The organism is Corynebacterium sp. HMSC064E08 (assembly GCF_001811805.1).
Taxonomy (GTDB): domain Bacteria; phylum Actinomycetota; class Actinomycetes; order Mycobacteriales; family Mycobacteriaceae; genus Corynebacterium; species Corynebacterium jeikeium_D.
Genome location: NZ_KV806693.1, coordinates 115,343 through 346,028, shown reverse-complemented (window position 1 = coordinate 346,028; position 230,686 = coordinate 115,343). Strand labels below are relative to the sequence as shown.

The 230,686-nt window shown below is 58.9% G+C and carries 196 protein-coding genes, 2 tRNA genes and 1 pseudogene (1 of these 199 only partly in view); 60 read left to right on the top strand and 139 right to left on the bottom strand.

Translation table 11 applies throughout. The features are described from left to right. Positions 1-98: 98 nt before the first annotated feature. Genes HMPREF2820_RS03075 through HMPREF2820_RS03050 form a run of 6 tightly spaced genes read right to left on the bottom strand, consistent with a single transcriptional unit; the run spans position 99 to position 9,679 of the window. The gene (locus HMPREF2820_RS03075) at positions 99-1,649 is read right to left on the bottom strand and encodes an ImmA/IrrE family metallo-endopeptidase (RefSeq protein WP_141751978.1); all 1,551 of its coding nucleotides are present in this window, start codon (positions 1,647-1,649) and stop codon (positions 99-101) included. A gap of 10 nt (positions 1,650-1,659) precedes the next feature. Beyond that, positions 1,660-2,406 carry a M48 family metallopeptidase gene (locus tag HMPREF2820_RS03070; protein ID WP_070602699.1) on the bottom strand — a complete coding sequence of 249 codons (747 nt, stop codon included), beginning with the start codon at positions 2,404-2,406 and terminating at the stop codon, positions 1,660-1,662. Beyond that, on the bottom strand, positions 2,399-5,551 hold the full coding sequence (locus tag HMPREF2820_RS03065; protein ID WP_070602697.1) for a type I restriction endonuclease subunit R: 3,153 nt from the start codon (positions 5,549-5,551) through the stop codon (positions 2,399-2,401). Before HMPREF2820_RS03065 ends, HMPREF2820_RS03070 begins: the two co-directional genes overlap by 8 nt. Next, the gene (locus HMPREF2820_RS03060) at positions 5,548-6,780 is read right to left on the bottom strand and encodes a restriction endonuclease subunit S (RefSeq protein WP_256375235.1); all 1,233 of its coding nucleotides are present in this window, start codon (positions 6,778-6,780) and stop codon (positions 5,548-5,550) included. The genes HMPREF2820_RS03065 and HMPREF2820_RS03060 overlap by 4 nt, the downstream gene beginning before the upstream one ends. Further along, positions 6,780-9,449, bottom strand: a complete 2,670-nt coding sequence (locus HMPREF2820_RS03055) for a type I restriction-modification system subunit M (protein ID WP_070602695.1) — start codon at positions 9,447-9,449, stop codon at positions 6,780-6,782. Before HMPREF2820_RS03055 ends, HMPREF2820_RS03060 begins: the two co-directional genes overlap by 1 nt. A 23-nt stretch (positions 9,450-9,472) precedes the next feature. Beyond that, positions 9,473-9,679, bottom strand: coding sequence for a type II toxin-antitoxin system Phd/YefM family antitoxin (locus HMPREF2820_RS03050; RefSeq protein WP_210398697.1), 207 nt, complete (start codon positions 9,677-9,679; stop codon positions 9,473-9,475). A 223-nt stretch (positions 9,680-9,902) separates the two neighbouring features. Here HMPREF2820_RS03050 and HMPREF2820_RS10625 point away from each other — a divergent pair, with 223 nt between their 5' ends. Further along, on the top strand, positions 9,903-10,058 hold the full coding sequence (locus HMPREF2820_RS10625; protein ID WP_210398696.1) for a hypothetical protein: 156 nt from the start codon (positions 9,903-9,905) through the stop codon (positions 10,056-10,058). A gap of 826 nt (positions 10,059-10,884) precedes the next feature. Beyond that, the gene (locus tag HMPREF2820_RS03045; RefSeq protein ID WP_070602691.1) at positions 10,885-12,000 is read left to right on the top strand and encodes an esterase/lipase family protein; all 1,116 of its coding nucleotides are present in this window, start codon (positions 10,885-10,887) and stop codon (positions 11,998-12,000) included. 73 nt (positions 12,001-12,073) lie between these two features. On the opposite strand, the gene HMPREF2820_RS03040 is transcribed toward HMPREF2820_RS03045, so the two are convergent. Both HMPREF2820_RS03040 and HMPREF2820_RS03035 read right to left on the bottom strand, forming a co-directional pair. Further along, positions 12,074-12,817 (bottom strand): LURP-one-related/scramblase family protein, encoded by a 744-nt coding sequence (locus tag HMPREF2820_RS03040; RefSeq protein ID WP_070602689.1) that lies wholly within the window; start codon positions 12,815-12,817, stop codon positions 12,074-12,076. A gap of 43 nt (positions 12,818-12,860) precedes the next feature. Then, complete coding sequence (locus tag HMPREF2820_RS03035; RefSeq protein ID WP_070602749.1) at positions 12,861-13,379, bottom strand: type 1 glutamine amidotransferase domain-containing protein; 519 nt, start codon at positions 13,377-13,379, stop codon at positions 12,861-12,863. A gap of 94 nt (positions 13,380-13,473) precedes the next feature. On the opposite strand from HMPREF2820_RS03035, the gene HMPREF2820_RS03030 reads away from it, so the two are divergent. The 14 genes from HMPREF2820_RS03030 (at position 13,474) to HMPREF2820_RS02965 (ending at position 28,354) form a co-directional block, all read left to right on the top strand. Continuing rightward, the gene (locus tag HMPREF2820_RS03030) at positions 13,474-13,683 is read left to right on the top strand and encodes a DUF4177 domain-containing protein (RefSeq protein ID WP_070602687.1); all 210 of its coding nucleotides are present in this window, start codon (positions 13,474-13,476) and stop codon (positions 13,681-13,683) included. A gap of 134 nt (positions 13,684-13,817) precedes the next feature. Next, positions 13,818-15,449 carry a CTP synthase gene (locus tag HMPREF2820_RS03025; protein ID WP_070602685.1) on the top strand — a complete coding sequence of 544 codons (1,632 nt, stop codon included), beginning with the start codon at positions 13,818-13,820 and terminating at the stop codon, positions 15,447-15,449. A gap of 48 nt (positions 15,450-15,497) precedes the next feature. Beyond that, on the top strand, positions 15,498-16,151 hold the full coding sequence (locus HMPREF2820_RS03020; RefSeq protein WP_070602683.1) for an NUDIX domain-containing protein: 654 nt from the start codon (positions 15,498-15,500) through the stop codon (positions 16,149-16,151). Beyond that, the gene (locus HMPREF2820_RS03015; protein ID WP_070602681.1) at positions 16,148-17,086 is read left to right on the top strand and encodes a site-specific tyrosine recombinase XerD; all 939 of its coding nucleotides are present in this window, start codon (positions 16,148-16,150) and stop codon (positions 17,084-17,086) included. Before HMPREF2820_RS03020 ends, HMPREF2820_RS03015 begins: the two co-directional genes overlap by 4 nt. Before the next feature lie 64 nt (positions 17,087-17,150). Further along, positions 17,151-18,026, top strand: coding sequence for a ParA family protein (locus HMPREF2820_RS03010; protein WP_049189940.1), 876 nt, complete (start codon positions 17,151-17,153; stop codon positions 18,024-18,026). Positions 18,027-18,029: 3 nt separating this feature from the next. Continuing rightward, positions 18,030-18,872, top strand: coding sequence for a segregation and condensation protein A (locus tag HMPREF2820_RS03005; protein ID WP_172954612.1), 843 nt, complete (start codon positions 18,030-18,032; stop codon positions 18,870-18,872). 178 nt (positions 18,873-19,050) lie between these two features. Beyond that, the gene (scpB, locus tag HMPREF2820_RS03000; RefSeq protein WP_049189939.1) at positions 19,051-19,665 is read left to right on the top strand and encodes an SMC-Scp complex subunit ScpB; all 615 of its coding nucleotides are present in this window, start codon (positions 19,051-19,053) and stop codon (positions 19,663-19,665) included. Between the two features lie 391 nt (positions 19,666-20,056). Then, positions 20,057-21,190 carry a PDDEXK family nuclease gene (locus HMPREF2820_RS02995; RefSeq protein WP_070602679.1) on the top strand — a complete coding sequence of 378 codons (1,134 nt, stop codon included), beginning with the start codon at positions 20,057-20,059 and terminating at the stop codon, positions 21,188-21,190. Between the two features lie 209 nt (positions 21,191-21,399). Continuing rightward, positions 21,400-22,782: an adenosylmethionine--8-amino-7-oxononanoate transaminase gene (locus tag HMPREF2820_RS02990; protein WP_246822194.1), complete on the top strand. Its 1,383-nt coding sequence runs from the start codon at positions 21,400-21,402 to the stop codon at positions 22,780-22,782. Positions 22,783-22,809: 27 nt separating this feature from the next. Further along, entirely contained in the window at positions 22,810-23,499 is a 690-nt protein-coding gene (gene bioD / locus HMPREF2820_RS02985) for a dethiobiotin synthase (RefSeq protein ID WP_048734005.1), read from the top strand. Positions 23,500-23,841: 342 nt separating this feature from the next. Next, positions 23,842-24,693 (top strand): pseudouridine synthase, encoded by an 852-nt coding sequence (locus HMPREF2820_RS02980; protein ID WP_083308409.1) that lies wholly within the window; start codon positions 23,842-23,844, stop codon positions 24,691-24,693. Positions 24,694-24,744: 51 nt separating this feature from the next. Beyond that, complete coding sequence (gene der / locus HMPREF2820_RS02975; protein ID WP_049193559.1) at positions 24,745-27,045, top strand: bifunctional cytidylate kinase/GTPase Der; 2,301 nt, start codon at positions 24,745-24,747, stop codon at positions 27,043-27,045. 156 nt (positions 27,046-27,201) lie between these two features. Then, entirely contained in the window at positions 27,202-28,194 is a 993-nt protein-coding gene (locus tag HMPREF2820_RS02970; RefSeq protein ID WP_070602675.1) for a PASTA domain-containing protein, read from the top strand. Between the two features lie 86 nt (positions 28,195-28,280). Next, positions 28,281-28,354 (top strand) — tRNA-Pro (locus tag HMPREF2820_RS02965). Positions 28,355-28,451: 97 nt separating this feature from the next. Here HMPREF2820_RS02965 and rraA read toward each other — a convergent pair. Further along, complete coding sequence (gene rraA / locus HMPREF2820_RS02960) at positions 28,452-28,925, bottom strand: ribonuclease E activity regulator RraA (protein ID WP_016422839.1); 474 nt, start codon at positions 28,923-28,925, stop codon at positions 28,452-28,454. 190 nt (positions 28,926-29,115) lie between these two features. Here rraA and secA2 point away from each other — a divergent pair, with 190 nt between their 5' ends. The 5 genes from secA2 (at position 29,116) to HMPREF2820_RS02935 (ending at position 34,425) form a co-directional block, all read left to right on the top strand. Beyond that, a complete protein-coding gene (secA2, locus tag HMPREF2820_RS02955) occupies positions 29,116-31,395 on the top strand; it encodes an accessory Sec system translocase SecA2 (RefSeq protein ID WP_070602673.1) in 2,280 nt (759 codons plus the stop codon). Positions 31,396-31,633: 238 nt separating this feature from the next. Beyond that, a complete protein-coding gene (gene odhI, locus HMPREF2820_RS02950; protein WP_005511304.1) occupies positions 31,634-32,059 on the top strand; it encodes an oxoglutarate dehydrogenase inhibitor Odhl in 426 nt (141 codons plus the stop codon). A gap of 70 nt (positions 32,060-32,129) precedes the next feature. Beyond that, entirely contained in the window at positions 32,130-32,888 is a 759-nt protein-coding gene (locus HMPREF2820_RS02945; RefSeq protein WP_016422836.1) for a transcriptional regulator FtsR, read from the top strand. Positions 32,889-32,933: 45 nt separating this feature from the next. Continuing rightward, complete coding sequence (locus HMPREF2820_RS02940) at positions 32,934-33,533, top strand: bifunctional nuclease family protein (RefSeq protein WP_048734014.1); 600 nt, start codon at positions 32,934-32,936, stop codon at positions 33,531-33,533. 388 nt (positions 33,534-33,921) lie between these two features. Further along, positions 33,922-34,425 carry a MerR family transcriptional regulator gene (locus HMPREF2820_RS02935; RefSeq protein ID WP_172620271.1) on the top strand — a complete coding sequence of 168 codons (504 nt, stop codon included), beginning with the start codon at positions 33,922-33,924 and terminating at the stop codon, positions 34,423-34,425. Between the two features lie 163 nt (positions 34,426-34,588). Here the strand turns inward: HMPREF2820_RS02935 and HMPREF2820_RS02930 are convergent, their stop codons facing one another. The 7 genes from HMPREF2820_RS02930 to gndA form a co-directional block, all read right to left on the bottom strand. After that, complete coding sequence (locus HMPREF2820_RS02930; RefSeq protein WP_070437418.1) at positions 34,589-36,187, bottom strand: vWA domain-containing protein; 1,599 nt, start codon at positions 36,185-36,187, stop codon at positions 34,589-34,591. A 97-nt stretch (positions 36,188-36,284) separates the two neighbouring features. Continuing rightward, a complete protein-coding gene (locus HMPREF2820_RS02925) occupies positions 36,285-37,202 on the bottom strand; it encodes a 3-methyladenine DNA glycosylase (protein WP_070602671.1) in 918 nt (305 codons plus the stop codon). Next, positions 37,199-38,413, bottom strand: a complete 1,215-nt coding sequence (locus tag HMPREF2820_RS02920; RefSeq protein WP_070602669.1) for a hemolysin family protein — start codon at positions 38,411-38,413, stop codon at positions 37,199-37,201. The genes HMPREF2820_RS02925 and HMPREF2820_RS02920 overlap by 4 nt, the downstream gene beginning before the upstream one ends. Next, a complete protein-coding gene (locus tag HMPREF2820_RS02915) occupies positions 38,410-39,795 on the bottom strand; it encodes a hemolysin family protein (RefSeq protein ID WP_016422831.1) in 1,386 nt (461 codons plus the stop codon). The genes HMPREF2820_RS02920 and HMPREF2820_RS02915 overlap by 4 nt, the downstream gene beginning before the upstream one ends. Positions 39,796-39,798: 3 nt before the next feature. Further along, positions 39,799-41,133, bottom strand: a complete 1,335-nt coding sequence (locus HMPREF2820_RS02910; protein ID WP_246822192.1) for a DEAD/DEAH box helicase — start codon at positions 41,131-41,133, stop codon at positions 39,799-39,801. 80 nt (positions 41,134-41,213) lie between these two features. Further along, positions 41,214-42,827 carry a bifunctional hydroxymethylpyrimidine kinase/phosphomethylpyrimidine kinase gene (locus tag HMPREF2820_RS02905; RefSeq protein WP_070602665.1) on the bottom strand — a complete coding sequence of 538 codons (1,614 nt, stop codon included), beginning with the start codon at positions 42,825-42,827 and terminating at the stop codon, positions 41,214-41,216. A gap of 47 nt (positions 42,828-42,874) precedes the next feature. Further along, positions 42,875-44,326 carry an NADP-dependent phosphogluconate dehydrogenase gene (gene gndA / locus HMPREF2820_RS02900; protein ID WP_070602662.1) on the bottom strand — a complete coding sequence of 484 codons (1,452 nt, stop codon included), beginning with the start codon at positions 44,324-44,326 and terminating at the stop codon, positions 42,875-42,877. Positions 44,327-44,431: 105 nt separating this feature from the next. On the opposite strand from gndA, the gene HMPREF2820_RS02895 reads away from it, so the two are divergent. Beyond that, on the top strand, positions 44,432-44,995 hold the full coding sequence (locus tag HMPREF2820_RS02895; protein WP_236659468.1) for a PaaI family thioesterase: 564 nt from the start codon (positions 44,432-44,434) through the stop codon (positions 44,993-44,995). 92 nt (positions 44,996-45,087) lie between these two features. Here the strand turns inward: HMPREF2820_RS02895 and HMPREF2820_RS02890 are convergent, their stop codons facing one another. Beyond that, positions 45,088-46,509, bottom strand: a complete 1,422-nt coding sequence (locus tag HMPREF2820_RS02890) for an NAD(P)/FAD-dependent oxidoreductase (RefSeq protein ID WP_048734034.1) — start codon at positions 46,507-46,509, stop codon at positions 45,088-45,090. 187 nt (positions 46,510-46,696) lie between these two features. On the opposite strand from HMPREF2820_RS02890, the gene HMPREF2820_RS02885 reads away from it, so the two are divergent. Together HMPREF2820_RS02885 and HMPREF2820_RS02880 are read left to right on the top strand one after the other, a co-directional pair. Beyond that, complete coding sequence (locus HMPREF2820_RS02885) at positions 46,697-48,151, top strand: class I SAM-dependent methyltransferase (RefSeq protein WP_070602660.1); 1,455 nt, start codon at positions 46,697-46,699, stop codon at positions 48,149-48,151. A 117-nt stretch (positions 48,152-48,268) separates the two neighbouring features. Further along, a complete protein-coding gene (locus HMPREF2820_RS02880; protein ID WP_049170503.1) occupies positions 48,269-49,978 on the top strand; it encodes an FAD-binding dehydrogenase in 1,710 nt (569 codons plus the stop codon). A gap of 38 nt (positions 49,979-50,016) precedes the next feature. Here the strand turns inward: HMPREF2820_RS02880 and HMPREF2820_RS02875 are convergent, their stop codons facing one another. Then, positions 50,017-50,301 (bottom strand): Lrp/AsnC family transcriptional regulator, encoded by a 285-nt coding sequence (locus HMPREF2820_RS02875; protein WP_005511316.1) that lies wholly within the window; start codon positions 50,299-50,301, stop codon positions 50,017-50,019. Between the two features lie 174 nt (positions 50,302-50,475). On the opposite strand from HMPREF2820_RS02875, the gene tpx reads away from it, so the two are divergent. Then, complete coding sequence (gene tpx / locus HMPREF2820_RS02870) at positions 50,476-50,973, top strand: thiol peroxidase (protein WP_049170506.1); 498 nt, start codon at positions 50,476-50,478, stop codon at positions 50,971-50,973. Positions 50,974-51,037: 64 nt separating this feature from the next. Here the strand turns inward: tpx and HMPREF2820_RS02865 are convergent, their stop codons facing one another. Beyond that, positions 51,038-52,075, bottom strand: coding sequence for a hemolysin family protein (locus HMPREF2820_RS02865; protein ID WP_069359517.1), 1,038 nt, complete (start codon positions 52,073-52,075; stop codon positions 51,038-51,040). 3 nt (positions 52,076-52,078) lie between these two features. Continuing rightward, on the bottom strand, positions 52,079-53,515 hold the full coding sequence (locus HMPREF2820_RS02860; RefSeq protein WP_069359518.1) for a hemolysin family protein: 1,437 nt from the start codon (positions 53,513-53,515) through the stop codon (positions 52,079-52,081). A 15-nt stretch (positions 53,516-53,530) separates the two neighbouring features. Between HMPREF2820_RS02860 and HMPREF2820_RS02855 the strand changes: the two genes are divergently transcribed. After that, positions 53,531-53,743, top strand: coding sequence for a hypothetical protein (locus HMPREF2820_RS02855; protein ID WP_069359519.1), 213 nt, complete (start codon positions 53,531-53,533; stop codon positions 53,741-53,743). A 281-nt stretch (positions 53,744-54,024) separates the two neighbouring features. Here HMPREF2820_RS02855 and HMPREF2820_RS02850 read toward each other — a convergent pair whose 3' ends face one another. From HMPREF2820_RS02850 to HMPREF2820_RS02840, 3 genes are all read right to left on the bottom strand, one after another. Next, entirely contained in the window at positions 54,025-54,243 is a 219-nt protein-coding gene (locus HMPREF2820_RS02850) for a hypothetical protein (RefSeq protein WP_070602658.1), read from the bottom strand. A gap of 191 nt (positions 54,244-54,434) precedes the next feature. Beyond that, positions 54,435-55,145 (bottom strand): YceI family protein, encoded by a 711-nt coding sequence (locus tag HMPREF2820_RS02845; protein ID WP_070602656.1) that lies wholly within the window; start codon positions 55,143-55,145, stop codon positions 54,435-54,437. Between the two features lie 17 nt (positions 55,146-55,162). Then, positions 55,163-55,555 (bottom strand): hypothetical protein, encoded by a 393-nt coding sequence (locus HMPREF2820_RS02840; RefSeq protein ID WP_246822191.1) that lies wholly within the window; start codon positions 55,553-55,555, stop codon positions 55,163-55,165. Between the two features lie 81 nt (positions 55,556-55,636). Between HMPREF2820_RS02840 and HMPREF2820_RS02835 the strand changes: the two genes are divergently transcribed. Then, on the top strand, positions 55,637-56,026 hold the full coding sequence (locus tag HMPREF2820_RS02835; protein WP_005511311.1) for an RNA polymerase-binding protein RbpA: 390 nt from the start codon (positions 55,637-55,639) through the stop codon (positions 56,024-56,026). A gap of 303 nt (positions 56,027-56,329) precedes the next feature. On the opposite strand, the gene HMPREF2820_RS02830 is transcribed toward HMPREF2820_RS02835, so the two are convergent. From HMPREF2820_RS02830 to HMPREF2820_RS02810, 5 genes are all read right to left on the bottom strand, one after another. Then, entirely contained in the window at positions 56,330-57,142 is an 813-nt protein-coding gene (locus HMPREF2820_RS02830) for a polyprenol monophosphomannose synthase (protein ID WP_049170520.1), read from the bottom strand. Positions 57,143-57,154: 12 nt separating this feature from the next. Next, positions 57,155-58,843, bottom strand: a complete 1,689-nt coding sequence (gene lnt, locus HMPREF2820_RS02825) for an apolipoprotein N-acyltransferase (RefSeq protein WP_070546148.1) — start codon at positions 58,841-58,843, stop codon at positions 57,155-57,157. Positions 58,844-58,881: 38 nt separating this feature from the next. Next, positions 58,882-59,502, bottom strand: coding sequence for an FxsA family protein (locus tag HMPREF2820_RS02820; RefSeq protein WP_048734054.1), 621 nt, complete (start codon positions 59,500-59,502; stop codon positions 58,882-58,884). 76 nt (positions 59,503-59,578) lie between these two features. Continuing rightward, entirely contained in the window at positions 59,579-63,229 is a 3,651-nt protein-coding gene (gene cobN, locus HMPREF2820_RS02815; protein WP_070567063.1) for a cobaltochelatase subunit CobN, read from the bottom strand. Between the two features lie 173 nt (positions 63,230-63,402). Continuing rightward, on the bottom strand, positions 63,403-64,965 hold the full coding sequence (locus tag HMPREF2820_RS02810) for a lipase family protein (protein WP_070602652.1): 1,563 nt from the start codon (positions 64,963-64,965) through the stop codon (positions 63,403-63,405). Positions 64,966-65,216: 251 nt separating this feature from the next. Between HMPREF2820_RS02810 and cobG the strand changes: the two genes are divergently transcribed. Genes cobG through cobJ form a run of 3 tightly spaced genes read left to right on the top strand, consistent with a single transcriptional unit; the run spans position 65,217 to position 68,668 of the window. Further along, positions 65,217-66,392: a precorrin-3B synthase gene (gene cobG, locus HMPREF2820_RS02805; protein ID WP_070602650.1), complete on the top strand. Its 1,176-nt coding sequence runs from the start codon at positions 65,217-65,219 to the stop codon at positions 66,390-66,392. An 11-nt stretch (positions 66,393-66,403) separates the two neighbouring features. After that, positions 66,404-67,054, top strand: coding sequence for a precorrin-8X methylmutase (locus tag HMPREF2820_RS02800; protein WP_070602648.1), 651 nt, complete (start codon positions 66,404-66,406; stop codon positions 67,052-67,054). A 3-nt stretch (positions 67,055-67,057) separates the two neighbouring features. Beyond that, positions 67,058-68,668, top strand: coding sequence for a precorrin-3B C(17)-methyltransferase (gene cobJ / locus HMPREF2820_RS02795; protein WP_070602646.1), 1,611 nt, complete (start codon positions 67,058-67,060; stop codon positions 68,666-68,668). A gap of 3 nt (positions 68,669-68,671) precedes the next feature. Here cobJ and HMPREF2820_RS02790 read toward each other — a convergent pair whose 3' ends face one another. From HMPREF2820_RS02790 to HMPREF2820_RS02720, 15 genes are all read right to left on the bottom strand, one after another. Continuing rightward, complete coding sequence (locus HMPREF2820_RS02790) at positions 68,672-69,412, bottom strand: cobalt-precorrin-6A reductase (protein ID WP_070602645.1); 741 nt, start codon at positions 69,410-69,412, stop codon at positions 68,672-68,674. Beyond that, on the bottom strand, positions 69,400-70,173 hold the full coding sequence (cobM, locus tag HMPREF2820_RS02785) for a precorrin-4 C(11)-methyltransferase (RefSeq protein ID WP_070602643.1): 774 nt from the start codon (positions 70,171-70,173) through the stop codon (positions 69,400-69,402). Before cobM ends, HMPREF2820_RS02790 begins: the two co-directional genes overlap by 13 nt. 46 nt (positions 70,174-70,219) lie before the next feature. After that, positions 70,220-71,446 (bottom strand): precorrin-6Y C5,15-methyltransferase (decarboxylating) subunit CbiT, encoded by a 1,227-nt coding sequence (gene cbiT / locus HMPREF2820_RS02780; protein WP_070602641.1) that lies wholly within the window; start codon positions 71,444-71,446, stop codon positions 70,220-70,222. Next, the gene (locus tag HMPREF2820_RS02775; RefSeq protein WP_070602640.1) at positions 71,443-72,207 is read right to left on the bottom strand and encodes an SDR family NAD(P)-dependent oxidoreductase; all 765 of its coding nucleotides are present in this window, start codon (positions 72,205-72,207) and stop codon (positions 71,443-71,445) included. The genes cbiT and HMPREF2820_RS02775 overlap by 4 nt, the downstream gene beginning before the upstream one ends. Positions 72,208-72,239: 32 nt before the next feature. After that, positions 72,240-73,355 (bottom strand): M24 family metallopeptidase, encoded by a 1,116-nt coding sequence (locus HMPREF2820_RS02770; protein WP_070602638.1) that lies wholly within the window; start codon positions 73,353-73,355, stop codon positions 72,240-72,242. Between the two features lie 89 nt (positions 73,356-73,444). Beyond that, positions 73,445-76,231, bottom strand: a complete 2,787-nt coding sequence (locus HMPREF2820_RS02765; RefSeq protein ID WP_070602636.1) for a DEAD/DEAH box helicase — start codon at positions 76,229-76,231, stop codon at positions 73,445-73,447. A 24-nt stretch (positions 76,232-76,255) separates the two neighbouring features. Continuing rightward, positions 76,256-77,482, bottom strand: a complete 1,227-nt coding sequence (gene tatC / locus HMPREF2820_RS02760; protein ID WP_069359534.1) for a twin-arginine translocase subunit TatC — start codon at positions 77,480-77,482, stop codon at positions 76,256-76,258. 18 nt (positions 77,483-77,500) lie between these two features. Beyond that, positions 77,501-77,812: a Sec-independent protein translocase subunit TatA gene (tatA, locus tag HMPREF2820_RS02755; RefSeq protein WP_049170543.1), complete on the bottom strand. Its 312-nt coding sequence runs from the start codon at positions 77,810-77,812 to the stop codon at positions 77,501-77,503. A gap of 74 nt (positions 77,813-77,886) precedes the next feature. After that, entirely contained in the window at positions 77,887-78,918 is a 1,032-nt protein-coding gene (locus tag HMPREF2820_RS02750) for a helix-turn-helix transcriptional regulator (protein ID WP_070602634.1), read from the bottom strand. Next, positions 78,918-79,946 (bottom strand): helix-turn-helix transcriptional regulator, encoded by a 1,029-nt coding sequence (locus tag HMPREF2820_RS02745; protein WP_049189894.1) that lies wholly within the window; start codon positions 79,944-79,946, stop codon positions 78,918-78,920. Before HMPREF2820_RS02745 ends, HMPREF2820_RS02750 begins: the two co-directional genes overlap by 1 nt. A 43-nt stretch (positions 79,947-79,989) precedes the next feature. Further along, complete coding sequence (gene pafA, locus HMPREF2820_RS02740) at positions 79,990-81,450, bottom strand: Pup--protein ligase (RefSeq protein WP_070602745.1); 1,461 nt, start codon at positions 81,448-81,450, stop codon at positions 79,990-79,992. A 69-nt stretch (positions 81,451-81,519) separates the two neighbouring features. Beyond that, a complete protein-coding gene (locus HMPREF2820_RS02735) occupies positions 81,520-81,714 on the bottom strand; it encodes a ubiquitin-like protein Pup (RefSeq protein ID WP_005510795.1) in 195 nt (64 codons plus the stop codon). Between the two features lie 61 nt (positions 81,715-81,775). Next, complete coding sequence (gene dop / locus HMPREF2820_RS02730) at positions 81,776-83,353, bottom strand: depupylase/deamidase Dop (RefSeq protein ID WP_070602632.1); 1,578 nt, start codon at positions 83,351-83,353, stop codon at positions 81,776-81,778. Further along, positions 83,346-84,923, bottom strand: coding sequence for a proteasome ATPase (gene arc, locus HMPREF2820_RS02725; RefSeq protein WP_246819667.1), 1,578 nt, complete (start codon positions 84,921-84,923; stop codon positions 83,346-83,348). The genes dop and arc overlap by 8 nt, the downstream gene beginning before the upstream one ends. Before the next feature lie 109 nt (positions 84,924-85,032). After that, positions 85,033-85,875, bottom strand: a complete 843-nt coding sequence (locus HMPREF2820_RS02720; protein ID WP_049170556.1) for a tRNA (adenine-N1)-methyltransferase — start codon at positions 85,873-85,875, stop codon at positions 85,033-85,035. Positions 85,876-85,990: 115 nt separating this feature from the next. On the opposite strand from HMPREF2820_RS02720, the gene HMPREF2820_RS02715 reads away from it, so the two are divergent. Further along, positions 85,991-86,878, top strand: coding sequence for a RecB family exonuclease (locus tag HMPREF2820_RS02715; protein WP_070602629.1), 888 nt, complete (start codon positions 85,991-85,993; stop codon positions 86,876-86,878). Between the two features lie 179 nt (positions 86,879-87,057). Here HMPREF2820_RS02715 and HMPREF2820_RS02710 read toward each other — a convergent pair whose 3' ends face one another. The 5 genes from HMPREF2820_RS02710 to HMPREF2820_RS02690 all read right to left on the bottom strand — a co-directional run bounded on the left by HMPREF2820_RS02710 (position 87,058) and on the right by HMPREF2820_RS02690 (position 91,982). Continuing rightward, a complete protein-coding gene (locus HMPREF2820_RS02710) occupies positions 87,058-88,371 on the bottom strand; it encodes an anaerobic C4-dicarboxylate transporter (protein WP_070429706.1) in 1,314 nt (437 codons plus the stop codon). A gap of 39 nt (positions 88,372-88,410) precedes the next feature. Beyond that, positions 88,411-89,859, bottom strand: coding sequence for an aspartate ammonia-lyase (aspA, locus tag HMPREF2820_RS02705; RefSeq protein ID WP_069359542.1), 1,449 nt, complete (start codon positions 89,857-89,859; stop codon positions 88,411-88,413). Positions 89,860-90,152: 293 nt separating this feature from the next. After that, positions 90,153-90,998, bottom strand: coding sequence for an ATP phosphoribosyltransferase (gene hisG, locus HMPREF2820_RS02700; RefSeq protein ID WP_016422792.1), 846 nt, complete (start codon positions 90,996-90,998; stop codon positions 90,153-90,155). Positions 90,999-91,012: 14 nt separating this feature from the next. Continuing rightward, the gene (locus tag HMPREF2820_RS02695) at positions 91,013-91,276 is read right to left on the bottom strand and encodes a phosphoribosyl-ATP diphosphatase (RefSeq protein WP_005510825.1); all 264 of its coding nucleotides are present in this window, start codon (positions 91,274-91,276) and stop codon (positions 91,013-91,015) included. Between the two features lie 22 nt (positions 91,277-91,298). After that, positions 91,299-91,982: an HAD family hydrolase gene (locus HMPREF2820_RS02690; RefSeq protein ID WP_080985620.1), complete on the bottom strand. Its 684-nt coding sequence runs from the start codon at positions 91,980-91,982 to the stop codon at positions 91,299-91,301. Positions 91,983-92,137: 155 nt separating this feature from the next. Here HMPREF2820_RS02690 and HMPREF2820_RS02685 point away from each other — a divergent pair, with 155 nt between their 5' ends. Further along, positions 92,138-93,043 (top strand): thioesterase family protein, encoded by a 906-nt coding sequence (locus HMPREF2820_RS02685; RefSeq protein WP_070602627.1) that lies wholly within the window; start codon positions 92,138-92,140, stop codon positions 93,041-93,043. Between the two features lie 7 nt (positions 93,044-93,050). Here HMPREF2820_RS02685 and metH read toward each other — a convergent pair whose 3' ends face one another. The 4 genes from metH to HMPREF2820_RS02665 are packed head-to-tail and all read right to left on the bottom strand — an operon-like array spanning position 93,051 to position 99,425. Beyond that, entirely contained in the window at positions 93,051-96,710 is a 3,660-nt protein-coding gene (metH, locus tag HMPREF2820_RS02680) for a methionine synthase (protein ID WP_049170562.1), read from the bottom strand. Positions 96,711-96,759: 49 nt separating this feature from the next. Next, positions 96,760-97,167, bottom strand: a complete 408-nt coding sequence (locus HMPREF2820_RS02675) for a hypothetical protein (RefSeq protein ID WP_016422788.1) — start codon at positions 97,165-97,167, stop codon at positions 96,760-96,762. 2 nt (positions 97,168-97,169) lie between these two features. Next, positions 97,170-98,525, bottom strand: coding sequence for a cysteine--1-D-myo-inosityl 2-amino-2-deoxy-alpha-D-glucopyranoside ligase (gene mshC / locus HMPREF2820_RS02670; protein ID WP_070602624.1), 1,356 nt, complete (start codon positions 98,523-98,525; stop codon positions 97,170-97,172). Between the two features lie 18 nt (positions 98,526-98,543). After that, positions 98,544-99,425 (bottom strand): undecaprenyl-diphosphate phosphatase, encoded by an 882-nt coding sequence (locus HMPREF2820_RS02665; RefSeq protein ID WP_040361409.1) that lies wholly within the window; start codon positions 99,423-99,425, stop codon positions 98,544-98,546. Positions 99,426-99,557: 132 nt separating this feature from the next. On the opposite strand from HMPREF2820_RS02665, the gene HMPREF2820_RS02660 reads away from it, so the two are divergent. From HMPREF2820_RS02660 to HMPREF2820_RS02650, 3 genes are all read left to right on the top strand, one after another. Further along, entirely contained in the window at positions 99,558-100,493 is a 936-nt protein-coding gene (locus HMPREF2820_RS02660) for an aldo/keto reductase (protein WP_070602622.1), read from the top strand. Positions 100,494-100,601: 108 nt separating this feature from the next. Continuing rightward, positions 100,602-101,765, top strand: coding sequence for a hypothetical protein (locus tag HMPREF2820_RS02655; RefSeq protein ID WP_187401166.1), 1,164 nt, complete (start codon positions 100,602-100,604; stop codon positions 101,763-101,765). Then, on the top strand, positions 101,766-102,866 hold the full coding sequence (locus tag HMPREF2820_RS02650) for a quinone-dependent dihydroorotate dehydrogenase (protein WP_049189276.1): 1,101 nt from the start codon (positions 101,766-101,768) through the stop codon (positions 102,864-102,866). It abuts the gene before it with no gap. Between the two features lie 138 nt (positions 102,867-103,004). Here the strand turns inward: HMPREF2820_RS02650 and HMPREF2820_RS02645 are convergent, their stop codons facing one another. After that, positions 103,005-103,601: a YbhB/YbcL family Raf kinase inhibitor-like protein gene (locus HMPREF2820_RS02645; protein WP_070602620.1), complete on the bottom strand. Its 597-nt coding sequence runs from the start codon at positions 103,599-103,601 to the stop codon at positions 103,005-103,007. 226 nt (positions 103,602-103,827) lie between these two features. Between HMPREF2820_RS02645 and HMPREF2820_RS02640 the strand changes: the two genes are divergently transcribed. After that, positions 103,828-103,913 (top strand) — tRNA-Leu (locus HMPREF2820_RS02640). Between the two features lie 73 nt (positions 103,914-103,986). Here HMPREF2820_RS02640 and cls read toward each other — a convergent pair. After that, entirely contained in the window at positions 103,987-105,480 is a 1,494-nt protein-coding gene (cls, locus tag HMPREF2820_RS02635) for a cardiolipin synthase (protein ID WP_070547124.1), read from the bottom strand. 186 nt (positions 105,481-105,666) lie between these two features. Between cls and HMPREF2820_RS02630 the strand changes: the two genes are divergently transcribed. Continuing rightward, the gene (locus tag HMPREF2820_RS02630) at positions 105,667-105,999 is read left to right on the top strand and encodes an ArsR/SmtB family transcription factor (RefSeq protein ID WP_048734120.1); all 333 of its coding nucleotides are present in this window, start codon (positions 105,667-105,669) and stop codon (positions 105,997-105,999) included. Positions 106,000-106,059: 60 nt separating this feature from the next. Here the strand turns inward: HMPREF2820_RS02630 and meaB are convergent, their stop codons facing one another. From meaB to HMPREF2820_RS02615, 3 genes are all read right to left on the bottom strand, one after another. Continuing rightward, complete coding sequence (gene meaB, locus HMPREF2820_RS02625) at positions 106,060-107,172, bottom strand: methylmalonyl Co-A mutase-associated GTPase MeaB (protein WP_048734122.1); 1,113 nt, start codon at positions 107,170-107,172, stop codon at positions 106,060-106,062. 66 nt (positions 107,173-107,238) lie between these two features. Then, positions 107,239-109,458 carry a methylmalonyl-CoA mutase gene (gene scpA, locus HMPREF2820_RS02620; protein ID WP_005510731.1) on the bottom strand — a complete coding sequence of 740 codons (2,220 nt, stop codon included), beginning with the start codon at positions 109,456-109,458 and terminating at the stop codon, positions 107,239-107,241. Positions 109,459-109,466: 8 nt separating this feature from the next. Then, positions 109,467-111,359 carry a methylmalonyl-CoA mutase family protein gene (locus tag HMPREF2820_RS02615; RefSeq protein ID WP_048734125.1) on the bottom strand — a complete coding sequence of 631 codons (1,893 nt, stop codon included), beginning with the start codon at positions 111,357-111,359 and terminating at the stop codon, positions 109,467-109,469. 386 nt (positions 111,360-111,745) lie between these two features. Between HMPREF2820_RS02615 and HMPREF2820_RS02610 the strand changes: the two genes are divergently transcribed. Together HMPREF2820_RS02610 and HMPREF2820_RS02605 are read left to right on the top strand one after the other, a co-directional pair. Beyond that, a complete protein-coding gene (locus tag HMPREF2820_RS02610; protein WP_052317814.1) occupies positions 111,746-112,417 on the top strand; it encodes a TVP38/TMEM64 family protein in 672 nt (223 codons plus the stop codon). A 128-nt stretch (positions 112,418-112,545) separates the two neighbouring features. Further along, complete coding sequence (locus HMPREF2820_RS02605) at positions 112,546-113,118, top strand: hypothetical protein (RefSeq protein WP_048734127.1); 573 nt, start codon at positions 112,546-112,548, stop codon at positions 113,116-113,118. A gap of 4 nt (positions 113,119-113,122) precedes the next feature. Here the strand turns inward: HMPREF2820_RS02605 and HMPREF2820_RS02600 are convergent, their stop codons facing one another. The 3 genes from HMPREF2820_RS02600 to HMPREF2820_RS02590 all read right to left on the bottom strand — a co-directional run bounded on the left by HMPREF2820_RS02600 (position 113,123) and on the right by HMPREF2820_RS02590 (position 115,967). Continuing rightward, the gene (locus tag HMPREF2820_RS02600) at positions 113,123-114,523 is read right to left on the bottom strand and encodes an SPFH domain-containing protein (protein ID WP_048734130.1); all 1,401 of its coding nucleotides are present in this window, start codon (positions 114,521-114,523) and stop codon (positions 113,123-113,125) included. Between the two features lie 91 nt (positions 114,524-114,614). After that, complete coding sequence (locus tag HMPREF2820_RS02595; RefSeq protein WP_070602619.1) at positions 114,615-115,052, bottom strand: NfeD family protein; 438 nt, start codon at positions 115,050-115,052, stop codon at positions 114,615-114,617. Positions 115,053-115,112: 60 nt separating this feature from the next. Beyond that, complete coding sequence (locus HMPREF2820_RS02590) at positions 115,113-115,967, bottom strand: DUF3097 domain-containing protein (RefSeq protein WP_049170585.1); 855 nt, start codon at positions 115,965-115,967, stop codon at positions 115,113-115,115. Positions 115,968-116,032: 65 nt separating this feature from the next. On the opposite strand from HMPREF2820_RS02590, the gene HMPREF2820_RS02585 reads away from it, so the two are divergent. Continuing rightward, positions 116,033-116,890, top strand: coding sequence for a hypothetical protein (locus HMPREF2820_RS02585; RefSeq protein ID WP_016422771.1), 858 nt, complete (start codon positions 116,033-116,035; stop codon positions 116,888-116,890). 40 nt (positions 116,891-116,930) lie between these two features. Here HMPREF2820_RS02585 and HMPREF2820_RS02580 read toward each other — a convergent pair whose 3' ends face one another. The 6 genes from HMPREF2820_RS02580 to HMPREF2820_RS02555 all read right to left on the bottom strand — a co-directional run bounded on the left by HMPREF2820_RS02580 (position 116,931) and on the right by HMPREF2820_RS02555 (position 123,866). Next, entirely contained in the window at positions 116,931-117,989 is a 1,059-nt protein-coding gene (locus HMPREF2820_RS02580) for a ferrochelatase (protein WP_049170588.1), read from the bottom strand. A 119-nt stretch (positions 117,990-118,108) separates the two neighbouring features. Continuing rightward, on the bottom strand, positions 118,109-119,101 hold the full coding sequence (locus HMPREF2820_RS02575) for a VWA domain-containing protein (protein ID WP_070438445.1): 993 nt from the start codon (positions 119,099-119,101) through the stop codon (positions 118,109-118,111). Positions 119,102-119,216: 115 nt separating this feature from the next. Then, positions 119,217-120,065 carry a DUF58 domain-containing protein gene (locus HMPREF2820_RS02570; protein ID WP_070602615.1) on the bottom strand — a complete coding sequence of 283 codons (849 nt, stop codon included), beginning with the start codon at positions 120,063-120,065 and terminating at the stop codon, positions 119,217-119,219. Then, the gene (locus HMPREF2820_RS02565) at positions 120,065-121,069 is read right to left on the bottom strand and encodes an AAA family ATPase (protein WP_016422767.1); all 1,005 of its coding nucleotides are present in this window, start codon (positions 121,067-121,069) and stop codon (positions 120,065-120,067) included. The genes HMPREF2820_RS02570 and HMPREF2820_RS02565 overlap by 1 nt, the downstream gene beginning before the upstream one ends. A gap of 54 nt (positions 121,070-121,123) precedes the next feature. Continuing rightward, on the bottom strand, positions 121,124-122,725 hold the full coding sequence (locus HMPREF2820_RS02560) for a DIP1281 family NlpC/P60 protein (RefSeq protein WP_070602613.1): 1,602 nt from the start codon (positions 122,723-122,725) through the stop codon (positions 121,124-121,126). Positions 122,726-123,356: 631 nt separating this feature from the next. Then, positions 123,357-123,866 (bottom strand): Rv1476 family membrane protein, encoded by a 510-nt coding sequence (locus HMPREF2820_RS02555; RefSeq protein WP_048734147.1) that lies wholly within the window; start codon positions 123,864-123,866, stop codon positions 123,357-123,359. A gap of 367 nt (positions 123,867-124,233) precedes the next feature. Here HMPREF2820_RS02555 and acnA point away from each other — a divergent pair, with 367 nt between their 5' ends. The 6 genes from acnA (at position 124,234) to HMPREF2820_RS02525 (ending at position 132,568) form a co-directional block, all read left to right on the top strand. Then, the gene (acnA, locus tag HMPREF2820_RS02550) at positions 124,234-127,020 is read left to right on the top strand and encodes an aconitate hydratase AcnA (protein ID WP_083308408.1); all 2,787 of its coding nucleotides are present in this window, start codon (positions 124,234-124,236) and stop codon (positions 127,018-127,020) included. A 222-nt stretch (positions 127,021-127,242) separates the two neighbouring features. Continuing rightward, positions 127,243-127,809 carry a TetR/AcrR family transcriptional regulator gene (locus tag HMPREF2820_RS02545; RefSeq protein ID WP_016422763.1) on the top strand — a complete coding sequence of 189 codons (567 nt, stop codon included), beginning with the start codon at positions 127,243-127,245 and terminating at the stop codon, positions 127,807-127,809. 142 nt (positions 127,810-127,951) lie between these two features. Next, a complete protein-coding gene (locus tag HMPREF2820_RS02540) occupies positions 127,952-128,701 on the top strand; it encodes a glutamine amidotransferase-related protein (RefSeq protein WP_070438429.1) in 750 nt (249 codons plus the stop codon). A 47-nt stretch (positions 128,702-128,748) separates the two neighbouring features. Beyond that, complete coding sequence (locus tag HMPREF2820_RS02535) at positions 128,749-129,495, top strand: glutamine amidotransferase (protein WP_083229260.1); 747 nt, start codon at positions 128,749-128,751, stop codon at positions 129,493-129,495. A gap of 45 nt (positions 129,496-129,540) precedes the next feature. After that, positions 129,541-131,817, top strand: coding sequence for a sensor histidine kinase (locus HMPREF2820_RS02530; RefSeq protein WP_016422760.1), 2,277 nt, complete (start codon positions 129,541-129,543; stop codon positions 131,815-131,817). Next, the gene (locus HMPREF2820_RS02525; RefSeq protein WP_224433497.1) at positions 131,810-132,568 is read left to right on the top strand and encodes a response regulator transcription factor; all 759 of its coding nucleotides are present in this window, start codon (positions 131,810-131,812) and stop codon (positions 132,566-132,568) included. The genes HMPREF2820_RS02530 and HMPREF2820_RS02525 overlap by 8 nt, the downstream gene beginning before the upstream one ends. Here HMPREF2820_RS02525 and HMPREF2820_RS02520 read toward each other — a convergent pair. Beyond that, positions 132,565-134,196 (bottom strand): ABC-F family ATP-binding cassette domain-containing protein, encoded by a 1,632-nt coding sequence (locus HMPREF2820_RS02520; RefSeq protein WP_038625400.1) that lies wholly within the window; start codon positions 134,194-134,196, stop codon positions 132,565-132,567. The two genes, HMPREF2820_RS02525 and HMPREF2820_RS02520, sit on opposite strands and share 4 nt — an antisense overlap. 20 nt (positions 134,197-134,216) lie before the next feature. Between HMPREF2820_RS02520 and HMPREF2820_RS02515 the strand changes: the two genes are divergently transcribed. Together HMPREF2820_RS02515 and HMPREF2820_RS02510 are read left to right on the top strand one after the other, a co-directional pair. Beyond that, a complete protein-coding gene (locus HMPREF2820_RS02515; RefSeq protein ID WP_070602609.1) occupies positions 134,217-135,425 on the top strand; it encodes a lycopene cyclase family protein in 1,209 nt (402 codons plus the stop codon). Between the two features lie 98 nt (positions 135,426-135,523). Beyond that, positions 135,524-136,987: an amino acid permease gene (locus tag HMPREF2820_RS02510; protein WP_070602607.1), complete on the top strand. Its 1,464-nt coding sequence runs from the start codon at positions 135,524-135,526 to the stop codon at positions 136,985-136,987. Between the two features lie 404 nt (positions 136,988-137,391). Here the strand turns inward: HMPREF2820_RS02510 and HMPREF2820_RS02505 are convergent, their stop codons facing one another. The 7 genes from HMPREF2820_RS02505 to HMPREF2820_RS02475 all read right to left on the bottom strand — a co-directional run bounded on the left by HMPREF2820_RS02505 (position 137,392) and on the right by HMPREF2820_RS02475 (position 143,842). Beyond that, complete coding sequence (locus HMPREF2820_RS02505) at positions 137,392-137,856, bottom strand: metal-sulfur cluster assembly factor (RefSeq protein ID WP_016422755.1); 465 nt, start codon at positions 137,854-137,856, stop codon at positions 137,392-137,394. After that, entirely contained in the window at positions 137,849-138,364 is a 516-nt protein-coding gene (gene sufU, locus HMPREF2820_RS02500) for a Fe-S cluster assembly sulfur transfer protein SufU (RefSeq protein WP_069359562.1), read from the bottom strand. The genes HMPREF2820_RS02505 and sufU overlap by 8 nt, the downstream gene beginning before the upstream one ends. A gap of 20 nt (positions 138,365-138,384) precedes the next feature. Next, on the bottom strand, positions 138,385-139,638 hold the full coding sequence (locus tag HMPREF2820_RS02495) for a cysteine desulfurase (RefSeq protein ID WP_049190724.1): 1,254 nt from the start codon (positions 139,636-139,638) through the stop codon (positions 138,385-138,387). Next, a complete protein-coding gene (gene sufC, locus HMPREF2820_RS02490) occupies positions 139,631-140,392 on the bottom strand; it encodes a Fe-S cluster assembly ATPase SufC (protein WP_049190726.1) in 762 nt (253 codons plus the stop codon). Before sufC ends, HMPREF2820_RS02495 begins: the two co-directional genes overlap by 8 nt. A 92-nt stretch (positions 140,393-140,484) precedes the next feature. Beyond that, positions 140,485-141,675, bottom strand: a complete 1,191-nt coding sequence (sufD, locus tag HMPREF2820_RS02485; RefSeq protein ID WP_048734172.1) for a Fe-S cluster assembly protein SufD — start codon at positions 141,673-141,675, stop codon at positions 140,485-140,487. Between the two features lie 5 nt (positions 141,676-141,680). After that, entirely contained in the window at positions 141,681-143,147 is a 1,467-nt protein-coding gene (gene sufB / locus HMPREF2820_RS02480; protein ID WP_016422750.1) for a Fe-S cluster assembly protein SufB, read from the bottom strand. Then, positions 143,144-143,842 carry a helix-turn-helix transcriptional regulator gene (locus HMPREF2820_RS02475; protein ID WP_048734176.1) on the bottom strand — a complete coding sequence of 233 codons (699 nt, stop codon included), beginning with the start codon at positions 143,840-143,842 and terminating at the stop codon, positions 143,144-143,146. Before HMPREF2820_RS02475 ends, sufB begins: the two co-directional genes overlap by 4 nt. Positions 143,843-144,027: 185 nt before the next feature. On the opposite strand from HMPREF2820_RS02475, the gene mptB reads away from it, so the two are divergent. The 4 genes from mptB (at position 144,028) to HMPREF2820_RS02455 (ending at position 148,671) form a co-directional block, all read left to right on the top strand. Continuing rightward, complete coding sequence (gene mptB / locus HMPREF2820_RS02470; protein WP_048734179.1) at positions 144,028-145,767, top strand: polyprenol phosphomannose-dependent alpha 1,6 mannosyltransferase MptB; 1,740 nt, start codon at positions 144,028-144,030, stop codon at positions 145,765-145,767. A 25-nt stretch (positions 145,768-145,792) separates the two neighbouring features. Then, on the top strand, positions 145,793-146,761 hold the full coding sequence (locus HMPREF2820_RS02465) for an ABC transporter ATP-binding protein (RefSeq protein ID WP_048734184.1): 969 nt from the start codon (positions 145,793-145,795) through the stop codon (positions 146,759-146,761). Next, positions 146,761-147,564, top strand: a complete 804-nt coding sequence (locus tag HMPREF2820_RS02460) for an ABC transporter permease (protein WP_048734187.1) — start codon at positions 146,761-146,763, stop codon at positions 147,562-147,564. Before HMPREF2820_RS02465 ends, HMPREF2820_RS02460 begins: the two co-directional genes overlap by 1 nt. Before the next feature lie 93 nt (positions 147,565-147,657). Beyond that, positions 147,658-148,671, top strand: coding sequence for a COX15/CtaA family protein (locus HMPREF2820_RS02455; protein WP_016422745.1), 1,014 nt, complete (start codon positions 147,658-147,660; stop codon positions 148,669-148,671). A gap of 373 nt (positions 148,672-149,044) precedes the next feature. On the opposite strand, the gene HMPREF2820_RS02450 is transcribed toward HMPREF2820_RS02455, so the two are convergent. Then, positions 149,045-149,959, bottom strand: a complete 915-nt coding sequence (locus HMPREF2820_RS02450; RefSeq protein WP_172954651.1) for a heme o synthase — start codon at positions 149,957-149,959, stop codon at positions 149,045-149,047. Positions 149,960-150,248: 289 nt separating this feature from the next. Between HMPREF2820_RS02450 and tkt the strand changes: the two genes are divergently transcribed. Together tkt and tal are read left to right on the top strand one after the other, a co-directional pair. Continuing rightward, positions 150,249-152,348 (top strand): transketolase, encoded by a 2,100-nt coding sequence (gene tkt, locus HMPREF2820_RS02445; RefSeq protein WP_070602605.1) that lies wholly within the window; start codon positions 150,249-150,251, stop codon positions 152,346-152,348. A 170-nt stretch (positions 152,349-152,518) separates the two neighbouring features. Beyond that, positions 152,519-153,634, top strand: coding sequence for a transaldolase (tal, locus tag HMPREF2820_RS02440; RefSeq protein WP_070602604.1), 1,116 nt, complete (start codon positions 152,519-152,521; stop codon positions 153,632-153,634). Positions 153,635-153,902: 268 nt separating this feature from the next. On the opposite strand, the gene HMPREF2820_RS02435 is transcribed toward tal, so the two are convergent. From HMPREF2820_RS02435 to HMPREF2820_RS02425, 3 genes are read right to left on the bottom strand one after another with little or no spacing between them, the layout of a single operon-like run. After that, entirely contained in the window at positions 153,903-154,622 is a 720-nt protein-coding gene (locus HMPREF2820_RS02435) for a hypothetical protein (RefSeq protein WP_070602602.1), read from the bottom strand. Then, positions 154,619-155,338: an AAA family ATPase gene (locus HMPREF2820_RS02430; protein ID WP_070602600.1), complete on the bottom strand. Its 720-nt coding sequence runs from the start codon at positions 155,336-155,338 to the stop codon at positions 154,619-154,621. The genes HMPREF2820_RS02435 and HMPREF2820_RS02430 overlap by 4 nt, the downstream gene beginning before the upstream one ends. Next, entirely contained in the window at positions 155,335-155,697 is a 363-nt protein-coding gene (locus HMPREF2820_RS02425; protein WP_049190738.1) for a GntR family transcriptional regulator, read from the bottom strand. The genes HMPREF2820_RS02430 and HMPREF2820_RS02425 overlap by 4 nt, the downstream gene beginning before the upstream one ends. Before the next feature lie 134 nt (positions 155,698-155,831). Here HMPREF2820_RS02425 and zwf point away from each other — a divergent pair, with 134 nt between their 5' ends. The 3 genes from zwf to pgl are packed head-to-tail and all read left to right on the top strand — an operon-like array spanning position 155,832 to position 159,267. After that, positions 155,832-157,436, top strand: coding sequence for a glucose-6-phosphate dehydrogenase (gene zwf / locus HMPREF2820_RS02420; protein WP_016422737.1), 1,605 nt, complete (start codon positions 155,832-155,834; stop codon positions 157,434-157,436). A gap of 50 nt (positions 157,437-157,486) precedes the next feature. Further along, positions 157,487-158,503 carry a glucose-6-phosphate dehydrogenase assembly protein OpcA gene (locus HMPREF2820_RS02415; protein WP_016422736.1) on the top strand — a complete coding sequence of 339 codons (1,017 nt, stop codon included), beginning with the start codon at positions 157,487-157,489 and terminating at the stop codon, positions 158,501-158,503. Further along, positions 158,500-159,267, top strand: a complete 768-nt coding sequence (gene pgl, locus HMPREF2820_RS02410) for a 6-phosphogluconolactonase (RefSeq protein WP_049172945.1) — start codon at positions 158,500-158,502, stop codon at positions 159,265-159,267. The genes HMPREF2820_RS02415 and pgl overlap by 4 nt, the downstream gene beginning before the upstream one ends. A gap of 117 nt (positions 159,268-159,384) precedes the next feature. Here pgl and secG read toward each other — a convergent pair whose 3' ends face one another. From secG to aspS, 45 genes and pseudogenes are all read right to left on the bottom strand, one after another. Further along, positions 159,385-159,621, bottom strand: coding sequence for a preprotein translocase subunit SecG (gene secG / locus HMPREF2820_RS02405; protein ID WP_005510775.1), 237 nt, complete (start codon positions 159,619-159,621; stop codon positions 159,385-159,387). Between the two features lie 101 nt (positions 159,622-159,722). Beyond that, on the bottom strand, positions 159,723-162,551 hold the full coding sequence (gene ppc, locus HMPREF2820_RS02400) for a phosphoenolpyruvate carboxylase (RefSeq protein WP_070602598.1): 2,829 nt from the start codon (positions 162,549-162,551) through the stop codon (positions 159,723-159,725). 202 nt (positions 162,552-162,753) lie between these two features. Continuing rightward, a complete protein-coding gene (gene tpiA, locus HMPREF2820_RS02395; protein WP_070602743.1) occupies positions 162,754-163,542 on the bottom strand; it encodes a triose-phosphate isomerase in 789 nt (262 codons plus the stop codon). Positions 163,543-163,610: 68 nt separating this feature from the next. Then, positions 163,611-164,822, bottom strand: a complete 1,212-nt coding sequence (gene pgk, locus HMPREF2820_RS02390; RefSeq protein ID WP_070602596.1) for a phosphoglycerate kinase — start codon at positions 164,820-164,822, stop codon at positions 163,611-163,613. A 110-nt stretch (positions 164,823-164,932) separates the two neighbouring features. Continuing rightward, positions 164,933-165,937, bottom strand: a complete 1,005-nt coding sequence (gene gap / locus HMPREF2820_RS02385) for a type I glyceraldehyde-3-phosphate dehydrogenase (protein ID WP_048731894.1) — start codon at positions 165,935-165,937, stop codon at positions 164,933-164,935. Positions 165,938-166,120: 183 nt separating this feature from the next. Then, positions 166,121-167,119, bottom strand: coding sequence for a DNA-binding protein WhiA (gene whiA, locus HMPREF2820_RS02380; RefSeq protein WP_049190810.1), 999 nt, complete (start codon positions 167,117-167,119; stop codon positions 166,121-166,123). A 191-nt stretch (positions 167,120-167,310) separates the two neighbouring features. Then, positions 167,311-168,258 (bottom strand): gluconeogenesis factor YvcK family protein, encoded by a 948-nt coding sequence (yvcK, locus tag HMPREF2820_RS02375; protein WP_070602594.1) that lies wholly within the window; start codon positions 168,256-168,258, stop codon positions 167,311-167,313. A gap of 23 nt (positions 168,259-168,281) precedes the next feature. Next, positions 168,282-169,172, bottom strand: coding sequence for an RNase adapter RapZ (gene rapZ / locus HMPREF2820_RS02370; RefSeq protein WP_005510809.1), 891 nt, complete (start codon positions 169,170-169,172; stop codon positions 168,282-168,284). 112 nt (positions 169,173-169,284) lie between these two features. After that, complete coding sequence (gene uvrC, locus HMPREF2820_RS02365) at positions 169,285-171,333, bottom strand: excinuclease ABC subunit UvrC (protein WP_048731878.1); 2,049 nt, start codon at positions 171,331-171,333, stop codon at positions 169,285-169,287. 29 nt (positions 171,334-171,362) lie between these two features. Then, the gene (locus HMPREF2820_RS02360) at positions 171,363-171,857 is read right to left on the bottom strand and encodes a PH domain-containing protein (protein ID WP_069358696.1); all 495 of its coding nucleotides are present in this window, start codon (positions 171,855-171,857) and stop codon (positions 171,363-171,365) included. Between the two features lie 2 nt (positions 171,858-171,859). Further along, complete coding sequence (ribH, locus tag HMPREF2820_RS02355; RefSeq protein ID WP_070602592.1) at positions 171,860-172,342, bottom strand: 6,7-dimethyl-8-ribityllumazine synthase; 483 nt, start codon at positions 172,340-172,342, stop codon at positions 171,860-171,862. Next, positions 172,343-173,605, bottom strand: a complete 1,263-nt coding sequence (locus HMPREF2820_RS02350) for a bifunctional 3,4-dihydroxy-2-butanone-4-phosphate synthase/GTP cyclohydrolase II (protein WP_016422725.1) — start codon at positions 173,603-173,605, stop codon at positions 172,343-172,345. It lies immediately after the preceding gene. An 11-nt stretch (positions 173,606-173,616) separates the two neighbouring features. Next, positions 173,617-174,204, bottom strand: coding sequence for a riboflavin synthase (locus HMPREF2820_RS02345; RefSeq protein ID WP_016422724.1), 588 nt, complete (start codon positions 174,202-174,204; stop codon positions 173,617-173,619). A gap of 69 nt (positions 174,205-174,273) precedes the next feature. Beyond that, positions 174,274-175,326, bottom strand: coding sequence for a bifunctional diaminohydroxyphosphoribosylaminopyrimidine deaminase/5-amino-6-(5-phosphoribosylamino)uracil reductase RibD (ribD, locus tag HMPREF2820_RS02340; protein WP_070595264.1), 1,053 nt, complete (start codon positions 175,324-175,326; stop codon positions 174,274-174,276). A gap of 16 nt (positions 175,327-175,342) precedes the next feature. Beyond that, positions 175,343-176,011 (bottom strand): ribulose-phosphate 3-epimerase, encoded by a 669-nt coding sequence (gene rpe, locus HMPREF2820_RS02335; RefSeq protein ID WP_070595266.1) that lies wholly within the window; start codon positions 176,009-176,011, stop codon positions 175,343-175,345. Between the two features lie 11 nt (positions 176,012-176,022). After that, entirely contained in the window at positions 176,023-177,480 is a 1,458-nt protein-coding gene (locus HMPREF2820_RS02330; protein ID WP_070602590.1) for an RsmB/NOP family class I SAM-dependent RNA methyltransferase, read from the bottom strand. Then, entirely contained in the window at positions 177,481-178,455 is a 975-nt protein-coding gene (fmt, locus tag HMPREF2820_RS02325) for a methionyl-tRNA formyltransferase (protein WP_070602588.1), read from the bottom strand. It abuts the gene before it with no gap. 94 nt (positions 178,456-178,549) lie between these two features. Next, on the bottom strand, positions 178,550-179,053 hold the full coding sequence (gene def / locus HMPREF2820_RS02320) for a peptide deformylase (protein ID WP_016422719.1): 504 nt from the start codon (positions 179,051-179,053) through the stop codon (positions 178,550-178,552). Between the two features lie 60 nt (positions 179,054-179,113). Further along, positions 179,114-181,150 carry a primosomal protein N' gene (locus HMPREF2820_RS02315; protein ID WP_070602586.1) on the bottom strand — a complete coding sequence of 679 codons (2,037 nt, stop codon included), beginning with the start codon at positions 181,148-181,150 and terminating at the stop codon, positions 179,114-179,116. Between the two features lie 49 nt (positions 181,151-181,199). Continuing rightward, positions 181,200-182,417 carry a methionine adenosyltransferase gene (metK, locus tag HMPREF2820_RS02310; protein WP_016422717.1) on the bottom strand — a complete coding sequence of 406 codons (1,218 nt, stop codon included), beginning with the start codon at positions 182,415-182,417 and terminating at the stop codon, positions 181,200-181,202. Positions 182,418-182,535: 118 nt separating this feature from the next. Continuing rightward, positions 182,536-183,816, bottom strand: a complete 1,281-nt coding sequence (gene coaBC / locus HMPREF2820_RS02305) for a bifunctional phosphopantothenoylcysteine decarboxylase/phosphopantothenate--cysteine ligase CoaBC (protein WP_070602584.1) — start codon at positions 183,814-183,816, stop codon at positions 182,536-182,538. A 27-nt stretch (positions 183,817-183,843) separates the two neighbouring features. Then, entirely contained in the window at positions 183,844-184,122 is a 279-nt protein-coding gene (gene rpoZ, locus HMPREF2820_RS02300) for a DNA-directed RNA polymerase subunit omega (protein WP_005510796.1), read from the bottom strand. 117 nt (positions 184,123-184,239) lie between these two features. Continuing rightward, positions 184,240-184,812: a guanylate kinase gene (gmk, locus tag HMPREF2820_RS02295; protein WP_016422715.1), complete on the bottom strand. Its 573-nt coding sequence runs from the start codon at positions 184,810-184,812 to the stop codon at positions 184,240-184,242. 5 nt (positions 184,813-184,817) lie between these two features. Beyond that, a complete protein-coding gene (gene mihF, locus HMPREF2820_RS02290; RefSeq protein WP_016422714.1) occupies positions 184,818-185,144 on the bottom strand; it encodes an integration host factor, actinobacterial type in 327 nt (108 codons plus the stop codon). 421 nt (positions 185,145-185,565) lie between these two features. Further along, positions 185,566-186,435, bottom strand: a complete 870-nt coding sequence (gene pyrF, locus HMPREF2820_RS02285; RefSeq protein ID WP_048731858.1) for an orotidine-5'-phosphate decarboxylase — start codon at positions 186,433-186,435, stop codon at positions 185,566-185,568. A gap of 1 nt (position 186,436) precedes the next feature. Then, entirely contained in the window at positions 186,437-189,796 is a 3,360-nt protein-coding gene (gene carB / locus HMPREF2820_RS02280) for a carbamoyl-phosphate synthase large subunit (protein ID WP_069358701.1), read from the bottom strand. 24 nt (positions 189,797-189,820) lie between these two features. Further along, entirely contained in the window at positions 189,821-191,053 is a 1,233-nt protein-coding gene (carA, locus tag HMPREF2820_RS02275) for a glutamine-hydrolyzing carbamoyl-phosphate synthase small subunit (RefSeq protein WP_371455680.1), read from the bottom strand. Positions 191,054-191,091: 38 nt separating this feature from the next. Next, a complete protein-coding gene (locus HMPREF2820_RS02270; protein WP_016422710.1) occupies positions 191,092-192,453 on the bottom strand; it encodes a dihydroorotase in 1,362 nt (453 codons plus the stop codon). After that, positions 192,454-193,407 carry an aspartate carbamoyltransferase catalytic subunit gene (locus HMPREF2820_RS02265; RefSeq protein ID WP_070602580.1) on the bottom strand — a complete coding sequence of 318 codons (954 nt, stop codon included), beginning with the start codon at positions 193,405-193,407 and terminating at the stop codon, positions 192,454-192,456. Next, positions 193,404-193,973: a bifunctional pyr operon transcriptional regulator/uracil phosphoribosyltransferase PyrR gene (gene pyrR / locus HMPREF2820_RS02260; protein WP_016422708.1), complete on the bottom strand. Its 570-nt coding sequence runs from the start codon at positions 193,971-193,973 to the stop codon at positions 193,404-193,406. The genes HMPREF2820_RS02265 and pyrR overlap by 4 nt, the downstream gene beginning before the upstream one ends. A 434-nt stretch (positions 193,974-194,407) precedes the next feature. Next, positions 194,408-194,929: pseudogene (gene nusB, locus HMPREF2820_RS02255) on the bottom strand (transcription antitermination factor NusB); the annotation flags it as partial. Between the two features lie 48 nt (positions 194,930-194,977). Continuing rightward, on the bottom strand, positions 194,978-195,541 hold the full coding sequence (gene efp / locus HMPREF2820_RS02250; RefSeq protein ID WP_016422706.1) for an elongation factor P: 564 nt from the start codon (positions 195,539-195,541) through the stop codon (positions 194,978-194,980). 87 nt (positions 195,542-195,628) lie between these two features. Then, complete coding sequence (locus HMPREF2820_RS02245; RefSeq protein WP_070602578.1) at positions 195,629-196,801, bottom strand: M24 family metallopeptidase; 1,173 nt, start codon at positions 196,799-196,801, stop codon at positions 195,629-195,631. Then, positions 196,798-197,274, bottom strand: coding sequence for a type II 3-dehydroquinate dehydratase (aroQ, locus tag HMPREF2820_RS02240; protein ID WP_070602576.1), 477 nt, complete (start codon positions 197,272-197,274; stop codon positions 196,798-196,800). Before aroQ ends, HMPREF2820_RS02245 begins: the two co-directional genes overlap by 4 nt. Beyond that, positions 197,271-198,380 carry a 3-dehydroquinate synthase gene (gene aroB / locus HMPREF2820_RS02235; protein WP_070602574.1) on the bottom strand — a complete coding sequence of 370 codons (1,110 nt, stop codon included), beginning with the start codon at positions 198,378-198,380 and terminating at the stop codon, positions 197,271-197,273. The genes aroQ and aroB overlap by 4 nt, the downstream gene beginning before the upstream one ends. A gap of 87 nt (positions 198,381-198,467) precedes the next feature. After that, on the bottom strand, positions 198,468-198,989 hold the full coding sequence (locus HMPREF2820_RS02230; protein ID WP_048731844.1) for a shikimate kinase: 522 nt from the start codon (positions 198,987-198,989) through the stop codon (positions 198,468-198,470). A 40-nt stretch (positions 198,990-199,029) separates the two neighbouring features. Further along, positions 199,030-200,217 carry a chorismate synthase gene (aroC, locus tag HMPREF2820_RS02225; protein ID WP_210398694.1) on the bottom strand — a complete coding sequence of 396 codons (1,188 nt, stop codon included), beginning with the start codon at positions 200,215-200,217 and terminating at the stop codon, positions 199,030-199,032. Positions 200,218-200,311: 94 nt separating this feature from the next. Continuing rightward, entirely contained in the window at positions 200,312-200,827 is a 516-nt protein-coding gene (locus HMPREF2820_RS02220; protein WP_246822197.1) for a prepilin peptidase, read from the bottom strand. A gap of 122 nt (positions 200,828-200,949) precedes the next feature. After that, on the bottom strand, positions 200,950-201,765 hold the full coding sequence (locus HMPREF2820_RS02215) for a shikimate dehydrogenase (protein ID WP_070602570.1): 816 nt from the start codon (positions 201,763-201,765) through the stop codon (positions 200,950-200,952). 14 nt (positions 201,766-201,779) lie between these two features. Next, on the bottom strand, positions 201,780-203,006 hold the full coding sequence (mltG, locus tag HMPREF2820_RS02210) for an endolytic transglycosylase MltG (protein ID WP_070602568.1): 1,227 nt from the start codon (positions 203,004-203,006) through the stop codon (positions 201,780-201,782). A gap of 259 nt (positions 203,007-203,265) precedes the next feature. Beyond that, the gene (ruvX, locus tag HMPREF2820_RS02205; protein ID WP_049193736.1) at positions 203,266-203,769 is read right to left on the bottom strand and encodes a Holliday junction resolvase RuvX; all 504 of its coding nucleotides are present in this window, start codon (positions 203,767-203,769) and stop codon (positions 203,266-203,268) included. A gap of 37 nt (positions 203,770-203,806) precedes the next feature. Next, entirely contained in the window at positions 203,807-206,467 is a 2,661-nt protein-coding gene (gene alaS / locus HMPREF2820_RS02200; RefSeq protein WP_070602566.1) for an alanine--tRNA ligase, read from the bottom strand. Positions 206,468-206,595: 128 nt separating this feature from the next. Beyond that, complete coding sequence (locus tag HMPREF2820_RS02195) at positions 206,596-207,921, bottom strand: replication-associated recombination protein A (RefSeq protein WP_232250888.1); 1,326 nt, start codon at positions 207,919-207,921, stop codon at positions 206,596-206,598. 148 nt (positions 207,922-208,069) lie between these two features. Continuing rightward, complete coding sequence (locus HMPREF2820_RS02190; protein ID WP_070602564.1) at positions 208,070-209,251, bottom strand: phosphotransferase family protein; 1,182 nt, start codon at positions 209,249-209,251, stop codon at positions 208,070-208,072. 147 nt (positions 209,252-209,398) lie between these two features. After that, positions 209,399-211,228: an aspartate--tRNA ligase gene (gene aspS / locus HMPREF2820_RS02185; RefSeq protein WP_070602563.1), complete on the bottom strand. Its 1,830-nt coding sequence runs from the start codon at positions 211,226-211,228 to the stop codon at positions 209,399-209,401. A 271-nt stretch (positions 211,229-211,499) separates the two neighbouring features. Between aspS and HMPREF2820_RS02180 the strand changes: the two genes are divergently transcribed. Beyond that, complete coding sequence (locus tag HMPREF2820_RS02180; RefSeq protein ID WP_070602561.1) at positions 211,500-212,387, top strand: KPN_02809 family neutral zinc metallopeptidase; 888 nt, start codon at positions 211,500-211,502, stop codon at positions 212,385-212,387. Between the two features lie 27 nt (positions 212,388-212,414). Here the strand turns inward: HMPREF2820_RS02180 and hisS are convergent, their stop codons facing one another. Together hisS and HMPREF2820_RS02170 are read right to left on the bottom strand one after the other, a co-directional pair. Then, positions 212,415-213,698, bottom strand: coding sequence for a histidine--tRNA ligase (gene hisS, locus HMPREF2820_RS02175; RefSeq protein WP_070602559.1), 1,284 nt, complete (start codon positions 213,696-213,698; stop codon positions 212,415-212,417). A gap of 43 nt (positions 213,699-213,741) precedes the next feature. Next, positions 213,742-214,413 (bottom strand): MBL fold metallo-hydrolase, encoded by a 672-nt coding sequence (locus tag HMPREF2820_RS02170; RefSeq protein WP_070602557.1) that lies wholly within the window; start codon positions 214,411-214,413, stop codon positions 213,742-213,744. A gap of 291 nt (positions 214,414-214,704) precedes the next feature. On the opposite strand from HMPREF2820_RS02170, the gene HMPREF2820_RS02165 reads away from it, so the two are divergent. Continuing rightward, positions 214,705-215,544 (top strand): peptidylprolyl isomerase, encoded by an 840-nt coding sequence (locus HMPREF2820_RS02165; RefSeq protein WP_016422689.1) that lies wholly within the window; start codon positions 214,705-214,707, stop codon positions 215,542-215,544. A 122-nt stretch (positions 215,545-215,666) separates the two neighbouring features. Here the strand turns inward: HMPREF2820_RS02165 and HMPREF2820_RS02160 are convergent, their stop codons facing one another. From HMPREF2820_RS02160 to ruvC, 8 genes are all read right to left on the bottom strand, one after another. Continuing rightward, on the bottom strand, positions 215,667-217,928 hold the full coding sequence (locus tag HMPREF2820_RS02160; protein WP_016422688.1) for a RelA/SpoT family protein: 2,262 nt from the start codon (positions 217,926-217,928) through the stop codon (positions 215,667-215,669). 7 nt (positions 217,929-217,935) lie between these two features. Then, a complete protein-coding gene (locus tag HMPREF2820_RS02155) occupies positions 217,936-218,472 on the bottom strand; it encodes an adenine phosphoribosyltransferase (RefSeq protein ID WP_016422687.1) in 537 nt (178 codons plus the stop codon). 110 nt (positions 218,473-218,582) lie between these two features. Further along, positions 218,583-219,800, bottom strand: coding sequence for a protein translocase subunit SecF (gene secF / locus HMPREF2820_RS02150; protein ID WP_070602555.1), 1,218 nt, complete (start codon positions 219,798-219,800; stop codon positions 218,583-218,585). Between the two features lie 6 nt (positions 219,801-219,806). After that, positions 219,807-221,732: a protein translocase subunit SecD gene (secD, locus tag HMPREF2820_RS02145; RefSeq protein WP_070602553.1), complete on the bottom strand. Its 1,926-nt coding sequence runs from the start codon at positions 221,730-221,732 to the stop codon at positions 219,807-219,809. Positions 221,733-222,043: 311 nt separating this feature from the next. Beyond that, entirely contained in the window at positions 222,044-222,508 is a 465-nt protein-coding gene (gene yajC, locus HMPREF2820_RS02140) for a preprotein translocase subunit YajC (protein WP_070602552.1), read from the bottom strand. 66 nt (positions 222,509-222,574) lie between these two features. After that, positions 222,575-223,687, bottom strand: coding sequence for a Holliday junction branch migration DNA helicase RuvB (gene ruvB / locus HMPREF2820_RS02135; RefSeq protein ID WP_070602550.1), 1,113 nt, complete (start codon positions 223,685-223,687; stop codon positions 222,575-222,577). 66 nt (positions 223,688-223,753) lie between these two features. Then, positions 223,754-224,374 carry a Holliday junction branch migration protein RuvA gene (ruvA, locus tag HMPREF2820_RS02130; protein ID WP_048731308.1) on the bottom strand — a complete coding sequence of 207 codons (621 nt, stop codon included), beginning with the start codon at positions 224,372-224,374 and terminating at the stop codon, positions 223,754-223,756. Positions 224,375-224,456: 82 nt separating this feature from the next. Continuing rightward, entirely contained in the window at positions 224,457-225,014 is a 558-nt protein-coding gene (ruvC, locus tag HMPREF2820_RS02125; RefSeq protein WP_048731311.1) for a crossover junction endodeoxyribonuclease RuvC, read from the bottom strand. Between the two features lie 115 nt (positions 225,015-225,129). Between ruvC and HMPREF2820_RS02120 the strand changes: the two genes are divergently transcribed. Beyond that, a complete protein-coding gene (locus tag HMPREF2820_RS02120; protein WP_049193684.1) occupies positions 225,130-225,594 on the top strand; it encodes a DUF3817 domain-containing protein in 465 nt (154 codons plus the stop codon). Between the two features lie 379 nt (positions 225,595-225,973). Here HMPREF2820_RS02120 and HMPREF2820_RS02115 read toward each other — a convergent pair whose 3' ends face one another. From HMPREF2820_RS02115 to HMPREF2820_RS02090, 6 genes are all read right to left on the bottom strand, one after another. After that, entirely contained in the window at positions 225,974-226,726 is a 753-nt protein-coding gene (locus HMPREF2820_RS02115) for a YebC/PmpR family DNA-binding transcriptional regulator (protein ID WP_049172992.1), read from the bottom strand. Between the two features lie 79 nt (positions 226,727-226,805). Beyond that, on the bottom strand, positions 226,806-227,426 hold the full coding sequence (pdxT, locus tag HMPREF2820_RS02110) for a pyridoxal 5'-phosphate synthase glutaminase subunit PdxT (protein ID WP_070602548.1): 621 nt from the start codon (positions 227,424-227,426) through the stop codon (positions 226,806-226,808). Continuing rightward, positions 227,426-228,304 carry an acyl-CoA thioesterase gene (locus HMPREF2820_RS02105; protein ID WP_049193681.1) on the bottom strand — a complete coding sequence of 293 codons (879 nt, stop codon included), beginning with the start codon at positions 228,302-228,304 and terminating at the stop codon, positions 227,426-227,428. Before HMPREF2820_RS02105 ends, pdxT begins: the two co-directional genes overlap by 1 nt. 2 nt (positions 228,305-228,306) lie before the next feature. After that, positions 228,307-229,209: a pyridoxal 5'-phosphate synthase lyase subunit PdxS gene (pdxS, locus tag HMPREF2820_RS02100; protein WP_049172998.1), complete on the bottom strand. Its 903-nt coding sequence runs from the start codon at positions 229,207-229,209 to the stop codon at positions 228,307-228,309. A gap of 139 nt (positions 229,210-229,348) precedes the next feature. Then, positions 229,349-229,852, bottom strand: coding sequence for a hypothetical protein (locus HMPREF2820_RS02095; protein WP_016422677.1), 504 nt, complete (start codon positions 229,850-229,852; stop codon positions 229,349-229,351). A 53-nt stretch (positions 229,853-229,905) separates the two neighbouring features. After that, a protein-coding gene (locus HMPREF2820_RS02090; protein WP_070602546.1) for a glycosyltransferase family 4 protein crosses the window boundary here: on the bottom strand, positions 229,906-230,686 show its 3' portion. 362 nt of this gene lie beyond the right edge of the window; 781 of the gene's 1,143 nt are visible here — the last part of the coding sequence; its start codon lies beyond the right edge, outside the window; its stop codon occupies positions 229,906-229,908.

Below are 230,686 nucleotides of genomic sequence, written 5' to 3'. Positions count from 1 at the left end.
GTCGGGATTAAAACCCCTGGCCAGGATTCTTTTTGTGCCATTTGGGCATAAAAAAGCCCCTTGCGGGGCTTGATCCTGACTTGCGAAGTTTTCGATTTTTAGCTGGAGCGCGATTTGCTTCCGAGGAGTTCAAGACCGTGGGCGTCTAGGATGCCGTTGGCATCGTGAATTGATATGCCCGGGCACCGTTCAAGCATGAGCAGATAGACGTTGTCGGGAGAAGTGTCTCGGCTCAGGTGGATTCCAGATTTTTCCATGAGTTTGGTTGTTGCGTACGCATTGAGGCCCAAGCCGACAGCAATCGCCATCAGTGTCTCTCGCTTCATTGTGGTCAATCTATCGTGCTGAATCTTGTTGAACAGTGCATCGTAGAGGCCGGTACGTTCGGTGAAGATCTGCGGGTAGCGGATACCGCGATAATTGAGAAGATTTCCAATGACCTGGCAGAGAGATGCTTGGCGATTGCTGATGATATCGTCAAGCTCACCAGCTTCTTCAATAGCGGCGCTCATCGTCTTGGCAGCAGCCGCGTAGACTTTCTCATTCTCGTGATCGTCTGGGGTGGCTTGGTGGGCGGGGTCGATGTAAATGATGCGCTTGTCAACGCCGTACCGGTGTTCTAAGTGGAACAGGGTGTCGAGATCTCTATTGAGGCCGACATAGTCTTTGGTGATCACCGATCGGATGCGCAAGAATGCTCTCTTAGGGCTCTTCTTCGCAGCTGGCTTGAGCCTGTAAGCGCCGTGGGTGTCGACGCGCACATATTTGTTGGAGTTTCTGACAAAGTAGCCTTCAACAAATATGTAGTCGCCTGCTTGTACCCATTGGCGTAAGCGGGCATTTTGACTGAGCAGGACGGCAGCGTCAACGTGAGTGATGGCTATGAAGTCCTCCGCACCTTCGCCCATGAATCCATAAACAGAGTCATACTCGGGAAGCTTCGAGATACGGTTCTTTAGCCCCACTTCGAGGAGTCGGTACTTCACAGCAGACCGGGAGACCTGGTAGAGGTCAGCGAGTTGATCCAACAAGGCTCCACAACTCAGTTCAGGTGAGGAGTCCATGGCCTCGGTGGCTGCCTTGGTGAACGTGGACTTGGGCATGAGTACCCGTGGCGCAAGACGGTGGGCCTGCCACTCGAGCCACTGCAGCTCAGTTTCCCTCCGCCTTGAGTTTTCCGAAGGTTCGAAGAACGTAGTGGATATCCGGGATTTTATCGGCTCAATGGCTTCACCTGCGTTTGCGAGACGCGCGTGGTGGATTTGGAAGAATGTGCGATCCTTCTCCCAGTGCAGGATCTCGTGCATGAGTGCATTACGTCGCGCTCCTTCACCCATTGACCACTCTGACCGGGGATCAACCACTATGGTGCCTGCAGGGTAAAACGTCTGAGTGTACTGACCAGTAGTGGGTTCAAAGGTGGTCACCTCACCATCAACGAGTACACAGCAGGCAAACACATCCGAGCTGGCAGATAGGCAGGCCTTCTTTATCCGAAGGCCACTTTCTTTAATAAGTTCATCCACCGGAATAGCCGTGGGCGCTTCAAGGGCTTGTGGATAATGCTCAGAGAGATACTTTTCGGCATAGTCATCTAACCGGTTCTTACCTAAGATCAGAGCTCCGGTTCGTGGGTTGATGTCAAACACATCAGAGTGACTACGCTTCACTGTCGGCAACCGGTGTTTCTCCTTCGTTGATGTAATCCAACGGCATCTCTTTCAAGGCCTTGTCAGCTTCTCGCCAAGTAGGGCAGTACTTTTCCACCAGCTCATGAAATCGGTGGGTGTGGTTTGCTTCAACCAGATGGACTAGTTCGTGGATAAGTACGTAATCGAGACATTCAGGTGGCTTCTTCACCAATTGCAGGTTCACCCAAATGCGGCGTCGGGCAACATTGCAGGTTCCCCAACGTGTTTTCATGTTCTTGATCCGAAAATCGTCAGCTTCTATACCGGTAACTTCCGTGCAACGCCGAGTAGCAGATTGAAGCACTCGACGAAGCTCACCTCTGTACCATTCCGTCAGGACGCGCTCACGTTGTTCGACCGTGTAGCCCTCCGGAACTGTCATAACTAGCTTGCTAGCCCGTTTCGAGACCGATGCACGTGTTCCTTCGTAGACCACTTGCAGACGGTACGGCTTGCCCCAGAGGTAGTGGGCTTCGCCAGAGACATAGGTTCGTTCGGTTTGTCGCGGTTGCGATCGCATCCGTTCTTGCTGCATATAGATGTCAGGGAGCTTTGATAAGAGGAAGTTGGAAAGCTCTGCGTTCGTTACGTATGACGGCGCACTCACGGTAACCTGGCCATCTGGGGGGAGAATTCGCAGGTACACATTCTTCAGGTTTTGTTTGCGAAGCACCGTCACGGGAACATTCCCGACTTGAAGCTTCCCTTTAGTCATCGAAGTATTCTTCCTGCCTAGTTGCCATTTCGTAGACCAGGTCGACAAGAATGTCAATCTGATCTGCTGGGCACCTATATTCCCTCAAAGTTACGGCAATGGCTTGTTTAATGCGCTGTTGCTTCTGCCTGTTTGCCAACCAGCCATCCTCGAGAGATTCGATGATTCCGTAATGAAGGTCAAATGCAAGGTCACCTAGGTTAACTCCGTCAAGTGAGTCTTGTTCACAGGCGAAGTCATACAATGCTCGACCTGCTTGTGTATCCTTGATTTGTTCTGGGTAGTTCTCGGTTTCCTCCGGGTTATGAACGCGTCGAGCGAGTTCAGTGACTTGACGCAAGTATTCGGCATACGACAGTGCGCCGAGACGGCGCTCGTCAATGATCCTCTTCAATAGCTCAGACATTTTGCCGAAATACGCCTTGTTGATTGGCATTTTTCGGATGATTTCGCTGGTCAGGTTCGCATCAATGATCTCTGCCTTGGCGTTGTCGTCGCCCGTGACAGTATTCACGATCGAATTGACTGGAGTGGTTGAGGTGTTGTTGAGCAGCAGCTCTACTAACGGGGTGTCATCCAGCTTGGAGATGAGAGTGGTGTCTTGGGCGGTGACGTATGTGTCCAAGATGAATCGCATGTCCTCTTGGTAACTACGCAGATCGATCCAGTCTTGGGCGGCCAGCATGACAGCATCTTTCAATTGGTTGTAGTTATGAACATCCGCCCGAATCTGCGCGACATCTCGTGCCGTGTAATCGAAGTCTTCAACAAGGCGGTCAGCACAATCTGCAAACGAACGTGTCAGCGCCGAGACCAAGCCGTAGAAGGTAGTGCGCTTGCGGGAGTCAGCGTCGGCTTCATCCTCGGCAGCAGGAGGCTCGCAGAAGAACTGAATATGCGCAGCATCATCACGCGGAGCAGGAACTTCAGATAGAAGCTGGTTTAGCGAATCCCGCGCACCTTCCATTTTGGCCTTCGCCTCAAGAGCACGCTGCTTGATCAGCCCTTCCACATCTTCAGGAGCAAAACCATCGAAAGCTTCGCTCGTGTAGTCTACGAACGCAGACTGCACGGAGCGGAACAAGTCCTTGTAGTCCACGATGTAGCCATAGTCCTTGGACGGGTCATCAGGACGGTTCACGCGACAAATTGCTTGGAACAGGTCGTGATCGCGCATGGACTTGTCGACGTACAAGTAGGTAGCACTAGGTGCATCAAAACCAGTAAGAAGCTTATCGACAACGATCAACAGCTTCATACGTGCAGGTTCGTTCTTGAACAGGCGCTTTGCCTCGTCCTCGAAGTCCTTAACTGATTTGCCATCGAGCATGCGCTCGTAGATGCGCTTTTTGTACTCGTCCTCGCTTTCCTGATCGGGATCAGTCGAAGCGGTTCGAACAGATGCGTCGGTCGGCTCGTATGAGGTAACGACAGCACAGCGCTTGAAGCCGCTCATCTGGAACAATTCCCAGTAACGGCACGCTTGGTAGATGCTACCTGCGACGAGCATGGCAGTGCCACGGTCTTGTTTGAGGCGCGGCTTGGTCTGCATGTCGAAGATGACGTCGGAAACTATCTTCTGCAGGCGATCCTTTGACGAATAGAGTTTGTTCAGTGTTGACCACGACGCTTTCAGCTTGTCTTTTGCCGTCTCGGTCAGTCCAGCAGTGCGGCTGTCGAACCACTGGTCAACCTTTGTTTCATTGGACAGCTCTTGATCAACGTCACGTGCCTCATAGCGCAGATCGAGAACAACGCCGTCAGCAACACCTTCGTTGAACTTGTAGGTATGAATGTAAGGACCGAAGATCTCTAAAGTGGTCTTTTTGTCTCGCTTCAACAATGGCGTGCCCGTAAAACCGATGAGTGTCGCGCCGGGCATGAGTTGCCGAACTGCCTCGTGTAGCTTCCCTGAATTGGTGCGGTGCGCCTCATCGATGAACGCGACGATATGGCCCTTCGCCTGGTAGCCTAACGGCAGACTGTCCAGCAGCTCTCGCCGATATGCTTCAATGTCCGAGTCCTTGCCTGCGCTGTGGCCATACTTGTGGATCAGAGAACACACGACCCTTTCCTCTGACTTGTTCAGGATCTCTCGCAGATCAGCGCCGCTGGTAGCGCGGCGAATCTTCTCTCCGATGTCAAAGAACAGGTCCCGGATCTGCTTGTCCAGTTCATCGCGGTCAGTGATGATTACCACCCGAGAATCGTCGATGTGCTCGATGATCCACTTGGCCAGCCAGGCCATGATCAGCGATTTTCCCGAGCCCTGCGTGTTCCAGATGATGCCGCCTTCACCGCGCTCGATGAAGGGGCGGGCTGCCAGGTTGGCAAAGAATTGATTGGGCCGGGGAACCTTCTTGATTCCGGCATCGAAAATGATGAAGTCGTGGATGATCTGAAGCAGGCGGCGCTTCTCGCACAACGAGATAACGCCATGTTGCAAGGGATTCTTGGTCTGGTCGTGTAGACGGCGTACCCCAATGGATGCTTCGTCAGAGGCCTTGGGATCCTCGCGCCACTGGAGATAGAATTTCTCCGGTGTTTCGATAGTTCCGTAGAAGAGACCTTGAGCCTCATTACCGGCAAACAAAAGCTGCTGAGTGGTGAAGAACCCAGAAATATATTCAGGTTTTTGGTTCGTGATCAGCTGGCGAATGCCTTGGGAAGCCTCTACGCAAGACTTCTTCAACTCGAACATGCCAAGAGCAATCCCGTTCACATATAACACGATGTCAGGTCGTTTAGACTTCTTACCGGTCGTGTAACGAACCGTGACCTCTTCAGCGATCGCGAAGTGATTGAGCTCGGGCTGTTCCCAGTCGATGTAGTGAAGCCGCTTATCCTTTTGCCCAGGCTCACGATAGGTGATGCCGTAGCGCAGAAGCGAATAAATCCTCTTATTCAGGTCATAGAGGGAAGAGACCCGATCCTCTGACAGATCCTTGAGCTCCTTGACTGCCTTCACGACGCCGACCTTGGGGTAGCCCCGGCTGTACAAGTAGGCACTTAGGCGAGCTTCATCGACCGGCTTGTTGTATAGATCATGCAGGTTTCCGATGTATTCGTAGCCCAGATCATGAATTAGGCAATCCTTGATCAGCCGCTTCTGTGCGTGAAACTCACTACTCACTACAACGCTCATGCCGTTCTCTCCTCAATCGGTAGGCGCAGGCGCCCCGTCAACAAATCATCCATCGCGCCCAACTTCAAGCGTTCAACCTTCGCCCGCTCCTCCTCAAGCAGGCGAATCTCTTCGCTAACACCAAAAAGAATCTCCGCTAGTGCCGTTTGTTCTGATAAAGAGGGCGGAGCCATGAAAGTGAAATCCTTGAGATCTTTTTGGTACAGGTGTTTGATGGTGGATCCAGCAGCCAGAGTGTCAATAAAACGTTCAAACACGGGAGACATTAGAACCCAGTAAAGAAACTCTCTACTAAGCCCTACATTCGGTCTAAACACGAAGACCCCGCTATTAAGAGTTGCTGGCTTGTTGAGCTGCGGAACCCGAGCAATTTTCCCTATCGTTCCATCTTTGGTCACCAAGACGTCGCCGGGCCTAACCTGAATATAGGGATCCAACTCGTAGCGTTCACTGCTAACGAAGCTGATGCTGTCAAAGGCGATAGTGCCAGAATCAAAATCCGTACCACCTATGAGATAGCTGTATCCCATAGGCAAATACTCTTCAGCTTTTAGTCCCTGCCAGCCGATACGGGCTTTAGGCTGAATCGCTTCTTCAAATCTGATTTTGACCCACGGATCTCGATAGTCGGCTATCCGTGTGCGCCCTGTTACAAGTTCCTCAAGCGCGCCGTCACGGATCGCCTTCTTCTTCGCAATCAGCTCATCCAGGTTCGCCAGGTGCTCATCAAACCCAGACAACACGTCAGCAATCGCCCGCTGTTCAGCCAGCTGCGGTAGCAATAAGACTACTTTGCTGACGACTTCTTTGTTCAGGTTTTTCACTCCACTGCCAGCTGCAAGCGATTCATATTGGCTAATTATGGCTCTTGAGCTGAGCAGATATACGAGAAACTCCCTGTCAGCGCAACGGGAAAAACTAGAGAGCTTAAGCCACCCGTCATGGATGCAACCATCAATTTCCGCGACGTAGGGGCGTCCAAAGCTCATAGAATTCGATAGGATTAAGTCCCCTGTCCGAACAAAAACTGACTTCAGTGCTCCTTCAGGAGTAATACGCTCAGCTGTGTGGCGGATTCGATTCCCATTGATAGGCGCGTCGCCAATTTTTATCCAGTTAATGCCCCTTGCATTAGGAGTCAGGTAATTCTCAATTGGCCGAGGAGAAGCACCCCTTGCTACTTCCGCCACATCGGCGACCATGCATTTATGCCACCTTTTTGGAACCATCACCATGTGTAGCCCATACTTTCCAGGCTGCTCGTCACGCTGGCACGGGAGCGCTCCACGGCGGCCTCAATCTCGGGCAGGGTACGTTCGTAGCGTCGCGCGATGTCAGTGATTCGTGCGGCGTGGGAAGCAACCTGTTGGTCGAAGATGCTGGAGATCTCCGATTGCAGGTGAGGCATCCATTTACGATCAAACAACAGATGCTTGATCTCGTCCTCAGTGAGCGTGCCGTACCGGGCGATGACCTTCTTGTCGAGCTCGTCACGGGCAGCCTTGGCCTGTTTCCTCAAAGCCTTGACTTGATCCAACCTGTCTCGATAACCGGCGAGAGCCTCATATTCGTCTTGGTAGGCTTCTGGCACCGGTGCGGATCTCGACAGTTCCTGTCGTGCTTTCTTGAGCTTCGTCTTGATTGGTTTGCCGGTCTTGCCGTACAGATTCAGTGCGGCGATATCCGGGTGTTGCTCGAGCAGTCGGTCGACGCGGTTCATGTTCTTCTGCGTGAACGTGTCAATCAGCTCGTTCAGGACGTCAAGCTGGGACGATCGCTTCATGTCGTCGAGAGCCTTGAGCCTGGCGTTGAGTTCCTTCTCCAAGACCTTCCCGGTGGAGCTGAGGACTTCAGCGAACGGGTTATCTTCTTCGGGCTGCTCCTCTAAGAGGCTCTCCAAGTCAGCTTCGATGCCAAGCAAGGTGTGGTCGAGCTCGGCGAGCTGTTCCTGTTCCATCGGGAAGTATTCAGCCTCGATGATGGCAGCGGGAATCAGCAGCCCCTCGAACCCTTTAATCTTCCCGGTATCAGTTTTCTGCCCGTCTTCGGCCTTCTTCTGCTTGTAGTCGTACTCCACCTCACGGCCAGCTAAGAAACCGGAGGCCTTGATGATGTACACGTCATCTTGGAGGCGTGCATTCCAGTAGTTCATGACAACGTCGAACACGTCGTATGGATCAAGAACCTTCGCATCGGCATAATGGTCTAGGAGTTCTTCACCAGCCTCGCGGATCATCAGGCGAGGGTGGGTATCACGGTTCACCCCGAGCAGGGCAGGCTTGGCACACGCTTCAGCCCAGGAAGCCAGCATGTCGCTGACTTCGACGATCTCTTGCGCGATGAGCATTTCGTCCGCCGTGATTCGTGTTGCCAGTTCGTCCGGAGTGAACAGCAGCGTGAACCGGCCTGAATCTTGTTGAGCGAACACGCGCTGTTTCAGGTTTGGTGCCACCTTCCAGAGAGCGGCCAGTGAGTCGAGGTCTCCAGCTGGGATGCCTCCTTGCAGATGCGCGGCAATGTCCTGTGGTAGCTCGGTGCTCGGGCGTTGAATATAGCGCGGAACGTTGAGATTGCCACCGTTGTCTTCGAGAATCTCCTCGTAGCTGACCATGCGAGAGTAACCGTCAACCTCACGGCGCAGATTATAGGTCTGGACGATTCGTTCGATATCTTGCTCCCGCAGGCGGTTCTTGTTGCCGTCCTTCTTGAAGCCTTGGCTGGCATCGATCATGAAGATGCCCTCATGATTGTCAGCGTTCTCCTTGTCGACTACGACGATGCACGCGGGAATACCGGTACCGTAAAACAGGTTCGCTGGCAGGCTAACAATTCCGGTGATGTACTTACGTGCCAGGACTTGCTTGCGAATCGTCTCTTCGGCGTTGCCTCGGAACAGGATGCCGTGCGGCATGATGATGGCGGCCTTGCCATCTTCGGTCAACGACTTCAGCACGTGAAGGAACCAGGCCCAGTCGCCGTTCTTTTCGGGCGGTATCCCATACCCATCGAACCGGTGGAAAACATCGTTCTCAGGCGTAATCCCGTCAGACCAAGACTTATCAGAGAACGGTGGGTTCATCACAATAAAGTCGAACTTGCGCAACTGACCGTATTCGTCAAGGTATTGGGGAGACGTCAGCGTCGAGTGCGTTTTAATCTCACCGGTGCCCTTCTGGTGAAGCACCAAGTTCATCTTCGCTAAACCCGCCGTTGCATTGTCTTTCTCCTGGCCGTAAATCGACACCATTGCATTGCCTTGGCGGTTCACTGGGGCCTCGTCCGCTGCCCGGATCAACAGGGAGCCGCTGCCAGCTGCTGGGTCGTACAGCGTCCACGGGCGACCCTGCCGTGGCCCGATGTGGGCAATGCCCACAAGCCTTGCCATGATCTGTGACACCTCGGAAGGCGTGTAGAACTGGCCTTTACTCTTGCCTGATTCCTGAGCGAACTTCATCATGAAGTACTCGTAGGCGTCGCCGATGATGTCATCGCCACTCGCGCGGTTGGTCTTGAAATCAATTGCCGGGTTTTCAAAGACCGCGATCAGGCCAGTGACCTTATCTACGAGCTCCTTGCCTCGCCCAAGTTCGTCCTCGTTGTTGAACGAAACCTCTGGCAGAGAGCCTTGGAGCTGATTCTCTTCCATGAAAGCGGACAGAATCTTGTCGACGCGCTCACCGATATCCTTCTTGCCCTTTGCGGCAATCAGGTCATCAAACGATGCACCTTCTTCCACGATGAAATCGCCGTAGCGCTGACCCTTGTACCGGTCGGACACGTACTTGAAGAACAGCAGGGTAAGCACATAGTCCTTGTAGCGGGCGGGCTCAACACCTCCACGAAGCTTGTTAGCCGCTTCCCACAATAGGGAGTAGAGTTCTGTCTTTTTCACTGCCATTAAATATCCCTCGTAGAAGCCTTCTAGTACTCGGTGATGTCGATCCCGGCCTTCATCAGCCGCTCGTACCTATCGATTGAGATGAGCACCGCCATCGGTCTGCCGTTCTTAAGCACGAAAGCCGCCTCATCTTCTTCGGATAGCTTCGTGATGATCTTCGACGACTGACCACGCAGGAAGTCCGACATGTTATAGAAGTCCATCGTTGTCTTCTCCGCTTTGTCGTCCACATCAACCCCTCTCAGCGCAGTTCCACAGTCAGACATTAATGCTCAATGCGACCCATAAAGTCATTATTAAAGATGGTACCACCAAGGACACCCCCACGAGGTACACGCCAACGCAAGAGGTAAGCCACACCCCTCCTCGCCTGGCAGCGCGGATTTTCCGAGCTGGAGAGCCCCGTGGTGGTACCTGGATGCTGCACTGCTGAAGATCCAGGTAGACGCGCCTTTGCTGCGTGTCCGGCGCCGTGCATTCACGCTGGACGGAGTGTCGATTGAGGCCTCCGATGACCGCTACCTAGCAAGTAAGGCGAACTTCTCGGTGGCGACGGCGCGGGGCAATGCGTCACCGATCTCGCTGCAGGCTGGGGAGGGCGTGCGGTAGGAGCTTGTGGGGATTTTCTTGGGGGCGGTGGTGGCTATGAATTGAATTGGCGAAGCTGCCGCTGCGAGTGCTTTTCGGCGAAGGCGGCAGCGGCTTCTTAATTCAACATCGCGCGACACTCTTCCTCGGAATGGCCAGAGTTCAGGCAATCAGCCCAGTCGATTTGGCCTTGAACCCACGGGGATGGCTCGTTGTTCTGAGGCGCCGGGGCGGTGCTCGTGGAAGGGCCGTCATAGAAATTGTTGGCGCAATACTGTGTCCAGCCGGAGGTACCGCCGGTAAACCAGGTGGTGCCTTGTTCGTAGAGTTCCTGCGAGGATTTCGCACAATGCGAAATTGTTTTGTTTATAGCTGTCGGCTCACCAGTGGGGGCGCCGGTGTAACCAGTGGGCCCGGGGCTTTCCGTTGTCCGGGTCGGGGGTATTGACGGGTTAGGAGTCTTGGTAGTGGATTGTGTCGTCGATTCTGTGCTGCTTTCTGGGCTGGTGGCATCGAGCGAACGTAGCGCTGGCTGTTCGAAATAATCGTGGAGTAGACGTTTAGCCTCACCGGCGATTTAGGTATCGGCAGTGATTCTGTGGCATTGCAACGAAAGTGCGGCCTGTTTTGGCCTATGAGCGATATCACTTGAAAAGCCTGCAGAGCTGGAGGTGGATAGTATTATAGTTATATTTAGTTCACATTTTATTAACCCTATTTAGGGGCTTTAATCGGCCGTCTTTCAGAGTACGATAGCGATTCATAACCTGTAATTTTTTGCTCTTGCCCATGCCGTAGTTCTTATTGGAACCGTTTTACTATTCACTGCTCTACGCAAGGAGTAATCATGGGCACTCATCGAGCATTTTCGAAGCTGGCACGGTCAGCTACGGCACTGGTAGCTGCAGCTGGTGTCGCTATGGCAGCGGCTCCTATCGCGGCTGCCGCACCGGCTTCGGCAACTGGTAATGATCAGGTCCTGTCCTGGACCGAAATGGGCGAGTGGGGCCCAAAGGCAAATGATTTCCCCACCGTCATGGTCAATCAGGGGATGACGGAAAACATCAGTCCAGAGGGCACAAATGTGCACTGTGTTCCTGCTCCTGGAGAGAATCCGGTGGTCATGATTCACGGGATGAACTCGAACTCGTACCAGACCTATGCGCGCATGGCACCGGAGCTAAAGGCAATGGGTAAGTGTCTGTACGCATTTAACGTCGGCAAGCTAGGTCCTGACGAGTTTTCGGTGCTGGGCTCTATTCCAACCATGCGCAACATGACCCCGCTCGACACCGCTTTGGCTGAGCTGACTGCAAAGATTGACACCCTCAAGGCTGAAACTGGTGCTACCGCCGTCGATATTGTTGGTCACTCTGCTGGTGGCACCTTGGCTGCCGCTTACGCCAAGCAGGAGCAGGGCCGGGGTATAGGCACGGTAGTGTCCCTGGCGGGCGTCCTGCACGGCACATCGCTGCTCGGTATCTCCTATGGTTTGGAGCAGCTCGACCAGTTCGACAATGCTGGCAATAAGGCTGCTGGGTACATTGTCAGCCCGAGCCTGGTGGATCTGCTGCAGCATAGCGAGTTCATGGCCAAGATGAATGAGGGCGGCTTGGAGCAGCCGGGTGTCAACTATGTTGCAATTTCTACCCAGGTTGATGAAGCCGTCACTCCAATGGCTGCAAGCCAGTGGCAGGCACCAACGTCCAACAACATTCTGCTGCAGGATGGGTGCTCTGCGGACCTGTCGGGCCACATCGGACTAACTTTCTCGCCACGGGCAATTGCGCTGGTAGCTAATGCGCTGGGGCGCAACGTTGAGGTTCCATGTGTACCGGTAACCGCCGTTGTGGAAGGCGGCATCAATGACAATGCCAATGTTCGCCCAGAACATGTCAATGCCGTTTCTGACGGCATCACGGAAATCGACGGACGCATCGCTGGGGCTGCGGGATCCCGGTAGCGATAGTCTCGAGTGCGACAGTAGCCGGTAGTCAGAGCCGGAAAGAGTCAGGGCGCGTTGTCGGCAGCAGTCACTAGCTGTCGGAACGCGCCTTTTTCGCCATCAAATCGAGGGCAATGGCGGCACCAATAATGGCCGCGCGTAGCTGTGGCGGCAAATCATCCTTGAGCTGCAGTACATAGCGCTCATTGCCGGTTAGCATATTTGTAAAACCCGACCACTTGCGTGACATCTGTGCAACTTCGATGTCATTGATGTTGAAGGTCGCGTCGTAATGCCAAACGTCGCCGTCGACCTCGCAATTGGCAAAACCGGGGATAGAAATCTCCAGTCGCCGCTTAAAGAACGCAAACTTCTGCTGAATAGTTGCCAATAGGCGCGATGAGTCTGCTCCGACCTGCTGCTTGCCCTCAGGGCTTGTTGCCTGCGGGTCGGGGTAGTAGACCTCGTAGCTGTCAAGGGCGAAATCGGTCGGATCGGTAATAACGAATACCGGAGTGCCGTCTGGTTCGGACACTGTCAGACGACGAGAGCCCATAAACATGCGGCTCAGCGTGCCGCCAGTAGTTTCAATCTTGCCGATGCAATTGCCCTCGGTATCCAGGATGTCGAAATCATCCGCCATGAAGTTTCGGATCTGCTGGATAACGATGTTGGTGTGCGAGAGCAATCCCTGGTAGCGCCCCTGCTGTGGCGGAAGCTGTTTAGGTGCGGGAGGTTGCTCAGGAGCGGAGGGCTGCTGCGCGGAAACATCTTCCTGATCATTTTGTGGAATCTGATCCCACAGTGACTTTGGATTATCCCAATACGAAGTCATGGCAACAGCCCTCCTTTGATGAGTCTTGAGGCAGGCGAGTGGGTTAGAAGTTCTCTACTAGCGCCTTGTTGAAAGCCTCAAGGTCAGCCGGGGTGCGGGAGGAAATCAGGTTGCCATCAACGACAACTTCCTCATCGACCCAGTTGGCGCCAGCGTTCACCAGGTCGGTCTTGACGCTGATGTAGGAAGTAATCGTGCGGCCCTTCAGTGCATCCGCGTCGGTGAGAATCCAACCGCCGTGGCAAATCACGCCAATCGGCTTATTGGCTGCGGCGAATCCCTTCACCAGGGCCACAGCATCCTTATCGATGCGGATCTGGTCAGCATTCACGGTGCCGCCCGGCAGAATCAGAGCATCGTAATCATCAGCAGAAACGCTGCTGGTGAGCTTATCGACGTCCACCTTCGTGCCATTCTTGCCCTCAATGGAGCCTTCCTCCGTGGAGATAACGTGCACGGTCGCACCGGCATCCTTCACGGCCTCAGCCGGGCTAGTCAGCTCGGAGTCCTCGAATCCGTCAGTGGCCAAAACTGCAATGGTCTTATTTGTTAGATCAGTCATAGCCCCGAGGGTAACGACGTGATCGCGTTTATGCATCCGCCCGAGTATTGTTTTGCATGCAATATTGAAAAATTATCTTGATGGAGGGCGGAAGATGCCACACTATGAAGTTCTTCAGGTGGTTCTGAAGGAGAAGTTCATCGGTACCGGCTCGGCTAACTTGACGGAGCTTGAGCGGGTAATCAACGACAAGGCTTCGCAGGGGTTTCGGCTGCACACGATTACTACTGCTTCTTCTGGCAGTAAAGGGCTGATGGGTGGTGACCGCATCCAGGCGACCATGATTTTCGAGAGTATCGCGTAGTTCGCATTTGCCGCTGCGTTCTTACTGGCGGATGGGGCGCGGCTCCGCAAAAGTTACCCAAATATGAAATAGGTATCCGCCATTATGAAAAGTCGCTTGCGTTCACACCCGCGCAAGCGATATTCTGAAGTCCCGTGGTTACGAAATACATCATCGTTACAGGAGGCGTGGCCTCCTCCCTCGGCAAAGGCTTAACTGCGGCATCGCTCGGCCGCCTGCTCACCTCGCGTGGTCTCAAAGTGACTATGCAAAAGCTCGATCCCTACCTCAACGTGGATCCTGGCACCATGAACCCCTTCCAGCACGGCGAGGTTTTCGTCACCGAAGACGGTGCAGAAACCGACCTTGACCTCGGTCACTACGAGCGCTTCCTCGACCGCAACCTCTCCGCCGGCGGCAATGTCACCACCGGCAAGGTCTATTCCTCGGTCATCGCCAAGGAGCGCCGCGGCGAATTCCTCGGCCAGACAGTCCAGGTCATCCCGCACATCACCGACGAGATCAAATCCCGCATCGTCGCGATGGGCAATGCCGACGCAAACGGCGAAAAGCCCGACGTGGTCATCACCGAAATCGGCGGCACCGTCGGCGATATCGAATCGCAGCCCTTCCTGGAAGCCGCGCGGCAAGTGCGTCACGACGTCGGCCGCGAAAACGTCTTCTACCTGCACGTGTCGCTGGTCCCGTACCTCGGCCCGTCCAAGGAACTGAAGACCAAGCCCACCCAGCACTCGGTGGCTGAGCTTCGCTCGATTGGTCTGGTTCCCGATGCCGTCGTTTTGCGATGCGACCGCGACGTCCCTGACTCCCTCAAAAACAAGATTGCGCTGATGTGCGACATCGACCGCGAGGGCGTGGTGTCCTGCCCGGATGCGCCGAGCATCTACGACATCCCGAAGGTCCTCTACGACGAGCACCTGGACACCTTCATCATCCGCCGCCTGAACCTGCCGTTCCGCGACATGGATTGGGCCGTGTGGGGAGACCTGCTCGAGCGCGTCCACAACCCGAAGGGCGAGGTCACGGTGGCGCTCGTCGGCAAGTACATTGACCTGCCGGACGCCTACCTGTCCGTCGCGGAAGCTGTGCGTGCCGCCGGTTTTGCTCACCGCGTGAAGGCGAACATCCGTTGGGTCGCGTCCGATGACTGCGAAACCCCCGAGGGGCTGAAGCAAAACATGGCCGGCGTGGACGCGATCGTCATTCCCGGCGGCTTCGGCGGGCGCGGCATCGAAGGCAAGATCGCGACCATCCGTTACGCCAAGCAGACCGGCACGCCACTGCTGGGAATCTGCCTGGGCATGCAGTGTGTCGTCATTGAGGCGGCGCGCACCGCAGGCGTTGAGGGCGCATCTTCCACCGAATTCGACGAGAACGCGACCGAGCCGGTCATCGCCACGATGGAGGAGCAGCTGCAGGCCGTCTCCGGTGAGGCTGACCTGGGCGGATCCATGCGCCTGGGCTCCTACCCGGCGAAGCTCGCCGAAGACTCCGTTGTCGCCGGCCTCTACGGCACCACCGATGTCACCGAGCGCCACCGCCACCGGTACGAGGTCAACAACGCCTACCGAGCCCAGCTCGAAGAGGCAGGCCTGGTCATCTCGGGCACCTCGCCGGACGGCAAGCTCGTCGAATTCGTCGAATACCCCACGGACGTGCACCCATACCTCGTGGCCACGCAGGCGCACCCGGAGCTGAAGTCACGCCCCACCAACGCCCATCCGCTTTTCGACGGCCTCATCGCCGCAGCCCTCAAGCGCAACTAGCCCTGACTCCGCGAGGGCGAATCCGGCCTACCTATTAGAGTGAAGCTCATGGCGCACCAATTTGACGTTGTTGATTCCGAGATTGTTCTCGAAGCACCTATTATCGCGGTCCGCCGCGACCAGGTGCGAATGCCGGGTGGAAATGTGTCCGCCCGCGAGATTGTGGAGCACTTCGGAGCTGTCGCAGTCGTTGTCGCGGATGAGGATAACCGCCTCTACCTGCTCAATCAGTGGCGGCAGGCAGCGGGACAGCGCCTGGTGGAGTTGCCGGCCGGGCTTCTCGATGTCGCGGACGAGGACCCGCTGGAGGCCGCCAAACGCGAGCTGGTCGAGGAAGCCGGACTGGAGGCTGAGTCCTGGTCCCTGCTTACCGATATGTTCAGCTCGCCCGGGTTCGCAGAGGAAGCGGTCCGGATCTATCTGGCCAGGGGGCTCCGTGCCGTCGATAAGCCGGAAGCCCACGATGAGGAAGCGGACATGACTGCGTCGTGGGTTCCGGTGGATGAGGCGGTGGCGATGGCGCTGCGCGGAGAGGTCCTCAACGGCATCGCGCTGTCCGGCATTCTGCTGGTGGCGGAGGTGCTGCTGAGGGGTGCGACGCCGCGCTCGGTCGCGGAGCCGTTCGACATTCGACCGACGGCCCTGGCGAAGCGTCGAACAGAGCAGCTCGGCGCCGGCGCGGACCTGAAACGTATCCGATGAGTTCGATCGATCCGCTTGTCGACGCCTTCGTCACCTACCTCGCGGTGGAAAAGGGCCTGTCGGCGAATACGCTCGCCAGTTATAAGCGCGACTTGGAGAAGTACCGCACCTATCTGCGGGAGATTGGGCGTACGCGATTGGCACAGGTCACCGAGCAGGATGTGTCAGAGTTCCTGGCGTATCTCGCGCGGGGAGATAAGTCGGCGGGAAGGCCAGCGCTGGCCCCGACCTCGGTGACGCGGTCGCTGTCGGCCGTGCGGAGTTTCCACAAGTTCGCGGTGGGTGAGGGCGCGTTGGATGTGGATGTCGCCAAGCGGGTGGCGCCGCCGAAGCAGCCCTCTCGGTATCCGAAGGCACTCAGCATTGATGAGGTCACCCGGCTTATCGAGTCCATCCCCGACGATGAGACCGCCGACGTGACGGATTTGCGCAACCGTGCACTGGTGGAGTTTTTGTACTCGACCGGTGCGCGCGTTTCCGAGGTCACCGGCCTGGATATCGATGACGTGGATCGCGAAACCAACCTCGTGTTGCTGCGCGGTAAGGGCGGCAAGGAGCGCATCGTGCCCGTGGGATCGCCGGCTATGGCGGCGCTGGATGCGTGGCTGACGCGCGGGCGGCCGAGCTGGGTGCGGGCGAACTCCGGGCCGGCACTGTTTATTAACTCGCTGGGGCGCAGGCTGTCTCGGCAGTCGGCGGGAAATACGCTGGCGGAGCTGGGTGAGCGCGCCGGGTTGAAGGTGAAAATTTCCCCGCACACCCTGCGGCACAGTTTCGGCACACATCTCATCGAGGGCGGTGCCGATGTGCGTGTTGTCCAGGAGCTGCTTGGGCACGCCTCGGTGACGACGACTCAGATTTACACCATGATTACCGCGGAGAATATGCGACGAGTCTGGGCGGGGGCTCACCCACGGGCTGAATACTCGCGGTAATATGTGGCGGTAATATATCGCGCAGTAGAATTGATGAGAAATCTTCAAGGAAGAGGGATTGACTGTGGCAGAAGAAGGGTTGTTTGAGGCCGATCGAGTTGAACTCGGTCTCACCGGTCGTCCGGCACGTGAGCTGCCGGAACCCGCACCCCTGAACAGTCACGGCCCCGCAGTCATCCTGGCAATGTGTAACCAGAAGGGCGGCGTGGGTAAGACCACCTCGACCATTAACCTGGGTGCGGCGCTGGCAGAGTTCGGTCGTAAAGTCCTGCTCGTTGACTTGGATCCGCAAGGCGCACTATCCGCCGGTCTTGGTGTTCCCCATGAGGAACTCGACCTGACGGTCTACAACCTCATCGTCGACGACACCACCGATGTCCGCGATGCCATCCACCACACCAAGGTCTCCGGCCTGGACCTCGTTCCGGCCAACATTGACCTGTCGGCTGCGGAGATTCAGCTTGTTAACGAAGTCGGCCGCGAACAGGCCCTCGGACGCGCGCTGCGCCCAGTGATGAATGACTACGACTTCATCATCATTGACTGCCAGCCGTCGCTAGGCCTGTTGACCGTCAATGCGCTGACCATCTCCGAGGGCGTCATCATCCCGATGGTGGCGGAGTACTTCTCCCTGCGCGGTCTGGCACTGCTCACCGACACGGTGGCCAAGGTCCGCGACCGCCTGAACTTCAACCTGGAAGTCTCCGGCATCCTGGTCACCATGTTCGACCGCCGCACGCGCCACGCCAAGGAAGTCATGGAGCGCCTCATCGAGGTCTTCGGCGACAAGGTCTTCGACACGGTCATCACCCGTACCGTCCGCTTCCCGGAAACCTCAGTCGCCGGCGAGCCCATCACCACCTGGGCGCCAAACACCCCAGCTGCGGCACAGTACCGCAACCTGGCCCGCGAGGTCATCGAGCGCAAAGGCCGCAAATAATAGGTGACTTCCCCGGATAGTTACACTCCCGAACCGTCGTCAAGCGAGGGCGTGCAGGAAGAGATCACCGGCTTCCGCGTCGCGCTCGCAAACTTCAACGGGCCTTTCGACCTGCTGCTGCAGCTCATCAGCAGCAAAAAGATGGACGTCACCGAGGTCGCGCTGGCGGCGGTGACCGACGAGTTCATCTCGTACACGCGCAGCCTCGACGCAGTCAGCGACCTCGACGAAATCACCGAATTCCTCGTCGTGGCAGCGACGCTGCTCGACCTCAAGACCGCACGACTTCTGCCGCGTGGCGACGTCGACAGCGAAGAAGACCTCGAACTGCTAGAAGCGCGCGACCTGCTGTTCGCCCGACTGCTGCAATACCAGGCGTATGGCAAGGTAGCCGACCAATTCGAGGAGTGGCAGAAGACCGCGCCGCGGCGCTATCCGCGAGCTGTGGGGCCGGACAAGCAGTTCGAGGAGCTGCTGCCGCCCGTGCGCCTGGGCATGACGCTTGGGGAGTTCGCCGAGTTTGCGGCCGTCGTGATGCGGCCGAAGCCGCCGGAGGAAGTCGGTGTCGGGCACATTCACGGTGTGCCCGTGTCAGTGCCGGAGCAGGCGGGCAAGATTCTGGACTCGCTGCGGCTGGCCGGCGAGGGGACCTGGTTGACGTTTACGCAGCTGACCTCGGAGTGCCGTGTGTCCATGGAGGTTGTTGGGCGGTTCCTGGCGCTACTGGAGCTCTACCGAGCCAAAGCGATCGGTGTGGAGCAGGAGGAAGCGCTGGAGGAAATCCACGTGGCCTGGACCGGACTGGACGTGGACCCGGCCGTCGTGGCGGCGGCGAACTGGGAGTAGGTGGCTGGGCTGCGTTGGGGCTGGCTGTTGGGGCTGGGCTGTTGGGACTTGGCTGTTGGGCGTGGGCTTGGTCGGGCGTGGGCTTGGTCGGGCGTGGGCTTGGTTGGGCTGGCGCTAACAGCTGATTAGCGCCCGGCCAATTAGCGCCCGGCGCGGGAGGTTGCGTAATCTGACGCGCATGAGCGAAACCAGTTCCGCACCATCCGAGCAGGCCGTGGAGCCCGTGTCTGCTTCTTCGGCGCAATTGCCGCCCATTGACCCGTTGCGAGCAGGCGTGGAGTCGATTCTGCTGGTAGTCGATACGCCGGTGGCGGCGGAGGATATGGCGCGGGCGCTGGATGTTTCCGCAAGTGATGTCCGTGACGTGCTTCGCGAGATCGAGTACGAATACCGTGCACGTCGCAGCGGCATTGAGCTGCGTGAAACGGATGAGGGCTGGCGCTTCTACACGGCTCCCGCGCACGCCAGCGCGGTGGAGCGATTCTTGCTGGATGGCTCGCAGTCGAAGCTCTCACGTGCAGCTATGGAGACGCTGGCAGTGGTGGCTTACCGACAGCCGGCCACGCGTGCGCAGGTCTCCGGTGTACGCGGTGTCAATGTCGATGGGGTGATGCGCACGCTGGTCGCGCGCGGTCTGATTGCGGAGTCCGGAGAGGACCCGGCAACCGGCGCGCATTTGTACGTTACGACGACGCTGTTCCTGGAGCTTTTGGGGATTGATTCGCTGGACCAGCTGCCTGATTTGGCTCCGCTGCTGCCTGAAGTCGACTTGATCGACGAGCCGTTGGACTAGGTGGGGTTCTGGGGCGGTTGGACAGGGGGCCTAGCTGGGCCGCGGGGCTGCGGGGCTCGCTCCATCGGCTAACCCACTTCACGACACGCGTGTCACCTCATGCCACCTCCACAGCTGCCACGAGGTGACATGGGTGTCGTGAAGTCGCATTTTGGGGCTGGGTTTGCTGCTCGCCTCAGCTCACCGCGAGCCTTTGCATCCCCTCCGCACACACCACACCCACCACACGCCCTGTGGATAACTCCCGAAAACTGCACACTATCCACAGTCGACGCCAAATCGACGCCTTCTGAGCCTCCGTGTGAGCCCAAAAATGAGAACGTAGCACTCACCAACACTCACATCACCACCCACCAGCCAGCAGTTGCCTGGACCTCAGGAGCGCAATCCGATGCCGCAGTGGATCTTCGACGCCGACGACATCATCCGTACCGGCCAGCAGCGCGAATGCGCCCGCCCCAGCACATTCGCAATTTCCCGAATCGGCCAGCACTCCGACCGAGATCTCCTCCGGCGGGCCAAAAGCGGCAGCCTCCTGTGGCTCGCATACGGCGCGTACGTGCCTGTCGACAGGTGGCTCACCCTAAACAGCACCGAACGCTACGTCCTGGAAATCAAAGCGCTCGTCCATCGCGACACCGCCACCGTAGTCACCCGCGATGCCGCCGCTGCTCTCCACGGTTTACCTCTACTTACGCACAACACTCCCATCGCGGTAGCCAACTCCGGCCGCAAGCGCGGGCAATCGCGAAGCACACCGAATGGCCCGTACCAGCCGCACAAACGCCTCATCCGCGTCTCCGGCCGGATTCTCCCCGAGGACATCGTAGAAATCGATGGCCGCCTCGTCACCGATGTCCCAAAGTCCGTCATCGACGTCTGCCGTTCGCGCACCCCGCACAATGCATTAGTGCTTGCCGACGCCGCCCTCCAGCGCCACACCGACACCGAGGAGCTGTTGGCCACGTTGGCTGCATATCCGCGTGCTCCGGGAAATGCACAGGCCAGGAGATTGTTGGGGCAAGCGACAGCGTCGTCGGAAAGCATTGGGGAATCGCTCACTAAAGAAGCAATCGTCCAGGCGGGGCTAGCTTCTGTCAACGATTCTCGGACTCCGTTGCTCCAGCAGGTTTCCTTTCGGGATAATCGTGGCTTCATCGCACGCGTGGACTTCTACCTGCCCGAACTTGGGCTGGTCGTCGAGTTCGACGGCCGTATGAAATACACCGACGGTGGAGTCGCGGACACGCAGGTGGCAATCGCAAAGGAGCTGGAGCGCGAAAAGCGTCTGAAGAACCTCGGACTGAATGTCATCCGAATCGTCTGGTCACAGCTTTTCGACGGCACCGCCGTAGCCACCTTGCGGCAAGCGGCCGCAGAAATCCGACGTCACCTGGCAAATGGTGGCAGTTGCTATCGCGGAAACTACGCCTTCGCGCGGCAGCCCATCACAATCACAGGTAAGGCGGCCGAGTTGGCCATGCGTCGCCGACGAGTGTGGAGCCAGGCGGGGCGGCTGTACTAGGCGGCGTCGGCACCGCTCTCGGCCCGCTTCCACAGGCCCTAAGTCCACTTCACGACACGAGTGTCACCTCATGCCACCTCCACAGCTGCCACGAGGTGACATGGGTGTCGTAAAGTCACTGAGACTGTCTGTAATCCTTGCGAGAAGCTCCACCACCAACCCCGAACGGCGTTCAAGTCTGGCGCTGTACAGGTATTATGCTGAGTATCATGACAGCCTCGGAAACCGCCCAGCCGCACACCCCGCAGCACTCCCAGTCGCACACCCCGCAGCACTCCCAACCACCCGCCCAACCACACACCCAGCCAGCCATCGCCGACCTCGCCCAATTCGACGCCGACCACATCTGGCACCCATACGGCCCCATCCCGTCGCCGGTTGCGCCCAAGCTGGTCGAGTCCGCCGAGGGCGTCAACCTCCACCTCGCCGACGGCCGCACCCTCATCGACGGCATGAGCAGCTGGTGGGCCGCTTGCCACGGCCACTCGCACCCGAAGCTGATCGCAGCCGCGAAGAAGCAGGCCACCACGATGTCGCATGTCATGTTCGGCGGACTCACACACCGTCCGGCCATCGAACTGGCGGAGAAGCTCCTAAAGCTCGCAGGCCCCGGCTTCGATGCCATTTTTTACTCCGACTCGGGTTCGGTCTCTGTCGAGGTGGCGATCAAAATGGCGCTGCAGTACCAGCAGGCCAAAGGCCATCCCGAGCGCACCCGCCTGGCCACTTGGCGTGGCGGCTATCACGGCGACACTCGCGCGCCCATGACCGTCTGCGACCCCGAGGGCGGCATGCATTCGCTGTGGACGGGGCAGTGGGCTCCGCAGGTCTTCGCCGACAAACCACCCGCCCGCGGCGCAACCGAGGAGGAACGCGCACGCTATCTCGCGCACTTCGATTCGCTTATCGACGACTCCGTCGCCGGCATCATTATTGAACCGGTAGTCCAAGGCGCTGGTGGCATGCGGTTCCATGACCACGAGCTGCTTGTGGGGCTCCGGAAGCTGTGTGACAAGCACGGCATTCTCCTTATTGCGGATGAGATCGCCACCGGCTTCGGCCGGGCCGGTGACCTGTTCACGACGCAGGCGGCCGGGATTGTGCCGGATATTATGTGTGTCGGCAAGGCGCTGACCGGCGGCTTTATGAGCTTCGCAGCCACCCTCACCACCGCCGACGTGGCTCGCACCATTTCCAGTGGCGCAGGCGGAGGCATCATGCACGGCCCGACCTTCATGGGCAACCCGTTGGCCTGTGCCGTGGCCTGCGCGCAGCTCGACCTGATTGCAGAAGGGCAGTGGCGTGAGGATGTCCCGCGCATCGAATCCCGACTTCGCAACCAGCTCCAGCCCCTAGCCAGCAGCGATGCCGTGGCCGATGTGCGGGTTCTTGGCGCAATCGGGGTCGTGGAGATGCAGCGCCCCGTGGACATGGGTCTGGCCACCGCAGCGGCCGTCGATGCCGGGGTGTGGCTGCGGCCATTCGGCAAATTGGTGTACACCATGCCGCCGTACATCAGCACCAATGACGAGGTCGACCGTATCTGCGAGGCCATCGCCGCCATCGTCGCCGCGGAGGAAAAACGCAAGTAGCGCAACCAAAAAGGAGTACCAACCACCATGAGCATCGTCCTTGTTACAGGCACCGGTACCGATATTGGAAAGACCATCGGTACGGCAGCCCTGGCGGCGGCACTTCGCGAGGAGGGTAAGGAGGTGCACGTCGTCAAGCCAATTCAGACCGGTTTCCCGGGCCCTGACGGCGGTGATTTGGACACTGTCGCGGAGCTGACGGGGATCGACAACCTGCATGGTTTCGAGCGTTACCCCGAGCCGATGGCGCCGGTGGCGGCGGCGCAGCGCGCGGGAATGCGCCTGCCGGAGGCCACGGAAATCGCGGAGAAGATCAAGCTTATCGACGGGCCGAACCGCGTTGTCCTCGTGGAGGGTGCGGGCGGCTTGCTGGTGCGACTCGGCGAGGACTGGGCGCTGCCGGAGCTGGCGGGGTTGTTGCCGGGTAGTCAGATGGTGGTCGTGACGCGGTTGGACCTGGGTTGCCTGAACGAGGCGGAGCTCACCGTCGAGGTGGCGCGGGGCCGTGGAGTCAATGTCACGGCGCTGGTGGGCGGTTCGTTGCCGGCGGAGGTCGACCCGATCATTGAGACGAACCTGGAGGAACTGCCGCGCATCACCGGGGTGCCGCTGCTGGGGTCGGTGCAGGCGGGAGCTGGCGCGCTGGACCGGCAGGAGTTTGTGGCGAAAGCTACGCAGTGGCTGCCGGGCGTGCGAGAGTGGGCCGCAGCGCTGTAAAAGACGTTGTAGGTGGAGGCCGCGCGGGACGTCGTTAAGCTGGCGTTTTGCGAAAAACGTGCTAAGGTGGCTAGACGACAAGGCGCGAGGCTTTCTCTGTAATTCTCTTTATTAACCTGCTTCCACCGGCCAATTTTGGGCCCACGGGGGAGAGAACAGCGTCGCCTGGCGCTGACGTTCTAACAAACAGAACATTCTCCAACGCTTGAAAAGGATGTAGGTCAAGTGGCTAAACCCGCTCGCCGAGAAGGCACACCGGCACACAAGAACCGTAAGAATCAATCCAACCGCGGCTCCACTAACGCCCAGCGCAACCGCAGCCGTCGCGACAGCGGCGCGAAGATGGAGACCTCCAACGTCCACGCGAAGGACATCTACGTATCCAACGCTCGCCCGGCGCGCCACCAGCATGTGGACGACAACCGCCGCGGCTCGGGCAAGCGCGTGCACAGCGAAGCAGGTGAAGGCGTACGTCTGCAGAAGGTCCTGGCACAGGCAGGCGTGGCGTCGCGTCGTATGGCGGAAAAGCTTATCGACGAAGGCCGCGTCGAGGTCGACGGCAAGATTGTGACGCGGCAGGGCGTGCGGGTGGACCCGAACACGTCTGTGATTCGCGTTGATGGTTCCCGCGTCATCGTCAATGAGGACATGCAGTACTTCGTCCTGAACAAGCCGCGTGGCGTGCAGTCGACCATGCACGATGACATGGGCCGCCCGTGTGTGGGCGACATCATCGGTGAGAAGATCAGCGCTGGTCAGCGACTCTTCCACGTGGGACGACTGGATGCGCCCACCGAGGGTCTGCTGCTGCTCACCAACGATGGTGAGCTGGCCAACCGCCTGATGCACCCGAGTTACGAGGTCACCAAGACCTACATGGCCACCGTTGTCGGTGAGGTCGATGCCAAGGTCATGCGTGAGCTGGAAAAGGGCATTGAGCTCGATGATGGCATCGCTAAGGCGGACATGGCGCAGATTATTGACATCTGGCAGGGCCGCTCTATCGTCCGCATCGAGCTGCACGAGGGCCGCAAGCACATCGTCCGCCGGATGCTCAAGACTGCGGGCTTCCCGGTCGAGCGCCTGGTGCGCACTAAGATTCACACTGTCCAGCTGGGCGAGCAGACCCCGGGCGCTCTCCGCGCACTCAACCGCGCTGAGCTGACCTCCCTCTACAACGCGGTGGGGCTGTAAATGGCACTAGTGAAAAAGAACGAAGAGAACCAAGGAGCTGAAGGAGCCCACATGAGCGAGCAGAACACTGACGACATGCTGTTGGTTGCCATTGACGGCCCTTCCGGCACTGGCAAGTCGACTGTCTCTCGGATGGTCGCAACCGAGCTGGGTGCAAAGTACCTGGACACCGGCGCTATGTACCGCGTTGCCACCCTGTGGGTGCTGCGCCAGGGCATCGACCCGACCGACGAGGAAGCCGTGGCCAAGGCGACGGCCGCCCTGCCACTGGAAGTCTCCGATGACCCGAACTCCACCGCCGTCCTCCTCGACGGCGAGGATGTCTCCGGCGAGATTCGCGGCCCGGAGGTCACCCGCAACGTGTCGGCGGTCTCCGCGATTCCGGCCGTGCGCACCAACCTGGTCGCACTCCAGCGTTCGCTGGCCGCATCGGCTGTGCGCTGTGTGGTGGAAGGCCGCGATATCGGCACGGTCGTGCTCCCGGACGTTCCGGCGAAGATCTTCATGACCGCCTCCGCAGAGGTCCGCGCTCGCCGCCGCTACGACCAGGACATCGCTGCTGGTCGTGAGGCTGACTTCGACACCGTGCTTGCCGACGTCATCCGCCGCGACGAACTCGACAGCAACCGTGCGACCTCTCCGCTGAAGCCAGCCGAGGACGCGTTCATTCTGGACACCTCTGAGATGGACATTGAAGAGGTCGTGGAAAACGTCCTCGATGTCGTTGAGGCCGGCTACCCGGGGTCCACTATGGACTGGGACGATGTCGACAACGAGGAGTTCGAGGGCTCTTACGACGACTCCGAGGACGACACCGCCGGACACCTGGTCGCAAACGTGGAGAGCGAAAACGCGCCGGGCACCGCAGGCAGCCACACCAGCGCAGACGAGTTCATCGACCGCACGATTGCCGACCACGAGACGATCATCTCCGAAGCCATCGAGCGCGCCGAAACCGGCCAGATCGATGACGATGCCGACTGGGAAGAGCTGGAGAACGCTTTCGCAGCGCTTGGCGTGAGCGACGAGGAGGAAGAAGCTCTTCCGACCGTGGCCATTGTGGGACGACCGAATGTTGGTAAGTCCACCATGGTTAACAGGTTCATTGGCCGTCGTGAAGCAGTTGTCGAAGACTTCCCGGGCGTGACCCGCGACCGCATCTCCTACCTGGGTGAATGGGGCGGACGTCGCTTCTGGGTGCAGGACACCGGCGGCTGGGACCCGGACGCCAAGGGTATGCATGCGGCGATTGCTCGTCAGGCGGAGACCGCCATGGAGACCGCCGATGTGATTGTCATGGTCGTCGACACCACCGTCGGCATCACCGCCACGGAAGAGGTCATGGCCCGCCGCCTGCAGCGCGCGGAGCAGCCGGTTATTCTCGCCGCCAACAAGTTTGAGTCGGATTCGCAGCTTGGCGACGTCGCGGAGTTCTGGGCCCTCGGGCTCGGCGAGCCGCACCCAACCTCGGCCCTTCACGGTCGTGGCAATGCCGACGTAATGGACGAAGTGGTGTCCTCCTTCCCGGAGGTGCCGCGTGCGAAGTCGCTGCCGACCGGGCCGCGCCGCGTGGCGCTGGTGGGCAAGCCGAATGTGGGCAAGTCTTCGCTGCTGAACAAGCTCTCCGGTGAAGATCGCGCAGTGGTCAGCGACGTGGCCGGTACCACGGTTGACCCGGTGGACTCGCTGGTGCAGATGGACGAGGCGCTGTGGCGCTTCGTCGATACCGCTGGTATTCGCAAGAAGACCAAGACCGCCAAGGGCCACGAGTTCTACGCCTCGCTGCGTACTCGTTCGACGATTGACAACGCCGAGGTCGTGATTTTCCTGGTCGATGCCTCCGAGCAGATTACCGAGCAGGACCAGCGCGTGCTGCGCATGATTCTCGACTCTGGTCGCGCACTTGTGGTCGCCTACAACAAGTGGGACCTCATGGATGAGGACCGCCGCGATCTGCTCGAGCGCGAAATTGAAGAGCAGCTAGCACACGTGCCGTGGGCTCGTCGGGTGAACATCTCCGCCAAGACTGGTCGCGCTGTGCAGAAGCTGGAGCCGGCCATGCTGGAGGCCGTGGAGTCGTGGGATAAGCGCATCTCCACTGGTCGCCTGAACACTTGGTTGCGTGCGATTATGCAGCAGAACCCGCCACCGCTGCGTGGTGGCCGCCAGCCGCGCGTGCTGTTTGCCACCCAGGCATCCTCGCGCCCGCCGGTGATTGTACTGTTCACAACTGGGTTCCTGGAGCATGGCTACCGTCGCTTCCTGGAGCGCAAGCTACGTGAAGAATTCGGTTTCGAGGGCTCGCCGGTGCGCATCGCGGTGCGTGTCCGCGAGAAGAAGAAGCGCCGCTAGGACCTGCTAGGAAGCACCGTCAGGTAGTTCCGTTCAGGCCTGCTAGTCGCTCGAATTGAGCTGAGAAAAGCCCAAAATGTGATTTAGGCAATTGCATTTTGGGCTTTTCGTTGGCATTTTGGAGTTTTAGGAAATTAGCGATAAGGAGAACTGACAATGGTCAGGCGCGGCAATAACCGTGACGGCTCTCAGCACGATGGCCGAGACAACAGCTACGGACGCGATTCCTCAAGCTCGTACGGCGATGACTCCGCGACTCGCTACATTCCGCGGGACGAGGGATACCGCGGATACAACCCAGATGCCGACTTCGCGGGCGAGCAGCCGACCGAATACTTCGGCGGCGACTCCTCTGAGACACAATTCCTGCAGCGCGGCGATGAAACACGTTTTGAGAACTCGCGAGGTGCCGAGGCCGGCGCCGGGGCGCAAGGAGCAGGTGCACAGGGTAGCGGCCAGTACTGGGCTCCGCTTTCTGAAGAAGAACGCGGCTATGGTCAGGCGGGCCAGCAGGCAGGTGCAACCCAGCAGTACTCCGCAGGCGGCGCAGGCGGTTACGGCGACATGAATAACGGCAACAACCGCGGTAATAACCGTGGCAACAGTGGCAATGATGACTCCAAGAAGGGCTGGGGCAAGCCTGTCGCCATCGTGGCCATCGCCGCCATGGTGGCCGTAGTCGCGCTGGTAGCCCTGGTTTTGTCCTTTACTTCCGGAACCGAGGACAAAAACGACAATACGGCGGTGCCGACGCAGGAGACGTCGTCAAGCCCGACGCCGACGACAACCTCGCCGGAAGAAACCACGACAAGTCCCACCGATCGCTTGGACCCGTCGGGCACGATTAACGACACCCGTGAGCGCCTCGAGCAGGAGCTCGACCAACTTCGCGAGTCGCCGCCAGCTATCCCCGGCCCCGGTGAGCGCAGCAGCGGTTGGGGCACCATCCCGCAGGGCGTGGTGGGCAAGAGTCCGGCATCGGTTGAGGTGGAATTGCGTACCAACGGCTACCAGAATGTGACTGTCGTCGACGCCGAGGGCAATCCGACCAACTCTGTGGCCGCGATCATGGGTAAGGTTGCCTCGATCGATCCGCCGGAGGGACAGATGGCGGAGACATCCACGCCTGTGACCATCTACCTGCAGTAATGCGGTAGCCAGGGAAGGTGCCAGGGGCGATTTTCGCCTTCAAACTCCAATGATGTAACCTATAGCTCGTTGCACTTTCGTGCACACGGGCTGTAGCGCAGTTTGGTAGCGCACCTCACTGGGGGTGAGGGGGTCGTCGGTTCAAATCCGGTCAGCCCGACAAAATAACCGCCGTCTTCTGGAAGATTCCGGGAGGCGGCGGTTTTGTTTGCGGCTTTTACTTTACGGTTTCGTTTGCCGTCTAGCGCGCGATGCTATTAGCGCACGACAATACCGTCGGAGTCAGCGTAGAGCGTCTCGCCCGGAACGAAGTCAATGCCGCCGAAGGAGACAACGACGTCGCGCTCGCCCTCGCCAGTCTTGGTGGACTTGCGCGGGTTGGTGCCAAGCGCCTTGCAGCCGAAGTCCATCTCGCCAATCAGCTTGGAGTCACGGATCGCGCCATTGACGACCACACCAGCCCAGCCATTGTCCTTGCCGAGACCCGCAATAACGTCACCGACCAGAGCCGTGTGCACAGAAGCGTCACCGTCGATGACGAGGACACCGCCTTCAGACGGCTCGGAGAGAACCTTCTTCAGCAGCGCATTGTCCTGGAAGCACTTGACCGTGGAGATCTTGCCGCAGAACTCCACGCGACCGCCGAGGTTGCGCATCTGGGTATCGCAGGAACGTACGTCCGGGCCGATCTCGTCAACCAGGTCAGCGGTGGGGATGAATTCGATTGCCATAGGGGATTCAAGTCCTTCCGAAAATTGCTCGCATCAAGTGTTAAACCCATTGTTTCAAACTCAAGATGTGACTAAAGACATATGGTGCAAATTCGCTGGCAGCGATTGACACTCCGAAGGCCGGCCCAGATTGATTACTCTGGTGAGTCAGAACGCGCCGACAACCACACGCGCGCAGGAAGGGTAGAAGATGGCTGGGTTTAATTGGTTTTGGAAGGCTCTTAGCGGCAAGCAGGGGCGCAACCAAAAACGCAGCGTAGGGCTGGTGGCACGCGCCGCTGAGCTTGAGCCGCAGGTACAGGCGCTTTCCGACGCCGACCTCGCCGACTTCACCCGCCAACACGCAACCGACGCACCGGAGCTTTTAGCTGCGCTCCGCGAAGTTTCCCAGCGCACCCTGTCTATGCGTCCCTTCGATGTGCAGCTGCAAGGCGCACTGGCGCTCATGGAGGGAGACGTCGTCCAGATGGCCACCGGTGAGGGCAAGACTCTCTCCGGCGCCCTGGCTGCAGCCGGGTTCGCGCTGCGTGGCCACCGCGTGCATTCTGTGACCGTCAACGACTACCTCGCAGGCCGCGACGCGCAGTGGATGCAACCGTTGTTCGGGTTCCTAGGGCTCTCGGTGGCGGCTATTTCGCCGCAGGAGGGACCGGGGGAGCGTCGTAAAGCATATGCGGCAGACATCGTCTACGCCGCCGTCAACGAACTCGGCTTCGACGTTCTGCGCGACCGCTGCGCGGCGTCCGTTGAAGACCGCGTGCAGTCGCCCGCTGATGTCGCGATCATCGACGAGGCCGACTCCGTGCTGGTGGATGAAGCGCTAGTCCCGCTCGTGCTTGCCGGCAATGAGCCGGGCACCGCACCGACCGGACAGATTACCGACGTGGTGCGCCGCCTGCAGCTCGGCGACGACTACACCGTCGACGAAGGTCGTCGCAACGTCTTCCTCACCGACACCGGCGCCGCACGCGTCGAACGCCTGCTTGGCATCGGCTCGCTGTACGACGCCGAACATGTCGGCACCACCCTAGTTCAGGTCAACGTTGCACTGCACGCTCACGAGTTGCTGCAGCGCGATGTCGACTACATCGTGCGCGACGGCAAGGTACAGCTCATCGACGCCTCGAAGGGACGCGTGGCGGAACTGCAGCGGTGGCCGGACGGTCTGCAAGCGGCGGTAGAGGCCAAGGAGGGCCTGCAGGTCTCTGAGGGCGGCCGAATCCTCGACTCCATGACCATCCAGCAACTCGTCGGCCGCTATGACATCACCTGCGGCATGACCGGCACCGCCACCTCCGCAGGAGACCAGTTCCGCGAGTTCTACGGACTTCACGTCTCCGTCATCGAACCCAACGTCCCATGCATTCGTGACGACGAGCCCGACCGCATCTACGCCACCACCGACGACGCGTTCGCCGCGCTTGTCGACGAGGTCGTGGAACTCAACGGCACTGGTCGACCAATACTCGTAGGCACCCGTGACGTGGCGGAATCGGAACGACTAGCCGATGCGCTGGTCCTGCGCGGCATCGAATCCTCGGTGCTGAACGCGAAAAATGACGAGCTGGAGGCCCAGGTCATCGCCAATGCTGGCGATATTGGCCGTGTCACGGTGTCCACTCAGATGGCCGGGCGAGGAACCGACATCCGTCTCGGCGGGGCAGATGAATCCAACCGCGATGCGGTCGTTGAGCGCGGTGGACTATGCGTCATTGGCCTGGGGAAGCACCGCACTGACCGACTGGACAATCAGCTGCGTGGCCGCGCCGGGCGCCAGGGCGATCCGGGCTCGTCGGTGTTCTTTGTCTCCCTGGATGATCCGGTGATTTCCGAGGGCGCTGCTGGCGAGACGCTGAGCGTGCTTCCCGAGGACGATGGCCGCGTCCGGGATAAGAGGGCCTATCAGTTCATCGACCGCGCACAGCGAGTGACAGAGGCGACCATGCTGTCGATTCATGCGACGACATGGAAGTACAACAAGCTCATCGGTGACCAGCGCGAGATTCTGGATGAGCGCAGGGAGAAACTGCTGACTACTAATGCTGCCTGGGAAGAACTGTCCAAGTTGGCATCGGCGCGGGCGAGGGAAGTCGAAGCCGCAGCCGGGCGCGATGTCGCCGAGGATGCTGCCCGGGAAATCATGCTGAGCCACCTGGATCGCGGATGGTCAGACCACCTGGCGGATCTGGATGACCTTCGGGAGTCGATTCACCTGCGCGCGCTGGCTAAGGAAAGCCCCATTGATGAGTTCCACCGCGCCGCCATCGGCGCCTTTAAGAGCCTGGTGAACAATGCCGTTACCGAGTCGGTGCAGACCTTCCAAGAGGTCGAAATCGACAGCGAAGGCGCACATCTAGAGGACACGGGTCTTGCTCGCCCGAGCTCGACGTGGACGTACATGGTCAACGACAACCCATTGAGCAATGGTGGCGGCTCGGTCGTCGGCTCAATTGCAGCGATGTTTAGGTAAGCCGTAACCACAGGTTTGGTAACAATTTGAAAATATTTCTCAGGTGACCGGCCTAGGTACACCCACAGAGAAAGCTCTCAGATGTCGGTATTTACGCATATCAATCATGTTGTACATACCCTGCTGGTGAGCTGCGTCACAACATGGTTGGGATTAGATAACAACACGAAAGCGGTTGGGGCGCTATTATCTAAAAAGTAACGAGTAAATCGCCCAAGGTTATCCCGGAGGGAAAGATATGACTAGCAATAGCGGCCAGCCAGAGGCATCGGTCGAGACCACCTCGGTCTTCCGTGCAGATTTGCTGAAGGAAATGGAGTCCAGCTCTAACACGGACTCCACGGTCTCCGGTGTTGAAGGACTTCCGGCGGGCTCGGCACTCTTGGTTGTCAAGCGGGGGCCAAACGCAGGTTCGCGTTTCCTGCTCGATCAGGCAGTCACCACCGCTGGTCGTCACCCGGACAGCGACATCTTCCTCGATGATGTGACTGTTTCCCGTCGTCACGCAGAGTTCCGCAAGAACGGTGACTCCTACGAGGTCGTCGACGTGGGATCGCTGAACGGTACCTACGTTAACCGCGAGCCGAAGAACTCCGCGGTTCTGGCTAATGGTGACGAGGTTCAGGTCGGTAAGTTCCGCCTCGTCTTCCTGATCGGTAACTAATTCGACATCGGTTAATGTCGACGCCTGTCGGCATTAACCCCTTATTTTTGTAAAGGCTCGGAAAAGACCAGTGGCAGCAGTACGCAAATCAGCAGTTTCGCAGCCGACTTCGTCGGAAAGCACTGCGAAGCAAGCACGCTCGGTGGGCAAGAAGAAGACCATCGGTGCTGTGCTGAAGGAAGTCAAGGTTGAGTTCCCTGATGTAACGCTGTCCAAAATTCGTTTTCTCGAGTCGGAGGGGCTGCTGTGCCCGTCGCGTAGCTCCTCGGGTTATCGTCGCTACAGCCAGGCGGACATTGACCGCCTGCGCTACATTCTCACCGTTCAGCGCGATAACTACTTGCCGCTGAAGGTTATTAAAGAGCAGCTCGACGAAATTGATGCGGGCAACGCTGGCGGCGACGGGCTGGCATCGGTCACTCCACTGGTGACGGCGGATCAGTTCCGCGAAGCCGCAGTGGTCTCGCTGACGCAGGCGGAGCTGGCAGAGCGCACCGGCGCTAGCGAGAAGTTCATCACTGAACTGGTTCGAGTCGGCCTGATTACTCCGGACACGCTGAACATGTTCGATGGCGATGACCTGCTCATCACTGAGACGGCGGTCAAGCTGGCTGAGTTTGGCCTGGATGCCCGCCACCTCAAAACTGTGCGTACCGCTGCGGCCCGTGAGGCAGATTTGGTGTCGCTCGCTGCTAGTCCGCTGAGTAAGTCGCGTGCGGCTAGCGGCAAGCAGAAGGCTGTGGAGATGGGCCGTGAGATGACTGCGCTGATGGTCACGCTGCACGGCACTTTGGTCAAGCGCCAGGTCAACAAGGACCTGGGGAAGTAGTCGGTAGTCCCGCGTAAATAGCGGCTCGCTACAATTATCGCTGTTATGGACGAAAAACTCGTAGAAGTCAAGTTTCTAGACTGGATGGCGCATCCTCCTGAGGACGATCCAGTGCTGCTCCTGCATGCCGAAGAGACCAATCGGATTATCCCGATTTGGATTGATTTGGCGACGGCGACGGAGTACTCCGCCCGTGAGACCGGCGCTACGCAGCGTCGCCCGGGCATGCATGAGGTCTTCGTCGATACGCTGGACATGGTGGGGCAGAGCGCCCTGCGCGGCCAGATTACGGGCGTGCATGAGGGCGTTTTCATCGCCAGCCTGGTGCTCGAAGGTGGCGCAGAGATTGATATGCGGCCCTCCGACCTCATCCTTATCGCTAGCGAGCTTGAGGTTCCGCTGTATGTCGCGCGTGATGTGCTCGACGCCACGTCGGTAGCGGCGCGTCTCGTCGCAACCAATGGCGGTTCGCTTGCCGACGAGTCGGAGACCGACTCCGTCGAGGCATCGGTGTCGGAGTTTGCGGAATTCCTCGACAGCATTGATGCTGACTACTTCGCCGAGCCGCATGGTGATGCGGAGGACAAGAAGTCTGATGGTGAAGCCGACGGTGGCGCCGATTCAGCTTCCGATGGCGACCGTTAAACGTGTGACTGGAGTGAATAACTGGCTACTTTTGGGGTAGTTGTGACGCTTATTTCCTCCGGCGTGTCGCTGAATGACCCCATAAAAGGGGTAACTTTTCGGAAGTTATAGTTTCATCCCGTCCTGCGGTTTTGCTCCCGGGTTGTGCTTGAGCTGGGGAAACTGCGGCTCCAAACTCTAAACCTTAACTTTAGGTTTAGAGATTCGGCGTGTCGTCCTGTGATGTATTGACAGCCGATTAACCTTGGCGAAAGATAAATAACGGCAGTGAAACTACCTCGGGAGAATTTATATGGTCGACGACAACAGCGGTTCGCTCTTTGGCGACAATGAGCTCCGTGCGTCGGACTCGCAAGAGCCGCGCGCGGTCCAGGAATCCCTGTTCGACATGGGGCCGGACGAGCAGGTTGGCTACCGCGTTCCCATCGCGTGTCAGGTAGCGGGCATTTCTTACCGCCAGCTGGACTACTGGGCACGCACCAAGCTGGTGGAGCCTTCTATCCGTACCGCCAAGGGCTCGGGTACCCAGCGTCTGTACTCCTTCCGCGACATCCTCGTTTTGAAGATTGTTCGCGGTCTGCTGGACACCGGTATTTCCCTGCAGAACATCCGTCTGGCTGTCGACCGCCTGCGCGATCTCGGAGTCGATGACCTGGCTACCATCACGCTGGTTTCCGACGGTCGCACCGTCTACCAGTGTCGCTCCAATGAAGAGGTCATCGACCTGCTCAACGGTGGCCAGGGAGTGTTCGGCATTGCTGTCCCGGGCATTATGAAGGAACTGACTGGCACCATCGCCTCCTTCCCGTCCGAGCGTATTGACGGTACTCAGGAGAACCCAGGTACTGGCATCGACGAGCTGGCTGAGCGTCGTCGCCGCCGCATCTCCTAACCGCCAACAGATACGGTAACCGCCAACGATACGGCTGGACAGCGGCGTCGCTGCTATGGCCTCCGTTCAAATAGCCGAAACAAACTAAACGAAAACCGCCTTCCACAACTGGTTCCGTCTTACCTCTCCCGAGGTTGGACCAGATGGAGGCGGTTTTTTCTACTTACTCCGTACCGATAGCCGCAGCCAACTGAGAGGCCAGGCCATCGCCGTAGTCAGCCGCAATGCGCAGAGAGCCAGTGGTCATATTTGCCACTTCCTGCAGCTCGGGGCTGGAGCTGTCGCCGTCGGGAAGCACGATGACCTCAATCGTTACCGGGCGGTCCGGGCTAATGAGTTCCTTAATCCTCTCGACAGACTCGGCGGCATCGGCGCCCGAGGCATCGCGACCAGAGGTGAGCACGACGAGACGGTTCGGCTTGTCAGGGGAGTAGGTGTCGCGGGCGGCCTGGTAGGCATCGATAAGCGCTGGCCAGAACTGTGCCTCACCACCAGCCGGAAGTTCGGCCAGCGAACCCTTTACGGCGTCCGCGCCGTTGTTGGCCTCGTCATCGGGCGCGGGAAGTTCCGCGAGGCGGTTCACCTCAGGTGCGAATGTCCACAGGCCGTAGCGGCCACCAGGTGCCGCATCGATAGCGCCGGTCAGTGCCGCAGACAGCGCCCCAACATCGACGCCCTCGGAGGTATCAGCGAGCAGGAGCGCCGAACCCATCGCAGTTGCGGGCTGTTGCGCGTCCGGCTGCTCCAGTGCTGGCGGCAGCGCAAAAGAATCCGTCTGAATCTGCGAGAGCACTCCAAAGTTCTCTGCTACTTCAGGGCTGAAAGTGCTCTCAGCAGCTTCGCCGTCGGCGCCATGATCTGCTGCGAAGTTCCGGAAGTCCTCGGCCGCGCGAGCCGTGTTCTCGTCGATCTTGCCGCCGGAGCCAAAGGTGACAACTGGCGCGTGCAATTGGGGTGCATCCGCTGGGGAGACCAGCTTCAGCCCTTCGCCGGCCATCTGCAGCATGGGCTGGGTCGCGGCCACGCCGTCGAAGTCAGCGACATTCTGGCTGAGCATGGTCAGCAGGGTATTGGAGGTGTAGACCTCACCCAAGTCTGCGCGTTCGCGAGCGACATCCGGGCCACCGCCAAGTCGAGCACTGATCACGGCCGACAGCGCCGCATCGGAGCCACCGGGGGCGGCCACGCGCAATCCTGCAAGCTCTTCCCAGGTGGCGTTGTTCAGCTGGTCAGCACGATTGGTTGTGAAGGCCACGCCGCTGGCAATCGGCGGCAACCACGTCTTGGGGTTGTTGACCTTGACCTTGTCTGAGTTCTTCGCCCGGTCAACGAAAGAGATATCGGCGGGAATCCATACGCCCGGAGTCATAATTCCGGTACCGGCTTCATCCGCAGCGGGGTCCTCCGGAGCTCCCTCATCAGCTTCAGCACCGCCAGCCTCAGTCAGGGCGTTCACAACCTCCTGCGAGCCCGCCACCGTAATCTGTGGCCGCACACAGAAGTCCCTCACCACGGGATTCGACTCGCCATAGTCCTGCACGAGTTTCTGTGCCGAGCCCACCGCAGCAGGATCAGCGGTCACCACCAGCGTCAGGTCACCCTTCGTGCACCGTGCACGGTCAGCATCAATTGACGAATCGTTGCTCTTGCGCAGATTAACCCAGGCAAAAACCGCAGCCACCAGAACAATGACGACCAAGACGGCAATAAAAGGCCCCTTAGCCACTCGATAGTTGTTCTCACCCGAGGCGTGTCGTCCCATGTCGTTCTAGCCCTTTCTATGCTGAGTGTGCTCGGCACTGTCGACTCGCAGCAGACCTCGTCGTAAAGCACAAACGCGCACGTCACTCCTGCCAACTTTACTGCGTGGACAAGGCGACATCTACCACTTCGAGAAGACGGCCGCGCAGAACATCGGCACGCGCACTGAGCTCACGCTGGCGACGGACGTACTCGGCCTTGCCCTCGGGCGTTTCGATGCGAATGGGCGCAAAACCCCAATCCTGCAGATCGTAGGGAGCGGCGCGCATATCCAACTCACGGGCACTGCACGCGAGCTCGAAAGTACCCAGCCATAGGTCGCCGGGGACCGCCTCGCCGAGCTTGGTCGCCCATTTATACAAGTCCATGTTGGCGTGCAGACAACCCATCTGCTCACAGTGCGGCTGTGTCTCGCGCGTCGGTGCAAACTCGTTGAGCGGCACGGCGTCGGGCGTGAAGAAACGGAAGGCATCGAAGTGCGTACACCGAACCGTGTGGGCCTCGACGACCTCGTCCGTGCCTGCCTGACCAAGCCGCAGGGGCTCCGGATGACGATGCTCGGGCTGGCGATATACCATCGCCCATTCATGCAAACCAAAGCAGTCAAAGTGCGCCGGATTCGCGCGCGTCGAACGCAACAGATTGCCGATGTACGCCACCGTCGTACCTCGCTTATCGACGTACGCCGAAACATCCATGCGTGCTGTCCCCGAGGCGGTATCGGTGGGGTCCTTGCTGGCAGGACTGTCTGTAGCGTCGTCTGTGTCGAGGGTAAAGAACTTCAGGTGACTGATGTCCTTGGCTGTCGCACCGGGAAGATCTACGCCGATGCCCGGTGACCAGCGGCGGAGCTGGCCGGGCTTAACGGGGTAGTACTCGAAGATGAAGTCCCAGACCGGGTGACGCTGGCCGCGACTGCGACGGGACAGGTGATCGCGGGTCAGGACATCGACGCGGGCGATATGCCTTGCTTTGGCTTCACGCCAATCGAAAGACGAATCGGGCGTAGGCGTCACTGCTGTCGTCCCTGCGTGCTGCCCGATCGGGTCCGGGGCTGGTTCACTGTCGAGTGCTGCTTTGGCGCACCGCTGCGACGCGGGGAAACCTCGTGGGTCCAGTCGCGCACGACACCGACCTGCTCCTCGATGAGGTCCTCCAGAGCCACGATGCCGATCTGCTCCGCGCCGGAGAAAGCACCGGTCTTCGGAGCGATGCTTGCCGGGGCGTTTGCGCGCAGGTGCGGCTTTGGCATGCGAGCGCGTACAGCCACTGCCATGTGGGCGCTGTAGCGGCGCATGATGCGCAATCCCTCATCCAGCGTGGCATCGATCGGAATCTCAATCATCGGGCGAATCTCGTCATCGGGGATGGCTGTCTCTGGGCCGGAGGCAGGATCCATGACGCGGTCGAGGACATCTTTCACGTGAACATAGCCGCGGTACTCGTTGGGCTCATTGTTGGCCGCAGCGACGGGGAACCGGGAGAAACCAGTTTCGGTGACCGCCGTCTCTAGGTCGCCCACAGTCGGTGCGGTGGGGAGGCGCCGAATTTGCTCGTGCGGAATCAGTACCTCCTCAATGGTGCGCGTGGCCGAAGCCAGTGTGCGACGAAGGCGGACGTGCTCCTCGCTGTCAAGGAGCCCCTCTTGACGAGACTCCGCAATCATCGATGCCAACTCAGTGGAATCGACAGTGGTGTCGAGCTCATCGCGCTGCTCAATGCCGAACAGCTTCAGCGTATGGCGAGCCATCCAGTTAAACAGCAGCAACAGCGGCTTGGTCAGGCGGTAGAAGACCATATGAACCGGAATAAGCAGCATGGCCATCGTTTCCGGGCCTGCCAGCGCGATATTCTTCGGCACCATCTCACCGAGCATGATGTGCAGCACTGACACCAACATCAATGCGATGGCAAAGCTCAGCGGGTGCAGCAGCGACTCCGGAATACCCATCGCCTGGAAGGGAGCTTCCAGCAGATGTGCCAGCGCCGGCTCAGAGACCTTACCCAGCAGCAGCGAGGCAATGGTGATGCCCAGCTGTGCGGCGGCGAGCATCATCGACAGGTGCTCAGAAGCATTGATAACTGTGCGTGCGCGCTTCTTTCCCTGAGCCAGCAGCGCTTCCAAACGGTCACGGCGCGCAGCAATAAGTGAGAACTCCGCGCCCACGAAAAACGCGTTGACCAACAACAAGAAGAAAGTCAGGAGGATTCCAAACCAGTCACTCATAGGTTGAACATCTCCTTAGCGCGCTCGTTGGTAACAGGAATCAAAATGGCACGGTCCACGCGGCGGTCATCCATCGCCAGAATGCGGGCGTACCAGCGTCCGGCGATACCCGATTCGAACTCGTCCATGAAGTCGCGTTCGGTCTCTGGCAGCAGGACGACGTCACCGACCTCCGGGATGCGACCGAGCGCAAACATAATCAATCCACCGAGCGTTTCGAAGCTACCTTCTGGGGCGAAGTATCCGACCTTGGTCGGCAGCTCGTCGGTACGCACAAGGCCAGAGCAGTTCCAGCCTTCGATCGCGCGTTTGACTTCCTGCTCGGATTCCTTGTCGTCGTACTCATCCCAGACCTCGCCAAGAATTTCCTCGACGACATCCTCGATGGTGACAATGCCGGCGATGCCACCGTACTCGTCCGCGACCAGCGCAATCTGCGAACCTGCCGAACGCACGGCCTCCAGTACGGCATCGCCGTCCAGCGACTGCGGCAGCGTCGGCACAGGCCGTGCAATCTCCCGCATGGTGGTGGTTGAGCGCTTCGCCGCAGGCACCGCAAATGCGTCCTTGACGTGGACAACACCGACAGTGGCATCGAGGTCCCCGTCAGTAATGGGGAAGCGGGAATGCCCCGATTCGATAGCGACAGCCAGCAGATCCAGCGCCGTGTCATCGACATCGAGGGAGGTAATCGTCGACCGCGGCGTCATTAGGTCCTCCGCCGTCGTTTCACCAAAGCGTAACGACGACTCGAGTACAGCGGCCTTCGACTCATCCAATGCCCCCTGCTCCGCAGAATTACGTACCAGTGCTTCCAGCTCCTGCGGGGAACGCGCCGAAGCCAACTCATCCGCCGGTTCAATACCGAGCTTGCGCACCAGCCAGTTCGCCGTGGCATTCAGCGAATGGATGAAGTAGTGGAACACCCAGTTAAACGCCATCACCGGACGAGCCGTAACTCGCGCTACTGCCAACGGCTCTGTAATCGCGACATTCTTTGGCACCAATTCGCCGTAGACCATCGACAACATCGTGGCCACAATGAGCGCAAGAATCAGTGCGGTCGGTCCCGCGGCGGACTCGCTGAGCCCCATCCAATGCAACATCGGTGTGAAGTACTGCGCCAGCACCGGTTCCGCGAGGAAACCAGTTGCCAGTGTCGTCAACGTAATGCCCAGCTGTGCACCGGAGAGGTGGAAGGACAGTCGATTATGTGCCTTGTGAACGGCCTCAGCAGGCGCATCCGCTGAACGGGCGCGGTCGGCGTCAATCGTAGACCGCTCCAGTCCCGTCAGCGCGAATTCAAACGCCACAAAGAGGCCGGTGCCAGCGGTTAGCGCGATAAAGCCGACAACCGCGACAATATTGAGAACAATATCCACTGATTATCTCTTCTTCTTTTTCCCTCGCTTGGGGCGGTGTACGCGACCGCCAGCACGATTCTTTCCGCTTGCCGACGGACCGCCGCGCCCGCGGTAACCGGCACCACTAGCACCGCCTGTCGATTGGCTCTGATTTTGACGAGCCCGGCGCGGACGTCGTGCGCCCAGTTCCTTGACAAATCGCGGCAGTCCCGGAGCGGCACGCAGCTCTTCAGCTTCAACGCCGGCCCCTGACAGCAGTTCGCGGGCCTGATCAACCTGGCGGTCACGCACAATCATCGCTACCGTGCCGGAAGCACCTGCACGAGCCGTCCGACCCGAGCGGTGAATATACGTCGCGGAATCCCTTGGCGGATCCGCGTGCACAACCAAGTCAAGAGCATCGATATCAATGCCACGAGCGGCCACATCCGTGGTGACGAGGACATTGATTTCACCCTCGGCAAAGGCCTTGAGGACCGCGCGACGAGTTGCCTGGCCACGATCGCCGTGGAGGAAACCTAACTTGATGTCGTAGAACTGTAGAAACTTAGCCAGCTGCACGACACGCGCCTTAGAGTTGGCGAAGATGACGCACTGATCCTTGCGGGAGGCAATCCAGGCGACCACTTCGTCGGCTTCGTTGTTGTCCTCCACCCGAAGTAACAGATGCCGCATATTGCGCATGGTCAACCGGGAGGCAGTGACCTTGTGCTTCGCAACTTCAGTGCTACTTGCGCGACGATCGCGAATAAGCCCCGCGGCGTCGTCGTTAATCGTGGCGGAAAAGACCATGCGCTGTGCCGACTTCGGGCACGCACGGACCAGGCCCAGAACATCGGGCAGAAAGCCCATGTCAGCGAGCATGTCCGCTTCGTCGACGACGACAGCGAGGACGTGCTCAAGGCTGAGTAGACCGCGGCGGCGCAAATCGTGTGCGCGACCCGGTGTGACCACAGCGATATCGACTGGTGCCGCGAGCAGAGTCTGCTGCTTGGCCACGGAATCACCGCCGACCAAGCTCAAGACACGCAGACCTGCAGCGGCACCGATGTCAGCGAGGACATCAGCAATCTGATCTGCGAGTTCGCGCGTTGGCGAAATAATGAGCGCGCGCGGGTAGCCGGGAAGCGCTGGAGAGGCGTTATTGAGTAACGCGACCAGCGGAATGCCGAATGCGAGCGTTTTGCCCGAGCCTGTAGGGGCCTGCGCAAGAACGTCCTTGCCAGCGAAAGTATCTGGCAAAGTCGCCACCTGCACGGCAGTAGGCGAAGTTATGTGCTGGGCACGCAGAATACTCACAATCGCTTCCGGCGTGCCCAACTGTCTGAAATCACTGGACTCAGCAGGAGGGGGCATGCTTGTTAGAATACCGCTATCCCCGGACTGCCATGCAATAGGCACGTCCGGTGAGCTTGAAAACTACCGTCCCATGAGATTTACCAACCGCGACCCGGTTGCGCATAGGCCTCGCGCTCAAGAATGGCGGCTCGACGGAAGATGTTGCGGATGGATTTGAGCTCCGCATCGCTGGCCGTGGACATATTCTTTTCAAGGACCTCGAGAGCCTGCTGAACACTGTCAACATACTCGGGGTCGGAATACACCTCCACCCAGTTCGCGATCGCGGAATCCTCATCAACCAGCGATTTTCCTTGCAGAGTCAGCTCGGTTGCAATCCACATTTCGACGACGATACTGGTTACGGCGACCCGATATGGGTTGAAAGCGCTACAGGAAGAATGCACGTCCAGCAAAAGCTGCGTGATGGTTGTCGGCTCGATGTCCTCGAGCGCCGAAGAAGTCTCTTCCAGCGCGTTATTGCTCAATTCCAACGCACGCACCAGGGCTTCCTGTGCGAGTGACGACCACAGAACCTGTTCCTTAGCGCAGGGTGCTTTGGTTGCCAGATGCGACAGGACTGGGAAAACTTGGTGCAAGTACCAGGCCTCTTGCGCTACGAAGAAGTTGGTTTCGTCCGAGGAAAGGTCGCCGCGGAGCATCGTGGGGACGCTGAACATTCCGCCAATCTCGGCAACGATGTCCTCGATGTCCCGCCACAGCTGGGAAGTAAAGGGGCCCGCCGGAGCAATCTGGAGTGAGTGGCCGAAGAAAGATTCCAGCTCCTTCGGCGGCTGCTCAGTGTCAGTGCCTTCGATGGCCTCCGGGTAAAAACTGGAGTTCAGATGCACTGGTTGCATTCGGCGAAGCGCGACCTTTTCCAGGCGACGAGCCCTGTGGCCGTGGTCAATGGGGCCGTGCCCCTGGCCGACGTTGAGGTTATCCGCGAAACGAATGGACTCGCTGAGCCAGCGCGTAGTCCAGCGCAGGGCATCATTGATCGCAGAGCCCCCACCAATCCGTGTGGCTAGAGCTGCGGACAGCGAACAACCCGTGCCATGGGTGTTCTCAGTGTGAATGCGGGGAGAAGAGCTGAAGAAAACCTGGCCATCGGGGAAGGCCACGGCATTGCCGGCTTCCTCATCACTTAAGTGACCAGTCTTTGCAATCACGATGACATCGTTTTTGCTCGCGAACTCCAGCGCCTGCTCAATCAGCTCAGTGAAGTCGCTGGCCTCCGGGGCGTCGGCAAGCAATGCCAGTTCGGGAACATTCGGCGTGATGACGGTGGCTTCCGCGACCAAGTCACGCATTGCGTCCATGGCATCTTCGTCAAGCAGACGGTCGCCAGAGGTGGCGACCATAACCGGATCGAGAACAACCACGGCTGGCTTGGTCTCCCGAACCCAGTTGGTGACGGCCTGCGTGAGTTCGCGTGAACCCAACATGCCAATCTTCACCGCGTCGATGGTGACATCCTCGGTCACAGCAGCCAGCTGCTCGACGAGGAAGTCAACAGGTGGGGTGTGGACGGCACGAACGCCTACGGTGTTCTGAGATACCAAAGCGGTGACCACGCCCATGCCATAACCACCGGCGGCGGCAATTGATTTTAAATCGGCATGGAGTCCAGCCCCACCTGTGGGGTCTGTGCCGGCGATGGAAAGAACTCGTGGCACAAAATCAGGCTTTGTCTTCTTGGGAAATGGCATCTCAGACCCCTTTTAACTTCAAGAGTGTGAAGCGATGAACTTCAACACTACGCTTCAACCTCGGAGCGGTCGCCAGACCAGAGGGTGTGGAAAGCGCCCTCGCGGTCAACACGCCGGTACGTGTGCGCACCGAAGTAGTCACGCTGCCCCTGAACCAGCGCTGCCGGCAGACGCTCCGCACGCAGGCCGTCGTAGTAAGCCAGCGAGGAGGAGAACACCGGAGCCGGGATACCCATCTGTGCGGCAGTGACGACAACGTCGCGCCACGCGTCGAGGCACTCGGTGACCTGGTCACGGAAGTACTCGTCGAGTACCAGCGCCGGCAGCTCCGGATTGCGGTCGTATGCTTCCTTGATGCGGTTCAGGAACTGTGCGCGGATGATGCAGCCACCACGCCAGATGGTCGCCAGCGCACCGCGGTCGATTTCCCAGCCGTACTCCTTGGCGCCAGCGTTAATCTCATCAAAGCCCTGCGAGTAGGCAATGATTTTGGAAGCGTAGAGCGCCTTACGGACGCGCTCCACAAAAGCATCGCGATCTTCCGGTGCCTTAGCCAGGCTTCCCGACGGCAGGTTGCGGGCAGCCTCACGCTGAGCAAGGGAAGACGACAGGGCGCGAGCGAACACGGCCTCGCCAATACCAGTTACTGGAATGCCCAAGTCCAAAGCGGCCTTGACCGTCCAACGGCCGGTGCCCTTCTGGCCAGCAGCATCAACGATGACATCCACCAGTGGCTTGCCTGTCTTCTCATCGACCTGAGAGAGGACCTCAGCGGTAATCTCGACCAGGTAGGAGTCCAGGTCGCCCTTATTCCACTCGCGGAAGATATCTGCAATCTCGGCAGGAGTGAGGCCAGCGGCCTCACGCAGCAGGTGGTAGGCCTCGCCGATGACCTGCATATCCGCGTACTCGATGCCGTTGTGGACCATCTTTACAAAGTGGCCAGCGCCATCGGAGGAAATGTGAGTACAGCACGGAACGCCATCAACGTGAGCGGAGATGGACTCCAGCAGCGGGCCGAGGGACTCGTAGGACTCCTTCGTTCCACCCGGCATAATGGATGGGCCAGTCAGAGCACCTTCTTCACCACCGGAAATACCAGTGCCAACGTAGTGCAGGCCACGGGCGCGAATAGCCTTCTCGCGACGGATGGTGTCCGTGTAAAGAGAGTTACCGCCATCAATGATGATGTCGCCGGGCTCCATCACGTCGGCAAGCTGATCGATGACCGCATCGGTAGCGGCACCTGCCTGAACCATGATCAAAGCGCGACGCGGGCGCTCCAGCGAAGCGACGAACTCTTCAATGGTCTCGGACGGGATGAATGAGCCTTCATCACCGTGTTCAGCGATGAGGGTGCGAGTTTTCTCCGGGCTGCGGTTGTACACGGCAACGGTGTGTCCCTTGTGGGCGAAGTTGCGTGCGATATTCGAGCCCATGACGGCGAGCCCGACGACACCAATTTGTGCGAGTTCATTGTTATCGGTCATGCCCACCATCTTAAAGCCTGGCCGGGGTTCGTTGTATCTGGGACTCAGAAATTGTTACTGCTTTTAACATTGAAACTGCCACGAGTGATGGCGTGCGCTGGCACAATGTTTGGCATGACTGACGAGACTATTGCGAATAATGGCAGTTCACAGGACTCTAACTCTGCAGCTTCCGCCGCCGAGCAGGCGAAGAGGAAGGCGCTGCGCGATTATATGACACTGGCGACGAAGGCTAGCCAGGAAGCGCTGAGCGATGAGGAGCTGGCTGTTTTTAACAGCACCTTGGGCGATAACGGAATCGGCGGTCTAGATACCTTGCTGGGCACGAAGTTTGTCCATGTCGGGCCGGAGCGAATTCAGATGGAGCTCGAGGTCGGGCCCGACCACCTGCAACCGTGGGGCCTAGCTAATGGCGGTGTTTATTGCTCGCTAGGTGAGACTGCTGGCTCTATTGCTGGTTTCGTTGCCTGCGGTGCGAAGAAGCCGGTCGTCGGTGTGAACAACAACACCGATTTCTACCGCTCCGCCCGGGCTGGCGAGGTAATCGTTACCACGGCGGAGCCAGAGTACCTGGGGCGCACCATGCAACTGTGGCGCATTGAGCACACCCGCAAGGCAGATGAAAAACTGTTGGCCCGCACCAACCTACGAATTGCGGTACTCGACAAGCCGCTGTAGCAAATCGTTATAGGTGGTAACGGGCCTGGTAGGAAGCTCGCAGGTGGCTTGTCGTGATTAGCTGTTTTCTAATCTGGCCACCTGCAAGTTAACTACTTGTTCCTTTTTGCGCGGTGCTCGCGGCGAGTGTCGCGAACCTCCAGCGGCAGATCCTGCTCAGCCTTGTCCTTGTTGAACTCGGCCAGGCGGTCGATGGCGTTGCGTGCGTACATCTGCTGGCGGGTGGAAACCATCTGCCAACGGTTGCGATCCAGGACGTTCAGGCCCCAGCTGACGCAGGAGACGAGGCGGTTGCGGAAGCCCACCAGGAACATCAGGTGGACGGCCAGCCACAGAATCCAGCCGATGAAGCCGGTAACCTCAACCTTGCCCATCTTCACCACTGCGGAGAAGCGGGAGACGGTTGCCATGGAGCCCTTATCGAAGTACTCGAACGGCTGACGCTCTGCGACATCGCGGCCGTCGGCCTCAGCTGCAATGTTGGCGGCGACGTACTCGCCACCCTGAATAGCGACCTGAGCAACACCCGGCAGGTTCTCGCGGTTGGACATGTCGCCCACGACGTAGACGTTCTTGTAGTCACCAGCTGTCATGTCCTCGTTGACAACGACACGGCCAGCGCGGTCGGTCTCGGCGCCAGTCTGCTCGGCAATCATCTTGCCCAGCGGGGAAGCGGACACGCCGGCGGACCAAATCTTGCAGAACGACGGGATGAACTCCTCGGTTCCATCCTTCATGTTCTTGTAGGTGACGCCCTCTTCATTGACGTCAGTCACCATCGCGCCCAGCTTGACGATGACGCCCATCTTCTCCAGGGACTTCTGAGCCTTGCGGCCCAGACGCTTGCCAAACGGCGGCAGAACCTGCGGTGCGCCGTCGAGCAGGACGACGCGTGCAGCGTGCGGGTTGTAGCTGCGGTAGGACGATGCGAGGGTGCGGTTAGCCAGCTCGGCCAGCTGGCCAGCAAGCTCAACACCGGTCGGGCCAGCGCCGACAACAACGAAGGTCAGCAGGCGCTCGCGCTCAGCCGGATCGTCGGTCAGCTCGGCGCGCTCAAACGCGCCGATGATGCGGGCACGGATTTCGAGTGCGTCGTCGATGTTCTTCATGCCCGGAGCAAACTCGGCAAAGTGATCATTGCCGAAGTAGGACTGGCCAGCGCCAGCGGCAACCAGGAGGTGGTCGTATTCCCACTTGGAAGTCTGGTGACCCAGTTCCGAAGTCACAACCTGCTTTTCGACGTCGATGTCGGTGACATCGCCCTTGACAACACGAACGTTCTGAACACCGTCGAAGATCGTACGAGTGGACGGAGCGATTTCGCCCGAGGACAGGATGCCCGTTGCTACCTGGTAGAGCAGTGGCTGGAACAGGTGGTGGTTAGTGCGGTCGATGAGAGTGACGTCGACCTCGGCGCCCTGCAACTTCTTCGCCGCGAACAAGCCACCGAAACCCGAACCGATGACGACCACGTGCGGGCGTCCGGAGTGCGGGCGGTACGGAGTCTCGGTCATGTATTTTCTCCTCACAGACTTGAAAGTTCTCGAAGTTTTAGATTCGGCTTTTAGCCGGCAAGCCACAATAGTAATCCTCTCGGTGCGCCACCGCCTATTCTGGGTCCCTGCGCGGTAGGCTTCGAGAGCAAACTCAGTTCGTTATTCGTACCTTTATGCGGCGCGATTGTTAGGAGGTTCGGGCAGGGTGAATTCGGCAAGCCGACAGGCAATTGACGCAGAGCGATGGCCTCGGGTTGCGCGTATTCCAGAGGGGCGTTTCCTAGCGAAACGTGCCGAAATGATGGAACGCTCTTTTGAGCGGCTCTGCCAGGACAACGGCATTGAACTGGTCGAATCCGGTGAGTTTGTCGGAGAGTCCTTCATTACTCGGTCGACGGGTGACGCCGATTTGGCTATCGACGGAGTCGGTGGTGCCAGCTCTAGCAGCGGCAGTGAATCTCCCACTAGTTCTGAATCGTTTCGTCCAGTCATTTTCAGCGTCATTGATCCTGTTTTCTATTCTCGACTAGCTGATTCAGAATGGCTCGGATTGGGGGAGGCCTATCTCGCGGGCGAATGGTCCAGTGATGATTTGCCAGAGCTTCTCAGCCGACTGCTCAGCGCCGAGCTTGATATTGCTTCGTTGGGGCCGCTGGCACGTGGTCTGATGAAAGTCGCGCGTTCACGTCCGCGTCTCGATGGGCCAGATATGGCGGGAGAGTTGCCGACCTCATTGCTGGAGCTCTATTCCGGCGAATTGCTGATGGGCGGTTCCGGCCTGTTCGCCTCCGGAGTGCGAACCTCGTCGCGGGAACAGATTCAAAACTATGCCCGTGGTGCTGGCAAGGGTGGGGTTCCCTCGCACTGGTCAGTTGACGTGACTTATGTCGATGCCCCGAAATCCGTCGCGCGTGCCGATTTTCTGCATGCTCAAGTGCGCAATATTGAGCACATCCTCGATCTGGCTCGAGTCCGGGCCGGAGACCGTGTCGCCGAATGGCCGTCGGCAGGCGGAGAAATTGCCCTTCGAGCTGCAGAAAGGGGAGCGGGCGCGGAGGTTATTACCGTCTCTGATGACCACACCGAAACGGTGCTGGAACGGGTGGAAAAAGCCGGATTGCGCGGCGCGGTCGATGTGATCCAGATGGATCGCAACATTCCGTCGCCACGCGAATTCGAGTCCGACTTCGAGGCGGTTATCAACGTCGGGCGTCTGGAGACCTTCGGTCGTGCAGGTGCGCTGCGCTGGCTGAAGAGCGCCGAGCGTCTGCTTGTCGACCGCGGCACCATCGTCGTCCAAATGGTGGTAGCGACGGACAAATTCGATGCGCTCGCCGAGCGCAGCTTGGACCTCGTACGCGCTTACGTGTGGCCGCAGCTGCAGCTTTTCACCATGGAAGAGCTGCGCAAGATGGTGGACCGGGAAACCGGCCTGCGCATCGCGGCGGAAGAGTACATTCCGGCGCACTTCGCGACGACCTTGCAGCTCCAGCGAGATTTCTTTGCGGCGCATGCGCGCGAAGCCGCTGGTATCGGCTACGACAGAGTGTTCCGGAGGATGTGGAATTACTATCTGTCGCTGTTTGAAGCGCTCGTGCGCGCAGAGAAAGTCACGCTCGTACAGGTCGAGCTAGTGCATGCGCCACGTAGGCCTCACTAGCAGTGGGCAGCTCCGGGCGCGTTGGAAATTCGCCGGATAAATAAAGCCTGTAAAAATAAATCACGTTTTTAGGCAAAACCACCTCAAGGGCGATGTTTAGGGTCTAAAAACGAAACTATGAACGCACAGAGCACCACACGTACTGCAGACATTGTTGTCGTCGGCGCCGGTCTTGCCGGATTGGTCGCGACGTATGAGGCCACGCAGGCCGGCAAGAAGGTCATCCTTGTCGATCAGGAGAATGCCAACAACCTCGGCGGACAGGCTTTCTGGTCGCTGGGAGGAATCTTTCTCGTCGACTCGCCAGAGCAGCGTCGCCTCGGAGTCAAGGACAACCGCGAGCTCGCTGAAGCTGACTGGTTCAACTCCGCGCAGTTCGACCGCGAGGAAGACAACTGGGGACGCAAGTGGGCCAAGGCCTACCTGAACTTCGCGGCAGGGGAGAAGCGTGACTACCTCCGCAATCTCGGCGTGAAGTTCCTGCCTGTCGTCGGGTGGGCTGAGCGCGGTGAAGGGCGTGCCGACGGTCACGGCAACTCGGTACCCCGATTCCACCTCACCTGGGGCACAGGCCCCGAAATCGTCCGCGTATTCGCAGAGCCGGTCGCTGAGGCTGCGAAGAAGGGGCTGGTGGAATACTGCCATCGCCACCGCGTTGACGAGGTGATTGTGGAAGATGGCCGCGCCGTCGGCGTGCGTGGCAAGATTCTGGTTCCCTGTGAATCTTTAGAGCGAGGAGTGGCGTCGTCACGCGAGGAAACAGGGGAGGACTTTGAGATCCGCGGGTCGGCCGTGTGCATTGCGACGGGCGGTGTTGGCGGCAACCTGGAAGCCGTGCGTAAGTGCTGGCCGACCGAGCGCCTGGGCGAGATGCCGAAGGACATGGTCTGCGGTGTGCCAGAGCATGTTGACGGCCGTGGTATCGAGATTGCAGAGCAGGCCGGCGCAAACCTCGTCAACCGTGACCGCATGTGGCATTACACCGAGGGCATGAAGAACTGGAATCCCGTGTGGCCGAATCACGGTATCCGTATCATCCCGGGGCCGTCGGCCATGTGGTTCGACGCAGAAGGAAATCGCCTGCCAGCGCCATATATTCCGGGCGCGGATACTGTCGGCACGATGAAGCACATTCTGGCCACCGGACACTCGTATTCCTGGTTTGTGCTGAATAAGAACATCGTGGGCAAGGAGTTTATTTTCTCTGGCTCAGAACAGAATCCGGATCTGACCGACAAGGAGATCAAGAAGCTGATTGGCAAGGTGACCTCTGGTGTTGCCGCACCTATTCAGGCATTCATGGATAACGGCGAAGACTGGGTGGTTGCCGACGATCTGCCAAAGCTGGTCGAGGGGATGAACGAGATTGTGGAGGCGAGCTCGGGCGGGGAGTCCGGAGCCGCAGCGCCGAAGATTGACCTGGAGAAGCTCGAGGAGCAGATTCGTCAGCGCGACATGCAGACCGGTAATCCCTTCTCTAAGGACTACCAGGTCAATTACGTCAACGTGGCCCGGAACTTCCTCGGGGACAAGATCATCCGCTCCGTGCCGCCATCACCGATTTTGGATCCGAAGAATGGCCCGCTGATTGCTATTCGTCTGCGCATGCTGACCCGCAAGACGCTCGGTGGCATCGAGACCACTCTCGACGGCCAGTGCTTGCACCCGGACGGAACACCTTTTGAGGGGCTCTACGCTGCAGGCGAGGCCTCTGGATTCGGTGGCGGCGGCGTTCACGGCAACAACGCGCTGGAAGGTACATTCCTGGGCGGCTGTATTTTCAGTGGCCGCCAGGCAGGCCGCGCGATGGCGGAAGTGGTTAAGTAGCTACCGCATACCGCACGGCTCGGTGGAAGAATCCGCGCCTACTCCAGCCCGATGGAGAATGCACTTTCCAGGTCGTGCTGAGAGTAGGTGCGGAAAGCCAGCTGAGTCTGAGTGCGAATAACACCGTCGACCTTGCTGATGAGATTTGGAATGATTTCCGCCAAATCATCGTGATTAGTTGCGCGCACCACGACGACCAAGTCCCAGTCACCAGTAACGGAGTAGACCTCAGTCACGCCGTCGATCTCGACGATGGTCTCGGCGGCCTCCGGAATCTTGTCAGCTTCGACATCGATGGACACAATTGCGGTAATCAAACTCATGGCTGCCTTTCCTCGGAGTTTAAACGTGGGGCCCGCTGAATAGCGTGGCCCGGACCGCAAGGTACGCAAGATTGCTCAAGATACTGCGGCCCGGAATTTCATTTCTGTCACGATTCTACTGATTTCCAGGAAACAGCCTGGAGGATCCGGACGAAAGGCGGTAAAAAGGGCGCTATGACACAAACCGCATTTCAGTCCAACCCAGTCCAGCTTTCCGGAGACCTGCCCGAGGTGGGCAACAAGGCTCCGGAGTTTACCCTCACCGGTGGTGACCTCGGTGAGGTCACCAATGAGACCTTCGCTGGTAAGAAGGTCGTCTACAACATCTTCCCGTCCGTAGATACTGGTGTTTGTGCAGCTTCGGTGCGTCACTTCAACGAGGACGCTGCTGGGCTGGACAATACCGTCGTGGTTAATGTTTCGCGTGACCTGCCGTTCGCTCTCGGCCGCTTCTGCGCTGCAGAAGGCCTGGACAACGTTGAGGTTGCCTCGGACTTCCGCCACGGCTTCGGCGAAGCATTCGGTGTTGTCCAGCAGGATGGCCCGCTCGCTGGCCTGCTTGCTCGTGCCGTAGTCGTCACTGACGAAGAGGGCAAGGTCATTTACAACCAGCTGGTCGATGAGATCACCACGGAGCCGGACTACGACTCCGCACTGGCTGCACTGAAGTAATTAGCTAACAAGCTTTCAGCAGCAAGTAACCAGCTGGAATCGACGGGGCTCGTCGGCGCACTCGCTAGGCTGTTGCCTGGCGGACTTCGCCGACGAGCTCTTCTAGTACGTCCTCCAGCGCAACGATTCCGTTGACAGAGCTCTCCGAAGTACTATCTTCCTCCGTCACCAAGGCGAAATGAGCCTGCTCGCGCTGCATAAGCCGCATGACCGTCTGGAGCTTGGCATCCGGGCTGACGCTTGCGAAGGTGCGAATCAGGTTCCGCGGGAAGGGGCGGTCGCGGTGACCGTCGTCAAGCGAGAGCAAATCCTTGACATGAAGGTAGCCGATGAAGCTGCTGTCGGCATCGGTGATGGGGAAGCGGGAAAAGCGCGTGCGTGCGCTGAGCTCTTCGATGTCGGCGACGGTGGCGTCGGGGCCAATGGTGACGAGGGTGTCGAGCTGCATAGTGACATCCGCGGCGGTGAGATGCTCGAAGCCGAGAGCTTTGTGGAGGAGCGCGAGCTCGTCATTGTCGAGAAGGCCCTGACGCCCGGACTCGGCGACGAAATCCTGCACCTGACTAGCGGTGAAGGAGGAATCGACCTCGTCCTTCGGAGTGGCGCGAAGAACCTTGCGAACCACGATGTTCGACGTCGTATTCATCGCCCAGATAACCGGATTGAGCACCCGCACAATCACATACAGCGGAATAGCCACGAACTTCGCCGTCGGGCTGGGAGCCGCAATAGCGATGTTCTTCGGCACCATTTCGCCGACAACCATGTGTAAGAAAGTGACAATCAGCAGCGCCAACGCCAGCGCAACCACGTGGGCGGTGCCCGCGGGGAGTCCCAGCGCTGTCATGTAGGGCTCGAAGAAGTGCGCAATCGCAGGCTCGCCGACGGCACCGATGAGCAGGGAACAGGCGGTAATGCCCAGCTGTGTTGCCGCCAGGGAGACCGACACGTTTTCGATACCGCGCAGCGCGTACTTTGCGCTGGTAGAGCCGCTGACGGCATCCGGTTCAATCTGGTCGCGGCGAGCCGAGACCATCGCAAATTCAGCGGCGACAAACCAGGCATTGAGAGCTAACAGCAAAATAAGAGTAAGTAGTGGCATGTTCTAGCCCTCCTTTTCGCTGTTGTGCTCGACGTGGTTGTGACTGGTGCCGTCCTGATGAGCGCCTTCATCCGTGTGCGCGACCTTGTTGCCGACGCGGTCCACCTGGACACGAATACGGCCAACGCGGTGACGTGCCATGCGCTCTACTCGGAAGGCGACTTCAGCGGTGGTAGGCAAGTTCTCCTCATCGAGGTTTTCGTGGTCGGTGGCTTCGACCGTGACGGTGTCGCCGAAGCGCGGCATGCGATCTAAGCGCTCGGTGATGAAGCCGCCAATCGTGTCGGATTCTTCGCCCTCCGGTAGAACCAGGTTCAGGATCTCTCCCAACTCGTCAGGGCGCATGAGACCGGAAACAATTACCGTATTGGGGCTAATCCGGCTGTAGAGCAACGAACGATCGTCCTGTTCGTCGTCAATTTCACCGACGATTTCCTCGACGAGATCCTCCAGCGTCACAATGCCGTCCGTACCGCCGTACTCATCGACGACAACCGCGAACTGGTATGCATCCTTCCGCAATTGACGCATCAGCGGATCAAGTGTGGTCGAATCGTTCACCACGAGTACATCTTTGGCCAGGCTCGCAGCTGACGTCGTCAAGCGTTGTGCGTGTGGCACGCTGAGCAGGTCGGTGTAGTGCACCACGCCCCGGATGTCGTCGACGCTATTGCCAACGACGGGGAAGCGTGCATGTCCAGAATCTGCGACGACCGTCAGCATCTCTGCGACACTCTGATCTTCGATAAAGATAATCTGCGTGCGTGGCGTCATCACATCAGCCGCAGTGCGCTCGCCGAACTCAATTGATCGCGCCACCAACTCGGCGGTCTGCGGGTTAATCTTTCCTTCATCGCTAGAGCGCGTGACGACGGCACGGAGTTCCTCCGCCGTCCTGGCACTGGCGACCTCTTCCTCAGGGGAGAAGCCGAGCCGTTTTAGCACCCAATTAGCCGCGCTGTTGAGTAGCCAGACCAGCCAGCCGAATGCGAACATGAAGGCATTCTGTGGCCTGACCACGAGGTTTGCGACTTTAGTGGGCTCGGCGATGGCCCAGTTTTTGGGGACGAGTTCGCCAAAGACCATTTGAGTGAAGGTCGCGATAATGAAAGCGCCCGTAGTGCTGATTGCAGTGACGGTGGCGGGAGAGATGCTAGTGCCACCAAATGCGGCTTCGAGGAGGACGCCGAGGGAAGGCCCGGTCAGGAAACCAGCGACGAGGCTGGTGACCGTAATTCCCAGCTGTGCGCCGGAGAGGTTAGTAGAGGTGCGTGATAGAGCACGGTCTACTAAATATGCGGACCTTGAGCCGGCGTTTGCGGCGTTCTTGACGTCGTTTCTATTAACCGTGAGGTAGGAAAACTCGACAGCAACGAAAATTGCGTTGGCGAAAACGAGGAAAAGAAAGACCGCTAAGACGATGAGTGCGGATACAATCACGCGGCATCACCTGAAGTGTTCGCTGCGTTCGCTGAGGATGCTGCGGCGGTTGCTGCGGTGATTGCGCTTACTGCGGCTACAGAGAGCCCGTCAACGTTGGCGCGAGGCTCTGGGTCGTCGGACGAGCCAGATCTATCTGATGTGTCGGATGCATTGGATCTGTCTGAGCTGCTGGATGTGTCTGAGAGTTCAGGCATGCGGGAAATCTTACTAAAAATTCCTGAATAGACGTGTAGCGAAAAATAGTTGTTTGCTGAGTGAGTAAAGCGGTCCGGGTTGGCGGTTCATTCTGACTGGCTGGTCGGCTGGTTAGACCTGACGGTAATGGCGCATCGGCGGTAATGGGGAGGACGGGACCCTTAGGCCAAAATGTCATAATGTATATTATCGGACAAATACTGAAAGTGGTTGGCCCTGCGGTTTTCTGAATTTCCAGGCCTGTCGCCTTTTTCGCCGCCGCCTTTTCTGCTGCCGTGTTCTATCTTGGCGCTTGATCCATGCCGTCGGGCTTATTGCTTATTGGCCTTGGCGTCCGATGCAAGCTCATCCGCGTTGCGAACGGCAATCTCTTCCCGCAGTCGCTTGTTCTGCCACAGAGTCATGCCAATCAGGAATACGCCGACAGCCGCGAGCCACCACACGCCCTTGTAGGTCACGAACGCGATGAAGATAATGAGTAGCACCATTCGCACCTTTCGTGCGAGCAACATTGCTTCGTAGGTGTTCATATCGTTGTGACTCCCAACTAGCCCACCAAAAATGTTTTTGGTGGGATGTCTGTGGTGTGTGACTAAATGGCTTTATTACGTCACAGTGACGAATCGAGGTATTTTTCCGCTGGCTAGAAGCCTCTTTCGGATTAGCTCCGCTGCGATTTTCTTTAGATGGCGGTGCCTGCCAGCCGCGAAACCTACCCGTCCTACGCGTCCTGCTTCTCTGCGACAATGCGCAGATTGAGTTCGCCGTTCTCCTCGATGGATGCAGCTACAAACTGTGGCAGGCGCACGTTGTAATCCAGGCGGTTGATTGGCAAAGTGCCCGACAACAAAACCAAGTTTTCGGTACGAGCGGCCTTCATTGGTACGGTGACATCATTGGTGACACCGCGGATGGTCAGGCGTCCCGGAATCTCGATATTCGCCCACTGGCCGTTATCTGGAATGCTCGAAATATCGAGTGGTTCTGCAAGCTCAAACTTAGCTTCTGGGTACTGCTCAACGCTGAAAATATTGTTGCGGACATTGATGTCACGACGTTCAATATCGCTAGTCAGAGTTGCCATATCAACAACAACGGATGCGTCCTCAAGATTGTTGTCAGCAACCTTCAGCTCGCCGGTGACATCGTGGGTGGAACCGGACGTCGTACGCCTGCTGCCCGGCAGTACCTCGTTAAAAGTAAAACCAACGGAGGTGTTCTGTGAGTTATCGCCACCGACAATCTTCCAGGTGCCATTCGCATCAGTCGTTGCTGCAGGCAGCTCCGTGGCCTCGAAATCTCCTGTACGCACCCCTTCATGCGTGAAAACGCGATACAAAACTGGCCCCACAATAACAATTGCGAGCGCAACAACTGCAACGGCTATCAAAGTAATAATTGACTTACGGACACCAGAATTCATAGTGCTCATCCTATCCTTTTAATCCGCTATGGGATAAACCGTTCCACCTCACGCGTTTTCATAATCAATTCCTGCGTAATCTCCTGCAGGACGGCAGTCTCCATGCCGTCGTCAAGCGCGGTGCGCAAGTCTTCGGCGAGACAACGTACTTCGAAGAGCCCGTCCCCTATTCGCTTTACGACGTCATCGCCCGCCGGCCTGCTCGTGGCATCGTTGGCGGTCTTCAGCGTGAGATCCGAATTGATTCGCTCGGCAATCGGCCTGGAAGCGCCTTTTGCTACGCCAGTGCGTTTTTCATACGCGCGCTGCCGGCAGGCTTGGCTGCAGAACTTGCGACGGCGACCGCGGATGGCGACCTCCATTTCGCGGCCACACCACTGGCAATTGGCAGTAGTTGTGCTCGGCTTTTGATCTGACACAGAAGTCAATTATGGCATGAATACAGATTAAGGCGTTATAATGTGTGGTCTAGTATTTCTACCAAAGGGGGCACGTTCCACATGGCAGATCGAGTTCTTCGTGGCAGTCGCATGGGCGCCGTTTCGTATGAGACCGATCGCGATCATGACCTCGCGCCGCGAATGATGGTCCGCTACCGCACGGAATCCGGTGAGATCTTCGAGGTCCCATTCGCGGATGACGCGGAAATTCCAGGTGAATGGCTGTGCAAGAATGGCCAGATTGGTGAGCTGGTTGAAGGCGAAGGCACTGAAGCCAAGCCGGTGAAGCCTCCGAGGACTCACTGGGACATGCTCCGTGAGCGTCGCTCCATTGAGGAGCTCGACGTGCTGCTGGATGAGCGCGTTGACTTGCTGCGCAAGCGTCGTCGTAACGCCGCTCGCCTGCTGAAGGCTCAGAAGGAAGCCGAAGAGGCAGAGAAGAACGCTTAAGGTTTGAGCTGGCTTGCGCTAGTGAGCTTTAGAGCTTTGTAGCCGTCAATCAAACACTGAAATTCGGGTCCAGATAAGGTTTTGCTCCTTATTCGGACCCGTTTTTCGTTGGTTCCTGGCTGCGGCGGGCCGAGCCGAGTTACTGACTGCGTTTATGACAAAAATGGCCTGAAAAATGGCTTGAAACTGTCATAAACTTAGACAGTTTCACATTTGCAGCCCCCATTCATACAGGCAGCCCGCAGTCATACAGGCAGCCCGTCTCCACACGGGCAGGCCGCAATCTTTGGGGCTGCCCTAGCCCTACTTGCGGAATCGCTGCTTAAACTCGTGACCAGCCAGGCGACCAATCTCCGACCCCAGGTTTTTTACCTGCTGAGAGCGGTGCTTGAATCCCCACTTGGTGACCTGCAGCAGAGACTGCTTCACAAAGCTGCCATCCATCTTGGACTCGCCGTACTCGCGCTCAGTAAAGGTGATCGGAACCTCCTCCACCAAGAAGCCAGCCTGTACAGCCTCAAAAGCGAGCTCGGTCTGGAACAGGTACGCAGCCTTGCCAATGTTGTCGAGATCGAGGGTTTCGAGAACTTCCCGTCGATAAGCACGGTAGCCAGCGGTGATATCCGAGATGCCCGCGCCGAGCGCCAGCGAGATGTAGAGGTTGCCGCCGCGGGAGAGAACCTGACGGCTCATTGGCCAGTTGACGGTCTTGCCGCCCGGAATGTAGCGGGAACCGATGACGACATCGGCACCGTCCTCGAGCTTCTCCAGCAGCAGATGGAACTGCTCTGGTGCGTGGGAGCCGTCGGCATCCATCTCGCAGAGAACCTCGTAGTCGCGCTCGAGACCCCAAGCGAAGCCCGCGCGGTACGCACCCCAGAGACCGCCCTTGCCCTCGCGGTGCAGGACGTAGATGTGCTCTTCGCCGTTGTCCGACTTGTCAGCGGCAGCGATTTCATCGGCGAGCTCACCGGTGCCGTCTGGTGAAGAGTCATCGACAACCAAAATGTCGACGCGAGGCTCCGCTGCGCGCAGGCGTGCAATCACGCCCGGCAGGTTTTCCCGCTCGTTGAAAGTGGGAATGACAACCAGCGTCGACTCATTTAGGGCAGTCACTCGTGATTCTCCTTAGTGCATGTTCTGCTCAGTATCCCGGCCATCAACTTCATCTGCGCCTGCCCTGGCATCTCCGCCACGGCGACGCAGGACGGCACCAACCACACAAAGAATACCGAATGCGGTCAGTAGACCTTCAATCCACGTCCCGAAGCGGGCTGCAAAAGTCAGGTGGGCGTACTGAGGCAGAGTTTCAGTGAGTACCTTCTGCTCGAAGATTTTGCTCCGCTTTACGACGTCTCCGTGCGCATCCACAATCGCGCTCACACCGCTGGTTGCGGCGACGGCCGTGGAGCGTTGGAACTCCATGGCTCGCATGCGGCTCATGGCCAGCTGTTGGTAGGTCATGTCGGTGAAACCGAAGGTGGCGTTATTTGTGGGCGTGGCCAGCATGGTTGCGCCGTGTTTGACTGCGTTGCGGAAGGCACCATCGAAGACCACTTCGTAACAGGTGGCCACGCCTAGATTGACCTTCTTTAAACCATCGGTGCCTGGCGTTGTAACCACGGCATCGCCGTTGCCCGGAGTCATGTCTCCGGCGTGAGCGACCATGTCGGAAAAGTGACGTAGCAGTTCGCGGAATGGCATGGTCTCGCCGAAGGGCTGGAGATAGATTTTCTCGTGCTGGTCGCCGGGGCCGGTCTGCGGATCCCAGACCACCATGGTGTTTTGCACCCCATTGGTGTAGGTAAAGGTGCCGACCACGATGGGAGCGCCAATATTCATCGCGGCGTTTTCGATAATGCGTGCCGCTTCCCCATCCGTAAACGGGCTGACATCGGAGGAGTTTTCGGGCCAGATGACGATGTCCGGCTGCTCTTCCTTACCTTGGTGGACACGTCGGGCCAGCTCATTGGTGGCATCGGCGTGGTTTTGCAGGACTGCGCGGCGCTGGGCATTGAACTCTAAACCGAGGCGCGGAACATTGCCCTGGATAACCGCGACACGGGTGTTGTCAGCGGCCGTAGGCTCAGGCAGCGGTTGGGTCCACGCAGGAAGAACCCAGCCGACGAATAACGCTCCCACCAAAAGCGCAGCGGAGGTTGCATAGGAACGTAGCGTGAGCGCGACCAGTCCCGCACCAACGCAAGCAGCGAGGAAAGTGACCAATGCAGTGCTGCCGATTGCCACTGCTGGGGCCAGCGGGCCGTCGACCTGCCCCCAGGCAACGCGGAGCCAGGGGAAGCCTCCGAAAGGCCAGCGGGCTAGCAGCGCCTCCCCTGCCACGAGCGCAGCGGCCATGCCAGGGAGCTTCAGCGCGAGGGGGAAACTGGATTGGGCAATCAGCCACATCGCAAGCGCCGCCGGAATTGCGAGCAGTCCCAGCACAATTGAGAGCGCCACGTAGGGGCCAATGCCGACGAAGGAGCCGATCCACGGCAGTGAGAAAAGAGCCGTCGCTGTTGCCCAGCTGAAGCCCACCACTACGCTGGATTTCCAATCGGCTGCGCAGAAGAAGGCAAAAATGAGCAGGGCGAGGCCGATCCAGGCCGTCCACCACCAGCTCATGGGCGCATAGCTTAAGAACTGCAATCCACCAGCGAGGATTGCAATGAAGGCGAGAACGAGGCGCTGCTTTAGTGGGGTAAGCGCGCGAAAGCGCGCCTGCCAGCGATTCGGATTCTCCAGAATGTCTTTCGAAGCGTCTTTCTGAGCGACGTTCCCGTGCTCGCTGGAGCGCGCTTGGCGGTTAGTGTGCACTTGTATAAGAGAACTCTCTACGTTTGCGAGTTTTTGAGTTAGCGCTTGTCGCTGTCGTCCTGGTCATCATCCCAGGCGTTGTCCGGTGCCGGTGGGACGATTTTATCCTGTGGGAAGGCCTTGCCATCCGCACCCGGGAAACCACCAGAGAATCCAGGGAAACCCGAAAAACCGCCAGCACCAGCGCCAGTTCCTGGAGCACCCGGGTTCATGCCGTACTGAGAGACCACCATCATGCTGCGGTCACTGAAGTTGCGGAGTCCGTTGAGCAGCGCCACCGATCCGCTCTTACGAATCAGCCAGCGAGTCGGCGGTAGCACCATGAGGAAACCAACAACCGTGGAGACGACGCCCGGCAGGGCAATCAGCCAAGAGCCAACCAACAGGATTGCCGAGTCAGCCACAAAGTGTCCCGCGCCCTTTGCCGAGCGCTTGATTGCCTCCTCCGGATGCTTCTGTCCGTACTCAGTAAGAGTACGAGAAGTATCCAGCAGCAACTTCTGGTAGATGCGCTTGAACTCGATGGCGGCGAAAACCAATCCCAGAATGAATAGACCCAGAACCAGCAGGACGGTCCAGCCATAGCCAATCCATTCACCAAGTGCGATAAAGGCCGCAATCTCGGCGATGAGGTAAATAATTGTGAACCACTTGCTCATAGTTCCCCAGTGTAACCGCCACTAGATGAGCAAGTGGTTACGGCTATCGGCCGGTTAGGCGACGACTAGCGGTCGCCTACCGGTCAGCGCGCTCCTCCAAGTCGCCCTCTGTATCCAGGTAGGTCTGGCGCAGCAGATCCATGCGTTCCTGGTCGGGGTTTTCCCACATACCGCGCTCTGCGGCCTCCATCAGGCGCTCGGAAATATCGTGCAGAGCCCACGGATTCGACTGTTCAAAGAACTCGCGGTTTTCCGGGTTCGCAACGTACTCGTCGGTAAGCGTTTCGTACATCCAGTCATCCATGACCTTCGCCGTCGCGTCGTAACCGAAGAGGTAGTCGACGGTTGCGGCCATTTCGAAGGCGCCCTTGTAGCCGTGGTTACGCATTGCCTGCATCCAGCGTGGGTTGACCACGCGGGCACGGAAGACACGTCGCGTCTCCTCGTGCAGGGTGCGGGTACGCACGGCGTCCGGGCGCGTGGAATCTCCCACATACGCTTCTGGAGCGGAACCCGTCAGTGCACGGACCGTGGCGATCATGCCGCCGTGGAACTGGAAGTAGTCATCGGAGTCGGCGATATCGTGCTCGCGGGTATCGGCATTCTTCGCGGCAACCTGAATACGGCGGTAGGCCGTCTTCATGTCGTCAGCGGCCTCTTCCCCGTCGACGCCGCGGCCATAGGCGTAGCCGCCCCAGGTTGTGTAGACCTTCGCCAGGTCCGCGTCATCGCGCCAGGAACCGGAATCGATAAGTTGCAGCAGGCCAGCTCCATAGGTGCCCGGCTTGGAACCGAAGATACGGCGCGGGCGCTCCTGCTGGTCGGCCTTCGCATGGGCGCGCACGTAGTTGTCCTCATCGGATTCATCAAGCTTGACGACGAGCTGAAACGCGTCATCCAAAAGGTCGATAACATGCGGAAACGCATCACGGAAGAAGCCGGAAATACGGACGGTCACGTCAATGCGCGGTCGGCCCAGCTCCTCCAGCGGAATCGGCTCAAGGCCGACAATACGGCGAGATGCGTCATCCCACACCGGATGCACACCAATCAACGCGAGCACCTCGGCGATGTCATCGCCCGAGGTACGCATGGCGGAAGTGCCCCATACCGACAAGCCAACCGACTTCGGGTACTCGCCGTGGTCGGCGCGGTAGCGTTCAATCAGGCCATCGGCGAGGTTGACGCCGGTTTCCCAAGCCAGGCGCGACGGCACCGCCTTGGGGTCGACCGAGTAGAAGTTGCGGGCAGTTGGCAGCACGTTGACCAGGCCGCGCAGTGGTGAACCGGAGGGGCCAGCCGGAACGAATTCGCCATCGAGAGCGGAAAGAATGCGCGGGATCTCCTCGCTGGTAGCAGCCAGGCGCGGGAGAATTTCGTCGCGGGTGAACTGCAGCAGCTCGACAACCTGATCGAGGCCGTTTGGTGCCGCGATATCGGCGAATTCCTCGGAGCCGAGCACATCAGCCGCGATCTGTGTCACTGGTTGGTCGGGATTCTTCACCACGGCGGTTACCAGTGCCGTAGCCAGTGCATCGATAGAGTCCACAGCGTGGCGTTCATCGGTGCCGTCCTCGGCCAGGCCGAGAGCTTCGCGCAGGCCCGGCAGGGTCTGCTTGCCGCCCCACAGCTGGCGGGCGCGCAACATGGTGGTCACAGTGCCGATTAGAGATTCGTCTTCCGGTGCCTGGCTGAGCACGTGGAGGCCACCGCGGATGGCGACGTCCTTAATCTCGCAGAGCCAGCCGTCGACATGCATGAGCATGTCATCGAAGACCTCCTCGTCCGGGCGCTCGTCCCAGCCGAGGTCGCGGTCCATCTTCGCGGCGGTCAGCAGCGTCCAAATCTCCTGGCGGATGGCCGGCAGCTTGGCCGGATCCATGGCGGAGATGTTCTGGTGCTCGTCGAGAAGCTGTTCCAGACGGGTGATGTCACCGTAGGATTCGGCGCGGGCCATTGGCGGAATGAGGTGGTCGACAAGCGTGGCGTGAGCACGGCGCTTGGCCTGTGTGCCTTCGCCCGGGTCGTTGACCAGGAAGGGGTAGATCATTGGCAGCTCGCCGATGGCAGCATCCGGGCCGCAGGAAGCGGAAAGGCCGACGGTCTTGCCCGGCAGCCACTCCAGGTTGCCGTGCTTGCCCATGTGAACCACGGCATCGGCGCCGAAACCGCCCTCCGCCTGCGGCAGCGACAGGAAGCGGTAGCAGGCCAGGTAATGGTGCGTCGGCGGCAGATCCGGGTCGTGGTAGATACCCACCGGGTTGTCACCGAAACCGCGCGGTGGCTGCACCATGACCACGACATTGCCGAAGGTCAGGCCCGCAATGTAGATGTCCTGGGTATCCGGGTGGACGTACAGGGTGCCCGGCGCGGCACCCCACTTGTCCTGCATGTCGGAGCGAAGTTCTTCCGGCAAGGTAGCGAAGAACTTCTCGTAGGTGGCAGCGGGCAGGCGAAGCTCGGCTGCCTCCATAACCTCTTCGGTCAGCCAGTCCGGGTCCTGGCCGCCGGCCTCGATGATGGCGTGCATGAACGCATCTGGTTCATCGGCACCATCCTCGGCGGTGGCATATCCGGGGATTTTGGTGGTGTCGCCGAGGTTGTATCCGGCGTCGGCAAGCGCGTGCAGCACCTTCAACGTGGATGCTGGTGTGTCCAGACCGACAGCGTTGCCGATGCGGGCGTGCTTGGTCGGGTACGCAGAGAGCATGACGGCGACGCGCTTGTCAGCGTTGTTGATGTGGCGGAGCGCGGCGTAACGGGTGGCGATGCCGGCCAGGCGGTCGCAACGCTCGAGATCCGGGACGTAGGAAATGAGCTCGTCGGAGTCGATTTCCTTAAACGAGAACGCGACCGAGATGATGCGGCCGTCGAATTCGGGGACGGCGACCTGTGTTGCGACGTCCAGCGGCGACAGACCTTCGTCGTTGTCCTCCCATGCCGCCTTGGACGAAGTCAGGGCCAAACCCTGGATGATGGGAATGTTCAGGTCTGCGAGTGCGGCGACATCCCAGCCGTCATCGTCCTGGCCGGCCTGCGCGAGTGCCGGGCGGTTGCCGCCAGCGGCGAGCACCGTGGTGATGAGCGCGTCGCAGGAAGCTAGCTCTGCCAGCAGTTCATCGCTGGCGGTGCGCAGGGACGCGGCGAAGATAGGCTTGGCGACGTAGCCGCGAGCCTCGACCGCGTCAGCAAGCGCCTCAATGTAGTGCGTATTTCCCGCCAGGTGCTGGGCGCGGTAGTAAATAATGCCGACGGTGCCGCGGGAATCTTCCGTGGCCACCTTGGAGTCGCGCTCCAGGAAACCCCAGGCCGGCATGCGAGTGGGCTCTTCAAAGCCAAGACCGGTCAGAAGCAGTGTGTCCGACAGGAAATTGTGCAGCTGTGCGAGGTTCTTTGCGCCGCCTTCCGCCAGGTAAATGTGCGTTTGCGTGGCGACGTTTGCGGGAACTGTCGAATACTCGGTGAGTTCGGCATCGGGTGCCTGCTCACCGGAGACGAGGACGGTGGGAATACCGGAGTTCACAAAGTAGTCGATGCCGGATTCCCAGGCGCGGCGGCCACCGAGAAGTCGGATGATGACGACATCGGCGCCGTCGGCAAGCGTGGGCAAATCATCGTCGAGCAGACGCGCCGGGTTTGCCCAACGGTAGGACACCTCCGGGTTGGCCTGAGCGGCCGCGCGGGCGGACAGAAGGTCGGTATCCGAGGTCGACAGCAGCAGAATCACGGTGTAGTCATTCACTTCCTGGGGAGCAACGCGTCCCCGGTCGGCGGGAGTCTGCCTTCTAACCGATGACGAGGTCTGACTGTGACAGTGGCGCGACCGTGCGGATTTTCACCGAGCTTCTCGTCAGCGGCATGGCAGTGGATTTCTCCATCACTCTACTGCAGGGGCTATTGCTAGAGTTCCAGCGACTGCTCCGCCGGCTGATCTGGGAAGTGGGACCAGAGGAAGTCGGTGGCATTAGTCAGTTCCGCGAGCATCGGAACGATATGGTTAATGCCCGTCTTCGGTAGCACCGGTGAAGTCGTGTTTTCGACGTACTCCAGGTCGGCGAAGCCGAGATTCAGCCAGGAATCGCGCAGCTTGCGAACCTGGTTGATGGGGATGATGTCATCATGCTCACCCGAGTAGAGGTACACCGGCGCATTTGGGACGAAGTTGCCGACGCGCTGGCGTGCGAGTTCCTTCTGTACCGGCTCGTAGCGCTTAATCATCTCGCTGAGTGACTCACCGCTAGTCGTGTACTGGTCAGTGGTTTCAAACGAGTGATGGAAACCCAAGCCACCCGCGCAGTAGTTGCCCACGTTGTCCAGCAGTTCTTTGCCTTCGGGGCTGATTTCTTCCTTGAGGACTCGGCGCAGCTCCGGATCCTTATCCAGGACAGAATTGATTGCCAGTGCAATCGCGGCGGTCAGCGTAGTGCCATCAATCTGGTCGAGGACGTTTGCGAGATCGGACGGCGGGCCGCCGGCGGCAGATGCGGCGACGTTGAGCTCTGGAGCGTAGACACCTGCACGCTCAGCGGCTGCAGCGGCTGCGGAGCCACCCTGGGAGTAGCCATAAATTCCCACGGGCGCATTTTTGTCCACGCCGAGCTCGTGTGAGGCAGACACGGCATCAAACAGTGACTGTGCCGAGGCGATGTTGTCGACGTAGTCCTGGTTACCCTGGGAATTGCGGTGGTGGTCGATCATCACCACAGTCGCGCCTCGCTTCAAGTTCGCGACCATCGGGATCGTCTCGTATGGAGCAATAATGTCCAACGGACCGAACTCAATCTTTAGGCCGGTCTGCGAGGATACCGAGGGGTCGCACTTTTCCGCGCCACCCTGCGTGCCCGGCGCGATTGCGACGACCGGACGCGGACCGCTGCCCTTCCACTCCGTCTTCGGCGTCACCACAAGGGCTGTGTCCACACTGGGATTTCCGAGGGAATCCGTGGAGTTGTAGTGAATACGCTTGGCATCCACATTCCACAGCTTGTCGTTCACCATCATCTCGGCATCCTCACTGCTGACCAGCATGCCGGCATTTGCCGTGCGCGACGGGGTCAGCGGCAGAGAATTCAGCGGAGAGGCTGCGGCCACGCGAGCCTGTTCCGGGGTCAGCTGCCTGCCTGCGCCCTCGCTACCAGACTCCTCATCGTCTTTCTCGATGCCGAGTAGCCTCTCCATATTCGGGTTCGGTACATGGCCGAAACCAGGCAGTTCGCGGTTTGCGCTTGACGACGACACCTTATCCGCCAGCCCACTATCCGATAGGCCCGGGATGTTTAGTGGCTGTGCGTTTGCAGGTGTAGCCAGGCCGATGGTCATAAGACCTGCTAGCGCTACCCCGATTCCCGTTCGGATTGTGCGACGGTTTCGTCGTGAAGCAGAGCGTGTCTGTGTCGAGGCACGGCCGGTGCCGACGGTGTCGTGTGCCTCGTGCGTGAGTGCTTCAGCGTCGTGATGTGGCATGAAATCTCCTGAATAACCCCAGATTGAAAACCCAATGAAAACTTCCCTTAATTCAGAGGAAGTTAGGTTATGAAAACAATAAGGTTTTAAAAAGGTAGATCGGTGGATTTTCAGTGAAGAATTTGTATGTTTTTGCGGAGGGGTATGAAAACTCCACTTCAGGATGGTTTCGTTGGGCTGGAAAGGGGCTGGATAATGTGCCCCTGTTTTCGGGGGCTCAGCTCTGTGTGTGTTTGCGTATTCTTGAGAGTATGACTGCATCTGATCAAGGAACCCGCACTCGTCAGGACGGTTGCCCCGGCAGCCGCAAGGTTCATATCGCAGCTGATGGCGCAATTGGTCGTCTGCGCTTCCCCGGAGGCTTTCTCCCCGCGCCGGGCTTCGCCGTACTCGCCGATTTGGCCGAGAATTTCGGCGACGGTGATATTCACTTCACCTCCCGCGGCAATGTTCAGATCCGTGGCATCACCAACACCGGCGCATTCGCCGATGCCGCGGAAGAAGAGAAGCTGGTTCCCTCCACCAGCCACGACCGCGTACGCAACGTTCTTCAGTCGCCGCTGTCCGGTCGCGTCGGCGGTAAAGCTGATGTTCGTGACCTGGTTCAAGAGTTCGACAAGGCTCTCATCGCGGAGCCGTCGCTGGCAACACTGCCAGGTCGCACACTCATGGCTTTCGACGATGGCCGCGGTGACGTGCTCGGTGAGCGCCCCGACTTCGGTGTTGTCGCCCACGATGAGAACACGTTCGAACTCATCATTGGCGGCGCGACCTCGGGGCTTGTCGTCTCGCGTGACGACGTCGTGGAGGCTCTCATCACCACAGCGAAGGTGTGGAATGACAGCCGTGGTTCAGCCTGGCGCATCGCCGAAGCCAATGCGGCCGAGCGCATTGCTGATGCCGTAGTCGAGGAATTGGGCGCGCGAGTTCGTCGCCAGGAGCCGACCCCGGCTGAGAGCTTTGATGCCACCGCCGGGCTGTCCCGCCAGATCGGTTGGATTGACCAGCCGGATGGCCTGGTTAGCCTGGCCGCTGGCCTGCGCTTTGGCGTCCTCCCGGCGCGTCTGGCCCGTGCGATTTCGCATACGCAAGTTCCTGTGCACGTCACTCCGTGGTACTCGCTGATTCTGCACGATTTGGAAGAGGAAGTTGCCGAACAGGTCGTCAAGGTATTGGCGCCCAATGGCCTGATCTTCGACCGGAAGTCCACCTGGTTGCGCGTCAGCGCCTGCACCGGACGCCCCGGCTGCGAAAAGTCTCTGGCTGACACCCGCGGCGATGCTTCTCACGCGATTGCCGATGGCCGACTGCCCGAGGGGCGCGTGCACTTCTCCGGTTGTGAGCGTCGCTGCGGCAAGCCCAAGGGCGGTTATTTCGACTATCTCGCCACCGGGGACGGAGAATACGAAGTCACTGCTGTGGACTAGGCTTTAAGCCTATGAAGCGCTTTGAGTACAACACCGACGGTGCGGATATTTACCGTAACTCGTTTGCCATCATTCGCGAAGAAAGCGATCTTTCCCGCTTCGATGCCGATGAGGAAACCGTAGCTGTCCGAATGATTCACGCAGCAGGTCAGACCGACCTGGCCAAGGACATCGTCTTTTCCACGGGAGCTGTGCGCGCAGCTCGCCAGGCTCTCGAGGAAGGCGCTCCTATCTTCACCGATGTCAACATGATCGCCTCGGGTATTACCCGCAAGCGCTTACCTGCTGACAACGAGGTCATCTGCCTGCTGCGTGATGAGCGCGTCCCCGAGCTGGCTCAAGAACTCGGCACCACGCGCACTGCTGCCGCCGTGGAGCTGTGGAAGCCACGCCTAGAGGGCGCGGTTGTCGCCATCGGCAACGCTCCCACCGCCCTTTTCCACCTGCTCAACCGCATTAATGAGGGCTCCTTCCCCATGCCCGCTGCCATTTTGGCCATGCCAGTGGGCTTCGTCGGTGCCGCGGAATCAAAGCAGGCCACTATCGACTCCGGTGCCGAAAACCCAGAGCTGAAGTACATCACCGTCACCGGCCGTCGCGGTGGCTCGGCTATCACCTGTGCTGCCCTCAATGCCATTGCCACCGCAAAGGAGATCATCTAAACCATGTCCGGCTCCTACAGTGCTCAGCCTGGTCATCTCTACGGCGTCGGACTCGGTCCCGGCGACGCAGGTCTCATTACACTCCGCGGTGCCGACATCATCCGCACAGCCGATGTCATCGCCTACCATGCCGGCACTCACGGACGTTCCACGGCGCGCTCAATCGCCGCCGAACTGATTGACGCGCGTGACGACGCTGCCGTGGAAGAGCAATTGCAATACCCGGTGACCACGGGGCGCCCAGCCGACTACCGCGAGCAGCTCGCCGGTTTCTATGCAGAGGCCACTGCTCGCCTGCACAAGCACTTGGCCGAGGGACGAAGTGTTGCAGTTCTTTCGCTCGGTGACCCGATGCTCTATAGCTCGTATCAGCATCTGCATCACGCCCTCAGCGAGGACTTTCCCACTGAGATTGTCCCTGGAGTGGCCAGCATTACTGCGGCGGCAGCAGAGATTGGTCAGCCGCTCGGCGAGGCTACCGAAATCGTCAGCGTTGTTCCCGCCACCGCTGATTCCGAGCGCATCGCTGCGGTTCTTGGCGCCTCAGACTGTGTAGTCATTATGAAGCTGGGGAAAAACGTTGAGAAGGTTCGTACAGCGTTGCAGTCCGCAGGCATGCTTGAGCGCGCCTACGTTGTCGAGCGAGCAACCATGAATGAGCACACCAGCTACCCGCTGGCCGATGCAGATCCGGAGAAGGTTCCGTACTTCGCAGTAGCCGTCGTGCCTTCCGCTGTCTACGGAACTGAACGGAGTGTTTCTGGAGCATCAGAGCTAGCTGATGATACGGCGAGCGATACAGTCACCGATACGGCGACTGAGTCGGCTGCCCCAGCAGTTGGTGAAGTCGTCGTTGTCGGCCTGGGCCCGGGTGCGGAGCGCTGGACCACCCCAGAAGTCACTGAGGAACTGGCCCGAGCCACGGATCTGGTGGGCTACTCCACCTACATCAACCGGGTTCCTGAGCGCGCCGGGCAACGCCGCCACCTCTCAGACAACCGCGTAGAGGCAGAGCGAGCCACTATGGCGCTGGATATCGCCAAGCGTGGAGGTCGAGTTGCGGTGGTCAGTTCCGGTGACCCGGGGGTCTTCGCTATGGCGGCCGCAGTGCTGGAAGTCGCTGATGACGATATGTGGCGAGACATTCCAGTTCGAGTCGTGCCGGGCATGACTGCGGCTCAGGCTGTCGCAAGTCGAGTGGGCGCTCCCCTTGGCCATGACTTTGCGATGCTCAGTCTCTCCGACAGGTTGAAGCCCTGGGAGGTCGTCGTTAAGCGAGTGCGAGCCGTAGCCGGTGCGGACATGGCGTTTGCTGTCTACAACCCGGCGTCCAAGTCGCGGAGGTGGCAGATTCGCGAGCTGCGCGCGCTGGCTTTGGAATACCGCAAGCCAACCACGCCGGTGATTGTGGCACGGGCAGTCGGCTCCGAGCAGGAAAACGTCACCGTGACCACGTTGGCGGAGTTCGATCCGGATGTCGTCGATATGCGAACCATGGTGATTATTGGTTCGTCGTCGACGAAGGCGTATCGTGCCGGCAAGACCACTCGGGTCTACACCGCACGCCACTACGGTGAGGGCGGCACCAGCGGAACTGGCGAATTGCTGCGTTAGCCGCTACGCCCGGCGGATAACGGCGTTGTACGCCTCATCCACCGTTGTGGCGACGGTGGCGATATCCGCGCCGGGCAGCTGCGGGCGCTGCACGATAATGACCGGCTTCTTCAGGTCGCGGGCTGCCTCGATCTTGGCGTAGGTAGCAGCACCACCGGAGTTTTTGGTCACTACGCAGTCCACGGCGTAATCCCGCATGAGCTTGCGCTCCGCTGCGACATCGTAAGGCCCACGGCTGAGAATAATCTTCCGATTCTTCGGAAGCGGCGGCGCGGGCTGTTCCACACAGCGAATGAGGTAACGGCCGTTGGAATCACCGGCAAATGGAGCAAGCTGCTGACGGCCAATAGTGAGAAACGGGCTGTAGAAACGGTCGGCAACAACGTCCGCGGCCTCCTGCATGGAGGACACCTCAATCCAGTTGTCGCCTGGCTGCTTCTCCCACGCAGGGCGATGCAGCGCAACGAGCGGAAGACCGGTAGCGCGGGCAGCTTCAGCAGCAGATTCGCTGATCTGTTCTGCATACGGATGCGTGGCATCGATGATGACTTCCGTGGCATCGGAGATTAGCCACCGAGTCAGTCCTGCGGGACCGCCAAAACCGCCGATACGGACATTGCCGACGGGCAGCTTGGGGTTTGAAACGCGACCGGCCAGTGAAGAGGTGACAAACCAGCCCTCGCCCACTAAGCGCTTGGCCAGGGCGCGGGCTTCAGCAGTCCCACCCAGAATTAGTGCACGCATGGAATGGTCCGTCCGTGTTCATCGCGTGGGCGATCATCGCTGTAGAGGTAGCTATCCGGGAACGCCTCGGCGGTGAGCACCTTGCCGACAATGATGACAGCCGTACGAGTCACACCGGCATCCTTGACCTGCTGCGCGATATCAGACAGCGTGCCGCGGAGAATAACCTGTTCCGGGCGGGATGCGAAGGCCACGACTGCCACCGGACCGTGCTCACCATAATGCGGGGTGAGCTCCTCGACCACACGATCGATGTCGTGGGCGGCCAAGTGAATGCACAGAGTCGAGCCCGTGCGGCCGAAGTTCTCCAGGGTCTCGCCCTCCGGCATCTTGGAAGCGCGCCCGGAGATGCGAGTCAGCACCACTGACTGCCCAACAGTTGGCACCGTGAGTTCGTGGCCCAGAGCGGCCGCCGCCGCGGAAAATGCCGGCACACCCGGAACGATTTCGTAGTCAATGCCGAGCTCGCTGAGACGACGAACCTGCTCTGCCAGCGCCGACCACACCGACGGGTCACCGGACTGCAGGCGTGCGACATCCTTGCCCGCCGCATGTGCCGCCTGAATGGTCTCGATGATGGTATCCAGCGGCATACGCGCGGTATTGATAATCTCTGCGCCCTCGGGGCAGTTTTCCAGCACCTCAGGCGGGACAATCGATCCCGCGTAAAGACACACTGGGCAGGAACGAATAAGCCGGTCCGCGCGCAGCGTCAGCAAATCCGCTGCCCCCGGGCCTGCACCGATGAAATACACAGTCATTGTGAGTTACAGAGTCCTCAATATTTTCTAGACAGAGAAATTACGTCTATGGTAGCGCAGGCGCTACTGGCTTCTCCGCCACCCACTGCACCACCGGCAACGCCGGCCGCCACGCAGTGAAACTGCCGACTGCACCTGCGCGCTCCACGGAAAGCCGGGTGACATCCCCGCCATAGTCGCGACGCGCCTGCCACAGCAAAGCCTCCGACTCCAGCGTCACGGTGTTCGCGACGATGGTGCCTCCCGGGGCAAGGCGTTGCCAACAGGTTTCAATCATGCCGTCAGCAGTGAGACCTCCGCCGATGAAAATGGCATCGGGGCGAAGATTCGAGTCAGCCAAAACCCCCGGCGCTGCGCCATGGTGGACATTCACATTGCCAGACAGAGTCGCCACATTCTTAGCAATTCGCTCTGCACGAACAGCATCGCGCTCAAAAATCTCCGCACGCCCACCGTGCCGAGCCCACTCAATGCCAATCGATCCTGTGCCACCGCCGACATCCCACAGCAGCGCTCCCGGCCGCGGATCCAATGCAGCGACCGTCATTTGGCGAATCGGCGCCTTCGTCAGCTGGCCATCTGAATCAAAGTCACCGTCGCGCAGCCAGCCGCGCGCGCTTCCCGACGGCTCCACCGCCAGCACCGTGAGGTTGCCAGCTGGAACTGGTGGGTTCGCCACCGTGCCTGCGGCAACGGACTCCGGCAGCCCTGTAGCTTCCGTGCCGCCGAGATTGGTCAGCGCGGTGAGCTTGGTGTCTGGGCGGTCGGCTAAAACCGTAGCGACCTCTTTCACTGAGTCCGCGTTTCGGCACAGCACCAGGAAGGGCCGTAGTGAATCCGCTACCGGTACCACACGCGCGGCTCCAGGTAGCCCCGGCTCCCCTGTCACCAGCGAAATCACCGGAGTGCCATGCAAGGGCCAGCCGAGGTAGGCGCAGGCCAATGAGGCTGACGATGGCGCTGGAATAACCTCCACGGCGCCACGGCCGAGCTCCCGAACTAGGGACGCCCCTACACCGTGGAACATAGGATCCCCACTGGCGAGGATGACATCGACTGCGGGGTCAATATCTGCCAGGGTGGCCTGCCAGTCCTTCCAGAAGCCACCTGGCCAAGGTGAGAGGTCGGCGTCCAGGTTGACGTCGGCAAGCAAATGGAGCTGACGGGGAGAGCCAATGATGCGGCGAGCCGACGACAACGCATCGACAGCGCGCGCGGATAGACCAGCGTACCCGTCGCAGCCGATGCCGACGACGCGAAGCTTTGGGCTCATCGGGGCATCTTCCGCCAAATCCAGCGCGGAGTCAGATGTGTGGCGCGGGCGAGCAATGCCAATTTGCGCGGAACCCAGACGTGGGGCTTCCGACCGTCGAAAGCGGTGACGGCGGCCTCAGCGACCTCGGCGGGGCGCGAGGACATCGGTGCCGGCTTCATGCCTTCGGTCATGCGGCCGATGACGAAGCCAGGCCGGACAATCGTCAGCTGAATATGGCTGCCGTGCAGGCGGTCCTGCATGCCCTGGAGGAAACCGTCGAGGCCGGCCTTCGCCGAACCGTAGACGTAGTTGGCGCGGCGCACGCGGGCACCTGCGATAGAGGAAAAGGCCATGATGCGGCCCGCGACCTTATCGCGCACAGGCAGCGTGCCGGCGGCGATGTCGGACTCCATGCGCGCGACAATCTCAGTGAGAATCGACGCCTGTGCCGTGAAGTCGGTATGAATGACTGCCGCAGCAGCCTCGCCGGACTCCTCACACTTTCGCTGATCACCGAGGATGCCGAACGCGACAATCACCGTGTCGATGGGACCGTGCTGCCAGGCGTGCTCAACAAACTGACGGTGTGCGGCGATGTCATCGGCATCAAAGTGGATGCGGTGCACCGCGACGGCACCGGAGTCGATGAGCCGACCGGCAATGCCGTCGAGCGCCTCAGTGCGGCGCGCAGCGAGCGTGAAGGTGTTGTGGTTGGCCAGTCGCGCGGCAACTTCCCCGCCGATCTCGCTGGTGGCACCAAGAACGAGTACGTGTCCCATGCGCTAGAAAATACCTTTCCTCTAAGCCTTGATTAGACGGTAATTAAATCGTGCGGACCATTATTGACCGATTCTCCGCCGTCTTCGGTGACAACGATGATGTCTTCCAGGCGCATACCGAACTCACCCGGCAGGTACACGCCCGGCTCCACCGAAAACGCCATGCCAGGCTCGAGCTTGAGCTCATTGCCAGCCATAATGAACGGTTCTTCATGCGTGGACAGACCAATGCCATGACCAGTGCGGTGAATGAAGTACTCGCCGTAGCCCGCAGCGGTGAGGCTATTACGCGCAATCGCATCGATCTCTGCGGCCGTCACGCCGGGGCGCACCGCCGCCACGGCAGCTTCCTGCGCCTTGCGCAGAGCTGCCCACGCTGCAGCTTCCTTCTCCCCCGGCTTGCCGACGACATAGGTGCGCGTGCAATCGGAGTGGTAGCCAAGCGGCAAGGTGCCTCCGATATCGACGACCACCACATCACCTTCCTCGATGACGCGGTCGGAGAAATCGTGGTGCGGATTCGCGCCATTTTCAGCGGAGCCGACAATGACGAAGTCAATGGCGACGTGCCCCTCCTCCAGGATGGCAGCCGAGATCTCGTCGGCGACCTCGCGCTCAGTGCGACCTGCGCGCAGCATGCCCGGCACTCGAGCGTGAACGCGGTCAATAGCGGCGCCGGCCTCGCGCAACTGATCAATCTCAGCGGCGTCCTTGCGCATGAACAGTTCCTTCAGAAGGTCTCCGGCCAACACAGTCTTGGCTCCGGTGAGATCCTGGATAGGAATCAAGTGGTCAGCGGTCAAAGAGGCTCCCACTGCGAGGGTGCCCACGTGGCCCACCAAGTCGGCGACAATGCGGTGCGGATTCTGGCCGTCTTCCCACAACACCACATCGGCGTTGAGATCACCGATTGCACACAGCGGCAGATCCCCGCGCTCCACGGCGGGCAGTACCAGTGTGGTGGTGCCGGATGCAGTGACCACCAGCGCGGTGAGACGCTCATGCGAAGTGACCGCAGAACCAATGAGATACTGCAGGTCAGCGCCGGTTCCAAAGACTGCAGCGTCCGCATCGCGGCTGCGGAGTAGCTCCGCAGTGCGATTCAGACGCTGCTGATAGATGTCAAAGCTAAAGATACCGTTGCTCATAGTTGCCAACTGTACCCGTCGGCCTGTGCCCGTCGCCGGTTGAGTGGCCTCGGGGCGACGAGGCTTCGGCTGACCAACGTAACCGGCAACTAATTGTTCAGCGCCACTACGCCCCTGCGAATTGCCTGAATAGCCTCGGCGGACTTGTCGCGAATGTCCGTGGAGTAGCCTGTCTTCTTGATCTGCTGCAGCAGGTCAATGACCTGACGACACCAGCGGACAAAGTCACCTGGAGTCAGCTCCGCGCCGCTTTCGGCCGCTACCTGCAGGCAGTACCCCAGCGGTGCGCCCGCAGTCCACTGATGAATCGCCGTAGCAAAAGCCATATCCGGCAAGTCCGTCACCGGCAGCCGGTAGCGGCGCTCATCCTCCGACAGTTCCTCCCAGATGCGGTAGGTGTTCCCCAGCGCCTTGGCCAGTGGCTCCGTCGGCACTTCGTCACTGCCCTGGCTGGCCTTGCGGTTTTCAAAGACCAAACTCGACACCGCACCGGCGAGTTCCGCGGGGTCCAGATCATCCCAGATGCCCCGGCGCAGACACGTGGCCACCAGCAGATCCGAGCCGTTGTGAATCTGCGCCAGCCGAAGGCCTTCCTCGGTAATTGTCGGCTCCGCGCCCTCCGGCCATTCGACGTAGTCCATCTGTGTTAGCAACTGCAGCATGCGGTCGAATGTGCGCGCCAATGTATCCGAGGCGGAATCGACGCGCTTCTGCAGCTTGGCCACATGCGCCTCGGCCTGCCGCAGCGTATCGGCGTGACGAGCCATCGTCTCCACCACAGGATCGCCATGTAGCGGATGCTCGCGCAGCTCCTGGCGCAACTTCCTCACCGCCGGCGAGTTGCCACCAGTGCGACGCTTCAGCCTCTTTGGTCCTTTTAGCCCCTTGCGGCCAATCTCTGCGCGCACAATTCCGAGCGCACGTCGCGGATGCCGGTCCGCATCCCGAGGCAGCTTAATCGCGCCGACCGTCTGCGGCGCCGCTGGGAAGATATGCGGCTCCACACGCCCCACGAACCCGCCGACACTGATGACACCGGGACGTGGATTCGACTTCGAATGGTCCTCTCGGTACACCACCGCCAGCTGCACCTTCTTACCCTTCGGCAGCGGAATAACCTCGCCTCGACGGAGTCTGCGCAGCGCGGTCACTGTTTCCGTGTGGCGGTCTTCAATATTGCGGCGCTTGGCGTTCTTCTCCTCCTGGGTCAGCTTCGCGCGCAGATCCAGATATTCAAGCATCTGGGTCAGGCGCTCGTCGTCACGCGAACTGCCTTCCTCGCTTGACGACGACGCTTCAGCCTCCGCCCCTTCAGCGTGCGCATCGGCTCCCCTGCCGAGCAATTCCGCACGCAGGGCCGCGGCTTCCTGCTTGGCCTTGGACAGTTCGGCGGCGACTCCGACAATGTCGCCATCCGCCTGGAACTGGGCGAATGAGCGCTCCATGACGCGCTTCGAGCCTTCGTAGCCGAGCGTCTGCAGGAGGTTGACGCTCATGTTGTAGCTCGGCGCGAAGGTGGAAATCAGCGGATATGTGCGCGTAGATGCCAGCCCTGCGACAGCCTTCGGATCCATTGCCGGGGCCCACTGCACCACTGCATTGCCGACAGTGTCGATGCCGCGGCGGCCAGCGCGACCGGTCATCTGCGTGTACTGACCCGGCGTGAGATCCACGTGTGCTTCGCCGTTGAACTTGACCAGCTTCTCCAGCACGACCGTGCGGGCAGGCATGTTGATGCCCAGCGCAAGCGTCTCGGTGGCGAAGACAACCTTGACCAGGCCTTCGTTAAAGAGCTCTTCCACAATGTGCCGGAACGCAGGCAGCATGCCCGCATGGTGCGCCGCAAAACCACGGATGAGAATGCGGCGCCAGCGCAGGAAACCGAGAACCTGCAGATCTTCCTTCGGAATGTGTGCAACACCGTCATCGATAATCTTGGCGATGCGCTCCTGCTCATCCCGGTCAGTGAGCTCTGCGCGCGTAGCACCGACCTGCGCCAGCGCGCCTTCGCAGCCCGCGCGGGAGAAGATGAAAACGATCGCGGGCAGCATGTTCATGGAGCCGAGCATGCGGATAACATCGCCGCGCTTCGGCGGACGGAACTTGCGCTGCCCCTTATCGCCCCAACTATACGAGCGCCCACCGCCCTTGTGCTTTTTGTACTGGTAGCGCTCCCTGGCCCCAGCGTCGCCGTAGCCGAACTCGGCACGACGGCACGCCTCCAACAGGTCCTGATTGACCTTGTCCGACTTCGCCTCGAAGAGTGGATAGAGCCGGTTTCCCGCCAGCATGTGCTGATGCAGCGGAACCGGGCGCAGATCCGTGACAATAACGTCCGTGTGCCCGCGCACCGTGGAAAGCCAGCGACCGAACTCCTCGGAGTTGGACACCGTCGCCGACAAACCGATGACGGCCACGGACTGGTCGAGGTTCAAAATAACCTCTTCCCAGACAGCGCCGCGCTCGCGGTCTGCGAGGTAGTGAATCTCGTCCATCACCACATGCGTGAGTTTCTTCAGCGTCGGTGAGTTCGCGTAAATCATATTGCGCAGCACCTCGGTGGTCATCACCACGATGTCCGCGTCGCCATTAATAGAAGTGTCGCCAGTGAGCAGGCCTACGCGGTCCTCGCCGTAGTCCTCGACTAGGTCGTGGTACTTCTGGTTGCTCAACGCCTTGATAGGTGTGGTGTAAAAGCACTTGCCACCGCGCTCAAGAGCTGCATAAATAGCGAATTCGCCAACAATGGTCTTGCCCGCACCGGTGGGTGCACAGACGACAACGCCCCGCCCTGCCTCAATTGATTGGCAGGCGCGGAGCTGAAAGTCGTCAAGATCGAAATCCTGTTGGCTGACGAAATCGCCGAGAAGAGTCATGCTTCTAGAGTGTCATAAACCGCGCTAGAGAACATCATCAAAGTCGCTCGTCGGACGATTTCGCAAGTCCTGCGTCGGCATCGGAGTCTCCGGAATCATGCCCTGTGGCCGTGGTGGACGCGAATTGCGAGTAGGACGCATCTGGGATGCCCGCGTCGGCGTCGGCGCGTTCACTGGCGTGGGGCCAGAGACCGGAGAGGTCGTCGGGGCCGCTGATGCCGTCGGCATGCCGCCCGGCTGAATCGACGTCGGCGCACTTACTGAAGTCGGGGCGTCGATGCCGCCCACGTCACCGATACCGCCGGCGGAGCCAATCGGACCGGAAGCCGTAATCGGTCCGGAGCCTTGCTCGTCATCGACGTCCAACCACTCCGGTCGCTCATTTGCTTTACGACGGTCATGGAGACGACAAATCTGGATTGCGATTTCCACCAACAATGTCAGTGACGTCGCCATTGCGACCATGGATATTGGTTCCTGCCCCGGAGTCATGAAGGCCGCAAAGATAAACAGCGACATAATGATGATGCTGCGCTTGTCCTTGATGCTCTCGTAGGTAACGACACCGGCCATGTTCAACATGACCAGGAAAAGCGGAACCTCAAAGCTCACGCCAAAGCAGACGATGAGCGCCAAGAGGAAACCGAAGTATTGCGAACCGGTGAGTGCAGAAATTTGCGTCTCTTCACCAATCTGGAGCAAGAACTCCAGACCGATGGCGACAACGTAGTAGGCCAGGACGGAACCCATGACAAACAGCAGCGCGGCGGCAGTCACAACTCTGCGCGTGGTGCGGCGTTCCTTCCGAACCAAGCCGGGAGTGATGTAGGCCCAAATCTGGTAGAGCCACCATGGCGACGACATCACCAGACCGGCCAGCGCACCGACCTTCAGTCGCAGCATGAACATTTCAAACGGACTGGTCGCCAGCAGACGACACTCCGCGCCCTCACCGCCGCCGAGACGCATCTCGGGTGGAAGCTGACAGTACGGATCCTTGAGCAACTCACCCAGGGACTTAAAGTGCACAGGGCCAACATTGACCGAGGTAAACGGTATGCGGAACTGACCAATGGTAAAGGCGGTCTGATACCAGATAAAGCCCACAACAGTGCCGACGGCAATACCAGCGAGGGCGAGAACGAGGCGACGCCGGAGCTCTTGAATGTGCTCGACAATAGTCATCACGCCCTCGGGATTGCGCCTACGCTGGCGCTTCCGAGGACGTGATGTGGATGTAGCTGAAGTCACGCTTCAACCGGCCTTCTACTACTGCTGCGGCTGGCCAGGGTTGTTCTGGCCAGGCTGCGGCTGGTACGGCTGCTGCGGCTGAGCCTGCGGTGCCTGCTGCTGGTACTGCTGCTGCGGCTGGTACGGCTGCTGTGGCTGGGCCTGCGGAGCCTGCTGAATTGCAGCCTGCTCCTGGTGCTCGTCATCGTTGCGCATTTCCTTGACTTCGGACTTGAAGATACGCATGGAGCGGCCGAGCGAACGTGCGGCATCCGGCAACTTCTTTGCACCAAAGAGCAAGACAAGAACGACCAGGATAATGATGATTTCCCAGGGACCTAGGTTCGGCATCCGCTTAGAGACCTTTCAAATGAATACAAATACAAGTGGCAAGTTGCCACATCGTGCGCGATTTAAGCTTTGATTTAAGCCTTGTCGTTTCGACCATACTCTGCCAAAGCTTCGCGGGCTCGCGCAACAACGGCGTTTTTCAATTTTAAGGGCTCAGCGACCGTTACGCTCGGTGAACGGCGGAGCACAAAGGAGACTGTTGCGGCCAAGTCGGACATCGGCACGTCAGCGACAAATTCCGACTGCCCTAAGCCTTGGTCAGAGACCAGTTCGGTATCCTCTTCTTCTCCCTCATCTTCAGTAAAGAAGACCGGTTCATAGTCTGCGATCCAGGTGGCGTCGGCGTCGATAAGCACACTTGCCCATTCGGACGTTCCCGTTTCCGCACCAAAGGCGTGGGGATCACGGATATCGACAGGCTCGGGGCGGTGGAAACCGGAGGGAGTGTCGAGGACCTCGGCGGCCTCCAGGCGGTCGACGCGGAAGCTCTTCTGACGACGGTCTTCCTGCGCACGGTCGACAGCGCGGAGATACGTCGTGGATTCAACTGTATAAACGTTGACACAGTCAAGCTCACGGACTGTAATCTGCCCTGAGGCATTCCGGTAGCGCACCTTCAACACCTTGCGCTGATGCAGCGCGGAATAAATCTGCTCAGAAAAGGAAAAGGCCTTGCCATTTTCCGCAGCGGTCGAGTCAATGATGGGGACGTTTATTCCCAGAGCACTGCGTAGTTTTGTCGCGGCCGTCTGCGCGGCCTCGGAGGAAGTGGTGGCTGCGGAGTCCTCGATGGTTTCCAGGATGAGCAGCAAGGTCGCGGTTTCTTCGGCTGTGAGCGCACGTGGCTGGCTGAGCACCGTTGCCTGAGGGCGAATACGGACATCAAAGCTGTTGCGGTAATCAACTTCAAAAGCCCGCACTCCGAGGAGTCCCGGCTGGTCAATATCTGCAATCTGTTCCACGATTGCCCGAATTCGGGTAAAAGGTATGGCCAGTTCGGTAGCGGCCTCTGTCATTGAACGGTGCTGCGAAAAGTACGGTACGACCGCCAACAACTCGTCGACACTGACACCTGCGTCCAGTTCCCGGGCTGCATGCACTGTCATTAGTTGCCCTCCAAAGCGTTCTTCGCACCATTCGAACCGCCATGGCGAGCGAGTACCTGCTCCAACCGAGCAATAATCTCCGACCGTGCCTCTTCAGGTGATTCCACAATCAAATCCGGTGCGTAACTCAAACCTGTGGACACAATCTCACTCACAGGTGCCGCTGGCAGCTCGTAGCGCCCATCCCCCAACGCGGTCGCTTTCATCACCACATCAGCGCAGGTATTCGGAGCGATACGAACAACCGCCTGATAGGTCTTGCCACCGCGGTGCAACATGTTTTCCGCAATCTGTTGCAAGTCACCATCGGGCATTGGCTGGGTCGCCGACGTCCCTGTATCCGACACATCGCGGATACGGCTGAGCCGGAACATACGCGCGGCCTCACGCTGCGGATCAAAGCCCAACACATAAAAGCGCCCGCGCAGGTTAATCAGACCCCACGGCTCCAGCATGCGCAGTTCATCATCCACGCCGTACTGGCGGGAGTACCACATCTCCACTGTCCGGCGCGGCGAGGTCATCGCGGTCAGCAGTGTGCTGAAATCCACTCGACTCATATCCACCGCATCGGCCACCACCACCGACTCATCCGGCTTCGCAATGGCGCTGCGCTGCGCAAACGATGCGAGCTTCCGCCACGCCGCCACAGCCGTCGAGCTCAGCTCCTCCGAACCAAACGCCGCATTCGCCGCCTGGAAAACCACCGAAGCCTCCGCTTCAGTGAACTCGGGGTCGTGCTGGGGCCACCGTAGTCTGTTCAGGCGCAGACGTTTGACCTTATCGCCCGCGCTTGACGACGAAACCTCCACCGGGACCCCGGCTGCCAGGAGTGCCGCGGTGTCCGCACGTAAATAACGAGCCCGGGAATCCTCGGAAACACGGGAGTAACCCTCGACATGTTTGGAGATCCACGACTCGCTGACCCACCCGGTGTCGTCGGCAAGCGCCAACAGCAGCTGAACCTGACGTTGGTTCTCACTGATCGCAGCGGATCCGGGGTTTTCCGATACCGGTGAGACAGACACGACTGTGGGGCTCCTTTTCCTGGGGCAGTTTCCTGGGACGGAACTAGTTTTCCGGATCCGTATCCGAGGTCTTCTTCGCGGCCGTCAGAATCTCGATCATCTCATTGACCTCATTGTTTTCCGTGGCAAAGGGGTCGCCGAGCATGGTGGAGATGGGATCGTCGCCGGAAATCTTCAGGTGTGTCCAGTCCACGACGGTTTTCAAACTGGAGCCTTCAGCTGCAACGAGGAAATCACCGCGCAGCTTCGCACGAGTAGTTGGCGGTGCGATGCGGACTGCCTCAGCGACCTGCTCATCGGTGATCCACCGCGAGGCAATGCCACGGGCTTCCAGCGCACGGAAGATGCCTCGGCCGGGACGGATGTCGTGGTAGGCCAAGTCGATTTGATGAAGCTTGGGGTCCTCCAGCGTTAGACCGCGGTCCAGGTAGCGTTTCATGAGCGAGTACTTAATGGCCCAGTCAATGTCGTGCTCAATGAGAGACCAGTCACCGGTTTCCACGGCATCCAGCGCGCGCCCCCACAGCTCGACAATGCGGTCCATTTCCTCGTTGGACGTGCCGGCACCGGCAATGCCCTTGTCCTCGTTGACCATGTTTTCTTCGCGGACCTTCAGCCACTCCGTCGCAGCGTCCAGGAACTCGCGCTGAATCTGCAGCGCGGTGGCAGTTTCGCCACTGCGCAGTGGAATCTCGGCTTTGCCCGTCATATCGCGGCTCACCGCACGGATGGACTTGATCTCGTTGGCGACCTCGAAGTCCGGCAACCTCACGCCGGCTTCAATCATCTCCAGTACCAGCTGAGTGGAGCCAATCTTGAGGGCGGTCGTGGTCTCACTCATGTTGGAGTCGCCCACGATGACGTGCAGGCGGCGGAATCGGTTGGAGTCCGCGTGTGGCTCATCGCGAGTGTTAATAATCGGCCGGGAGCGCGTCGTTGCACTGGAGACACCCTCCCACACATGATCCGCGCGCTGCGAGAAGCAATACTGAATCGGATCGTTGTGATACGGCGAAGTTGGGTACGGCAGGAAAATCTTCCCCGCGCCACAGATGAGCTGTCGCGTAACCAAGAAAGGTAACAGCAGCTTAGACAGGGACTTCAGTCCCAGTTCACGACCAACCAGGTAGTTCTCGTGACAACCGTAGGAGTTACCGACGGTATCAACGTTGTTTTTCAGCAGGTAGACCTTGCCACCGATGCCCTCGTCGGCAAGCTCTGCCTCGGCTTTCTCGGCGAGTTCATTCAAGATGACCTCGCCCGATCGGTCGTACGCGACCAGCTGCGAGACCGAATCGCACTCAGCGGTGGCGTACTCCGGGTGGCTTCCGACATCGAGGTACATACGACCAGCATTGGGGGTGAAAATGTTGGTTGCCCCGTACTTAGCGATCACCGGGCGGAACATGTATCGGGCAATCTCATCCGGCCCCAGGCGGCGCGAGCCATCCAGCGTCAGAGTGATGCCGAACTCGGTCTCAATGCCGGTGATGCGTCGGGTCAACGCCTGTGCCGGTACCGGTGTCGGCGTTGCTTCCGGTTCCTGCTGCCCTACCTGCTGGTCAGTCACTTTTTACTGTCCACCCTTCTGGACATACGAACGCACGAACTCCTCGGCGTTGTTCTCCAGCAGACCATCAATTTCATCCAGCAGGTCGTCAGCAGCTGCAACGTGCTCCTGAGCCTGACCGCCGCCAGCGACCTCGCCGAACTCTTCCTCGTCGCCTCCGCCGGAACCGCCGCCGAAAACCTGAGTGTTACCAGCCATGATATTGCTCCTTAAAAATGAACTTTTGAGTATTACTGCTCTATTACTGCACTATGTGTGCCTATTGTTCGCGGATAGCCCCGAGAGTACGCAGATGCTCAACCACCTCGGCCACTGTCTCCGCAGACTCCAACACGTCACCGCATTCTGCGGCAGTGAAACGGTCAACTTCATCCAGCGTAATGTAGGCCAGCGTAACTCCAGGCGACTCCACGTCACGAGTGCTCCGATACACCCCCGCGGTGTCCACCACCAAGCTGGTCCAACTGCCCGCGACGACATCCTTGCCAAAGCGGCGCAGAATGCCACCGCGTACATACGCACGCGTGGATTCCGGCGCGTATTCAACCGCGCGGTCGACTTCTTCCTCTGTCACGAGCGTGCGCATCGAACCACGGCGCACCAGCGCATGGTACAGCCCACGAGCCGGATCAATATCCGAGTACTGAATATCAATCAACGCCAACTTCGGGTGGTCCCAGCCCGCGCCCAGGCGGGTACGCAGGCCCTCCATGAGGTTGTATTTCGCCACCCAATCCAGCAGATGGGCTGCCTTGCGGGGGTCGTCGGAAAGCACGTCGAGCACTTCACGCCAGAGCTTGACGACGTCGCCCTGCTGGTCGTAGCTCTCCACGCGACGCAGGTACTCGTACTGCATCTCCACTGCGGACATCCACGTGACATGGTTTGCCAGCTGCAGCTTCTCGGTGCAAGTCAGGTCTCGGGAAACCTTATGGACGGCCTCGACGGGGTTGCGGAGCTGCAGGTCGTCGAAACGCACGCCGTCCTCGATGGCGTCGATGACCAAACCTGTGGTGCCCAGCTTGAGGAAGGTGGCGACCTCGCTCATGTTGGCATCCCCGATGATGACGTGCAGGCGGCGGAAGCGATCGGAGTCGGCGTGTGGTTCATCGCGGGTGTTGATGATGCCGCGGTTCAAAGTGGTCTCCAGCGAGACCTCAGTCTCGATGTAGTCCGCGCGCTGCGAAATCTGGAAACCCGACTCCTGCCCCGTCTGCCCCAGACCTACGCGACCAGCGCCCGTGAATACCTGGCGGGTGACGAAAAATGGCGTCAGACCGGCGACAATGTCATCGAACTCGGTTTCCCGGGAGAAGAGGTAGTTCTCGTGGGCGCCATACGAGGCGCCCTTGCCATCGACGTTGTTGCGGTAGAGCTTCAGCGTCGGACCTGGATTGCCATCGGCGTCAGTGGCTTCGGCGGCAAGCTGAGCTGCGCGCAGCATAATTTTGTCACCTGCGCGGTCAGCGATAACCGCTTCGCGGGCAGTTGCCGTTTCCGGTGAGGAGTACTCCGGGTGCGCGTGATCGACGTAGAAGCGAGCACCATTTTGCACCAGCAGGTTTGCAGCGCCGACGGCGTTCGGGTCCACGATCGGTGGCTGGTGGTAACGCCGCAGGTCGAAGCCACGGCTGTCGCGCAGTGGCGACTCCGGTGCGTAATCCCAGCGGATGCGCCCCGACAGGCCCTCCTCCTGCTCATGCGCGAAAGCGAGCACGGCCTGCGTGGAGGTGAGAATTGGGCTGACATCCGGGTTGTCCGGGCTGGAAATGCCGTACTCAATCTCCGTGCCGAAGAAGCGGTTCGGCTGTGCAGAACTGGCGGCGGATTTAGCCATGGCGAATCACCTCGACCGAGGCAACGCGCGCCGCTGGACGACCGGAGATGCGAGCCCACTCATCCGGGTTCGAGGTGTTTGGCAGGTCCTCGTTCTGCGCGAACTCCTCCGCCACTGCGGACAGAAGGTGATCCAAGCTAATACCAGCCTCGCCGCCAGCGATAACCGACTTGATGGCGGACTTCTTCGCACGGTCGACGATGTTGGAAATCATCGCGCCGGAGTTGAAATCGCGGTAGTACATAACTTCGCTGGTGCCATCGGCATAGCGAATCCGCACGTACTCGTTTTCTTCCGTCTTGGCGTACATCCGCTCAACAACCTGGTCAATGAGGTGTGCGACATTCTGCTCCACCCCACCGCGCGCTTCCACCTCAGCTGCGTTATACGGCAGCTCTGGAGTCAAGTACTTGCGGAAGATATCCTTCGCCGCAGCCTCATTCGGGCGCTCAATGCGGATTTTCACATCCAAGCGTCCCGGGCGCAGAATTGCCGGGTCAATCATCTCCTCGCGGTTGGTGGCACCAATCACGATGACGTTTTCCAGCCCCTCCACACCGTCAAGTTCACTGAGCAGCTGCGGGACCACTGTGTTTTCCATATCCGAGGAGATGCCCGAACCACGAGTGCGGAAAATCGAGTCCATCTCATCGAAGAAGACAATAACCGGCTTGCCATCCTCGGCAATGTCGCGAGCGCGGTCAAAAATCAGGCGAATCTGACGCTCCGTCTCACCCACGAACTTGTTCAGCAGCTCCGGGCCCTTGACATTTAAGAAGTACGACTGCGCCCGCTGCGCCTCCGCCTCGGTCTTACCCCGGGATAGCGCAATCTTGTGCGCCAACGAATTAGCCACAGCCTTGGCGATCAGCGTCTTACCATTGCCGGGAGGGCCGTAGAGCAGCACACCCTTCGGTGGACGCAGGTTGTACTGCTCAAACAGTTCTGGCTGCAGGAACGGCATCTCCACGGCGTCGTGAATCTGCTCAATCTGGCTATCCAGACCACCGATATCCGTGTAGGTGACATCCGGTACCTCTTCCAGCACCAGGTTTTCCACCTCGGATTTCGGAATGACCTCAAACGCATAGCCCGACTTGCGGTCAATCATCACCGAGTCCCCCGGCTTCGGCGACAGATCCCCCGCCAGAGACACCACGAATTCCTCACCGTGAGTATCCGAGGCCAAAATGCGCTCCCGATCCGGCAGCACCTCACGAACATTGGCGATGTCGCCGCTTTCCGGATAACCGCAGTCCTCCACGATTATCGAGCCCTCATTCAGACGCACCTGCGCGCCCGGCCGAAGCGCCCGCTCGTTAATCTCCGGCTGCACCCGCAGGCGCATCCGTCGATTTCCGGTAAACACCTCTGCGGTGCCCTTCTCCGGTCCTGGCTTAAGGAAAATACCGTACGTGCTAGGCGGCTCCAGCATGTCCTCCATGTCTTGGCGCAGTAACTCTAGCTTGTTACGGGAGTCCCGCAACAGCTCAACCAGGCGATTATTACGAATGCCGAGGTTGTAGTTCTTCTGCTCAAGATCACGGATTTTGTCAGACGGCGTTGTCATGTATCCCAGATTACCCATAGGGCCAGATGCCGTTGTTGCTTGGTCGATTTAGACCGTGTGTCGCATCACGCTTTACGACGGTTACACCTCCCAGCGCGAAGCGGCGGGTCTAGAGCTTCTTTTGATTTCGTCGCTGTGGGCGCGGAGGCACCGTGCCGTCGGCAAGCCTGCGTGCCCACACCAGGAATGCGGTATGTGCCTGCATACGGTGCGCCGGGCGGACGGAGAGATCCTGAACATTCCAGTCGCGGACCAGGGATTCCCAGGCGCGTGGTTCGGTGAAGCACTTCTGCGCGCGGATGCCCTCCATGACTTTCATTAGCTGCGGAACAGTGGCGACATAGACCATGAGCACGCCGCCAGGCTGAAGCACCTTCGAAACGGTGTCCAGGCATTCCCATGGAGCGAGCATGTCCAGAATGACTCGGTCGACCGGGCCGCCGAGCGACTCGACGGAGGCCTCGTTGAGATCGCCCAGGCGCAAGTCCCAGTTGTCGGGCTTGTGACCCATGAAGTCGACAACGTTGCGTTCCGCGTGCTCGATGTGGTCCTCGCGGACCTCGTAGGAAATAAGCTGCCCGTCAGCGCCGATGGCGCGGAGCAGGTTGAGGCTGAGCGCGCCGGAGCCAGCGCCGGCCTCCAACACGCGCGCACCTGGGAAGATGTCGCCCTCGACGATGATCTGTGCAGCATCCTTCGGGTAAATCACCGCAGCACCGCGCGGCATGGACAGGACGTAATCGACCAGCAAGTGACGCATGGCCAGGTAGACGGTGCCTTCGCTGGAGGTGACGGTGGTGCCTTCTTTGGCGCCGATGAGGTCGTCGTGGAGGATGGTGCCGCGATGGGTGAAGAACTTGCCACCCTCCTCGAGGATGACGGTGAAGTGGCGATTCTTCGAGTCAGTCAGCTGGACTCGGTCGCCGACCTGGAATGGTCCGCTCAATGCCATAGGTGTGTGGGCTCCTTTTGGGGTTTGGTTGGGTCGGGTTGGGTCTGGTTCGGTTTGGTTGGGTCGGGTTGTGTCGGGTGCAGCCAAATCCGGGCGGTACTCTAACCTGGCTAGTATGCCCGACAATGCCCAAAGTTCTAAGTCAGCTGTTCAGCCTTCCCGCCGCTCTAAGTTGGCGCTGTCGCCGTCGAGAGCTAATGACTACCGCCAGTGCCCGCTGAAGTACCGGTTCCGTGCGATTGACAAGATTCCGGAGCCGTCGACTGTCGCGCAGGTCAAGGGCACGTTGGTACATGCTGTGCTCGAACAGATGCATGCCTGGCCCCGTGAAGAACGCACTTACCCCGCAGCGGTGAAGCGTTTGAAGCCGACCTGGGAGGACATGCGTGCAAAGGACGCGGAACTGATTGAGCTAGTTCCGGAGGATGATTACTACGACTTCCTGGTCGAATGCCGCGGTCTGCTCAAGGGGTATTTCATGATGGAAAACCCCATGGGCTTCGATGCGGCCGAGATGGAAAAGTTCGTTCAGCTGGTTATCGATCCGGATGCGGATCAGACTGTGCCATTGTCAGTGCCACTTCGTGGTTTTATCGACCGCGTCGATATTGCCCCAACCGGTGAGGTCCGGATTGTCGACTACAAGACGGGCAAGAAGCCCTCTCCTCGCTTCCAGGATGAGGCACTTTTCCAGATGCGGTTTTACGCGCTGGTGTGGTGGCGGCTCACCGGTCGTATCCCGGAACAGTTGCGGTTGATGTACCTGAAGGTTGCCGATGATCTGGTGCTGAGTCCCAACGCGACAGAATTAGAGGCCTTCCAAGCGGAGATTGCCGACTTGTGGTCGGCGATCGTGCGCGACGGTGAAAACGGTGACTTTGTACCGAAGAAGTCCAAGCTCTGCGGGTGGTGTTCTTTCCAGGAGATGTGCCCTGCTTATGGCGGGGTCACACCGGAGTACCCCGGTTGGCCGGGTGCTGTCGGTGATGGCGGCACTGAGTAAAAGCTGCGGATGGGGGTGGCTTTCGCGGCGATGATAGCTTTCGCGGGGTGCCACCGTCGGCGGTAACGGTGCCAGTAAAAGTTACTGACTAGGTTTATGACAGGTGAATGGAATTCAGAGCTTCGATTTTGTCATAAACCTAGTCAGTTTCTCTATGCGGTGTTTTAGGTAGCCCACCACTACAGCAGTGCGCTGCCGAAGGCGAATCCAAACGCGACGGACAGGGCAATACATAAGGTTCCTGGGATGATGAACGAGTGGTTAAACACGTATTTGCCAATTCGGGTTGTGCCAGTGTCGTCCATCTCCACCGCGGCAAGGAGCGTCGGGTAAGTAGGCAGTACGAATAGCGCGGAAGTCGCTGCGAAGGAAGCAATCGCAGTGATGGGAGAAACTCCCACCGCGAGTGCAGCGGGCATGATGGCCTTTGCCGTGGCCGCCTGCGAGTACAGCAATGCGGCCGCGAAGAAGAGCACGATTGCCAGCATCCACGGCATTGTGGTCAGTAGGCTGCCGGACGCGGCCTTAATGTCGTCGATGTAGTGGTTGATAATTGTGGTTCCCAGCCACGCCACACCGAGAACGCAGACGCTGGCGGACATGCCCGATTTGAACACCGGTGTGTTCAAAATGGTTGCCGCGTCCAACTTGCAGGCCAGCACGATAACGGTGGCGGCGGTCAACATGATTGACATGATTGCCTCGTTTCGTGGGAGCGTGGGATCAGCGATGAGGCCGACCTGTTCAGTGCTGATGGTCGCATAGACCATCACCGCGAGAATCGAGAGTAGGAAAACCGCCACGGACCACTTGGCCGACTTGGTTGGCACGTATTCGCTCATCTGGCCACGTGGCTTGGAGACTAACCCCTTTTCCAAGCGGCTTTGATACTCCGGATCGTCGTCAAGCTCTTTGCCTAGGTGATTCGTGACAAAGGCGGTCGGAAGGATGGCGAGGAACGTCGAAGGAATGACAATCGCCAGGAGTGTGAGATAACCAACGCCGCGGGGTTCCATGAGCGAAGCCATGAGCACCACAGCCGCTGAGATGGGTGATGCCGTAATCGCCAACTGAGATGCGATGACCGCCACGGACAGCGGACGGGACGGGCGAACGCCTCCCTCCTTGGATACTTCGGCGATAACTGGGAGGGTGGAAAATGCGGTGTGGCCGGTGCCGGCGAGCAGTGTCATCAGGTAGGTGACAACCGGGGCCCAGTAGGTGATGTGTCGCGGATTCTTGCGCAGCAACCGTTCGGCAATGTGGACGAGATAGTCCATGCCCCCGGCCTTCTGCATAGCGGCAATTGCCGCGATTACCGACATAATGATGCCGATGACATCGAACGGAATGTCGTCTTTGGTGACCGGAACCCCGGTGATGCCCAGCGCCAAAACGCCCAGCCCACCGGCGAACCCGATAGCAATTGAACCAAGACGCGCGCCAAGGAGGATCGCTGCTAGAACGATAGAGATTTGGACGGCAACTAACATGTGTATCTCCGAAAAGTCACTCGTTAGACTTGTTGCCGCTTAGGACAAATCGTCGAGGCGAGACTCCCCTGCCACGTAGCGCTTCCCCCGGTATTCCGGGTGCATGAGGTTCTCGGTGCTCAGGACCTGGTTGAGCTCCTTCTCGTCCATCAGCCCGCGTTCGAGGACAATGTCTCGGACGGAGCGGCCGGTGCGAGCGGCTTCCTTGCCAACCATATCGCCCTCGTGGTGGCCAATGACCGGATTCAGGTAGGTCACGATACCGATGGAGTTTTCCACATAGCCGCGGCAGACTTCCGGGTTAGCGGTGATGCCGGTAATGCACTTGTCGCGCAGAGTATCGGTAGCGTTGCGCAGCAGTTCAATCGATTCGAAGAGGCATGCGCCGATGACAGGCTCCATCACGTTTAGCTGCAACTGACCGGCCTCGGCTGCCCAGGTCAGGGTCACGTCGTTGCCGAAGACCTTGAAGCAGGCCTGGTTCGCGACCTCCGGGATTACCGGGTTAACTTTTGCCGGCATAATCGAAGACCCAGCGGCGCGCTCCGGCAGGTTGATTTCATTCAGTCCTGCTCGTGGACCCGATGCCAGCAGGCGCAGGTCGTTGCACATCTTGGAAATCTTCATGGCCGCACGCTTCAGGGATGCATGCACGCTGACGTAGGCGCCGGTATCGCTGGTGGCTTCGATCAGGTCCTTCGCAGAGGTCACCTTAAAGCCACTGACCTCACGTAGCGCCTGGGTCACGGCCTCGCGGTAGCCTGCCGGCGCATTCACGCCGGTACCGATAGCGGTTGCTCCCAGGTTGATTTGCAGCAGGCGTGCCGACGCAGTTGCGATGGACTCCTGCTCTTCCTCAAGGTTGTGGGCAAATGCGTGGAAAGCCTGTCCCAGGGTCATTGGAACGGCATCCTGCAGCTGCGTGCGGCCCATTGTGATGATGTCGTTGAATTCATCACCCTTGGCGTGTAGGGCCTCAACCAGGGAGTCGAAGTGCTTCTGCAAGCTCAGTAGCGACATGTGGATAGCAAGACGGAAACCTGTTGGGTAGGCGTCGTTGGTTGACTGGCACTGGTTGACATCATCGTTGGGGTGAATGACGTCGTATCGGCCCTTTTCCAGACCGAGCAGTTCCAGAGCGAGGTTAGCGATGACCTCGTTGGTGTTCATGTTGAGACTCGTGCCAGCGCCACCCTGGAAGACATCGATTGGAAACTGATCCATGCAGCGTCCCTTTTCCAGGATTTCATCACATGCGGCGACAATGATGTCTGCAACATCGCTGGGCAGCGTGTGGACGCGCTGGTTGGCAATGGCCGTGGCCTTCTTTACCATCACCATGCCACGAATGAATTCGGGCACGTCGTTGATGGTCTTGGCTGAGATTTGGTAGTTGTCGATTGCGCGCAGGGTGTGGATGCCGTAGTAAGCCTCTGCCGGAACCTCCATAGAGCCAAGCAGGTCGACCTCGGTACGTGTTGCGGACATGTGGAAGCAATCCCTTCTCGTAGGCGCAGTCTTATGAACCACAATTCGTGGCGCTGCGGTTACACCGTCAAAACTACAGCGCTGGCGCAACTGCCGCTTTTCCGGCATAAGGGGACTATGTCAGTACGGCTAACGCCGTGCGCATGCTCAGTGCCAAGCCTACTACTTACGTCGACGTAGGTGGGAGTGAAAATGCATTGGTCAGTTCCCCGCTCGAGATGGGGATCCATCTCGAAAAGGGCCCCTACTTGAGACGGCACGCCCCCTCACCCCTCGAGCAGGTCACGTCTCCACTAAATACGCGCGATACGGATATTCGAAGCCAAGATCGCCTCGGCACCAATCTTCGCCAGGGCATCCATGAGCGGGTTGGCCTCGGCCTTCGGCACTAGCGCGCGAACTGCTACCCAATCCTCGTTAGCCAGCGGCGACACGGTCGGACCAGACAGGCCCGGGGTGAGCTTGGATGCCTCTTCCAGCGCGGACGCACGGATGTTGTAGTCAATCATCAAGTACGTCTTGGCATGCAGAATGCCGGTCATGCGACGCAGGAACACCTGCTGCTCCTCGGTGACCTCTACACCCTTGCGTCCGACAACAACTGCCTCAGAGCTGACCAAAACATCGCCGAATGGCTTCAGTCCCTGTTTGCGCAGGGTGCGACCGGTGGAGACAACATCGGCGATTACGTCGGCAACTCCCAAGCGGATGGAAATCTCCACTGCACCATCAAGGCGAATGACGGTGGCGTTAATGCCACGAGCCTTCAGATCCTCGCGCACCAGATTCGGGTACGAGGTGGCAATGCGCTTGCCCTCCAGAGCTTCTACGGTCCACTCCTCATCGGCCGGAGCGGCGTAGCGGAAGGTCGAGGCGCCGAAGCCCAGATTCAGAACCTCATCGACCGGAGCCAGCGAGTCAGCGGCCAGGTCGCGGCCGGTGATGCCCAAATCCAGATGGCCGTTGCCAACGTAGATGGGAATATCCTTCGGGCGGAGGAAGAAAAACTCAATGTCGTTGGCTTCGTCGTGGATGGTCAGGCTCTTGGAGTCGCCTCGACCCGGGTAGCCAGCTTCCTTCAGGATTTCGACTGCCGCCTCGGACAGCGATCCCTTGTTGGGCACGGCAATACGCAGCATGGTGTTGATTTCTCCTACAGGTACTTGTAAACATCCTCGGGGCTCAGCCCGCGACCGACCATGACCACCTGCAGCCAGTACAACAGCTGCGAAATCTCCTCTGCGAGGGCTTCGTCAGATTCGTGCTCAGCTGCAAGCCAGACCTCACCGGCCTCTTCGACAATTTTCTTGCCCTGGAAATGCACACCAGCGTCCAGCGCCTTGACTGTGCCCGATCCCTCGGGGCGCGACTGTGCTTTTTCCTTCAGCTCTGCAAACAGGTCATCAAAGTTCTTCACCCGGTCTATTGTTCCATGTCGTCTACTCGCCCGCGAAAGCAGCCCGCAATAAGCCCAAATTCGAGGTATCCAAATTGCCCGAAATGAAGCGCGCCGGGGGTACTAACGTCCCCACATCAGCCTGCGAAACGCTCACATCCGGCATTGGATTCCACACCACCGTGCATCCCGCAGCGAGTGCAGAGCGCACCCCCGTTGAGGAATCTTCGATAGCCAGGCAGTCCTCTGGCGCAAATCCGGCTAGCTCTGCGCCACGCAAGTACGGATCCGGTGCCGGTTTGCCGTTGGCCACCTCATCGCTACACACTGTTGCGGCGAAGTGCTGCTCCCCCATGACATCAATGCAGGGTTGCGCCACGTGCCGACGGGTATTGGTCACCAACACCACCGGAATGTCAGCAGCCCGGGCCTGGTCCAAAATCGCCGGCACACCCGGGCGCCACTCCACCCCATGTTCTAGAACCAATTCAGTGAAGCGACCTTCGACGAATTGGGAGCCCGAGGCAAACAGCTCGTCGTCAAGCGTGCGTCCCGCATGGTCAGCACAAATCGACAGCGTATCCCAGAGTGTGTTGCCGACGCACTGCATGCGCAACTCCGGAGTCAGGCGACGGCCTACGAATTCCGAGAGGTCGTACGTGGCAATCTCCCACAGAGGTTCCGTGTTGATGAGGCTGCCGTCCATGTCCCACAAAATTGCTTTCACACCATGCGACTATGCCAGGCAATCAAGCATTTAGCGATTATGTCAGCAAAACCGTCGGATAAAGGTTTAGAGTTTCAGGAAGGAAAGTATGTTGCGGTGCTGCATGAAATCACCGCATGAACGTGTCCCGCGTGAATGAAAGGCATCGACTCGCTATGACAACCACTGAAGATTCGCTCGCCCAGGCTATCGACCAACCCGAGGCATACTTCATTCCGCTAGGGACGGTCACCGAAGGCGAGCTCAGCTACGAGCGCTTCATGCCCACCAGCTTCACTTATGGGGCGTGGGGGCCGTTTCAGCACGGTGCGCCGCCGTCGGCGCTGCTGACGCGCATGTTGGAGCGCCGCCGTCTGGAAAGCGAGGGGATGCGTATTACTCGCATCGCCGTGGATCTGTTGTCGGCTGTACCGTACACGGAGCTCCGCGCGCGCTCATGGGTCTCGCGCCCGGGGCGGCAGATCGCCAAGGTCGAAGCCGAATTGCTTGCCGACGTCAAGGGTGCCTGGCGACCAGTTGCCACCGCGTCCGCATGGATGATGGCCACTGCGGATACGCGGGATATTGAGCGTGCATTCGACAAGCAGGTGCCCGGGCCCGAGGAATGCAGCGCCGAGTACATTCCGCTTACCGACGATTGGAGTGGCGGCTACATCGAATCAATTGAAGCCCGCGCCGGCGCGACGGAAGAGCTGGCCGAGACGCAAATTCACTGGGTTCGCGCGCAGTACCCAATCGTGCTCGGGGAGGAGCCGACTGCGGTGGAGCGAGTCATGCAGGTAGCTGATACCGCCAACGGTATCGGGGCCACGCTGAGCCCGCACCAGTGGGCGTTTATGAATACCGACTTAGTGGTTCACCTGCACCGACTCCCCCAGCTCGGCGCCTCGGAGAAGTCGGCGGAATCGGAGTTGCAGCCGGAAGACGGCGGCTGGGTGGGCATCGCCGCCCGCGGTTCCATTGGGCCGGACGGAATCGGCATGACCGCGGGCGAGCTCTACGATATGCACGGCCCCATCGGCCGCAGCATGCAGACCTTGCTGGTGCGACCGCAGGGATAACGCGAAGCTACACGTTAAAGTACTTCGCTTCCGGGTGGTAGAGCACGAACGCATCGGTGGACTGCTCTGGGTGCAGCTGGAGCTCCTCAGAGAGCTCCACGCCGATGCGCTCCGGCTGCAGCAGGTCAATCATGCCCTGACGGAAGGTCAGATCCGGACAGGAACCATAGCCGAAGGAGTAACGAGCGCCGCGGTACTTCAGGTCAAAGAAGTCCTGGGTATCGTCGGAGTCTTCCGCGCCAACACTTGTGCCGTCGGAGAACGCGAGCTCGGAGCGAATGCGCTGGTGCCAGTACTCGGCCAGCGCCTCGGTGAGCTGCACGCCGATACCGTGAACCTCCAGGTAGTCGCGGTATTCGTTCTTGGCGTAAATATCGTTGGCGAAGTCAGCGATGGGCTGTCCCATGGTCACCAGCTGGAACGGCATGACGTCGGTCTGTCCTGCGGCGATGGCATCTTCGCGCGAGCGAATGAAGTCAGCAATGCATAGGAAGCGACCACGCTGCTGGCGCGGGAAGGTCCAGGACACCACTGGCTCTGCCGCGGGGTCGGGCTGCTCCCCTTCCGCAGGTAGCGGCAGTACGTGTACGGTATCGCCCTCAGAAACTGCTGGGAAGTAGCCATAGACGACAGCCGCATGCTGGAGGATGTTCTCGGCGCGCAGGCGCTGCAGCCATGCGCGCAGGCGTGGACGACCATCGGATTCGACCAGTTCCTCGTAACTCGGCCCCTCGTCGCCGCGGGTGCCGCGCAGTCCCCACTGCCCCATGAACAGAGCGCGTTCGTCGAGGGTGGTCAGGTAGTCGTCGAGGGGCAGGCCCTTGACAATGCGGGTTCCCCAGAACGGCGGTGTCGCAACGGGGACATCAGCGGCGACATCGGAACGCTCCGGCACCTCGGGGGCTTCAGCAGCAGCCTTGGCGGCGCGCTGCGCGGCGATGCGCTTGGAGCGCTCACGGCGGGCGCGGCGAGCTTCCTTCTTCTCGCGGGCGGCAATGGCCTCTGGCGAATTCTCGTCTGGGCCGAGGCCCTTCTTAGCTGCCATCAGCTCGTCCATGATGCGCAGTCCTTCGAAGGCATCCCTGCCGTAGTAGACATCGCCGTGGTAGAGCTCGGACAGGTCGTCTTCCACGTAGCTACGCGTCAGCGCGGCGCCGCCGAGCAGTACTGGGAAGCGGGTGGCATCGCCGGCGGAGTTGATCTCCAGCAGGTTGTCCTTCATCACCACAGTGGACTTCACCAGCAGGCCGGACATGCCGATAGCGTCGACATCCAGTTCCTTGGCGGCGGACAGAATCGTAGCGATCGGCTGCTTAATGCCCAGGTTATGCACGGTGTAGCCGTTGTTGGAGAGAATAATCTCCACCAGGTTCTTGCCGATGTCGTGGACATCGCCCTTCACCGTGGCCAGCACAATCGAACCCTTGGAGCCCGTGGCATCCTCGGCATCCATAAAGCCCTCGAGGTAGCCCACCGCGGCCTTCATCGTCTCGGCAGACTGCAACACGAATGGCAGCTGCATCTGACCGGAACCGAACAGGTCACCAACGGTCTGCATGCCGCGCAGCAGGTCCTCGTTGACAATCGCCAGCGGTTCCTTTTCCTTCATGCCCTCGTCGAGGTCAGCTTCGATACCTGTGCGCTCGCCGTCGATGATGCGCTGCGCCAGGCGGTCGAACAGCGGCATGGCGGCGAGTTTTTCGGCCCGGGCGTCCTTCGCGTCAGCGGCGGAGACTCCTTCGAAGAGCTCCATGAAGACCTGCAGTGGGTCGTACTCCCCGTCGGGGTGTCCCGCTTCACGACGGCGGTCGTAGACCATATCGAGAGCGACTTCGCGCTGTTTGTCGTCGATCTTGTTCATCGGCAAGATCTTGGAGCTGTGGGCAATGGCGGAGTCCAGACCGGCCTCGATGCACTCGTTGAGGAACACCGAGTTGAGTACCTGGCGAGCCGCCGGGTTCAGACCGAAGGAAATGTTGGACAGACCGAGCGTGGTGTGCACGTTCGGGTGGCGACGCTTAAGTTCGCGGATGGCTTCGATGGTTTCGATGCCGTCGCGGCGAGTTTCCTCCTGGCCAGTGGAAATCGGGAAAGTCAGACAGTCGACAATAATGTCCTGCTCGCGCAGTCCCCACGTGCCGGTGATGTCGGCGATGAGACGCTCGGCGATCTCAATCTTCTTGTCCTTTGTACGCGCCTGACCTTCTTCGTCGATAGTCAAAGCGACCACGGCAGCACCGTGCTCAACAACCTGGCGCATAATGCGCTGGTAGCGCGAGTCCGGGCCATCGCCGTCTTCAAAGTTCACAGAGTTGACCGCGCAGCGACCACCGAGGTGCTCCAGGCCAGTCTTCAAAACCTCCGGTTCCGTGGAGTCCAGCATGACCGGCAACGTCACCGAGGTGGCGATCTGCGATGCCAGGGTTGCCATGTCATCGCGACCGTCGCGCCCCACGTAGTCCACACACAGGTCGATCATGTGTGCGCCATCGGTGACCTGACCGCGGGCGGTGTTTAGGCACTTCTCCCAGTCGCCGGCCAGCATGGCCTCGCGGAAAGCCTTGGAACCGTTGGCGTTGGTGCGCTCACCAATCATGGTGATGCCGGTTGTCTGCGTCAGCGGGGTTGCCGAGTACAGAGAAGCGACCTCATCGATTGGCTTTGCGTCCGGATCCGTCGATGGGCGTGCTGCCTGAACAGCAGGGCCCTGCTCGGCGTAGGCGCCTGCACCGGTAATAGCATCGCGAACAGCGGAAACATGCTCCGGTGTGGTACCACAGCAGCCACCGACCATCGCCAGGCCAAACTCTTCAACAAAGCCGCGCAGCGCTGTGGCCAGCTCTGGGGCGGTCAGCGGGTAGGTCGCACCGTTCTTACCCAGCACTGGCAGGCCCGCATTCGGCATTACCGATACCGGGATGGAGGCGAAATTGGACAGGTAGCGTAGGTGCTCGCTCATCTCGTCCGGACCCGTTGCACAGTTCAGGCCAATCATGTCGATACCCAGCGGCTGCAGCGCTGCCAGGGCTGCACCAATCTCCGAGCCCATCAGCATGGTGCCTGTGGTCTCGACAGTCACGTGGACGACAATCGGAATCTTCTTCTCAGCCTGTCGCATGGCGGCCTTGACGCCATTGACTGCTGCCTTGACCTGCAGCAAGTCTTGACAGGTCTCAATCAAAAACGCATCCGCGCCACCGGAAATCATGCCGAGTCCGGCCTCCGTGTAAGCGTCGCGAAGCTGAGCGTACGGAGCGTGCCCCAAAGACGGCAGCTTCGTGCCCGGGCCCAGCGAACCGAGGACAAAGCGTCGCATACCCTCGCGCCCCGGCCCCATTTCGTCAGCGACCTTGCGGGCGATTGCGGTGCCCTTGTGCGCTAGCTCCTGGATACGGTCTTCAATGTCGTAATCCGCGAGGTTCGGGAAGTTGCAGCCGAAGGTATTGGTTTCCACCAGGTCGGCGCCGGCCTCGAAATAACGCCGGTGAATCGTCTCGATGATGTCGGGACGAGTGTCATTGAGAATCTCATTACAGCCCTCGTAGCCGAGGAAGTCCGCGTCAACGTCGAGGTCAAAAGACTGCAGCTGGGTACCCATGGCGCCATCGCCAATGAGTACACGGCTGTGCAGTGCGGTGAGGAACTCGGAAGAGTGGCGATCAGTCATGAATAGACACCTTAGTCTACTTTCATAACCGCGCCGTTAATCGGGCTGGTTATTCCATCTCAAAGTAGCTTTCCGCCTTCACCGCAGGCAGGTCCAAACCGACAGCCTTCGTTGCGGAATTGATAATCGCGAGAATCTCGTCGAGCTCCTCATCAAAAATCGAGCCACCGTGCTCATGCTCAATCGCAGCCACGCGCTGTAGGCAGTTCTCTACCGCCTGCGTTGCGGCTTCTTCTCGCTTATCGACGGCCAGTTCCGCCGCCTGATCAATACCAGCGGCGGCCTCACGGAGGGCTTCCCCGACCTGGTCGGCTACCGATTCGTCAAAAAGTGGCTCCCAGAACTCGCGTTCCTCGGGCTGCAGGTAGCTGCCGGTGGCAAACATGCGCAAATCGGCAACTAGCTTATCGATGTTCTCTTGCGTTACTTCGACAGCAGACAGATCTGAGTTGCTCATGCTCAAATTTTAACGCCAAGCAGTGCGTCCAGCGCGGCGGCAACGAATTCTCCGGCACCCGCTGTGCCGGTTACTGTGCCAGTATCTGCCTTGTTGCCGGTAGCCGAGGACCACTCCGCAGCCCAGGCATCGATAGCGTCCAGAGCAGCCGGCGTATCCAGGTCATTGGCCAGGCTTGCGCGCACATCGGCAACCAGTGCCGCTGCTGCACTCACAGCCTTCTCATCGGTGGCAGTCTTAGTAGCTGCGCAAGCCGCACGCCAGGCCTCGAGACGTGCCTTGGCCGCCTCCAGCACCTCGTCCGACCAATCGCGATCAGAGCGGTAATGGCTGGCGAACACGCCAATGCGAATAGCGCTCGGGTCGACGCCGGCGGCCACCAGCTTGGAGACAAACACCAGGTTGCCCAGCGACTTGGACATCTTCACGCCATCCAGGGCAATCATGCCAGCGTGAACATAATGGCGCGCCATACGTGCACAGCCAGTAGCGGCTTCAGCGTGAGCCGCCGAGAACTCGTGGTGCGGGAACGCGAGATCCGAGCCACCGCCCTGAATGTCGAAGCTCTTACCCAGGCGGTTGGTGGCAATCGCCGAGCACTCAATGTGCCAACCCGGCCGGCCCGCACCAAAAGGAGCCTCCCAGCTTGGCTCCCCGGGGCGAGCGGCACGCCACACCAGCGCGTCCAGTGGGTCCTCCTTGCCCGGGCGATCCGGGTCGCCACCGCGCTCCGCAAAGAACTCCGCCATCTGCTCTGCCGAGTAATTGGACTCGTAACCAAAGTTCTCAGTGGCACTCTTGCGGAAGTACACATCCGGGTACTCGTCATCGGTGAGCTGGTAGGCCGAGCCATTCTCCAGCAGCTTCTCGACCATTTCCACGACCTCGCCCACGGACTCAATGGCGCCGATATAGTCGCGCGGTGGAATCACCGACAGGTCTTCCATATCTGAGCGAAACAAATCAATCTGCGAGGTGCCCAGCTCGCGCCAGTCCACCCCATCGCGCTCCGCACGTTCGAACAACGGGTCATCGACATCGGTGATGTTCTGCACGTAATGCACCGAGTGTCCATTGTCCAGCAGCTGACGGTAAATCAGATCAAAGGTGAGGTAGGTTGCTGCGTGCCCCAGGTGCGTGGCGTCATAGGGTGTGATGCCACACACGTACATGGTCGCCTCCGGTCCCGCTTCCACCTGGGAGACCTTCTGATCCGCGGTGTCGTAGAGGCGTAGGGGTACCGATGTTGAGCTTTCGTCGTCAAGCGAATGCGCCTTACCTGTATTGCTGGCGCGGTTGAACACATCGAAACGCGCATCGCCGAGACTGGGAACCTGTGGTTGGGGCCACGAATGCATTAAATACTCACTACCTCACTAAACCGCGTTGATCGTGCCGAAGCCGAGCAACACCATAACAATCAAACCGACCGGGATGCGGTACGCGGCGAACCAAGCGAAGGAGTGGTTCGACACAAACTTCAGCAGCCATGCGATAGACGCATAGCCGACGACGAAGGCAATCAGCGTACCGATGGCCAATTGCGCACCACTAGCGGCCTGTCCCGCCGCAGGGTCAAACGCGTCTGGGAGCGAAAAAATTCCAGCAGCGAAAACAGCGGGGATAGCCAGCAGGAAGGAAAAGCGCGTTGCAACCTCTCGGTCCAAGTGCAAGAACAGGCCGGCAGACACCGTACCGCCCGAGCGCGACACACCCGGAATGAGCGCCAGGCACTGCGCGAAACCCATGACGATGGCATCCCGCATGGTCAGCTCTTCATAGTTGCGCTCACGACGGCCGAACTTCTCTGCGGCGATAAAGACAAAGGAGAAAAGCACTAACACAGCGGCTGTAATCCAGAGATTGCGCAGGTTATCGCGGATGAGGTCCTTCCCCAGCACGCCGATGATGGCAATCGGCAGCGTGCCGACAATCACCATCCACCCCATGCGGTAGTTGAAACCGCGGGCTTCCTTATTGAACAGACCGGCAAACCAGCCAGTGAGGATCTGCCAGATGTCCTTAGCGAAGAACACCAACACAGCCAATTCGGTACCAAGCTGCACCACAGCGGTGAAGGATGCGCCGGCGTCCTGGCCCCACAGCAGCTCGGAGACAATCCGAAGGTGCCCCGAGGAACTCACCGGGAGAAATTCCGTCAGACCTTGCACTACGGACAGGATGATTGTCTGCGCCCAGGTCATACCGGTGCCGGCGGTATCGGCAGCGGTATCCGCTGAGGCGCTTAGTGTCGTCATGATAGTCACGGGTGTATAGGCTACTCGTTCGGTTTGTGTTGTGGCTATAGCGAGGTTTCGGTGCGGCGATTGCGAGACCTCTCCCGCGGAACTTTTCCCGCGACCGCACACGGGTGTCCTAAAGTAAAAATCGTGCAACAACGAATTCTGGGCAACAGCGGTTTACGCGTCTCCGCCTTGGGGCTGGGTACGGCCACCTGGGGTGCGGGTACCAGGCAAGACGAGGCCGGACGCATCCTGACGGACTTCCTCGACGCCGGAGGCAACCTTGTCGACGCTTCCCCACTCCACGGCGGCGACACTGTTGCCGACATGCTGGGTGCGGTCATCGCAAAGCGCGGCGTTGCCGACGAATTGGTGCTCTCGGTCGCATCTGGCATACACCCCGAGCGGCCCGTCGGCAGGCGCGTGGACTGCTCGCGTAAGACACTGCAAAAGGACCTCGACGATACGCTCGGACGCCTCGGCGTCGAACACATTGATCTGTGGTCGCCCGGCTACTGGGATGGGCTGACCCCACCGGAAGAGGTCGCCGACACCCTGGAATGGGCTGTGCGTACGGGGAAAGTACGTTACGCCGGACTGCGTGGATACAGCGGATGGCAGGCAGCGGTGACGCATGCCGCCGCGGATCGAATCGCTCCGGTGTTCGCACAGCATGAGTACTCGCTGCTCCAGCGAAGCCCTGAGGCAGAACTGCTGCCCGCCTGTGAGCATTTGGGGCTCGGCTTTATCGGTGGCGCCCCACTGGCCCAAGGCGTTTTGACCGCCAAATACCAGCACATCATTCCCGAGGACTCCCGCGCTGCTTCCGAACACGCCGATGCAGAGGTACAGGACTATCTCGACACACGCGGCGTCACGGTTGCAGGCGCGCTGACCACCGCAGCCAAGGGGCTCGGCGTCAGTGCTGCCGTCGCAGCGATTTCCTGGGCACGCGATCGGCCGGGCGTCACCTCGATCCTCGTTGGCGCTCGAGACCGCGCTCAGCTACGCGAAAACCTCACCGCCGAACAACTCACGCTGCCACCGCAGATTTGCAACGCGCTTGACGACGTCACGCTGTAATCAGTAACCGCATTCTTATAAAGACTTATAAGGCACAACGAATGCGAGAGCCTCCCACGGCTGGAGGCGTCCACAAAGTAATCAGGCCGGGGTGGTAGTTTCTATAGCGTGAGTGAAAACAGTCGTCGACGTGTCATAACCTCCCTTCTAGCGGGGCTTTCCGCTAGCGCAGTGGTCCTGGCAGGGTGCTCCTCCGATGTGGAAGGAGACATCGATGCCGGAATGGGCAACGCCACGCCAGTGCCGGCCGCTTCACCCGCTGCTCCCGATACTGCTATCGGGAGGGCCAAGAAGATTGATGAGGACGTTACCGATGCCGTGCTGGTCGGCGACCGAGTTGTCCTGAAGGCCGGGGACAAAATCTTTGCCGGTCCGCTGAATAACCCAATTGAGCGATCAATGAAGCTGGACGCGAAGTGTGGTGAGCTCGCGCCGGGCGGCCCTAACGCTCTGCTGCCGTGTGAAGATGGCATCCACGTCATTACTGACCAGGCTACGGAAACGGCCGTTGTCGGCCGTGGCACCAACTACTCCGCCGCAGTTGGCCTGGAAGGCGGTCGCATCATCGGTGCCCATGCGGATAGCAATGTCGTCGATGTGTTCGGCGCTGATGGCGAGTTGGCCAGTGACTTCAAGGCTGCCAATAACGGTTCGCAGCTCGTTGAGATTCCCAAAGCGGACAATGACGCGGACGTCAAGCTGTTAGAGGTCAACCGTCCGGAGACTTCGGTGCATGAGCTCAAGCTCGATGAGTCTCGCGCTGGCTCTGCGCTGCGTGCGGGCATCGGCGTCGGCAAGGTAGCTTCCGGTGATCATGTCATTGCTGCCGCAGACACCAAGGGCAACCAGCTTCTTATTTACACTGCCACTGACGTCATTCGCCTCCACCAGGCAGCTCCGGCCCCGGAGGCTCCGTGGGCGGTAGCGGTCGATGAATCGCGCGGAATTGTCTGGGTGACTTCGACGAAGGTGAACAAGCTGACTGGCTACGACATCAGCTCGGGTACCCCAGTCAAGGTCGCGGACATCAACACGGTTGCAGATCCACAGTCGATTGTTGCCACCGAGGATGGCCAGATTGGCGTCTTCTCGGCTACCGGTGACGGGGCCCAGATTTTTGACTCCGCGGACGTCGATAAGGCAATTGCTGATTTCAAGCAGGATGCAGAGAAGATTCGTGAGGAGATGTCGGTTCGGGAACCAGCCGATAAACTACCGACCGGTGCAGGTGACACCAAGGGAGCAGACGACTCCGAGGGAGAGACTAAGTAGATGCCTTCGAAACTTCGCGCCAAGTCCTATCAACTCGCGCTAAAGGCAATGTTCCAGGTCCCACCGGAGCAGATTCACGAGGCCATCTCGAAGACCCTGAAGGGGCTGCAGAAGTCGGAGAGTCTACAGCGGGCGGTGAGCAAGTTACTCGTTGTTGACGATGCTGTGCTGCGTCAAACCGTGTTCGGCGTGGACTTCCCGCGTCCGCTGGGGCTCGCCGCAGGCTTCGACAAGGCTGCTATTGCTCCGGATTGCTGGGGGCCAATTGGTTTTGGCTACGCGGAACTGGGAACCGTGACTGCCAAGCCGCAGCCGGGCAATGATCGCCCGCGTCTGTTCCGTCTGAAGGAAGACCGCGCCATTTTGAACCGTATGGGTTTCAACAACCCCGGCGCAGCTGCTGTAGCGGAGAACTTGCGGTCGCGTCGCAGTGACGACGTGATTGGTATCAACATTGGCAAGACCAAGGTGACTCCGCTGGAAGAGGCCGTCGATGACTATCGAGAGTCGGCCAGCCAGCTCGGCGGCTTGGCGGACTACGTTGTTGTCAATGTCTCCTCACCGAACACGCCGGGTCTGCGCGACCTTCAGGCGGTGGAGTCACTGCGCCCGATTCTGGCAGCGGTGACTGAGGAGACCGACTCGCCGGTGCTGGTCAAAATCGCTCCTGATCTCTCTGACGATGATGTCATCGCGGTTGCTGACCTGGCTGTTGACCTGGGGCTGGCAGGCATTGTGGCTACCAACACCACCATTTCTCGTGAGGGTCTGCGTACGCCCGCGGATGAGGTCGCGGAGATGGGGGCCGGTGGAGTCTCGGGTGCTCCTGTGGCAGCTCGGTCACTAGAGGTGCTGAAGCTGCTGCACGAGCGCGTCGGAGACAAACTAGTTCTCATCAGCGTCGGCGGCATTGAAACTGCTGAGCAGGCGTGGGAGCGGATTGCCAACGGCGCTTCCCTGTTGCAGGGCTACACACCGTTGATTTATGGCGGTCCAGACTGGATTCGTGACATTCACCAAGGGTTGGCTCGCCAGATTCGAGCTCAGGGATTCTACTCCATTTCGGAGGCAGTCGGCTGTGGTCTGCCGTGGCGTGGTTAATTGCTGAAAGCCGTTGAGGCTTCCTAACCCAATAAACACGTGACCCCGGGGCCAGCTGCCATGAAGGCGCTGGCCCCGGGGTTTTCTGTATGAGTAGCGTGCCCGGTCGGTTGAGTTGCCCGTGTGGGCGGCGTATCCCTACTCCCCGACGTTCTCCCACCACGGCGTGATGATGGCACGCGCAATCGAGTGGAAGTACAGATTGAAGCCAAGCACGGTCGGCGTCGCATCTTCCGGAACTTCAAGCTTCTCCACGTCGACCGCGTGCACCGCATACATGTAACGGTGTGGGGCATGCTGCGCCGGTGGGTTAGCTCCGTAGTGACCACGCATGCCCGAGTCGCCGACAAGCTGGATAGCGCCTTCTGGCAGCTTAGAGCCGTCTTCGGAGCCAGCTCCCTGTGGCAGACCCTTTTCGGTCGCTGGAATGTTGAAGACAGCCCAGTGCCAGAAGCCCGAAGCGGTCGGAGCATCCGGATCGAAGCAGGTCACGGCAATGGACTTAGTGCCCTCCGGCAGATTTGCCCAATCCAGTTGTGGGGAAACATTCGACGGAGCGCGGAATTCATCCGCAATCTTCTCGCCGTCCTTGATATCTGGCGAGGACAGCTCGAAGGTTGGCAAATCCTTCAGCGGTGCGTACGGATCTGGTCCCGGGAAAACCGGAGCATTTGCAGTGTTGTTTGTAGCGTTGTTTGCAGTGTCGTTTGCGGTGTCGTTGGAATTCGTAGTCATAACTACCAGTTTGCCTACTTTATGAGCGCGCTGCAGGGACTTCACAAGACTCCCTATCTGCAGGGCCTGATTCTCAGTGCGAATCCAAGGCGGATGCGGGGCTAACACCGCTGATGTAATTACACCCAGGTTTGGCGCGCTAATGCCCCTCTGACCTGCCAATTTGTGTTTCATTATGTAGTCGGGATACAGTATCACAGGTCAGCACGGAAGTGCTTCCTACCCGGTCCGGGTGGCGGAATGGCAGACGCGCTAGCTTGAGGTGCTAGTGCCCTATTAACGGGCGTGGGGGTTCAAGTCCCCCTCCGGACACAAGATAAATCCCGAGGAACTGCAGTAAATGCAGCTCTCGGGATTTTTGCTTTATCTGTCGTATGGGACTGCCCTATTGCAGCGCCGAGGTCAAGCGGAAAACAGAGTCCAGGTAGCGCTGACGAAGGGGCCGGTCATTCCATTCCTCCTGGGTGAGCAGGAAAGATTTGTCGCGGTACTCGTCGGCAAGCATGATCAGTTTGTCCACGATGGAACCGGCGGCGGAAAGAAGCGTGATCTCGTAGTTGAGGCCGAACGAGCGCATATCCAGATTGGAGGAGCCGAACATGGCCATGCGGTCGTCGATAACCATGAACTTGGAGTGCAGGACCGCAGGCGCCGGATAGCGGTAGATCTTCACGCCAGCGGTTAGCAGTGCCTGGTAGTAGGACTGCTGCGCGTGGCCGACCATGAACTGATCGGACTCTTCGTTGACGTAGAGCTGGACGTCGATGCCTCCATATGCGGCAGAGGTCAGCGCCATGAGCATGGATTCGTCGGGGACGAAGTACGGGCTGACGGCGATAATCCGCTCGTGTGCCTGGTAGATCATGTTATTGAAGACGCGCAGGTTCGGCTCCGTGCTGAAGCCCGGACCCGACGGCAGCACCTGGACAACGTTGTAGTTGTCGTTGACTTCGGTGTTGTGGAGTGAATAGTCCCTGGTGGCGTCTGGGGTCTTGTATAGCTCGCTGGTCCAATCAACCGCGAAAATTGCGTCGAAGGCCAGCGCAATATCGCCCTCGAGCTCAATCCACGTGTCCACCCAGCGACGGCCGATCTTATGGTTCTTTTTCTTCTGATATTCGGGCTCAATCAAATTCTGCGAGCCCATGAATACAATGTCGCCGTCAACAACTACGAGCTTGCGGTGATTACGCAGATCCAGGCGGCGCCAGGTGAGCTTCAGCAAGCTCACGGGCAGCATCGGGTGCCAGGAGATTTTAGCCTGGTCCAGGCGCTTTTTCAGCTTGTAGTAGCCGGGGTACTTCCACGAACCAATTGGATCGACCAGTACCTTGACCTCTAGTCCCCTGTCGTGCGCGCGTTCAAGAGCCTGTATGAAAGGCTCCGTGCTGGAATCCAGTGCAAAGATGTAGGACTGCACGTGGATTGATTTCTGGGCCGCATCGATGGTCTCAATCATGCGGTCAATGGAGGCGTCGAATTCGGTGAAAAGTCCCTTTTCCGCGCTGGCAATTGCCGGCATTCCCGTGAGCTGGCGCGAGAGCTTGAATACGTTGACAACGTCATCTTCTATCTCGGCATCGTCCGGTACGTCGGGCAGATGCTCGGTACGTTCCGCAATGAGCTCCTGTGCCAGTGCCTGTACCTCATGCCGACGGCCCGTAATCTGCTGCGAGCCCAGGAAGAGGAACAGAGGTAGGCCGATAAATGGAATCAGCAGAATCAGCAGCAGCCACGCCGTCGAAGCCGATGGGCTTCGGTTTTCCGGCACCCATCCAATCGCGATGAACTTAATCGTGTAGTCGAGTGCGAAAAATAGTACTTGCCACCACGTTAAGTCCTCCACCAGCCACGGGAAGGTACCCATCAACCAATCCATGCAGATGATATTACTGAAGGAGTTTTCAGTACCTTTGGTCGCGGCCCCTTAGGTGCACTCTCCCCTTTTCGTGACAGCCTATTGTGACATCTGAAATTGAATACTGGTATCAATACGTAGTAAGGTTCAACTCATTGAACATCGCAAGCGTTTGGCATGTCGACTTCGAAAGGACTACCCCTCCAAATGACTGAGAAGGCTCCTACGAGCACCGAGTTCGACGTTGCCACTAACGTACTGAAGTTGATGGCCGACAAGACGCGTCTCTCGATCCTGTCGCTCCTCCGTGACGGGGAGATGACCGTCACCGCCATCGCTAGCGCGCTCGATCGCCCCGTCCCCGCGATTTCTCAGCACCTGGCGAAGTTGCGCATGGCCAATATGGTGCAGACCCGCAAGGAGGGCACGTCTAGCTTCTACTCTCAGCCCGACGAGCACCTTACCAACCTCGTGGTCAACGCTCTCCACTTCGCCGAACACACGCTCTACAGCGATCCGCCCCATCACCGCGGTCAGTAGGCGCACACGGATACGCCCGCTTTACTCGCTTTACGACGAAAACCCCGCGCCTTTCTGAACCTAGTTGGCGAGCCCGGCGTTCGATGCCCTTCCCTGGTCAAATGCCTCCATGATGCGCTGGGCGGCGAGCGTCGGTGTGAGCAGCCCCGAGCGGAGTTGTTTTTCCACCAGGGTGCTCTCTGTCTGCACAGCCTCGTTGGTGTTGAGCCGCTGCAAGAGCGTCTCGTGAACCATGGACCACATCCACTTAATCTGCTGGTTAGCGCGGTTTTCATCAAAGAGATGATTCTCGTGCATAGCCTCGACATGGTCTTCGATGGCTTGCCAGAACTTGTCGATGCCGTCGTCCTCCAATGCCGACATAGTCAGTACCGGTGGCGTCCAGACTTGGTCTGAGGAACGAACCATCTTCATGGCCGTCATCAGATCACGCGCAGCGCGCTTTGCCGGGCGCAAGTTCTTACCATCCGCCTTGTTGATAGAAATCACGTCGGCCATCTCCAGCACACCCTTCTTGATGCCCTGGAGCTGGTCACCAGCGCCGGCGAGTGCCAGAAACGCAAACGTATCCACCATCTGGGCCACCGCGACCTCGGACTGACCGACGCCGACAGTTTCGACGATGACAATGTCGTAGCCTGCGGCCTCGAGCACCACCATGGCCTCACGCGTTGCCTTGGCGACACCACCGAGTGTGCCCGCAGAGGGCGACGGACGAATGAAGGCTTCATCCGCGGCCGAGAGTCGGGACATACGGGTCTTGTCGCCCAGAATCGAACCACCGGACTTCGTCGACGACGGGTCGATGGCCAGCACTGCAACGCGGTGGCCCTCCTCGATCAGCTTCAGTCCGAGGGTTTCAATCGTGGTTGATTTACCGACGCCGGGGACGCCGGTAAGGCCGACACGCATGGCCTTGCCGGAAAATGGCAGCAACTTCACCAGTAGTTCCTGAGCCAGCACCTTATGCGCCGGAGCAGTCGACTCCAGCAGCGTGATTGCCCGGGCCAACTTAGTGCGGTTTCCAGCCCGCACGCCCTCAAAGAGGTCGTCGACATCGATCCGTCGTCGCGCACGGCGGACGACTTCGGGGGCTACAGCGGTCTTTCCCTCAACGACCGTGCCAGCGGTAGTGACGAGGGTGCCCAGGTTTTCTTCAAGATACTCGTTCATCGCTACTTCTCAATTCCGACAACGCGCTGAGCTGAACAGTCAGCCCAGCGCGGATGCGGTAGTTATTTAGGACTCTTCGTCAACGGCAAGGTCGAGGCCCAGCTCGTTAGAGAGCTTGGTCATCATGTCGATTGCCGAATCAGCGATGACAGTGCCCGGCGGGTAAATAGCCGCGGCGCCGGCATCGTAGAGTTCCTGGAAGTCGCCCGGTGGGATAACACCACCGACAACAATCATGATGTCCTCACGACCCAGTTTTGCCAGCTCATCGCGCAGGGCAGGAACGAGCGTCAGGTGTCCGGCGGCCAGCGAAGAAACACCGACGACGTGGACATCCGAGTCGACTGCCGACTTGGCGGCCTCCTCCGGAGTTTGGAACAGCGGTCCCACGTCAACGTCCATGCCGAGGTCCGCGTAGGCGGACGCGATGACCTTCTGGCCACGGTCGTGACCATCCTGGCCCATCTTGGCCAGGAAGATACGGGGACGGCGACCTTCCTGCTCTTCGAACTTATCGGCCATGGCGATGGCCTTGGAGACGTTGGACACGGCTCCCTCCTTGCCAACTTCGTCCTTGTAGACGCCGGAGAGAGTACGGATCTCGGCCTGATGGCGGCCAAAGACCTCTTCCATGGCGTCGGAGATTTCACCGATGGAGGCCATGGCGCGAGCACAGTCGACAGCGAGCTTCAAAAGGTTCTTGTCCAGGTCCCCCGGTTCACCCGGGTTACGGCAAGCGTCGGTCAGAGCGGCCAGTGCCTTCTGAACCTCTTCCTCGTCGCGCTCGGCGCGCAGGCGAGCCAGCTTGTCAATCTGCTCCTGGCGCACGCGGGAGTTCTCAACCTTGAGAACCTCGATGGCCTCGTCCTCTTCGACCTGGTACTTATTCACGCCGATGAGAGCCTGACGACCCGAGTCAATACGGGCCTGCGTACGAGCTGCAGCCTCTTCAATACGCAGCTTCGGAATGCCCTCGATGGTGGCCTGTGCCATACCGCCGGCCTCTTCGACCTCGTCGATGTGCTGGCGTGCACGCTTGACCAGCTCATTAGTCAGCCACTCGATGTAGTAGGAACCAGCCCACGGATCAACCGGACGCGTGGTGTTGGACTCCTGCTGAAGCAGCAGCTGAGTGTTACGAGCAATACGGGCTGAGAAGTCAGTCGGCAGTGCCAGAGCCTCGTCCAGTGCGTTGGTGTGCAGCGACTGGGTGTGGCCCTGTGTTGCGGCCATAGCCTCAACAGCAGTACGCGCGACGTTGTTGTAGACATCCTGAGCGGTCAGCGACCAACCAGAGGTCTGCGAGTGAGTACGCAGGGACTGGGACTTCGGGTTCTTCGGGCCAAACTTGCCAACCAGCTCGGACCAGAGGATGCGGCCTGCACGCAGCTTGGCGATCTCGGTGAAGGTGTTCATCGAGATGCCCCAGAAGAAGGACAGACGCGGAGCGAACTTATCAACTTCCAGGCCAGCGTCAATACCGGCCCGCAGGTACTCGATGCCGTCGGCAAGCGTGTAAGCGAGCTCAAGGTCGGCCGTCGCGCCCGCTTCCTGAATGTGGTAGCCGGAAATCGAAATCGAGTTGAACTTCGGCATCTTTGCCGAGGTGTACTCGAAGATCGAGGAGATGATTCGCATCGAAGGCTTCGGCGGGTAGATGTACGTGTTACGAACCATGAACTCCTTGAGAATGTCGTTCTGGATCGTACCGCGCAGCTGCTCGGTCGAAACGCCCTGCTCTTCAGCGGTGACAATGTAGAAGGCCAGAATCGGCAGCACAGCGCCGTTCATGGTCATAGACACCGAGACGCCGCCCAGGTCAATGCCCTGGAAGAGCTCACGCATGTCGTAAATCGAGTCAATTGCCACGCCGGCCATACCGACGTCGCCGGACACACGCGGGTTGTCCGAGTCGTAGCCACGGTGGGTAGCCAGGTCGAAAGCGACCGAAAGGCCCTTCTGGCCGGCCGCGAGGTTGCGGCGGTAGAAGGCATTGGACTCAGCTGCGGTGGAGAAGCCAGCGTACTGGCGAATAGTCCACGGTTGGTTGGTGTACATGGTCGGGTACGGCCCGCGCATGAATGGGGCGATACCCGGGAAAGAATCTACCGGGTGGCCCTCGGCAGCAGCGGCGTCGCGGTCAGCGCGATCGTAGACGCGCTTGACATCGATGCCCTCTGGAATGGTCCACACTTCACCAGCTTCCGCGGCAGCTGCCTTGTTGGTGGCAGCGGCTGCGTCGTCGGTGTTGCGGGAGATGTCAGCGAAATTTGGGATGGTGGTCATTACTTCCTTCACGCTCCCAGTTCGTTCAGCAGTCGGGACAGCTCCGCGACAGCATCGATGGTCATGTTCAGGTATCCGTCGGGGCGAGCGTCCTCAGCGGCATTGGCGAAGCTCTTCTCGGAGCCGGCCACCAAGACCTCCTTAGCGCCGGCGGCGCGGGCGGCCTTGACAGCGTCCTGGCCCGAGGCCTCGTACTCGCTGTCGGCTGCGCACAGCACGACAATCGGAGAGGCCTTCACTGCCTCTTCGAAACCTGCCTCGCCCGGCACAACCTGGCCGGGGTTGGCGACGGCGATACCGCCGGAAGCCAGCAGGTTGGAGGTAAAACCAGTGCGGATGTTGTGCTTGGCCAGCGGACCCAGCGGCAGCATGGCAATCAGCGGACGGTTGCCCTTTTCAGCCAGGAAGTCATCGGAGCGGTTGCGCAGCGCCTCGAAGTCGCTGGCCCAACGGCGAATCGGGTCGCCCTCCGGGCGGGCCTCAGGAGCCAGTGGGGCCTCAGCCAGGTTCGGGAACTCGTTGATGGCGGTGACCTTGGTGCGGCGGTGTGCGATGTCGGCGCGGCGCTTTTCCCAGGTAGCGTCCAGGGCGGCGCGAATATCGGCCTCCGCGGAGGCGAAACCGCCGCCGGCCTCAGTGCCGGTAAAGATCTCCCATGCCTTGTCGGCCATTTCTTCGGTCAGGTCTTCGACGAAGTAGGAGCCACCTGCTGGGTCGGCGACGTAACCAAGGTGAGACTCTTCCAGCAGCAACAGATTGGTGTTGCGAGCGATGCGAGCCTTGAAAGTCTTGGAGACGTTCGGCATGCCGCCGACAACTGCGTAATCAAACGGCAGAACCTCAACTGAGGAGGCACCGCCGACACCTGCGGCGAAGGAGGCGACAGTCACACGCAGCATGTTGACCCACGGATCGCGCTGGCTGAACATGACCGGGGCTGTCACGGCGTGCATCGGAGCGCGGCCAGCTTCAGGGGCGCCGATAACCTCAGCAACGCGGGCCCAGAGAACGCGAGCGGCGCGGAACTTCGCAATGGTGTCGAACTGGTCGTCGGTAGCGGCAAAGCGGAAAGCGATCTGGCCGAGGGCTTCTTCAGCGCTCAAGCCCGCGTCGGTCAGCGCACGCAAGTAGGCGACACCAACGGCGAGACTGTAGCCAATCTCCTGGATGTTGTTTGCACCCAGGTTGGAGAAAACAACGCCGTCGACAAGCAGGGCACGGACGTCGCCCGGCTGCTTAGCCGCCTTGACGGCCAGCTGCGTGGCCTCGTCGAGAGAAATATCGTCAATACCGGCAAAAGCGGAGGTCAGCGGAGCCGCGGAAAGCTCGACTGCGACGGCGTCCGGATTAGTCGGGTTTGCCTGCTCGATGTAGGACGTCAGTGCTTCCGCAACCTGCGCAGTCTTCTTACCGGCATGCACGGCAATCGGAGCAAGGTCGACGTAGACGTTGTTGAGCAGAGCCGGCACATCAGCGGCTTCGAGGGAGCCGGTGAAGTCCAGGCGGATGTCCGTGGTGCCGTTTTCCAGTGCAGTCAGCAGAGTCTCGTTGACGGCCTTTGGGTCAAGTGCATCCTCACCTGGGTACTGGCGACCGAAGGTTTCCCGAACGCCCCAACCGTTGGTGTTGTCCGAAGTGACCTTTGCGCCACGGACGAATGGGAACTGGCCCGGAGCTGGGCTTTCCGCGAGCTCGTCCGCGCGGGTGTAGAGCGGGCGAACATCGACACCGTCATAGGTGGTCTGAATCAGTCGTTTCCAAATATCGAGCGGTACATCTGCAACGTCTTGCTTGTGCACCCGCGCGAATACCTTGGCCACGCCCTGATACCAGGAATTCTGCAATTCCTCGAAGTTTGGTGGCAGCGTGGAAGGTGATTCGGGGGTCGTTCGGTCAGTCACGACAGACCTTCTCCCTTACATGTTCTAAGCAACGCCTCTATCAATCCATAACCGAGGAAATTCGGCTGCGACAATTTCCGAATTCTCCGCGACGGAAAGGGATTTAAAGGCGTTGGCTTCCTCCAATAGTCAATAAGAGCCACTAGTCAGACGCTAAGACTCACCCGAGTGTCCATGCACTGAACTTTTCAGCTATTTGTGCAATACCCTTACGTTCGGTTTTGTGCTGACGGGCACGTCAAGTGCTCGAGCCAAGGCATAGTGACCTTGATTCCCATCCTAGTGAAATAATGGGCAAACGCCTTTAGCCGCTGACTAGCCCTCCTCGCAGAGCCTCCAACGCGCAGGTCACACGCTTCCCCGCAATCCCCGGTAACCTCAAATGGGTGAACGTATCCGATGTGCGAATTACCCCTACACTCAAAAAGGTTCTGCTGGTGCTAGCCGTAGGTGTGGGGGTCGTCGTCACGCTGTACGTCGATGTTCCCACGGTCGCTACCATCCGGCAGTGGTCCATCGATGCCGGTGACTGGTTCCCGCTCCTCTACTTCCTCGCATACGTTGCACTGACTCAGTTCCCAATCCCCCGCACCGTATTCACTTTGGCTTCCGGAATCCTCTTCGGGCCAGTGCTCGGTTTCCTGCTGGCAATTACTGCGACGACGGTTTCTGCCCTTCTCTCCCTATGCATTGTGCGGTTTTTGGGGCGCGATTGGTTTCGCACGCACCTGACCAACCGCCGTCTTCTCAGTCTCGACCATCGGTTGGAGCAACGCGGCTGGCTCACAGTGCTCAGCTTGCGCATGATTGCTGGCGTGCCATTTTCGTTTCTCAACTACGCCTGTGGGCTGTCGTCGATACGCATCGTGCCGTATATCATCGCCACTGCCCTAGGTTCGGCGCCGAACACACTCGCCGTCGTTCTGCTTGGCGACGCGCTGTTGGTCGGCTTCGACGTGCGCTTTGCGGTGGCCACGGGAATTCTGCTCGTGCTTGGTTTGCTGGGACTTCTTGCGGACGCCAAGTTCCCTGTCGTAACCGGTTCTTCGAAACGTTAAAACACCGCTTGGCGCTCTTGAGCTAGGCGTGAGTTTTTCGGCGAGCTGGTGTTGGTTGCCTGTGAGTTTGCGGAGCGAAGGAACGTGTCTTAGCCCAGCTGTCAAGGGGTGGGGCTAGACTAGAGCGTATGTACTCAGTCTTTGCCAGGTATCGCGGTCGATCTACTCGCAGGGCAGATCACGTTCAGGCCTCTGCGCAGGCACTTTCCGGCCTGGAAGGCGTAGGAACTGTTGAGGTTGCAGGTATCGAAGAGCTTCGCGCAGCTCCTGAAAATGCTGTGGGAGTCACCACGCTTGTGCTGGCGCTATTGGCCGCAGGTGACTGGGCGATAGGTATCGGTGTTTGTCCTCAGGACGACATTGAGCAAGCGCATCTGGCATCGAGCTCAGTCGTCGGTAAGGGAGGCAGGGCCGGCACGGTAAAAACCCGCATTCGGACTAACAATCCGCGTGGTAAGGATTACTCGGAGGATATTGGTGCAGCATTCACATTGCTGCACCACGTTATCTCTCGCAGGTCCCCCGAAGGCCGCGAGGCAACTGGTTTGGTTCGCGCTGGTTATTCACAGGTAGAGGCCGCGGAAGAATTGGGAGTTTCAAAGCAGGCCGTCAATCAGCGCCTCGCAGCAGCTGGCTGGCAGGCGGAGCTGGCCGGATGGAACCTGGCCGTCCACCTGCTTCAGCGAGCTGATGAGTTATAAAAGCTTACTGCCCATTTTCTGGGGCGTAAGGGTCACGTGACCATCCTGAAAAATCTGGACGCTCGGCGGAGTGTGTACCGCCGCCTGCATTGGTATTGCCGGTGCCAGGAGCCGAGGGCAGGTCACGTTTGCCGGAAGGAACTGACGGCGCAGCCGGTGTGGCCGGCGCAGCGGGCGCAGCCGGTGTCGCAGGTTCAACCGCTGCCGGGCCGTTCTGGCCACCCAACTGTTCAGGCTGAGCGGGCTGAGCCGAATCAGCGCGGCGATTCTTCTTCCTCTCAGGGGTATTACCAGCTGCTGCAGCTACCGGATCATCAACCGGGCGGTTAGCGACCTCGTTCGCCGCGGCAACTGCACGAGCCAACTCCGGATTAGTCGACATGTCGAACCAGTTCTCGTCGCGGCCCTGCTCAGCCTCTTCCTTGGTCTCTCGGCTCACGGCCGGAGGCTCATAGCGGAAGACACCGTCGGCATCCTTTTTGCCGAAAGCCCTAGCGAAGCTCTCGAGACTGTCGCCAAACTGCGACGGAATCATCCAAACAGTATTGCCGTCCTTATTTGCCAGCTCAGGCAGCTTCTCCAGGTACTGCCAGGCAAGAATCTCAGGTGTCAACTGTGAAGCCTTAACAGCTGCGTTGACCTTCTGGATAGCGCGAGCATTACCCTGTGCCTCAAGGTAGGTAGCGGCGCGAGTACCCTCAGCGCGCAGAATGGTTGCCTGACGCTCAGCTTCAGCAGCCAGAATTGCTGCGTGCTTGTTACCTTCGGCGGCGAGAATCTGTGCCTGCTTACGGCCCTCAGCAGTTTTAATGTCGGCTTCGCGGGTACCTTCCGCAGTCAGAATCATGGCGCGCTTCTCGCGATCGGCCTTCATCTGCTTTTCCATCGACTGCTGAATCGACGGTGGCGGCTCAATGGCCTTCAGCTCCACACGAGCGATACGAAGACCCCACTTGGCAGTGGCCTCGTCCAGCTCGCCGCGCAGACGGCGGTTGATGTAGTCACGGGAAGTCAGTGTCTCTTCCAGTGTCAGGCCACCCACGACGTCGCGAAGCGTTGCGGTGGTGATCTGTTCGACGCCGAAGATGTAGTCGTCGATACCGTAAATTGCCCGATCCGGTTCGTTGACCTGGAAGGTCACGACGGTATCGATAGCCACAGTCAGGTTGTCTTCGGTGATCACTGCCTGTGGCGGGAAGGTAACCATACGCTCACGGGTATCAACCTTCTCGCGCACTCGGTCAATGATCGGGATGATGAAGTTCAGGCCGCTGTTCAGTGTCTGCGTGTATCGTCCCAGTCGCTCTACGATTGCCGCTTCACCCTGAGGAACCAGGACAATCGCTTTGAGAACCAAGGTAACAACCACGAGAATGAAAACGACGAGGATGATAAAGCCTTCCATGAGATTCCCCCGTAGCTAGAAACTGTGTGGTCAGTTATTTAATGGTCAGTAACTAAGAGTGCTCCGAGCGCCCTTTAAGTGAGTTGACTGCTCAGAGCAGCTTGTCCACTACTGCGGTATTGCCCGAAATCTCTACAATCGTGACTCTTTCCTTCGCATCGAAGGTCTGCGCAGTCAGAAGACTGCGCGCGCTCCACAACTCGCCGTTGACCTTAATCAGACCCGCTGACGAAGAAACTGGCTCGATGACCTCAGCATGACGGCCCGCTAGCAGTTCCGGACGCGACTCCAGTTCGGCGGACTTGTCCGGTTTTGCCATCTTTTTGCGCAACACAGGGCGAACTGTCAGCACGAGTGCGGCGGACATAACGGCGAAGATAACCACTGACAGCCAAAGCGGCGCTCCAAGCTGGCTCGCACCGGACGCTGCCAGTGCACCACCTCCGAGCATTAACAGTGCTAAATCTCCGACTGCGAGTTCACCGAGAACCAGTAGGAGGCTTGCTCCGAGCCAAAGGAGAGGAATCACGCCCTCACCCTACCTACTTTGCAGAACAAATGTGGGGCGAGTGGAGCCAGTATTCCGGGGTCAGTACTGCATATGTGGCTCAGTGACGAAGTCGACCAGGCGCTCAACTGCGCCAATCAAATCTGACTCCAGATCACGGTAGGTGTGTACACCTGCGTAGACACGTCGCCAGCCCTCCTTGGGGTCGTCTCCCCAGCCCAAGCGACGGCAGATTCCTGTCTTCCAGTCCTCCCCGTAGGGAACTTCCGGCCATGCCTCGATGCCTACCGACGAGGGTTTGACCGCTTGCCAGACATCGATAAACGGGTGGCCTGTGACCATCACGTGCGGGCCGAGCTGCTGAGTCATGCGGCTTTCCTTACTGCCCTCCACCAAGTGGTCTGCCAGGACTCCGACGCGGCGCTTCGGACCCGGACCAAATTCGGCCAAGCGTTCTGGAAGGTTGTCCAAGCCCTCCAGATACTCCACGACTACGCCCTCAACACGCAGATCGTGGCCCCACACCTTCTCGACGATTGCCGCGTCATGAATACCCTCGACCCAGATACGGCTGGGGAGAGCAACCTTGGCCTTGACGTTGTGGACCTTGCGCGAGCCCGATGCCGACAGATCCTGCGAGGGCTTTTTGGGTTGTGCTTTCGGACGCACCAGAGTCACAGGTTTGCCGTCGATGAGAAAACCGCGCTCGTGCATGGGAAACAGCCGAGACTTGCCGTGGCGGCCCTCCAGCCGGACGCACCAGCCGTCGAAAGTTTTCTCCAACCCGATAATTGCACCGACGAATCCGTCATAGGACGCCTCGACGACAACACCATTTTCTGCTGTCACCTCGCGTGCCGGCTGTGGGATACGACGGCGGTGGCCACGTGCGCCAGCGAACACGTCCTGATTGCGGTACGGGTCTTGAAAGCTCATGGGTACTGAGATTAACAGCATCGGTTACGGGACCAACGACACGCTGCACTAGGATGAGCTGCACTATGCAGCGCAGTGTTCTCGACCAGGTCTGGAGTCCAACTCAGCACATCGCCCTTTGGCTGGGCGCGTGGTTGTCGGGTTTGGAAAACTACGATCATCTCCTCGACGCGCTAGACTCGCTCGGCGGACCCACGTCAGTTCCGGGGACGTTCGTGCTTGCCGACGCCACGGTTCCGAATGTCATCGATTGCGACGCTGATCTCGATCGAAGCGACATGCTCCGCCTTCTTCGAGCGGTTACTGAAGCGGGAGATTGGCACAGTGACCACCGTCCCCTCGTCCGCCTCATTCTCTCCGGGCCCGGTGATGCACCTGCACTGCCTGCGGGAACCGACGCCGCTGAAGCTGCACGCGCAGCAGGCTCGGCCATTGTGATTGCGGATGCGGAGCCGGGCTGGAACCATGTGCTCATACCAGTGACAACGCCGGTGCCAGGCCTACCGCAGTGGCATTGGTACACACTGGAAGGCCACATTCCCGAGCCGGCCTATCTCTCCCCTGGCGAGGCGGATTTACAGCTGGCAGATGCGGCGCGGGTTGCGGCTGCCACGATTGCGGCGATGCCGCGTTCACCGCTGACGTCGTCAAGCAGTGGTGCCCCGAAAGTGGATCCCCGGCTGATGGTCGGCATGCTCGATGACCACCTGGACATGGCCTTTGTGCCGGATGATGTGCCACGCCGTGCACTGGGAGTGCTCGCCAGAGCTGATCGGGTGTCGTCGATTCTGGCGGTGGCACAGGGCAGCGAGTCGGGGCACGGCAGCGCCGCGTTTGATGCGCAGCTCATCCCGCTGTGGCGGAAGATTCGGCAGGCGCGGATGAGCGCGGTGGAATACGCGATTCAGGAGTGGACTCGCTAGGGATTTGCCTTGCCCCGCGGCCCCATTGCCGCCAAAGGAATCAGTGTGGGCGGCGCTTTGCCGGGGTACAACAGGATGCGGCGCAGGGGGCGCCGTTGCAGGCCGAGCCGAGTAGCGGTTCACTTCCCAGACGGCGGGGCTTGACATCTGCGATGCGCTCTTCGATGAGCTCCACGAGCATGTCGGTGAAAGTAGCCGTCGGACCAGGCGTTGCGACCCGCTCGATGACGATGTCGTGATGAGCCATTTCATCCTGAAGCTCAGCATCCAAATCCCAGGCGACCTCAACATGATCCGAGATGAAGCCAATCGGGCACACTATTGCGGATCGGAGGCCGTTGGCGACCTTCGCTTCAACGTGGTCGACGATGTCAGGCTCCAACCACGGCACGTGCTCCGGGCCAGAGCGGGACTGCCAGACGACGTCAAAGTCGGTGATACCCACTGCGTCGGCGACGAGCCGTGCTGCTTCGTTGACCTGGCGGGAGTAAAGATTTCCGCCGAGCTCTACCGGCCCGGATGCCTTGTCCGCAGAGACCGGAATAGAGTGAGCGGTGAAAATAAGCCGGGTGTCCTCACGGCGGTCATCCGGTAGCTTGGCAAACGCCTCACGCACTGCGTCTGCATAGGCTTTTATAAAGAGCGGATGATCGTAGAAGCTCCGGATTTTCTCCATGTCAAAAGCACGGTCGCCCAGAGATTCGCGCATCCGAGCAATGTCTTCGTGATACTGGCGGCAGCCGGAGTAGCCGCCCCAGGCGCTAGTGGCGAAAACGAGCGCTCGCTTAACACCGTCATCAGCCATCTTTGCCGCGGTGTCTTCAGCCATCGGATGCCAATTGCGATTGCCGAAATAAACAGGCAAGTCATAGCCACGGCGAGTGAGCTCAGCCTTAAGGTTGGAGACAATTTCGCGGTTTAAATCGTTGAGCGGGGACTTACCGCCAAAGTGCGCGTAGTGAGCACCGACTTCGTCCAACCTCTCCGGCGGAATTCCGCGGCCGCGGGTGACATTCTCCAGGAAGGGACGCACATCGGCCATCTTTTCGGGACCGCCGAAAGACAACAGCAAAATAGCGTCAAAATTATCAGAAGACATAGCTAATCATGTTAGTAGCGCAGTCTGAGGACTCCATAAGACGACTGCTCAATGCCCCCGGCGTCTCCTGCCAATCGGGTTCCATACAAATCGCTTTACGACGGCACCCTAACCCAGCCCTACTGCGGAATTCGACGATTGGTCACAAGCAGTGAGCCCACGGTCACTAGCAGCACCGTGAAGGCTGCAATCAGATAGGGCCTCGGATTCTCGGCCCGCTTGAGTTCGTAACCGATGTCATCTTCCAGTGAGCCATAGGCATCGCGGAGCTGCTCGAGGGAACCAGCGCTGAAGAACTCACCTTTTGTTCGACGGGCGATCTCTCGCAGCGAATCGTCGTCGTTAGGCACTGGAATCAATTCGCCCTGAACCGTGATTGCGCCTTGCGCGGTACCGAACGAAATCGTGTTGACAGGCACCCCGGTCTTGGCGGCTTCGGCGGCCGCGGTATACGCGCCGCGGGGATCGTCGAGCTCTTGTGGGACGGTCTGTTTGCCGTCGGAAAGCAGCACAATTGTCGCTGGCGGGGCGCCTTCTCCCCCGCCCTGAACCGAGTCGCTGAACTGATTGATGGCATCCAGCGCGGCAGCGATGGCATCACCGGTAGCAGTCGCCTGATCTAACTCAGCAGCCTGGAGCGCTCGATTCACGGTGTCATGGTTGGTAGTCGGGCTGACAGCAGTGCGAGCGCGACCAGAGAACGTCACCAGGCCGATATTGAGGTCGTCGGGAAGGTTCTCCACGAACTCTTGGCCGGCTTCTTTAGCGGCAGTGATGCGGTCGGGCGCAACATCTGTGGCCGACATGGACAGCGAAACGTCGACCACCAGCATGACCGTCGCTCGGTTGCGGGCGACTTTGGTCTCCGAAATCGGACCAGCTAATGAAATGATGACCAGAACAAGTGACAACAGCGCACTGATAGCTACGACATGGCGCAGGCGTGCCGACGACTTATTCCCCAGTGACCCAACGATGGTGAAGTTGCCAAAGGCAATGGCACGTTGCTTTCGCTGCTTAGTACTGATCCAATAGGCCACGGCTGCCACGAGAGGCAGAGCGAGCGCGAGCAGCCACCCTGGGTGCGCAAAAGTTGAGTTTAGGAACGTCATCGCGGTATCAGTTTCCTCACATCCAGTCGCCTAAACAGTCGCGTATAAACCAGTGGCTATAGCCGGTTAGTCGGTGGCCCAAAAGAGATAGCACTAACAAGCGGCTACTCAGACGCTAATGTTGGCCAATTTGTCGAGCAAAATCCAGTACCCAATCGGAATCCGTACGCAAGGTAATAACGCGAGCACGGCATTTGCGCAGTTCATTGATTACACGCTCGTGGTGGGCACGAGCCTGAGCTGCATACTCGGCGCGGGTCTTGTCGTTGATGTTGAGTTCAATGGTCTCGCCGGTAGCTGAATCCGCCATGACCACCGGGCCTTCGCCGGGTAAGGCTTCATCGGCTGGATCTACCAGGCGAATCGCCATAATCTCTGTCGAGGCCGAGGCAACGCGCAGCGGGCGCGCCCAATCGAGTGATCCAAGGAAATCCGAGATGACAACCAACAGCCCAGCGCGCGGAGCCTGAGTCATTACTGTGTCAATATCCGCTGCGAGGTTATGCTCAGCAGTCGCGTCAGCCAACTGCTTGAGCAGCATCAAGCTGTGGGCACGGCCCAGGCCCGCGGGCACTGGAGTGCCACCGGCGATTAATCCAGTTCGGGACCCCGGGGCGTCGTTAAGCATCGTTACTGCGCCGGCAGCGGCGGTGAGCAGATGTCGTTTGGTGGTATCGGCCAAGCCGGTGGACAGACGTGCGGCGGGTTCGGCTACAATCCAGCACTCCAGCTCGCGCTCGGCCTCGGAGGTGCGAACGTGCGGCACTCCAGTGCGGGCTGTCACTGCCCAGTTCATCTGGCGAACATCATCGCCGATAACATATTCGCGGGAGCCAACCGGCTCAGAGCCATCTCCAGTAGCGGTGGAGAGAAAGCTGCCGCGCAAAAGTCCGTTGAGCTTACGCGTAACAGTTAGCTCTAAGTACGCCAGGACGCGTGCAAGATCGTCTTCACGAGCTGACATTAGGAGGCAGTGCCCTCATCGGAGCCAGTGCTCGCGCCTTGGGGAAGGCGCACGTGAGACAACACGATGTCAATAATCCGTTCGGGAGTAACGCCATCGGCCAGGCCCTCATAGGAAAGGACCAAGCGATGACGCAGCACGTCGGGAAGCACGGAGACCACATCGTCCGGCACGACATAGTCGCGACCGGAAAACAGCGCGTGGGCGCGGGCAGCCGCGACAGCACCAAGAGTTGCACGCGGTGATGCGCCATAGGAAAGCCAGCGGTCGACATCCTTCAACTCCGCCCGCATCGGATTGCGGGTGAGTTCGATGACGGCCACGATGTAGTCAATCAGTGTGTGGTGGACAAAGACTTCGCGGGTAGCGCGCTGCAGTTCCCGAACACTCTCTGGGGTGAGAATCTGCTGCGCGACTGGAGGGGTGGCTCCCATGCGGTAGACAATCTCCCGCTCTTCCGCCGGAGTGGGGTAACCCACGAGGACCTTAAATAGGAAACGGTCCCGCTGGGCCTCCGGCAGTGGGTAGACACCCTGGTTTTCGATTGGGTTTTGCGTGGCCAGAACCAAAAACGGCTCCGGTACTGGCGTGGACTCCCCTGCGATGGACACCTGGTGCTCTGCCATGACTTCCAGCAGTGCCGACTGCACCTTCGCCGGTGCGCGGTTGATTTCATCAGCGAGCACGATATTTGACATGACCGGGCCGGGCTCGACAATGAACTCCGAGGTGTCCTGGCGGAAAATCCGGGTGCCGACAATATCTGATGGCACCAAATCCGGAGTGAACTGGATGCGGGAGTAGGACCCACCCATCACTGTGGCAAAAGTAGACACTGCCAGAGTTTTCGCAACACCCGGAACACCTTCGAGCAGGACATGACCTCCTGCGAGCATCGCGATGAAGAGCTGCTTAATCAGGTGCTCCTGGCCAACCACAACCTTCCCCAGCTCCGCGTATGCGCGCTCGAGGTCCGTGTGGTCAGTGGGCGTTGGGTAGGTCACAGAGAAACCCTTCTTTAGGTCGGTCGCCCGACCTGTAGAACACGTCGTTAGAAACTAGACGAGGCGGACAACGTTCGGTGTCATTCCGTTATAACGGACTGGCGAGATCTTAACCACAGAACCGGACTGCGGTGCCTCAATCATCTTGCCATCGCCCAGGTAGATAGCGACGTGGCCATGACCATTCGGGCCCCAGAACAGCAGGTCACCACGCTTCATCTGAGATGCCGGGTAGTGCTTTCCGCGCTGGTACTGGTAGCCGGTGTAGTGAGGCAGGTCAATGCCGACAGCGGCGTAGGCGTACAGAGTCAGGCCCGAGCAGTCGAAACCAATCTTGTTGTAGTCGCCGTGGGAGTCAGCTACTCCGCCGTCACGGATGCCCTTGGTCGGGCCGTTGGCGTTGCCACCGCCCCATGCGTATGGGACACCGAGCTGCCCCATCGCGCGTGCGATGACAGTCTCGACCTTCTGGCTGGAAGAACCCGAGGTGCTCTGACCGGTCTCCGGATTCGTCGGCGCCACAGTCTGTGCCGGGGTGCCGCTTGACGACGAGCTGCCGGTGCTAGACGAATCCGAGGTATCGGTGGACTCAGAGGAATCCGAAGATTCGGTCGTCTCAGAGGAACTGGTGGAGCCGGTGGAGCTGTCAGAGCCAGTGGAGCCGGTCGAGCTGCTCGAACCAGCCGAGTCGGTAGAGCTGTTAGAACCAGTGGAGCCAGTGGAGCCAGTGGTGCTAGAGCTTTCATCTGTGGACTCAGAAGAGGAATCCTCATCAGTCTGGTTCGACTGCGCCTCTGCGCGAGTCTTAGCTGCGGCTTCCTCAGCGGCCTTCTTGGCAGCGGCGTCTTCCGCTTCCTTGCGGGCCTGCTCGTTCTCATAATTCTGGCGCTGGGAGTTCAGCTCGTTGACCGCGTTTCGGGCTGCATCCAAAGATGCCTTTGCGGCATCGCGATCGACCTGAGCCTGCCGGTAATCAGCTTGCTCCTTCTGAAGCTCCTCGTTTGCCTCGGAGTACGCGTTCTGAGCATCGGTGTTTCGCTGATTTGCGGTGGCCTCCGCCTGCTGAGCCTCGTCACTCTTCTTGCGAAGCGTGGACTCCTGGTTAGCAGCCTCGGTGCGATTCTTATCCAGAGAGTCAACGGTCTGCTCTTGACGATCCGCTTCGCGACGCAAGGCGGACAGGCGGTTAATAGCCTCGGATGCATCTCGCGCACCCTCGAGAATCGAGCCACTGGAACGTCCCTGGCGCATGATGGTGCGGGCTAGCTCGTCGAACTGCTTCTGGGCACTAGCGAGCTCAGCGCGGGAACGGTCGAGTTGGGTTCGCGCCTCGTCGACCGCCTCGCGCGCACGGTTAGCGGCATCTCGAGCGTTCTCAAGGTCCACCATGGCCTTGTTGACATCCTCGCGGAGAGTGCCCATGCGTAGCTCGAGGTCAGATACCCGGCGCTCGCTGGAAGTTACCTCGGCGACCAGGGACTGCAAGTACGACTCGGCGTTAGAGGCCGCCTCACGCGCTTGACGGATCTGGGCGTCGCTCGGATTCAGTGGTTGTGCAGCTGCGACCTGAGTGTTCGTCGCCAGAAGACCCGCCGTGATAATACCGGCAATTGGACGAGTCCAATATGATGCACGGACTTTGCGATTACTCGGCACCGCGTTACTCCTACATTTCTCCTATGGGTGCGTTCACGCCTCAGAATCGACACCAGCGACTTCCCCATCGTTGGATATCTTCCCATTGTTGCCTCCAGGTCTTGAGTGGAACTTCGAAAAACGTCGAACCGAAACCAGAACCAAAAGCAACAGCGGCGCTCCCGCGAGTTTTCATTGGTCAATACTGGACCCTTGAGTCCACTATTGGCATCACGAAGCACTTTACGGGTCAAAAAGCTCTAAAAAAACATAAGTAACAAAATTACCAACTGTCCCCCACTTTGTAACTGTTTCGTTATATGCCGTGGCCTGCGGTTATAATGAGCCCCGGTTTTCTGTGTGAATTATGTCACTATGTGGTGACTTATCGGCGTGCCGGACTGCCGCGGACCTTTACCTGGGGTACCGGGCATAAGAAAAGGTCAAGCGCTCATGCTTGACCGTGGCGAAAATCGTTGACACGGTTACGGCGACTGCAACAGTGTTATCCAATTGAGATAGTGACTGAGTTCTCCACTGCTACCAGTTTTTGGGGCATTTACCCTGTCCCTTGCCGTGGGGTGGAAAACCCGGGGACGGTGAATGTATTCAGTGGGGCCGTTAACTCCAGCGTCCGTCGTAAAGCGAACTCTTAGGCGGTTGGGCGTGTGCGTAGCCAGTAGAACGTCAGCCCGACGAAGAGTGCGACGATAACGACGCCTGCGATGAGGCTGTAAAGAGTCCACGGGACGACGTAGTTAGTGAGCTCGTGCAAATAGGCATCGAGACCCGCCGGATAGTCTCGTGGAGTCTCCATCATTGCATGGTCGGCGCGTTCAATGGCTGCGCGGGGGAAATCGGCAGATGCGGTGGCCACATTGCCCGGTGTGCGCACGACAGTGGTGCCGCCGACTTGGTCCGCTACTTGGCGGGCAAAGGAAAAGATGTCGGTGTTCTTTTGTTCGGCGACGGGGTAAATCTTCTCGCTATCTAGGTAGATGATATTGAAATTGGGCACCCCCCGATTTGCTGCATCGTCGACAATTGGCTGGACCGCTTCTCGGAGCTGTGGGTTATTTGTCACGATGTTGTCGGTGCGTAGCTGAGCGACCACCTTCTCGACGGTTTCTTTCGCTGCCTGTGAATCTGCTGGCGTATGCATTAATTGCCTTCCGTATCGTGCTCCTGTTTTGCGTGAGAATGGTTTCCACGCGCCCCAATTTGGCGGAGATGCTGCTTCGTTTGTCCTATCTATAATGGCCTGCTCTGGATGTGAACGGGGGTAGCGTGACTCGGCGCGCCGCGAGCAATCTACATACAGAACGTTCGTACTGTTATTGTTGATGCAAGGACGGTAACGCTTCCTTAAAAACGTGTGTGTGGGCTCGTGTGCCCCGCGTCGTGATTATTGCTTTAATTGGTTGATAAGGGGCGGCGTGATCGCACCTATGCCTTGTGGAGAGCCGAAATTCGAGTGCCGGACTCTTCAGTTAAGGCGACAATTCACCCGAATAGAAATGGAGCTGACTGTGGCTGAAAGCAAGAACTCTTTCAACGCCCTGCGCAAGCTTGAGGTCGGAGACAAGTCTTATGACTACTTCGCTCTTGACGCCGTGCCGGGTATGGAGAAGCTGCCTTACTCGTTGAAGGTTCTCGGTGAGAACCTGCTGCGCAACGAAGATGGCGCCAACATCACTGAGGAGCACATCAAGGCTGTCGCCAACTGGGTTCCTTCGGCTGATCCGTCGATCGAGATTCAGTTCACCCCTGCTCGCGTTATTATGCAGGACTTCACCGGCGTCGCCTGTGTTGTTGACCTGGCTACCATGCGTGAGGCTGTTAAGACTCTCGGCGGCGACCCGGATCAGGTTAACCCGCTGAACCCGGCAGAGATGGTCATCGACCACTCGGTCATCATCGAGGCCTTCGGTAGCGAAGACGCTCTGGCTAAGAACGTCGAAATTGAGTACCAGCGCAATGATGAGCGCTACAAGTTCCTCCGTTGGGGTACTGGCGCATTCTCCAACTTCCGCGTTGTTCCTCCGGGAACCGGTATTGTCCACCAGGTCAACATCGAGTACCTGGCTCGCGTTGTCTTCGAGAACAACGGCCTGGCATACCCGGACACCTGTGTTGGTACTGACTCTCACACGACCATGCAGAACGGCCTGGGCATCCTGGGCTGGGGTGTCGGTGGTATTGAGGCTGAGGCCGCAATGCTTGGCCAGCCAATCTCCATGCTCATTCCGCGCGTCGTTGGCTTCAAGCTGACTGGCGACATTCAGCCGGGTGTTACCGCAACCGACGTTGTGCTCACCGTCACCGATATGCTGCGCCAGCACGGCGTCGTCGGCAAGTTCGTAGAGTTCTACGGCGCTGGCGTCTCCAAGCTGCCGCTGGCCAACCGTGCGACCATCGGTAACATGTCGCCAGAGTTCGGTTCCACCGCCGCAATCTTCCCGATCGACGATGAGACCGTCAAGTACCTGGCCCTGACTGGCCGTGACAAGGAGACCCTGGAGCGCGTCGAGGCTTACGCCAAGGCTCAGGGCATGTGGTTGGACGAGAACACTCCGGAGGCTGAGTACTCCGAGTACCTCGAGCTGGACCTGTCCACCGTCGTTCCGTCCATCGCTGGCCCGAAGCGCCCGCAGGACCGCATCGAGTTGGCTTCCGCCAAGGAGCAGTTCCGCAAGGACCTGCACAACTACTCCGACGGCGAGATTAAGGGCGCTGTCAAGGCTTCCGCACCGACCTCCGAGCTGGCCGCAGACTACAACGAGTCCCGCGAGGGCCACGGCGAGTCCGCCGCTAACGGCGCTGAAGGTCGCCCGAGCTCCCCGATTACCGTCACTTCCCCGAAGGGCGGCGAGTACACGCTCGACCACGGTATGGTCGCTATCGCTTCCATCACCTCTTGTACCAACACCTCCAACCCGTCGGTCATGATTGGTGCTGGTCTGTTGGCACGCAAGGCAGTCGAGAAGGGTCTGCAGGCTAAGCCGTGGGTCAAGACCATTTGTGCTCCGGGCTCCCAGGTTGTTAACGGCTACTTCAAGCGTGCTGACCTGTGGAAGGACCTCGAGGCTCTGGGCTTCTACCTGTCCGGCTTCGGTTGTGCAACCTGTATCGGTAACTCCGGTCCGCTGCCGGCTGAGATTTCCTCCGCCATCAACGAGGCCGACCTGGCTGCTACCGCGGTTCTGTCCGGTAACCGTAACTTCGAAGGCCGCATCTCCCCTGACGTGAAGATGAACTACCTGGCCTCCCCGATCCTGGTTATCGCCTACTCGATCGCCGGTACCATGGACTTCGACTTTGAAACCGACGCCCTGGGTCAGGACGCAGAGGGCAACGATGTCTTCCTGCGCGACATTTGGCCGTCCACCGAAGAGATCGAAGCAACCATCGAGGCCTCCATCTCTTCCGAGCTGTACGACGAGGACTACAAGGATGTCTTCGCTGGTGACGAGCGCTGGCAGAACCTGCCGACCCCGGAGGGCAAGACCTTCGCTTGGGACGACAAGTCCTCCTACATCCGCAAGGCACCGTACTTCGACGAGATGGAAATGGAGCCGGCACCGGTTTCCGACATCAAGGGCGCTCGCGTCCTTGCTGCCCTGGGTGACTCGGTGACTACCGACCACATCTCCCCGGCTTCCTCCATTAAGCCGGGCACCCCGGCTGCTCAGTACCTCGACTCCATGGGCGTTGAGCGCAAGGACTACAACTCCCTGGGTTCCCGTCGTGGTAACCACGAGGTCATGGTGCGCGGCACCTTCGCTAACATCCGCCTGCAGAACCAGCTGCTTGACGGTGTTACCGGTGGCTACACCCGCGACTTCACCCAGGAGGGTGGCCCGCAGGCCTTCATCTACGACGCTGCCATGAACTACAAGGAGGCTGGCACTCCGCTGGTCGTCGTTGGTGGTAAGGAATACGGCACCGGTTCCTCCCGTGACTGGGCAGCTAAGGGCACCCTGCTGCTGGGCGTCAAGGCTGTTATCGCTGAGTCCTTCGAGCGTATCCACCGCTCGAACCTCATCGGCATGGGCGTTGTTCCGCTGCAGTTCTCGGAGGGTGAGTCCTGGAAGTCCCTGGGTATCGATGGCACTGAGACCTTCGACATCGCTGGTCTGGAGGAGCTGAACAACGGCTCCATCCCGAAGACCGTCAAGGTTACGGTTACCAAGGAAAACGGCGAGTCCTTCGACTTCGACGCTGTGGTCCGCATCGATACCCCTGGTGAGGCTGACTACTACCGCCACGGCGGTATTCTGCAGTACGTCCTGCGCAACATGATCAAGGGCAACTAGTTTCCCTTTGACTCGTGCGCGCTAGGGCTTGTTACAAGCAGCGCTTCTAGAGGCCGGTAGGTAGCGCTAGCCCGCGGATTCATACCCCACGGGCTAGCGCCCTGCCGGCCTCGGGTTTCTCTACCCCAACCAAAATGAGGCTTGGGAAGTATAGGAATGGCGCTGCCACGTCATGCAGTGAAACATGTCCCTGGGCGTCGCCGGCAAGAAAAGAGTTTCCTTATGCCAAAAGTGAGTAACCAGGATTTAGCTCAACGGCGGCACGAAATTCTCGACGGCGCTCGGCAGTGCTTTGCAGAATTCGGCTACGACGGCGCAACGGTCTCTCGTCTGGAGTCCGCTACCGGTAAGTCTCGCGGTGCTATTTTCCATCACTTCGGATCCAAAGAAGGTCTGTTCTTAGCATTGGCCGAAGAAGATGCCGCAAATATGGCGGAAGTCGCGGAGGCTTCCGGCTTAGTGGAAGTAATGCGTGATATCGTGGCGAACCCAGACAAGCATGGCTGGCTGGGAACTCGCCTTGAGATTGCCCGTCGCCTTCGCAGCGATCCGGAGTTTAAGGGCCAATGGTTGGGCCATCAGGATCAATTGGATGACGCTGTTGCCCACCGATTGACCCAGACATCCTCATCCGGCTCCCTACGGTCGGATTATTCGGTTCGCACGATGCAGCTTTTTCTCGAGCTGATGCTCGATGGCATCATCGTTCGTCTGGCATCTGGTCGCACTGTCGACGAATTGGATTCCGTGCTTGATTTAGTTGAAGACAGCTTACGGCGCAAGGACTAGCCACTCAGGCTAGGCCTGATAGCGTTACGTACCACCCGCTCCCCTAATACGGGAGCGGGTTTCGGCTTTCTGCCGTGCATTTACCCCGTTTGACCGGTGAAGATGCATAGATTTCACTCAATATGGACTAAGCTGTCTATTTATGAGTGTGGGTAAGTTTTTGTTGGTGGCGCTCCGCCCCGCAGATGGTGCGGGGCAAGCCGAGTACCAGGACTTTCTGGATTCCACCGGGCTTGAGCCCAGCCAGTTGGATCTGTTTACCATCGACGCTGTCGGCGCTAAGTTGCCCGACCTGACCTCCTATGACGGCGTATTCGTCGGAGGCAGCCCATTTAACATCACCGACCTTGAGCATTCGGGGCTGCAGAAGTATTCGCACGATGTGCTTTACGACGTACTTAGGAGTCCTGTCCCCGCACTGCTTATCTGCTACGGCGCTAGCTACACGGCCTTTACTTCGGGCGGTTTGGTTAACCTGCGTCACGGCGAAGTAGCGGGTTCTACCCGGGTAGAGCTCACCGAAGCTGCCACTCAGGATCCAATAGCTTCGGTGTTGCCTCCGGTTTTTTATGCGTTGACTGGCCACAAGGAATCCGTTGCGGAACTTCCAAATCACGCGACTTTGCTTGCCACAGGCCCAACCTGTCCGGTGCAGATGTACTCGATCGGATCGAATAACTGGGTTACCCAATTTCATCCGGAGATGAATGCCAACGGACTGCTCCGCAGAATGTCTTTCTACACCGACGTCGGTTACTTTGACCCGGAGGAAGTCGATGCGATTCGACTAAAGGTATCTGATGTGGACCTCCAGGCCGTCTCGTCAATCATCCCCCGATTTATGCACGTATGTACGCATGCAGCCAATCCGAGCCTGCTAGTGGTGCAGTAGTCTCCGTCCCCCTCTAGCTCCCTTTTTCACGAAATTTGTTCCCGCAAATGTCTACCTCCGCCAAGCCCTTCCTCCTGCTTTCCACACGCGGCGAAGATGCCGCAGCTCACGCTGAACATCTCTCATTTGCCAGGAGGTGTGCATTGGCGCCGGCAAAGTTGCATCAAATTCGCCTGGAACAGTCTCGTCCGGGGAATCTGAATCTAGATAACTACTCGGGCGTAATCGTTGGCGGAGGTCCCTTTAACGCCTCTGATGACGATAAGAGCTATCTACAGAAGGAAGTCGAGACCTGGTTCGAGGATTTGTTGGCAGAAGTGCTCGAACGAGACTTCCCCTTCTTCGGAGCTTGTTATGGCGTCGGCCTGCTCGGTACTGCTGGCCATGGCCGTGTCTCCCGCAAGCACGGGGAGCAGGCAGCTGTAATCGAAGTAGCTGCAACTCCAGATGGCGAATCAGATCCAATTCTTGATGGTTTACCGGCCCACTTTCACGCCATCGTCGGCCACAAGGAGGCCATCGAAGAACTGCCTGGCGACGCTACGTTGTTGGCAACTGGAAAGGACTGCCCCGTACAGATGTTTCGGTTGGGCCGCAATGCATATGCGACGCAGTTTCACCCGGAATTAGATGCCAACACGTTTGCCCAGCGTCTCCAGATTTACGCAAATGAGGGCTACTATTTACCAGGAACAGATCTTGAAGCGGTGTCGGCCGCGCGACAGTTGGATGTTGCTCGAAGTGGGCGTATTCTTCAGAATTTCGCTCGGCTTCATACCGCATGTAGAGACTAATTAGTTTTATCTAGTGGCAATAAGCAAAAGGAATGTGATTGTCGCATGGAGAGGTGGAATCCCGATTCGGCACTTGCCGGACAGTCACCATCAATTGAAATGTCTGTGCTGCGATCCGGCGCGATTATTATTGCCGTCACCGGCTTTTTGTGGCAGGTTGAATCGGCTGTTCGTTCTGTCCCCTTTGAAAACTTTCTGAGCCACTGGTTCCCTTTTGCATCACTGCTCATATTTATTCTCAGCGATATGTTGCTGATTTGGGCTGTGATTAATAATACGCGGCGAGGCCTTATTACCGCACTGCGTGTGCCGATGTACATCATGTTGGTTTTCCTGATGTTGGTTTCAACCTATTGGGATCTCCCTCATAACCTCGTTGGAAATGCGCTCTGGTATAGCCCATTTTCAGGTTTAGCCCTCGCTGCATTTGCTCTGACAGTGCCACTCCACATCAGTTTGTCCGTGATGGTATTTGTTCCCGGACTTATTGCGGTCATTAATTCGTGGTTGCTGGGACACACTTTTTGGCTCGACATGTTGTCGGATGTTGGTTTCAATCTCATCAACACTTTTCCATTTGTGATTATTGCAGGCTCTGCACAACCCGTCGCAAGGCTTATTGACTTCACCTACGAGAACTCTCGGAAGGTCAATGAGAGAGCGGAGCGTATGCGTGTCCGCGGCGAGGCGATGAGCAGCTTCAACGCCTATGTCCATGACTATGTATTGGCCGCACTGTCTGCAATCGGTAAGGGCTCTAAGATTGACTTCTCGCTAGACGAGCAGACTGGGCTGTTTTTCTCGCCTCGGCAAACAGTAAGCGGTAGAACTTTTGCTGAGGCTGTACGGGCGCAATTGATGTCGGTGAGCCCCGACATTTCGGTAACGCTAGACACCAGCGAAGAAGGCGGTCCAGTTCGGCTGCCAGGAGAAGTTGCTAACACGTTCCTATTAGCCGCAACCGAGGTGGCAAATAATGCCAAGCGTCACGCAGGTGCCGCAGCGGAAAAGAAATGCCACATTCGTGTTGCCTCGGGAGAGGTGTCCATTGATTTTCGTGACGATGGCACCGGGTTTGACCCCGAGGGAATTGACCCGCATCGTGCAGGTATCCGGTTGAGCGTTAAAGGGCGAATGGAGGCCCTTCGCGGTGGAGATGCTCTCGTTAATTCAAAGCCTGGGAAAGGTACTCAGGTTATTCTCAAATGGCACGGTAATACCTCTCCTGTGGAAGAGGAAGATGTAGTCGATTCCTCCGCTCACACGACATCGCTGTATGACCTCATGGGAATGTCAATTGTTTTTTCCTGGCAGTTCTACGGCGCGATCGTCGGCGTGTTGTTCATGGTTCTAGTCAGTAATGGACAATTATTTACCGCGGCCGGGCAAATCAGTCTGGCATTAGCGATCGGCCTTCTCGGGCTGATTATGTATGGCCGCCATTCACAATTGCCGTTAGCCCGTGCAATCGTAACTGGTGTCGCGATCGTTGTATTAGCTGTCGTGGGGCTCTACCAGCCCATTCCAAATAATTTGGAATGGTCGTATTTCTGGCACTTTAGCTTAATTTCTTTTGCATCTGCATTGCTCGCCATCCGCGGCCGCCCCTGGGTTGCGCTGAATTCAGTGCTCGGTGGCGCGATCATGGTGGAGCTTCTCAAGTTCTTCCCCTTTGCCCCCTCGGATACGACCCACATCAGTATCTCTGGAGTTGACCTGTTAGTTCGCTCCGTGATGTTGGTCGCGGGAATTTTGACGTCCATCATGGTCCGCTTTTTTATGCGCACCGTTCCGCAGTCTATTCAGGATTATAATCGTGCGCTGTACGCTGCCGGGGCCGCCAAAGAGTACGAAATTAGCAGCCAGAGTAACTACGAATGGCTGCAGCGCCGGGTCGGCCCCATTTTTAGCGCCGCTGCAGTTTTGGAAGAACCGACCCCGCGACTGCAGTTGCGTGCGAGGCTTACAGAGCAGCTTCTCCGAGACGTCCTACGTTCGCCGCATCTAAATGTTGGGTCCCTTCACCAAGCTGTTTGGGACGCCCGCGCAAGAGGTGTTCATGTCCGGCTCCTCGATGACCGCAATCACACGCAGGCCGTTTCCGATAGCACCGATGTGCGCCGTATTCCGCTTGTCGACGACGATTCCGCGGTGGCCAAGTTGATGCCGAACTTCCTCGAAGCAATCGATAACGCCGAAGAAGGATCGGTAACAATTCGCCTATTGCCCCCGGGCAGACGTGCATTTGCATCTATTTCTGATGACAATGGAGTGCAAAGGTTTGATGAAGCCGGTGAGAGGATAGTGATGTCACGTGACTAGGGAGAATATTGCGGGAATGAGCAATGCTTCCATCGACGTCTCGGCTGCAATTGACTCCGACAACATCGGAGATTACAGCGTGCAGTCGGATCGTTTGCTTCGCGTTGCTGCGATTGATGATCATGCCTTGACTCTGCAGGGGCTCGAAACCCTGCTTTCTGCAGAGCCAGACTTTGAGCTCGTCGGCTGTTATCAAACTGTGCCGGAGCTACTGGCCGATGTGGGCACCGATGACCGCCTGGATGTGGTCGTGCTGGATCTACGGCTGGCGGATAATTCAGATCCAGCGCAGAACGTTCTGTCGCTGGAATTGGTTACCGATCACGTGCTCATCCTCTCGTCAGCTGAAAGCCCATACCTTGTCCGAAAGGCAGTGCGTACCGGAGTGATGGGGGTTGTGCAAAAATCGGAAACCCCGGAGACAATCGTGTCTGCAGTACGGCTGGCGGCACTTGGCAAGGGCGCTCTGACTACAGAATGGGCATCGGTAGTTGACTCTGATCCCCTGCTCGACTCTGTCGATCTGTCAGAACGCCAGCGTGAGGTACTGGAGCTTTACGCCTCCGGTGAGTCGACGAAGCGAGTCGCGTCGATGACAGGGCTGACACCGAACACCGTGTTGGACTACTTGGGTCGTATTCGAGCCAAGTATGCGGCAGCTGGCCGGGCCGAGAACAGCCTTAACAAGTCGGAGATGTATAGGCTCGCTCAGCAGGACGGTTACCTGCCAGGGCCAATGGATCCGTCTTAAGCCAGCTCGACGATTTCCATGTAGTCGTCGCTCCAGAGGTCTTCGGTGCCGTCGGGAAGCACGATGACGCGCTCGGGCTCTAGCGCCTTGACCGCACCTGGATCGTGGGTAACCAGAACGACGGCCCCGGTGTAAGTGCGAAGTGCATCGAGAACCTGTTCGCGGGACTGCGGGTCGAGGTTGTTAGTGGGCTCGTCGAGAAGCAGGACGTTTGCGCGGGAGCTAACCAGCGTCGCCAGCGCCAGACGTGTCTTCTCACCACCGGAGAGGGTTCCCGCTGGCTGCTGCAGCTTGTCGCCGGAGAACATAAAGGCACCGAGCAGGCTCCGCAGTTCCGGCTCGTTGACGTCAGGGCAGGCGTAGACCGTGTTTTCCCAGACAGTCTTGTCCGGGTCAATCGTGTCATGCTCCTGGGCGAAATAGCCGATGCGCAGGCCGTGGCCGGAGACAATGCCGCCTTCGCCATCGGTGCGCTCCACACCGGCGAGTAGCTTCAGCAGCGTCGTCTTACCAGCGCCATTGAAGCCGAGGACAACCACGCGGGACCCCTTGTCAATCGCAAGATCCACACCGGCGAAGACTTCCAACGAACCATACATCTTGGTCAGTCCCGTGGCGTTGAGCGGAGTCTTGCCACAGGGCGCCGGTTCTGGGAAGGAAATATGAGCGACCTTATCCTCGACACGGACCTCGTCGAGACTGTCCATCATGCGCTCAGCACGAGCCACCATCTGCTTGGCCGCACGGGCCTTCGTCGCCTTCGCGCCTAGCTTCTCGGCCTGCTTGCGCAGTGCGCTGGCCTTCTTCTCCGCGTTAGCGAATTCACGGCGACGTCGAGCCTCATCGGTCGCGCGTGCCGACAGGTAGTTCTTCCAGCCCATGTTGTACACATCAGCTTCGGCGCGCACCGCATCGAGGAACCAGACTTTGTTACACACGGCCTCGAGCAGCTCGACATCGTGCGAAATCATGATCAAGCCGCCCTCATGCTTACTGAGGAATTCGCGCAGCCAGGTAATCGAATCCGCATCGAGGTGGTTCGTCGGCTCGTCGAGAAGCAGCGTCGTGGCGGACTTGCCCGAGCCTTCGGTAGCGGCGAAGAGAATCTGAGCAAGCTCGACGCGGCGGCGCTGACCACCCGAAAGCGTCTTCAGCGGCTGGTCGAGTACGCGCTCCGGCAACCCCAGCGCGTCGCAAATGCGGGCTGCCTCGGCGTTCGCCTCGTAGCCGCCGAGGTCGTGGTAGCGCTCCTCGAGACGCGAAAACTTCCGAATCGCCGCATCGCGTTTCGTGTCAGTGGTCGCGGTCTCCATGATCTCCTGTTGGCGATCCATGCTGCGGCGGATTTGGTCAAGACCTCGCGCCGACAGCACACGGTCGCGGGCGGAGATGTCGATGTTGCCCTCGCGCGAGTCCTGTGGCAGGTAACCAATCGAGCCAGAGCGCACTACTGAACCGCCGTAGGGTTCAGTTTCACCGGAGAGAATACGCATAGTCGTCGTTTTGCCAGCACCATTTCGCCCGACGAGTCCAATCCGGTCTCCCGGCTGGACGCGCAGCTGCTCACCCGGCGCAGTGAGCAGGGTACGGGCGCCGACTCGGACTTCAAGGTCATGGGTCACAATCACGAACGAGTAGCCTACCAGTTATGACCTCATTTCCCGTGACCGCCTCCGTCGTCGGCCTCGGGCCCGCCGGAAGAATCGCCGCCCACCGCGCATCCGCTCGCGGCTGGGATGTCACCGCTTATGACCCAGCCGGTGGCACACTGCCCTCGACGATTGGTCTCTGGTGCGACCAACTCCCCGACTGGTTGCCCAGCGACTTCCTCGCCGCCACTTTTCAACCCAGCGTCATTCTTGCCGGCGGCACCGAACGTCAGCTCGCCCGCAACTACGGCGTTGTTAACAAGGACTGCCTGCAAGAACTTGGCGGTTTCCACATCGAACGCCGCGCACTCACCGATTCCGAAACCACGGGTACTGACATCACAATTGTCACCACCGGGCGCACGCACGCCGCAGTCGGGCGAGGTGGGCAGGTACGGCAGCTCGCCATCGGGCACATCTTTTCGCTTGACGACGTCCCCAGCGCCCACCGCCGCGCAGTCCTCATGGACTTCACTCCGGCTGAACCGGTTGACCCAGCGGCAGAGCCGGCTAGTTTCTCCTATCGCATTTTCTTGGATGACAGGACCTTCCTCATTGAAGAGACCATTCTCGCTACTCCGACTCCTATGGTTGACGGGTATCGTGGCGAAGCCGGTGCTGCAGTCCGGATCGGCGGTGAGGCCGATGACTCCGCACTTTTAGCGCTGTTGCGTAGACGCCAAGGTGCACGGTTGAAGTCCCTGGGGCTTTCGGAAGATCTGGCCATCGATGAAGAAGTGGTGTCCTTTCCCCTACTGGCAAACTTTCCCTCTCGCCGCGGTAACTTCTGGCACAGTGGACCATCCATGGGCACCCTCTTCGGCTTTGCTGGTGGTTGGATGCATCCTGCCACTGGTTACTCGGTGGGTTCGGTTATCGAAGATGTCGACCGCTTCTTGGCCGATATGGAAAAGAAGGGAAGCCGGACGCTGGGGACGTCGTTAAGCATGCGATTGCAGCGATGGCTACGCGAACGTGGGCTCGCGGCGTTGCTGGGGTTCGATGCACGACAGACGGGTGCGTTTTTTCGGGCGTTCTTTTCGTTGCCGGAAAAGGACGTGTTTGCCTATTTGATAGGGACATCCCCACTGACGACGCTTCGCGCTATGGCGAAAGTGGCCGTGCCTTTGCTGAAAATGAGTCCGCGTACGTGCGGAAAGCTCATCGCAGGGTTTGTGCGGGGACCTGGGAGATGGAGATCTCGTTGACCGGGAGCATATACATCAGCCGATTTGTGGGGTGATACCAACAATTAAAGCGGTGTGGTTTTTGCATTCACCGGAGTACAAACGCTTATGATAAATGAATGACTTCGACGCAATCTGAGGAGACTTCCTCACAAAACCATAAGCTTCAGCGCAGGCTGAGAGCTCGCCACCTGAACATGATTGCCATTGGTGGTGCCATTGGTACGGGCCTGTTTGTTGCCTCCGGTGCGACCATTTCGCAGGCCGGTCCAGGCGGTGCGCTTATCGCTTACGCTCTTATCGGCATCATGGTGTGGCTGGTTATGCAGTCTCTCGGCGAGATGGCCGCTTACCTGCCGGTGCCCGGTTCCTTCCAGGAGTACGGTCGCCGATACGTCTCAGAATCCTTCGGCTTTGCCATGGGCTGGAACTACTGGTTTAACTGGGCGATTACTGTGGCCGCAGAGCTCGTCGCTGCTGCGCTGGTGATGCGCTATTGGTTCCCGGATGTGCCTTCAATCATCTGGTCCGCGCTCTTCCTCGCGATTCTATTCGGGCTGAACGCCCTGTCCGCACGTGCATTCGGCGAGGGTGAGTTCTGGTTTGCGACCATCAAGGTCATTACCGTCATCGTCTTCCTCGTTCTTGGTGTCGGCATGATTTTCGGCATCTTGGGCGGCTCCTCCCCCGGCTTCGAAAACTGGACCACGGGCGACGCCCCATTCGTCAATGGCGGAATGGGACTGTTGGCTGTCTTCGTTGTAGCCGGATACTCCTTCCAGGGCACCGAGATGGTTGGCGTAGCAGCAGGTGAGGCTGAAGATCCTGAGCGTACGATTCCCCGCGCGATTCGCACTATCTTCTGGCGTATCCTGCTGTTCTACATCGGTGCCATCGCTGTTATTGGTTTCCTTATTGCGTACACGGACCCGAATCTTCTGAACGCCGCCGAGGACAACATTTCCATTTCACCGTTCACCCTGGTCTTTGAACGCGCAGGTATTGCGATTGCCGCTGGCCTGATGAACGCCGTTATTCTGACTTCGGTGTTGTCTGCGGGTAACTCCGGTATGTATGTGTCCACTCGTATGCTGTTTTCCCTGGCCCGCCAGGGACACGCTCCGCGTTACTTCGGCAAGCTTTCCGGGCACGGCGTTCCGCTGCGCGCTCTGATTGCCACCGCTGTGATCGGTATGGCTGGCTTCATTACTTCATTGGTAGGCGATGGCGTGGCGTACACCTTCTTGTTGACACTTTCTGCGCTCGCGGGCTTTATCACCTGGTTTGGTATCTCTTTCAGCCACTACCGCTTCCGCAAGTGTCTGAAGGCCCAGAATATCCCGTTGGATTCGCTTCCCTACAAGGCGAACTTTTTCCCTGCCGGTGCTGTGCTGGCACTGATTATGTGCTTCTTTGTGGTGGCCGGACAGGCACTTGATCCGATCCGCACTGGCGAAAATATCTTCGCTATCCTCACTCCGTACCTGGGTATTCCGGTATTCGTCCTGCTGTGGTTCATCCATAAGAAGGTCACGGGCTCCAAGCTCGTTGACCCGGCCACTGCAGACATGAGTCGCGAATAGCTGCGAATGGCTGTGAATAGCTGCGAGTAGCTATGCATCTCGCATCTAACTCTCACGACTTGGATTAGCAGTCGAAGACAATAGCGACCCCGCTTGGCACTTTTCAGTGTCAGGTGGGGTCGCTTTTAACTCCGAGTCGGACAGCTCGAAAAATTGCGGGGATGCTCGTGTGAATACGGGCTGCAAAATGTGAAACTGTGCAAGTTTATGACGCTTTCAGGCCATTTTTTGAGCCATTTTTGACATAAATGCAGTCAGTAACTCGCATCGCCCTACCGATCCCGGCCATAAACGCAGTCAGCAACTCAAAAACAAACGAAAAAGTGCCTAGCTGAACGAGCCAGGAGCTCGTCGCCAAGCACTTTTAACGTAGCGGTTCCCTAATCACCGCTGTCACTGATCATCTAGACCGAGAAGCCGAGAGCGCGCATCTGCTCGCGGCCGTCCTCAGTGATCATGTGTGGGCCCCATGCCGGGGACCAGACCCAGTTGAGGCGGAAGTCGCGGATACCCTCGACCTTCATAACCTCGGAGGCAGTCTGGTCGGTGAGCATATCGGTCAGCGGGCAGGCCGGGGACGTGAGTGTCATGAAGATAGCGGCAATGTCGCCTTCTTCAATCCAGATGTCATATACCAGGCCCAGGTCCACGACGTTGACTCCGAGTTCCGGGTCAACAACCTCGTACATTGCCTCTTCAACCTGGATGGCCAGCTTGTTATCGGCTTCGGTCTGCTCCGGTGCCGGCGGGACGGTGATGGACTCGTACGCATCCCCCTCATCAATCGGAGCACCAGTGGTCATGGTGTCCTCGTCGACAGCATCAGGCTGTGCGGGCGAGGTGGCGTCATTAGCGATTGGTTCAGTCATGGCGATGGCCTTCCTCGTCATTGGTAACGGTTACAGTCGCGGTACCAACGCCGTTGCCTTCAGCGGCGTTGGCCAGAGCCTCAGCGGTCGCGGCCTGGAAAGCCTTCCAACCGAGAAGAGCGCACTTCACGCGGGCGGGGTACTTAGAAACACCAGCGAAGGCAATCCCATCGCCGATAAGGTCCTCATCGCCCTCAATCTTGCCTCGGGAGGTGACCATCTTCTCGAACTCGGCAAGCTTGGCCATGGCCTCGTCGACAGTCTTGCCGACAATCTCCTCAGCCATAACTGAGGTAGAGGCTTGCGAGATAGAACAGCCCACGGCGTCATAGGAGACGTCATTGACGACGGTGAGGTCGTCGTTCAGAGTGACGCGAAGCGTGAGTTCATCGCCACACGACGGGTTGACGTGATGCACTTCCGTATTGAAAGGCTCCCGCAAACCCGCATGCTGCGGATGCTTGTAGTGATCCAGGATAACTTCCTGGTACATCTGCTCGAGCTTCATGTCCTTCTCCTTTCTTAAAGTTACGGGGTGACACCGAAGAACTTCTGTGCATGGCGCACTGCGTCGGCAAGCGCCTGAACGTCCTCTTCCGTGTTGTAGATGTAGAAGGATGCCCGGGCGGTCGACTGGGCGTTGAGGATTTGGTGAATTGGCCACGCGCAATGGTGACCGACGCGGATGCACACGCCCTGGTCGTCTAAAACCTGGCCAAGATCGTGCGGGTGAATGCCCTCGACCTTGAAGGAGACTGCAGAGCCACGCTGTTCTGGAGTAGTCGGCCCGATGATGGTCACGCCGTCAATTTCCTGCAGCTTCTCCAGTGCGAGCGCGGTCAGGTGGTGCTCATGAGCAGCCACCTTATCCATACCAATGGAATCCAGGTACTTCACCGCAGCCCCCAGACCGACGACCTGGGAAGTCATCATGGTACCCGCCTCGAAGCGCTGCGGAGGCGCCGCGAAGGTGGTCTTCTCCATGGTGACGACCTCAATCATCGAACCACCAGTGAGGAACGGCGGCAGTGCCTCGAGCAGTTCCCGGCGACCGTAGAGCGCGCCGACCCCGTTGGGGCCGAGCATCTTGTGGCCGGAGAACGCCAGGAAGTCCACATCGAGATCTTTGACGTCGACAGGCATATGCGGCACCGACTGGCAGGCATCGAGGACTACCAGCGCACCGACCTCGCGTGCACGGCGCACCATCTCCTTCACATCGGTGACTGCACCGGTGACGTTTGACTGGTGGGTAAAGGCCACTACCTTGGTCTTCTCGCTGAGCTCCAGCGAGTCCACGTCAATGCGGCCGTCCTCAGTCACGCCATACCAACGAAGTGTCGCACCGGTGCGGCGAGCCAGCTCCTGCCACGGCACCAAGTTCGCGTGATGCTCCAGCTCGGTGACGACAATCTCGTCACCTTCGCCGACCTGGTACTGACCTGCGCGGTCGTCGCCAAGCACGAATGCCACTGTGTTCAACGCTTCGGTGGCGTTCTTGGTGAAGACCAGCTCGTCATAGTCGGCGCCGATGAAGCCAGCGATGGCTTCGCGGGCATCTTCGTAGGCGTCCGTGGCCTCCTCAGCGATCTCGTAAGCGCCGCGGTGCACCGGTGCATTGTGGTGGGTTAGGAACTCCACCTCAGCATCGATGACTTGCTTGGGGCGCTGCGAGGTCGCTCCGGAGTCCAGGTAGACCAGCCGCTTTCCGTCACGGACAGTGCGCGACAGAATCGGAAAGTCCTCGCGGAGTGATGGGGTGAGTAGTTCGGCGTTAGGCATTGATGTACTTCTCGTAGCCGTGCTCTTCCAGCTCGTCTGCAAGCTCCGGGCCACCGGAGGTGATGAAGCGACCATCGTGGAAGACGTGGACGAAGTCCGGCTTCACGTAGTTCAGGATGCGCTGGTAGTGAGTAATGATCAGAATGCCGCCGTCGTTTTCGTCCTGGTAGCGGTTAATGCCGTCAGAGACAACGCGCAGAGCGTCGACGTCCAGGCCGGAGTCGGTCTCGTCCAGGATGGCGAACTTCGGCTTCAGCAGGTCGAGCTGCAGAATCTCGTGACGCTTCTTCTCGCCACCGGAGAAGCCCTCGTTGACGGAGCGCTCGGAGAACGACGAATCGATCTCCAGGTCAGCCATTGCCTCACGGACCTCCTTGACCCAGTGACGCAGCTTCGGTGCCTCGCCACGGACAGCGGTCGCTGCAGAGCGCAGGAAGTTGGACATGGACACGCCGGTGACCTCGACCGGGTACTGCATTGCCAGGAAGAGGCCAGCGCGAGCACGCTCGTCGACGCTCATCTCCAGCACGTTTTCGCCGTCGAGGAGAATCTCGCCCTCGGTGACTTCGTAACGCGGGTGACCTGCGATGGTGTAGCTCAGGGTGGACTTACCAGAGCCGTTCGGCCCCATCACAGCGTGGGTTTCGCCGGATTTAATCGTCAGGTTGACGCCCTTCAAAATCTCCTTGGGCTCGGCGGACTCGTCGGTCGGCAGCACCTGCGCGTGGAGGTTACGGATTTCCAAAGTGCTCATAGTGAAATCTTTTCCTTTAATCGGTGTAAGTGGCCTGTCCCCCGGCACTTCCGGGGTGACAGGACGGAAAGGGTGAGAAAGAAGATAAGCGGTTAGAAGCCAGCGGTGTTGAGCTCTTCGTCAACGAGCTTTTCAAGCTTCTCGCGAACGGACTCGACCGGAATCAGGTTGATGACCTCGCTGAAGAAGCCGCGAACCACCAGACGGCGAGCGGCCAGCTCCGGAATACCACGCGAGAGCAGGTAGAAGAGCTGTTCCTCGTCGAAGCGGCCGACGGTGGCAGCGTGACCAGCACCGGCAATCTCACCGGTTTCAATCTCCAGGTTCGGAACTGCGTCGGCACGCGCGCCCTCGGTGAGCAGCAGGTTGCGGTTGAGCTCGTAGGTGTCGGTGCCAGTAGCTTCTGCACGAATGAGCACGTCTCCCACCCACGCGGTGCGGGCCTCACGATGAGCGACATTCGGCTCGCCCTGCAGCGCGCCCTTGTACATCACGTTGGAGCGGCAGTTCGGCACAGCGTGGTCGACCAGCATGCGGTTTTCAAAGTACTGACCGGCATCGGCGAAGTACACGCCCAGCAGATCGACGTCGCCGCCGGGTGCCGTGAAAGCAACGCGCGGAACGATACGGACAACCTCGCCGCCAAACGTTGCGACAGTGTGGCGCAGCGTAGCATCCCGGCCGACACGAACGTGGTGCGCCGAACCATGAACGGCATCTTCGTTCCAGTTCACCATGGTCACGACGCCCAGCTTGGCGCCGTCGCCGATTACGAACTCGATGTTGTCCGCGAACGTGCCACTGCCTCGGTAGTTAATGACGCAGACGGCCTCGGCATGGGACTGCACGTCAATGACAATGTGGCCGTAGGACACCTTGTCCTCGCCCGGACCATCGATGTCGATGACGACAGGCTCCTTGGACACCGAGTTCTTCGCGAAGGTCACGATGTGCGCATCGTCGAAGTTGGAGTACGCCTGTGCTGCCACGCGGTCCGTTGGGGCGCCGGCGCGACCAAGGCGCTCGTCGGCACGCTTGACGACGTCCACAGCGACGCCATCCTGACCAGCAGTCTCGACCGAAATTGAGGCTGCAACCGGCTCTGCTGCGGTGCCGTTGTGGAGACCGCGGAGCTTACGCAGCGGCGTGAACTTCCACTCTTCATCCTTGCCATGCGGCACGGCGAAGTCCTCCACGTTGAAGGATGAGAAAACGTCGCCCTTGTTCGCCAGCACGCGGCGGCTATGAGCAGCCTGGTTTTCGTTGTTAATCGTCGTAGTCATTGGTATTAACCGACCGAACCTTCCATCTGCAGTTCAATGAGGCGGTTGAGCTCGAGGGCGTATTCCATCGGGAGCTCCTTGGCGATGGGCTCGACAAAGCCGCGCACGACCATGGCCATTGCATCTTCTTCTTCGATGCCGCGACTCATCAGGTAGAAAAGCTGATCGTCAGAGACCTTGGAAACCGTTGCCTCGTGGCCGAGGGTGACGTCGTCCTCGCGGACATCCACGTATGGGTACGTGTCCGAACGTGAAATCGTGTCCACCAGGAGTGCGTCACACTCGACGTTGGAGTGCGAGTGCTTGGCACCCTTGTTGACCTGCACCAGACCGCGGTAGGCAGCGCGGCCACCGTTGCGGGCCACGGACTTGGACACGATGTTGGAGCTCGTGTGCGGAGCCATGTGCACCATCTTGGCGCCGGTGTCCTGGAACTGGCCCTCGCCAGCCATAGCCACGGACAGCACCTCGCCCTTCGCATGCGGACCAGTCATCCACACTGCCGGGTACTTCATGGTGACCTTGGAACCGATGTTGCCGTCAATCCACTCCATGGTTGCGCCCTCTTCGCACTTGGTGCGCTTGGTAACCAGGTTGTAGACGTTGTTCGACCAGTTCTGGATCGTGGTGTAGCGGCAGCGGCCACCCTTCTTCACGATGATCTCCACAACAGCCGAGTGCAGCGAGTCGGACTTGTAAATCGGAGCGGTACAGCCCTCGACGTAGTGCACGTAGGCATCTTCGTCGACAATAATGAGCGTGCGCTCGAACTGTCCCATGTTCTCCGTGTTGATACGGAAGTATGCCTGCAGCGGGATGTCCACGTGGACGCCCTTCGGCACGTAAATGAAGGAGCCGCCGGACCAGACTGCGGTGTTAAGAGCGGAGAACTTGTTGTCACCGGACGGAATGACGGTGCCGAAGTACTCCTTAAACAGCTCCGGGTGCTCCTTGAGGGCGGTGTCGGTGTCCAGGAAGATAACGCCCTGGGCCTCCAGATCCTCGCGAATCTGGTGGTAGACAACCTCAGACTCGTACTGAGCGGCGACACCTGCGACCAGGCGCTGCTTCTCAGCCTCCGGAATGCCGAGCTTGTCGTAGGTGTTCTTAATATCCTCCGGCAGGTCTTCCCAGGTCTGGGCCTGCTTCTCGGTGGAGCGAACGAAGTACTTAATGTTGTCGAAGTCGATGCCCGACAAATCCGCGCCCCAGGTGGGCAGCGGCTTGCGGTCGAAGATTTCCAAAGCCTTCAAGCGACGTTCAAGCATCCACTCCGGCTCGTTCTTCTTAGCCGAAATATCGCGAACGACAGCTTCAGACAGGCCACGCTTCGCGGAAGCGCCAGCGGTATCCGGGTCGTGCCAACCGAACTGGTAGGCACCAATGGACTCGATAATCTCTTCGTCAGTCTGCGGAGTGGCAGCCTTCGTGGATTCAGCCACGTCGGTGGAGTTCTCATGGGCGAGGGTCATTCTCCGCTCCTTTCTTGTGGCGATTCAGTAAGTGTCTTTGTTACGGGAGTGAGTGGGATATTCGTAGTGCAGATACCGTTTCCATCAGCGATAGTCGCCAACGGTTGGGTGTGCTGACCTAATAATTTACTAACGGCTTCATGCTCCGCCGCGCAGAGCTCCGGAAACTCGGAGGCTACGTGGCTAATTGGGCAATGGTGCTGGCAAATTTGCACGCCGCCAGTGTTCTGGTTGATAGTTGCCGCGTACCCGGCCCGTCGGAAAGCATCGACGACGGCCTCTACGACCTCTTCCTTCTCTGCGTCCTGCCCCACTGGGGTGACGCCGAGCAGAATGTCATCAATGCGCTGACGGGCAAACTGGGCAACTGCCTGCTCACCACCGGCCTTGCGCAGTGCGGTCAGAGCTGCACTGGCAAGATCGTCGTAAGCGTGCCCGAATCTAGCGCGGCCCCGATCTGTCAGGCGATAGGACTTTGCTGGCCTGCCTCGGCCCCGGGGGCCGGTGCTGGGTGCCGGAGCGGTTTCGGCAAGACCTTCGTCCACCAGAATGTCAATATGACGGCGGACGCCTGCAGCGGATAGTCCCAGGGTGTCTGCGATAAAAGTCGCGGACGCCGGGTTGTGTTCCAGAAGCAATTGGAGAATGCGCTTGCGCGTATCACCATCATTGACTGTCGGCTTCCGATCTGCCATGACTGGTGAGTCACCTCCTGCGATTGGACTGCTGGATAATAATGGGTGTCTAGGTGGCTCAGCGAGGCAAGTATCCCACTTGCGCCGCTGGTGTATTAGACAACATAATTGTGTCGTAATTGGGCCACAATGTCCAACGCATTTAAATATCAATGCAACGTCGCTGATTAGAACGCCCTTTCGGCGTGTCGAATCGTCTACTATGTGACTTTGTGAAAACTAACCGACCTACCCCGCGCCGCTCGTCCGCCTTCGACGACGCTCTCGGGGTGCGTGACGCCATTCCGAAAATTGGTCTGGCCGGTTCTAGGTCGGCAACCCTCCACCAGGGCTCAGAACAGCCGCTCCAACACCGCATCAATTACCGCGAACTCAGACGCTTCACCTGGCTGCGTTGGCTGGGTGCTCTCGGTGCGATCTTTATTATGGTCGCTGGGATTGGCGCAGGCGCGACACCGGTGGTTGGAAATGAGTTTTGGGGTACACCACTTGGGCTAATCCTCGGTCGAATGTTGGTGGCAACGACAATCGTCACCTTCGTGGGCATTGGCATGTTAGTCACAGCCTGGTTGGGTGTCGGCGCTTTCGTTCTGGCCGGTGCGCGGACTCGCGTCACCGCAGTGACTACTCCGATGCTCATACGCACCTACGCGGCATGGGTATTGCCCTTGATGTTTACCGCTCCCCTGTTTACGCAGGATATCTATTCCTATTTGGCGCAGGCTGCAATTGTGGAGCGGGGTATGGATCCCTACCTCGCAGGACCTGTTGACCTATTGGGAGCCAACGACCCACTTGCCCGATCGGTGCCATTGATTTGGTCGCACTCGCCGAGCCCATACGGTCCCACGGCCCTCGCAGTGGCATGGGGTATCGCCAAGATAACCAGCGACGGGGTCATCGCTTCCGTCTTTCTGCATCGACTTGTCGCCATTGTTTCGCTTCTCGTGGTGTCCTGGGCGCTGGTGCAGCTTGGTCGCCGCTGCGGCGTTAGCTCTCAGTTCACCCTCTGGCTGGGCACGCTCAATCCGTTGGTATTGCTGCACCTGGTGGGCGGTATCCACAATGAGGCCCTGCTGCTGGCTCTCCTGCTCGTTGGTCTCGAACTGTGTCTGCGAGCTATCCACGGCCCTGCGCAATCGATGGTGCCCGATGAGCTGCCAGAACCCGGACCGATCGGACACGAGAACCAAAGCCGAGGTAGATCGTGGGCGCTGTATGCAGGCGGTATCGTGCTCATCAGCCTTGCCGGAATGGTCAAAGTCACCGGTTTCGTGGCGCTCGGCTTTGCCGGCATGTGGCTGGCCCGAAAGTTTGGCAGCACTTGGAAGGCCGTTGCTCTTTCCGCGGTAGTGACGGGCGCAATAACCGTCGTCACGGCAGTCGTTGTTTCCTTAGGAACTGGTCTGGGCTTTGGTTGGATCACCGCGCAGGGTGGCGCCGCAACGGTGCGCAGTTGGATGTCGTTGACTACCCTGCTCGGGATCATCGCTGGTTTCTTCGGCAGGCTTCTGGGGCTCGGCGATATCAGCGACAGTGCTTTGCTGTTTACCCGCGGCATTGGCGTAGTGCTGGTGGCTGCCTGGCTCCTGCGCATGCTGTTAGCGACGTTCCGTGGGCGCATTCACCCGCTCGGCGGCTACGGCCTCGCGATGTTCGCTCTAGTAATCCTCTTCCCCGTCGTGCACCCCTGGTACCTGCTATGGGCCATCGTGCCCCTGTCCGCTTGGGCCAACCGGGTACAATTTCGCATTGCCGTGGTTCTGTACTCGGCAATTTTCAGTTTTGTAGTACTACCACGCGGCCTGGGGTTGCCTCCGGGCACCGTCGCTCAGATTTACCTACTGGCGTTGGTATTCTTCGTCGCAGTCATGTTCGTCATCTTGGCGTACTCGACGCGATCTAAGGTATTTCGCCTTCATTAAAACTGTGAGATTAGACTGACTAACCGTGAATAACGCTGCCAATTCTCCTGCTCTGCGCCTTGAGAACGTAACGAAGAAATTCGATGACGTTGAGGCTGTATCAGACCTTTCGCTTTCCCTGGATCGAGGTAGGGTTCTTGCGCTCCTCGGCCCCAACGGCGCTGGTAAGACCACAACCGTTGAAATGTGTGAGGGCTTCATCAAGCCGGATGAAGGGCGAATTCGCATTCTCGATCTCGACCCGGTCACTCAAACCACAGCACTGCGCAGCCGCATTGGCATCATGCTCCAGGGCGGAGGTGCCTACCCCGGTGTTCGCGTTGGCGAAATGCTGAACCTCGTTGCCAGTTACTCCGCAAACCCGCTGGACACTGATTGGCTCCTTGAAATCGTTGGCCTAGAACGCCATCGTAAGACGAACTACCGCAGGCTCTCTGGCGGTCAGCAGCAGCGACTGTCGCTCGCATGTGCCCTGGTCGGACGTCCGGAGCTTGTGTTCCTCGACGAGCCGACAGCAGGCCTCGATGCTCAGTCCCGTCTAGCCGTCTGGGATCTCATCTCGTCGCTGCGCCGTGATGGGGTCACTGTGGTCCTGACAACGCACCTCATGGACGAGGCCGAATCGCTTGCCGACGACGTTGCGATTATCGACCGGGGCCATTTAGTTGTGGCCGGTACCACCGAGGAGATCACTAGCGCAGGCGCATCGGCTCTCCAGGGAACGTCGTCAAGCACTGCTATGAAGATCAGCGTTCGAGGCAGCCTTGACTTCGAAGAGGTCAACCGCAACTTCAGCGAGTCCGGTCTTCCACAGCGTCTGCAGCGTTCTGGCGGTGGAGAGTTTTCCCTGATTGGTGAGGCTTCACCGCGCGCCTTGACTGTCTTGGCGCAGAGTTGCGAGCAGCAAGAGGTGTTGATCACCTCGTTGAATAGGGCGACGCAATCGCTTGAAGATGTCTTCTTGCAGATCACTGGAACGGAGATGAGGAGCTAATGACTACCGCACCGAGGTCTGATGCCTCCCGCTTTGCGAAGGGCACTTTCGCCCCAGCGCCACAGCGTTCGGACATGGCGAAGTTGGTCATGTCGCAGGCGTGGTTGGAGACGAAGCTCTTCTGGCGACATGGTGAGCAAATGCTCCTCACCATCATTATCCCGTTGGCGATGCTCATCGGCCTGGTGATGGTGCCGGTGTTGGAACTCGATGATCCGCTCGAGCGTATCTTCCCCATGGTGCTGGCGATTTCCGTCATGTCTGCAGGGTTTACCGGACAGGCAATTGCCGTGGGCTTTGACCGCCGTTACGGAGCCCTGAAGCGCATCGGCGCCTCAGGCGTGCCACCCTGGGGCATTATCGCAGGCAAGATTGTGTCGGTTTGCACCACCGTCACGTTGCAGTACGTACTGTTTAGTCTCGTGGGACTCGCCCTTGGCGCAGAGCTGTCGATTGGCGGCTGGCTGCTGGCTTATGTGGGGATGCTTCTGGGAACGTTCGTCTTTACCTCATTGGGCTTGCTCATGGGAGGTACGTTGGGAGCCGAGCTAATCCTAGGTCTGGCCAACCTGATCTGGTTCATCCTCATTGGTGCTACTACGTATGTGGCCGTTGCGCCATCGTTAGATGACATCAGCTCTGTACTGCTACACCTCTTGCCGTCCGTCGCGCTTACCGACGTGATCTCCGCGGCATTGGCCATGTCCGTCCATTGGTCAGCTGTCGGGGTGCTACTTGTGTGGGGCGTCCTTGGCGCTGCATTCGCGGCCCGCTGGTTCCGTTTTGATATGCCGAATGACTAGGAATCTGTCGGGGAATCTGCATAGAAAAGCGCAGCCCAACGCAGGGGTTTCGCTTATTACCATTTTCCGCCAGCATGGGTAGAATTTCTTAATGTGAATACTGCAGATCGAAGTTTGCCCCTATCGTTTTTGCCGCTGACACCAATCGGGCGCCAGAAGCTCTATGCCCTGCTGGTTTTGATTGCACAGGCGGCAATTGCGGTAACCGGTTCTATCGTCCGTGTTACTGGTTCAGGTCTCGGTTGTGCTTCGTGGCCTGAATGTCACCCAGGCAGCTTCGTTCCTGTCGCGGGGGAAGCAGAAATGCTCCATCAGATTATTGAGTTTGGCAACCGGCTGCTCACCTTTGTGCTGGTTGCTCTGACACTTCTGCTCTTCCTTTCGGTTATGCGTGTCGGTCGCCGTCAGGAAATCAAGTTGCTGGCCTTCCTCAACGGTCTCGGCGTTATCGTCCAGGCTGTTATCGGCGGTATCTCCGTTTGGGTTGACCTGAAGTGGTACGCCGTAGCGCTGCACTTCCTGCCTTCGATGATTCTGGTCTGGCTCGCTGGCATGCTTTTCGTCAAGATTTCTGAGCCTGATGACGGCACTGCTACCCGCATGTACCCGCGCTATCTGCGCTATCTGGCTGCCGCCTCCGGCCTGGCCCTGACGATGACGCTGATTACCGGAACTATGGTCACCGGTGCGGGACCACACGCTGGAGATGCTTCGGTGCTCCCGGAGGATCGCCTCCAGCTACCGATTGTTGACCTGGCGCATATCCACGCTGGTTTTATGTACCTCTACCTTGGCCTGGTTATCGGCCTCATTTTCGGTCTGCTGGCCTCGGAAGCCTTTGCGCCTGTGCGTAAGGTTGCCATCGCACTCGTTGTGTTCATTTTGGCTCAGGGCGTAGTTGGAATGATTCAGTACTGGTCCGGTGTACCGGAGGCATTGGTGCCGGTTCACGTTGCCGGATCTGGTATCTGCACCGCTTTGACTGCAGTACTTTTCCAGCACGGTTACCGCACTGTCGGTGGGAGCGCAGAAGTCACTGGCTCGCTTGAAGGCGATGCGGCTGCCGCCACTGTTGCTTCGGAGAAGAACGTCGAGGTTACCGCGTAGCTAGCTGCCGGTCAGCGGCTGTGTTAACGACTGTGGTTACCGGCCGTTGATTCCTGCTCGAACCGCCTAAACACGCGCTTTGGTTGTGCGTGTTTAGGCGGTTCTGCTGTCTGCTCGGCTCCGTGTGCTCGGATGTGCGTTTCCCAGTGGCTAGCGGGCTGCGCGGGCTGCGCGGGCGGTGCAAGGGGGCGGTCTGCCCACTTATCGATCCGAGTTACTGACTATGTTTATGACAGAAATCGCGCGAAAAATGGTCTGAAAGTGTCATAAACTCGCACAGTTTCACATTTGCAGCCCGTGCCCATCTCCACACACAAAAAGAGGCCCTTCCCGCAACCGGAAAGGGCCTCTTCAAAGGAGCTCAGCAGCTGCCCTAGAACATGCTCGAAATTGTCTGCAATCCGAGTACGGCATCGAGAGAAAGCGCCACACAGACGATAGACAAGTAGTTGTTCGACATGAAGAACAGCTTCATCGGCTTGATCTTGCCACCGGTCTTAACGTGGCGGTGCAGGTCAATGGCGCCCCACAGGAACCAGGCACCAGCGCCAACGGCGCCAATCAGATAGATCCAACCCGCGTACGGAACCAACAGCAGAGTGGTAATCACGGTCGCGGCGGTGTAGTAAATAATGCGCTTGGAAACGACGATTGCCGGCTTGACCACTGGCATCATCGGCACGCCAGCGGCCTTGTAGTCCTCCTTGTAGCGCAGGCCCAATGCCCAGGTGTGCGGCGGAGTCCAGAAGAAGATAAGCAGGAACAGGATGAATGCCTGCCACCAGTGAGCCAGCCCCGTAATCTCCGGGTTGTTGTCAGTGATTACGGCCCAGCCGACCATCACCGGCATACACCCCGCAGCGCCACCCCAAATTACGTTCTGATCAGTACGGCGCTTCAGCCACAACGTGTAGACGAAGATGTAGAAGGCAATCGTAATCAGAATGAAAACGGCGGCCAGCAGCGAGTTACACAGCAACCACAGCCATAGGAACGACGCAATCATCAAGACAGTGCCGAAAATCGCTGCCGCTCGACGGCTAACCTGGTTGCGCGCGAGCGGGCGACGGCGAGTACGGCGCATCTTCTGGTCAATGTCGTAATCCATGACCATGTTGAAGGTGTGCGCAGCCGCTGCACCCAGCCAACCACCGAACAAGGTGAGAAGAATCAGTCCAACGTGAACATGACCGCGATCAGCCTGAAGCATTGCGGGAATGGCCGCGACGAGCAGGAGCTCGATAATTCTTGGCTTAGTCAGTGCAATATACGCCTTGACTGTTTCCAACAAAGCAATGTCCCTTTCACGCGCCATAAACAAACCCCCCGTTTACAGATAGTCGGATGTAACGGTCGGAAAGTTCCCGACGAGTTTTTCCGCAAAATTAAATGAGGGGCAGGCAATCAGTTTACCGGTAATCATAACGGTTCCAATAATGACCGTCGTAAAGCATGTGCGGCGCGCCCTCTGAGACTTATCTCTCAGCTATTCGGGCCGGTTTGAACCCGGAGCGCGCAATCCTAGTTAGTATGGAGGAGAATTTTACTAATCCATTTGGATACTAGGAGTCATTCACGTGACACTGTCGACTGAGCATGAAGCACGGGTTGTGCGCAACTACCCCTCGGACTGGTCTGACTTGGATACGAAGGCCGTTGATACGGCCCGTGTGCTGGCCGCAGACGCCGTTGAAAAGGCAGGTTCGGGGCACCCCGGCACTGCGATGAGCCTCGCACCGCTGGCTTACTCTCTTTACCAGCGCATTATGCGCCATGACCCGAAGGATACGAAGTGGATCGGCCGTGACCGTTTCATTCTCTCCTGTGGTCACACCTCTCTGACGCAGTACGTCCAGCTGTACCTCGGCGGTTTTGGCCTGGAGCTCGATGACCTGAAGGCGCTGCGTACGTGGGACGCTCTCACCCCGGGTCACCCGGAATACGGCCACACTGACGGCGTGGAAATCACCACTGGCCCGCTGGGTCAGGGGCTGGCGTCGGCCGTCGGTTTTGCCATGGCTTCGCGACGGGAACGTGGGCTGTTCGACCCGGAAGCTGCTCCGGGTGAGTCTCCGTTTGATCACTACGTGTACGTCATCGCTTCTGATGGTGACGTTCAGGAGGGTGTCACTGCCGAGGCCGGCTCGCTGGCCGGCACTCAGCAGCTGGGCAACCTGATTGTCTTCTGGGATGACAACGGCATCTCCATCGAGGACGACACCACCATTGCTTTCACCGAGAATGTCGCGGATCGCTACCGTGCTTACGGCTGGCAGGTCATTGAGGTCGACGGCGGCGAGGACGTCGCAGCACTCGAGGCTGCTGTCGAGGAGGCCAAGAAGGATACGGAGCGTCCGACCTTCATTCGCGTTCGCACTGTGATCGCTTACCCGGCTCCGACGAAGATGAACACCGGCGCTTCGCACGGTGCTGCTCTTGGTGGCGAGGAGATTGTCGGCATCAAGGAAGCTCTCGGCTTCGATACCGACAAGAGCTTTGACGTCGCTGACGAGGTCATTGAGCACACCCGCAAGCTGGTTGAGCGTGGTGCTGAGGCTCATGCACAGTGGCAGGTCAAGTTTGATGAGTGGGCTGCGGCTAACCCGGAGCGCAAAGCTCTGCTGGACCGTCTGACCGCTGGCGAGCTGCCGGAGGGCTTCGACGCTGAGCTGCCGACTTGGGAGCCGGACGAGAAGGGCGTTGCTACCCGCAAGGCCTCTGAGGCCGCGCTGCAGGCACTGGGCAAGACCCTGCCGGAGCTGTGGGGTGGCTCGGCTGACCTGGCTGGCTCCAACAACACCGTCCTGAAGGGCGAGCCGTCCTTCGGCCCGAAGTCCATCACCACCGGCACCTGGACCACCGACCCGTACGGCCGCAACCTGCACTTCGGTATCCGTGAGCACGCCATGGGTTCGATTCTCAACGGCATTCTGCTCCACGGTGGTACCCGTCCGTACGGCGGCACCTTCCTTATCTTCTCGGACTACATGCGTCCGGCTGTCCGCCTGGCATCGCTGATGGGCATTTCCCCTATTTATGTCTGGACTCACGACTCCATTGGTCTGGGCGAAGACGGTCCGACGCACCAGCCTGTTGAGCAGCTGGCTTCGCTGCGCGCTATCCCGGGTGTGTCCACTGTCCGCCCGGCTGACGCTAACGAGACCGCTCAGGCTTGGGCCGCTGTTCTTCAGGGAAAGGCAGGCCCGAAGGCTCTGGCTCTGACCCGCCAGAACGTTCCGGTCCTGGAAGGCACCAAGGAGAAGGCCGCTGAGGGCGTCCGTCGTGGTGCGTACGTGCTTGTCGACGGCGCCAAGGAGACCCCGGACGTCATCCTGATGGCTACCGGTTCGGAAGTTCACCTCGCTGTCGAAGCTGCTGACAAGCTGGCTGAGGAAGGCGTCAGCGCCCGCGTTGTCTCCGTTCCGTGTCTTGACTGGTTCGAGCAGCAGGACGATGCCTACCGCGAGCAGGTTCTGCCGAAGTCCGTCCGCGCTCGTGTCTCGGTTGAGGCCGGTATTGCAATGCCGTGGTACCGCCACCTGGGTGATGCTGGTCGCGCTGTCTCCCTGGAGCACTTCGGTGCATCGGCTCCGTACAAGGAGCTGTTCGAGAAGTTCGGCATCACAGCAGAGGCTGTTGTCGATGCCGCCAAGGAGTCCATCGAGGCTGCTAAGTAAGTTTGTTAAAACCTGGCGCTATCGGCCGTTGTCGGGACGGGATTTGTGAAAACCGTACCGCGCTCCGGTAGCGCCAGTATTGTTTGTGACGCACAGTAGTTTAAGGACATACAACTTTTAGCGAAGTCTTTAGGCAACGAAGCGGTATTGACAGAAAGGCGTTAAACACTATGGGAAACACCACGATGGAAGCGCTCGCCAAGGTAGGGACTTCGGCGTGGCTCGACGATCTTTCGCGCCAGCGCCTCACCTCGGGCGATTTGAAAAATCTTATTGAAGAGCTTCGGGTTGTCGGTGTCACTACTAACCCGGCAATCTTCTCTTCGGCGATGACCGCCGGTGAGGATTACGACTCTCAGCTGGCGCAGCTCACTGCAGAGGGTGCGAACCCGGCAGATGCTGTGTTCGCGATGGCAATCGACGACGTCCGCGATGCCTGTGACCTTTTCGCTGGTGTATCCGAAGAAACCGACGGTGTCGATGGCCGTGTGTCCATCGAGGTCGATCCTCGCTACGCCGACAACTACGAGGCCACGATTGCGCAGGCCCGTAAGCTCTGGGAGCGCGTCGGCAAGCAGAACGCGATGATTAAGATTCCGGCGACCGATGCTTCCCTGCCGGCTGTCACCCAGGCTCTGTCCGAGGGAATCTCGGTAAACGTCACCCTGATTTTCTCGGTGGAGCGCTACCTGCAGGTCATTGATGCGTTCATCGAGGGCATTGAGCGTGCGAAGGACAACGGCGTAGACCTGGCTTCGGTTCACTCTGTTGCGTCGCTGTTTGTTTCCCGCGTTGACACCGAAATCGATGCTCGCCTGGACAAGATCGACTCCGAGGAGGCCCTGGCTCTGCGCGGCAAGGCTGGTCTGGCCAATGCCCGTGCAGCTTACGCCAAGTTCGAGGAGACTTTCTCGGCGCAGAATATTCGCTGGGCACAGCTGGAAAACGCCGGTGCTAAGCCGCAGCGCCTGCTGTGGGCTTCGACCGGTGTGAAGAACCCGGCTTACCCGGACACCCTCTACGTCACTGAGCTGGCTGCACCGCAGACTGTGAATACCATGCCGGAGAAGACGCTGCGTGCTGCCGGGGGCTTCGAGGGCGAGGTTCGCGACGCCGTCAGCGGCCAGGGGGAAGCAGCCAATGCCGTTATGACTCAGCTCAGCGAGATTGGCATCGACCTCGATGACGTCTTCGCTGTCCTGGAGCGCGAGGGCGTGGAGAAGTTCGTGGACTCCTGGCAGTCCTTGCTCGAGTCGATTGCACAGCGCATGGAGCAGCTGAAGTAAGCCTGCTGATTATCTAGGTGCCTGTTGGTAGTGGCTGCGTTTCTGGCTGGCGCCAGCAGGTCGCCTGGCGCTCCGAGTTACTGACTGCGTTTATGTCAAAAACGGCCCGAAAAATAGCCTGAAGGTGTCATAAACTTGCACAGTTTCACATCTGCAGCCCGTAACTTTTGGGGTTGTCAGTTTCGGTTCGCCTGTTGTGCTACTTAACCCGAATTTTCAACGTTGGACATGAAAAAGCTCCCCGCGCAGGGGAGCTTTTTTAATGGAGCTAGGACGCGGCGAAGGCGGGGCGCACAGTGGGCAGCGGGCGTTTCTCTTCCTTTAATGCCCAGGCCATCACGAACGCAGAGATTACGGTGATGATTGAGGCAAAGATCGGCACAGCCGGCCAGGGGGCGCCCGGTATGGAGTCGGTCACGTCCAGCAGATAGCTAAAGAGGAAGAGCGTGACCAGGGCCAGGCCAATGGTGATCGATCCTGCACGAGTGCCCTTCGCGCCGGCGACGGTGCCGACTGCGGTGCTCGCCACGGTAGCCATGAGGAAGCTCAAGAAGACGCACAGCGCGGTGAGCAGAACTGTGGTGTAGTTCTGCCCGGAATCCTCAATCATGTACAGCTCCCCGTTAGTGTCCGGAAACAGGGCCGGTCCGGAGGTGACAATGAAGCTATCGAATCCGCGGTAGTAACCGGACTTGTTCTGTTCGATGACCATCGCCGTGACGATGAAGGCGGTAGCCACCAACGATGTGCCCAAGATTGCGATGATTGCGGAGCGTACCCAGCGGGAGGTGCTCACGCCGTAGTCGCGCAGTGTGACCGAACGCCGGGCTGTGATGAGGAAGAGGATGCCCAGCGCGATAATGCCAAGCAAGGTGTTACCGGTTCCGCTGCCTACGAGCATGCGCCCGAAGGCCGAGTACAGGATGGCCACGGCGGCAACACCGAGGAAGGTTTTCTTGTTGGTCGCGATGAAAGCTCCGGTGCTCATTTCTTGCTCCGTTCGATGTAGGAGGAGGTGCTTGCGAGGTCGATGAGGGCCGCGGGGTCGAGGTAGCTCACCTCAACGCCGAGGGCGCGGGCATGCGCAGCGGCAGACGAACTGAGCTCTGTAGCCAGGATTGCCTCGCAGCGCTCGCCGAGGGTTTTCTTAGCGAGCACTTGGCCGGCCACCTGCGCCACGAGATCCGTAGGGCCGCGCAGCACCGGATGGCTAGCGCGCAGCTTATCGACGTCATAGGGCCCGTACGCATCCTGCTTGTGGATGACAATCAAGGTGTCCACTAGGCCGGCTAGATCCTGGGAGTGCTGCGAGGTGACCACAATGTCGGCCGATTCGGCCGAGTCGATAAGCATGCCGCGCAATGTGGCGCGGTGCTCGACATCGAGGCCGTTGAAGGGCTCGTCGAAAAGCAATGCTTCCTTGCCCGATGCCAGGGTGGCAGCGGCGATGAGCAGCTGGCGCTGGCCCAGGCTGAGCTTTTTGATAGGGGTGTCAGCGGGGAAATCGAGGAGGGACTCCGCGTGGGGCACATCGAGCTGATCCCAGCCGGTGCGCAGGATCTGGAAATATTCGCGCGGGGTGGCACCGAAGACCTGGGTGTCGGGTGCAGCCTTCGCCAGGGCCGCCGTAGGCATCTGCGCGAGGGTACGCAGGTAGTAAGTCTTGCCGGCGCCGTTGGGGCCAATCACGCCGTAGATGCTCATTTCTCCTCCTCCAGCATGGCGATGATGTCGTGGAGCGTGAGGCCGAGAATGCCGGCCTCCGCTTTTAATGGCTCGATGTAGGTGCGCTGGAACGCTTCACGACGCTCAGCGCGAATGCGGTTACGGGCGTCTGGAGTGACAAACATGCCGAGTCCTCTTTTCTTCTCCACAAGCCCCACCATCGACAGTTCCGTCATGGCCTTGGCGGCCGTGGTTGGGTTGACCTGATAGAACTCCGAGAGCTCCTTGGTTGAAGGGGCACGATCCTCAGCCGAGAGCTCCCCGGACAAAATCATTGATTTCAGATCCTCGGCGATCTGGACGTAGATGGGCCGAGGGTCCGCCTCCTTCGCCTGCATATCCACCTCCGTGGTTTATGGGTATACCACCTAGGTCATAAACCTATGGCAGAAGAAAGGGGCCCGTCAAGGCCCCATCGGAGGAATCGGAAACGATTCCACCGGACTTTTCTCGATATGACATTATGTAAACCGTGAGTGATTCTCTGCAACGCAACGATTCGAACTCCCCTACTGCCAGCTCTCCGCACAACGGAGACGACAGCACCAACCACGACGGATACATCAACCCGCTGCGCGACCCGCAGGATAAACGCCTGCCGCGTATTGCCGGCCCGGGTGGCATGGTGATTTTCGGAGTGACGGGCGATCTGGCCCGAAAGAAGCTTCTGCCTGCCATTTACGATCTGGCCAACCGCGGTCTACTGCCTGCCTCCTTCGCGTTGGTTGGCTACGGTCGTCGCGAATGGTCGAAACAGGACTTTGAGGATTATGTGCGCACCGCAGTGGAACAGGGCGCCCGCACAGACTTCCGTGAGAGTGTCTGGCAGCGCCTGGCTGAGGGCATTCACTTTGTCACCGGTACCTTCACCGATGACGAGGCCTTCGATCGCCTGGCCGCACAACTTGAAGAGCTCGATCGCTCCCGCGGCACCGCTGGCAACTGGGCCTACTACCTGTCCATTCCGCCAGCTAACTTCCCCGATGTCTGTCATCAGCTCGATCGTTCGGGTCTGGCGCAGTCGGGCGAGGATTATTGGCGTCGCGTGATTATTGAGAAGCCATTCGGACACGATCTAGCCTCCGCTCAGGAACTCAACCGGATTGTGAACTCGGTCTTCCCAGAAGACGCTGTGTTCCGCATCGACCACTACCTGGGCAAGGAAACCGTCCAGAACATTCTGGCCATGCGTTTTGCCAACCAGTTGTTCGATCCGATGTGGAATTCTCACTACATTGACCACGTCCAGATCACCATGGCCGAGGACATTGGTTTGGGCGGTCGCGCTGGTTACTACGACGGTATTGGTGCAGCTCGTGACGTGATTCAGAACCACCTACTGCAGCTCCTGGCGCTGGTGGCAATGGAAGAGCCCATCGCCTTTACCCCGGAAGAGCTGCAAGCGGAAAAGATCAAGGTTCTGCGTGCCGTCGAGCCAGTGCGTCCGTTTTCGAAATACACCGCTCGTGGCCAGTACACGGCGGATTGGCAGGGCAGCAACTTCGTGCCGGGGCTGCGCGATGAGGAAGGCTTCGACCCCGAATCCACGACCGAGACCTACGCCGCCTGTACGCTGCAGATCAACTCCCGTCGTTGGGCCGGTGTCCCCTTCTACCTGCGCACCGGCAAGCGCCTCGGCCGCCGCGTCACTGAAATTGCGCTGGTCTTTAAGTCCGCACCTCACCTGCCCTTCGCAGAGACAATGACTGCCGCACTCGGCCAGAACGCAATGGTCATCCGTGTTCAGCCAGACGAGGGCGTGCTCATGCGCTTCGGCTCGAAGGTCCCGGGCTCGGCCATGGAGGTGCGCGATGTCAACATGGACTTCTCCTACTCCGAGGTGTTTACCGAGCAGTCGCCAGAGGCCTACGAGCGCCTGATTCTGGATGCGCTTCTCGACGAAGCCAGCCTCTTCCCCACCAACGAGGAAGTCGAGCTGTCCTGGAAGATTCTTGACCCCATCATCGAGTACTGGGCCAAGCGCGGTCGTCCCGAGGGCTACCCCGCAGGTTCGTGGGGGCCTTCCTCCGCTGACCACATGCTCGAGCGCGACGGTCGCGCTTGGCGACGGCCATAGGCCGCCGACCTCTCAGTTCTTAAGAATTTTCTGACAGAAAGAACACTTTCATGATTGTCAATTTGCCAGACACTGACACCGCGAGCATTGCTCGTCAGTTGGTGCAGCTTCGAGAGCAGGGCGGCATTGTCACCACAGGCCGTGTCCTCACCCTGATTGTTTTGGCCAAAAGCGAAGACGACCTGGAAAACATTATTTCCACGGTCAACTCCGTTTCCCGCGAGCACCCATCCCGTGTGCTGGTATTGGTCTCCGATGATCCACGCCTGGACAATCGCCTTGACGCGGAACTCCGCGTCGGTGGTGATGCCGGTGCCGCTGAGATCGTCGTTATGCACATGTCCGGAGAGATTGGTCAGCACCACAGCTCTGTGGTGACTCCCCTGCTGCTGCCGGATACGCCGGTCGTGGCGTGGTGGCCTTCTGAGGCGCCGCAGGTCCCAGCGGCGACACCAATCGGCCGAATTGCCCAGCGCCGTATCACCGATTCACTGTGTGACCCGAATAGCAACGCTATCTACACGCGCCGTACGGGCTACACGCCCGGCGATTCCGACCTGAGCTGGTCGCGGCTGACGAACTGGCGCGGTGTGTTGGCATCCGCTTTCGACTTGCCGCCGCACTCGCCGGTGACCTCCGTGTCCATCTACGGCCCACAGGACTCGCCATCGGTCGAGGTCGCCGCTGGATGGTTGGCAGATCGCCTGGGGCTGCCGGTCAACCGTTACTCCACCGGTGAGAAGAAGATTCCGGTGGACGAAAAGGGCCGCGCCAAGCCACCGGTGACCTCCGTCGCCTTTGAGCGTGAAAATGGCCAGACTTTGCGCATCGATATTGAAAGCGCCACCACTGCATCGGTCACCAACGGAGAAAAGCCCCCGTTCAAGGTTGCAGTATCGCGTCCAACACGCTCCGAATGTTTGGCAGAGGAGCTGCGTCACCTCGACCACGATACTGCCTACGGACGTGCCCTGCGTGGCCTCAGCCAGATTCACACGGTGGGAATGCAACCTCCGACGTCCACAACAACTAGCTTCGCTAACGAACCAGGAGTCTCTGACAAGTGACCACCGATAACGCGTCGAATACCGTCCCTGCCCCTCAGTTCCACCGCGCCGCTGACCAGGCGGGTATCGTCGAGGCTGCACGTCAGCGCTTCATCGATGCGGTTGTCGCCGTCCTACATGGCAACGCCTCTCCGGTCACCGATGACGGTTTCGTACGCGTCGTTCTCACCGGTGGCGGCGCGGGTACCGCTTTGCTCAGTGCGCTTGCCGACGATTCCGGAGACATCGACTGGAACCGAGTCCTGGTGTTCTTCGGAGATGAACGTTTTGTCGCTGCCGACTCGGCAGATCGCAATGCGTTGGCTGCTCGTAAGCGTCTCTTGTCCCCTGTCGGCGTGCCGGAGGAAAACATCTTCGAGTTTGCCGCTGCCGACAGCGGCGTGACCACCACGGAGGCCGCCGAAAGCTACGAAGCTATCGTTCGGGAGATGGCTCCAAATGGCTTTGACCTTCACCTTCTTGGTATGGGCGGAGAGGGACACATCAACTCGATTTTCCCACATACCGCAGCGCTGGCTGAGCAGGAACGCTTGGTCGTGGACGTGCATAACTGCCCGAAGCCACCGCCGACCCGCATCACGTTGACGATGCCGGCCATCGCCAGCTCTCAGCGTGTGTGGCTACTTGTAGCGGGCGGCGAAAAGGCTGAGGCAATTGCAGCTATCGCTCAGCAGGACGACCCAGCGCAGTGGCCAGCGGCCGGGGTTCGCGGTGTTCAGGAAACCGTTGTCTTTGTTGACGATGCTGCGGCTGCGCAGCTCTAGGCTTCCGCTTCACCGCTAACAGCCCAGAAACAGCAAATTCCCGTCGATAAGCGAAATGCTATCGACGGGAATTTTTATTGCTTAAAGGCCTGCGGTGGGGCGTGCTGCGTGCGGAACCTACCAGCCGAAAGTATTGAACAGCAGCAACAGGACAATGCAGAGCAACCAGATAATCACGGTCACAATAGTGACGCGGTCAAGGTTCTTCTCCACCACAGTCGAACCAGACAGATTCGACTGCATGCCGCCACCAAAGAGGCTGGACAGTCCGCCACCCTTACCCTTGTGGAGCAGGATAAACAGCGTCATCAGGATGGATGTGATGACCAGGACAATCTGAATGGCGAGGTACACGCGCACTTCCTTTTGAAACGTCGCTTCTTTAAGAACTCCAACTATACTAGCGCAATTGCTCCGCTGGCTAGGTATCCCTAGCCGTATCCCTAGGCGAATTCCTAGCCGGAGTTGCGCAGTGCAGTTGCCAAACCATTCATGGTCAGCTGAATGCCCCGACGCACCTTGTCGCGATTATCGCCGGCACGGTAGCGACGCAGCATCTCCAGCTGGATGATGTTCAGCGGCATAAGGTACGGGAAGCGCATGTCCACCGAGCGCCTGAGCAGCGGATTGTCTTCAAGCAGGTCCTTGTACCCGGTTACCTTCAGGAACATCTCCAAAGTCAGGTCGAACTCTGCCTTGATGATGCCGTAGATGCGCTCACCGTCGGCCTTATCTTGGCACAGGCTAGCGTAGGCGCGCGCAAGGTTGAGGTCAGCCTTGGACATGACCTGCGCCATGTTCGACAGCACCGAATTGAAGAACGGCCAAATCTCGTTGAGCTGACGGAGCTCAGCCAGGCGGGAACCGTCTTCGTCCTCGCCGATCCACTCCTGCAGTGCAGAGCCGACACCAAACCAGCCCGGCACCATAGAACGCTGCTGCGACCAGGACAGTACCCAGGGAATTGCGCGCAGGTCAGAAATGGTCTGGGTCTGCTTGCGTGAGGTCGGACGCGAACCGATGTTCAGGCTGCCGATCTCATCGACCGGGGTCGAGGAAGTGAAGAAGTCAATAAAGCCCGGGTCCTCGTGCATGAGCTTCGAGTAGGCCTCGCGAGACAGGTCGGAAATCTCCGACATAATCTCGTGGGCGCGAGCCGGGTTCTTCAGGTCATCGACGTCGAGCAGAGTCGACTCAATCGTTGCCGAAACCAGCGCGGCGAGGTTCCTGCGTGCCGCTGCAGGGTGACCGTACTTGGCAGAGATAATCTCGCCCTGCTCGGTGATACGCACCGACCCCTGGACTGCGCCGGAAGGCTGCGCCAGGATTGCCTCGTAGGACGGACCGCCACCACGGCCGACAGTACCTCCGCGGCCATGGAAGAGACGCAGGCGAATGTCGTTGTCCTTCGCAGCTGCCACGATGGCGACCTCCGCGTCGTAAAGCGCCCAGTTTGCAGCGAAGTACCCGCCGTCCTTGTTGGAGTCAGAGTAGCCGAGCATGACTTCCTGCAGATCTCCGCGTGCGGAGACGTATGCACGGTAGACCGGAATGTCCCACGCAGCACGCAGGACGTCGGCACCAGCCTGCAGGTCTTCGATGGTTTCGAACAGCGGGATGACGTCAACAGAACCGGTCGGCTGCGAGCCATTCGGGCGAATCAGACCGACTTCCTTGAGCAGAATCATCGGCTCCAGCAGGTCGGAGACCGATGTACACATCGAAATGATGCAGTGCGGTACCGCGTCGTGACCGTACTTGCGCACCGCACGAGATGCCGCACGCATAATGCCTAGCTCGCGAGCCGTAGCTTCGGAAAGATCTGCGGAAGTCGAAACCAGCGGACGGGAGGACTGCAGTTCCTTGGTCAGCAGTTCGACCTTGTCGGCTTCCTTCAATCCCGCGTAGTTGTCCACCACACCGGCAGCGGAGAACAGCTCGGTGAGGATTTCCTCATGAGAGTCCGAATTCTGGCGGATATCAATCGAGTACAGGTGGAAACCAAATACTTCGACTGAATCAATCAGATCGCGCAGGCGGTGATCGGCGATGAGGTCATCGTGGCTGGACCGCAGTGAGTCGTCGATAATCGAGAGCTCTTCAAGTAGCTCCTCGGCGCTGTCATACGGAGTGAATTCCGACCAGTCGCCCTCAATGATGGACTCGTCGAAGAAGTTCACCGCTGTTGCCGCCACGCGACCGCGGATACCGTGAACCGCACGACGGTACGGCTCATCTTCGCGGTTAGGTACGTCATTGTGGCCGCGGCTGGCCAGAGCGACCAGATCCACGGTGACCTTGGTCAGGCGGTCGCTGAGACTGAGCTCGCGCTCCAGCAGGTGCAGCTGCGAGAAGTAGTGACGCAGGATCGTACCCGCTGCCCTATCGGAGGCGTAGCGCAGCGTCTCCTCCGTCACGTATGGGTTGCCGTCGTGGTCACCGCCGATCCACGAGCCCATGCGAATCGTTGGGTTAGCCGGCAACTTGTTTCCGCCGAGCTGACGCAAGTGCTTGACGACGTCTCGGTTAATCTGTGGCACAGCTTCCAGCAGAGAAAGCTGGTAGTAGCGAAGACCAACCTCGACCTCATCGCGAATGTCCGGGCGGTTCATGCGAATGAGAGCCGTTTGCCACAGCGTCAGGATACGGCGGCGGATATCGGCATCAATCTCAGCGAGTCGGTCCGCGGTGCGCGCATTCATCGGGGCCGCCTGAATCTCGTGGCGGCGCCGCATTGCGGCCGTGATGTGCTTCTGCACATCGAACACTGTGCGACGACGAGTTTCCGTTGGGTGTGCGGTCAGAACCGGGACGACCTCAATGTGGTCCATCATGTCCGCAATGGCGCTGCTGGAAACCTTGGCGTCGCGAAGCTTCTGCCATGTTGCCTCCAGAGTGGAGTCCTGCGGTGGATCGCCAGCATCGAGAGATGCCTCGATGCCCAGCTCCTCGTGCAAATCCTCAGCGAGGTTAGCCAAAAGTGCGAAGTGCGTGAAAGCACGGATGACAGGGCTTGCCTCGGCTGGGTCAATATCGCGGAAGAGGCCGGTGAGCTTCTCGATGTCGCCATCGCCACGATGGAGTTCGAAGGCTGCACGGCGAGCATTTTCGACCAGGTTAAAGACCTCGTCACCCTCTTGCTCGCGGATTACCTGCCCAAGAATTCGACCCAGGTGGCGAATATCCTCCCAGAGCAAGTCCTGCTGCTTCGCGGTAGCGGTCGATGAAGATTGCTCATTGCTTGCAGTGTGTCGGTCAGTGTCACGATGTACTTGTTCGTTCATTGAGCACGTCCTTTGAAAATTGCCGGGCATTCCAAGTGGAAAGCCTCGGGAAATGTATTGCGCTAAAACATTGCCAGTCGGTGTGCCTGGGTTGAGTCCGCCTAAAGGCAATAACCCCGAATCGGTTTTATGAGAATCAATAAAACCAATCCGGGGTCGCGCATGACGCCTATCTTATCAGTTGTTCTGAATTTATATGCACCTAGGCGTTCTGAGCGGCATCTGCAGCAAGTGCGCAGAGCTTCGCGAATGCTTCACCGTCGAGCGAAGCGCCACCGACGAGGCCGCCGTCGACATCGGGCTTGCCGACGATCTCAGCGACGTTCTCGGCCTTGACGGAACCACCGTAGAGGATGCGCATTTCCTTTGCGATGTTCTCGTCCGCAATTTCAGCGACGGTCTCGCGGATAGCTGCACAGACTTCCTGAGCGTCTGCAGCCGATGCGACCTTACCGGTGCCGATAGCCCAGACCGGCTCGTAAGCGATGACAGTCTTGGCCAGCTCAGCGTTGGTCAGGTTAGCCAGGGATCCCTTGACCTGAGCGACAACGTAATCGACGTGCTCTTCGGCCTCTCGGACCTCCAGCGGCTCGCCGACACAGACGATTGGGTTCATGCCCTCGCGCAGTGCTGCCTTGGCCTTCTTTGCGACCAGCTCATCGTCCTCTGCGTGCATATCGCGACGCTCGGAGTGACCAACGACGACCCAGGTGCAGCCGAGCTTTGCCAGCATCGAGGCGGAAATCTCGCCGGTGTAAGCGCCGGACTCGTGGACTGAGACATCCTGCGCACCGTAAGTGACGCCGAGCTTATCGCCCTCAACCAGAGTCTGGACCGAACGTAGGTCGGTAAACGGCGGGATGACAGCGACGTCAACCTTGTCGTAGTACTCCTTCGGCAGAGCGAACGCGAGTTTCTGCACCACACCGATAGCCTCGAGATGGTTCAGGTTCATCTTCCAGTTACCAGCAATAAATGGTGTACGTGCCATAGTGGTGGAATTCACTTCCCTATCAATTAGCGGATTTTTAAGCGATGAAAATCCGGTGGTGAAAAAACTTAGTCTTCCAGGACGGAGACGCCCGGCAGAGTCTTACCCTCGAGGAACTCCAGCGACGCGCCACCACCGGTTGAGATGTGGCTGAAGCCCTCCTCGTTCAACCCCAGGGTACGTACTGCCGCTGCGGAGTCACCGCCACCGACGACGGAGAAGCAACCGTTGTTTGTGGTGGCATCGATGATGGCCTGTGCAACCTCGCGGGTACCAGCTGCGAAAGCCTCCATCTCGAACACGCCCATCGGACCGTTCCAGAACACAGTCTTGGACTCAGCCAGCACCTTGCCAAATGCCTCGGCGGAAGCCGATCCGATGTCCAGGCCCATCCAGCCTTCCGGAATCTCGGTGGCATCGACGACCTTGTTTTCAGCGTCAGCAGCGAACTTGTCGGCCACGACTACGTCGGTTGGCAGAACAATCTTGTCGCCGTAGCGGTCCAGCAGATCCTTACAGGTGTCAATCATCTCTTCCTGCAGCAGGGATGCACCAACGGCGTAGCCCTTGGCAGCCAGGAAGGTGAAGCACATGCCGCCGCCGATGACCAGGGAGTCAACCTTCGGCGCGAGAGCCTCAATAACGCCCAGCTTGTCGGAAACCTTGGAACCGCCGAGCACGACGGTGTACGGCTTCTCCGGGGTCTCTGCAACCTTGCGCAGAACCTCAAGCTCAGCCTGAACCAGGTTGCCGGCGTAGTGCGGCAGCTTCTTAGCGACGTCGAAGACGGAAGCCTGGGCGCGGTGAACAACACCGAAACCGTCGGAAACAAATGCTCCGTCCGGAACAAGTGCGGCCAGCTCGGCTGCGAATTCGGCGCGTTCTGCCTCGTCCTTGGAGGTCTCGCGCGGATCGAAGCGGACGTTCTCCAACAGGAGTACATCGCCCTCGGTCAGACCATTTGCGCGCTCGTGCGCGTCCTCACCGGAGACATCACCGGCGAGCGCGACGTACTGCTCCAGGCGCTCAGATAGCGCCTCAGCGACCGGGGCCAGGGAGAACTCGGACTTAACCTCGCCCTTCGGGCGACCCAGGTGAGCCATAACAACGACCTTGGCGCCGGCCTCGACAAGCGCGGACAGGGTGGGCAGCGAAGCATCGATTCGACCCGGATCGGTGATAACGCCGTCTTTCAGTGGGACGTTAAAGTCGGAGCGGACGAGGACGTAACGGCCTTCAATACCTTCGTTGATCAGGTCTTTGACAGTCTTAACAGTCATCTCAATGAAATCCTTGTGAAAGTGTGTAAAAAACGGGCCGTGGGTGGCGTGCCCTACTCAGGCGCAACCACCCCGGCCCGTTCGGGGTCTGGGATTAACCAGGTGAGTTATTAGAGGCGCTCACCGACGTAGACAGCCAGGTCGACGAGGCGGTTGGAGTAGCCCCACTCGTTGTCGTACCAGGAGACAACCTTGACCTGATCGCCGATGACCTTGGTCAGCGGTGCGTCGAAGATCGAGGAACGCGGGTCGCCCTCGATGTCCTTGGAAACGATTGGGTCCTCGTTGTAGCCCAGAACACCCTTGAGCTCGCCCTCAGCAGCTTCCTTGATGGCAGCATTGACGGACTCGACGGTGACCTCGCTCTTCGCAGTGAAGGTCAGGTCGGTGACAGAGCCGGTCGGGGTCGGAACACGCAGTGCGTAGCCGTCCAGCAGACCCTTGAGCTGCGGCAGAACCAGAGCGACTGCCTTTGCAGCACCGGTGGAGGTCGGAACAATGTTCAGTGCAGCAGCGCGGGCGCGACGCAGGTCCTTGTGCGGAGCGTCGTGCAGACGCTGGTCACCGGTGTATGCGTGGATGGTGGTCATGAGACCGCGCTCGATGCCGAACTTGTCGTCCAGGACCTTAGCCATCGGAGCCAGGCAGTTGGTGGTGCAAGAAGCGTTCGAAATGATGTTGTGCTTCTCCGGGTCGTAGTCAGTGTGGTTAACACCGACAACGAAGGTTGCGTCTTCGTTCTTAGCCGGAGCGGAGATGATGACCTTCTTGGCGCCAGCCTCGATGTGAGCCTTGGCAGCGTTGGCATCGGTGAAGAAACCGGTGGACTCAATGACGATGTCGACCTCGTGCTTGCCCCACGGCAGGTCCTTCGGGTCACGCTCAGCGTATGCCGCGATGCGCTTGCCGTTGACGGTGAGGGACTCATCGTCGTAGGTGACCTCTGCGTCAAGCTTGCCCATGATGGAGTCGTACTTGAGCAGGTGAGCCAGGGTCTTGTTATCAGTGAGGTCGTTTACAGCAACGACTTCCAGGTCAGCGCCTGCAGCGAGCAGGGAGCGGAAGAAGTTGCGGCCAATGCGACCAAAACCGTTAATACCTACACGAACCGTCACAATAATCTCCTTAATGGATTGGCGAATCGATGCCACTTGTCAGGGCGCTGATTGCGCTCCAACAGGTTCACTACAGAAGTGTACGTTGGGTTTTTCATTCGCGCAGCGGTGGTTTGGTGCGAAAATCCCAAATAAACGGAGATTTATCAAAAATTACGCACCTGACTAGGCATAACAGGTGCTTTACTCGTCAACTTCTTTGTCAAAAAGTTCGTCTGTAACGACTGCAGTTGTGGGGGGAATTCCGAGTTCGTTTGCTCTTTTGTCCGCCATGGAGAGCAAACGGCGGATGCGTCCTGCGACGGCGTCCTTGGTCATTGGCGGATTGGCCAGCTGCCCAAGTTCTTCCAGTGAAGCCTGCTTGTGCTCGATGCGCAGCTGTCCTGCAGACACCAAATGGTCTGGTACATCGTCACCGAGAATCTCTAAAGCACGCTCTACTCGCGCTGCTGCAATAACGGCCGCACGAGCCGAGCGCCGCAGGTTGGCATCGTCGAAGTTTGCCAAGCGGGTGGCCGTCGCTCGCACTTCACGACGCATACGCTGTTCTTCCCACTGCAGGCGAGTAGTCTGGGCTCCCATTCGCGTCAGCAGCGCACCGATTGCATCGCCCTCCCGGATGATTACGCGATCGCCACCGCGGGATTTATTCTCCTTGCTCTTAGCCGTAATTCCGAGCCTACGAGCACATCCCACCAATGCGAGTGCCGCTTCAGCAGAAGGAGCAGTGACTTCCAAAGCTGAGGAACGCCCCGGCTCAGTCAGTGAACCATGTGCCAAAAAAGCACCCCGCCATGCAGCTTCTTGATCAATTTTCTGCCCCATGATCAGCTTGCGTGGTAGCCCACGTACGGGACGTCCTGCAGAGTCAATCAGGCCAGTTTGCCTAACGACGAGCTCCGCGCCATCGGTTACCCGCACGATGTACTTCGAGGTCTTTCGCAAGCCACCGGGAGACAAGACATTGAGGCTGGCTTTGACATCGTAGAGTTCGGCCAGCATGGAGCGCAGGCGGCGTGCGACAGCGCCGGAATCCAACTCAGCCTCCAGCACAATCGAACCTGCCACCAGGTGGAGTCCTCCTGCGAAGCGGAACAGGGTCGCAATCTCCGCTGCCTGAGCGCTTTCCTGCGAAACTGACACGCGGGCTAGTTCGTCTTTGACCTTCGCCGTCAATGCCACGATGCTGTCCATCCTCATTTCATGTGTACGAGCTGGGTTTGGGCCTGGTTAATCTAGGTGAAATTAACCCCATTTGAGCTTTAGCAATAAACCTCAAGGATAGTATCCGGTACCAATCGAGTGGCAATTAGTTGATTGTCTGTTGCATCCTCGCAGGAGAGTGCATAAAAACCCTCGATTGGCCGGACGCTTTAGAGGAACTGACGAAGTGCGACAGCTAGTTTCTCCGGCGAATGCCGACCCGTCAGAGCTCCGTGGTCATCAACTTCTTGCACATCGGCGAAGACAACCTGCGCGTCTAGGCTATCCGCCGCTCGCTGCAGGTATTCTCGTTCGGTATCCGCGAGCGGCGTGTTGTCGTCGACAAGCACGTAATTGAGCTTCAAATTAGGTGCGTGCTGCGTGAGCATGTGGATGTGCCGTTCGGAAGAAAAACCGGCGGTCTCCCCCGGCTCGGCGACAAGATTCAGCACCACCACGGTTGTGGCCTTGGTTTCTTGCAGAGCGTCCCGCAGCCCGGGCACCTGCAGATGTGGCAGAACCGAAGTGAACCACGAACCCGGACCCAGCGTCACCAAATCAGCATTGAGGATAGCTTCAATGGCCTCCTCGGATGCCGGCGGAGTCTCAGGAATCAGCCGGATTCGGCGCACCTGGCCAGGCGTCGTGGCCACAGCGACCTGGCCACGGACTTGGCGCACGACGCGGGCATCCTGCTCCAGGCCTACGACTTCGGCCTCAATCTCTAGCGGGATTGGCGACATGGGCACGACGCGACCCTGGATTTGCAGCAACCGGCCGATTTCGTCAAGGGCGTCGACTTCATTTCCCATCACACTGGTGAGTCCAGCGATAATCAGATTGCCAATCGCATGCCCTGCCAGTGCGCCAGTTCCGCCAAAGCGGTGCTGCAGTGTCTTTTCCCACAGATCGCCTTTTTCCGTATCTGCGGAAAGCGCGGCGAGTGCCATGCGAAGATCTCCAGGGGGAATCTGCCCCAGCTCACGACGAAGGCGACCCGAGGATCCGCCATCGTCGGCAACAGTGACCACCGCAGTGACATGGTCCGCAACCTGACGGTCAGCTCTCAGCGTGGCAAATAGACCATGACCGCCACCCAGACTGGTAATTGATGTCAATTTCTACACCTCCACGAAAACCGCTAGTTGCGGTCAATATCGCGGTGGACGACGTTGACGTTGATCCCGGAAACTCCCTCGAGCTTCTTAGCCAGCGCCTCCGACATGGCCACACTTCGGTGATGGCCTCCGGTGCATCCCACAGCGATAGTCATAAAACCCTTGCCCTCACGGCGATACCCGGGCAAAACCAATTCAATCAAGTTTGTGACGTTGTCCAAAAACCCCTGAGACTCAGGTTGGGACAGCACGTAGTCGGCCACGGCTTTATTGGTACCGCGGCCCGCACGCAGCTCAGGTACCCAATAGGGATTGGGGAGAAAACGGACGTCGAAAAGCATGTCGGCATCGCGCGGCGCACCGTGCTTAAACCCAAAAGATTCGATGGTGATCTGCTGAATCTTGCTAGCGGTATCCGACAACTGATGCTCTAACTCACGGCGCAAATCGTGCACGCTCATGTCAGAGGTATCCACTACTAAATCCGACATGCCCTTTATTGGCAGCAACATCTGACGTTCAGCGGCAATACCCTGTGAAAGCGTGCCATTTTCCTGCAGCGGATGGGTGCGGCGGACAGAGTCGTAGCGAGCGATGAGGGTGTCGTCGTTGGCATCAAAGAAGATGACATAGGGCTGGCGCCCCTCATTGCGGAGTCCGTCGAGCACCTCCCCCAAACTGCCGGCGAACGCGCGCGAGCGCACGTCGGTGACGATAGCGAGGCGCTCTACTGGAGAGTCCGCTTCAAACGACAACTCGACCATGCGCATAATCAACTCCGGGGGCAGGTTGTCTGCGACATACCAGCCCATCTCCTCCAAGACGCTGGCGGCCGTATTGCGTCCGGAACCGGACATGCCGGTAATCAACACAAGTGACTTTTCAGCCTGAGGGGAATAACCCGAAGTAATCATGCCATCACTCTAATACAATTCCGCCCAACCGCTCTCGGTTTTACTAGCGGAAGTAAACCCCCTAGCACTGTTTCAAGTGCGGTTTTAGCCACTTGTTTACCTACTTCTACGCCTACTCTCCCGGACCGACATCCGAGTTTGGCTCTGACGACTTCTCGTCTGGATGGAGGTAATCGTAAACAGTTTTCGCGAGCATCGGCCCGAAACCAGCCACTTCTTCGATCTGCTCGACGCTGGCCTTCTTCAGCGCCGCAACGGAACCAAAGTGCTTGACCAACTCACTGCGGCGTGCTGGCCCCAGCCCCTTAATGCCATCAAGCACCGACGAGCGCATGCGTTTAGAGCGCTGCTGACGGTGATAATTAATGGCAAAGCGGTGCGCCTCATCACGAATTCGCTGGATTAGGTACATCGCCTCCGAATTGCGCGGCAGAATGAGCGGCTCATCATCGTCGGGAATCCACAGCTCTTCTAAGCGCTTGGCAATTCCCACCAACGTCACATCGGTGACCTCGAGTTCATCGAGGACCGCCTGTGCGGCTGCGACCTGCGGTGCACCACCGTCGACGATGAACAACTGTGGCGGGTAGGCAAACTTGCGGTTACTCCGCGACTGCTCATCGACGGCATCAGTCGTCTCTTCGACGAACATCTCGCTTGCATCATCGGGCATGGCGAGCTTGTCCTCGTTATGGCGCAGAAAACGACGGCGCACCACCTCAGCGATAGAACCGACGTCGTCCGAGCGACCGTCACCCGCTGCATCTTTGATTCGGTAGCGGCGGTAGTCGGACTTCTTGGGCAATCCATCCTCGAAGACCACCAACGAGGCCACCACATCGGTGCCCTGAATATGCGAGATGTCAGTGCACTCGATGCGCAGCGGCGCTTCATCCATAAATAGCGCGTCCTGGAGTTCGGAGAGAGCCTGCGATCGAGTAGTTAGATCTCCACTTCGCTTTAGTTTGTGCTGGCGTAGCGCTTCAGCTGCATTTTTCTGCACGGTCTCCATGAGCGTCCGTTTGTCACCGCGTTGTGGGACGCGAATATCTACATTGGTGCCACGAATATCGGCCAAAAATGCAGTAACCTCGTCAAGATCGTCGGGCGTGGCCTGGACGAGAATTTCGCGTGGCACAACCTGGGCGGCAGTGGTCGATTCATCGCCGTCTACATCCGCGTGCTTGGCGGCGTCGCCATAGAACTGTGTCAGGAACTGCGTTAGCAGCCCACCCAAGCTGGGGTCGGTCTCTCCCTCTCGAAACTCCGTAGTCGCGTACTCGCCGGACTTCTCCACTACCCAGCCGCGCTGACCGTAAATACGTCCTGCCCGAACATGGAAAATCTGCACGGCCGCTTCCAGTTCGTCGGTTGCTAGCGCAATAAAGTCGGCATCAGCGGCGTCGGAAAGCACGACCGACTGTCGCTCCATGACCTTGTCGATGGCACCGAGGTTGTCGCGCAGACTAGCGGCGCGCTCGAAGTCTAACTCGCCGGCAGCGTCCTCCATTTCCTTCTTTAAGCGCCTGGTGACCGGGCCCGTATTTCCCGACATGAAGCTGGTAAAACCACGGACAATTTCGCGGTGTTCCTCGGCACTGACACGGCCGACACAAGGCGCCGAGCATTTGTCGATATAGCCGAGCAAACAGGGCCGCCCCAGGGCCTGCTGCCGGTTGAAGACTCCCTTTGAACAGGTGCGGGCCGGGAAAACTCGCGTAAGCAAGTCGAGCGTTTCTCGGATAGCCCACGCGTGTGAATAGGGCCCGAAATAACGCACGCCCTTCCGGCGCGGTCCTCGGTAGAGAAAGAGCCGAGGATACAGCTCGCCGACGCTGACGGCCAACATCGGATACGACTTATCGTCGCGGTACATCACGTTGAACCGCGGATTAAAGCGCTTGATCCAGGTGTACTCCAACTGCAGCGCTTCGACCTCATTGTGGACGACAGTCCACGTCACCTTCGAAGCGGACTGCACCATCTGCCGGGTGCGGGGATGCAGCCGAGTTAAGTCCTGGAAATAGTTAGACAAACGCGCACGGAGATTCTTCGCCTTGCCGACGTAGAGAACGCGCCCGGTTGAATCGAGAAAACGGTACACCCCCGGCTCCGTGGGAATGGTGCCGGGGGCGGGACGGTACTGAGAAGGGTCAGTCACTTACGGTGTCCTTAAAACGTGTCCTTGGGTTAGTCCTCCGGCATGAACTTGTCTTCAAGTTCACGGAACCGGCGGATGTCTTCCACGACGCGGCTGCCGTCGGCTGACTGAATCGCGAGCATCGGCACAAACTCAAAGTCCGGCAGCTCCAAGCGAGCCCAGCGGGACTTCTTTGGAAAACTCAGGCCGTAGATATCGACCCACGGGTAGAACTTCGCATTGAGTAGATTGCGGACTTCCACGCCCCTGGCATTGACGCGAACGCGAGCCCGAGTCAGCAGCAGGATCACCCCGGCGATGATCAAACCAATCATCGGGAAAGCCAGCTGGTCAATAATGGTCACCGAAGCTCCGGTGTTACCAAAGTCCACCACGATACCCATGAAGATATGGATAGCGAAGACCACAACTGCAGCGATAATCGCCCACAGACGCAGCTTTTGCGAGGTGATTTCCAACAGCCATTTGTCTTCGCTACCGGTGTCGACGGCAGTCGAATTGCTGTGGCGTTCGGAGTTACCCATTCTTACTCAGCTCCACCTTCACGAAGGGACTTCAACACTGCGACGGTATGCAGCGCTGCGGCCATGGCCTCGCGACCTTTATTCTCCGCGGCGCCCTCACCGCCGGTACGATCAATTGCCTGCTGTTCAGTGTTGCAGGTCAACACACCATTGCCAACTGGCGTTTCACAGTCCAGTGCGATCCGCGTCAGGCCCTCAGTCACCGAGTCGCAGACATAGTCGAAGTGTGGGGTACCACCGCGGATAACACACCCCAGCGCCACCACGGCGTCGTGAGTTCGCGCGAGCTGTTGCACCACAACCGGAATCTCCAGAGCACCGACGACAGTCACATCCGTGACTACAGCGCCGACCTCCTCGGCCTGGGACAGCGCTTCACGACGAAGCTGCCCAGTAATCTCCTCGTTCCAGTGAGAGGTGACCAGACCGACGGTCACACCAGTGGAATCGGGAACGGAAATTTCAGGAAGACCTGCGCCACTCATCTACTGTGCTCCTTCTGTCGAAATGCCGTGGGTCTCCATGTACTCATCCAACCAAGGAAGTTCATGGCCCATGCGTTCGCGCTTTGTCAACAAGTATTTCAAGTTATCCTCGTTGACCTCAACTGGCACCGGGACTCGGCGGCTCATCTCCAACCCATATCCGCCTAGGCCGGCACGCTTGGTCGGATTGTTCGTCAGCAGCGCCATAGTGGTGACTCCAAGATCCTGCAGAATCTGTGCACCAGTGCCGTACTCACGTGCATCCGACGGCAAACCGAGCGCAAGATTGGCATCAACGGTGTCAGCGCCTTCATCTTGCAAGTGGTAGGCCTGCAGCTTCGGCATCAGACCAATGCCTCGGCCTTCGTGACCGCGCATGTAGAGGATGACGCCACGCCCCGCTTCGTGAACCATGCGCATGGAGTTGTGCAGCTGCTGACCGCAGTCGCAGCGGCGAGATCCCAGTGCGTCGCCAGTGAGGCATTCGGAGTGCACACGCACGAGGACGTCCTGACCATCGTTGGAAGACACATCCCCCACAACGAGAGCGACATGCTCAACACCGTCGATAAGGCTCCGGTACCCAATGGCACGGAACTCGCCGTAGTCGGTCGGCAGCTTGGTTTCGACAACGCGTTCAATCAAGTGCTCGTTGTGGCGACGGTATTCGATCAGCTGCTCAATGGAGATCAGCGCTAAATCGTGCTTGTCGCAGAAGCGACGCAGTTCCTCCGCGCGCGCCATACCGGTCGGGTCTTCCTCGGAGACAACCTCACACAGCACGCCAGCAGGACGAAGCCCTGCCAGGCGGGCGAGATCGACCGCAGCCTCGGTGTGGCCGGCACGGACGAGGACGCCACCATCGCGAGCTCGCAACGGGACCACGTGTCCTGGTCGGGTGAAATCGTGCGGGCTCGACGTGGGGTCAGCCAGAGTACGAATGGTGTTCGCACGATCTGTGGCGGAAATACCGGTCGTACCGGTGTTGGCATCCACGGTCACTGTGTATGCGGTACCGCGGGCATCCTCATTCTCTGACACCATCGGTGGCAAATTCAGACGCTCGCAGTCCTCGGCGGTCAGCGGCGCGCAGATGTAACCAGAGGAATAGCGAACCATAAAGGCAACAAGTTCAGGCGTTGCCTTCTCGGCGGCGAAGATGATGTCGCCCTCGTTCTCACGATCTTCATCGTCGACGACGACCACGGCCTTACCGGCTGCGATGTCCGCAATGGCCCGCTCTACAGAATCGAACTTAATCACAGTCTTGTAGCTTATCTTTCCAACATTTTCTCGACGTACTTGGCTAGCACATCGACTTCCAAATTGACCTTGGCGCCTACCGCGGTCGAACCAATAACGGAGTCCGTCAGCGTCGTCGGTATCAGGCTGACTTCAAAGAACCCCTCGCCTACTGCAGAGACGGTCAACGAAGTACCATCCACGGCAATTGAGCCCTTTTCCACGACATACTTGGAGAGATGCTCCGGCAGCGAAATCCGCACTACTTCCCAGCGCTCCCCTGGCGTGCGCGAAATAACCTCGCCGGTGCCATCGACATGTCCCTGCACGATATGGCCGCCGAGGCGTTGACCCACTGCGGTTGCACGTTCGAGGTTGACCTTGGAGCCGACCTCAACCTGGCCGAGGCTCGACCTATCCAGAGTCTCTTGCATGAGATCAGCGGTAAAGAAATCATCGCCAAACTCCACGACGGTCAAACAAACACCATTGACAGCAATGGAATCACCGTGGTGCACGTCGTCAAGCACGGTGGTCGCGCGAATGGTCAGAGTAATGGAATCGGCTTCGCGGTGGATTTCGCGAATTTCGCCGAGTTCCTCAACAATTCCCGTAAACATAGTGGTCAGGAAAATCCTTTACCGTTTGTTATAAATTGAAAGATTTTTACAAAATTAACTCTAGCCGGTCTACCCGCGATCTTTGCCACTGCGGAGTGCCGTAATCAAAATGTCATCCCCCAGAGTCTCGACCGCGACGGTGCGGAAACGGGAGATGTCAGTGATGGTGGTCTCATGATTGGCCGATGTCACCGGCAGACCAGCTCCGAGAAACGCCGGGGCAATGTAGGACTCAATCGCGTCGACAGCATCGGCTTCCAAGAAAGCGCTGGCGAGCCGTGGGCCGCCTTCTACCAGGACGTCAATAAGGCCCATATCCGCCATTGTCTCCAGCGCCACTTCCACATCGTGAGTGCGAATGTGGCGGAAGTTATCGCCGCAGATATTCGCATCGGCAGCAACCTCCGAGGTGCCAATCGCGATGCGCAGAGGTTGCGTTGACAGCTCCTCGCCGTCTGGTGTGCGCGCGGTCAATCGCGGATTGTCAGCGAGCACTGTTCCCGTTCCGACGACAATCGCTTGCCGACGTGCACGATCGATATGTACCCGTGCCCGCGCCTGCTCCCCCGTAATCCACTGCGAGGTGCGGTCGGTAGCGGCGGCGAAACCATCCAGCGTGCCCGCCGTCTTCAGCGTGATGTGTGGGCGCCGAGAGCGCTGCCAGTGTAACCATGGACGCAGATAGCCATCCGCCACACGATTGCGTTGGAACTCCTCGACCACGTCGATTCCCTTGTATCGCAACCACTCGCTGCCGCCAGCGGCCACGGGATTAGGATCGGCGACCGCAAATATGACGCGGGAAACACCGGCTGCCGCAAGTGCCTCGGTGCACGGTGGTGTACGGCCGATATGATTGCACGGCTCTAGTGTGACCACTGCAGTACCGCCCTGAGCTCGTGCCCCCGCCATTTCCAATGCCTGTGGCTCTGCGTGTCGCCCGCCTACAGGCTCAGTTCCGGCCACACCGACCGCAATCCCTGCGGTATCGAGGATGACGCAACCAATCGGTGGATTGGGATAGGTGGTGCCTCGAACTCGCTGACCGGCTTCTATGGCCAATGCCATAGCTTGGGCGTCAGTCAACGGCTGTGCGGAGACAAGATCCGGAAACTGTGCCACCGTGCTTCACCGCCGTCTACTTAGTTGCAGCAGCAGTTGCCAGTGCGCGCAGCTCATCAACAGCAGCCGCACGATCTTCAGTGCCGAAAACGGCCGACCCTGCAACGAAGGCGTCGCAACCAGCGGCGGCAGCGGATTCGATGGTCTTGGCGGAGATACCTCCGTCAATCTCGATCAGAGTATCCAGACCTTCGGCATCAATGCGCTGACGCAGCTTCTCGACCTTGGCTAGCTGATCCGGCATAAAGGACTGGCCCCCGAAACCGGGTTCGACACTCATGACCAGCACCTCGTCGAATTCGGCGAGGTGATCCAGCCACGGCTCAATTGGGGTACCCGGGCGCAGCGAGAACCCGGCCTTCACGCCCTGGGAACGAATGTGGCGTGCCAGTGCGATGGCATCGTCGGCGGCTTCCACATGGAAAATAACGGAGCTCGCCCCCGCCTTAATGTAGGTGTCGACCCACTTCTCCGGGTTCTCAATCATGAGATGGACATCCAAGTACTTGTCCGTCACCGCAGCTACGGCCTCCAGCACCGGAGCGCCGAAAGACAGGTTGGGAACGAAGTGGCCATCCATGACGTCGATATGTAGCCAATCTGCATTCGCTACAGCCTCAACCTCGCGGTCGAGGCGAGCGAAGTCAGCAGCGAGAATGGACGGGGCAATAATTGGTGCGCTCATAACCTCTGAGCCTAGTCGTTCTTGCGCAAAACTGAGAAGAACATCGCATCGGTACCGTGGCGGTGTGGCCACATCTGCACAGATGGATACGGTCCGACATCGGTCATCGGCGTTACCAGCTCGTGTGCCTTCAGCTCCGTCACCGGCAATTCCGTCACTGCCCTATCGACAATGCCCCTGGTTTCACGCAGATGCGGAGAACACGTGGAATAGACGATGATGCCACCCGGCCGTGCCAGACGCACAGCTTCACTGAGCAGTTCAAACTGCAGCGCAGTCAAGGAGTTCAGATCGGACGCCGACTTCCGCCAGCGCGCTTCCGGGCGACGGCGAAGCGAGCCCAAACCAGAGCACGGCGCGTCTACCAAAATGCGGTCAAAGCCTGCCTCCAGCCCGGTATCGCGACCATCCGCAACCGTTACAGTCACTGGCAGCCCGGCCGTGGCCTTCTTCACCAGTTCTGCGCGAGTCGCAGATACCTCAACAGCATCGAGCTTCGCGCCCTCAATAGCAGCGATGCCACCGATGAAAGCTGACTTACCACCGGGGCCGGAACACAGATCTAACCAGCGGCCGCTGTCTTCACCGGCAACGGGTGCCATGGTGACGGCACGCGCAATGAGCTGAGAACCCTCGTCCTGCACCGCAGCCAAGCCCTGTCGGACCGGCTCCAATTCTCCTGGGGCACCGGAATCCAAGCGCACGCAGTACGGCGACCACGGTCCCTCTTCACCGCCGGTAATCAGTGCCAATTCCTCAGCCGTAATCTCGCCCGGACGAGCGACCAAGTGCACCAACGGGCGCGCATCGTCGGCAGCGAGTGCCTGCTGCAGCTCACCGGCTTGTGCACCGAGTGCGCGGGCAAACTCCATCGCAATCCAGCGCGGGTGGGCATGCTTCATCGCTACGTAGCCAATCGGATCGGTCGCAGGATCCGGCGCAATCTCAGCCACCCATTCGTTTTCGGTCTTCGAGGAAACCTTCCTCAAAATGGCATTGACAAAGCCGCGCGCACCAGGTCCCGCCACCTTCGCCACTGCCCGCACCGAGGTATCGACCGCAGCGTAGGCGTCGACGCGCGTACGCAGCAGCTGGTACGTGCCCAGGCGCAACACATCCATCACCGGTCCAGCAATATCGCTTAACGGGCGTGACGACGATGCCTCAATCACGGCATCCAACAGGCCTTCCGCCCGCAGTGTGCCGTACGTCAGCTCCGTTGCAAAAGCAGCATCCCGACCCTTGAGCTTGTGTGCCTTCAGCAACTTGGGCAGCAGCAGGTTCGCGTAAGCATCATTCTCGCGAACGTCGGCTAGTACCTTCAGTGCGACCTTGCGCGGCTGGTCAATGCCACCGCGATTGTCCCCACCTCGGTTGTCACGGTTACGGTTGCGGTCATTGCGGTTCTGTCCGCTGCGGTTGCCGCGCTGCCGTCCGCCACCGGTGTGGCGGGGTTTGTCGTTGCCCATTTACTCGCAGACCTTTCCGCCGGGTTGGCTACCTCGCGCCCAGTCGGACGCATCCATCATCTTCTTACCCTGTGGCTGCACCTTCACCAGCTGCACATAGCCATCGGCACAACGCACAGATACTCGGTGCTTCTCCACTACCAACTCACCCGGTGTGGCGGCTGCCGCCTCCGGAGCAGCTGCCTTTCGCACCTCGTCGACCGCGGCGCTGTCCTCGTCGGAAAGCGGGGTGAGCTCTCCGACCTTCAAACGTGCACCGTCGAGAGTCGTCCACGCACCTGGGGCAGGCGTGAATGCACGAGCGCGGCGGTCAAGAAGATGACGCGGCTGAGTCCAAACGATTCGGGCATCCTCCGGCCCGAACTTAGCGGCGTAGCTGACATCCTGTTCCGGCTGAGCGGTCGGACGCAACGCACCGGCTTCGATGCCGTCCATGGTGGCAGCTAGGAGATCCGCGCCGGAGTATGCCAGGCGGGTCAAGAGGTCGTCGGCATTATCAGTCGGGCGAATCGCTTCGGTGACGGTACCGAAAACTGGTCCGGTATCCAGGCCCTTTTCAATCCGGAAGGTACTGGCACCCGTGACCTCGTCGCCAGCGGCGATAGCTGCCTGCACCGGCGCGGCACCTCGCCAAGAAGGAAGCAGCGAGAAATGCAGATTGACCCAGCCGTGCGTCGGTACATCGAGCAAATCCTCCGGCACGAGATTGCCGTAGGCGACCACCGGGATGCAGTCGGCATTTAGTTCGCGGATTTGCTGTTGGATCTCCCCATCGCGCAGGGTCGTCGGGGTGAGCACGGGAATGTCGTGTTCCAAGGCCAGAGCCTTCACCGGCGAGGGCGAAAGCGACTTGCCGCGGCCACGGCGGGCATCGGGGCGAGTGAGAACAGCGACGATGTCATGACGGGAGTCTTCGAGCAACTTCTTCAGGGCAACGACAGCAGGTTCCGGGGTTCCGGCAAAAATCAGGCGCACAGTAAGTGGATTCCTTCCTGGTGGACCTAGTTGTTCTAGTTAATCTAGTGATGAAACTCGGGGCGCCACACCCAGGGGGCTAGGCGCAGGTGAGTTAACCGCGGTTGAGGAACCAGTCCTGCTCACGCAGAGAACGCATCGCGGTCTTGCGCTCGTCGCCCTCGAGACGCTTCAAAAACAGCACACCGTCCAGGTGGTCGCTTTCATGCTGCACGCAGCGAGCCAGCAAATCATCAGCTTCGAAGCTCACCGGTGTGCCGTGGCGATCCTGGCCAGTAACGCGCACACGTGCGTGTCGAGTCACGGGTCCATTAATACCCGGGATAGATAGGCATCCTTCGATTTCGTGGACAGTCTCGTCGCCGATGGCTTCCCATTCCGGATTGACGATGTGCCCGCGGGTGCCATTGCAGTCGTAGACGAAAACGCGCTGCAGCACACCGACCTGGTTTGCCGCGAGCCCGACGCCCTGTTGCTCGTCCATCGTGTCGAACATGTCATCAATCAGGTGCGACAGCGTCGCGTCGAAATCAGTGACGGTATCCGCCTTGGACAGCAACACCGGATCGCCGAAAAGACGTACCTCACGAACTGCCATGAACTTAGAGCCTCCAAGAAAACTGGTGTGAATCAAGCGATAACGCGCTCATTTTAGCAGCTAGCCGAAATTAATCGGATCGACGACAACGCGCACCGGCGTCGGGTCCTTCCTGGTCGCTCGAACGACCTGTGCTGCCTTCAACGCCGCTCCCACCGCCCGTGCTTGCCGACGGTCACAGCGCACCAACATCCGCTGAATAGGTGTACCCGGTTCCACGCCTGCTGGTGGTCTGGCGTTGCGGGGAAGGTCTACCGGCCCCAGGATTTCCGCGCCCGATGGAACCTCCAGGGACTCCATGAAGTTACGCAGGCCCTCTTCAGTCCCGTCCACCGCTGCCACGTGAAAGGCCGGAGGCAGAGCGGCGGCTGTACGGTCGGCCAATTCCCTGTTCGCAGCGCCTACCGCGTCCCATGCCAGAAGATCGGCCACAGTCGGGACTGCAGCATCCGCATCGATAACCACTGCCCCTCCTCGCTCCCGCGGTCGCGCAAGCGTGACAGCTCGAGACCAATGCGCATAGGCCTCTTCATGAGCGCGCAAGTCCTGCCGGCCGAGCATCGCCCAAGTGTCCAGCAGCATCACTGCACCGTAGCCCTCCGGCGCATAAGGCTCGGCTCCCGGCGTGGCCACCACGACCCTCGGGCCTTCGGGAATGTCGTCAACAATCCGTTCGCCAGAGGAAGCGACGACTGGGAATGGACTGAAAATACGACCAAACTCTTCCGCCGTACGTTCACTGCCGACCACGACTGGCCGAATCTTGGTGGAACCGCAGCTATGGCAACGGTGGTGGATGTCGATGCGGCCACACCACCGACAGGTCGGCGGCGCCGGATCGTCCGGGTTATCGGACGGTGGAATTCCCAGTGGACCGTTACACCAGCGACAGCGCGCAGGAGCACCACAGGAACGACACGACAATGTCGGTACATATCCCTTGCGGGGTACCTGGACCAGAATCGGAAGCTCTTCGCGCAGCGCGGCTTTTGCCCGTCGAAAAGCGATGGCAGGAAGGCGTCCCCTACTGACGTCATCCGGGTCTTCGGAAGTGTCCGTGGAGGCAATCATCTCCGGCATGGACTCAGCCAAGGCGTCGGCGCCTGCGACCAGATTGTGCGCCCAACCTGAGGAGACCAGCAGCTGCACTTCGGCTGTACGGCTATACGACGCAAAAATGAGAGCGCACCCCTCCTGCGCACTTCGCGTGACCAGCACCTCGCGAGAGTGGACGTAGGGTGCGCGGGGGTCTACGAGGTTGTCATCGCCATCATCGACAATCACTGCTAAACGCAGATTCTGCACTGGGGCGTACGCTGCCGAACGCGTGCCGACGACTATGCGCCCCTGGCCGTGCAGGATATCCAGGTACCGGCGATAGCGGGACTCGGGCCCGAGACCAGCCCCGAGAACAGTGAGCTGACGGGCAGAAATGAGCTCGCGAAAAGCGCTCTCGAAGCGCGCCTGCGTGCGTGCGTCCGGCACAATGATGAGAACACCGCCACCATCGCGGGCGACCGAAACGCTGAGCGCGGCGAGCATGGCTGCCACCTGTTCCCCTGGAACTGGCTGCCACGCTGCGCGTGCCGGGGCGCCCTTGCGGACGGAATCGACAAAGGATTCGCCGAAGACATAGTTGCCCCACGCGGAAAGGTCCGGATCCTCGGTGGCAAGCTTTCCCAATTCCTCCCACGTCGGGGGCATGTTCTCCTTGCGGGCACGTTCGGCCCGTGCATGACGGGTTGGGATGGCGGATCGAATGATGTTTGAGCGTGTTGCGCCGTAATACTCCGCCAGAGAATCCACTAACCGTCGAAGCTGCGGCGGATAGACAACCTCAGAGCTGATGACATCCTTGAGATAGGACAGTTTGCCGTCGTGAGTGGGCGTGGCACAGCGCTCCAGCACCAGCGCATTGACCAATTGGCCGTGGAATCGAATCCGCACCCGGCAACCGACAACCGCTTCCTCCGCTAGCGCGCGCGGAACCAGGTAATCGAAGGGGCGATCCAACTGCGGCAGCCCCAAAAGTGGAAGCACCCGCGCGACAGGCAGCTTCTCAGCTGCGGCGGCGGGTGCGAAAGGGGCGTCGGTCATAGAGTCTTACTCTACTTCCCCACCCCAGGGTCATGCTGGCGGGTGGTGTTTATCCCAGGCCAGCGGCTGCGCGGAGCTCTTCAACACGGTTGAGTTGCTCCCACGGCAGGTCCAAGTCAGTTCGGCCGAAGTGACCGTAGGTGGAGGTCTGCGCATAAATCGGGCGCAGCAAGTCCAGGTCACGAATAATAGCGGCCGGACGAAGGTCGAAGACCTTGTTGATAGCCTCGCGGATGGCGTCGTCTGAAACGTGACCGGTGCCGAAAGAGTCGACGTAAAGGCCTACCGGGCGAGCGCGGCCGATAGCGTAGGCGACCTGAATCTCCAGGCGGTCAGCCAGACCCGCAGCCACGGCATTCTTCGCAACCCAACGGGTGGCATAAGCGCCGGAGCGGTCCACCTTTGACGGGTCCTTACCCGAGAATGCGCCGCCACCGTGGCGAGCCATACCGCCGTAGGTGTCGACGATAATCTTGCGGCCGGTCAGGCCGGCATCGCCCATCGGCCCACCGATTATAAATTGGCCAGACGGGTTGACCAGCAGCTTCAATTCATCGGTAACAAAGCGCTCGCGCAAGTTAGCGTCGTCGAGCACCCAATCGACTACGTGAGTCTTAATCTGCTCGGTAATCCACTCCTGGGTCACATCCGGGTCGTGCTGCGTGGACACCACAACAGTGTCCAAGTACACCGGGTTATTGTCTTCGTCGTAAGCGAAGGTGACCTGAGTCTTACCATCCGGTCGAAGCGATGGGACGATGCCTTCCTTGCGTACCTGCGTCAAGCGGCGAGCCAGGCGGTGTGCCAGCGCAATCGGTAGCGGCATGTACTCCGGAGTTTCGTTGGTAGCGTAGCCGAACATCAGCCCCTGGTCGCCAGCGCCCTTGAGATCTTCTGCTTCGACTTCGCCATCAGAGCTGCGTGCTTCCAGAGAAGTGTGCACACCGTCGTGAATATCTGAGGACTGCTCACCGATCGAAACGGAGACGCCGCAGGTCTTGCCGTCAAAGCCCTTTTCAGAAGAATCGAAACCGATCTCCTTCAGTCGACTCCGGACAATACCGGGGATGTCAACGTAGCTCTTCGTGCGAACTTCGCCAACAACATGGACTAAACCGGTAGTCACCACAGTCTCAACGGCGACCATCGATGCAGAATCCTGCGCGAGCATAGCGTCAAGGATGGAGTCCGAAATCGAGTCGCAAATCTTATCTGGGTGCCCCTCGGTAACAGATTCACTGGAAAACAGCCGAAGATTAGAGGCCACGAGCAGTACAACTTTCTTCTAGATCATTTCCCCACGCCTGCGGTGTCGCTGCGGCGTGGGTTTTCGTTTGATTCGATAATTATAGACCAAGCGGTTCAGTCGCCGTAGTAGGCACCGGCTACTCCGCTGGCTGAGGTTCCTGTCGCAGCTCGGAGACTGCATCCAAAATCGAACCGGCTACCGAGAACTTTGAGCCTCGCGGCACGTCCCACTGCTCGCCATCGAGAGACAGCAACCATCCGACATTGTCCGGCGCACCAAAAGTTTGCCCACCCGAGACGTCGTTACACATAAGCAAATCGCAGCCCTTGCGCACAATCTTCTGCTTCGCAAGCTCGAGCGGCGTCGTCGTCTCGTCGCCGGTCTCAGCTGCAAAGCCCACCATCGTCGTGGTTGCCGGAATCTCGCCCGCTTTACGACGCTCCACAGTGGTAGCCAGAATGTCAGGGTTTTCTACGAGCTGGATGTTGCTTAAAGCGTCGTCTGCGACGCCCTTCTTCATCTTGGCCCCAGCGGTCGATGCCGGACGGAAGTCGGCGACGGCAGCGGCAAAAATGCAGACATCGGCCAACTTGGAGTGTTCGTGGGCGGCCTCGGCCATCTCCAAAGTGGAATCAACCTTTACAACATTCGCGCCCAGCGGTGTCGGCAACTGATCTGTATGTCCTGCCACCACAGTGACCTGAGCGCCACGCTGTGCTGCCATCTCAGCTAGCGCGAAGCCCTGACGCCCTGAGGAGTGGTTGCCGATAAAACGTACCGGGTCGATAGCCTCACGGGTGCCACCGGCAGTAATCATGAAGCGCACGCCCTCGAAGTCGCGGCGGAAGTGGCGCGGATTCTCGACTGCCGCTAATGCCAGTGAAACTATCTGCTCTGGCTCTGGCAAACGACCTGGACCGGTGTCCTTACCAGTCAAACGGCCATGGGCCGGATCGAGGACAATAGCGCCATGGCGACGAAGAATCGCGACATTATCCCGCGTAGCTGGATGGTTCCACATCTCGGTGTGCATGGCAGGGGCCAGAACCACCGGGCAGGTCGCCACAAGCAAAGTTGCGGTGAGAAGGTCGTCGGCACGCCCGTGTGCGGCACGCGCCATAAAGTCGGCAGTCGCGGGAACCACGACGACGAGGTCGGCCTCCTGCCCCACCCGGACATGCTGAACTTCATCGACTGCGTCAAAAACCGTAGTCGACACCGGGTTCCCCGACAGCGCCTCGAAAGTAGCCGCACCTACAAAGTTCAATGCGGACTTGGTGGGAACGACGCGAACATCGTGACCGAGTTCCTTGAAGCCACGAACAACGTGTGCGGCCTTATATGCAGCGATGCCGCCGGCAACCCCGACGACAACCTTTAAACATTCGGATACGTCAGCATTACCGGCGGCATGCATACAGATATCTCCCCTTAAGGAAATGCTCTAGCCCTCAGTGTGGTCCAGCAGACCAGCGTTGATTTCACGAAGAGCGATGGACAGAGGCTTCTCAGCGACCCCCGGAGTAACCAGCGGGCCAACGTACTCCAGCATGCCTTCGTCAATCTGCTGGTAGTAGTCATTAATCTGGCGTGCACGCTTGGCAGCGAAGATAGCCAGAGCGTACTTCGAAGAAGCCTTACCAAGCAGCTCATCGATCGGCGGATTGGTAATACCAATTGGCGGGTCGAACACTGCCTCGGTGGCGGTATTTTCCTGGGTCACGAGAAATCTTTCCTCAATAGAACGTGAGTTACTGGGGTGACAATAGGAACCGTCGTAGCAATAGAAACACCATTGCTTGGAAACGATTTCTACTATCGATGATGTGGAGTCGCCCTGTTACTTGCCAGTAGTCAGCGCCCGAGCGATGGCCGCCACAGCATCATCGACATTGTCGTTGACAACAACCTCATCGAATTCGTGCTGAGCATCCATTTCCACTCGCGCGGTTTCCAGGCGACGCTTGACTTGCGCCTCGGTTTCCGTGCCACGACCAGTGAGCCTGCTGACGAGAATCTCCCAGCTTGGCGGAGCCAAGAACAGCAGGTGAGCATTCGGCGCTACCTTACGGATGGAGCGGGCTCCCGCCAGATCCACCTCAACGAGTACCGGACGTCCCTCGGCGAGAGCTTTATCCACCGGGCCACGCGGCGTACCAGAACGCTGCAGACCACCGTGGATTTCAGCCCACTCGAGCATCTCTCCTGCATCAATATGCTGTTGGAACTTCTCCGGGGTTACGAAGAAATAGTCGCGGCCATCGACCTCACCCGGCCGTGCGGCGCGGGTGGTCATGGAAACGCTGAAGTACAGTCCGGGAACCTCGGCACGGAGCCGACTGACAACAGTGGATTTTCCCACACCGGCAGGGCCGGCGAGGACTACCAGCTGACCGTTTTCATTCCCGGCCACTGCGACTAGTCCTCCACTGCGTAGCCGAAGCGCTCCAGCAGAGCGCGACGCTGACGGTCACCCAGGCCACGCAGGCGGCGGGTCTGAGCAATCTCCAGGTCATTCATGATGTCCTGTGCCTTGACCTTGCCGACCTTCGGCAGAGCCTCGAGCAGAGCGGAGACCTTCATCTTGCCGATGATCTCGTTCTCGTCAGCCTGCTTGAGAACCTCTGGCAGGTCGATAGCGCCACGCTTCAGCTTGTCCTTGAGCTCTGCGCGTACCTTGCGGGCCTGAGCTGCCTTCTCGAGTGCTGCTGCACGCTGCTCCGGGGTCAACTGCGGAAGGGCCACGTGTTCCTCCGTAAAAATAGATTGGTTAGCTTCTTATTTACTTGCACGAGCCTCGCGTCCACCAAGGGCAGGCAACGACACCGTGCTTAACGATTGGAGACCGTACCGCACTTACCGGTTGTTGAGGCAAATGCTGACGGGGTGTCGATAAAAATGACACCAGGGCTTTATCCGCCCTACCTTTCGGTCGTGGTCAACCAACTCCGGCGATTGTAGCACCGTTTGCCCAGGAGAATGGAAATTGACCACGGTTTTTGTACGAAATCTCCCAGGAATCGTCACAGTAACTTGCCTATACCTACTCCGCCGCCACCTGAGGCTCATTAGGAAAATCTCGGCAGCTAGGTACGGAAGAAGCCCGCAGGGGCACCTGTTCTATGAGGTGCGCCCTGCGGGCTTCTTCCAAATCGTCGATTCGCTGCTACCTCTCGGATAGGAACGGAGCCGCAGCTTCAATAGTTGCGCGCCGCAGCGCAGCAGGATCAGGCCCAGCGGAGAGAATTGCACGCGAAATATTTGGCAGTGCAAGCCCCTTGGATTCCCCTGCCAGACGATCTACATCGGCCGGGGTTCCACCCTGAGCTCCCACACCGGGCATGAGAATGGGACCGCGCAGGTCACTGAGCACCGGGGCGTCGTCAAGCGTTGCGCCAACAACAACGCCGATGCTGCCCGCCTTTGCACCAGCGTCAATCTGGCGGGCATTAATAGCGGCTGCCTGGTTGACCATGGTCTGAGCCAAACTCTCACCCGAAACCGTCGCCTTCTGTACGGACGCACCTTCCGGATTGGACGTTGCGGCCAGCACGAACAGGCCGCGTCCGTTCTCCAACGCCAACGAAACCGCCGGATCAAGAGCACCGAACCCAAGGTACGGAGATACCGTCAGTGCGTCGGCGGCTAGCGGCGAGCTATCCGACAGCCAGGCATCAGCGTATGCAGCCATCGTCGAACCGATATCGCCACGCTTGGCATCTGCAATCGACAGCGCACCGGCGTCCTTCAGATCCGCCAACGTCCGCTCCAGGACGGCAAAGCCCTTGGAACCGTAGGCTTCGAAGAACGCCACCTGGGGCTTGACGACGGCAACGATGTCACCGAACGCCTCGACGCATGTGGCGGCAAAGCGCTCTAGACCGTCAGCCGAATGCGGTAACTGCCAGGCATCCAGCAGCCCCGGGTGCGGGTCGATGCCCACGCAGAGCCGACCGCGCTCGGCGACAACCTCGCTGAGGCGATCGCCGAAACCTTTGACTGTCCGCACTGCGGAACCTTCAGCTTTCGCGGTCATGTTAGGCCTGCTCCTGAGCAGCCAACTCTGCCGGGTGGAGTTCCTGCAGAGCCTTAACGCTCATCTCACCGTTGCGCAGTGCCAGAATGCCCTGCAGTGCGGCGACGGCCCCCTGAGCGGTGGTCACACAAGTTACGCCCTGGCTCACAGCAGCAGCGCGAATCTCATATCCGTCAGAGCGTGCGCCAGCAGAACCGGACGGGGTGTTGATAATGATGTCAACCTCACCGTCGCGAATCATGTCGACGATGTCGCGCTCGTCCGTCGGCGCATCGGAATCAGTCGTACGCTTTGCGACGACCTCACACTCAACACCGTTGCGGCGCAGCATACCGGCCGTACCCTCCGTTGCCAGGATGCGGAAGCCCATATCCGCCAGCGTGAGGATCGGGAAGACCAGAGTGCGCTTATCGCGGTTGGCCAGCGAAACGAAGATCGTGCCCTCGGTCGGCAGCTCACCGAAACCGGCCAGCTCGCCCTTGGCGAAAGCGGCACCAAAGTTGTCGGCCAGGCCCATGACTTCACCGGTGGACTTCATCTCCGGGCTCAGCAGACTGTCGAGAGCGCGGCCCTCGAAGTCGCGGAAGCGGTTGAACGGCAGGACCGCTTCCTTAACCGCGATCGGAGCGTCAGCAGGCAGAGAGCCGCCGTCGAAGTTGGACGGAATCATGCCCTCTTCGCGCAGTTCCGCGATAGTATCGCCCATCATGACGCGGGACGCGGCCTTAGCCAGCGGAACCGAGGTTGCCTTGGAGACGAACGGTACGGTACGAGATGCACGCGGGTTGGCCTCGATGACGTAGAGCGTCTCGTCCTTGAGTGCGTACTGAACGTTCATCAGGCCCTTGACACCGATGCCGTGTGCCAGTGCCTTGGTGGATTCACGCACCTTGTCGATGATGCCTGCAGACAGAGTCATCGGAGGCAGGGCACACGCGGAGTCACCGGAGTGAATACCGGCTTCCTCGATGTGCTCCATAACGCCGCCGAGGTAGACCTCCTCCCCATCACACAGTGCATCAACATCAATCTCGATGGCGCTGTCCAGGAAGCGGTCAACCAGTACCGGGTGCTCATTGGACAGCTCGGTAGCGCGGTTGATGTAGTCCTCCAGAGTGGCCTCATCGTAGACGATTTCCATGCCACGGCCGCCGAGGACGTAGGACGGACGGACCAGCACCGGGTAACCGATACCAGCGGCAACCTGGCGAGCTTCTGCGAAGGAGGTGGCGGTACCGAACTCCGGCGCCGGCAGCTTGGCCTCAGCCAGCACCTTGCCGAACTCACCGCGGTCCTCAGCCAGGTCGATTGCCTCTGGGCTAGTGCCGACGATCGGAACGCCTGCGGCCTGCAGACGCTCCGCCAGGCCCAGCGGGGTCTGGCCACCGAGCTGAACAATGACGCCTGCGACCTTTCCGGACTGGCTCTCAGCGTGGTAGACCTCGAGGACATCCTCGAAAGTCAACGGCTCGAAGTAGAGGCGATCTGCGGTGTCGTAGTCGGTGGAAACCGTTTCCGGGTTGCAGTTGACCATGACGGTCTCGTACCCAACCCGGGAGAGCTCGAGCGCCGCGTGGACACAGGAGTAGTCGAACTCAATACCCTGGCCGATGCGGTTAGGACCGGAACCGAGGATGATGACCTTTTCCTTTTCGGTCTGCGGGGCGACCTCGGACTCAGCAGCCGGGTCCAGCTCGTATGCCGAGTAGTGGTACGGAGTCTGTGCTTCGAACTCGGCGGAGCAGGTATCGACAGTCTTGAATACGGGGTGGATGTTCAGGCGCCAGCGCAGCTCGCGCACGCCGTCTTCCCCGGCCAATTCCGGACGCAGCGCAGCAATCTGGGCGTCGGACAGTCCCCAGTACTTAGCCTCACGCAGCAGGTCGGAGGTCAGCACCGGAGCGTCGATAAGCTCCTTGCGGATATCCTGCAGGTTTTCCATCTCGGCGATAAACCACGGATCCAGGCCGGAAGCTTCGTGGATCTGCTCGATGGAAGCACCCAGACGCTGAGCCAGCTCAACGTCGTAGATGCGACCTTCAGTCGGACGCTTCAGGTCCTCAAGGACAGCGTTGACATCGCTTGCGCGCTCACCTGCGAAGTCCTCATCCGGAACAGTCCAGAAACCAGCTGGCTTGTTCTCCAGCGAACGCATAACCTTACCGAGCGCGCCGATGTAGTTACGGCCGATAGCCATGGCCTCACCGACGGACTTCATGGTGGTGGTCAGCGTATCGTCAGCACCTGGGAACTTCTCGAAAGCAAAGCGTGGAGCCTTGACAATCACGTAATCCTGCACCGGCTCAAACGCTGCCGGGGTTTCACCGGTGATGTCGTTGGTGATCTCATCAAGGGTGTAGCCGATAGCCAGCTTGGCAGCAATCTTTGCAATCGGGAAACCAGTTGCCTTGGAAGCAAGCGCCGACGAGCGGGAGACGCGCGGGTTCATCTCAATGGTGATGATGCGGCCGTCATTCGGGTTGATGGCGAACTGGATGTTACAGCCACCGGTGTCAACGCCGACCTCACGCAGAATTGCGATGCCCTGGTCACGCATGGTCTGGAACTCGCGGTCGGTCAGAGTCATCGACGGAGCGACAGTCACCGAGTCACCAGTGTGGACACCGAGGGCATCAACGTTTTCAATGGAGCAGACCACGACAACGTTGTCGTCGCCATCGCGCATGAGCTCGAGCTCAAATTCCTTCCAGCCGAGGATGGACTCCTCGATCAGAACATTGGCCTCGGGCGATGCGGCCAGGCCGCCACCTGCAATACGGTCGAGGTCTTCCTGGTTGAAGGCCAGACCGGAACCCAGACCGCCCATGGTGAACGACGGGCGCACAACGACCGGAAGACCGAGCTCTGCAACAGTCTCATGGACTTCTTCCATGTTGTGGCAGACGCGGGAACGAGCGGATTCGCCACCAATCTTGGCGACGATGTCCTTGAACATCTGGCGATCCTCACCGCGCTGAATGGCCGGAATATCAGCACCAATCAGCTCGACATTGTACTTCTCCAGAATGCCCTCGCGGTCCAGCTGAATGGCTGCGTTTAGTGCAGTCTGGCCACCGAGAGTTGCCAGGACAGCGTCAATCGGGTTGCCCTCTGCAGCTTCCTTGGCCAGGATCTTTTCGATGTACTTGGTCTCAATCGGCTCGATGTAGGTGGAGTCTGCGAACTCCGGGTCGGTCATAATCGTTGCCGGGTTGGAGTTAACCAGCGTGACTCGCAGGCCCTCTTCGCGCAGCACGCGGCAAGCCTGGGTGCCGGAGTAGTCGAACTCGCAGGCCTGACCGATAACAATCGGGCCGGAGCCGATAACCAGTACGTGGTTGATGTCTGTACGACGTGGCATGGTGTTAGGTCCCTTAGCCCTTTCCTACTTGTTCGAGTTTCCGGTTGCGGACTTGTTGAAATCGACCTGCTGGATCAGCGCCAGGAAGTCATCAAAGAGAGAGTGCGCATCGTGCGGGCCGGCTGCGGACTCCGGGTGGTACTGCACAGAAAAGGCCATGCCGTTCTTCAGTGCGACACCTTCCACGACGTCGTCGTTAAGGCAGGTGTGCGTAACCTCTGCCTCGCCCCACGGGGTATCGAAACTCTCGCCGGCCTTGCCTTCAAGTGCGAAGCCGTGGTTCTGAGCGGTGATAAAAATACGGCCAGTGTGGTGGTCCTTCACCGGAACATTGACGCCGCGGTGACCGAAGACCAGCTTGTAGGTACTCAGGCCGAGTGCGCGGCCAAGAATCTGGTTACCGAAGCAGATACCGAATAGCGGCATGCCGTCATCGAGGGCAGCCTTGGCGACCGCAACCATCTCATCAGCGGTTGCCGGGTCACCCGGGCCGTTGGACAAGAAGACACCGTCCGGCTGGTATTCCTTCTTAATATCTTCGTACGGAGTGTTAGCCGGAACAACTACGACTTCCAGGCCACGCTTAGCCAGCTCACGCGGGGTGTTGGACTTGATGCCCAGGTCGTAGGCCACAACACGTGCCTTCTTCTCCCCCTGTGGTTCCACGACATAGGCCTCATCGGTGCTGACCTCGCGAGCCAGATCCGCGCCCTTCATCGCAGGCTGAGCGCGAACGATTTCCACCAGCTTATCGACGGGCTGCTGTGCGTCCTCACCGGAGAAAATACCAGCGGCAATCGAGCCATTGTCGCGCAAATGGCGAACCAGCGCGCGGGTATCAATCTGGCGGATACCGATGATGCCCTGTGCCTTCAGTTCATCTTCCAAGCTGCGCTCCGAGCGCCAGTTGGAGGGAATGCGCGACAAATCGCGGATAATAAAGCCAGCTGCCCAAATCTTGTTTCCGCGGGACTCGTAGTCCTCATCGTTCCAACCGGTGTTGCCGATCTGTGGTGCGGTAGCCACAATCAGCTGGCGGTGGTAGGACGGGTCCGTCAGGGTTTCCTGGTAGCCCGTCATAGCGGTGGTAAAAACTGCCTCACCCAGGGTTGTACCGGTGGCGCCGAAACCGCGTCCGCGGAACACTCGGCCATCTGCCAATACCAGGACTGCCGCTGTAGCGGCCGCGGCCTGCGACTCGTTGCTCACGTTATTGCCTTTCAGTTGGGTAGCGTGCGAGGAATTTACATTAATCATACGGGACGCATGTGAATGTTTATGCGTTGACATGAATATTATCCAGCGACCTCTCCGTTAAGAGCGGTCACCTTACCGCGCAGCACGGTAGCTGCCACGGACACGGCCATCTCCATTTCCTCATATGGAGTGTTCTCAGACTTCGACGCCAGGTCTTCACCGCGGACCGTCCACTTTTTGCCCGGGTCAACAACGGTCAGGTTGGCAGGCTCACCGACAGCAATCGGACGGCCGTGCCCCGGTAGCTTCACGATTTGAGCGGGACGCTCACTCATGACCTTGGCCAGCCAGCGCCAATCACAATCGCCCTTCAAAACGAACTCTTCGGCGATGATTGGCATCGAGGTCTCCAGACCAAGCATGCCGGGCTTAGCGTGCTCGAACTCGCAGCACTTTTCTTCAGAGCCGTGCGGAGCGTGGTCGGTAGCGACACAGTCAATGATCCCGTCAATCAGAGCCTGACGCAGAGCCAGGGTGTCGCGCTGCTCGCGCAGCGGCGGATTGACGCGGTAGACGCCGTCGTAGGTCTCCAACTTCTCATCGGTGAGAATCAGGTGATGCGGGGTAACCTCGGCGGTCAGCGGAATATCATGCTCCTTTGCCCACTTGACCAGCTCAACCGTGCCTTCGGTGGAAGCGTGGCAGATGTGCATGCGTCCGCCGTAGTCGCGAGCCATAATGGCATCTCGGGCCACGATGGACTCCTCAGCTACGCGCGGCCACCCGGTCAGGCCGAGTCGTGCGGCGGTCGGACCTTCGTGAGCCGATGCATCTGCGGTCAGACGCGGATCTTCGCAGTGCTGCGCAAGCAATACGTCTTCGCCGCGGGCGTATTCAATCGCGCGGCGCATAATCAGCGGATTATCAACGCACTTACCGTCATCGGAGAACATGCGTACCTTCGCCTGCGAGTCTGCCATCATGCCGAACTCAGTCAGCGTCTCGCCCTTCAGCCCCTTAGTAATGGATCCGACCGGGTGAACGTCGCAGAGGTTCAGCGCCTGGCCCTTGAGCCACACCGACTCAGCAATCGAGGGGTCATCGGTTACCGGCGCGGTATTGGCCATAGTGAACACTGCGGTGAAACCACCGCGTGCTGCGGCGGCGGAACCAGTGGCCAGGGTTTCCGTATCTTCACGGCCCGGCTCGCGCAGGTGCACATGGATGTCAACCAGGCCTGGCAAGAGAACGAGGGAGTCGAACTCCAGGACCTCTACCCCGTCCTCGGCCGTGAGATTTTCCCCAATCTCAGCGATAACGCCATCTTCGATCAAGACGTCGACGTCTTCGCCTTCACCGTAGGGACGCACACCCTTCAGCAGCAGCTGTCCCCGTGCGGGTGCTGCCAATGGTCCTACCTCGGGGTACGAGGCTTCGTCATACTCATTGCGATTCGACATTTATGCCTGCCCTTCCAAGTTGGCGGAAACACCTGAGGTCAGCAGTGTGAAAAGAACTGCCATGCGGACGTGGACACCGTTGGCTACCTGCTGCAGCACGGCAGTGCGCGGCAAATCAGCGACGGCATCGTTAATTTCCATGCCACGAAGCATCGGGCCTGGGTGCATCACAATGCAGTCGTCGCGAAGCATCTTCTCGCGAGCCTTCGACAGCCCGTAGCGAGTGGCGTATTCGCGATGGGATGGGAAGAAGCCTCCGTTCATGCGCTCCTGCTGAACGCGGAGCATCATCACGGCATCAGCATCGCGGATCTCGTCTTCCATGCGGTAGGCAATACGCACCGGCCAGGTCTCGATGCCAAACGGCAGCAGCGTCGGTGGCGCGACGAAGACGACCTCGGCGCCGAGCTTGCTTAGCAGATCGGCGTTAGAGCGAGCGACGCGAGAGTGCAAAATATCGCCAACGATGACGACCTTGCGCCCCTCAATTCCACCGAGGCGCTGACGCAACGTCACCGCGTCCAGGAGAGCCTGCGTCGGGTGCTGGTGCTTTCCGTCACCCGCGTTGATGATCGATGGGCCGTTGCCAAATTCCTCAGTCCACTTGGCGATCAGCTGTGCCGCGCCCGACGATGGGTGCCTAACGACGATGGCATCGCCGCCGATAGCATCCAAAGTCAGCGCGGTGTCTTTCAGACTTTCGCCTTTCTTCACAGAGGAAGAGGAAGCCGAGATATTAATAACATCGGCGCTCATCCACTTACCCGCAGTCTCAAAAGAAGAGCGGGTACGCGTGGAGTTCTCGTAAAAGAGGTTGTAAATAGTGCGGCCGCGCAGGGTCGGCAGCTTCTTAATTTCCCGACCGCGGATGACCTCCTTGAAACGATCGGCCTCATCCATCAGGCCGACAACTTCATCCTTGGTCAAATCCGCAATGCTAATCAGGTGTTTCACTGTTCCTCCGCCCGGGTGAGAATAACCGCGTCACGGCCGTCAAGTGCCTCTACCAGCACATCGACGTCTTCGTCGCGGGAAGTTGGCAGATTCTTACCGACGTAATCGGCGCGAATTGGTAGTTGACGATGACCACGATCAACCAGCACTGCAAGCTGAATTACTCGCGGGCGACCGATGTCAGCAATAGCGTCGAGTGCGGCACGAATTGTGCGACCTGAGAAGAGGACATCGTCTACGAGAACAACGGTGGTGCCGTCGATTCCGGAGTTTGGAATGTTCGTGGGCTGCAGGGCGCGGTGCGGGCCCTTGCGCAAGTCATCCCTGTACAGGGTGATATCAAGCGATCCAGTTTCCGGGCGAATGCCGGAGAACTGTTCAATCAAATCGGCTAGCTTCTCCGCCAGCGGTACGCCACCAGATGGAATACCGAGGAGAACTACGCGCCCAGCATTTGGGCTATCCAGCGCAGTTTTTTCAATAATTTGGTGCGCGATGCGCGCGATGGTACGTGCAACTTCGTCTGCATTGAGCAGCTCGGTTGTTTGCGGCGTTCCTTCGCTCATCGTGACCTCCTTCCCCGCCTCTCAGTGCGGTCCGTTAAAGGATGTCTTGATTGTGGATATTTGATTATCAGTTTGCGTGACCCGCAACTACGGGCGCGGTGCAAACTTCCGCTGACCAGAATAGCACTCACATTTAAATTGCCTCTAAATGCAACAAAACTCCAAGCCCCCAAAAAAGGGACTTGGAGTTTCAGACAATCCGCGAGAACCGACTGCGATCGGCTCGCAGTGAGCCCGGCCGCTTTGATTGGCTAGGACCCGTTCTCGCTCTTAGCCACGTCTTCAGCCACCAGCTTGGCAATATCGCTCATGTCCAGGCCGGTAATCTTAGCCATCTCATCGGAGTCAGCCAGTGCCTTGTCAGCTTCCTCATTTGCAGCAGCCTGTGCCTGAATAGCCTCGTCGAACTGGGACTCGCCCACCGAAGTGCTAACAGCTGCTGCTGCCAGGCGTGCCTGGTCGGCAATCTTGGCCTCGGCATCGAGAACTGCGTTGATGTACGGTGCCGCCACATCAGTGGAGTATTCCGATGCCAGCTCAACGCCTTCCACCACGGCCACACGCGGAGGCACGTCGGAGTTGTAGAACAGCTCCCAGGTGGAAAGACGCAAAATAGCACGGTCGACTGCCGGTAGGCGACGCAGCGGCCACTCCTCCGTCAGGTACGAAGAAATCGTCGAGTCGATACCGATAATTTCCGCAGCTACACCGCGCACGATCTGCTCGGTGTACTCCGCAATTGGATTCACATCCAGATCGGGATTACGGACCATTTCCAGCCGCTCTTCAAGAAGCTTGACGACGTCGACGCCTCGCTGCTCGGCCTCAAATAGCAGATCTACCGCACGACGGCGCGCACGGTAGCGCGCGCCGTGGCGCTTGTAGTTAGGTTCGCGAACTTTCGCGGACTCCTGCGCATCCGGGGTCTCGACGGACTTGTGATCCTTTTCAGTCATGGATGTGTATGTATCGCTCTCAACAAAAGGGTGAACTAGATGAGGGAATTAGTGGTTGACGCGGGACAGGTAGGAGCCGTCACGGGTGTCGACCTTCAGTACGTCGCCGGTTTCGATGAACAGCGGCACCTGAATCTCAGCGCCAGTCTCCAAAGTTGCCGGCTTGGTGCCACCGGTGGAGCGGTCGCCCTGCAGACCCGGGTCGGTCTGCTCAACCTTCAGTTCAACCGAAACAGGCATTTCAGCGAAAAGAACGTTGCCCTCATGGAAGGACACCTGGCAGGTGGTTTCCGGAAGCAGGAACTTAGCACCCTCCGGCATCTGAGCGTCCAGGATGGAAATCTGGTCGTAGGTCTTGTCATCCATGAAGACGTATCCTTCACCGTCGTGGTACAGGTACGTCATGTCGCGGCGGTCGACGGTAGCAGTCTCAATCTTGACGCCAGCGTTGAAAGTCTTGTCAACAACCTTGCCGGTCAGAACGTCCTTCAGCTTGGTGCGGACGAATGCCGGACCCTTACCTGGCTTGACGTGCTGGAACTCCACGATCTGCTGAAGCTTGTTGTCGTGCTTGATAACTAGACCGTTCTTAAAATCTGCGGTGGTAGCCAACTAAACTCTCCTGAAATTGTTAAAAAGCTCTCTGACGAAACCACGATACTCCGTATCTCATCGAGAGAAAAATAAAACGCCGTGATGTTAGGCTCGCGGTTTCGGCAGCTGCGTAATAATTTCCGGCTCGTTGTCCGTGATAATCAACGTATCTTCGATGCGCACACCGCCGAACCCCGGCACATAGATACCAGGCTCGATGGTCAACGTCATGCCAGCTGCCAACTTCCCCTTGCCAGTGCGAGCAGCAAATGGAGCCTCATGCACCTCAATACCGATTCCGTGGCCGGTGGAATGAACGAAGTGCTCCCCATAACCAGCCTTTTCAATAATGTTCCGGCATGCTGCGTCAACAGTCACAACATCAGCCCCTGGCACGGCCGCTTTTACGCCAGCCAGCTGGGCTTCCAGCACGACATTGTAAATCTCTCGGGCCTTCTCGTCTGCGAACTCCACCCCGGCAACAATCGTGCCGTCCAAATCCGACGACGTATTGTTCGGATCGTTTTCGCTTGACGACGTTCCCGCCTCACCGGCAAAGAGGGTACGTGTCATATCTGAGTTGTAGCCCCCGGCAAAGGCGCCAAAGTCAATAGTGACCAGGTCACCTGCCTCGATTACGCGATCTTCCGCTCCGTGGTGTGGCTTGGCGGAATTCGGGCCGCTCGCGACAATCGTGTCGAAGCTTGGCCGATCGGCGCCATGCATGCGCATGCGGTACTCCAACTCTGCGGCGACTTCGCGCTCCGTGCGGCCGGCGACCACGATGCCGTCGTGAAGCAAGTCCTCGAATGCGCGGACCGCGATGTCGGCGACGTGGCGCAGAGCGACGAGTTCCGTATCGGACTTGACCTCCCGCAGTTTAGAGACGACGCCCGTAGTCGATACCAGCTCGAGTGCCTGTGGCCGGGCATCCTCTAGCTCTTGGTAAGCGGCCATAGTGAGGAACTCAGATTCAACACCAAGACGCGAGATATCCAGCTTTCGGCATTGACCGACGAGTGCCACGCCGGTGTTGCGAGCGGTGAGTAACTCCACGTCCGGTGCCTGTTTGCCAGCCTGAACCGTATAGCGGCCGTCGGTGGAAAGCAGCGCTTCCCCACTGGCCGCAACAATCAAACCAGCATTCGAGCCGTGGAATCCCGTAAGCCAGCCAACATGCGTCGGGTCGACTGTGAGGAAACCGTCGCAGTCGTTGTCGGACAATGCGTCGATAAGAGCAGCTCGGCGGGCGGCGTAGTTCGTGGAGATATCTGTCATAGTGTCGTACTCACCCTTCTCAGTGCCATGGAATAGCCATCAGTTCCGCACCCGACGATAACGCCCGCGGCAAGCGCTGACAGGTACGAGTGGTGCCGAAACTCCTCCCGGGCGTGAATGTTTGAAATATGGACCTCGTGGAAGCCCGCACCGTCGGCAACTTCGGCAAGCGCGTCACGCAGGGCGACGGAGGTGTGTGTCAACCCTCCTGGATTGATAATGACTGGCCAACCGTAGTCGGCAGCTTCATGAACCCACTCGATGAGTTGACCTTCATAGTTGGATTGGCGGCAATCCACTACGACGCCAAGCTCCTTGGCCAGGGTGCGAAGTTCAGATTCGACATCGGCTAAAGTAGTGGCTCCGTAAATTTCTGGCTGACGCTTGCCCAGTCGGTCGAGGTTCGGGCCGTTCAGAACAAGCACGGTCGGAATCGCCGCTGTGGCATCCGTTGCTGCGCGAAGAGAGGTCATGAGCGGGTTGACTCCTCCGATGCGGCCTGCCCATTGTTGCAGAGCAGTTCGTACGCACGCTCGAGGTCATCCATGCCCGGGCCTTCAAGACGGGCTGTTTCACCGGGGTTTTCTAGAATAACGAATCGGATCGCACCGTCGCGGTTCTTCTTATCCCTGGTCATCGCATCGTAGAGCTCGGTAAAACGACCTGTCTGGTAGGTCGTTGGCAGACCAATGGACTCTAGGATGCGACGGTGGCGGTCTACGAGTTCCTGATCAATATGTCCGGTGATCTTGGCCAGCTCGGCAACATAAACCATGCCTACAGCTACGGCATGGCCATGGCGCCAGCGGTAGTTTTCAAAGTGCTCAACGGCATGACCGAAAGTGTGGCCATAGTTCAGGATCTCACGGAGGCCAGATTCCTTCAGATCCTCAGCGACAACGCGTGCCTTGACAGCAATCGCGCGCTCGACCAGTTCTGGCAGGTCACCGTCAACATCGAGGCAGGCCTGCGGGTTTGCCTCGTAAAGATCGAGAATCTTCGTGTCCGCGATAAATCCAGCCTTGATAATCTCTGCCGAGCCCGCGATTAGCTCGGCCTTCGGCAAGGTGCGCAGGACATCAAGGTCACAGAACACCGCGGCAGGCTCGTGGAAAGCGCCGACCAGGTTCTTGCCGGCTGCAGTGTTGATACCGGTCTTACCGCCGACAGCTGCGTCGACCATGCCGAGCAGCGTCGTCGGGACCTGGATAACCTTCACTCCACGCATCCACGCGGCGGCGACGAATCCACCGAAGTCTGTAGCTGCACCGCCGCCAATCGCGATTACCGCGTCACGCCGGCCCAGACCGCGTTCACCAAAAGTGTCCCAAACTGTTTCAGCAACTGCGAGCGTCTTGCCCTCCTCCGCATCCGGAACCTGGATGCTAAAGGCGTCGACTCCTTTGTCCGCCAGAGCCTTGATGACGCCGAAGCTCAGCTCTTGAACGCTCTCCTGGTGAATCACCGCAACCTGGGAGGCAAACGTAGCGGCCTCCGCAATCTGCTCGGTGAGTCCATGCCCCATGGTCACCGTGTACGGGGATGGGCCTTCAACACGGATTGTGCGGGTTGAGTTCATTGTCAGTCCCTAGTCGTTAGCGTAAGAAATGTATGGAGTTGCTGGTTATACGGCAGTGATTAGCTGCCCCCTTTAAAGAGTCGCCAGTTAAGCCTCGTCGCAGGTTTCATCGAGGTAGCTGAGGATCTCGGCCACAACGCGCTGCGGGGAACGTTCGTCGGAACGCACCTTGAAAGTGGCTGCATCTTCGTAAAAAGCTCGGCGAGCCTCATAGAGCGCGCGGTAATGAGCCTCAGGGTCATCCGCCTGGAGCACCGGGCGCGAATTGTTACCCGCTGTACGACGGACCCCCTCTGCAATGCTGATCTCGAGGTAGACGACGTTATGGTCTGCCAGCAGGTCACGGGTCGCCTGCGAAATCACGGCACCACCGCCAAGTGAGACGATTCCGTCGTGGGTCAGAGCCTCCGCCACGATTTGTTCCTCGATACGGCGGAATTCCGGCTCTCCCAGCTCGGAAAAGACTTCCCCACAAGTCTTGCCCATGCGCTGTTCAATCATCTCATCGGTATCGGTGAGTCTTGTGCTCAATGCACGAGACAGTCGACGACCGATGGTGGACTTTCCCGATCCGGGCGGTCCGACAAGGACAATAGTAGGAACGGACATTCCCCTCGTTTTACCCTTCTTCGTGTGCGCGACTGTGGCGCTATTTCCAATCAAGGCGACGTCGAGTCTGCTCCAAGTAGCCCTCAACGTTACGCTTGGTTTCCTCCAGGCTATCGCCGCCGAACTTTTCCATCACTGCACGCGCCAGTACCAGCGCGACCATTGCCTCTGCGACAACACCGCCGGCCGGGACCGCGCAGACATCAGAGCGCTGGTGGATTGCGGTAGCTGCATCGCCGCTGGCCATATCGACGGTCTTCAGCGCACGCGGAACGGTCGAAATTGGTTTCATCGCAGCACGCACAACGAGAGGTTGAGCATTAGTCATGCCACCCTCCAGGCCACCGGCGCGGTTAGTTTCCCGATTCACGCCGTCGTCGGTGCGCACCATTTCATCGTGAGCCTCGGTGCCACGGCGACGGGCTTCCTCAAAACCGTCGCCGATCTCCACGCCCTTGACGGACTGAATTCCCATCAAGGCAGCCGCAAGCTGCGAATCCAGACGGGCATCACCGGAAATGTGCGATCCCAGACCCACCGGCAGACCGTGGACAACGACCTCGACGATGCCACCGAGGGTGTCGCCCTGCTTCTTGGCGGCCTTGATTTCGTCAATCATCGACTCCTCCGCAGCTGCGGAGAATGCACGCACTGGCGACTCGTCAATCTTGTCCTGATCAGCGAAGGTCGGCAGTGGCCCCTCGTAGGGCTCCGAACGACCGATGGAAATAACGTGGCTGACAACTTCCACACCGAGAGTCTCACGCAGAATTGAGCGTGCCACAACCGATGCCGCCACACGTGCTGCAGTCTCGCGAGCCGATGAACGCTCCAGGATGTTCCGAGCATCGGTGTGGTTGTACTTCAGCATGCCGTTGAAATCGGCATGCCCCGGGCGCGGGCGGGTTAAGGTGGCGCCACGAGCTGTATCCAAAACAACTGGGTCAACTGGATCCGGGCTCATGACCTCAGTCCACTTGGGCCATTCGGAGTTGCCGACCATAATGCCAATCGGCGATCCCAGCGTCTCACCATGTCGAATGCCAGTCAGCAGGGTGACCTCATCAGCCTCAAACTTCATTCGCGCCCCGCGACCATAGCCGAGGCGGCGGCGTGCGAGGTGGCGTGATACGTCATCTGTAGTCAGGGGAAGTCCGGCTGGCGCGCCTTCTACGAGAGCGATAAGCGTTTTGCCGTGAGATTCACCCGCGGTAGTCCAACGAAGCATAGGTATCATAATGTCACGTTTGCCGTACTTCTTGTGCATTTGGGGGCATACAAGTTTCAAATATGCCCCAATTCATCGCCCCTGGTCTACCGCTTCAGGGGACTTGTAGGTACCCTCCGCTTATCCCCCACACAATGGCGGTTGCTGCAAGCATCGCAGGCCCATGAGGCACGCTCGCCGGTACAGGCGCTGTTTTTGCTTTACGACGGTCACCCCAGCCCCGCTTTCCCGCGGTGACTCCTGCCATGAGGAGAGTGAGTCCGGCAGCCAACAGAATTGCCACTGCAATCCAAATTGCTGTCGCCACTGGCTCGCCCGATACCAGACCGACACCGCCCCCGAGAATTGCTGCGAGCTTCACATCTCCAGCCCCCATAGAGCGTGGGTTGAAGATGAAGACTGCTACATAGAGGCCAAACCAGAGGCCTATTCCTGTTCCTATGGCTGCGACTGCACTGGCGAGATTGTCAGCCAAGGTGCTCTTTTGCTGGAGCACCATTCCAGTGGTTGTTATCAGACCCACTGCCCCTAGCACTAACCACCAGTTCGGTAGTCGTCTCCGAGTCACATCCAACCAGCAGCCAATACCGCCCCAGCCGAGTACAAGCATCACGACTAGGAAATAGAAAACCCGGTCAAGGTAGACCGGGTCAATCCTGTGCTGTCCAATCGGAGACAGCCCTATCTCAGTTATTCCCCACCCCATAACTTTGGGATTGTAACGGTTGTGAACTAGTTCGGCAGCGCTGCACGCATCGCCTCGACATCGGGAGTGCGTCCAGTAAACTGCTCAAACTGTCCCACCGCTTGATGTAGCAACATGGACAATCCACCGACCGCCTGTGTCCCTCCGCGTTCCGCTGCTTTCACAAGTGGGGTTGGCCAGGGATTGTAAATGACGTCGAGAATCTTCGGTGCTCGAGCGAGGTAGCCAGCAACCGACTCAATTGCGGCTGACGGCACCGTAGAGACCAGCACGTCGGCATTACCAGCAATATCTGCCAGGTTTGGAACATCAAAAGTCACCCAAACAAATTCCATCCCCAGCGCGGCAGCTAATGGTTCAATGTCATATGCGCGCTCGGAGCGCGCTACTACGGTCACATGATTGACCCCCAGCTGCGACAGCGCCCAAAGTGCCGGCCGTGCTGTGCCACCGGCACCAACAACAACGGCGCGGCCACGTGGTGCGTTCGTGCAGTCTATCTCGCGCAGTGCTCCCAGCACGCCGTCGCCATCGGTGTTGTCGGCAAACCAGTCCGAATCGCGACGGACCAGAGTGTTCGCTGAACCTATGAGCCGTGCGCGCTCACTGACTTCATCCGCGAAGTCCAGCGCGGCAAACTTGTCAGGCATCGTGACGGAAAATCCCTGGAAACAGGGGTCTGCTCCACCAACGACGTCGGCAAGTTCTTCGGCGTTGCAGCGAATGCGGTCATAGTGCCAGTCATTCATTCCCGCAGCGCGGTAACCGGCGTTGTGAATAGCCGGCGAGTACGAGTGATCAATCGGATCTCCCAGCACGGCTGCGCGATGAGTTATAGGCATAGGAGTTCTACCTCTTAGCGGTTGGAATCCAGCACGCCATTGTTGCGTGACTCGTCGATAGCGGCCTCGTGCTCTTCGAAGGTCGTGCTAAAGACAGTATTTCCTTCCTTGTCCACCGTGACAAAGTACAGCCAGGTGCCGTCAGCCGGATTTTCCATGGCACGAATCGCCTCGATGGAGGGCGAAGCAATGGGGGTTTCCGGCAGCCCCTCCTTGGCGTAGGTGTTCCACGCGGTCTTTCGCGCGCGGTCCTCATCCGTGGTTGCGATTTCCTGATCTGGCAGGTCGTAGTTGACTGTCGAGTCGAACTGCAGCTGCATCGGTTCGTCGAGACGGTTGAGAATAACGCGAGCGACCTTATCGAAGTCGCCATCTGGCGCCTCCATCTGGATCAAAGAAGCTGCGGTAATCAGCTCGTATGGAGTTAGACCAACCATGTCCGCTGAAGCCATGAGACCCGTGTCCTCATAATTCTTCACCGATTCCTTGACCAATTTTGCAAGCATCTGTTCGGGCGTCTGCTGCGGGTCAAGGTGATGAATACCCGGCGTAATGAGTCCCTCAAGACGACGAGGGTCGTTGCCACGCGCAGCTACCGCGTCCCGTGCCCATTCTGGAACACCCAGCGCGGCCAAATCGGCCTCGCCAGCAGCACGTTCGAGATCGGCCTTGGATACGCAGTCATTGTCTTCAACACAAGTGGCCTCAGAAATAAGCGAGAAAATTCCCTTACGTACATCCGATGAGGACACAATGCGGGTATCGGCGAAACGGGCGCCAGTCGGAATGTCAACGGTACCGACCTGATTTTCGACATCCAGAAGAGCCTCGACGGTCTCGTCGGCCTTCATCCGCTGATGGAGTCGGTAGAAACCAGGCTGCAATTCACTTGAATGAGAGTTCTCATTCGCGGCCTGGATGAACGCACGGGAAGACTTGACGACGCCGCTTTCCACCAACTGGTTGGACAAATCAGTAAGTGACGTGCCTTCACTGACCTCAACAATCGTCAATGGACCCTCAGCTTTGCCATCGTAATCGTCAACAATGCCGCCACGATTCCAGACGAGGCCAATCACTCCGAGGACCAACACGCATAACAGGACAGAAGTTACATTGATTGCCACTGCCGTTTGGCGGTGACGAACTCGAGGCTTTGCCCCACCGCTGCGAGCACCAGCGCGGTCCCGGTCGGCACCGCCGCTATCAGTGCGGCGCGCAGTCTGCGCGTCTTTACTCATCAATAATCTCCTCGAATGCAGCTCACTCTCCCATCGGTATCAGCAAGGAGTCTTCCCATTCGGGTACGACACGCGACTAATAACGACTGGTGCGACATAGCGTTACGACGAAGTCGTAGCACTAGGTTGCATTGTAGGTGTGAATCGCCACTTCAACTTTTCAAATCCTATGCACGCGACAAACGTGCTTAGGTATTACACACTTAATAATTGCGCAAAGGTGGGTGAATTGTCACCTTTCGGTAACTTTTGTGTGCCCCTACTCGGTATTTTCGTCCAAAGCTTTTGCCCGTCTGTCCAACCAGGACTGCAGAATTTCTACTGCCGCAGCCTGGTCAATAATCTTCCGCCCGGACTTAACATCAATACCTGCTGCGTGCAGCCGTGATTGGGCCATTACCGTCGTCATCCGCTCGTCGGCGTAATGCACTACGACTCGATCACCGAGTCGGCGCTGCAGCCGGAATCCAACGTCAGTAGCTTTCCGCGCAGAAGTCCCGAACGAGCCGTCGAGCATAAGGGGCATGCCGACAACAATCTCGACGACCTCAAGTTCAGTGGCAAGTTCCACGAGCCGGTCAATATCCGGCCCGTCAGGATCTTTTCGCCCCGTTGCCCGAGTGACTGTTTCAACCGGGGTCGCCAGGATACAGTCGGGGTCAGAGACCGCGACGCCAACGCGGACATCGCCGACGTCGATTCCGAGCCGTCGACCCCGACCGGGATCATCCTGACCGGGGGTATCAATACGGGGCTTAGCCATTGTTTACTGCTCTTCCGATAGCACAGCCGTTAATTGGCTACTTGGACAGTTCGGCCTCAACCGCGGCCAATGCTGCGTCGATTCCTGAAGCATCAGAGCCGGAGCCCTGTGCCATTGCCGGTTTACCGCCGCCCTTGCCGCCGACCTCAGCGCCCATCAGCTTCACCAAATCGCCGGCCTTAATACCGCGATTGACGGCTTCATCCGAAACCGAGGCCACAAACGGAACCTTGCCGCCAGCGTTGGAAATCAACGCAATGACGCTTGGGCGATCCGCAAGGCGCTTCGCCAAGTCATTAGCCAGCGAACGGATGTCTTTCATCTCCGTACCGTCGGGAAGCTTAAGGCCGAGGTAGGTGACATCGCCGATGGTGCGAGCGGACTCCAGGTGAGACGCGGCATTGGCCAGCAGCTGTCCGGCCTTGAAATCAGCGAGCTGCTTCTCTGCAGCCTTGAGCTTCTCAGCCAATGCTGCAATGCGGTCTGGCAGCTCAACAGAAGGAGCCTTGAATTCAGTGGCCAGTCGTTCAGCCAGGAGACGCTCGGTGGACAGGTAGCGGAAGGAATCCATACCCGAGTAAGCCTCAATACGGCGCACGCCCGATCCGACCGAGGACTCGCCCAGCACAGCTACCGGACCAATCTGCGAAGAATGCGAAACGTGGGTACCGCCACACAGCTCAATTGAGAACGGGCCTCCGACCTCGACAACGCGGACGATGTCGCCGTAGTTCTCGTTGAACAATGCCATGGCACCAGCGGCCTTGGCCTCTTCCAAAGGCATCTCGGCAGTATTGACAGCCCAGTCGTTGTCGACAGCCTCATTGGTGATCTGCTCAATCTCACGGAGCTGTTCCGGTGTGAGCTGCTCACCGTACTTGAAGTCGAAACGGAGGTAGCCCGGCTTATTCATGGAACCAGCCTGAGTTGCAGTATCCCCCAGTACCTGACGCAGAGCACCGTGAATCAAGTGAGTTGCAGTGTGCGCCTGACGAGCACCGTGGCGCCACTGCTCGTCGACCAAAGCTTCAGCGGAGACGCCCGGAGTGAACTCACCGGCGGTGACGATGCCCTTGTGCAGCCACAGCTTCTTGCCCACCTTTTGAACATCGTTGATGTGGATCACAGCGCCGGAATCAGTCACGATACGACCACGGTCAGCCAGCTGACCGCCGGCCTCGGCGTAGAGCGGAGTGCGATCGAGGATAACCTCAATCTCATCGCCCTCTGCGGCAAACGACTGCTTCTGGCCATCGGCAATGATGCCAAGAATCGTGGATTCGTCGGCAAGCCGATCGTAACCAGTGAAGGACGTCGGGTGTTCATCGATGAACTCGCGGTAGACGTGCAGGTCGGTGTGCGACTGCTTCTTTGCCTGGCTGTCGGCCTTTGCGCGCGCACGCTGCTCAGCCATCTCGCGATCGAATTCCTCGCGGTCGATGCTCAGGCCGGCCTCTTCGGCCATCTCAATGGTCAGGTCGATTGGGAAGCCGTGGGTGTCATGCAGGGTGAAGGCATCGTGACCGGATAGAACGGTTTTACCCTCTGCCTTGGCCTTGGTGGCAGCGCGCTCGAACAGCTCCTCACCAGCGGACAGAGTCTTGGTGAAGGTCTTTTCCTCGGCGACGGCGACGCGGCGAATACGGTTCCAGTTCTCCGCGATCTCTGGGTACGACGGGGTCATGGTCTCGGCCGCAATACCAATCAGCTTCTCCAGCACTGGACCGTTAGCGCCGAGCAGACGCGCAGAGCGGATGATGCGGCGCAGCAGGCGACGCAGGATATAGCCACGATCGGAGTTCGAGGGGGTGACACCGTCGAGCATCAGCATCAAGCCGGTGCGGCTGTGGTCAGCGATGACGCGGAAACGGATGTTGTCCTGGTGGTTGGAGCTGTACTTCGAACCGGTGAGCCGCTCAGCTTCGTCGATAACCGGACGCAGCAGATCGGTTTCGTAGACGTTGTCGACACCCTGCAGCAGGAAAGCAACGCGCTCGATGCCCATACCGGTATCGATGTTTTTCTTCGGCAGCGGGCCAAGAATCTCGAAAGAGTCCTTGCCTGTTCCTTCGCCACGCTCGTTTTCCATGAAGACGAGGTTCCAAATCTCGATGTAGCGATCCTCGTCCGCTTCTGGGCCACCGTCAGCGCCGTACTCCGGGCCGCGGTCGTAGAAAATCTCTGAACACGGGCCACACGGGCCAGGCACACCCATGGACCAGTAGTTGTCCGCCATGCCTCGGCGCTGAATGCGCTCTTCCGGCACACCAACCTTCTCGTGCCAGATGTCATGGGCCTCATCGTCATCGAGGAAAACCGTCACCCACAGCTTCTCAGCCGGGATGCCAAAGCCGCCGTCCTCAACAGCACCGGTCAGAAGGCTCCATGCATGAGTGATGGCACCTTCCTTGAAGTAATTTCCGAAGGAGAAGTTACCCGCCATCTGGAAGAAGGTGTTGTGGCGGGTGGTGATACCCACCTCTTCAATGTCCAGTGTGCGCACGCACTTCTGAATTGAGGTCGCGGTGGAGAAGTCCGGAGTCTCATTGCCGAGGAAGTAGGGCTTGAACGGCACCATGCCGGCATTAACGAACAGCAGGTTCGGGTCATCCAAAACCAGGGAGGCACTGGGGACCTCGGTGTGTCCCGCCTTTACGAAATGCTGGATGAAGCGATTTCGAATTTCATGAGTCTGCACGGTGTTCTACTTCCTCGTTTCACGTCGAGCGTCCGAGATGTTTAATACAAAACTAGCAGTCTACCCGCTCGGTTCGAGCAACTTTAAAACCACCCCACCGGCACCCCGTAGATTCCGACCGATCTCGGCTACTTCGATTTCCGGCGGCTCCCCCGGATAATTCGGCGAATGCGTCCGAGGTATTCAGCCATGCCGTTTTCACGACCGTGATTGGATGGGACGAAATAATCAGTGCCCACTAACTGATCTGGTGGATACTGTTGGGCGACGACACCCATGGGGTCATTGTGCGGGTAGATATAGTCCACCGCGTGACCAAGGTCCTTAGCCCCGCTGTAATGTCCGTCGCGCAAATGTGGTGGCACCGGTCCGGTCTTCCCGGAACGAACATCCTTCAATGCCCCGTCGATTGCGCTTATGACCGAATTCGACTTCGGTGCTGTTGCCAAGTGAATCGTGGCCTGCGCCAGCGTCAGCCGGGCTTCCGGCATCCCTATCAAGGCAACTGCCTGCGCCGCGGCGACGGCGGTTTGCAGAGCTGTCGGGTCGGCCATACCGATGTCTTCGCTGGCCAGAATAACGATTCGGCGGGCAATAAACCGAGGGTCTTCCCCACCCTCAATCATCCGCGCCAGGTAATGCAGGGCAGCATCGACATCAGATCCGCGGACGGACTTAATAAACGCGCTGGTGACGTCGTAATGCTGGTCGCCGTCGCGGTCATAGCGAACCACAGCCCTGTTGATCGAATTGGCAAGCGACTCAGCGGTAATCTGCTCACCATCGGCTACGGCTTCTGCGGCTGCCTCGAGGTACGTGAGGGAACGACGGGCATCTCCAGCTGCCAGCGCAATGAGTTGTTTACGTGCATCGTCTGTCATACTGACGCGACCATTCAGGCCGCGCTCATCGGTAAGTGCTCGATCAATGAGCGTGCCGACGGCTTCGTCGTCCAGTGGCTGCAACTGCAACAGCAGTGACCGACTGAGCAGCGGGGACACCACTGAGAAGGATGGGTTTTCCGTCGTTGCCGCGACGAGAAGGACAATCCGGTTTTCCACGGCACCCAACAGGGCATCCTGCTGGGTCTTGGAAAAACGGTGCACCTCGTCGATGAAGAGCACCGTTTGAATGCCCTGGTTAACGAGCGTGCGACGAGCAGTGTCGATAACCGCACGCACTTCCTTTACCCCGGCATTAAGCGCGGAAAGCGCTTCAAAGTGTCGTCCAGTCGCCGCGGAAATCAAACTGGCGAGAGTGGTCTTGCCAGTTCCGGGAGGGCCAAACAAAATAACGGAGGTGTCGCCGCCACCTTCAACCAGACGGCGCAACGGTGCTCCGGGGGCTAACAGGTGGTCTTGACCAACGACTTCATCGAGGTTTCGCGGTCGCATCCGAACCGCCAACGGCGCGTGTGCACCTGGGTGAAAATAGGCGCTCGCATCGGAGTTCAGGCCAGTGCTTGCTGGCCCCGCACTCCGACCTTGGCTCTTGGCCGCTGTAGGTCCGGCGACCGAAGGCTCGTCGAAAAGCCCTGGAGCATCATCGGCGGAGCCGTTTGCACCGCCTGACGGCAGCTTATTCGGATCCGCCACGTGTGCCCTAGCCTTCCTCTTGCTCTAAGAAATCGATGACTGCATGCGCGAACTGTTCCAGCTCGTCGGCACGATCGTCCTCACACTTATGGGCGAACTGTGCAATCGCGCGAGCCGTGTTAGCCATGTCGCGCCGCTCCAGTGCTGAGCCGCCAACTTCCGGCTTCAGGTCCGTGCGTCCTTCATGCCCCACCCACAGCGCTTGTTTTGGAGAACCGAAGAAGGAAACCGTTGCGGAGATAAAAAACCAACCGAGCAACGCCGCAGCGATGAACGCCATCAAACGGCGGTCGCTCGTGCCGCGATACCAATGGTCACGAATCTCTTCCATCCAGGCACGGACAAACACGTCGACCTCTGCCTCCGATGGACGCTCCACGAAAACGTGCAGCGGGAAGCCTGCGACGACGCTGGCCACGTCGAAGATGACATCGCGGTAACCAGCCCACTCATAGTCGAGGAACTGGACCTTGTCCGCCAGCAGAATGTTGTCCGGGGCGAGGTCAAACGGAGTGAACGCCCTATGCGTGCCCTTCTCAATTCGACGAGCAGCATCCTCACCGAAAGAGCGCACAGCGTCGGGAACGGGAATGCCGGACCCCTCGATAGCTCGCATGCCAAAGCGAATCCCCGACACAATGCCGTGGTCACGCGCCTCGAGAGCCTCACGATCGACCTTGTTCTTCACCCACATACGACGACGCAGGGTCTCAAACCCCTCTTCGCGAGTATGCGTGTGAATATGCATCCGGCCCAGCGAAGCACCGAGGCTGCGGAATGCGCGCAATCGTCGCTCTTCATCGCCACGAAAGAGTACGTCCGCAAGAGTGTCCACGACACCGACGTCGCTCAGAACCAATAGCTGCTTTGAAACATCGTAAGCAAGGAGCTGAGGCCCCGGGCGGACGTCGTCAGGCAGCGTATTGATGAACTGGTACGCCACGACTTCCCGTAAAACGGCGGGATCAACGCCTTCAGTCGTCGTAGGAATTTGCTTTACGACGACCGTGCGTTCCTGCATAAAGGGATTTGTGGCGACCCGTACGCGGACAACAAGAGCGTTTGACTGGCCTGTAAGTACTTCTGGATCCGACAACACTGGAGTGCCGCCGAATCGTGCGGAAAGCAGTGTCGCTGCGTCTTTAACTACGCTGTCAACTTCTGCTGCAGCGTCGTCCGAGTACTCCATTGAATGCCCTTTCAATGAGCCAGTTTCAGTCAGGCGATACGGATGTTGCGTTGTGGCCAGTACCGCCTTGGTTAGGAGGAATTGGCGCCACTCGCGCTGTTCACGCTGGAGTGGCAGATCACATTCCTCGCAATGTGATTTCTTTGTTTACTTGTTGTCGCCTGCGGCGGCTGCTGCCTTAACGCCGTCTGCCTTCTGCTTTGGCTTCGGCTTGAAGTCGATACCGGTCTCCTTGCGCTGCTGAGCGGTAATCGGAGTCGGGGCGTCAGTCAACGGATCAACGCCGCCACCGGACTTCGGGAAGGCGATAACTTCGCGAATGGAGTCAACGCCGGCCAGCAGGGAAACGATACGGTCCCAACCGAATGCGATACCACCGTGCGGCGGAGCGCCGTACTGGAAGGCGTCCAGCAGGAAGCCGAACTGCTCCTGTGCCTCTTCCTCGCCGATGCCCATAACGTCGAAGACGCGCTTCTGGACATCTGGGCGGTGAATACGAATGGAGCCGCCACCAATTTCGTTACCGTTGCAGACGATGTCGTAGGCGTAAGCCAGTGCGTTGCCCGGATCCTTGTCGAAGGTATCCATGTGCTCTGGCTTCGGCGAGGTGAAGGCGTGGTGCACAGCAGTCCACTGCGAGTGGCCCAGCGCAACGTCACCGGAAGCGGTAGCGTCGGCAGCCGACTCGAACAACGGTGCGTCGACGACCCAGGTGAATGCCCAGTCGCCTTCCTTGATAAGGCCGAGCTTCTTGGCAATCTCTCCACGAGCAGCACCCAGCAGTGCACGGGAGCTCTTAGCGTCACCTGCAGCGAAGAAGATGCAGTCACCCGGCTTCGCGCCTACGTGCGCCGCGATGCCTTCACGCTCTGCGTCAGTAATGTTCTTGGCAACCGGGCCGCCCAGAGTGCCGTCCTCCCCAACGAGGATGTAGGCCAGGCCCTTTGCGCCGCGCTGGCGGGCCCAATCCTGCCAAGCGTCGAGCTGACGACGAGGCTGCGATGCGCCACCGTCCATAACAACTGCACCGACGTAATCGTTCTGGAAGACACGGAAAGTGGTGTCCTTGAAGAACTCGGTGCACTCCACCAGCGGAATGTCGAAGCGCAGGTCCGGCTTGTCAGAACCGTACTTCTCCATGGCCTCCTTGAAGGTCATGCGTGGAATCGGGGTCTGAACAGTGACACCGGCCTCAGCGAAGATAGCAACCAGAATCTCTTCTGCCAGCGCAATGACATCGTCCTGCTCGGCGAAGCTCATCTCAACGTCGAGCTGAGTGAACTCCGGCTGGCGGTCAGCGCGGAAGTCCTCATCGCGGTAGCAGCGGGCGATCTGGTAGTAGCGCTCCATGCCAGCGACCATAAGCAGCTGCTTGAACAACTGAGGGGACTGCGGCAGTGCGTAGAAAGTGCCCGGCTTCAAACGAGCCGGCACCACGAAGTCACGAGCACCTTCCGGCGTAGAGCGAGTCAACGTCGGAGTCTCGATTTCGGTGAAGTCGTGGCTGTCCAGCACCTTACGGGCTGCGCGGTTGACAGCCGCACGAAGACGCATAATCTTGGCCGGGCCTTCACGGCGTAGGTCTAGGTAGCGGTACTTCAGACGGGCTTCTTCGCCCACAGTGCCAGAAGTTCCAACATCCTCGAGCTGGAACGGCAATGCCGCCGACTCGTTGAGGATGGTCAGCTCCGTAACATTGACCTCAATTTCACCCGATGCCAGATTCGGGTTCTCGGAGCCCTCCGGGCGCTTCTCAACGACACCGGTGACCTGAATGCAGTATTCGCTGCGCAGGTGGTGTGCACGCTCAGCAACTTCGCTGTTGCGGAACACAACCTGGGCGTAACCGGAGCGGTCACGCATGTCGATGAAGATCACGCCACCATGGTCACGGCGGCGTCCTACCCAACCGGTCAGGGTTACTGTGCTGCCGGCGAGGTCAGCGCGGAGGTCTCCGGCAAGATGCGTACGAAGCACTGCGAATTGGTCCTTCCAAAATTGGTGCTATAGGGATTAACGCTGTGGATAGCGGTTTCGTCCGTGTAGTCTACCTTGAAGCCAGAAAGGTGAGAAGAAGACCCCGGCTATTTTGCTTATTACCGGTCATCGCCTTGGGCCTACCTCGGGCTTCATGTACTCACTTAGACAAAGTTCTCCGTAGATCCTGACGTTGATTTGCATGCGGATACTATGACGCAGCGCTATTCAATGGCCCGTTTTCCGCACCTTATGCAATAGTCTTACTCCTATGACCTTCCGGAATGACTTCCAAAAGAGCTCGGCTCGTGCCGAGCGACGCTCGGGTGGTGGCCGCGCTATCGCCGTAGGCGGTGGCGGTATCGGCGGCCTTGTCCTCATCGGCCTGTACTTACTTCTCGGCGGTGACCCGGGACAATTGGGACAGCTGACAGGTGCCCAGAACAATCAGTCCTCTCAGACTGCACAGCAGTCCCCTGGTGAGGATCCCTGCAAGACCGGCGAAGATGCCAACAGCCGCATCGACTGCCGCATGGAATTCACCGGTATTTCGGTCGACCGAGTCTGGGAAGAACAGCTCCCCGCGCAGGCCGGCATCGAGTACACGAACCCAGGTCTAGTCCTCTTTGAAGGCTCCACTCAGTCGGGCTGCGGCGCAGCGTCCTCGTCCACCGGCCCGTTCTACTGCCCCGCTGATCAAACGGCCTACTTCGACACGGAGTTCTTTAGCACCCTGGAGCGCATGGGCGGAGGCAACGGACCGCTCGCTCAGGAATACGTCGTGGCCCACGAATTCGGACATCACATCCAGAAGTTGGAGGGCACCCTCGGCCGCAGTAACTACAACGAACCGGGCCCCGATTCCGACGCTGTAAAGATTGAGCTGCAGGCCGACTGCTACGCGGGTATCTGGGCTCATTACGCGGACAAGGGTCCGGACGCAATCCTCGAACCGCTTTCCGACGAGCAGGTTACCGATGCCCTCAAAACTACGAAGGCCATTGGCGATGACACCATCCAGCAGCATTCAGGCGGTGGTGTTCAACCGGACTCCTGGACCCACGGCTCGGCCGAGCAGCGTACGAAGGCATTCCTCACCGGCTACAAGTCAGGAAAGATGTCTCAGTGCGACACTCTCGAGCGCGGCGTCTACAGCTAGACTCCGCACTCAACAAATGCGCGTTTCCTAGATGCGCGACTGCAACTCCGGAACCAGTGCATCTAGGGCGACTGCGTGCTGCTCGTGGGACTCAAGGTTCTTCAGCTGAACCTCGCCCGCGGCCAATTCAGACTCGCCGAGGACCAACGCAAATCGGGCTCCAGCGCGATCGGCACCCTTCATTGCCCCCTTCAGCCCGCGGCCACCGTAGGACATATCCGCGCGGATACCCGCTTGGCGCAGCTTATTGATCTGCACCGCCATAGCGTGAGCGGCTTCTTCACCGAGCGCAACACCATACACATCGACGCGTCGACCATCGCTGGCCTGCTTGCTCTCTGCTTCGAGTGCGAGCAGTGCGCGATCCACACCCAAGCCAAAGCCAATTCCAGACAGCTCTTGGCCGCCGAGCTGCGCCATCAGCCCGTCGTAGCGACCACCGCCACCGATACCCGACTGAGCACCAAGACCGTCGTGAACAAACTCGAAGCACGTCTTGGTGTAGTAGTCCAGTCCGCGCACCATTCGAGGATTGATGACATAGGGCACCTTCATGTCATCCAACAGTCCAGTCACAGCTTCAAAGTGACTGCGAGCGCTGTCGGAAAGGTGGTCCAGCATCAGCGGCGCGTCGGCGAGCATTTCCTGCATTTCCGGTCGCTTATCGTCGAGAACGCGCAGCGGGTTGATGTTTGCACGGTGGCGCGTTTCCTCATCCAGAGGCAGGTCAAACAAGAATTCCTGCAGCTTAGCGCGGTATTCGGGGCGACAGGTGTTGTCACCGAGGCTTGTCAGCTCAAGCCGGAATCCTTCCAGGCCGATGCCGCGGAAACATGCGTCGGCAAGCGCGATGACCTCAGCGTCCAGCGCCGGATCATCGACGCCGATTGCCTCTACGCCCACCTGCTGCAACTGACGGTAACGGCCTGCCTGCGGGCGTTCATAGCGGAAGAACGGCCCCGCGTAGGAAAGCTTGACCGGCAACTGACCGCGGTCCAAATTGTGCTCAATGACCGCGCGCATCACGCCCGCGGTACCCTCCGGGCGCAGGGTGACCGAGCGGTCGCCGCGGTCGGCGAACGTGTACATCTCCTTGGTGACGACGTCCGTCGATTCACCTACGCCACGTGCAAAAAGCCCGGTTTCCTCGAAAATTGGCAGCTCAATGTGCTCATAGCCCGCAAGTCGTGCGCGGTGCTGGAATGAGTTTCGCACCGCCTCGAATTCGCGGGAGACCGGCGGGACGTAATCCGGCACGCCCTTGGGCGCGGAGAATGGCTTCAACTTCTTTGGCTTCTGGCTAGAGTTCACCCCGCTAACTCTACCTGCCAACTCTCACGACGTGTCAGCCAGGCTAGGTGAGGTTTTGCAGGAACGGGTTGGTCGCGCGCTCCTCGCCTATCGACGATGCGGAGCCATGGCCCGGAAGAATCATGAGGTCATCCGCCAGCGGGAGGACCTTATCCTTCAACGACTGCTGCATGTGCTCCGGACTACTGCCCGGCAAATCTACGCGACCGATAGCCCCCTTAAAGAGGACGTCCCCGCTGAAGACAATCTCATCTTCCCCATCGGAAGCGTGCAGCATTACACAGCCCGGAGAGTGACCCGGTGCGTGAATGACTTCGAAATTCAACCCTGCCCACTTTACTTCGTCGCCATCCTCGAAGAAATCGGCTTTCGTATAAGCCTGCATGGAATCGATGTCAAAGAGGTGTCCGAAAGAAGAACCGCCGAGCTTCGGATTGGCCAGCAACACATTGTCGCTTTCGTGAATGAAGACGGGAATATCCCAGAAGTCGGCGGCCTCCGCGACATCGCGGACATGGTCGATATGACCATGGGTCAGCAGAATTGCTTCCGGCTTCCAATCTCGCTTCTCAACCTCGCCGCGTACTACCTCGAACGCCCCCATGCCCGGGTCAATAATGACGCATGGGGTGGACAGGCCGTCCATTTCCGGAGCGCCTGTTGCCACGTAGCAGTTGGTCTGAAAAGGGCCGGCTGCAAAACCAAATATCTCCATGGCGCTCCATTGTATCGATTCTGTACAGCCCCCGGCAGGCTGATTACTCCTTCCGAAAACAGGAAGGAGCACCTTTCCCCTAGCGCCTTGGCCTGTCATCTCGCAAATGTGAACCAATCCCGGGCATAATGGTCGATTGTGTACGCGACGGTGACCGACGGAGCTTTCACCTCAAATTCGGTCACTATCAATGGGCAAAATCGTCCGCTGGTGTTCCGTCACCAGCAATAGATGACTAACAGATACGGAGAAAGACTAGTGGCCAATAATGAGCAAAGGCGCAAAGATGCGATGCGGACACTCGAGCGCGAACTTAAGCGCCGTGCACGTGCCGAGAAGCTGAAGCCACTGGGCGTCGTCGTAACCACCTTGGCTATCCTGCTCTTTATCGGTGGCGGAATCTACCTGCTGACCACGGCTGGCGGCGCTGACGACAATGAGGCCGCTGATGAATCCACGACTCCAGTCGAACCTGCAGCTCTGACAGCTACTCCCGTCAGCGGTGAAAAGGTTCCAATGAAGCGCTCTTCCCCACTTCCGGAAACCGTGACCTGTGATTACCCGGATGATGGCGAGGCATCGAAGGACATAGATAAGCCAGCTACCGACAACGTTCCCGCCACTGGCACTGTAACCATCACCCTGAAGACTAACCAGGGCGACATTCCGATGGAGTTGGACCGCGCTATTTCACCTTGCGGCGTCAATGCAATTGAGCACATGGCCAAGTCCAACTACTTCAACGACACCGTGTGCCACCGTATTACCGGTGGTGGCCTGAACGTTCTGCAGTGTGGCGATCCGACTGGTACCGGTACCGGCGGACCGGGCTTCAAGTTCGCTGGCGAGTGGCCGGTCAAGGATTCCGGCCTGGATCAGAACACCCCGTTGGTGTACCCGAAGGGCTCTATCGCCATGGCAAACCCGAGCGACCCGGATGCCAACGGCAGCCAGTTCTTCCTCAACTGGGCAGATTCTCAGCTGCCTCCGCAGTACACCGTGCTTGGCTCCATGACTGACGAGGGCACCAAGACGGTTGCGGACATTGCGAAGAACGGTATCGAGGGTGGCGGTACCTCTGACGGTAAGCCAGCTAAGGAAGTCCGTATTGAGAAGGCGGAAGTCAAGTAGTTGACTTAACTAACTGATTGAGAGCTTTATTAAAAGCAGGGCCAAGGTGAATCACCTTGGCCCTGCTTTTAATACCGACGCGGTCTCGTCCTGTGTTCACATATCGATGGCTACTAAACCGCCTACTGACCAGAAGTAATGCGGTAGACATCGAAGACTCCCTCGACACCGCGCAGAATGTTGAAGATATAGCCCATCTGCTTAGTGTCCGAAACCTCGAAGCTAAAACGCATTACGGCAACGCGGTCATCGGAGGTATGAGAGGACGTCGACAGGATTGAGACCTTCTGATCGGAGAAAACGCGAGTGATCTCCGAGAGCAGTCCATGACGGTCAAGCGCTTCGATTTGCACCGTAACCATGAAGACCGCACCGGAGGAATCTGTTGCCCAGGAAACCTCGATAATGCGCTCGGGCTCCTGGTGCAGTTTCTCCGCATTAGTGCAGTCCGTACGGTGCACACTGACCCCACCGCCGCGGGTGACGAAGCCAAAGATGGCATCGCCCGGCACAGGCGTACAGCATTTGGCAAGCTTAGCGGCCATATCCGCGCTGCCTTCTACCAACACACCCGTGCTGTCAGCGCGGCGCGGAGTGTTGTGCACGTTCATCTTTGAAATTGGCGTGCGGGAGACCAACTGCTCTTCGGCATCGTCCGCACTCGAAAACTGCGCCATCAGCCGGTGAGTCACATGCTGCGCTGAGACCTGCCCCTTACCGATAGCGGTATAGAGCGCATCGACATCCGCATAGTGCAGCTCGGAGGCAATCTGCTTGATGGACGCCGGAGTGAACAGGCGGTGCATCGGCAGACCGCCGCGCTGTACCTCTGCAGCCAGCGCGTCACGGCCGGCATCGAGTGCCTCTTCGCGGCGCTCCTTGGCAAACCACTGACGGATCTTTGCCCGCGCACGTGGAGTTTTAACAAACTTCTCCCAGTCCTTAGACGGACCGGAATCGGCATCCTTGGACGTGAAAATCTCGACGCGGTCGCCAGTTTTTAGCGGTGATTCCAACGCCACTAGCTTGCCGTTGACTTTGGCACCAATACATCGGTGACCTACTTCAGTATGGACCGCGTAGGCAAAGTCGACCGGCGTGGAGTCCGCAGGCAATGTGATGACATCGCCCTTAGGTGTGAACGCAAAAATTTCAGTGACTGAGAGGTCATAGCGCAGGGAGTCCAGGAACTCGTTAGGATCTGCGGCCTCGCGCTGCCAATCCAGCAGCTGACGCATCCACGCCATCTGATCGACTTCGGCGGAATCTCCCTTGTGAGACCCCTTGGTTTCCTTGTAGCGCCAGTGTGCGGCAATGCCGTACTCAGCGTTGTAGTGCATCTCATGGGTGCGAATCTGCACTTCTAGCGGGGAGCCACCTGGACCGATGACCGTTGTGTGCAACGACTGGTAAACCCCGAAACGCGGCGCGGAAATATAGTCCTTGAATCGCCCCGGCATAGGTTTGAACAGCGAGTGGACGGCACCCATCGCGGCATAGCAATCCTTGGTCGTGTCCACCAGAACTCGAAGTCCGACCAGGTCAAAAATCTCGTCGAATTCGTGGCCGCGGACAATCATCTTCTGATAAATCGACCAGTAGTGCTTCGGCCTGCCCTGTACCTCAGCAGCAATGTGAGACTCCTTCAGATCCTTCTGAATCATCTCGGAGACTTCCTGGATGTACCGGTCCCGCTGCGGCGCTCGATCTGCGACCAAACGCACAATCTCGTCGTACTTCTTCGGGTACAAAATGGCGAAGGAGAGATCTTCCAACTCCCACTTCACGCTGGCCATTCCCAAACGATGCGCCAGCGGTGCAATCACCTCGAGGGTCTCACGGGCCTTCTTAGCCTGCTTTTCCGGCGGCAGGAAGCGCATTGTGCGCATGTTATGCAGCCGGTCAGCCACCTTGATAACCAGCACGCGCGGGTCCTGGCTCATGGCGATAATCATCTTTCGCACGGTCTCTGCCTCGGCGGCGGAGCCCAACGCGACCTTATCCAATTTGGTCACGCCGTCGACCAGTCGTGCGACTTCTGGGCCGAAGTCCCGCTCCAGGTCCTCCAGCGTGTAATCGGTATCTTCGACCGTGTCATGTAGCAGCGCTGCCACCAGCGTGGTGGTATCCATGCCGATCTCGGCGGCAATAGTGGCGACTGCAAGCGGGTGAGTGATGTATGGCTCGCCGGATTTCCGGTACACGCCGTCGTGAAGGCGCTCGGCGGTATCGTAGGCACGCTGAAGCACAGCCAAATCTGCGCGCGGATGCACCTGTCGATGCACCGCGACAAGGGGATCTAGCACCGGGCGGATTTTCGTTCTGTTGCCGGTAAGGCTTCGCGCTAGGCGGGCACCATAACGGCGTGCGGGCCCTTCAGCCATGACTCATTCACCCCTTATTAACCACGTACAAAGGCAGATCAGCAAGCTTCTCCCGAGCTCCCAGCCCTTCAACCTCCAGCACGGTGCACAGCCCGGTTACCTCGACTCCAGCTGTCTCCAGCAGGGCGCGAGCTGCACACAGGGTGCCACCAGTTGCCAACACATCGTCGACAAGTACGGCCTTCTTGCCCTTCAGCTCAAAACCACTAGCCGGAATCTCAAGCGCGGCCGTACCATATTCCAGTTCATAGGTCTCGGTCAGCACAGGCGGTGGCAGCTTACCCTTCTTACGAATAGCGAGCACCCCCAGTCCGAGCTTGTACGCCACCGCAGAACCCAGCAGGAATCCACGCGCATCTAGGCTGCCTATAACATCAGCCCCGAACTCTTCCACCTTGGCGGAAATCTCGTCCACAATCAGGGCGAACGTCGTGGCGTCGGCAAGCGCCGGCGTCAGGTCCTCGAAGAGTACGCCCTCAACTGGAAAATCGGGCACGAACCGAATCTGATCGGCTAATGCCTCACGCGCGTGTGCATACGACACAGGTTTAAGCTCCTTTTCGGCGAAAAGAAAAAGTGCGGGTACCTGTCAACGATACCCGCACAATGCGCTTTTAAAGTAGTTTCACCCGAACCACTGGGAGGCGCTACCTCCTACTGCCCCGGACGCCAGGACAGCGGCTTGTCTTCATCGCCCTCAAGCTTCGGAGTCGTCACCGTTCGTTTCGGCGTCGAATGTTCCATCTCGCTTGCCGACGGCTCCTTCGAGGCCGAGTCCTCCGCAACATCAGTGGTGGCGGAATCGGTGCCCGAACCGGCTCCCTCAGATGCCTTTGCGCGGGCAGACAGTACCGCCTCTTCATGCTTGCGGTATTCACGCTGCCGCGACTTAAGAGACACCAACAGCGACGAAGCCAGGAAGATCGAAGAGAACGTACCTTGAATAATGCCGATGAGCTGAACGAGTGCAAGGTCCTTCAGCGTTCCGACCCCTAGCATGCCCACGGCGATGACCATCAGTGCCAGGATTGGCAGGAGCGTCGACACCGTGGTGTTGATAGAACGCATGATGGTTTGGTTGACCGCCAGGTTCACCAACTCGGCGTAACTTCTACGGGTCGATGAACGATAGCCTGCCGTGTTCTCGTCGACCTTGTCGAAAACCACGACGGTGTCGTACAGGGAGAACGACAGCACTGTCAGCAAGCCGATAATGGTTGCCGGGGTGACGTCAAGACCAATGAGCGCGTAGATGCCCATAATCACGATTGCATCCACAACCAGGGCGAGAATTGCGGCAATGGCCATGTCGCGCTCGAAGTGAATGGTGATGTAGATGAACACCAGACCCAGGAACACCACTGCAGCCAGCAGCATTCGGTTGGTAATCGAAGAGCCCCACGACTCCGACACGGTCGAGTCACCAATGGCATCCGGGGTCTGCTGCCCCTGCACATCGACGGGCTTGAATGCATCATTCAACGCGATACGAGCACTATTAATCTGGTCCTGAGTCAGCTTCTCAGAGGTGATCTCCAGGATTCGGCCCTCACCAGAACCGATAATTTGCACCAGCTCCGGCTTCACGCCGGTCGCCTCGGTGAAAACCTCCTCGGCCTGCTCAGTTGTCACTGAGGCCGGCGGCATAGTCATCTTGGTACCGCCCTCGAAGTCGATACCGAAGCTGAACCCGCGAATCAGCATCGCTGCGAAAGCAACAACGATGATGGCGACGGCAATCTGGTACCAGCGCTTCCGCTTGCCGACGATGTTGATTCCACCCTCGCCGGTGTAGAGGCGGCGGAAGAAGGAGTCGTCTTTCACGCTTTCTGGCTCAGTGATTAGCGCCGGATTCGTCTGAGTAGTATTCATGGATTCCTACTTCCCCTCATTCGCGCTGGAGTGAGCTGCACCGGTGTCGGCAGCCGTACTGGCGGAGGCATCGGAGGCTCCGGCCTTCTTACCGGCAGCTACAGTCTTATTCCTCTGTGCAATCTCCATGACCGAGCCGAAGCCGTTCATCGACGGCTTGGACAAAGCTGGCCACTTACGAGTAGCCAGGATGACCAACGGCGCAGTCACGAGGAAAGCCGTCACAATGTCGAATGCTGTGGAGAGACCAAGTGTGAACGCGAAACCGCGGACATCGCCAACGGCCAGGATGTAAAGAACCACAGCCGCAATGATGGACACAAAGTTACCCGATAGGATGGTGCGCCGTGCTCGTCGCCAAGCGTGCGGAACCGCGGAGCGGAAAGTTCTACCCGCGCGGATTTCGTCCTTAATGCGTTCGAAGAAGACGATGAAGGAGTCAGCCGTTACGCCGATAGAGATGATGATGCCGGCGATGCCAGCGAGATCGAGCGAGTAGCCAATCCAACGACCAAGAAGGACAAGGACGCCGTAGACCATCGCTCCAGCTGCTGCCAGCGAAACCAGCGAAATCACGCCCAGGCCGCGGTAGAGAGCAATCGCGTAGACGACAATCAGGGCGATACCGATAATGCCGGCAAGCAGACCGGCTTCCAAGGAAGCCGAACCAAGCATGGCCGGGATAGTCGTGGTGGTGCCGCCCGGCTCGCCGTCCTCACCTGCGAACGACAGCGGCAGTGCACCATAACGCAGGTTATTGGCCAGCCCCTGTGCCTCGTCGATTGAGAAGTCGCCCGTGATGCGGGTGGCAGAACCAACTGGGGTTGCCTCCTGAATCACCGGGGCGGAAATGACCTTCGAGTCCAACACGATAGCGACCTGCCGCTGCAGGTAGTCATTGGTCAACTTGGTCCATGTGCGAGCGCCGGTGTCATTCTTCCCGGACTTGAAGCTAAAGGAGACCTGAATCTGACCAGACTGCTGATCGTAACCACCGTTAATCGGCGCATTGGTATCAATAGCGTCGCCGGACAGACGCTGGCCCTTGGCCTCGTCCTCCTGCCCAATCAACAGCGGAGCCTTGCCCAGGAAGATGGCTTTACCGCCTTCGGGCGCACAGGTCACCAGCGGCTTGGCCGGGTCATCGGCACCCTGTAGCGGATCAACTGCATCGCGGTTATCGCAGGTCATCAGCGCAGCGGCTGCAAACTGTGTCGTTGGGTCTTCGGACTGGCGAGTCGCCAACAGCACGTCACGAACCTTCGTACGCAGCTCGGCCGCTTCAATTGAGTTCGCCGGCTTTGCCGGAGCTGTTGCGTCCAACTTCGGGGCCTCGCCCAGCGACTTGGACAGCTCCTCGGGAACCGGCTGATCTGGGTTCTGTTCCTTGAAGGCATCAATTGCACGCTTCTGCGTTTCGTTCATGTCCTTGTAGAGGTCATCAACACGCTTGGTGGCGTCCTCCTTCGACAGGACACCGACTGACACCCAATCTTCAGCAGTCTTCTTAACTACCTCGCCAAAGGCAGCTTCATCAGGGCCCTGGGTGGGCTGTTCTACCGGACGGAAGAAGAGCTGCGAAGTCTGGCCGAGCGTACGCGCCTCCTGTGAGTCTTCACCCGGCACGGTAATGACCAGCGTGTCACCGTCGGTGACAACTTGAGCGCCGCTGACGCCCATGCCGTTTACGCGGTTCTCCAGAATCTTGCGAGCCTGGTCCAGCTGATCGCGCGTCGGCTTTTCGCCCTGCGGCACCAAGGTTACTCGGGTACCACCCTGCAAGTCGATGCCCAACTTTGGCTTGGCTGATCCGCCGCCGGTGAAAAAGACGAGTGCGTACGTAAGGATGAGGAAGCCAACAAACAGTGCCAACAGCCACTGCGGCCAGTTCCTCTTGAATGTATTCGCACCGGATCTGGATTTGCTGTTCAAAGCAAAGTCTCCTGAATCGTGACGTTTAGGTACTTAAGCGTTTCGGGTAGAAACGCAGGTCTATAACCGCACCGCGAAATCGCGCGATACCAGGAAGAGGCATTGCGGGCGTCGCTAAGCAAAGCTATAAACACCAACCGCTAGAGAATAACCGATTTAGCGTAGTGCGCCGGTTTTGACTTGTACCTATTTAGTGAAAATCTTGCCCACGCTTGCCGACGGCGAAACCTGGGACGCGCCCGCTAACCCCACGGCGCACGCTGAAGGTGGGATGCATGCAAACCAGCAGGGCGTGGGCGTGCAAAGAACTACTACTGCTTTTCGGTGGAAGCGGAACCGTCTGTACCCGGGTTATCCGGGGTACTCGGAGTATTCGGGTTCTCGACCTGCTCATTGACGCCCGAAGCTGCATTGTCAGCCGGACCGTGGCCGGTGATTTCTTGGACGTCGCCGACGTGGTCATCTGGTGCATCGGAAACACGGCCACGTCGATCACGGTGAGCGTAGCTAGCTCCGGTACCGGTGGTGAGATTGCGGGCAATGGCGCCCTTTTCCCAACGGGTCACGATGCCGTCAGCGATGATCAGGTCGACGGTTGTTTCGGTCGTATCAACGACCACACCATGCATACCGGAACCGGTGATGACCTCTGCGCCCGGGGCCAACTTATCCTGCATGTCCCGAATGGTGCGCACCTGCTTGTTCTGCTTGATGATCTGCCAAATTGGCAGCGCCAGGAACAAGAAAATAAGTAGGAGGAGAATAGTTTGATCCATGTCTGCCGAGTTTAACGAATTGCCAGCTAGCAATTCCACACTGCCCCGGTCGGGTCGATGAGAAAGCTATTCTCCGATAGTTCCCTCCGGGGGCTGCAACCCCAAGTGCCGCCATGCTCGGGCAGTTGCCACGCGCCCGCGCGATGTACGTGCAATCATCCCGGCACGGACCAGGTAGGGCTCGCACACTTCTTCCACAGTCGAGGGCTCCTCACCGACTGCCAACGCCAGGGAATTCACGCCCACCGGGCCGCCACCGTGCCCCTTGACCAGCGCAGTTAGCACTGCGCGGTCCAAGCGGTCCAGCCCAAGCTCATCGACATCGAAGACAATCAACGCGGCCTTGGCCGCACCAAGATCAATAACGCCACCGGAGTGAACATCTGCAAAATCGCGAACGCGACGCAATAGACGGTTGGCAATTCGCGGGGTACCTCGCGAACGCGAGGCAATCTCCACTGCAGCCTCAGGGCTGATATCCACCCCGAGGATCCCAGCGGCACGGGTAACCACCTTTGTCAGATCCTCGACCTCGTAGAACTCCATCTGCGCAGTAAAACCGAAACGGTCACGCAGTGGGCCAGTCAGCATACCCGAGCGCGTCGTTGCGCCTACCAGCGTAAAAGGTGGAATCTCGAGTGGAATTGACGTAGCTCCAGGCCCCTTTCCCACGATGACATCAATACGGAAATCTTCCATTGCCATGTAGAGCATTTCCTCCACGGGCCTGGCAATGCGGTGGATCTCGTCAATGAAGAGTACATCGCCCTCGAGCAGGTTCGATAGCATTGCTGCCAAATCGCCAGCGCGAATAAGCGCCGGACCGGACGTCATTCGCAGGGAGGACCCCATCTCCTGCGCAATAATCATGGCCATGGTGGTCTTACCCAGGCCGGGAGGTCCCGACAGCAGAATGTGGTCCGGAGTCACATTTCGTCCCCGTGCCCCGGAGAGCACCAAATCCAGCTGCTCGCGGACCTTGGGTTGGCCGATAAACTCCCCTAACGACTTTGGTCGCAGGTTCGATTCCGCATCGACTTCCTCGACCTGAGCGCGGGCATCGACATCACGTTGTGCACCATTTCTCCCACCGCCAAAATGGTCGTTGGCTGCTCCATCTAAAGAGTCCCTGAAGGGATTGCCCGACACGTTAAACTCCGTGCGCTCGATATCGCTCATAGTCCCCTCATCCTAGTGCACTGCCATTTTTCATCATCAATGTAGCTGCAGGTCCTCGACCTGGATTTACTTTTCGCCCAATGTCTTTAGCGCCGCCTTCAGCGCCATTGATGTATCCAAGGTCGGATCAATCCGAACAACAGTCTCCGCTGCCTCATTCGCATCAGCTTCCGGGAACCCAAGCCCGACCAAAGCACCAACGACCTGATCCAGATCTGCCTTCAAAACAATGCCAGGCGCTGCTCCGCTTGCAGCTTCCTCCGGCTGGGATACCGCCCTATCCGCGAAAACCTCGACCTTATCCTTCAACTCAACCAACAGGCGCTCCGCCAATCGCTTGCCGACGCCGTTAGCCGCCTGGAGGGCCTTGGCATTCTTTGAGGCAACCGCATTGGCAATCTCGGCCGGCGACAGTACCGATAGAACAGACATCGCTACTTTTGGCCCCACTGTTGAGACAGTGCGCAAGAGCGCAAACATCTCACGTTCCTGCGAGTTGGCAAAACCAAAAAGCGTAATCGCATCTTCACGAACCGCCATTGTGGTCAACATGAAAGTCTGCTCATGCCTCACCAACTGAGAAGCTAACCTGCCCGTAATGGTGACCAAATGCCCGACACCACCGCACTCGATAACGCAATAGTCCGCACCGAGATCGATAACCTCACCGCGTAGAGATGCAATCACTTCTCACAATTCCTTTCACTACGGCTTCCCGAAAGACACCGAGATAAACGCCGAACTCACAAGTGTGCTCTAGCAGGCTCCCCTACCGCGAGGGATTCTCACGGCGAGAAAGCTCCAACTCCCGCTCCTCGTGTTGCTTAGCAAGCGCAGCCAAGGTGTCGCGCTGGCGTTGCAGAACCGGACCACGCCAACAGTGGCAGATAGCGATGGCCAACGCATCCGCTGCGTCCGCAGGTTTTGGCGGAGTTTCCAACCCGAGGATTCTCGTCACCATCATGGTCATCTGCTTCTTATCAGCCCGACCGTTGCCGGTAAGCGCCTTCTTTACCTCCGACGGCGTGTACATATGCACTTCCAAACCGCGTCTCGCCGCAGCGAGGACAAGGACACCAACCGCGTGCGCAGTCTGCATTACGGTGGACACATTGCCGCGCTCGAATACCCGTTCCATCGCAACCACGTCCGGCTCGTACTCATCCATCCACTGCTCCACGGCATTGGAAAGCCGTAGAAGACGATCCTCCAACGATGCCGTGGTTGGTGTGCGGGCGACCCCCACCGCAATGGGAATGACTTTCCTGCCCTGAGCACCTTCCGCAATGGAGAGACCACAACGAGTAAGGCCAGGGTCGATACCCATCACCCGCAGAGATCCAGCTCGATAATTCACCTCTCCACTAATACCACATTTCGAACAGCTGTTTGTATCGTAGCTACACGGGGTACCAACCGTTGATTCTGATAGGTTTAACACCATGAATTCACCGAAGAAGCTCTACGGCGTTCTCGCTGCAGCTGAAATGGTCACGTGGGCTCTGCTGCTCTTGGGGCTGGCACTGAAGTACCTGTTCAAAGTCACTGACATCGCCACCACCATCTTCGGCGGCATCCACGGTTTTACGTTCCTGTGCTACGTAGTCACCACCATCATGGTGTGGATCAACCAGCAGTGGAGCTTTGGCCGCGGTGTCATCGGCCTCGCCTCTTCTATCATTCCATTCGCAACCTATCCGTTTGAACGAAACACCCTGAAGGCAGGCCTCTTGGATCGGCCCTGGCGCTTTACCGACGAATCCGAGGAGCCACAGGACATTTTCGAGTGGGCACTCGCGATGATTATTCGCCGCCCGTTTATCTCGGCATTCGTCATCCTCATTGTTCTCGTCGTGGTCTTCACACTGTTGCTGATGGCCGGACCTCCGACTCAGTGGTTCTCCTAAAACGGTTCAACTAAAACTTTCAGAAACCAAAATCGGTTTAATAGACAAAAATATGTCCGCCTGGCGTGTCGACCGGCGCGTCGGCGGGCGGGCACCCTTCGCTACTTACCCCAATGCGAGTTACTGACTGCGTTTATGACAAAAATGACCTGAAAAATCGTCTGAAAGTGACATAAACCTGCACAGTTTCACATTTGCAGCCCGTATTCACACGCGCAGCCCGTAATTTTTCCCCAAAAAAATCCCCATCGGACGATTCTCCGATGGGGATCTTCCATTCACACCAGCTCGCCGCGCAATTCAGCGCTGCAGACTACCCTGCGGGGGCACCCCTTTAACGCCGGGAAGCCGGTCAGCGGAACCGTCGCCAAGCAAACGCCTAGTCGTCGAGTTCGGCGATAACCTCGTCGCTGATGTCGGCGTTCGAGTAGACGTTCTGCACGTCGTCGGACTCTTCGAGAGCGTCAATCAGACGGAAGAGCTTGCGTGCACCGTCAGCATCGAGAGCCACCGTGGTAGAAGCGCGGTAGTCCTGATCTGCGGAGTCGTACTCCATTTCGGCATCGACAAGAGCGGTGCGGACATTCATCAGATCGGTAAAGGCGGAGACAACCTCGAACTTTTCGCCCAGGTCGTTGACCTCCTCTGCACCAGCATCGAGAACCGCCATAAGCAGGTCATCCTCGGTCAGCTCGCCCTTCGGCAGCTCGACGACACCCTTCTTTTCGAACAGGTAAGCCACGGCGCCGTTGTCTGCCATGTTGCCGTTGTTCTTGTTGAACGCCGAGCGCACATCGGAAGCAGCACGGTTACGGTTATCAGTCAGGCACTCCACAATCAAAGCGACACCACCAGGTGCGTAACCTTCGTAGACAATCGTCTCCCAGTCAGCACCGCCGGACTCCTCGCCGGAACCACGCTTGCGGGCACGCTCAATGTTGTCGTTGGGAACCGAGGCCTTCTTGGCCTTCTTAATCATGTCATCGAGGGTGGGGTTACCAGCAGGATCACCGCCGCCGGTACGAGCCGCGACCTCGATGTTCTTGATCATCTTTGCCCACTCTTTGGCGCGCTTGGCGTCATTAGCAGCCTTCTTGTGCTTTGTGGTTGCCCATTTTGAATGACCCGCCATGTGCTAGTTCCTACCATTCCTCTCGTCAATACCCATGTAGATGGGAATTCGTCAGGTGTTCATTATACAAACCGGGGATTTAAATGCCGACAAGCTCTCGCAAAAAGAACTCGTGGAGCCGCGTCTCCCCCGTCGACTCCGGGTGAAAGCTGGTGGCCATCGCAGCCCCCTGCCGTACTCCGACCACTGTACCTGCGGTCTCTCCAGCCGATTCTGGCACCCGCGCTATCACCTCAACATCATCACCGACACGCTCGACCCACGGTGCGCGAATAAAGGCAGCGTGCACAGGCGGCTGGTCACCGCTGATCGCCAGCTGCGGAATATCCAAGTCAGTTTCGAAAGAATCCACTTGCCGGCCAAATGCGTTACGACGGACCGTGATGTCAATCGCCCCCAGGCTAACGGCATCCGGACGGGTATCGAGCACTTCGTCGGCAAGCAAAATCATGCCGGCGCAGGTGCCATATGCCGGAAGCCCATCGCGGAGGGCTTCCCGCAGCGGGTCTTCAAGCTCATTGAAGACCATCAGCTTGCTCATGGTTGTGGACTCGCCGCCGGGCAAAATTAACCCGCTAAGTCCTTCCAAGTCGCGCGGCAAACGCACCTTTCGGTGCGGGACGCCGAGCTGGTCAAGCACATATCCGTGTTCGGCAACGTTGCCCTGAAGAGCGAGGATACCGATTGTTTCCTGTGTCATTAATCTAGGTTCTCACTGCGAGCATCGAAGTTCGTCGCCACTGGCACGGGCTCGACACCCGGGGCCAGGCTTCGGGTCAGCCCTTCCTGCGTGACGACGGCCACGAGCTCGCCCTTTTGGTTAAAGATGCGACCGTGAGTCAGTGCGCGACCCGCGTGCGCCGATGGCGAAATCTGGTCGTAGAGCAGCCATTCATCCGCACGGAACGGACGCATAAACCACATCGCGTGGTCGAGGCTGGCTTCCTGGACCTCAACGCCTGGATGCGGAACGAGTGCCGATGACAGCAAAGTCATATCCGACATATACGCCAGCGTGCAGACATGGAAGGTCTCGTTATCCGGCAGGCGATCCTTGCACCGGAACCACACCAGCTGCTGGGACGGGGTGTACTTGTTGTGTTCGAACTGATCATTCGGCACTACCCGGATATCCCAGTCCGCCCACTCGCGCATTAGTAGACGACGTGTGTTCGTCATCTCAGAGGTGTCGGTGACCACGTCTTCAGGATCTGGCACCTTGCGCATCACGTCAGAGTGCTCGAGTCCCTCATCCCCCTTACGGTGGAAGCTGACCTGCATGACGAAAATCGTACGGCCATCTTGCACAGCTTCGACGGATCGGTGGCAGAAAGACCGGCCGTCGCGAATACGCTTGACCATGTACACCGTCGGGATATGGGGGCGGCCCGGGCCTACAAAGTAGGCGTGGAGGGAGTTCACCGCGAAGGTATTACCCACCGTGCGCGTCGCCGCGACGAGGGACTGGCCGGCAACTTGGCCACCGAAAGTGCGCTGCAGGATTGACTTAATGACTGGGCCACGGAAAATGTCCCGGTCAATCTGCTCCAGATCTAATACCTCGCGGATGTTAGCCATTTTTACCAGCCACGCTCAGCGAGTCGGTGCGGCTGCGGAATCTCGTCGACGTTGATGCCGACCATTGCCTCGCCGAGACCGCGGGAGACATCAGCGATGACCTTCGGATCATCGTAGTGCTGGGTTGCCTGGACGATAGCCTTGGCGCGCTTCTCCGGATCACCGGACTTGAAGATACCGGAACCAACAAAGACACCCTCGGCACCGAGCTGCATCATCATTGCAGCGTCAGCCGGAGTTGCAATGCCTCCTGCGGTGAACAGCACGACTGGCAACTTACCGGTCTCAGCGACCTCGCGTACCAGCTCGTACGGTGCCTGCAGCTCCTTGGCGGCAACGTAGAGCTCGTCCGGAGCCATAGAACGCAGACGGTTAATTTCAGCGCGGATGGTGCGCATGTGAGTCACAGCGTTGGAGACATCACCGGTACCGGCCTCGCCCTTGGAGCGAATCATGGCAGCGCCCTCGTTGATGCGGCGCAGAGCCTCACCCAGGTTGGTCGCACCACAGACGAAAGGCACGGTGAATTCGAACTTGTCGATGTGGTTCGAGTAATCGGCCGGGGTCAGAACCTCGGACTCGTCAATGAAGTCAACACCGAGGGACTGCAGAACCTGTGCCTCAACAAAGTGGCCGATTCGGGCCTTGGCCATAACCGGAATGGAGACGGCATTGATAATGCCCTCGATCATGTCCGGGTCAGACATACGCGACACGCCACCCTCTGCGCGAATATCGGCGGGGACACGCTCCAGCGCCATCACGGCAGTTGCGCCGGCATCTTCAGCGATCTTGGCCTGCTCCGGCGTAACGACGTCCATAATGACGCCGCCCTTCATCATCTCAGCGAAACCGCGCTTCACGCGTGCGGTGCCCTGCCCGGAGTTGTTCTCAACCGTGCTCAACGAACCCTACTTCCCTAATAAAACTGGTGAATGTGACCGTTTGTAGTCGTTTAACACTATAACGCCTGAACTAGACAGTGCTGTTCATTGAGTCACAAAACACGGCGAACTTCCAGCACAACAGCGAATTTTCCCACAATTAAGCAGTTGTCAGTCCGTCTGCAACATCGAAATATTCCGGTTCGGGTGCAGTGCCCGCCAGCCGCAGCGCGCGTACTAGCGGCCTGGCTCGCAGTGCTTTCGTATCCGTCACCGCATCATTGTAGAAACGGCGGGCGAGCTCGAGCCGCGTGTGGGCGTCAGAAAGCTCAATTGCCATCGTTCGGTCCACGGGCTGTTCCTCATAGAGCGCCACAATTTTCCTAGTCAGTTCGTTTTCCACGTCTGCGCGCTGTCCAGTGTTGTTGGCTCTAAGTGGTGTGGCTTCCACCTTCGTCACTACGCCGGCGAGTTCCGGGTAGGCGGCACGAGCGACTGCGGCCCTTCGCCCCAACGCCGCTTCCAGTGAAGAACGCGCCAAGTCCGTGCGAATGTGCATACGGTTCAAACGCGTCGCTGTCGATGAAGCCACCAAACCGCTAACGAGTACGACAATCAGCGCAATGACTAGGACAACGACCCAGATTGGAACGGTTACGTCCACCGAAAACCCACTTTCACTCCGCTGCGTTTAATCAGCTAACACGACGGAAATCTCTATGGCGCAATGACGACCTTTTCGCCATCCATGCGCACCGTATCGTACACACGCAGAACGCCGTCGGCGACCTGCGACCAGTCATACTCCCAAGCCCGTTCATGCCCGAGTGCGCGAAGCTCCTCCCCCAACTTTGGCTGCGTCAAAAGGCGTACGACTGCATCCGCAAGGTCTGCGGAGTTACCGTTTTCAAAGTGAAGCCCGTAATGGCCGTCGTCAAGCACGAGTTTGAACGCATCGATGTCGCTGGAGATCACCGGCGCACCCGCCGCCATCGCCTCTACCAGCACGATGCCGAAACTCTCTCCACCACGCTGCGGGGCAATGTACGCATCCGCATCAGCGAGGATTGATGCCTTAGCATCCTCCGATAGTCTGCCGACGAAATGCAGGACATCTGCGTTTTTGCCCGCTTTACGACGAGCTGCCGCGACATCACCATCACCGACAACGCAGACCTCAAGCTGTGGAATCTCCGCACGTATTGCTGGCAGGGCGTCGAGCAGAACGTCAAAGCCCTTGCGGGATTCATCGAAACGTCCGAGGAACACAAGACGATAGAAACCCCCACGCCGTAGCGGAATCTCGGGCAGCGATGAGGCGTCCGGGCAGGACTCGAAATCACCAACACGGACACCATTGGGAATGAGAACCGGGTCACCGCCGAGTTGCTCAACCTGCCAGCGACGCGCCACTTCCGAGACAGCGATACCTCCCCGAATGCGTTCGAGGTACTTCCGCAAAAATGGCGTGGCCAGCTTCAATGCCAGGGAGTCCGTC

Bases quoted from the DNA above. Each gene is read 5' to 3' on its own strand.
- secA2 (WP_070602673.1), top strand. From the start codon at position 29,116: ATGGCTGGGTTTAATTGGTTTTGGAAGGCTCTTAGCGGCAAGCAGGGG.
- HMPREF2820_RS02810 (WP_070602652.1), bottom strand. From the start codon at position 64,965: ATGCCACATCACGACGCTGAAGCACTCACGCACGAGGCACACGACACC.
- carB (WP_069358701.1), bottom strand. From the start codon at position 189,796: ATGCCACGTCGTACAGACATCAACCACGTACTGGTTATCGGCTCCGGC.
- HMPREF2820_RS02890 (WP_048734034.1), bottom strand. From the start codon at position 46,509: ATGACCGAGACTCCGTACCGCCCGCACTCCGGACGCCCGCACGTGGTC.
- HMPREF2820_RS02665 (WP_040361409.1), bottom strand. From the start codon at position 99,425: ATGACGACACTAAGCGCCTCAGCGGATACCGCTGCCGATACCGCCGGC.
- HMPREF2820_RS02875 (WP_005511316.1), bottom strand. From the start codon at position 50,301: ATGAGTTTGATTACCGCAATTGTGTCCATCGATGTCGAAGCTGACAAG.
- aroB (WP_070602574.1), bottom strand. From the start codon at position 198,380: ATGAACTCAACCCGCACAATCCGTGTTGAAGGCCCATCCCCGTACACG.
- sufB (WP_016422750.1), bottom strand. From the start codon at position 143,147: ATGACCCTCGCCCATGAGAACTCCACCGACGTGGCTGAATCCACGAAG.
- HMPREF2820_RS02170 (WP_070602557.1), bottom strand. From the start codon at position 214,413: ATGGAGATATTTGGTTTTGCAGCCGGCCCTTTTCAGACCAACTGCTAC.
- pdxT (WP_070602548.1), bottom strand. From the start codon at position 227,426: ATGACACAGGAAACAATCGGTATCCTCGCTCTTCAGGGCAACGTTGCC.
- HMPREF2820_RS02105 (WP_049193681.1), bottom strand. From the start codon at position 228,304: ATGGCTAACATCCGCGAGGTATTAGATCTGGAGCAGATTGACCGGGAC.
- HMPREF2820_RS02505 (WP_016422755.1), bottom strand. From the start codon at position 137,856: ATGACTGAACCAATCGCTAATGACGCCACCTCGCCCGCACAGCCTGAT.
- HMPREF2820_RS02360 (WP_069358696.1), bottom strand. From the start codon at position 171,857: ATGGGTAACTCCGAACGCCACAGCAATTCGACTGCCGTCGACACCGGT.
- HMPREF2820_RS02575 (WP_070438445.1), bottom strand. From the start codon at position 119,101: ATGACGTTCCTAAACTCAACTTTTGCGCACCCAGGGTGGCTGCTCGCG.
- HMPREF2820_RS02910 (WP_246822192.1), bottom strand. From the start codon at position 41,133: ATGCCCCCTCCTGCTGAGTCCAGTGATTTCAGACAGTTGGGCACGCCG.
- HMPREF2820_RS02190 (WP_070602564.1), bottom strand. From the start codon at position 209,251: ATGGAGTACTCGGACGACGCTGCAGCAGAAGTTGACAGCGTAGTTAAA.
- HMPREF2820_RS02475 (WP_048734176.1), bottom strand. From the start codon at position 143,842: ATGGCAGATCGGAAGCCGACAGTCAATGATGGTGATACGCGCAAGCGC.
- ppc (WP_070602598.1), bottom strand. From the start codon at position 162,551: ATGAACGAACAAGTACATCGTGACACTGACCGACACACTGCAAGCAAT.
- HMPREF2820_RS02215 (WP_070602570.1), bottom strand. From the start codon at position 201,765: ATGCCTATAACTCATCGCGCAGCCGTGCTGGGAGATCCGATTGATCAC.
- HMPREF2820_RS02765 (WP_070602636.1), bottom strand. From the start codon at position 76,231: ATGACTCTTCTCGGCGATTTCGTCAGCCAACAGGATTTCGATCTTGAC.
- HMPREF2820_RS02220 (WP_246822197.1), bottom strand. From the start codon at position 200,827: ATGCTTGTACTCGGCTGGGGCGGTATTGGCTGCTGGTTGGATGTGACT.
- HMPREF2820_RS02895 (WP_236659468.1), top strand. From the start codon at position 44,432: ATGACTGACGAGACTATTGCGAATAATGGCAGTTCACAGGACTCTAAC.
- yajC (WP_070602552.1), bottom strand. From the start codon at position 222,508: ATGGATCAAACTATTCTCCTCCTACTTATTTTCTTGTTCCTGGCGCTG.
- dop (WP_070602632.1), bottom strand. From the start codon at position 83,353: ATGGCTAAATCCGCCGCCAGTTCTGCACAGCCGAACCGCTTCTTCGGC.
- HMPREF2820_RS02330 (WP_070602590.1), bottom strand. From the start codon at position 177,480: ATGGGCAACGACAAACCCCGCCACACCGGTGGCGGACGGCAGCGCGGC.
- HMPREF2820_RS02270 (WP_016422710.1), bottom strand. From the start codon at position 192,453: ATGTCGAATCGCAATGAGTATGACGAAGCCTCGTACCCCGAGGTAGGA.
- ruvX (WP_049193736.1), bottom strand. From the start codon at position 203,769: ATGGCTAAGCCCCGTATTGATACCCCCGGTCAGGATGATCCCGGTCGG.
- cobG (WP_070602650.1), top strand. From the start codon at position 65,217: ATGACTGCATCTGATCAAGGAACCCGCACTCGTCAGGACGGTTGCCCC.
- HMPREF2820_RS02460 (WP_048734187.1), top strand. From the start codon at position 146,761: ATGACTACCGCACCGAGGTCTGATGCCTCCCGCTTTGCGAAGGGCACT.
- ribH (WP_070602592.1), bottom strand. From the start codon at position 172,342: ATGAGTGGCGCAGGTCTTCCTGAAATTTCCGTTCCCGATTCCACTGGT.
- mltG (WP_070602568.1), bottom strand. From the start codon at position 203,006: ATGAGTAAAGACGCGCAGACTGCGCGCCGCACTGATAGCGGCGGTGCC.
- HMPREF2820_RS02715 (WP_070602629.1), top strand. From the start codon at position 85,991: ATGCCCGACAATGCCCAAAGTTCTAAGTCAGCTGTTCAGCCTTCCCGC.
- arc (WP_246819667.1), bottom strand. From the start codon at position 84,923: ATGACAACGCCGTCTGACAAAATCCGTGATCTTGAGCAGAAGAACTAC.
- ruvB (WP_070602550.1), bottom strand. From the start codon at position 223,687: ATGAGCGATATCGAGCGCACGGAGTTTAACGTGTCGGGCAATCCCTTC.
- tal (WP_070602604.1), top strand. From the start codon at position 152,519: ATGGGAAACACCACGATGGAAGCGCTCGCCAAGGTAGGGACTTCGGCG.
- HMPREF2820_RS02850 (WP_070602658.1), bottom strand. From the start codon at position 54,243: ATGAACACCTACGAAGCAATGTTGCTCGCACGAAAGGTGCGAATGGTG.
- sufD (WP_048734172.1), bottom strand. From the start codon at position 141,675: ATGACTACGACGATTAACAACGAAAACCAGGCTGCTCATAGCCGCCGC.
- HMPREF2820_RS02930 (WP_070437418.1), bottom strand. From the start codon at position 36,187: ATGGGACGACACGCCTCGGGTGAGAACAACTATCGAGTGGCTAAGGGG.
- HMPREF2820_RS02990 (WP_246822194.1), top strand. From the start codon at position 21,400: ATGACAGCCTCGGAAACCGCCCAGCCGCACACCCCGCAGCACTCCCAG.
- HMPREF2820_RS02425 (WP_049190738.1), bottom strand. From the start codon at position 155,697: ATGCAGGCGAAGGAGGCGGACCCTCGGCCCATCTACGTCCAGATCGCC.
- HMPREF2820_RS02435 (WP_070602602.1), bottom strand. From the start codon at position 154,622: ATGAGCACCGGAGCTTTCATCGCGACCAACAAGAAAACCTTCCTCGGT.
- metH (WP_049170562.1), bottom strand. From the start codon at position 96,710: ATGACTGATCGCCACTCTTCCGAGTTCCTCACCGCACTGCACAGCCGT.
- HMPREF2820_RS02920 (WP_070602669.1), bottom strand. From the start codon at position 38,413: ATGAGTGACTGGTTTGGAATCCTCCTGACTTTCTTCTTGTTGTTGGTC.
- odhI (WP_005511304.1), top strand. From the start codon at position 31,634: ATGACTAGCAATAGCGGCCAGCCAGAGGCATCGGTCGAGACCACCTCG.
- HMPREF2820_RS02230 (WP_048731844.1), bottom strand. From the start codon at position 198,989: ATGTCCGTTCCTACTATTGTCCTTGTCGGACCGCCCGGATCGGGAAAG.
- HMPREF2820_RS02750 (WP_070602634.1), bottom strand. From the start codon at position 78,918: ATGACAGTGCATGCAGCCCGGGAACTGGACGCAGGTGTCAGTGTCGAC.
- HMPREF2820_RS02430 (WP_070602600.1), bottom strand. From the start codon at position 155,338: ATGAGCATCTACGGCGTGATTGGCCCCAACGGCGCCGGCAAGACTTAC.
- HMPREF2820_RS02510 (WP_070602607.1), top strand. From the start codon at position 135,524: ATGACTTCGACGCAATCTGAGGAGACTTCCTCACAAAACCATAAGCTT.
- coaBC (WP_070602584.1), bottom strand. From the start codon at position 183,816: ATGCATGCCGCCGGTAATGCTGACGTATCCGAATGTTTAAAGGTTGTC.
- HMPREF2820_RS02845 (WP_070602656.1), bottom strand. From the start codon at position 55,145: ATGAGCACTATGAATTCTGGTGTCCGTAAGTCAATTATTACTTTGATA.
- tpx (WP_049170506.1), top strand. From the start codon at position 50,476: ATGACACAAACCGCATTTCAGTCCAACCCAGTCCAGCTTTCCGGAGAC.
- HMPREF2820_RS03015 (WP_070602681.1), top strand. From the start codon at position 16,148: ATGAGTTCGATCGATCCGCTTGTCGACGCCTTCGTCACCTACCTCGCG.
- HMPREF2820_RS02545 (WP_016422763.1), top strand. From the start codon at position 127,243: ATGCCAAAAGTGAGTAACCAGGATTTAGCTCAACGGCGGCACGAAATT.
- cobM (WP_070602643.1), bottom strand. From the start codon at position 70,173: ATGACTGTGTATTTCATCGGTGCAGGCCCGGGGGCAGCGGATTTGCTG.
- HMPREF2820_RS02675 (WP_016422788.1), bottom strand. From the start codon at position 97,167: ATGAGCAACTCAGATCTGTCTGCTGTCGAAGTAACGCAAGAGAACATC.
- HMPREF2820_RS02880 (WP_049170503.1), top strand. From the start codon at position 48,269: ATGAACGCACAGAGCACCACACGTACTGCAGACATTGTTGTCGTCGGC.
- carA (WP_371455680.1), bottom strand. From the start codon at position 191,053: ATGATTAATGTAAATTCCTCGCACGCTACCCAACTGAAAGGCAATAAC.
- HMPREF2820_RS03030 (WP_070602687.1), top strand. From the start codon at position 13,474: ATGCCACACTATGAAGTTCTTCAGGTGGTTCTGAAGGAGAAGTTCATC.
- HMPREF2820_RS02165 (WP_016422689.1), top strand. From the start codon at position 214,705: ATGCGGACACTCGAGCGCGAACTTAAGCGCCGTGCACGTGCCGAGAAG.
- cobJ (WP_070602646.1), top strand. From the start codon at position 67,058: ATGTCCGGCTCCTACAGTGCTCAGCCTGGTCATCTCTACGGCGTCGGA.
- rpe (WP_070595266.1), bottom strand. From the start codon at position 176,011: ATGAGCGCACCAATTATTGCCCCGTCCATTCTCGCTGCTGACTTCGCT.
- HMPREF2820_RS02645 (WP_070602620.1), bottom strand. From the start codon at position 103,601: ATGACTACGAATTCCAACGACACCGCAAACGACACTGCAAACAACGCT.
- HMPREF2820_RS03020 (WP_070602683.1), top strand. From the start codon at position 15,498: ATGGCGCACCAATTTGACGTTGTTGATTCCGAGATTGTTCTCGAAGCA.
- HMPREF2820_RS02245 (WP_070602578.1), bottom strand. From the start codon at position 196,801: ATGACAGATATCTCCACGAACTACGCCGCCCGCCGAGCTGCTCTTATC.
- ruvC (WP_048731311.1), bottom strand. From the start codon at position 225,014: ATGGGTATCGACCCTGGCCTTACTCGTTGTGGTCTCTCCATTGCGGAA.
- def (WP_016422719.1), bottom strand. From the start codon at position 179,053: ATGGCAGTTCGTGAGGTACGTCTTTTCGGCGATCCGGTGTTGCTGTCC.
- HMPREF2820_RS02415 (WP_016422736.1), top strand. From the start codon at position 157,487: ATGATTGTCAATTTGCCAGACACTGACACCGCGAGCATTGCTCGTCAG.
- HMPREF2820_RS02835 (WP_005511311.1), top strand. From the start codon at position 55,637: ATGGCAGATCGAGTTCTTCGTGGCAGTCGCATGGGCGCCGTTTCGTAT.
- HMPREF2820_RS02790 (WP_070602645.1), bottom strand. From the start codon at position 69,412: ATGCGTGCACTAATTCTGGGTGGGACTGCTGAAGCCCGCGCCCTGGCC.
- HMPREF2820_RS02585 (WP_016422771.1), top strand. From the start codon at position 116,033: ATGCAGCGCAGTGTTCTCGACCAGGTCTGGAGTCCAACTCAGCACATC.
- HMPREF2820_RS02580 (WP_049170588.1), bottom strand. From the start codon at position 117,989: ATGTCTTCTGATAATTTTGACGCTATTTTGCTGTTGTCTTTCGGCGGT.
- bioD (WP_048734005.1), top strand. From the start codon at position 22,810: ATGAGCATCGTCCTTGTTACAGGCACCGGTACCGATATTGGAAAGACC.
- HMPREF2820_RS02180 (WP_070602561.1), top strand. From the start codon at position 211,500: ATGACCTTCCGGAATGACTTCCAAAAGAGCTCGGCTCGTGCCGAGCGA.
- HMPREF2820_RS02940 (WP_048734014.1), top strand. From the start codon at position 32,934: ATGGACGAAAAACTCGTAGAAGTCAAGTTTCTAGACTGGATGGCGCAT.
- sufU (WP_069359562.1), bottom strand. From the start codon at position 138,364: ATGAAGCTCGAGCAGATGTACCAGGAAGTTATCCTGGATCACTACAAG.
- HMPREF2820_RS02905 (WP_070602665.1), bottom strand. From the start codon at position 42,827: ATGCCATTTCCCAAGAAGACAAAGCCTGATTTTGTGCCACGAGTTCTT.
- HMPREF2820_RS03070 (WP_070602699.1), bottom strand. From the start codon at position 2,406: ATGACTAAAGGGAAGCTTCAAGTCGGGAATGTTCCCGTGACGGTGCTT.
- HMPREF2820_RS02515 (WP_070602609.1), top strand. From the start codon at position 134,217: ATGACCTCATTTCCCGTGACCGCCTCCGTCGTCGGCCTCGGGCCCGCC.
- HMPREF2820_RS02970 (WP_070602675.1), top strand. From the start codon at position 27,202: ATGGTCAGGCGCGGCAATAACCGTGACGGCTCTCAGCACGATGGCCGA.
- pgk (WP_070602596.1), bottom strand. From the start codon at position 164,822: ATGACTGTTAAGACTGTCAAAGACCTGATCAACGAAGGTATTGAAGGC.
- HMPREF2820_RS02710 (WP_070429706.1), bottom strand. From the start codon at position 88,371: ATGTTAGTTGCCGTCCAAATCTCTATCGTTCTAGCAGCGATCCTCCTT.
- gndA (WP_070602662.1), bottom strand. From the start codon at position 44,326: ATGGTGGGCATGACCGATAACAATGAACTCGCACAAATTGGTGTCGTC.
- cbiT (WP_070602641.1), bottom strand. From the start codon at position 71,446: ATGAGCCCAAAGCTTCGCGTCGTCGGCATCGGCTGCGACGGGTACGCT.
- HMPREF2820_RS02770 (WP_070602638.1), bottom strand. From the start codon at position 73,355: ATGAGCAACGGTATCTTTAGCTTTGACATCTATCAGCAGCGTCTGAAT.
- rapZ (WP_005510809.1), bottom strand. From the start codon at position 169,172: ATGATTACTTCGGGTTATTCCCCTCAGGCTGAAAAGTCACTTGTGTTG.
- HMPREF2820_RS02980 (WP_083308409.1), top strand. From the start codon at position 23,842: ATGGAGACCTCCAACGTCCACGCGAAGGACATCTACGTATCCAACGCT.
- HMPREF2820_RS03035 (WP_070602749.1), bottom strand. From the start codon at position 13,379: ATGACTGATCTAACAAATAAGACCATTGCAGTTTTGGCCACTGACGGA.
- HMPREF2820_RS02160 (WP_016422688.1), bottom strand. From the start codon at position 217,928: ATGGCTGAAGGGCCCGCACGCCGTTATGGTGCCCGCCTAGCGCGAAGC.
- HMPREF2820_RS03045 (WP_070602691.1), top strand. From the start codon at position 10,885: ATGGGCACTCATCGAGCATTTTCGAAGCTGGCACGGTCAGCTACGGCA.
- meaB (WP_048734122.1), bottom strand. From the start codon at position 107,172: ATGAACGAGTATCTTGAAGAAAACCTGGGCACCCTCGTCACTACCGCT.
- HMPREF2820_RS02605 (WP_048734127.1), top strand. From the start codon at position 112,546: ATGTACTCAGTCTTTGCCAGGTATCGCGGTCGATCTACTCGCAGGGCA.
- HMPREF2820_RS02115 (WP_049172992.1), bottom strand. From the start codon at position 226,726: ATGGCGGGTCATTCAAAATGGGCAACCACAAAGCACAAGAAGGCTGCT.
- HMPREF2820_RS02775 (WP_070602640.1), bottom strand. From the start codon at position 72,207: ATGGGACACGTACTCGTTCTTGGTGCCACCAGCGAGATCGGCGGGGAA.
- HMPREF2820_RS02530 (WP_016422760.1), top strand. From the start codon at position 129,541: ATGGAGAGGTGGAATCCCGATTCGGCACTTGCCGGACAGTCACCATCA.
- HMPREF2820_RS03060 (WP_256375235.1), bottom strand. From the start codon at position 6,780: ATGGTTCCAAAAAGGTGGCATAAATGCATGGTCGCCGATGTGGCGGAA.
- HMPREF2820_RS03055 (WP_070602695.1), bottom strand. From the start codon at position 9,449: ATGGCAGTGAAAAAGACAGAACTCTACTCCCTATTGTGGGAAGCGGCT.
- HMPREF2820_RS02630 (WP_048734120.1), top strand. From the start codon at position 105,667: ATGACTGAGAAGGCTCCTACGAGCACCGAGTTCGACGTTGCCACTAAC.
- tpiA (WP_070602743.1), bottom strand. From the start codon at position 163,542: ATGGCACGTACACCATTTATTGCTGGTAACTGGAAGATGAACCTGAAC.
- HMPREF2820_RS02865 (WP_069359517.1), bottom strand. From the start codon at position 52,075: ATGCCACTACTTACTCTTATTTTGCTGTTAGCTCTCAATGCCTGGTTT.
- mshC (WP_070602624.1), bottom strand. From the start codon at position 98,525: ATGCATTCGTGGCCCCAACCACAGGTTCCCAGTCTCGGCGATGCGCGT.
- scpB (WP_049189939.1), top strand. From the start codon at position 19,051: ATGAGCGAAACCAGTTCCGCACCATCCGAGCAGGCCGTGGAGCCCGTG.
- tatA (WP_049170543.1), bottom strand. From the start codon at position 77,812: ATGCCGAACCTAGGTCCCTGGGAAATCATCATTATCCTGGTCGTTCTT.
- HMPREF2820_RS02590 (WP_049170585.1), bottom strand. From the start codon at position 115,967: ATGAGCTTTCAAGACCCGTACCGCAATCAGGACGTGTTCGCTGGCGCA.
- HMPREF2820_RS03040 (WP_070602689.1), bottom strand. From the start codon at position 12,817: ATGACTTCGTATTGGGATAATCCAAAGTCACTGTGGGATCAGATTCCA.
- aroQ (WP_070602576.1), bottom strand. From the start codon at position 197,274: ATGACCTCTCTTCGCGCAGCAACGGATGCCACAGCGGCGATTCCGACC.
- pyrF (WP_048731858.1), bottom strand. From the start codon at position 186,435: ATGACCGCGAAAGCTGAAGGTTCCGCAGTGCGGACAGTCAAAGGTTTC.
- HMPREF2820_RS02935 (WP_172620271.1), top strand. From the start codon at position 33,922: ATGGGGCCGGACGAGCAGGTTGGCTACCGCGTTCCCATCGCGTGTCAG.
- HMPREF2820_RS02555 (WP_048734147.1), bottom strand. From the start codon at position 123,866: ATGCATACGCCAGCAGATTCACAGGCAGCGAAAGAAACCGTCGAGAAG.
- HMPREF2820_RS02800 (WP_070602648.1), top strand. From the start codon at position 66,404: ATGAAGCGCTTTGAGTACAACACCGACGGTGCGGATATTTACCGTAAC.
- HMPREF2820_RS02735 (WP_005510795.1), bottom strand. From the start codon at position 81,714: ATGGCTGGTAACACTCAGGTTTTCGGCGGCGGTTCCGGCGGAGGCGAC.
- HMPREF2820_RS02570 (WP_070602615.1), bottom strand. From the start codon at position 120,065: ATGTCAGCTCGTGAAGACGATCTTGCACGCGTCCTGGCGTACTTAGAG.
- der (WP_049193559.1), top strand. From the start codon at position 24,745: ATGAGCGAGCAGAACACTGACGACATGCTGTTGGTTGCCATTGACGGC.
- HMPREF2820_RS02315 (WP_070602586.1), bottom strand. From the start codon at position 181,150: ATGACCGACGCCCCTTTCGCACCCGCCGCCGCAGCTGAGAAGCTGCCT.
- aroC (WP_210398694.1), bottom strand. From the start codon at position 200,217: ATGCTTCGTTGGACTACCGCGGGTGAATCTCACGGCAAAACGCTTATC.
- sufC (WP_049190726.1), bottom strand. From the start codon at position 140,392: ATGAGCACTTTGGAAATCCGTAACCTCCACGCGCAGGTGCTGCCGACC.
- HMPREF2820_RS02995 (WP_070602679.1), top strand. From the start codon at position 20,057: ATGCCGCAGTGGATCTTCGACGCCGACGACATCATCCGTACCGGCCAG.
- HMPREF2820_RS02820 (WP_048734054.1), bottom strand. From the start codon at position 59,502: ATGAGCAAGTGGTTCACAATTATTTACCTCATCGCCGAGATTGCGGCC.
- secF (WP_070602555.1), bottom strand. From the start codon at position 219,800: ATGAATACTACTCAGACGAATCCGGCGCTAATCACTGAGCCAGAAAGC.
- cls (WP_070547124.1), bottom strand. From the start codon at position 105,480: ATGGATTGGTTGATGGGTACCTTCCCGTGGCTGGTGGAGGACTTAACG.
- pyrR (WP_016422708.1), bottom strand. From the start codon at position 193,973: ATGAGCGAAGGAACGCCGCAAACAACCGAGCTGCTCAATGCAGACGAA.
- HMPREF2820_RS02720 (WP_049170556.1), bottom strand. From the start codon at position 85,875: ATGGCATTGAGCGGACCATTCCAGGTCGGCGACCGAGTCCAGCTGACT.
- HMPREF2820_RS03065 (WP_070602697.1), bottom strand. From the start codon at position 5,551: ATGAGCGTTGTAGTGAGTAGTGAGTTTCACGCACAGAAGCGGCTGATC.
- HMPREF2820_RS02535 (WP_083229260.1), top strand. From the start codon at position 128,749: ATGTCTACCTCCGCCAAGCCCTTCCTCCTGCTTTCCACACGCGGCGAA.
- HMPREF2820_RS02540 (WP_070438429.1), top strand. From the start codon at position 127,952: ATGAGTGTGGGTAAGTTTTTGTTGGTGGCGCTCCGCCCCGCAGATGGT.
- HMPREF2820_RS02685 (WP_070602627.1), top strand. From the start codon at position 92,138: ATGACAACCACTGAAGATTCGCTCGCCCAGGCTATCGACCAACCCGAG.
- HMPREF2820_RS02345 (WP_016422724.1), bottom strand. From the start codon at position 174,204: ATGTTTACGGGAATTGTTGAGGAACTCGGCGAAATTCGCGAAATCCAC.
- HMPREF2820_RS02600 (WP_048734130.1), bottom strand. From the start codon at position 114,523: ATGGAAGGCTTTATCATCCTCGTCGTTTTCATTCTCGTGGTTGTTACC.
- aspA (WP_069359542.1), bottom strand. From the start codon at position 89,859: ATGTCCGCAACACGTACCGAGGTCGACCTGCTTGGCTCTATGGAGGTT.
- HMPREF2820_RS02495 (WP_049190724.1), bottom strand. From the start codon at position 139,638: ATGCCTAACGCCGAACTACTCACCCCATCACTCCGCGAGGACTTTCCG.
- scpA (WP_005510731.1), bottom strand. From the start codon at position 109,458: ATGACCACCATCCCAAATTTCGCTGACATCTCCCGCAACACCGACGAC.
- HMPREF2820_RS02120 (WP_049193684.1), top strand. From the start codon at position 225,130: ATGAATTCACCGAAGAAGCTCTACGGCGTTCTCGCTGCAGCTGAAATG.
- hisG (WP_016422792.1), bottom strand. From the start codon at position 90,998: ATGCTGCGTATTGCCGTGCCCAACAAGGGATCGCTGTCCGAGGCGGCA.
- HMPREF2820_RS02650 (WP_049189276.1), top strand. From the start codon at position 101,766: ATGCCTTCGAAACTTCGCGCCAAGTCCTATCAACTCGCGCTAAAGGCA.
- rraA (WP_016422839.1), bottom strand. From the start codon at position 28,925: ATGGCAATCGAATTCATCCCCACCGCTGACCTGGTTGACGAGATCGGC.